The sequence below is a fragment of the Nostoc sp. CmiVER01 genome (genome assembly GCF_034531135.2).
In the GTDB taxonomy this organism is placed as follows: Bacteria; Cyanobacteriota; Cyanobacteriia; order Cyanobacteriales; family Nostocaceae; genus Nostoc.
The window spans coordinates 1-230,686 of sequence record NZ_JAVRBU020000014.1; the positions used below are offsets into that span (position 1 = coordinate 1).

The following is a 230,686-nucleotide window of genomic DNA, read 5'->3' on the forward strand; positions in this document are numbered from 1 at the left end:
GCACCATCTCCGTCTTCAAACAAGGTGTTTTCGACTGTGGCACCGTGAATGGCGCACAGTAGCGCACCACCCAATACACCCGCAACACCCATCATGTGGAAGGGGTTGAGTGTCCAGTTGTGGAACCCTTGCAGGAATAGTAGGAACCGGAAAATAGCAGCTACGCCAAAGCTGGGTGCAAAGAACCACGAAGATTGTCCCAAGGGGTACATCAGAAATACACTGACGAATACTGCAATGGGAGCAGAGAAGGCGAGGGCGTTATAAGGACGGATACCTACTAGACGGGCAATTTCAAATTGGCGCAACATGAAGCCAATCAAACCAAAGGCTCCGTGCAACGCCACGAATGGCCACAAACCACCCAATTGGAACCAACGGGTGAGGTTGCCTTGAGCTTCTGGGCCCCACAACAGCAGAAGTGAGTGTCCCATGCTGTCGGCGGGGGTGGATACTGCCACTGTTAAGAAGTTACAGCCTTCTAGGTAGGAGGAGGCTAACCCGTGGGTGTACCAAGAGGTGACGAAGGTGGTACCGGTCAGCCAACCGCCTAGTGCTAGGAAGGCGCAAGGAAACAATAGTATCCCTGACCAACCTACGAATACGAAGCGATCGCGCTTGAGCCAGTCGTCTAATACGTCAAACCACCCTCTACTGGGGGCGCGTCCAACTGCGATGGTCATTAGAGCAAATCTCCAAATGTTATAAGTACAGGTTGTATCTGTATTATAGATGGCTAAATAAAAGCCTTCTATAAGCAGAAAGTTAACCGGGTTGTTAACCTAGTTTACAATTTTTTACACACCTTTAATTATATTAGGTGTAAATCGTTAATTTTTCTAGAGGTTTTGTAATAAAAATTTATTTATGATTCAGATGAGGTGTGAGTGGAAAGCAGGAGGCAGGGGAGATAGACAAGAATTGAGATTCGCTCTCACCTGTTGTTGCGTTAGCTTCCCCCTCTTTACGATAAGCACACTTATTGAAGTGGGGGATTCAGATCCATTCCCCCTTCATTTCATGACAGTTTTTGATGGAGTCATTTCTCCCTGCGCCCTGCTCTCTGCCCCTCTGCCTCTTTCCCATTTCCCTAGAATCAGTCAGCTGACGCTAAAATGAGTCCACAGTTAAATTTGATTATTGCTAAATGTTTACCATCGATTTAAGCATCAGAAACACTGCTTTCCCTATCTCTGTACAACGTAAGTCAGCAGAGGATGCTGAGGCTGTTTATCAGTTGATTTTGGCAGCAATCCGCTCTGGGAACCCTGACATTGTGGAACTCAAGTGCGAGGGCAAGACAGAGAAAAAAATTGCTGTCCGTGCTAGTGAAATTTCTGGGGTGCAGATTGTTCAGAAAGATGGTACAACCCCTGGTGGTGGTAGGCCACCTGGCTTTTTCGCTGTAGCTGCTGAGTAAGCAAGGTTGAGAAATGGCTCAAGTGGGCATTGAGGTCAAGGATTTAAATTTCAGTTGGCCTAATGGAGAGAAAGTTATCAAATCTTGCTCTTTAGAAGTACCCAAGGGCGAGTTTTGGATGCTGTTGGGTACAAATGGTAGCGGTAAATCAACGTTACTCAGACTACTGGCGGGGTTATTAGCTCCTGAGTCTGGGGAAATTCGGGTTTTGCACCCTGTTGGTTTTGTCTTCCAAAATCCAGATCATCAACTGGTGATGCCAACGGTTGGTGCTGATGTGGCTTTTGGATTAGTGGAAGAGAAATTACCACCTGCTGCGACTAGGGCTAGGGTTGAAGAGGCGCTAGGAGCAGTGAATTTGCTTTCTCTCCTACGACGCCCTATCTACGCACTCTCTGGGGGACAAAAACAGCGAGTCGCGATCGCTGGTGCGATCGCCCGTCGCTGTGAAGTCTTATTATTAGATGAACCCACTGCTTTACTAGATCCTGATAGCCAGTTGGATTTAGTGGCTGGTGTGCGCCGCCTTGTCAAAAGCCGAGGTATTACAGCTCTGTGGGTGACACATCGATTAGACGAGTTAAATTACTGTGACGGCGCTTTCTTACTAGAAAAAGGCTCTCTGGTAGATAGGGGTGAACCTCAACGCCTTAAACAACGTCTAATGGAGGTACACAGCGAAGCCTCTTAATTGAGTGCTGTTAGCGGTAGCGGGGCATTAAGCCAGTGCTGAGTAAAGTAAAAAGTACTCAGGCTTTCATAGCCAGACATGCTCCACCCTTTATAGGTGGTCTTTTTACTCACTACTCTTAGCTATCATTACTACTGAAAATGAACTGCAACGCGCCTTTGTTTAAAAGGCGCGTTTTAAGTAGGTACGTCTGTCTTAGGTTTTAAGTTTATGAGGCTGCCGTATTTTTTATTCTATGTAGCATAGTGTTACACACTATGCGTCAATTATTATAAAACTTATGAATGAATTTTGTTAACTCTAGAAAATTGTGATTAAAAACCATGCCCCGTTCCTTACTCCAAGCCGTTTTGTTAGTGGACGGCTACAATATAATAGGCGCTTGGCCTTGCCTTAAAAAAACGCGTGATAGCGTTGGACTAGAGGCCGCACGGGGCGAACTTGTGGAAGCCATGACTGGTTATAGTGCGTTTCAAGGTTACACAACTCAGATAGTTTTTGATGCCCAATATCAGAATTGCTCTAGTAATAAAGAAATTATTACTGAGCTTTTATCTGTTTATTACACTGATTTTGGACAGACCGCAGATACTTATATTGAAAAATCTTGTGCATCTATGCGGCAGCAAATAGCCCAATCTTTGATTTCTCGTGTAATTGTTGCTACATCAGATCGGGCACAGCAGTTGATGATACAAGGGTATGGGGCTGAATGGTTATCGGCACAACAACTCTGTGGGGAAGTAGAAGCTACCGTCTGCCGGATGCGACAAAAGTATCATACGCGCAAACAATCTAAGAGCAGGTTTTTAGCTAATGCCATTGATGCTAAGGCGCGGCAGCGTCTAGCTGAATTACGAATGGGATTACAGTAGATATTAGTATTTAAAAGTCTCTGCTTAAGTTCCTGAATGGGTTTTGGCTGCAAAAATTCTATAAATTAAGTATCTAAAAATAAGTATCTAAAAAAATATTGGCGAAAGTACTTGCCAAATACTATTTTTAGCCCTATGATTATAAATCGTGAGTGATCCTCAGTAGCTCAGTGGTAGAGCGATCGACTGTTAATCGATTGGTCGCTGGTTCGAATCCGGCCTGGGGAGTTTATCAATTTTGGATTTTAAATTTTGGATTCTAGATTATCCGTCAGAGGTTTATGGTCGCTTGACTCGACCGTGACGTTTCTGAATCATGGGTCTTTTGGTGCTTGTCCTAAACAAGTGCTGGAGTTTCAACAACGTTTGCAATCGCAACTCGAAGAGGAACCCCTACGCTTTTTTGGTAGGGAGTGGGAACCTTTGCTAGACGATGCCAGAAGTAAGCTGGCGGCGTTTGTGGGTGCTGATGTCCAAGATTTGGTATTTGTCCCCAATGCAACCACTGGTGTTAACTCGGTGTTAAGGTCGCTGACGTTTTCACCAGAGGATGAAATACTTACAACGAACCACGAATATAATGCTTGCCGCAATGCACTTGATTTTATTGCCAGTCGCACTAGTGCGCGGGTGGTAGTGGCAAAAATTCCTTTTCCTATTGACTCACCACAGAAAGTAATCGCAGCAGTAATTGAGCGAGTTTCACCAAAAACACGATTAGCACTTTTGGATCATGTTACCAGCCAGACAGGGTTAATTTTCCCGATTCAAGAGTTGGCGAAGGAGTTGCAACAAAGAGGTGTAGATACATTGGTAGATGGTGCCCACGCACCTGGAATGATTCGCCTCGAATTGGAAGAAATTGGCGCAGCTTATTACACTGGGAATTGTCATAAATGGCTGTGTGCCCCAAAAGGAGCAGCATTTTTGTATGTGCGACGAGATAAACAGTCAGAAATTCGTCCCTTAACAATTAGCCACGGTACAAATTCGCCGCGTACTGATAAAAGCCGCTTTCAGTTGGAATTTGACTGGACAGGTACAGACGATCCTACAGCTTATATGTGTGTACCGGAAGCGATCGCTTTTATGGGTTCGTTGCTACCTGGTGGGTGGACACAATTGATGCAGCAAAATCATCAGCTAGTGTTGCAGGGAAGACAGCTACTTTGTGAAGCGCTGGGAGTGGAGCCGCCTTGTCCAGAGGAAATGATTGGTTCAATGGCAGTTGTGCCAATGCCTACGACTTTGGAAAACCGCGATTTTATGTCTATACATGATGAGTTGTTTGATAAGTTTGGTATTCAAGTGCAATTGATACCGTGGCAGGAAAAACCTCGGCTGTTGGTAAGGCTTTCGGCGCAGATTTACAATACTTTAGAGCAGTATGAGTATTTGGCAAAAGCACTTCTGAAGTTGTTGAAAAATAGATGAGCAAGTAGAAGCGATCTCCTCGCACTGATTGTTAGTTCAAAGTAATCCAAAGTTTTATCATTCTGGGGTACAGGGTATAAAAGTAGCAATACAGTTGTGCCAAAATATTCAAGGCACAGAGCAACCTGTATGGAGGCTAATTTGCCGTGAATTTACCAGAGTGGAACGAAGACCTAAATAGTCTAGAAGCTAAAACGGCTGCTAAAAAACTTAGTCCTCAACAGAAATTTATTTTGCTTGTTCTATTGGATGAGGTAAAAATTTGGTATTCAGCAGCAAAAGAATCTCACAGACCAGAATGGTTTAGACAAGCTAGTATATGGGGATTTCCTTGGAAGCCAGGAAACAATAGAGAAATTTTGATACCATTTTTTAAATTTTTTGGGCAAGGATCAGAATGGTCATCATCCAAGCGAGCTTCTTGGTCTAAATCCCTAGCAAAGTTAGAGTATCGTGGTTTGATTATTCGGAATAATTACAATTGTGAGCCTCGGCTATCTACCGATACTCCCCCACCTAAGCGCACCACAGCAATCAAACTTACTTACTTAGGTTACAGAATAGCCAACTTGGTTGATACACAAGGCTCAGTGTTTCCAGTCAAAAAATTGCCAAAAGAAAGCGAAGCTACATTGAGCATTGCTGAGATAAACAAATGCTTGGATAGTCCACAAGTTAGAAAAGGAACTCGAAAACTTAGCCGTTTACAAAAAAGAATTTTGAGCGTTTTAGAGTTTAGGATGCAAGTAGTAGAAGAAGCAGATATTAAGGTTGATAATCCTGACATTGCTCATTACATTGATGATTTGGGATTTCCGTGGTGGCTTCATCCATCAGATTTTTATGAAAAAAATATTGAGAATAAAAGCTCAGGTGAATATACATCATCTGACCGTTCTGATCTGTCTCGCTCTCTCAAGAGACTAGAAAATCGGGGCTTGATTATTCGGAATAATTACAAAAATTTACCTCGAAAGTCTAATAAGATAGCGGCTCCTAAGTACAGTACCCATATAAAAATTACTGATTTGGGGCGAGATGTAGCCAAATGGCTGATGAAGGAAGACTACTACGTTGATTCTTATGGCTATACAAAATTATCTTCCAAACAACGTAAACAGCTAGTAGAGCAAATAAAAAAACGGCTAACAAAATAAGCGAAACTAACAAATGGATTTTGTTAGCTTTTTGTCAAAACGGCTAACATTAAAATTTCCAAAAGTTCTTCCAAAATGGCAGCATTGCTTTGTGCTGTCAGGAATCTGGCGTTTACTCACCTAATGTAGTGCAGGTAAACATTTCATACTTCCTCAAGTGCCGGGGTATATTTCTGTTTAACCTAAATGCTGAGTTTCCTAAAAATCTACGCATTGATGGTGAATCTCCAACTAAGAGCATCACTGTCTAAAGAAAGATCCTTTAGCTCTGATGAATCAGGGAAAGTTCATCTTTTAAACATCAAAGTTCAATATGAATTACCAACAGCACAATATATCTGGGCTTTTTCAGCCTTTATCCTCGTTTGGGCAAAAACTGGAAGAATATAAACAACTGGAGTTAAATCTTCAACGTCCCATTTTGCTTAATGGTCTATCCTTCTACCAGGATGAATTTGACGGAAAACTTCGTCCAGCTATAGGTACAGTGTTTAACACCACTTGTTCTAAGAAAATTACTACTGTTACAAAACGGTGGCAAAATCTAGATAAACGAGAATCAGATTGGATTGCCTATAAAAATCGTACTGAGGGAGCATCTTTTCATAAAATGATGGAGCAGCACTTTAATAATCAGCCTTTGGCACACTACTGCGATCGCATTAAGGCTTATCGGCGTAGCATAGAACCAGTTTTAGAAAAAATTAGTGCAGTTCACCTTGTAGAAAAGGTAGTTCCTTGGAAAGGAATTTTACCCTATGCTGCCAAGCTAGATTTTATGGGCAAATACGATGGAATACTTCATGTAATTGAGTGGACATCAAGCACGCAGCCTATTTCTGAGTTAGCATTTCTCGGTAATAAGTTAGAGCAAATAACTGCCCAGGTCAAGGCAGTTCGGAACTTTTACAATCTGGAAATTAGTCATGCACTAATTGTTGTTGCCCACCCTTACACAGATGCAACTGTTTTTACTCTTGAACTAAAAGACTTGGCTAACTGCTGGAAAAATCAGTTATTTCCTCGTCTTAAACGATTTTACGGCGACCAGATGTCACTTGCTTGTTAACTAAAAAAACCAAAAAAAGCGATCGCTTACTTTCTTGCCTAGTACTTGAGGAATAATAAGCGATCGCGTCGATATTTGCATTTTGAACAGACGCGACAGTTTATTTAGGCCAAATTACTTATTAACTATGAAATATCACAGCTACTAGAGGCAATAACGCCAAAAGAAAACCATGCCAGGACTGCAATTGAGGTTCTTGGATTGGTTTTGGTGGCGCTAATAAAGCTTCTATTCTCTGTTCTAAGCGATCTGCACCAGAGGAACCTAATGCAGCACAGCAAATCTCCGATAAAACGGGGCTGCTACTAACTACTAATAAAAGTGATTCTGCTAACACCAGAGGATCTACTTGCAATGCTGCATAACCGTCAGCACGAAGTTCGCGCAAAGCTAACAGTTCTTCCCACAAAGGCTCTGTATTCGGCAACCATGCAGTGCAGGAACGCACCCAACCCAGCCAGAAAAACCAGAATGTATCCCTATAATAGTGATGTCCTTGCTCATGGGCTAAGACGCTTTCTAAATGAGCCGATGAGAGAGTTTGCACTAATCCTTGGCTAACCACTAGTTCTGGTTGCCAAAAACCGATTTGACCTGCAAACAACGCGCCCGTTTGCAGTAACCTAGCTCGTTTATTCCCCAAATTCACCACAGGACAGTTACGAGCAGATTCTACAGATTGCAAACCCTGAAAGGCCAGTTTAATGCATGAAATGGCAAAAAATGCCAAATAAATTAATGCTAGTAAATAGCTGACTGAGCCTGTGTACATCCCACCCATTTGTCCTTGGGGGCCCATGAAGAGGACAGCGATCGCAGTCATAAAAATTAGCAAGGGCGGGAAAAGGAACAAAAATAGCGCTCGCTGCCACCGCACATTCCAATTAGCTTGGCGTTGACTCCAAGCGGATCTTAGCCACCAGGCAACTGCTAAAGCATTCAAAATCATTATTAGATGCATCATTCTTCCTCCCTGGCTTGTCGTGCTGATTGAATGCGTTTAGCGATCGCTGCTATTTGCTCACTAGCTGCTTCATCTAAGCTATCAGCAAAAGCAGCAATAACATCGGGGTTCCCCACTGCCAGAAATCGCTGTAACTGTTCGTGAGCTTTGATGACATCTGATTGCTGTTTACTCAGCATTGGCCGCCAGTAGAACGCTCGCTCTTTTTTGTCGCAGGCTAGCCAACCTTTATCAGTGAGGCGACGTAAGACAGTAGTCACAGAAGTATACGCTAATTCCCGGTTGGGGTCAGCCAGAATGCGATCGTGTACATCTTTTACTGTAACTGAACCAAGTTCCCAGATGATATTTAAGATTTCCGCTTCTAATGGGCCTAAAGATAGTTGTTTAGGACGGTAGTCGGGTAAAGGTGCCATAGCAATTTCAATGGGGAGTGGGGAGTAAGTGAATATCCGTCTCTTTGCGCTGTAACCTTGAAGCAGTAAGTTTTTCCCCATAAATATAAGTCTGTTCTTGTTTTAGATTATAAGATAGTGCAGCAGTCTGAAGTCTATTCAAATAAAAAATGGGCTTTTTGAGGATTTATTAGGGACTCTTAAAATTTTGTTAAAACCCCAGCAGATTTATTCCTTAGCCCCCTTTATGCATTAAATGACATAGTATTATGCTTTTGAATGGTAAAAAATCCTCTGGAAAAAATTGAGATTATAGTTAGTGACACCAACTAGGTAGAATGTAATTTGCGGTAGTAGTATTAAACTAGGTGTATCCAGCGCGTGAAGCTATTCGTATACCACACTCCTGAATTAACTCCAACGGGTAAAGCGCCAGAATGTGCGATCGCAGTTGATGTTTTGCGAGCCACTAGCACAATTGCGACAGTTTTGGCAGCTGGAGGCGAAGCTGTACAGGTATTCAGCGATTTAGATCAATTAATTGAAGTAAGCGAAAAATGGCCTTCTGAAAAACGTCTGCGAGCTGGAGAACGCGGTGGCGCGAAAGTAGCTGGCTTTGAGTTGGGTAACTCTCCCCTCGACTGCACACCAGAATTAGTCCAAGGGCGTCGCTTGTTTATTAGTACCACCAATGGCACTCGTGCCTTACAAAGGGTACAAGACTCCCCAAATCTATTAGCAGCAGCCTTGATTAACCGGGCGGCGGTGGTGCAATTCCTTTTAGAAAAGCAACCAGAGACAGTATGGATTATTGGTTCTGGTTGGGAAGGCAGTTTTTCTTTAGAAGATACAGTTTGTGCAGGTGCGATCGCTCATAGTCTTTTAGAACAAACACAGTTGTCACCAGAAGAATTAGCTGGTAATGATGAAGTAATAAGTGCGATCGCTCTTTACTCTCAATGGCAAGATAACTTATTAGGATTACTTCACCAAGCTAGTCACGGTCAACGATTGCTGCGTCTTGACTGTCACGAAGATTTAAAATATTGTTCCCAAACTGATATTTTAGATGTTTTGCCAATACAACATGAAACGGGAGTTTTGAAAAGTCAAAATAAATAGGAAATTTGTAGAGACGCGATTCATCGCGTCTATAGGCTATAGGGAAGAAATTTAATAACCAATGTCCAATACCCTATTGCCTATTTTTAATTTTCAAATCCCTAAGCATTTGCCGGAGTCTTTGCCGCCAATGGGGCGGATATGTTTCTAAAATTGCTGAGATTTTTTCACAAGCAAGGACAGAATAAGCAGGGCGACGGGCTGGTGTGGGATATTCGGCGGTAGTAATGGGGACAATACGTTCAACTTTTAAAGGGAAGCCTAGCTGTTGTGCTTCTTCAAATATCGCAACGGCAAAATCATACCAGCTAGCAATGCCGCTATTAGTGTAGTGATACTTACCGCTAATTTCTGGGGTTAACCGGGGAATTAGCTGGGCTATAACTGTGGCTATATCTTGTGCCCAAGTCGGGCTACCTATTTGATCGGCGACGACGCGGATTTCTTGGCGTTCTGCACCTAGTCGTAGCATGGTTTTGACAAAATTACTTTTGCCAAAGGTTCCATAAACCCAAGCAGTGCGAAGGATGAGGTGATGGGCGTAAGTTTCCTGAATTGCTTCTTCTCCAGCAAGTTTGGTTTTACCATAAATACTTAAGGGATTAGTTGCATCGGTTTCCTGGTAAGGACGATACTGATTACCATCAAAAACATAATCGGTCGAAATATGAATTAGAAAAGCTCCTAATTTTTGGCTTTCTTGAGCAATAATTAGGGGTGCGATCGCATTAATAGCGCTAGCAAGTTCGGGTTCGCTTTCTGCTTTGTCCACAGCAGTATAAGCTGCGGCGTTAATAATGATTTGCGGCTGTTTTGATCTGATAACGTTACAAAGGGTATCAGGTTGGGCAAGGTCTACTGTTGGACGTTCTACTGAGATAATATTGCCATAGTAAGGGAGTATTTGTTGCAGTTCCTTACCCACTTGACCGTTGCTACCAATCAGCAAAATTAATTTACTCATCCTAATTAGTTCTTGAGCCTAACGCAATCATCAAGCTTAATCAAATACTTCAGCAGTTCTCAAAGATTTACCAGCTTCGTCTTTAGTTGATAAAATTGGTGGCGCACTTAAAGGCCAATCTATAGCTAAATCTGCATCGTTCCATAAAATTGTGCGATCGCCTTGGGGTGCGTAGTAATCTGTAGTTTTGTAGAGAACTTCAGCTATTTCTGAAAGCACGAGAAAGCCGTGAGCAAAGCCTGGCGGTATCCACAGTAGGCGTTTGTTTTTAGCACTGAGTTCATGACCTACCCATTTCCCAAATGTAGGAGAACTTTTTCTAATGTCTACGGCTACGTCAAAGATAGTGCCAACAATAGCTCGGACAAGTTTACCTTGGGGTTGTTGGATTTGGTAGTGCAATCCACGCAGGACATTTTGTTTGGAGTAAGAGTGGTTATCTTGCACGAAATTCGTCACAATACCTGTCTCTTGAGCAAATTTTTGATGGTTGTAGGCTTCAAAAAAGAAACCGCGATCGTCTCTAAATACTTGGGGTTCAAGTTGTATAACTTCGGGAATTTTAGTATGTAAAATACTCATTAATATTAATTTTAGTAATTTGTCACAGTGTCAATTGTAAGAGTAATTTAATGCTTATATTTTACAACTGTTAAGTAAAATTTTGATCTTGGTTTGTCCTATTTTTAATAAGTAAATCAGGTCAGTTCAATTTGACAGTCATCGCCAATTAAAAATCGCAAAGCTTTGGGGCGACGTGGTGCAAGAACCAATTGTGCCCGTTGTCCAATTACGCTATCAATAATACGCTGATGAATTCCAGAAATTCTAGCACTTTCTAAAATTACACTGTGTTCTAAATCGGTATCAATGAGTGTAACATTGTTAGCAATACTACTATAGGGCCCAATAAAACAGTTTTCTAAATGACAATTGCTACCAATGACTACTGGCCCCCGAATTGTACAGTTAATTACTTTAGATTTTGCACCAATTTGGACTCGTCCAATAATCTGACTTTGGCTATCAACTTCTCCAACAACTGATGCTGTTAAATAGGTGTCGAGAATCAATCGGTTGGCTTCTAATAAATCATCTTTTTTACCAGTATCAAGCCACCAACCTTGGAGATTGTAAGCTAAAATTTGCTTTTCCTGATTAATTAGGTATTGAATAGCATCAGTAATTTCTAGTTCGCCTCTGGCAGAAGGTTGAATATTGGCGATCGCATCAAAAATGAGGTGAGAAAAGAAATAAACCCCTACCAATGCCAAATTCGAAGGAGGAACTTTAGGTTTTTCAATTAACTGTAATACTCTTCCTGTTTCATCAACCTCAGCCACACCAAAGGCGCTAGGGTTGTCAACCGAATGTAAGAGAATCAAAGCATCTGGCTGTTGTTGGCTAAATTGTTGTAGAAAATAACGTAACTCACCTAATTGAATCAGGTTATCGCCCAAGTACATGACAAAGGGAGAATCTTCTAAAAAGGGACGGGCGACTTGGACGGCGTGAGCAAGTCCGGCTGGCTGTTCTTGTACAATGTAGGTGATGTTCGCTCCAAAGTATTCTCCATTTCCGGTTCTTCCTTGCACTTCTGCCCCAGTTTCCGGGCTGATAATTATGCCAATATCAGTAATACCAGCAGCGACCATTTCTTCAATGCCATACCATAAAACGGGTTTATTAGCAACTGGTACAAGTTGTTTTGCCCCACTGTAGGTAAGGGGACGTAAGCGTGTACCTTTACCGCCAGAGAGAATTAGTGCTTTCATAAAGATTTAGGATTAGTTATTAGCCAAGATAATCTTAAATTTTGACAAAATCCTAAATTCTTGCATCCAAAATTTATCTTTCATAAATAACGGGATAAAACTTCGCCGGTTGCTTTTCCTGTTTTTTCCCAACTGAATTGTTGAGAGTGAGCGATACCTTGGCTAGAAAGGCGCGATCGCAGTACCGAATCGTTAGCGATCGCCTGCATTGCTTCTGTAATTTCTCCGGTATTGTAGGGATTAATCAGAATTGCTGCATCGCCAGCTACTTCTGGTAAGGAGGAGAGATTTGAGGTAATGACGGGAGTACCACAAGCCATTGCTTCCAGGACTGGTAAACCAAAACCTTCCCAGAGACTTGGGAAAACCAGAGCGATCGCTTGATTGATGATTTTTGGCAATTCGCTGTAAGGAATATAGTCTAGGAACTTTACTTGATTATTTATACCTAGTTGCTCAACTTGCGCTTTTAAAATTGGGGTATAACGGCGATCGCTTGGCCCTGCTAACCACAATTCATAGTCTTTGTAGTTAGGTAAAGCAGCAAAAGCACTGATGAGTCGCTGGATGTTTTTGTATGGATCTTGGCGTCCAATGTAGAGAAAGTAGTTGCGGGTAGGTAGATTTAGAGGTGAAAAGTGAGTGCGATCGTGCGCCAAAGGAATCGGAGTAATTTTGCTAGCAGGAATTTTATAAAAATCGGTGATGTCTTTAGCTGTAGTCTGAGAGATGCAAATAATGTGTTGTGCTTGCTTCATAACTTGGGGAGTGTAGTAGCGGTGGTACAGCGTGAGTGGTGAGAAGCGTTTAGCAAAGCGCAACGGTATCATATCAAAAGATGTGACGATAAAACGACAGTTGCTATAAAGGGGTGCTTCCGGTATAGGGGAGAATAAGAGACTCGATTTTAGGTTTTTATATATTTTTGGTAGTTGAAATTGTGTCCAGAGTAGTCGGTTAAAATGACCTTTTGTACCGTGGTCTGGTGTTAAATTCGACGGGACTGGATAACAGTCAAAATCGGCATACTTATGCGCTGCTAATAAAGTGGGTTGGAAAGATTTTAAAGAAGGAAAAAGGTTTTGAGCATAGTTGCCTATACCTGTTGGTTTAGACAAGAGAATAGATAAGTTAATGATTAATTGTTTGGCAGAGATATTATCTACTATTTTCATTAAATAATGGTTCTGTAAGCGTTTAATGTTTCTTTTGCCGTTCTTTCCCAGGAAAATAATTTTGCTCTAGCTTTCCCTTTATTAATTAATTCTTGGCGTACCTGGGAATCACTGATTACTTTCAATATGGCTTTCCCTAGCTGGATAGGGTTATTAGGATCAACTAATATAGCGGCATCTCCTGTAACTTCTGGAATTGAAGAAGTATTGGAACTAATTACAGGAACACCTAGAGTCATTGCTTCCAATACGGGTAAACCAAAACCTTCGTAGTGAGATGGATAAACGAAGACATCAGCTTTTGAGTAAAATAACGCAACTAATTCATTAGATAGGTAATTAAGATGATGAATTTGGTTTGCCCAAGGAGAATTTTTAATAGCTGCAAATATCGGTTCGTAATTCCATCCTTTCTTACCAATCAATATTAATTGATGTTCAATTTTATATTTTTCTTTTAAAAAATTAAAGGCTGTGATTATATTATTAATATTTTTTCTTGGTTCTATTGTGCTGACAAAAAGTAGATATGGTTTAGAAAAATCATAATTAGTTTGCTTTTCTAAAGCTTGGGCAACTTCCTGAGATAAATAATTAGGATAGTAGCGACTAGCTAAAGGTGTGACATAAATTTTTTTGGGGTCTACTTCCAAATATTCAATAATATCTTTTTTAGAACTCTCTGAAATTGTTAAAACTAAATCTGTCCACTGTAAACATCGCTTTATCTTTTTTGTATAGGTTTTTACTACTGAATCTACATAGTTAGGGTATTTAATAAAAGTTAAATCATATATATTCATTACCTTTAAACTATTTTGACAGGGATAAACTGAGTAATTTGTACCATGTAAGATATCTGGAAAACCTAAATATTTTTCAAAGTACGATAAACTAGGTTTGAAAGCTAAAGCTAATAATAAATTTGAAATTCTTACAGGTAAAGGTAGCAGATATTGTTGAGAATAATCTTGAAAAGATTCAGGCAAGCTAAACTCACCCCGAAGCCAATTTTTTAACCCTGGTTGATAAACTATTCCTAACTGAAAATTCTCCTCTTTTTGTAATATATCAAGAGCGCATATTAAATTAGCAACATAAAAGCCAACTCCACTGGGTTTTGAATCCACTGGAGTGGCATCAACTACAACTTTTAGCATTAGAATGTTTAAGCTCCGCCGTTGCTCAACTTTTTTAAATCATAATCAACCATTAACTCCACCAATTGCTCAAAGGAGTGCTGAGGCTGCCAACCTAACCCCGTCTTAATTTTATTTATGGAACCAACTAACTGCACTGCTTCGTCAGAGCGATAAAAAGCAGGGTCAACTGAGACATAATCTTGCCAGTTTAGACCAACGCAGTTAAAAGCACACTCAACGAGTTCTCTAACAGAGTGAGTTTCACCACTAGCGATAATATAGTCATCAGGTTGTGCTTGCTGCAACATCAGCCACATAGCGTAAACAGCATCCTTGGCATAGCACCAATCACGACGGGCATCTAGGTTGCCTAATTTTAATTCATTTGCCAAACCTAATTTAACTTGGGCAGCTGCGTGCGTGATTTTGCGAAATACAAATTCTGTCCCACGTCGAGGCGATTCGTGAGTATAAGTAATACCACAACAGTTGTAAAGGTTGTATTTCTGCCGATAGTTGACAGTCATCCAATGAGCATATGCTTTGGCAACACCGTAAGGGTTACGCGGACGAAAAGCAGTACGTTCGGTCTGAGGTGATTCATCAGGTTGACCAAAAACTTCACTACTAGATGCTTGGTAGAATCGAGCATCTGGTTTACAGCGCCGGATAGATTCTAAAAGGCGAGAAACACCAAGGGCTGTGTACTCAGCTGTGAGCGCTGGTTGTGTCCAAGAGAGAGGAACATAGCTTTGTGAGGCAAGGTTATAAATTTCGTCAGGTTGAGCTTCTGTAATTACATCCATTAATGATGATTGATCTAAAAGGTCACCAGAAAGGATTTCGATATGACTAGAAAGGTGATTGATGCGCTCAAGATTACTGGAACTTGAACGGCGGACTAAGCCGAATACATGATAGCCTTTGATTAGTAGTAGTTCAGCAAGATAAGAACCGTCTTGTCCAGTTAGTCCTGTGATTAAAGCTTTTTTCATCATAGATTTTGAATAAATCACAATAAATTATATAAAAACAGAATAAATATCATCAGTACAAAAAAATTATGGTTATACATAAATTTACTCTTACAACAATTAAATGCAACTTTTATACATAATTACTAAAATAAAGTTTTATTAACTTAAATAAAGAAGTAAAAAATAAAATATTACTAAGAATAAAGTGAATAACTAATTACGATATGCGTACCTATAAATATTAAGTTAATTAACTCTATCGATCCTTTTATAAACTATTTTAATAAATGGGTTGATAAGATTCTCTAAAAAGAGTGGGTTTTCAGATTTTAATGCTTTCCCATAAAACCTAAATTTTAATGTTACAGTATAAAATAAGAGTTAGAACAACTAAAATTTTCTTCCCTCATATATTTCTAAATGCTTTTTCGCAATATTAAGCCATTGATTAGCTTCGCAGTAAATTAAGCCATTAGCAACTAATTGTTGATTTAGCTCAGTAGATAAAGTTAAATTTTGAATTTTATAAGCTAATTCTCCAGGAGCACCTGGTGTAAACAAATGTAGACAGTTAGCTTCCTCATTCAATTCTTCAAAAGAGGCAATTTTACTAGCGATAACAGGTTTACCTGATGATAAAGCCCAAGTAAGGGCAGCTGACGACGATAATATTGTAGTAGGTTCATATGGAGCCAAACAAAAATCAGTTATATCATAATAACTACGCAAATCTTCAAATTCTAAATATCCTGTTAACTTTATACGACTTCCAAGGTTTTTGTGTTTTTGGTATTTATTAATAAATTGAACTATTTCATCCAGAGCATTATCAGTAGAATTAGGGTGAGAAGTTCCTGTAATCACCAAGTAATAATTTTCTGGTAAACTTTTTAGTGCATTTAATGCTGTTTTATAACCTTTATAGGTAGATATAAATCCAAACATCGAAAGAATAATAGCTTCATCAGGAAAGCCTAATTTCTTTTTTAAAGCAATTTTCTCAGCACCGTTTATTTTATTTATATTATGTGTATGTGAAAATGTAACTCCCTGCTTAATAATGTGAACGGAGTTGTCTGCAAAGCCACTATCTAAAAAAATTCGACGCGTTTTTTTAGTGTGAACAATAGCATTTAATTGATTTTTAAAATTAAATAAAGAAGACATGTAATATTCCCACTGTAATTTTCTAATAATTTTCTTGCCAAAACCAGTTAAACCATAAGAAGGTTCTAGTAAAAAAGATGGTTCTGTATGAAAAGTAACAAATACTTTTTTATTTAGATTTAGTATTCCTTTTAAAAAGCTATTGAAATTTGTAATTGAGCCATTCAATCCATAAGAACCAGCAAAAAAACTAAATTCATGTTGAATATGAATTATGTCATAGTCAATTAATTGTCTACTATAAGAGTTAAAATATTCTTTAATTTCACCTCTAGTCATATACTTCAGCTTTTGCTCTTCAATTGGTACTACTGTACAAGTAATACCATGCTGTAAAATTCCATTAACTAATCCTTTAGTATACCCAGCAATACCACAAGCAACATCCCAAGTGCTAATTTGAGCAATTCTCATTTACTTATCTCCTTTAATTTTAATATGTATGATAATTTTTATAAAATCTCCATATATTAGCATATCTTAACATTATTTATTATCAATATTAAATTATTTAACTGAGATTTTATTCACACTAGTTCATATTCAAATAAAGTTTGATAGCATCATCTCCATTTCCCATAAATTTAATTATCCCTTTATCTAACCAAATAACTTTTTTACAACCCTGCTCTATAAAATTTAAATCATGGGATACTACCAATACAGTCGCATTTGCATTCCAAAGGTTTTCTATTCTTCGCTTACATTTATTCTTAAAACTTTCATCTCCAACTGATAGTACTTCATCTAAAATCAAAATGTCTGGCTGTACATCAGTAGCAATAGCAAAACCTAATCGTGCTACCATACCTGAAGATAGACCCTTAACTGGAACTAATGCATAATCATGGAGATCTGCAAATTCTAAAATAGAATAAGCTCTCTCTCTCATTTCTGCCCTAGAAAATCCCAGCAGTACTCCATAAAGCATAATATTGTCCATTACAGAAATTTCTGGATCAAATCCTGCTCCTAGCTCAATTAATGGTGCTATTTTGCCGCGAACTCGTGCTAATCCTGTAGTTGGTCGAAGAATCCCTGAAATTATTTTCAGTAACGTTGATTTTCCAGATCCATTGGCTCCAATAATACCTATTTTTTCTCCTTTTTCGACTACCAAATCAATATTATTTAGTACTATTTTCTTTACAGGTTTGCGATATTTACCTTCTAAGACAGATAGCACTGTTTTTTTGAGGTCATAAGAAAACTCTTCTTGAGTTCGTCGCCACAGCGAAACTTTTTCCAGACGAATTACTTCCATTTACAGTAAATCCATAAATTGATGCCGCCACAAGTGAAAACAAGTCCATCCGATTGACAAAATAATGATGCCACTAAGCAAAGCACCCCAAACTAAACTCCAGTCAGGTGGCGCTCCTGATAATGTAATCTGACGCAGACTTTCAATAATAGGTGCTAATGGGTTTAATCTTAAAAACGGCTTTACCTGGGGTGGAACAATAGCAGATGGATAAAATACAGGACTACTAATCCAAATCATAAAGGAAATTAACTCATAGAAATAAGGTAAATCTCTAAAAAATACATATAAAGCGCTCATTATAAATCCGACTCCCATAGAAACTAAAACTAATGACAGGAAGGGAAAAAATAGCCCTACTAAATTTACTAAACTCTTAGTATTGATCAAAGTCATTACCACCAGTAATGGTAATGTTCCAACAGCAAACTGAAATACATTTGCTGCAATCATTGATACTGGAAAAACACTTACTGGCAAACGAATTTTGTTTAACAGTGAGCCATTTGCCACTACACTACTTAAAGCTTGGGAAGTAGAAGCTGAGAAAAAATTGATTACTACCAGTCCCGTTAACGCTGCCAACATATAATTAAGTATGGAATTTTTGTAATATGATGCAAAGGTAGCCCCAAAAATCGCGGTATACAGACCTGTCATGATCAATGGGTTTAACAGTGACCAATATACACCTAAAAACGATCCGCGATAACGTACTTTAAGATTTCGCGATACCAGAACGTGTAGCAACTCCGAATAACGGTGTGCCTGCAACCAAGTTAAATTACTTTTAAGCGAAAGTATCATTTTCAAAAACCACAACAGGCAAGTTATTCGCGCATTTTATACCATTGGAGCGCACTTTGACATATTAGCTTACCACTAAAGGCTGATTTTAAATCGATAAGGAGCGCCATAATTACTTTAGGTTTATATCTACAGAGAAATGTTTTGACTGCCATTGCCCATTCGACTTCACGCTTGTCTTAGCTATTTATTTTCGATAGATAAATTTTTCTAGTAGTACCTTACTCTACAAGACGTTGCACGAACGGTAAGCTTCTTCAATGTATTCAGACTACCATATCTTATTCTTAGTCGTTAAAAATACTTTAAACTTTAATAATTTAAGTATTGTTACGGTCTGTACATAAATTATAGATTTTTGATCGTTATGCAGTAAGCTTTTTTGCATATTGTATAAACCTTATTTCAATTAGAACATGTATAAAATGTGAAAGAAGCAAGCATAAGCACAATGCTATGCAAATAGCACTTGTTGGATAGTTGGGAATGTAATTAATGGTAAAAGATAACACATATTTACCCAAAGTCAAATGGATAATATAAAGAGAATAACTAATATCTCCAAGCCACTTAAAAAAAGATAAATAAGGTATTTTTTCTCGAAGGAAATAAGAAAAATTGAAGATACAAAATGCCCAGATAAAGCTATTTAAATGAACAAACACAACCTCAGAAGGTTTATACTTAAGATACAACCTGAAAAATGCAAAGAAAATTGCACAAATAGTTATTAAAGAAACAATAGCTGCTGTCTTTCTACACCATAGTTCTAAATACCCTTTCGCCAATACGGTTCCAAGTAAAATAATCAATAAATGCGGAGACTGATCAGTTAAAATATTGCATAAAACTGCTAATACATGAATTTTGGTATCTATATACTGAATTAAGTTGAGAGGAATTATACACCATGAAAAAACAAAAATAGAACAAGCAAAGTAACTAAACAAGCTGCTGTACTGTGTCTTAATTGATAGATTCAAAACAGGTACTAGAAAATAAAATTTCCATTCAATTAAAAGAGTCCAAACAACAGGAATAATAGCCTTAGAATCTAGTAAATCTTGTAAAAATAAGAGATTTAAAATAAATTGTCTAGTACCAATAAAAGGTTCTATTAAAAATAAATTATTAACTAATCTTGTTACAATCAATGCAAAAACGTATGAAGGATAAATTCTAAAAATACGTTTTATAAAAAAGTTTTGAATGGAACCATCATTTTCGTATGATTTTGGAACGACAAAACCTGAAATTAAAAAAAATACATGTACAGCAATAAATGGATAAAAATCTTTAAAAGTATACAAAATACTATGATAATTAATATTTGGGGATTTAGTTTCTACAACAGAATAAAAATGCCCTAAAACAACAGCCACAGAACCTATACCACGCAAATAATCTAAAACAATAATTCTTTTTTTTTGCATAAAAGTTACAAAAGTAAAATAATCCTTAATAAGCCTAATGAAACTGTAGTAATTATTACTAAAAAATTCTTGGGCTAAAATAACTAATATTTTAAAATCCTTAATTGTTCATAAATATATTTATTTTGCTTTTGGTCTTATTTTTGAGTTACTTGAGAAGTTATTTCAGATACCACCTGAGCAACTTGTCCTTATTTCCAAACTATATAACTATCCCGAACCGCAAGCAGTACATCAAAAATTATCATCATATCTGATGCAACTCTTAATTTAGGAAAACCTTGAACATAATAAAAAATTGGTCTGCTAAAACTGTAGTTTGTTTGCCTGCTAGGTATTGTTTAATAACTTATAGTGTGGTGATAATCGCGTAAAGATACAGGTAGAATTCTGCCAAGATAACGTCTCAACAGAGATATTCGATGTTAGTATTTACTATTTTGAGGGTTGTAGTTATGGCGGTCTTTTACTACGGTAGGTTGTTTGGATCAATTCCCTGCGATCGCAAATACTCCGCCAATCGTTCTGCTCGTTGATATTCTTGTTCAGCTTTTTCTCCTCGCGTTGGTACCTAACCTGCTGCATTATACCAACGCAACCACAAACCTATTGTCTCCTGATAAGAACCTTGCCAAAGGCCCAATCCTAGCTCTAACTCTTCCAGCCATAAGCGGTTCTCTGGTAAAGATATTGCCTCGTAGCGAGTGCCTATAAGTTGAAAGGCACGCAAACGATTTTCATAGCAATCGTAGACAACATAGTAGGGAACCCGCAAAATGCGTTCATATACTTCCCACTTTGTTGGGGGTCGGTTGACTTCTCGCAGTGTTTTTCCTAAGTCTTCTTGTTCTGTACCTGGTGAAAGTAATTCAACTACTAAAAACGGATCAATCCCCTCTTGCCAAATGACGTAACTTAAACGTAGGTCTTGCTGTTAACTAGCACTAGGTACTCCTAAAACCATATAACAATCAGGACGCTTGTACCACAAAGTATGGCGGGGGTCGTAGTAAAGATTCAAGTCGCTAGCAAGTAAAATTTCCTCAGATGGATAAGTCAGAGGCTGACAAGTCTCACTGAGCAAATCCGCTTGAATGCGGTGAAATTCATCTGGCAAACCTGATTCCCCTACTAATTCACTGGGTAAATCATACATTGTAGGCATAGTTTCTTGTGGCGGACGGGGTGGATCTGTTTGATACATGACTGCTACCTTTGTTGCTTAACTCAAGCTATCTGGGTTAACTCCTAATGATCGCAAATGTTCCACTAACTGTTGTCAAAGTAGCTGTTCTTGTTCCAATACAACGAAGTTTCCATCTCTGGCTCATCACTTAATAACCGAGTTGCATCGGGCATCTGCTGTTCTGCCTGTTGCGCTGTGACAAACATCATCGTTGTACCTGTTTGATTGTTGATTTAATTTTAAGCTGTTAGGTCAGGAGTTAGAAATTAGAAATTTGGAATTTTCTTCCCCATCTCTACTGAATTTGTGAGAGCAGAGTCACGGATTCCGCTACACTGAGACTTGGTTTATCTGAATTGTAATTAGGCATGGAAATCGGACAAAAGGTTAAAGTCTTTCGCTTGCGCGATCGCGTTTCTGCCCCTGTTGTTAAAAAACTCGGGCAAGTGGGTATTATCCAAGGCTACAAAGTCACTGATGGTCGTGGAATTGGTGTAGTAGTGATGTTCGACGATAATACTTCTACTTGGTTTTTTGAAGATGAAATTAAACCTGTGTAACTACTGTAGAGGAATTAGAACCTGGTTTTCTAGGAATCTGAAACTTAAAGCACAGGCTGAGATTCTTTGTTGAATGCTAAGTTGGAGTTGAAAAGATCGGCGGTGAAAATAGGAATCAAGTAATGGCTCTAATATTGACATTTTTGGGTAAAGGCGGCACCGCTCGTACCAAAATTGCGATCGCCGCCGCCAAATTATTGGCAAGTCAAGGCAAGCGCGTACTTCTAGCAGGACAAGCAGAACCAACATTGTCAATTCTGCTTGGTAGTTCCATTGCTGCTGATCCCCAGGAAATCGCTCCCAATTTACAAGTAGTCCAGTTTCAAGCATCTGTACTACTAGAACGCAACTGGGACGAAGTGAAGAAACTTGAAGCGCAATATCTTCGCACGCCCATATTCAAAGACGTTTTTGGTCAAGAACTGGTAGCATTGCCGGGAATGGACAATGCCCTCGCCTTGAATGCTATCCGCGAATATGATGCCAGTGGCAAATATGATGCGATCGTCTACGATGGCACGGGCGACTCTTTAACGTTACGAATGTTGGGTTTGCCAGAATCTCTCAGTTGGTATATCCGGCGATTTAGGCAATTGTTTGTCAACTCCGATTTGGGGAAAACAATTACTGAATCGCCCTTGATTCAGCCGCTCATTAGCAGCTTTTTCAATATCAATTGGACAGCAGATAACTTTGCAGCACCCACTAACCAAGTCAATAATTTCTTGGAAAAGGGGAGAGCCGCTCTTGCTGATCCCAAGCGTCTCGCTGCTTTCTTAGTTACCACAGGAGATCCCATTGAGGTAGCAAATGCTCGTTATCTATGGGGTAGTGCTCAACAAATTGGTTTAACTGTTGGTGGTGTTCTGCTTGTGTCTACTGAGGCAAGTACCAACCTATCGGAGGAATTTATCCCTCTACCTGTAAGTGTCGTTCCTGACTCGCCCACAGGTGACTGGCAACCACTAATAGACGCTTTACCCAACTTTGAAGCACAAGCTCTACAGGCTCCCAAACCAATTGAAATAGACATCCACAATCGTCAAGTACGTTTATTCTTGCCAGGGTTTGACAAAAAGCAAGTAAAACTCACCCAATATGGGCCAGAAGTCACAGTAGAAGCAGGAGATCAGCGACGAAATATTCCCTTACCTCCGGCTCTCAGTGGCAGACCTGTTGCTGGAGCAAAGTTTCAAAATAATTATTTGATAATTTCGTTTTAATTTAGTTAGGAGTTATGAGTGAGGAGTTAAGAATAAAACAATAATTCATAACTTTTAACTCGTAACTCCTTACTCTAAAAAAATACGCTTTATGTCAGAATCAACTCCTATTACCCCAGACCCTAACCCAGCTGAGGCATTAGACTCAGTGGTAAATGATTCCAATGAGCAAGCAAACACATCTGCCGATCGCAGCGCGAAAACTAGGCAACTGTTGGGGATGAAAGGTGCAGCTTCAGGGGAAACTTCAATTTGGAAAATTCGTTTGCAGCTAATGAAGCCGATTACCTGGATTCCGCTAATTTGGGGTGTTGTCTGTGGTGCGGCTTCTTCTGGTAACTATACTTGGACACTGGAAAATGTGTTGAAGGTAGCAACCTGTATGCTGCTAGCTGGGCCATTAATGACAGGTTACACCCAAATCCTCAATGATTACTACGATCGTGAAATCGATGCCATCAATGAACCCTATCGTCCGATTCCTTCTGGGGCAATTCCCCTAACCCAGGTAATTATTCAGATTTGGGTACTACTAATTGCTGGTATTGCTTTGGCATTTGCGCTTGATGTGTGGTCTGGTCATGAATTCCCGACAATTACAGCGATCGCAATTATCGGTTCTTTCATCGCCTACATTTATTCTGCACCTCCTCTGAAACTCAAGCAAAACGGCTGGCTAGGTAGCTACGCCTTGGGTGCAAGTTATATCACCCTACCTTGGTCTACAGGACACGCTTTGTTTGGCAATCTCAATTCCACAATCGTGATTTTGACGATGTTCTACAGCTTGGCTGGATTAGGCATTGCTATCGTCAATGATTTTAAGAGTGTAGAAGGCGATCGCCAGCTAGGATTAAATTCACTACCTGTAATGTTTGGCATCACCACTGCGGCATGGATTTGTGTAGTCACTATTGATGTATTTCAAGGATTGATAGCTGCTTATCTCGTCAGCATCCATGAGAATTTGTATGCAACAATACTAATACTCTTAATCATTCCGCAAATAACATTACAGGATATGTATTTCCTGCGTGACCCCGTGAAAAATGATGTTAAGTACCAAGCCAGCGCCCAACCCTTCCTTGTTCTGGGAATGCTCGTCACTGGTTTAGCGCTGGGTCATGCTGGCATTTAAATGATACTTCCAAAGTAAGAAGTTAGGAAGTAGGAGTTAGGAGTTAATATACTTCTAGCTCTTAATCTGTATCAAAACATATTGTGTTGCAACTGATATCTTTCCTCATTCATGGGATTCAACCTTTTTTAGTCCCCATTTGCTTTGTCGTTGCTTGGACTGTAACAATTCTCGCTGTTTTGAGTCTTTGGACGGCGGCGCGAGATAGTGTAACTACAGCCAAACAAATGCATCAAATCCCCTGTAGTGGTTGCCAATTTTTTACCGACAATTACCGTCTTAAGTGTACTGTACGCCCATCTATTGCCAATACAGAAGAAGCAATCCATTGTTTGGACTATCAACCGAAGACAAATCCTTATTTATATTAGTTGGGGAATGGGGAGTAGGGAATGGGGAGATGAGGGAGATGGGGAGATGAGGGGACAAGGTGACTTAAGTGATAACTTGCAACAAGTCTTTCCCCTTGTCCCTAATTCTCCTTGTCCCCAAGTCCTCTTCACCATGCCCAATACCCAATGCCTAATGCCCAATATCTAATCACTATTGACCAATCTCTAACAATATCTTTAAAACACCGCGACTTTGAGCGTGTTCAAAAGCCGCAAGCCCTTCAATGAGGGGGTAACTAGCATGAATGAGAGGTTGCACATCAACTTGGCCTGTAGCTAGTAGCTGGAGAGCTGGGGAAAAGGGGCCACAACGGGAGCCGATGAGGGTAATTTCATCCACTACTAAGGAGGAAACATCCAGGCTGAGGTTTCCTGCATAAGTACTTTTAAGCACTAATGTACCACGGGGACGTAGGGCGCGACGGGCGATCGCAAATCCTTCTGGGTTGCCAGTACATTCTACTGAGATATCAAAATATCCATCTGTAACAGTATCGGCTAGACTCGTTTTAATCTTTCGTGCCTCTAAATTAGCCAGTTTGTCTCGATGACGCCCCACAGCTAAAATTTCACAGCCAGTTAAGGCAATTGTCTGGGCTACTAACTGCCCTAGTTTGCCATCTCCAACCACTAGCACCCGATCATTTGGATGCAATGCTACTTGCTGCTGAATTTCCAAAGCTGCTGCTATGGGTTCAGTAAATGTTGCTACTTCTGTTGGCACATTATCAGGTACTAAATGTAAGTTCTCTATCGGCAAACAGAGATATTCACTAAAGGCTCCATTCCGGTTGACAATACCAAGAACTGTACGATTTTCGCAGTGAGTTGGTTGTCCACTACGACAAAATCGACAATGCCCACAAACAGCGTTGATTTCTCCAACTACACGTTGGTTAACTAAGTGTTCTGGCCCTTGTTCAACAACACCGACAAATTCATGCCCTAAAATACCAGTGTAGGGATAGTAGCCTTTAAGTAGTTCTAGATCGGTGTTACAGATGCCCGCACGCAAGACGCGCACTAAAGCTTCCCCTTGTGGTGGTTCAGGAATGGGAATATCAGTGCGTAACTGCAATTGGTTGTTTTCGAGCCAAAGTCCTTTCATTTCTCTTCATGTCCTTTGCCGAATTACGTTGTCATACCACTTTCAAAATCTTTACAAATCAATGAGTTCTATCCATGTACAAATCTATGCCTTTACTCATGCCTATGTCTCTGTAGTAGGTATTTCTTTAATAATATTGATTGCATCAACTTTGCTTAACCAAGTAACCAGATCGTCTGAGTCAAGCGCTATCTCACTTCCTAAAGTTTTGATATAAAGAAGTCCGTCGCTAATAATTAAATCTCTAATTGGATACCATGAATCTCGTTTTCTAACCAGAAGTTCCAACGGAATCCCTAGTCTTGAAGTAGACTTGCGATATTTCCACCAAGCTCGCCATAGAAGCACAGATTTAGTACAGTGCATCTTATATCCTTTGGGAACTTCGCAGTATTGATACTGATAAAAACCTCGACTATCAACTTCTCCTTTGAGGAGATAACTAGATTCTGCTAATGCCTGATTTATCAATTCCCACTGGGATGATTTTGGAGAAATTGAGAATTCAGATAGTGTCTTAGATAGTAGCTGGACAGTGGCAATCACACCTTCGGCTTTTGCTATTAGTTGGTTTGTGTTATAAACTGTTTGGGCTGTCAAAGCAGGATTTGACAACAAAACTTCTTTTTTATGAATAGAGTTTTGCACAAACTCTCGAATTAAATCTAGATTAGACAACATAAAATTATTTATACTAAGTTAAGCAGTGTGATGGAAGCACAACTGTACTTAAATTAGTTGCTACATTGTTATTGCACTAAAACCAGGATTATTACCAGCTTTACTTCTCTGTGTTACTAAGACTTTGTTTACTTCAATTTCGGTTATGTCGCCGTTCGCTAGGCTGGTTAACAAAATTAGTCTGTTTAGATACACAATAAATTATTATATTAAATTTTTACGCTTTCGAGAAAAGGTTGAAATACCGGAATTAATTCGGGGCGACTAACTACAAGGGTGGGAAAAGAGCGATCGCTATAATCTTCTCCCGGTAATAATGGAAATGGTTCTGATTTAAGCGATGACCAGACCCCACCAGCAGCTTGGATAATTACCCAAGCCCCTGCTAAGTCCCAAACCTTTGGTGTCGCCTCAATTCCACCCAAAGTAGCCCCAGTAGCAACCGTCAAAAAGTTATAGCTAGCCACACCCAACATCCGAATTTTGCAGGGAAAGCCGTTTTTGATAGCTGCGGTGCTACGGGAACAGAGGTTAAAAAAGTGATTATTGCTGGGACTATCTATGCTGGTGTGGATGGGGTGGTTGTTGAGAAATGCTCCTATTGGAGGTGTTAACCCAGATGAACCTGCCCAAAACCCATGAAAAGCTTGATTCAACGTTGGTGCGTAAATATAACCGAAAATTGGTGTACCTCGATACAGTAAGCCCAAAGATATTGTCCAGATGGGAATGCCGCGTGTGAAGTTCGTTGTACCATCTAGAGGGTCAATTACCCAACACCACTCAGTACCGGGAAATAACTTATCGCTCTCTTCGCTCAAAATGCCGTAACCAGAAAAATTAGAAGCGATCGCATCTCGAATTTCCTGATCTGCCCATTTATCTGCTTGCGTCACCAAACTACCATCAGCTTTTTGAGAAGCCTGTACTTTCCCAAAATCTTGCATTAACTGTTTGCCCACTCTGGTAGTGATAGTTTGGGCAAAATCAAGAATTGTTGTCCAAAAATCATTCATTAGTTATTAGTCATTTGTCATTTGTCCTATGCCCCATACAGTTTAATCTAAATCGCTTTCTAAAACCGAAGCGATCGCTTGCTTTGTACTTGTTTGAAATTCTGTGATGTTCACCCGATTTAGAAACCAAATCGATAGCACCATTCCTACAGCTTCTAGAACGAATACCAGTCCATAAGCTAACTCTAGGTTTGGTAAAAACTTGCGTCCAATATCTAAAACTGTACCTCCAATGACTACCGCCACACCTCTAGAAAGAGACTGCGCTAATCCCCATGCCCCAATAAACGTACCTGCGGCTTCTGCTGCGGTAAGATCCAACATCAAACTAATTGCTGCTGTAGTTAAGAAACCTGCGGCTAAACCGAAAAAGAACAAACCTAGTTTGAGAACTGCTGCATTAGCTGTAAATCCTGATATACCCAGCAATATTGTACAGAATGCTACCAACATACAGCCTAGACGTGCAGTTCTGCGCTTACCCAAACGTGGGACAATGTAAAACCCTGTAACACCGTAGGCAATTAGTAGGCCCGTTCCATAAAAAATATTTAATTTGGTACTTTCCGCTAGGGGCATTTTAAACACTTGACCCGCATAAGGTTCCAAAATCGGGTCTTGCATAAACAAACTGATAGTCATCACCAGTAAAAAGGTGAAAAATATACCTGTCTGTGAGCTAGCTGTCAATATTTTCCAAGCATTGCCTAGAGTAATACTGTCTTCTCGATTTACCAGAGTGGAACGGGTTAAGTATTGAGAGTACTTTTTTTCTACGCCAAATGTGGCTACGATCGCTAAACCAAATACAATTGCTGGGACGATAAAAAACAATCTGTTGACTGCTGGTCGTAAGGTTTCTACGGTTGCTTCTGGCGTTAACTGTTTCAGCAAGCTGGCACTAATAATTGCCCCAACAATAATCCCCACCATTAGCATCGACCAAACCACACCGACTACTTTAGAACGGTTATCTTCTTCAGATATATCTACTAACAAAGCAGCAAAGGCAGTACCGCTAGCACAAATTCCTAGACCGTATACAGCGAAAACTAAAGCCAAAAGTGCTGTCCAGCCGATTGTTTGGGTTGTCCATACCCAAGCACCTGCACTATTTCCAGCAACATTCATCTGCCACATTACTTGTACAGCTAAAAATGCTGCGATCGCAAATATTGCCGCGCCCACCCAAACATAAGCTGTGCGGTGGGAACCCCATAACGGCTTGGCATCGGAAATCTGGCCGAACCAGACACGGGAAGGAGCAACAAATAAAGGCAGTGCTAGAACTACTGAAACCAGCGTCGCCGGAATTGCTATTTCTTGAATCATGACTCTGTTGAGTACCCCCAGAGTCAAAATAGACATCATGCTCAACCCCATCTGAAATAAACCCAACCGGAACATAGTTAGCAGGTTTACCCTTGGCACAGATAGGGATTTTGTTTTGGTATCAAATACTTCACCGCTTGCCATAGCTACTTCTTCGTATAGTTTATGGGATTTAATCTCTCTCTCTTTAAATAAAGATAAACCCTACCTGCTCCAAATCAGCGAACGAAAAGTGAAAGTTGCGATTTGGCAAGCGATTATACACCTCAATTAGGGTATGCTCCAGCCAAGTTAGGATTAATTTCTTGGCTTGGTTGTAATACGCGATGTCTACGATGGGCTACGCCTAAGGATAACGAGAGAATTTTAGGATGAAGTAGTGAAACGAGACTGCATTTACTATCAAATTTTTAAGCGCTTTCCCGGGTTACTCTTTGAACAGATTGCCGCACAGTCAAGCAGATAGATATAGACATTTCATGTCTGTTGTCATATTTTTGCAAAATGAGGAGAGCTTGATTAAAATCCTCAATTGCCTTTTTATGGTATCTAAAGCGATCGGGTCAAAATATGACAGATTAAGTTGTTCAGAACTTCATCGGAGTTGGAACTTGGTAGGATGGGACTCAAGTCTCTAAAGTTTACATAGTACTTCTACACTCACTACCTTGAAAAATTGTTATCCTGCGTCCTGGAAAACTAAATTTTCGCTTGAGTTGGGGAATACTAAAACTATGTATTATTTCATCAATGTATTGTTCTACGTCGGCTTATATCGGTCACTTGATAGCAATCCTAAAAATTGTCCGTCAGCAAAAAACCATAACTGAGCTATGCTATTAGCAGCAGCAAGAAATTGTGGAATAGACATAATTTTTTGTGATCCAAGCTTCAAACACTTCTCTAGCTTCACTAACTATTACTACTAACCGCATCAGTAGCAATAATGATATTTATTCAAAATATTGTGAAGGAAGAAGTGCGACACTCTAAAACATCTTATCAAGTAGCTGTGTAATCTGTCGCTGTGTTTATAACGTAAATCATTAGTAGTATTGAGCTTTGGAGAAACTCTGATTATAAGTGCAGATCGTCCAGGGTTAACCCCTTAATAAATCACGCTATTCAATCCCCATTTCTTAACTCAATACGGTTCAGTTAAGAATTTCTTTCTTCTCTCTGCGTCCTTGGCGTTCTTGGCGGTAGCCTGCGGCAAGCCGAAGCGTCTACGTTAAAAAAATTCACTTCAATAAGCAGTTTTAGCCTTAACTGAACCGTATTGCATTTCTTAACTAGATACCAATACGCTTGGGTTAGCGCCAAAAACCTTGAAATGTGGAGGTTGGGTTGAGGAATGAAACCCAATATTTCGGGGCTTTGTTGGGTTGCGGTTTGCTTAACCCAACCTACAATTTTCCACAAAGCCAAACATATTGAACTAGATACAACAGCTTAAGAGCATTGCCACTGGGACACTTCTGATCAATTTCCCACTTTTGAACTGTTGATAGACTTGTATTGAAAATAGCAGTAAATACTGCCTGACTGATAAAAGATTTTGAAGTAAACCTAATCGTAACTTTTATTAAATTTCTGGTATTGTGCTGTAACTTTATCGGACACAATCAAGCCAGATAAAAATATCAATGTGAAAATGTGGTTTTAACTACGCTATTCCATCAAATTAGTAAGATAAACTTGCCGTATGTATGTCATCAAAGTACTTAGCTTAATCTAGTAATCAAAAAGGCATAGGCAATGAGTAAAGAACCAGTCAAAGTAATATTATGGGAAGAAAATCAAAAAGATTTTCTCAAAAAATTCTACGATCTTCAATTTACTCCCAGAGTAGGAGAGGAAGTTTACCTAAAAAAGGAAAGATGGAAAGTAACTAGAGTTGAGCATGACGTAGAAATCAGTGAGATTAATGTCTACATGGAATTAATCAAAAAAGCCAAGCAGGATAAATCATCTAATTCATAAATACAAGTAAATACACTCAACTATAGCAATCCTATTTGATTTCTGAGAATTGCAGCCCGCAGATACCCGACTTCGTAAAAGTTGTCGGGGATCTTGTTTATGTGCGTTTGATTCAGGTTTTAAATCTTTATGCACGCGATGTCTACGACGGGCATAGCTGCGGCACCACAATATTTGCAGCTAAGTGGTGGCGATCGCACCCAATCTTGTCTATGACGATACACTATAAAAGTAAAGAAATGTAAATAAATCAAATTTTGCAACTGTGGAAAACATCACATTGGGGCAAAATGGCCCATCTGTTACGCCCTTGTGCATAGGCACTTGGGCTTGGGGTGATAAACTGTTTTGGAATTATGGCGATCGCTATGGCCCAGAACAGTTACAAGAAGCCTTTATAGCAGCCTTAGAAGCTGGTGTTACCTTCTTTGATACTGCCGAAATCTACGGAATGGGAAAGAGCGAGAAATTTTTAGGGCAATTTCTGCAACAGACACAACAACCTGTGCAAATAGCCACAAAATTTGGCCCTGTACCGTGGCGATTTACAGCCCAATCCGTCTCTGATGCTTTAACAGAAAGTCTCAAACGGCTACAACTTGAACAAATTGCCCTGTATCAAGTGCATTGGCCTTTTGCCTTCTTTTTAAGTCAAGAAACTTTGATGAATGCTCTAGCGGATGAAGTGAAGCGAGGCAGAATTGCCGCAGTCGGTGTGAGCAATTACTCAGCAGAGCAAATGCGGGACGCCCATCAAATATTGGCGGCCCGAGGAGTGCCTTTGGCTGTGAACCAAGTCCGCTATTCTTTACTGACTCGTCAAGTTGAAAGCAAAGGTATTATCGCAACAGCCCGTGAGTTGGGTGTGACTATTTTAGCTTATAGCCCTCTAGCACAGGGATTACTCACAGGCAAGTATAGTATTGATAGTACTGAAACTCTTACTGGTGCGAGGAAAGTAGACCCGCGATTTAAGAAAGAAGGTTTGCAAAAAATTTCCCCAGTTATATCTTTGCTACGCAAGTTCGGAGAAAAATATGATCGCACTCCTGCCCAAGTTGCTCTCAACTGGTTAATTGCTCAGGGAAACGTTATTCCCATTGCTGGGGTGAAGACAGCTGAACAAGTACGGCAGAATGCTGGTGCTTTGGGCTGGAGATTGAGCGACGATGAAATTGGAGAATTAGAACAAGTTAGTCGTCCTTGGCTGTAGTATTTTTGAATCGTCTAAAAAAGCCAAAAAGTCAAGAGTCTAAAGTCAAAATCTTAACTCTTGACTCTTAACTCTCAACTCTCAACTTTACTAACTTTTAAATTTGGATTTTGGATTAAAGGAAAAATCTAAAATCCAAAATTAATTAACTCTAGACTAAGAAGCTGACTCTCTAGCTGTAGGTGAACCTATCTTTTTACTAGGAGATGCAGAAGAATCCTGTCCACTTGTCCGTAGTTTGGGCTTGGGAGAAGAATGTCTTTCTTCACCATTACTGCTATCTGATTTCCACGCAGTACGGGGGCGATCGCTAGAAGATTCACGACGCTTACCAAGTCTTGGTTTGGGAGCGGAGGACTCCTCTTGGGGAATTTCCACGTCTGAACTCAACCAAGCGGGACGAGTTTGATCATAAGCAATTTGCAGTGCAGCTGCGGCAATCGCTTGAGCATCGTACTCTTCAATCAGTTCGCTGACAATCGGCAAGAATGAAGCTAAACGCTCTCCTGTCAAAGCTTCTCGCACCTGTTCTTGCAATTTCATAATATGTCTTGCTTCAATCTGGGCGCGTGTGGGAATTGATAGCAATTGCCAACTTTGGCGGTTATGACGTTCAAATGTCTGCTGCTTGCGCCGCTCAAATGGTTGTACTAAAGAAATTGCTGTTCCTTCTTTACCAGCACGACCAGTACGACCAATGCGATGGACGTAGGTTTCTACGCTATCGGGTAAGTCGTAGTTGATCACATGGGAGAGTTGATCGACATCTAAGCCTCGTGCGGCAATATCAGTTGCTACCACCCAGCGAACTTGACGGTTACGGAATCGGCTCAATAACCGTTCCCGCGCTTGTTGTGACAAGTCACCGTGGTATTCATCGACACTATGACCAGCCCCTTGTAATTGACTGGTAAGTTCTGCGGCTGTGCGTCTGGTGCGAACAAAGATTAGAGCTGTTTCTGGATCTTCCATTTCCAGAATTGGCTGTAAAGCTTTGGCTTTTGTCCAATGGCGGGGAATCAAGTAAGCTACTTGATTGATTTTGTTGGGAGCAGCTTTCGGTTGCTCAACGGTGACAGTTGCAGGCGATCGCAAGAACTTGTTTACCAACATCCGAATTGATGGTGGCATTGTTGCCGAGAATAAAGCTGTTTGGCGATCTACGGGCGCTTGAGAGAGGATTTTTATGACATCATCAATAAAGCCCATGCTCAACATTTCATCGGCTTCATCCAACACAAACCATTTCACTTGATCCAGCTTTAAACAGCCTCGATCGAGCAAATCGATCACCCGTCCTGGAGTGCCCACAACCATGTGAACGCCACGTTTGAGTTGTAACATTTGGCGGTCAATTGATTGACCACCGTAGATTGCTAACACCCGCAATCCTTCATTACCGATGAATTGCGTGATCGCATCGTGAACTTGCATCGCTAATTCACGAGTTGGTGTTAAAACTATGGCTTGCACAGCTTTTTGATTAACATCCAGCCGCTCTAGAATTGGCAATGAAAATGCTGCCGTTTTACCTGTTCCAGTTTGAGATTGACCTACTACATCACGACCTGCAAGCAATTGGGGAATTGCTTGCACTTGAATGTTGGTTGGTTCGGTAAAACCAATTTTTTCTAGTTGTTCGACACGTTCTTGGGAAATGCCTAATTCTTGAAATGAAAGAGTCATTAATTCGTCCTAAATTTTATGTAAGGATTTTGGATTAGTCATTAGTCATTAGTCATTGGCTATTAGAGTGAGCCAAGGGCGGGCTAAGTCCGCCAAAGTTTCAGGTAAACCCTCATGAAAACTGCTATTAATGCAGCATTGACCTTAATATAAGGATGAATTTGTAAGGGTCATTTAACAAAGCACAAAGGACAAATGACGATTTAGTTATTGACTACTTGACCATAGAGGTCGTATGTATCAGCGTGGTGAATCGCTATTGGCACGATGGTTCCTAATTTTGCCTGGCCTTTGACATACACCAGACCATCAACCTCTGGGGAAAATCTACCTGAACGACCGATTAATTCACCACTTTCAGGATTTTCTTGCTCAATCAGGACATCGACGATTTTGCCTACTTCCTGTTGATTTTTCTTTTGAGAAATCGGTTGCTGGAGTTCCATCAGTTGGTATCGGCGATCATCCATCACTTCTTGAGGCAACTGATTTGGCAACTTGTAAGCTGGAGTTCCTTCCTCAGAGGAAAAGGTAAAGACACCAACATGATCGAATTCATGGCGTTGAACGAACTCTAGTAGATGCTCAAAATGCTCGCTTGTTTCTCCTGGGAAACCAACAATAAATGTTGTCCGCAGTACGGCTGTTGGTAGCGCCGTTTTGATGCGATCTATAATCCCATCATTTACTCGTCCTTGCCAAGGACGGTTCATGGCGCGGAGAATATCTGGATGAGAATGTTGCAAAGGCAAATCCAGATAAGGCAATACGTTTGGCGTTTCTTGGATGGCCGCTATCACATCTGGGGTCAGTCCTGTGGGATAAGCATAGTGCATTCTAATCCACGGTATATCTACTTTCCCCAAAGCGCGAAGTAATTCGGCTAATTTTGGCTTACCGTAAATATCTAGACCGTAATTAGTGGTGATTTGGGAAATTAAAATAATTTCCTTTACCCCTTGACTAACTAACTGTTCGGCTTCGGCGACTATTGATTCAATAGTACGCGATCGCTGGTTCCCTCGAAGATGAGGAATGATACAAAATGCACAGCGATAATCACATCCTTCCGCAACGCGTAGATAAGCTACGCCCTCGGTTGTAGTGCGATAGCGCGGTGTAGTTTCGTCAGCGATGTAGGTTGGTTCGATACTAACCTGTTTAACCCGTTCGCCAAGTTCAACACGCTCAATTACATTTACAATTTTGTGATAATCACCTGTACCAACCACCGCTACTGCTTCCGGCAACTCTTCCAAAAGTTGTTCTTGGAAATGTTGCGCCATACAGCCAGTAATTACGATTTTTTTGTTTGCTTCTGCCAGTTCTACCAAAGTTCTGACAGATTCTTGCCGGGCTGCTTCAATAAAACTACAAGTATTAACAATAACGTAATCGGCTAATTCTTCATTTGTATCTACACCGTAGCCCGCTTCTACGAGCATTCCTAGCATGTGTTCTGTATCAATTCGGTTTTTCTCGCAGCCCAGGTGAGAAATGGCAATTGTTGGCTTGTCACCCATATTTTGAAAAAATCTTCATTTTTTTTCTTCCTGTAATCAAACACTTTGGCGCAAATTAAGCTTTTTTGCTATCAGCATCCTTGTGAAAACAGCGCAGTGGCAAATATCCACTGTCAATAACTGTTCGTGTCACAACCCTATTAATAAATAAAAATAGAGGTCATGTTATGATATTTCTATCAATCTGTTCCCCAGGGTAAATTGAAGTGTCTTTGGGTACATTTGACACTTGTAATCTTTTTTAACAATTCGCCTATTGGTATTTTACATTACCACAGCGTGTGCGTTGTTAATCTACCCATCGGGAAGCCGCCCAAGGGGCTTGTTGTGAGAAGTCGCTACCCTCCGGGAAATCGACGAAAGCGACTACGCTTATAAAGCAGTAATGCTAGCCTGGCGATTGGCAAGTCCTACGACTGGGCGCGGACAAGACGCCTAAACCACGGAAAGCTGCCTTGCGTCTAGTGAGTGGCAAACTCCTCTTGTAGCCAAGTTTTATCTTAACATATCTTATGGGAGGTTGGAGGCCAATTTCCATCTTAGGAAGGAGGCAATAAACCGACTATCATAAAACACATTTGACTAGTTAATGAAAAGTCAAGAGTCAAGGGTCATACAGTCAATAGTCAAACAATTCTAGACTCTGGACTCCGCGAGGCGGATTAAAGACGTGGACTTATATCAATTATTTAAAACTCGCTCACCGATTATTGGCGTGGTTCACCTGCTACCACTGCCAGCCTCACCTCGTTGGGGAGGTAGCCTAAAAGCAGTGATTGACCGTGCCGAACAAGAAGCTGTGGCCCTAGCAAGTGGAGGGGTTGACGGGCTGATTGTGGAGAATTTTTTCGACGCGCCGTTTACCAAAAACCAAGTCGATCCGGTGGTTGTAAGTGCCATGACTATTGTGGTGCAACGGATACAAAATTTGGTGACTTTGCCTGTAGGCTTAAATGTTTTGCGAAACGACGCCAAAAGTGCAATGGCGATCGCTAGCTGTGTACAGGCGCAATTCATCCGCGTCAACGTTCTCACAGGAGTGATGGCAACCGATCAAGGATTAATTGAGGGAGAAGCCCATCAATTACTCCGGTATCGACGGGAATTAGGCTGTGATGTTAAAATCCTGGCCGATGTGTTGGTGAAACACGCCCGTCCTTTGAGTTCTCCAAATCTCACAGTCGCCGTGAAAGACACCATCGAAAGGGGTTTAGCAGACGGAGTGATTTTATCTGGTTGGGCCACTGGTAGTCCACCTAACTTAGAAGATTTGGAACTAGCTTGTGGTGCAGCAGCTGGCACACCAGTGTTTATCGGTAGTGGAGCGAATTGGGAAAATATTGATACATTGATGCAAGCAGCAGATGGTGTCATAGTTTCCAGTTCTTTAAAACGTCACGGACGTATAGAGCAACCAATTGACCCAATTCGTGTCAGTCAATTTGTTGAAGCTGCACGTCGCAATTGGAACTCCAAAAATGAAAGCAAATCAACAGAGCAAGTAAAGTTACATTCTTAGGGAGTGGGGAGTAGGGAGTAAGGGGAGCAAGCGAATAATTAATTATTATTCTCCATTCCCCATTACCCCTTATCCCCAGAGGGGGCCCCACCATCCCCATTCCCCATTACCCCTTATCCCCAGAGGGGGCCCCACCATCCCCGTTCCCCATTCCCCAATATTTATGATTCGCCGTCGTTCTACTCCTTGGATTCATAAATGGTCACGTCCATTGATTGCCGCGATCGCTGGATGTGGTGCTTTGATAACTGGTTATCTGACCATAGAAAAGTTAACAGGAGGTAGTGCAGCTTGTGTGGCACAGGCTGGTGTCAAGGGCTGTAATGATGTACTTTCCAGCCCTTGGGCAACGGTTTTTGGTCAGCCATTAGCTTTGTTTGGGTTTTTGGCATACATCAGTATGATGATATTTGCTTTGGCTCCCTTGGCATTCAACTCAGGAGAAAAGAATAGCCGCAAACAATTGGAAAATTGGACATGGTTGCTGCTGCTAGCGGGTGCGATCGCAATGTCTGTCTTTAGCGGCTACTTAATGTACGTGTTAGCATCTCAAATCAAAGCCATTTGTCCTTACTGTATCGGTTCAGCTTTGTTCTCTGTGAGTCTTTTGGTACTAACGATTATCGGTCGAACTTGGGAAGATATTGGACAAATCTTCTTTACTGCCCTGATTGTGGGGATGGTGACGCTGATTGGCACTTTAGGCGTTTATTCTGGCGTGAATAAATCAGATGTTACACCTGAAATTCCAGGACAACCGACAAAAATTATCTTTAATTCCAAAGGAGATCCTAACCCAGCGTTTGGTTGGGAAGTTACTACTACCTCTGGTGAGGCAGAAATAGCCTTAGCACAGCACCTGGCGAAGGTAGGCGCGAAGGAATACACTGCTTACTGGTGTCCTCACTGCCATGAACAAAAGCTGCTTTTTGGTAAACAAGCCGAGGAAGTAATCAACAAGGATGTTAAGGTAGAGTGCGATCCTGGTGGACTTAAAGCTCAAACAGAACTGTGTAAAGCCGCAAAAATTGAAGGCTTCCCCACTTGGATTATCAATGGCAAAAGCTATAGCGGAGTCCAAAACTTAGAGGAACTAGCGAAAGTTTCTGGTTACACAGGCCCTCGTAACTTTAAATATTTTAAGTAATCGACCTAGTGTTACGGTGTAGTTCACACCCAGTCAACTGGATGAATACAGCAAAGTCTGTTTCCAGTTGGCTTTTTTGTTTTTGGTAATAGATAATAGGTGTTGTCCAATATCCATTGGTGTCAACTTAAGCTAGAAATAGCTAGGGACTTCAGATAAAAAATATCCGATCATTTATTGTAGAGTCGACGTCTCGCGCACCCAGTAACCAAAGACAGGTAAAAATTCGGCGCGATCGCTCAGTCAAACACTGCCCACCCCACAACTGAACTCATTTTCAACAATATTTATATTTAATTTGTGCTGATAGCCACAAAAGTCCCAGTTGCTGTTTGGTCAAATAATTAGCCAGTACATTATAACTACCACGATATCTTGAACAACTTTACTCCATTAGAAAATCTTAGAAACTTTTTTTAGCTCTTACTTGAATTATATTAATCCAATAGTTAATAACTATAGCAAATAGAGAATATTTCTCCCCAGTAGTGTAATGGGAATGAATCAGCAGCTAGGCAAGCATTTTGTAAAGTTAATATTTAAACTGAAACAATCGCTTAGTAGAGAACACAGAGAATTGATTACTGCCGCCATTGTTGCATTTTGCGTCCTGCTTTTGCATTCCATTGGATTATTACAATCTTTGGAGTTTGCAGCTTTGGATCAATTTTTTCGCTTACGTCCAAATGAACCGCCAGAACAGCGTATTACCATCGTAGCAATTGATGAAGCCTATTTAAAGGAAGTAGGTTCCTGGCCGATTCCAGATGCGAATATTGCCCAGTTGTTAAAAAAATTGAACGTCCACAAGCCCCGTGCTATTGGCTTAGATATCTACCGAGATTTGCTAGTAGAACCTGGTAATCAAGAACTTCGTAATGCTTATAAGTTAATGCCCAATTTAATTGGTATTCAGTTACTGGCAAACGACAAAAACGTTAATGTTTTACCTCCACTGGGGCTAAATAAGGATCAAGTGGGCTTTAACAATGTGCTATATGATCTCGATGGTAAAGTACGTCGCAGTTTATTGTATTGGCACGTTAATAATCAGGTACACGAAAGTTTTGCTCTGAAGTTAGCTTTATTGTATTTAAAGTCAGAAAATATTACTCCCACCAAAGCAAAAAACAACCCTGAGTATTTGCAATTGGGCAAAGCAATATTTACTCGTTTTCAGGCTAATGATGGTGCCTATGTAGGAGCTGATGCTAGAGGCTACCAAATTTTGACTAATTTTCCCAAACCCAAATGTCAAAGTTCATCTGGAGAATGGTGTAGTTTTCGTCAGGTATCGATAAGAGATGTACTGGCAGATAAAGTTAAAGAAAACTTCATTAAAGATCGGATTATACTTATTGGCTCCACTGCACCCAGTCTCCAGGATTTTGTATTTATCCCCTATTCCAGCAGTTTAATGGGTACGGCAAAGCCTTTACCTGGTATTCAACTGCAAGCTTATTTTATTAGTGAGTTAATCTCAGCTGCTCTGCAAGGACGACCCTTACTTAAGGTCTGGCCAGACTTATTGGAAAACTTGTGGATTTTTATCTGGTCTTATCTGGGAACTGTTACGGCATGGCGGATACGACACGCAACTAAGAACCTCCTTAGCATCTTACTTTCTTGCTTGGTATTGACCGTGAGTGCGTACCTTGCTTTCTTATATGGTTGGTGGATACCGCTTATTCCCTCACTGTTAAGCTTTGGTAGTTCAGCTATGTGGATTACCAGTAATATTGCCCACATGCAAGAAGAGGGGAAACGTTCTAAAGAATTTTTGCATAATGTAATCAACACGATTCCCGATCCGATTTTTGTAAAAAATGAACAACACCAGTGGATTGTTTTAAATGAAGCGTATTGTCGATTTATCGGTTATCCGAATAAGTTGTTAATTGAAAAGTCAGATTATGACTTTTTCCCTAAACATGAAGCCGATGTGTTTCGACAGCAAGATGAGCTTGTGTTCAGGACTCAAAAACCCCAGGAACATGAAGAAGAATTTACTAATGCAGATGGCCAGACTCATAAAATTGCCACTAAGCGATCGCTCCATAAAGACTCCGCTGGCAATTTCTTTTTAGTTGGGGTCATCCGAGATATTACTCAGCGCAAGCTCATGGAAGAACAGCTAAAACTCACTGCTGCTGAACTATCTCGCTCTAACAAGGAACTAAAACTCAAAGAACACCATTTGCGTCATTTAGCTTATCACGATCCGCTCACAGGTCTATCTAATCGCAAATTTTTTGCCGAACAACTTTGCGAATCGTTATATTGGGCGCAACACAACAAGTTGTTGCTAGGCCTGCTGTTTATTGATTTAGATGGCTTTAAGCAGATCAATGATACTCTGGGGCACGAGGTGGGCGATCGCTTGCTAATGACTATCGCAGGACGACTCAGCAACTCTTTACGTGCTAGTGATACAGTTTCTCGTTTAGGTGGCGATGAATTTACTGTGATTTTACGCGCAATTCCTAATGTTCAAATAGCTGCTAAAGTCGCCACAAAAATTTTAACTAGTATTAGCAAGCCAATTATCTTGGACGGCTATCCAATCCGAGTCTCTGCCAGTATTGGTATTAGTATTTATCCATACAATAGTCAAGATAGTGAAACTTTAATGAAACAAGCAGATGCAGCAATGTATCGCGCCAAGCACCAGGGGAAAAATCGCTACGAATTTGCTTAATTATTCAATAGTCAGGTCTCCAGTTTTTTTCGTTTTAGTCACAATTTTTACCTTGAAATTAGGAATGACAAGTGGAGATATGTCTAAAGGACTATCTTGAAAAGATATAGTGTATGTTCTGCAAAATGGTTTTTTCCTTAAAGACTCAACCTAAGAATATAGGTAAGACAGGGATCAATTATCAGATGCAATTAGCCAATTAATTTTGTAGCCATTTTTATAAAACTAAAAGATACTGTACTTATTCGGTTTATTACGATATTTCATAGTTGATAGTTTTGAAAATCCTTATATTACAGTAATTGCGTTCCAATAGCTTTATATATATTTAATATAATTAAATTTTAAATATACATGTTCCTCAGTAATACTGAATATATTTCGGAAGCCTCAGTCAATAAAAACAGTATTTATACTTAAAAAAATTAAAATATTATTAATATATACTGTTTTAGACAAAAAGCTTACAGCAATTTATTAACATATCTAACTTTTGGCTGATGTGAAAATAGCATTTTTAAGAATATCACTTAAGTAGATAAACTATTTAATAACAGCAAATAAAGCTTAATTTAAAAGCGTTGCTCATATTTACTTGTATACCGCCAACAATAATTGAATTAATTTTATAAAGTTATTTTTTAACGAAACCCAGTAGATATACGGTAGAAAAGAAAAAACATTTTTGATTTAAAAAATAGTAAATTTACTGAAAGCCATGAAGACTAACTTCCGAATCAAAAAGTTTCTGATATTGTGTATAGGTGCTTACATTCTAATACCGAAAATTGCAGCCTTTACAGGTATGTTCAGTACTGCAAGCGCTAATACTTTTGAGGCTACTAGCAATAACATCTTAATTGCCCGCAAAGTCAATTCTGAAAACTTACAAGACACGTACATTCCACCAAATTATGGTGGCCCCGACAGTCAGCATGGTAGCGGCACTCGCTAGTATGAATTTAAGAATTTTGGATTTTAGATTGACCAGAAGAGGCAGGGGAGCAAGCTCCGGTTTTCCCTGCGTGGAGTGAAAAACGGAACATGCACAAGCTCCGTCATGAAGGACGCTTATAAAAAGCATCCAAACTCTGTCCCGGTCTCCCCTTCTGAAAGAACTGCTCCTTTTCCTCTTGTTGACTCCATACCTGAGCTATTGTCATTAAGTTATGAGCTAAGAGCTACTTTCCACTCAAGTGGACTGAATTTCCCCTTTCAACAGCTAGTGATAATGACTTAAGAGCGTCACCCGTCCAAGCTGCTGCTACAAAAAACGGGATTAAAAGCCTTTGCTAGAAAGCTGTTCGGGAAACTTTAATCAGGATAATAGTGGAGATTTCCACCAATGCTCTGTTTGTACAAGTGCGTGAACTTGCCAATTTGGGTCTGGCTGAGGATAATCTAAACGGTAGTGTCCACCTCGGCTTTCGGTTCTAAAAGCAGCACTTTTAAGAATTAAATCAGCTACATCTAATAAATTGCGGGTTTCTGCCCAAAGTCTCAATTGCCGTTCAACATCTGGGATGTCAAAACTAGCTGATTCTGCGGGGCGTAAAGCAAGCAAGAATTGACTTAAAGGCAGGATTGCGAAATCTTGCTGCCAAGATTCAATAGTAGCGATCGCACTTTCTAACTTTGATTGCTCCCGACAAATACCAGCACTTTCCCAGACTAGACGTGGTAACTTCTCCCTGAGTGCTTCTAGCTGTGCTTGCTGGATATGCCACTCATTAGCATCAGCACTAAATTTCTGTAATGGTAATACTGGTGTTTCTGACGGTAGCCCAATATTTTCCAACTCAATTTTGTCCATTTGGGCTCCAAACACAATACATTCCAGCAGGGAATTACTGGCAAGGCGGTTTGCTCCATGCACCCCCGTACTAGCGGTTTCACCCACCGCATACAAACCGGGAACATTTGTGCGATTCATCAAATCCGCGACAATACCACCCATCCAGTAATGGGCAGCAGGGGCCACAGGAATTGGTTCATGGAAGACATCAACTCCCCAATGCTGACAAACTTTGATGATGTTGGGAAAGCGGTAACGAATCTTGTCGGCAGGTATGGGGCGCATATCCAACCAGACATGGGCAGTAGCTAAATCAACGGCAGTACGTTGTAAATGGCTGAAAATGGCTCTACTGACCACATCTCTAGGTGCGAGTTCACCCGCCGGGTGGTAGTCAAAGGCAAAACGCCGCCCTTCGTTATCGACAAGGTGTGCGCCCTCGCCGCGTACAGTTTCGCTAATGAGAAAGCGATCGGCACCAGGTTTAGTTAGGGCTGTGGGATGAAATTGTACAAATTCCAAATCGCGGAGGATCGCCCCAGCCCGATATGCGATCGCTACTCCATCACCTGTACTTACAGCCGGGTTAGTGGTTTGGGCAAATACCTGACCGCCACCACCAGTTGCCAATACTACAGCACTAGCCTTTACCCATGTGATTTTTCCTTGATAAAACAGACTGATTCCTTGAGTGCGACCAGTTTCCGGTTCAATCCACAAACTTAAAGCCAAAGCTTGCTGAATGATTTGAATATTTTGGCGACGTAATACTTGCGCCGCAAGGGTGGTAGTAACTTCCCTCCCTGTGGTGTCTGCGGCATGGAGAACGCGGTTGCGAGAATGGGCAGCTTCTAAAGTTAAAGCCAAGGCTTGACCATGACGGTCAAAAGCAACTCCCAAGTCAACTAGGGATTGAATACATTTAGGTGCAAGTTGGGCGAGAAATTCTACAGCAGTGCGATCGCATAGACCTGCACCCGCCCGGATCGTATCTTCAATGTGTAGCGTGGGAGAATCTTCCGGGGCAACTGCTGCGGCAATACCGCCTTGCGCCCAATCACTGGCGGATAAAGCAATAGTTTCTTTGGTAATCAAGCCGACTCGCAAGGAATTTGGTAGACACAACGCTGTGTATAGTCCAGCAGCACCAGCGCCGACTACTAAGACATCAAATTGGCTAGGAATATCTATCTGAGACAAGGTATGGGGGCAGGGGGTAGAGGGCAGGGGGACTCGGGACCCCCACGGAGTGGGGATTGGGGGAGAGGGGGCAGGGGGAGGCAAGGAAAAATTTTATTTTGTCTTCCTTGTACCCCTTGCCTTCCTTGTGCCCCCTTTATATGTAATAGAAGATTCCCACTCTCTAGAATTAGGAGTGGGATGCTATTTTGCTAGATTAACTGCTGCAAATTGCAGTTATCTGTAGATGCCGTTGTTAAAGCGATCGTCTCCCTCGTTAAAGGCAGGTTCTAGTTCTGTCACGGTGAACTTATCCAAGTTGGCTTGCAGGGTTTGTTTCTGGCGATCGCTCAATCCTGGAAGATCCAATACATCCTCTACATTTTTGTAGGGAGCATTTGTGATGATTTTCTTAGCCAAGGTGGGATAAAGCCCTGGATACTGTTGAAAAGCTCGGACGTTGGTATTGTTCAAATCAATTTTTTTACCAAATTCCGTTCCTAGCTTCGCATCTGCCCGATTCTGCCGCTCAATTGCCAGAATTGGGACTTGAGGAAATGCAAAACTGTTGAAACTAGCAGCTTGGGCTATCTGAGTTGTTCCCAGCCATCCCCAGCAACTAAGTAACAAGCTAAACACTGTTAATAAACGCGCCAATCCTTTCACGATTTTCTACCTCTTTCCATCAAACAGAAATAAAAGTTTTAAGCTAGCAGCAGTCATGAGTCATGAGTCATGAGTCATTAGCCAGAGTGCCAAGGACAAAAGACAAAGGACAAAGGACAAAACCTGATAGCTTAATCAACACAGCAGTCATCAGAAACTAATATACAGCGTATTAATATCCACAATATTTGCCGTTACTGGGTTTGACTGTACTTTTGCCAAAAATTTTTATTGTGGTAACAGTGATTGATAGCTGCAATACAGTTCTATCCATGATCCTGAGCATTCCCAAATAGACGAAATCTTTTCGGGGTGGCTGATTTTAGCTTCCAACTATACATGAGATCGTTCGATGCCTAATACCGAAAACCCTAGCAGGATGAGTTGATAGCAATGAACTGTGATGTAATATTTCTTAACCTACTAATCATCTACAGCATCATTCTTGATGTACCGTAGACTGGACTGGAAAAAGTCTCGGATTTGATACTACACAATTTTTTAATATTTTCTAGGCTGCGATCGCAGCTAATAAAAATAGACTGTCTACCAAAATCGTGCTTAAAACTGCGCCGCTAAAGGCATACCAGTGTTTTTGCTTTCGGACTAAAGGCAAAACCCCGACTGTCAACAGGACTAAGGCCAAAACTATGGCCCAACTTTGTCCCCAAGGTGTTTGTACTCGTATCAGAGCATTTTGTAATATTTGCGGTACTACATCTGCATCTACTATCATAATTTGCCGCCAATAGGGCATCAAGTCTGCTATATAGAAATATACGTCGGTTAAAACTGTACCTAGTAAAGAACCTAAATAAAACCAGTTACCTACCTTGCCCCAATTCTTTGCCAAACACCAACAAGCAAAGGGTAATCCTATAGACTCTACTGGCAGATGCCATGCAGGTTCCCAACGTAACCAACCCCAGTAAATCGCTCCTGCTAACCAACTCCAGCTAAACCCTAAAAGCAAATCTCCCCATACATAAGTTGCAGGACGTGACATTAAGGTAAAACTTAGCCAAACCCAAAATGCTGTCAGGGCTAAACTTAGACTTGGTAGCGATCGCACTATTGGCGCTTCTACAAATACTGGTACTGTTACCAAAAACACCGCCGCCGCAAACACTAACCAAGTTTGTCGGGCAGAGATAGATAAGGGAAGAGAAGGAGAAAAGGAAAGTGTAGATTCCAATTCCCTGATACCCTTGTGCCCAGTAACAGTTAAATCTAACTCTGTATCAATAGAAGGGGTAGAAGCAGTGTAGGAGGACAATGTATTATTAATCAAAGTTTTTAATATTTGTTACTAAACTTTATTTTATTTAAGATATCACATTTTAAAATCCCCCCCTGGGGGATTGCCTGGGGCATTGTAATTATACTGAAATTTCGGGGAGCGCAGCCGCAAACCAAACAAAACATTCATTCTGCGCCAGACTAATTCACTCAAGTTACCTGATGTACAGAACATCTCTGTAGTTAGCATTTACAAAAAACTACACAGAGGCAGGAAGAGCAAATCAAAAAGGGATTCAACCCTCAATACTGTTCAGTTAAGCTTTTTTCTCTCCTCTTGCTTCCCATGCCTCGTCTACTCCCCTTATCTTACTCGGCTCATGTAATGGGTAAAAAGTCAATAGCATCAGTCCGCTAAATATTAAAGTTTGATGAATTGCCAAAATTTCGTTGACTTATTGATGTGGGTGTAAGAACATGGCCAGCGTCTTAGATGATGTTATTGATTTAGTAAAGTGGAATTTTCTCCAATATCAGGTGCAGTAAAAAGTATAGAAAATAACATCGCTATTAGCTAAGTAATGATGTCTAGAACAGGAAAAAGGTATTAATTGATGGAGTTTATTCAAGCTTTTATTTTGGGTATTGTTCAGGGTATTACAGAGTTTTTGCCAATCAGTAGCACTGCACATCTTCTGATTGTGACAAAAATATTTGGTTGGAAAGAACTAGGTTCTAAAGATTTTGTCGATGCAATTCAGTTTGGCAGCGTTATAGCAATTGTGGGCTATTTTTGGTCGCTGATTTATAGTATTGTCAAAGGTGGAATCGAAGCGCTAAAAGATAAAGACTGGCAACGTGAGGAGTGGAAAATTCTTGTCGGTATTGTAGTAGGAACAATGCCTGCCTTAATTTTCGGCTTTCTTTTGAAAGACATTCTGCCGGAAAGTGCATTAATTATTGCCATCATGTCAATCATCATGGCACTTTTATTAGCTTTGGCAGAGAAAATTGGCACTCGCAAGCGAGATTTTAATTCATTGCAGATTCGGGATGGTATTTTAGTTGGATTAGGACAAACACTTGCTTTGATCCCTGGTGTTTCTCGTTCTGGCTCAACGTTGACAACTGCTTTATTTTTAGGATTAGAACGCGATACAGCAGCGAAATTCTCATTTTTATTAGGATTTCCAACTCTTACCATTGCAACGCTGTATAAGAGTCTGAAAATATTCAAGTTATTTGAAGCTCATCAGTTGCCAGATAATATTGTTGGACTGTTGATTGTAGGGATTATTTCAACCTTTATTTTTTCCTACCTATCAATTGCATTTTTGATCAAATACTTAGCGACCAAAAACACTTTAGTTTTCGTTTGGTATAGATTGGCATTTGGCAGTGCTATTTTAGCTGCGATCGCAGCAGGATGGAAAGGATAATTCATAATAGTCATTAGTCGTTGGTCATTAGTCATTAGTTTAAAGCAAATGACTAATGTCCAATGCCCCATGATCAATGCCATATACCCAATGAGTACCATTAATCCTGCTCGAATTACCAAAGTTCTTCCAGACTCAATAGCCGCAGAGATTGGCTTTGAAGCTGGGGATGCGATCGTTGCTATCAATGGTACGCGTCCCCGCGATTTAATTGATTATCAGTTTTTGTGTGCTGATGAAGTTTTGGAACTAGAAGTTTTAGACGCTGCTGGTAAAACTCATAGCCTGGAAATAGAAAAAGATTACGATCAAGACTTAGGGCTAGAATTTGAAACTGCCCTATTTGATGGCTTAATTCAATGCAATAATCGCTGTCCGTTTTGCTTTATCGACCAACAGCCACCAGGTAAACGTACTAGCTTGTATCTAAAAGATGACGATTACCGTCTGAGCTTTTTGTACGGTTCTTATCTTACCCTAACTAATTTGCCAGAAAGAGAATGGCAACGGATTGAGCAAATGCGCTTGTCTCCGTTGTATGTTTCTGTTCATGCTACCGAGCCGGAAGTTAGAATTAGACTGCTAAAAAATCCGCGTGCAGGACAAATCTTGCAACAACTTAAGTGGTTTCAAGAAAGGCGACTACAAATTCATGCTCAAGTAGTTGTTTGTCCTGGTATAAATGATGGCAAACATCTAGAACAAACTCTCAAAGATTTAGCGTCTTTTCATACTGGTGAAGTAGCTGCGGTGGCATCGGTGGCAGTTGTACCAGTTGGGTTGACACGGTTTCGGCCTCCAGAAGACGAACTCATACCTGTAACTAGGGAAAAAGCAAAAGAAGTGATTTCCCAAGTGCGAATGCTCTCGCGGCAATTTCGCCAAAAACTCGGTTCTAGCGTTGTTTGGTTGGCCGATGAGTGGTTTTTGATAGCAGGTGAGGAATTACCCAGCGAATCTGAATATGAAGAATATCCCCAAATTGATAATGGAGTTGGTTCAATTCAATTATTTATCAAGCAATTTGCCACCGTTGCAGCAGAATTACTACCGCCAAAAGTATATCCTCAAAGAAAATTAACTTGGATAGTAGGCAACGCCGTAGAAAAAGCATTTCAACCCATTTTGAAACGCTTAAATTCTATTGAGGGTTTAGAAGTGAATATGCGTGCTTTATGTAGTGATTATTGGGGACAAGCTATCAGTGTAACCGGATTATTAACTGGTCATGATTTGCTTTTAAATCTAAAAGGGCAAGATTTAGGTGATGGTATTTTGCTACCGAATGTCATGTTAAAAAATGGGGAGCTAGTGTTTTTAGATGATATGAGTGTTGAAGAATTAACTGAGAAACTAAATACAAAAATTTTTCCAGTAGCAGGAGTTGAAGATTTAATCAAAACATGCATTTTCGATATTGCTTAAGTTTAGTTGTCAAAGATCAGTCGTTTTTCGGAGGTAATTTATTGTCAAGCTAGATGATAAAGAAGAAGTAATGCCTTATAACTAATTCGTTTAGGAGCCAATAGTGAAGAATCAGGAAAAATATCATAAAAAGGCAAACTCACAAATACAAAAAGCCGGATTCTTCATTTTAAGTTTTAATTTTTTAATTTTTAATAGTTTTAATTCTTTGCCAGTAATGGCGGCAACTGAAGAACCTGTATTGAGCGTAGTGCATAGCCAAGAAAATGCAAATCAATGGAGAGGCATAACTGACCGCTTACAGACAATAGGGGTGAAATATTGTGTAATTCCTTTAGCTGATGTCAGGAGTGGGGCAGATTGGGGCGATCGCCGGGTATTATTTTTGCCGAATGTCGAGACATTAACACCAACCCAAGCGATCGCTCTCGAAGAATGGATGAGTAAGGGAGGGCGTTTGATTGCCAGTGGCCCTGTAGGTAGTCTGTCAGCGCCGGGAGTGCGCCAATTATTGCGATCGCTGTTGGGAGGTTATTGGGGATTCAGCCTCAGTGACACAGAACAGATCAAACCCACAAAAACCAATATTTCAGAATGGGCAAATCAAACTGAACTCTTTGGCAAAGTGCATGGCGGCGTTGTGATTCCTAATGATATGAACAGTGAATCTCCTGCTGTTTGGAATTCCAAAGATAATCCAGCCGCAGTAGTAACAACTGAGCGTTCCACCTTTATGGGCTGGCGCTGGGGAACAGACACAGCAACAGATGCGACGTTAGATAATGCCTGGTTGAAAGCTACTCTCAATCGCTATTTGACAGCGCCACCGCCATCGAATCGCATGAAAAAAGTAGCAGGAGGTTCCCCAAACTGCAGGGCAACAGTGGCGGCTGTGACGAGGGTGCAGGGCGAAACAATTCAAAATTCAAAATTCAAAATTCAAAATTACTCCCCCTCATCCCCCTCATTCCCTCCTCCTAAAATTGCCACTGCTCCCATACCTAAACCGCTTCCTACAGTCAAACCCCCAAGTTCTCAAGAGGCTATTGACCAATTAGAACAAGCGGTGCGTCTGGATGTTGCACCCAACTCCAATGATCCGATTGACAACAACCAAGCGATCGCTCTCCAGCAAGAGCTAGAAAATCTGATCGGTCGGGTGGAAAGCGCTAATTTAGCAGTGTCAGCCGATGCGGCTAATGTTGGTGAAGTTACATCTGAAGCTAAACAGTCCTCTAGGCATCTGGACACCTACAGTTCCCAATCTCTCAAAGAGCAACCTACGCAATTGGCCTCAACTAAACTGGGGGCGCTAGGCATGAGTAAAGAGCAAGCCTTGGCACAGGTAAAGGTCATTGCCAAAAACTTACCCCTATTGATTGCCCAAAAAAACTATGCTCTAGCTCGTCAGCAGTGGCTGAAAGCTAAAACGACTTTGTGGCAGCAGTTTCCTGTTGACCAAAGAGTAGCTCAACCAGAAATTCGGGCAGTTTGGTTAGATCGGGGGACAATTGTTCGTGCTGGTAGCAAGGCGGGACTAGTCCAGATTTTTGATCGCCTAGCTCAAGCTGGGATTAATACTGTCTTTTTTGAAACTGTTAATGCTGGCTACACCATTTATCCGAGCCAAGTTGCAAAAGAGCAAAACCCACTAATTCGTGGGTGGAACCCACTGGAAGATGCAGTGAAATTAGCCCATGAGCGAGACATGGAATTACATGCTTGGGTTTGGACTTTTGCTGCCGGTAACCAACGTCACAATGAAATTCTCAACCTTAATCGTGATTATCCAGGGCCAGTGCTGGCGGCTCATCCCGATTGGGCAAACTACGATAATCTTGGCAACATGATTCCCGTTGGTCAAACTAAGCCATTCTTCGATCCAGCTAACCCCGAAGTGCGTAAGTATTTGCTCAAGCTATATGAGGAAATTGTCACTCGCTATAACGTAGATGGTCTACAGCTAGACTACATTCGCTATCCTTTCCAAGACCCATCAGCAGGTCGAACCTATGGCTATGGCAAAGCTGCAAGAGCGCAATTTCAGCAACTTACTAGTGTAGATCCAATAAATATTTCCCCTAGTCAACCAGACTTATGGCAAAAGTGGACGACATTTCGCACCCAGCAGGTTGATAGCTTTGTTGCTCAATTATCACAGCAGTTGAGACAAAAACGACCGAATTTGATTTTATCGGTTGCAGTATTTCCTTTGCCAGAACTAGAGCGGATTCAAAAAATTCAACAAAACTGGGAAACTTGGGCAAGGCAGGGGGATGTAGACTTAATTGTTCCCATGACTTATGCTCTGGATACTCCTCGCTTCCAACGACTGGCCCAACCCTGGATCGCCTCTAAACAATTGGGATCTACCTTGTTAGTACCGGGAATTCGCTTACTTTCTTTGCCAACAATTGGGGCATTCGATCAACTCCAGTTGGTAAGGGACTTGCCAGTTAGTGGTTATGCCCTCTTTGCCGCAGAGAATTTTAATAACGATCTCCAAAAACTCTTTAGTAGCACCCAAGGTAGGGTTCAATCTACAACAAATGAACCCATTCCTCACCGCCAGCCTTTTCAAACTGCCGCCATTCGTTACACCGCACTGCAACGAGAATGGAAATTTGTTTTCCAAAATGACCAACTACAAAGACCGGCTCAGACAATATCAGATTTTAACAACCAGGCAGAAGTTCTACGCAGTGCTTTAAATCAGCTTGCCGCTTCCCCAAATCCTAGCAAGTTACTAGTGGCGAAAGCCTCTCTAACTCGGTTTCAATCTCAATTTCGGGTATTGATGAGCCAAGAGCTTAAGTCAAATTCCTATCAAGTCAAAGTTTGGGAAAATCGGCTTGTAACTATAGAAAGGCTATTACGTTACGGCGAACGGCGCTTGCGTCTTTAGTCAAGGGGGAAGGTGGCAGGGAGCAGGGGAGAAGAGTTTTCCCCTCTGCCCAATACCAATACTCAATTTCCAACTAGCTAGATATTAGCTACTTTGTAATTCTTAACACACTTTTTGTAGTATCTATAACCTAAATATTATTATTTGTTTGGTGTCAAAATATTGGAAAATACTTAATTAAGAAGTTTTAAATAACTATTTTTTTATAATAGCTATTATATAAATATATACAAGCGTTATCTCAGCTTCTAAGGCTAGTAAGCTTAGAGACAATAATTGACCCTTCGCTATAGATGCTTGTGCCTTAAATAGCAGGATTAGATGCGATCGCACTGATGGAAACATAGGGCAAGAATATTTAAGCTATTCAGCTATGCAGATAGCAAAGCGCTCTACAAAAGATGATATGGTAATGATTGTAGCTTCAGAAACTAGCTTGAAAACAGCCACTTTTTTTGATGTTATGTATACCTTGACATAACCTTAAATATGTAATATTTTTTAACAGGAATCAGTGTTAATACTAATAGTATAGTAGTTGGATCTATTGCCAGTTGTAAATAACCAAGGTCACATTATCATTTTCATCATGGCTGAAAGTCTCTGTCAAGAACTAGCAGAAAAAACAGAGAAAACTAGAGCTAACACTAGTATTGGTTCCTTTAAGGTAGAAAGTCAAATTTTCGTTGACAGCCAAGTACTGAAGTACAAATGGTTACTAGTAAGCGTTATAGTACTTAAACATACAACAGGCGAACCTGCTCGCCTCATTGGAGTTTCTGTGGATATTACCTCCTGTGTACAGGCAGAAATCTCATTTCGTGAGAGTGAAAGACAATTTTGCCCCATCTTCAACAGTTTCTTCCAATTTATCGGGTTGCTGATAATAAAGGATATGGTGCTTGAAGTTAAGCAGACAGCGCTCCACTTGGGAGAACTACAGCCACAAGATGTAGTTGAGTGTCCATATTGGGAGATATGGTGGACGCTACTTGTCAACCAAGAACATCTGCAATATTTACTCTCCTCCAGCCCAGCAGTAATTTACACCTGCAAGATTTATGTAGTTGGTAGGACATTTATTAGGGAAAATATTGTCGCTAGGAGCTATCAAGTGCAGGAAATGCTCAAAAAACCTAACTTTTGGGCTAGTAAACTTCATTCGTTGTTAGATTTTTTTCTTGCACCATTAATATTAGGTATCAGATTAGAAATAAAGTTTTTAAAAATGGGATATATACCTATTTAGGTTAAATTGCGATAAATATATGGATAGCAGTACAGTTTTTTGTCATTTTTGCATAACAAATAAAATATAAATTGAGGTAATTTATGCCCAAAATTTTAATAATAGAAGATGAAGAAGCTGTTCGTGAAAACATTTTGGATTTGTTAAAAGCTGAAAGTTTTGAAACTATTGCTGCGGCTAATGGCAGAATCGGATTACATTTGGCTATCTCCGAAGTTCCCGATTTAATTCTCTGTGATATGATGATGCCACAACTTGACGGTTATGGTGTACTAACAGCGTTACGTCAAGATCCATCAACGGTAACAATTCCCTTCATTTTTCTCACTGCAAAATCTGCAAAATCTGACTTCCGCCAAGGTATGAATATGGGCGCTGATGACTATATAACTAAACCTTTTACTCGGGCTGAGTTATTAAGTGCCATTATGAACAGATTGGAAAAGCATGCTACTTTAAAAAGGTATTTATCTCCTAAAGCTGTAATTAATAACTTGTCTCCAAAGATGCAGCTATTAGAAATAAGTTTACACCGCGCTATCAAACAACATAATTTTGAAGAGTTTGAAATTCATTATCAACCAATAGTCGATATCGCTTCTGGAAAAATAGTAGCAGCTGAAAGTTTGTTGCGCTGGCAAAGTCCGGAGGTGGGACTGATTTACCCGACAGAATTTATTCCGTTAGCAGAGTCTACAGGCTTAATTGTTCCACTTGGAAAATGGGTATTAGAAAAGGTCTGTCAACAAATAAAAATATGGCGTGATTTTGGAATATATCCCTTAGTCCTTGCTGTAAATTTATCAGTAATTGAATTCAATCAGCCAGGTTTTATTGAGAAAATAGTCAAATTTATAGATGTTAATGGTTTAAAACCACATTATTTAGAACTAGAACTTACTGAAAGTATGATTATGCAAGATGTAAATAGTGCGATCGCAACTATGAGCAAATTGCAATCGTTGGGTGTAAAAATTGCGATCGATGATTTTGGTACAGGCTATTCTTCTTTAATCTATCTAAAAAACTTACCAATTAATACATTAAAAATAGACCGTTATTTTATTCATAATGTTGCAAATGATCCACAGAAATCAGCCATTACTAAGGCATTAATTCAAATGGCTCATAATCTCAATTTAGATGTAGTTGCTGAAGGTGTAGAAACGGAAGCGGAACTAGCTTTTTTACGCCAACACAACTGTAATTCTATGCAAGGCTTTCTATTTAGTCGTCCATTGCCAGCAGCAGAATTTGAAAAATTTTATTGACTAATAAATACTTGTATATTATGAATATTGTGGATTGAGCATTCGGAAATGGGAGTGTAGGAGTAAATGATTTTCTCAGTACCTAGTACCTTAATAGGGTGAGTAACTCAGAAAAATCGGACTTTAGACTGGCGACAATTATTAAGTCTCAAGTCTAAAGTAAAAAAATTGTGTCATAGTCTCTACCATCATGAAAGTCCCTGCGCGTTTGTTGCTGCCAGTTTTTTTGCTGACCTTAGTAGCAGCCTGTAAACAGACTCGCGCTTCCTCAGACAATTCCATACCACAAACACCTGTACCTTCTGCTCAACTGACACGGAATTCTACACAATCAAAAGATATCGTTCGGACTGAAACACTTTCACCCACGCGCATCCGGATAAATCTGAAGAATTTACCAGCACCCTTCGCAACAGAAAGTGCCTCTAAGCGACCTGAAGTTGTGCCCATTCCGGAAAACCCAGTGCTGCGCGTACCACCAGGGTTTACAGTTAACGTCTTTGCAGAAGGTTTAGATGCCCCACGCTGGCTAGCTTTAACTCCCAGTGGTGATGTCTTGGTGACTGAAACCGGGCAAAACCGCATTCGTCTGTTACGTGACAGCAACGGTGATGGCGTAGCTGATGTTCGAGAAACCTTTGCTAGTACGGACAACGGACTTAATAGACCTTTTGGTATGGCTTTTGCAGGTAATTCCTTTTTTCTGGGGAATACAGATGCTGTACTACGTTTTCCTTATAAGAAAGGTCAAAATAAAATTACAGACAAGGGAGAAAAGATTGCCGACTTGCCTTCTCAAGGTTATAACAACCATTGGACGCGCAATGTTGTAGTCTCGCCCGATGGCAATAAATTATATGTTTCAGTTGGTTCAGGAACCAATGTCGATGAAGAACGCTTACCACGGGCTTCAGTACAGGTGATGAATTTGGATGGTTTGCAGCAACAAACTTTTGCTTCCGGCTTACGTAATCCTGTTGGTTTAGACTTTCATCCTGTAACTAAGGAACTTTATGCCACTGTCAACGAACGCGATGGAATCGGTGATGATTTGGTTCCAGATTATCTAACACGCGTTAAACAGGGAGCATTTTACGGCTGGCCTTATGCTTATCTGACACCAAATAACCTAGATCCGCGCCAAAAGACGGATGACAAAAGTAAACGTCCCGACTTAGCAGCCCGTACCCAAACGCCAGATGTCTTGTTCCAGGCACACTCAGCAGCATTGGGTTTGCAGTTTTATGATGGTAAAACGTTTCCAGAAAAATACCGGAACGGTGCTTTTGTAGCTTTTCGTGGTTCTTGGAACCGCGATCGCGGTACTGGTTATAAAATTGTGTTTGTTCCCTTCGATCCTAAAGGGCGATCGCTTGGCTACTACGAAGACTTTCTTACAGGATTTTTGCTAAATCCTTCTGTACCAACCACTTGGGGAAGACCTGTAGGTTTACTCGTGTTACCAGATGGTAGTCTACTACTAACAGAAGAAGCTAATAATCGGATTTATCGGATTCAGTACAAGGGAGGTTAAAGAATTCATACATTCAAACATTTAAAAATTCACGGATAGGATCTTTTGCCTAGAGTAAAGTTAGAGCAGTTGTCATTAATAAAAATGTTGTGGCTGCATCCCTCTATCGAGGTTTATCCTATTTAGGGTAAATTACTAAAAAATACTAATACTCATCTGGTTGAGAAATTAATTATGACTTCTAATGAAAATAATACTCAGTCAAATATCAACGAATTATCTCCACATTCAGGTACACGATACTGGGGTGAAGTAGAAGTGATTGAGGAGGGAGAAACCTACAGAATTAGTCGTCTTGAAATTAAACCCAGACACGGAATTAAACCACAAATTCATTATCATCGTAATGAACATTGGGTTGTAGTCTCTGGTGTAGCAAAGGTGACTTGTGGAGAAAAAGAAATATTACTGAATCGAAACGAATCAACTTATGTTCCCGCAGCTACCCTACATAAGGTTGAAAATCCTGGACAGATTCCGCTAGTTCTTTTGGAAATTCAAAATGGTGAATATTTGGGCGAAGATGATACGGAACGCCCTTATGATTTAAATTTGATTAAACCTGTAGCTGATAGTCAGTAAGGGCTGGGGATGAGGGGAGGAAGAATTTTAAATTTTGCATTTTGGATTAAATCCAATACAGTTCAGTTAAGCATTTCTTTCTTCTCTCTGCGTCCTTGGCGTCCTTGGCGGTAGCCTGCGGCAAGCCGAAGCGTCTACGTTAAAAAAATTGAGTTTGACAAAGAGTTTTAGCCTTAACTGAACCGTATTGGGATTAAATCTCAATCTCAAATCCAAAATCTCAAATCCAAAATTTAATTGCCCATCCCAAATCAAAACCATCCTTCTTGTTCCAGGGTTTCAATCAGCTGTAAACCACGGGGATCACCCACTCCTAACAGTGAGGCTTTAGCATCTGCCCGAACTCCTAAATCTTGGTCTTCGGCAAAGGCTTGAATTAAAGCGTCGATAGCTGTGGCATAAACTACATTAGAAGGTAGTTCGCGGCACAGTTGACCAATTGCCCATGCACTATTACTCCGCACTGCTTCCACAGGATCTTTGACTAAGGCTTCAATTAATGGTGGTATTGCCCCTATAACAGCTTCATAACCCACATCTGCCATTTGTGCTAAGGCGCTAGCAGCCCACAAACGGACTGCGGAAATGTCAGTTCTGAGGGCATCTGCTAGGGGCGGTAAACAACGGCGATCGCGACAGTTTCCTAAAGCCCAAACAACACCTTTACGCACATAGCCGTTCCAATCACTGTTTAGTTGAGCAATTAACGGACTCACTGCCTCTGAACTAGGATTGCGTCCAAGGCCATAGGCTGCACTCACCCGCACTAAGGGACAGGTATCGCTTAATAGGCGAATCAAATGGGGGGTAGCACGCGCATCTTCTATATCACAAAAAGCACGCGCTGCTAACATTCTTTGCTGTGGCTGGGGATTTTCCAGCAGGGCTAGCATCACTTCTGGATCTGGTTTTGCCACAACTGATTCGTCAGTTAGCGGCTCTATTTTATCTAGGGGGCTTTCTAGCTCCTCCTCAATATCGAGTAGGCTGAGATCGTCTTCGTCATACATAATTTCATTTCAATCCCTTTTCGGGATTAACACAAATCCCCCGCGCCAATAAGTTAAAGCTTTATAAGTATTAGTTGCGTAATTATACACTTTCCTTTCTCCTCATCGAGTTTTATCCAAACGAGTAACGCCCTAACTCAGACGCTTAAGTATTTTACTGCGATCCTATAATTTATTTTTCTGCACTCAGGAATTTTACCATCCACAGGGATTGGGTTTGATAACCTAACTGATTGTAAAGATTTAATGCGGATTTGTTTGATTGAAAAACTTGCAATCCAATCTGGCGATCGCCTCTTTGAATAGCCCAATTTTCCACATATCGCATCAACGCTCTACCAATACCCCGTCGCCGATGTTCTGGTACAACGTAGAGGATAAAGATATGAGCATGACGCTTCCCATTTACTTGATCTATGGAATTGCCTACCCAGAGGCAGGCTATGGGTGGATGGGCATTGCTCATTGGGAATGGGGCATTGAAAATAGACAGAGGGGCAGGGTGCGGGGGGCAGAGGGGAAAATTCTCTTTTGCTCCCTGCTCCCTCATCTCCTGCTTCCCCTCCTGTTCTACCCACCACAAGGGCGTGTCGTTAGAAAAGTATTGGTTAACGGTTTGCTCTAGGTGGGAGAAGTCTTCATTGGAAAAGAGATCCTGGTAAGTTCGCTGCATGAATTTAAGCAGCAGCGCCCGATCCAAAGTGGAACCACGGCGAATAATATACCCAGGTAGTAGTTGCTCAGACACTTCTGATGTTTATTGACTTAGCTAGTTCACGTTATATGCTGCTGGTGGAAAATCAGTTGGAGTGGCTTGATAACTCACTCCAACTTGTTCAATTGGTGCGGGTGCTGCCATATCGGAGGGTAAAAATATTCGGGCGCTGACTGCCACTAGGGCAAATAAAAATACTAATACTGCAAGCAGTGGGGCGATGTATTGACGAAAAATAGCCATATTTTAATTGCAAGAAGCTAGGAACTTTTATGAGAACCTAGCTGAAGATTTGTGAAGTATTCTTGATTTATTTTAGCAATTTTCTGTGCATGGGAATTGGGCATTGGGCAATACTTCTTTCCCCCTGCTCTCCTACTCCCTCTGGCGATCGCGCTCTAGGTCATCAAGGACTCTCTCACAATACCAATTCTCCGGCATCCCAGGATAAGTCTCCTTTGCTTGTTCAATTAACCGTTCGGCAGCCGCAGTGTCACCGGACAATTTAGCGATTAGCCTGTTTTTGAGATAGCTATCAGATATACCATCGTCTACCTGGTTTGGTATCCCTTGATTTATAGTTGATGGCCGGGACTGATCTCTCCGCAACTGCCAAAATAAAACGTAATAAAGTGTACCAAAAATTAAAATTAGGCTGAGTGTTCCGAAAAAAGTTAGGAGGTTAAATGCTAGAAATCCCAGAACTAACTGCGACAGAACATACCCAAGTAATAAACCAGTGAGTAAGAGAATAAATGTGCCGACAGCAATAACTACTTGATTCCCCATATATCCTCTTGTTAGTCGTCTAATCCTGGTCTGGATAATACTACCACTGGCTTTGGATTCCAAGGGGCAAAGAATGGTAATAATAGTAATCCCGGCAAAGCGGCTATCGCTGTAAGTAGAAAGAATGTAGACCAGCCGGTGGCTTGTGCCCATGTACCTGCTGGAGCTGTAACAATATCTCTACTAAAAGCTTGCAAACTCGAAAGTAAGGCGTACTGTGTAGCTGAAAAGCTTTGGTTACAAAGACTCATCAAAAATGCTACAAAAGCAGCAGTTTCTAAACCAGCACAAAATTGTTCTATATTAACGGCAGCTAACATTAGATAAAAGTTTTTACCTACTACTGCTAACGCAAAGAAAGCCAAGTTACCGACAGCTTGCAATATGGCAAATATCCATAGCGAACGATTAACACCAATTTTGGTCATTATTGCTCCTGCTGCCAAGGTGCCAATAATAGTAGCGAAAATTCCTAATGCACCAGGAAATGCAATATCGGTTTGAGTAAAATGTAAGCCTTTATCTAACAAAAATGGGGTGGATACATTCTTTAGTAAAGAATCTCCCAACTTGTAAATCACAATGAATATCAGGATTAAAAGTCCTTGTAGCCAGCCATGACGCTGGAAAAATTCAATGAACGGTAATTTGACGGCGGCGGATAAAGTCTGAGGTGGGCGATCGCGTAGGACTGGTTCTGGTGCAGAAATAGAACTTACTAAGCCCACGAGCATCAACAGCGACATCAACAAGTAAACAGCTTGCCAAGGCATCCTATCTGCCAAAAATAGGGTTACATAACCGGTTACTAAAATGGCAACACGATAACCCAATAAGTAAAGAGATGCTCCAGCACCTCTTTCTTCTACTTCCACGACATCAGTGCGGTAAGCATCAACTAAAATGTCTTGGCTGGCGCTCAAAAAGGCAACGGTAACAGCAGCAATTATTAAAGGTTGTAACCCTTGGGATGGGTGTTGTAGAGCCATTGCAGCTATACTTAACAGTAATGCTACTTGTGTAATTACCAGCCAACCTCGACGGCGACCCAAAAAAGGCGGTACAAATCTATCTAGTAAAGGCGACCAGAGAAATTTTAAAGAATAGGGTAGCTTTACTAAACTAAAAGCGGCGATCGCTGCCAAGCTAATTCCTTCTTTAGTCAACCAAGCTTGTAATGTCTGACTGGTTAAATACAACGGCAACCCTGATGAAAAGCCAAGAAATAACAAAGCTCCCATCTTCGGGCTGCCAAAAATCCGCAGCAGCGATTTATTTCCTTGCACAATCTTGAAGATTCCTTTTATTTAATTGAATTGCAGTTATCTTGCCATAACTGCTGCCTAATTTCGTGTAAGTACACAAACCTGCTAAAGTTTTCTTTATTTAAGATACATATCAGCAATACTCTAACACTGTGATTATTGCTTAATTTTCCTTAATGGAATAAACCTGATGTCCCCTGATTTCTACCCGATGTGCAGTAAGGCATTTTTCCCAACCTTCGCGCGTACCAATGTCGCTTTTGTGATTGAGCAATCCTAATTGTTCTTCTTGTTGGGTGAGTTTAGCGAATTCTTCGTAGCGTGGGTAGTTGCTAGTAACAAATGTTTCCTTACGGTGCAAAATTGGCGGGTTTGCCCTAGTTTCGTAGTCTCGATGAGTGACAGATAGGGTTTTTAAATCAATACCGATGCTGGCTTTTAAGGCAGGATGAGGATCAGTGTCGAATTCCGGGTAAGACAGATAAGAGATTTGCGGTTTATCAGTATGATATTTGATTAATGTAGCTTCATCGACACGGCCAATTGTACGGCTAGCGCAACCCTCACAAATTCGTAGTACAGGGTCAAGTGCTGCTAGTGCGGAAACATGGACGTAAAGCGCACCGCGCGTGTGTTTACCAATTTTACTTTTTTCGCAAGCAGTTTGAATCACCCCAAGTTTACCTAAGCTGAAAAGCTTTTGGTCGGCGACTTGACAAGCTTCTTCATAACTACTAAAAAAGGCTTTGATATCGTGACGCATTTCTGGCGCTAACTTTTGCCATGCAGGACGTTTATCAAAGTGGGTGAGGGCGAGATAAACTTGGATATCTAGAGAACGACGATAAGCGATCGCATCCCATTCTGCTTCATCAGTCGCTTGCAAAACTACACCAAAGGCGCGACGGAAGTTACCAAATTCGCTCAGTAATTCCTGTTCATTTTCCAATTCGCCTTTCACAGGTAGTCTACCGCGCTTGGTAAAAAAAGCCATTAATGGTTGCAGCTGTTCTTGATAATCTTCAAACCGCTTAGTGGGAATGCGGACTCGCGGTGTAGAGGTGGTAGAAAAGAAGCGGATAGCTTTGTAACTTTCTTTTTCCGCATCATCTCGAAAAACAAAGTAAACGCCTAGTGCGATCGGTACTGCATCTACATTTAATACTTCATCAATATAAGTTTTGAGTTCTTCTTGTTCGTAATACTTCTGAAAAGTATTCCGGCGCGTCACAATGCCATCATTGTAAGCAAGTTGGGTTTTACTGGGAGCGTTAATTAGTATTTGAGCCGCGACAATTAAAACTTTCCCAGTGAGTTCCCAGGCTTGGATCAGGCTTTGACGGCGTTCTTCTGCGTCTTCAATAACGTTGAGGACATAGCCCAAGTTAACCACATCGGCGGGGATGCGTGGGACATCGGGATAGTAGTAAGGGTCCCAGCCTGTACTGGTGTAACCTAAGTTTTTTACTCGCTGGACATCACCACCGTAGCCGCAGCCGTAGTCAAAAAAAGTAGTGTCTTGATTGAGGATTGACCCTTCTATAGCCAATCGTACAGGGCGAGATATGTCAGTGCGAGCGATCGCAGCTCTATGACGCTCAATTTCTACAACTTCAGGCATAATATTAGTTGTCAGTTAACAGTGAACAGTTAACAGTCAACTAATATCCTTTCAATTTTTAACCGCTAGTTCAATTAAATCTTCAATTTTCTTGATATTTGGATCGCCTGCTAAGTAACCAATACCGCGATGCAAATGTAAGCGGAATTGAGTGGCGAGGGTTTCTTTGTCGGTGGGATAGCCGTCATTGTGACAGCGTTGTTTGAGGGCAAGGAGGAGAATATCAGACATTTCGCCACCAAAAACGCGCCAACTCATTTCGACGTTGCTATCTTGGGGAATTGGGACGGGGGAAGGTGTGGTTGCTTCTGCAAGAGAACGACAAAACGCCCAACGACATAGAATATTCCATTGGTCGATTTTAGTGCTGCGTTTAAGTTTAGTAAGTTGGTCTTTAGCTGTTTGGGAGAGTTTTATTCTTTCGATTGGGGATTCCATAAGTTTTTGATTAACGAACCGCAGAGGCACAGAGGAAGCAGAGAGAAGAGAAGGGAATTTACCAAAAATAGCCAGGTTGTATGGTTGTTTGGCGGGTGGAGGAGTTGTATTTTAGGAGATATTCGCGGGCGATCGCTTCGTTTTCTCGCAATGTTTCTACTTCTTTCTTTCCAATCTCAGTATCAGTAGATAACAAAATTACTTGGTGACTGGCGGATGGAAAGTAACGTTCAACTAAGTTGCTGCGGTGAGACGAGTCTAGTCTACCTAGTGGCGTATCGATTGCTACTGGTAGGCGGTGTCCAGAGACTTTGGCTAAACCCCAGAGGAATGCGATCGCAAGTAGTTGTTTTTCGCCAGCCGAGAGGCGATGTTTAGGAACAGGTTTACCCTTTAAATCGTAAAGCAAAAGGCTAAAAGTCTTGGTATCAATAGTGATGCGATGCACTAAGTCTGATTTATGGAGGAGATAAAGAAAGCAATTTTTAACTTCCTCCTCTAATTTATTGAGTTTTCTCAAGGTTAATTTTTCACGAAAAATCTTGAGTGTATTTTGGACCTTAGCCGCAGAAGTAATAATATGTTCGCTATTTTTATGTTTAATATTTTCTACGGTATAATCACTTAATTCTCTCTTTGACTTAGCAATAATAGTTTCTAATTCAGCTAAACGGCGGCGGATTATTTCGTAATTTGCTTTAGCTTCAATGACTTGATTTTGTGCCGATTCTAGTGCTTGACGCAGCTTTGTATAATCTTCTGGTGCTGCTGCTGTTTGCACTTGCCTTTCTAGAGTATGAATTTCTTCTTCTTTATTTTTGAGAATAGCTAATTTCTCTTTTGCAGAAACTTTAGAATTTTGTAAGTGATATATAAGATTATCTAGTTGACTTAAAGTTTCATCATCAGCTAATAACCAAGGTACTTCCGTCTGGAGAGTCTTTGCATATAAACTATCTACATCTTGGATTAAAAATGATTGGATTTTTTCAACTTGTATCGGAGAAATTTCTACTTGATTTAGCCAGGTGAGTAAGCGCTGATCTCGTTCAATTAATAAATCTTTAGAAATTTGTAACTGTTGATGACGAAATTCCTTTTCACCCTGTGCTTGCGCCTGATTAAGCAAATTGGGAATTAATGCTAGAGGTAAAACATCAGCCGCTAATTCACACATTGACTGACGTACTTGTTCAATTTCCGCAGTTTTTATATTTTGCTGTAGTTCTAGTTGATTGCGTTCTGCTGCAATCTTCCCACCTTCAGAAATGAATTTATCAAAAGCTTCTTGCTGCTTTTTTTCTAATTCTTCTACCTGATTTTTGAGAATTTCTACTTTCTCTTCTGTGGTTTGATAATCTTCTTGTTGTTGGGTTAACCTAGTTTCAATTTCCTCTAGGTTTGCTAAATCCTTACTATTACCAACTTCTTTAAGTTTACGGTTAACTAAAATATCTAAATCAACTGCTAAACGATCTGCCAACTCTAAACCTAAAAGTCCACGTATCGCATCTACTACAACAGGTGGTGGTGTTTCTTGTTCTGCGAGTTCTTTAACTTGTTCACCATCAAAGAGAAATAAGTTAGAAATACCTAATGGCAAAAGATTTTCAATATATTCATCCCAAATATTAACTAAAGCATCAGGCCAGGTATCACTATCACCTAAGATCCCTAATGTATCCTTACCATCTTTAGGATTTTTTGTCCAACTACGGACAACACGGTATTTTATTGGTTTATCGTTTTCAATATGTTCAAAAAGCAACTCAATTCGGGTGTCTGCAACTGGATCTATTTTGTTGTTAACACATTGATTGAGAAAATCACTATAACTTAAATTACCACGGGTAGAACATTGGGCACGGGGGCCATAAAGGGCGAGGCGAATGGCATCCATAAGGGTAGTTTTTCCGCCACCATTCATACCACCTAATAAGATAATTGAGTGTGAGCTTTCCTCATCAATTTTTGGGTTAAGATTGATTACCTGTTTCCCACTGTAGGGGCCAAAGTTTTGTAAAACGAGTTCAAGAAATATCATTTATCTGATTGTGGGTTTATTAAGATACTGGGCGAATAGAATTCGTGGTTATGCAGGCAAAGATAAGATATCGGGCGAATGGAATTCGCGGCTACACAGGCAAAGTCCGCCTTTGCGGACTAATTAAATTCATAGTTCTTGGATTATTTAGGAGTTAGTTCCCAGGTGGGAATAAGTGATTTTTGGCTATGGTGGGTAGCTTGCTTTCTAATGTAATTGGCTATATTATCAATAGCATCATCACTAACTGTAAAAGCTCCATAGCTACCTTGCCATTTAAAAAACTCACCTGGCTTGATTTCGTGGGTGATGAAATGGGACGAACTTCCCTTGATTTGTTTAACCAATTCAGAGATACTGATGGTTGGCGGAAAACCCGTTAGCACATGGACATGATATTCAATACCACCAATTGCAATTACGGTACACTTTAACTGTTCAGATTCCCGAATAATTGCCCCGTAAACTTCCTTCTGAATATCAGGCGTAATTATAGGCAATCTATCCCACGTAGCCCAAACATAATGCACATACAATTGTGTAAAACTTGATCTCATTTTTCTTTAACCCACGAAGGTGGGTTTCGTCTGTGTAGCCGCGATTTCCAATCGCCCGATATTCTATGATTCTTCTAAATCTTTCTTTTTAAATTTCATACTTGCCCAAGTTACCTCTTCATCACTTTCGCTTTCACCTTCGTCTACTTCATTGATTGCTGCAACATCGCCCAAAGTCATCTGTTTTACTTTGGCAACATCACCTTGACTAACGGCTTCGCTTAATTCGCGTTTCAAACGAGCATTTTTAATCGCATCTTCAGGGGAACGTGAACTCGTATTAAAACATTTTTCTAGAGTTTCGTATATCCCTACGCGACGAGTTTTTTTGCGATACTGGCGTTCTGTGTCTAACAATTTCGCCATGAGTTCCAAGTGCATCGCGTCACCTTCACAGATTTCTTCTAATACTATCCATTCATCACGGCCTAGTAGGCTATAATCTGCACCAGGACGGGGATCTTGAAATTCTTCGCCAGTCACTTCTTGATAAATCCGGGGTAAACTATCATCAAATTCGTGTTTATCTTCTAGCCAAATGCGGCGTATTTCGCTCATTTCTTCTAGAGTAATTAGGCTGATGTCGCGCATATTTTCTGGCGCTGTACGACGAATTTTTGTTTGCGCTTCTAATAATCGTCTAAGCCAATGTTCCCGCCAATATTTTGTATATGGGCCATGAATTGGCTCAATAGATACTTCACCATCGACATGACGTTCAAAAAGTTGGACTTCTCCCCAGATGCGACGGAAGTCTCTTTTATCGCGGTCATCTCTATTATCTAATTCATTACGAATATCCAATAGAGGCTGCATCCATTCTTTTTCTTCATCATTTTGAATCATTGCCTCCATTGATTTATCCTTACTAACAATTGTGCAAACCCAACAGCCAAATCGAGAATCGCCACAGCTAGCAGTAGAAGTATCAACAACTAGAGGACATTCATTATCTGCTGTAGCACCTCGATACATGGTGAACAAGTCTTTATTGCTATATCCCCAAGGATTTTGCCACTGATTTAGGTAAATCCAAACTTCATCTGTACGCCAATCTTCGATGGGACTATAAATTAAAGAATTAGGCAAGCTTGCACTATGGTAAAGCAGAGATGTCGGTGAACTTGTATCAGAAACGAGGCGGTCTTTTAAGCTACCTGCTTGATGTTTCTCCATTGAGATAGCACGTTTGATACTTTCAGCCTTGCGTGTACCTAAAACAAGAATAACTTCCCCATTTACTCTAACTACATCACGGATAAAGTGGTTAGAAGGATGAATTTTTAAACGGTCTGTACACCAGCGAAATTTTCCTCGCGGCGTTGGATAACCTTTACCAATCAAGCTTACCCAGAATGTCTCTTTGATTTCTGGGTGTAATAAATGTGGCTCAATGGGCATTTTCTGTTCTTGAGCAGCAACTTTCATCCTTTCTAAGGATTTGCGTACCCAAACAGAGACTACAGGGTTTTCTACCAGTGTGTCAGTTGTAATAATATGAATAGTCTTTTTTCGCTTTTCAACTGGTAGTGCTGCGATCGCATTCCAGATAAGCTGTAAAGTGGCAGTACTATCTTTACCACCGGAATAGCCTACCACCCAAGGTATCTGGTCTAAACAATACAATTCTTGAATTTCAGTGGTGAGAGCTTGGATATACTCCACTAACTCTGCTACAGTACGTGTTTGCTGGTTTTTATTTTCTGCTTGTTGTGCTGTAGTCATTTCTCCTTCTCTCTGGAAACGCTGGCCTAATATTCGGGCTATACAGACAAAATCTACAAAATACGTTGTACCTTGAAAAAAGTTTTTAAAAACTTTACTACTAATATCTAATTTTTTGGATAATTAAACGACATAATCCTATTCTGTTTTTAAAATTTAACATGAAAGATAGTGCATCTGACCCAACTGCTGACATCGCTAGAGAATACCTGGAACGGGAAAACAAGGAAAAACAGGTACTAGCTTTACTTTTGGAGAAGTTTTTAGGGAGAAAAGATCAGATTCTCGTTCAAAAAACCGAGATGGGTGGTACTGAGGCTTATGTTAGCTCTGTTACACTGGAATGGTTCGCAGGTCGGGTTCACTTCGCCTCTGGCTTACCTCTCTTTCAGAAAAAGTACAATCCTGAAACTGATAATGTCGAGATTGACGCAGATAGTATTGATGAAATTCAGCAACGTCCCCTTGATTGGTCACGTCAAGCACCGCTAGTCCAGTATTTAGCGGCTAGAGACAATCATAAGTTTCCGCCGGTGTTGGTAGTGATTAATCAACCGTGGGTGGATAATCCTAAAGCTGCTGAATGGGATAGCGAAGGACGCGCCACAAAGTCTACGACTGATTTTATACCTCTAGATAAAGATGCTAAGGTAGGTCTGCTCAATATTTCTGAGGATGATGTAACCATTTATGCACTAGATGGACAACACCGATTAATGGGGGTTCAGGGGTTGATGGAGTTAATTAAAACTCGTAAACTCCAGCGTTATAAAAAGGATAAAGGTGCTGATGACAGTTTTATTACAGTCAATGATTTGATAGAAAAGTACCAAGTAGACCTTGCTTATTTGCAAAATTTACCCAAGGAAAAAATTGGTATTGAGTTTATCTGTGCGGTAGCGGCTGGGGAAACTCGCACCCAGGCGAGGCGGAGGGTAAGATCGATTTTTGTTCATGTCAACCTGATGGCTGCACCCTTGACTAAAGGTCAGCTAACACAGTTGAATGAAGATGATGGTTTTGCAATCGTTGCTAGAAAAATTGCAGTTACACATCCATTATTAGAACAACGACAAGAGCGTAATCCCCGCGTCAATTGGAATAGTGCAACAGTGGCTTCCAATTCTACAGTTTTGACAACTTTGCAAGCTCTGCAAGATATGTCTGAGCGATATTTGGCTCAAAAGTTCCCCCACTGGAAACCTTTGGAGAAAGGTCTAATTCCCATGCGTCCAGAGGATGAAGAACTTGAGCAGGGGATTCAAGAATTTAGCAAGCTATTTGATAATTTGGCTAGTCTTTCCAGTTATAAAATTTTAGAACATGAGGATACACCAGCTTTACGGCGTTTCAGCTTTGAGAAGGATGGAGGTGAAGGAAATATGCTTTTCCGTCCGGTTGCTCAAGTTGCATTAGCCCAAGCTTTGGGAATTTTGGTATTTAAAAAAGGTTTTTCCCTAGCAGATATTTTTAAGAAGCTGCGGAAGTTTGACCAGCAAGGCGGCTTTAGCGGTATGGAATATCCCCAATCTCTCTGGTATGGGGTTTTGTATGACCCAAATAAAAAGCGGGTGCAGGTTGCTGGACGAGATTTAGCGGCGAAGTTACTGGTTTACATCCTGGGTGGAATTCAGGATCACATGGAATCTGCTGAACTTCGTAAGGCTTTAGCAGATGCTAGGACTGTTGAAGATAAAACTATAAGTTTCGATGGCAAGCTTGTTGAACCGAAAGCGGTAGGACTTCCACCTATCTTGTAATTATGCTTGAAATATATTTTGGCGATGCCATTGCAACGCTTCCAGTTCTGGAAAGTGTTGCTCTGTATTTGGTAAAAGTATTGTTTCACCATGAAAATCTTTCATAGGTTTAGCATGAGGAGATGCTTCTTCCAAATCATTGCTAACTATAATTTTGTATTGCTCATTTATAGCAAACCAACCTCTATCAAATGCCCAATGATGATTTTTGCAAAGTGCTATTCCATTATGAATTTTATTATCATAAAACTGTGAAAATGGCTTGATGTGTGCGTCATCCACAATATTTTGATTTATTTTTTTAGTTACTTTTAGTCCACAAAAGGCACATCTGTAATCATAAACGTGTACAATTGCTTTCCTAAAAAAAGCATTTCTAATAACTGCTCGTTTCAAACTCCACCTTGGGTTAGGCTCTAAATTTTCTGTTTCAATTAAATTTTCTATCTCTACCGCATCATCTTGAAAAGTTTGATTTATTTGTAAAATAGCTTCTATATCATTTTCATTATCAGAAAAGAAAGCTGCCACAAGTGCATCAATTAGTTCTTTTCTACAAAACTCATCTTGCAAAAAGTTGAACAATTCAATGTCTAGATATGCGTATTCAACAGCCTCTTTTAGTTTTTTAATAGTTTTTGGCTGTAACCCATTAAATTCAGGCTTAAATTTCAAGTACCAAAAGCCTTCATTTTGCAGATGAAAGAAAGGATAGTGTAAACCACCTTTGTAAGATGGAGAACCGATTACATTCCAATACCTCTCAAATGTTTGAACTAATTCGTCTGAAACCGGAATATCGTTAGTAATAATAACACCTCGTGCAATTAAATCAATTACAGATAAAAGTAATATTGGTTTATATTGAGCATTACCACGCTTCCGGCTACTACTCACATTTAATTCAGCAAAGCGTTTACAATAATATGCTATATTTTTCATATTTAATAAGTTAAATAAGCAAGCGAAAAAATCAAGTTAAGAATTTACTGAGATCAAATTCTTCTTCTAGCTGTTCTTTTGTTCCTTTTTCAGAAATAAGAACTAATAGAAGTCGCTCTGAGTAATCAACAGAACCGCGCAACTCACTTTGTAAAATTTCCAGTCCTGCGTTAGCATACTCTTCAAATATTTGAGTACGTTTATCTTCATCTTGTTCTTCTCTAGATGAAAGTATGTTGATATCTTTAGTTTCATTGATTCCTAATAATTTAATGATTAGGTCATATCCCAATGAAGCAAAATTTTCTTGTGGAATTGGAGATGGTTCTCTTTTTGTAGTTTCTCCTAAAGGAACCCGCTTTTTATATTTAACGCCCAATGCTGCTGCAAACACCATAACTTCTACATAAGTTTGAAAAGGCCCAGTTGTGTCTTTTGATGCGACTAAAGATTTCACTAACTCAGCCTTATCTTTAGCAACCCTGATTCTGTTTGCAGCCATTGTTTTAATATCTAACGTGTAACTATTTTAACCGAAAGTTAAAAGCGATGCCTACGGTTGGCTACGCCTACGCACTTAATAGCCACGTTATTTTATACTAGTATGTAGGCGATCGCTAAACAAACAAATTATCCACTAACATAGTCCATCCTGGCACTGCCGGTTCAGCTTCGGCTACCTCACCACGGCGATAAACTTGCGGTTCTTCAGGATTACTAGCACGATATACTCTAATAACTTCCTCTTTGAGTACGTCTACATCCCAAACTACCAACGTACCAGCCGCAAAATAATCGCGGCGTTTACGAACCATATCTTTCTCAGCTTTATCACCGTAATCATTTTCACTTCGCACCTCAACAGCAAATACAGGCGCACCATTAAGAAACTTTCCACCTGTAGGTTTGCCAGTATAAAACGCAGCATCAGGGCTTAAAGAACGGCGATTAGGGAGATTGACAATAAAACCGACATTATCAGGCAAAGCGTAACCACTTTTTGTTAGACGTTCATAATCCCGTAGACTTGCATAAATTTCACCACCTGCACGTCCTGGTAAAAATCCAGTTGGAGACATCAGTACCAATTTTCCATTGACAATTTCTGCTTTACAATTGTCGGGTAAGTGGTACAAATCTTCAATAGTTGCTTCAGTTTTAATACTCATAAAACCCCTAATAATGAATCTAGAATAATCCTAATTTAAATAGGAAACTGAACATTTTCATACACCAAAGATATCGGAAAGCGGAAATTAACGCTGGTTAAATGAACTTCATCCCCTTCTTCATAAGGGTGTAACTCCCAGAGTCCTCTATCATTTAACCGGAAGCAATCTAAGCCAATTTTTTCAGCATCGATAAGGACGTATTCTTGCAAAGTCTGAATGCGACGATACCGCGTAAATTTTGTACCTCTATCGTAAGCTTCTGTACTGGGGGACAGAACTTCAACAATTAAACAAGGATATTGGAGAAATTGAATAGCTTGTTTATCCCGTTCATCGCAACTCACCACAACATCGGGATAATGAAAAGGCCCGTTTTCAGATACACCTACTTTCCCATCCGCCATATTCACACGACAACCACTTCCTCTCAGGTGACTTTTTAACGCTGAAGCTAAGTTTAAAGCAATATCATTATGGGGAAGAGTACCCCCAGTCATGGCGAAAACTTCACCATCAATATATTCATATTTAATTTCTTGGACTTGTTCCCATTCCAGGTATTCGTGGGGAGACATATAATTTCTGTCTGGACTCGCAACCATAACTTTATTCCTCTCTTTTTCTCAAATGTAACCAAGAAAAAACCTTTGCGCCTCTGCGTCTCTCCGTGAGTAATTACCCATTCCGTTCAACTGCGATAATTTCTGTATATTCAAATTCATTCGGACTTTGTTTCACTAAAGGATATCTTTCACCACCCAACTCAATATAATCTTGTTCGCAATCTGGCTTAGAAGAAAAATACGTAAGCACATATTCTCTACCAATTCTTTCTGTCATCTCTGCTTCAACTTCACCCCGCCATTGAGTTTTAGTAACTAAAACTATCAACTGATTCGCTAATTGGGGAATTGTCTTCGCAATGTGTCGCCGCGAATTCTCATCCAAACTACCGAAGGGTGAATCCATTACAATTGGGAAAGTGCTACTGTCGGGAATCATCATCATTTTTCGTTTCTCACTCCATTCCCGCACTTTGTCAATGATGCTGGCAATAAAGGATAAACTGAGAATTTGATTTTCCCCGGTGGATGCTGCAACTAGTGCTTCTATACCTGTGGTATTTTCTACTAATGTCAGTTCATATTTTTCACTAATTCTAGGAATGTATGGAGTTACAGAAATATCCATAAATATTTCTTGTACTCGCTTTTCTAGTTGCAGGCGAAATTGTTGTTCTTGACGATTTCTAACTTCCGTTAACCGTTCAATTGCATCTTGAGTAGCGTTAATTCGTCGCTGTGCTAGAGTTTGCTTGTCTTCATTCAGCTTTTGCTTGGCAATTTGTTTATTTAAACCATCAATCTCAGTTGTAAGTTGAGTAATTTGCTGCTGATTTGCACCCTGTTCTCGATTCAACTCATCAATTTTACTTTCAATTTCATCTAACCGTTTTTGTAAACTGCTAATTTCTTCATTAGCATCTTTCCGCAACCGTTCTTGAATATTGTCTAAATCACCTTCAATTTGAGATATGCTTTGCCTTAACTGATTAATCCTACTTTGTTCTCTATCAACTTCTTCCCAAAATCTTATGGCTTGCTTATCAATTTCGTCTACTTGAGCTATCATCCGAATTGCAGTTTCTTCCACCGCCGAAGAACCTGCTTTATTTAACCAAGTAGTCACATGAGTATGAGAATGATTACCCTCGTGTAATTCTGCGCCACAAATACAGCGCTGAGAATTAAGTAAATCATTCACAAATTCCCGTGAAATTCCTGATGTTAACTCGCCACGCTGCTTCAAATCATTGATAATCCCTCTAAACTGGGATGTAGTTTCCGACAATAAAACTGTATAACCCCGCGCAGAGATAACTTTTTTTAGCGCTTCCTTTGTTTTTTTATATTCTTCTTGATTCGCCGTCTTTTGCGATTCTAAATCTTGCCATCTTTCTTGCAATTCTTTAGCTGCGCTCAGTTCTCGCAAACGGTTACTTGTCTCTTTTTTAAAAGTTTGTTGATATTCTAACTCTTCTTTAATTTCTGTTTGCCTTTTAGTAATGCGTTCGCGATCGCGTTCTATTTTTTCTTGCTGTCGTAATAGTTGTTTTGTCTCAGAATCACCAATCGCTTTTAATTCATTTTCTAGAGCTTTTTTAGCATCTCCCAAATGTCTGATAGAACGATTGATTACCTCTACACCTAAGAAAATTTTTGTAGCTTCAGCAATTTCAGCTTTTTTATCAGAACGGACTATTTCTTCAATTCGTTCGCCGTCAAAGAAAAAATATTGATGTAGAGTAGCAGGTAAAATTTGATTAATTATATCGTCTGGTTGCTGAGTTGGTATATTCCATTTGCCATCATCCGCACCAACCCACATCGTTAATTGAGTTTTGCCAGCGTCAAAATCACCCTCGTTTTTATAACCCCGACAAGCGCGTTTCACTCGATAGCGTTTACCTTCATGTTCCCAGCCAATTTCTACCCAACATTCTACAGCTTGACCTTTTTGAGTTTCTGCGATCGCACGCTTATTTACCAACTGCTCTATCGATGCAAACGCTGCACTAAATTTATCATATAAAACCCAAGTAAAGGCATTTAGTAAACTGGTTTTACCAGAGCCATTATTGCCATGAATAATCGTCGTATTCTGAACATCTCCACCAGCCAGAAGCATCTCTGGTGTCGTACCATAAAAGGAGCGAAAGTTGCATAGCTTGATTGAAGTCAGCTTCATCGCACCTCTTCCTTAATAATGTCCAAAATATTATCATTTATATGGCTGTTAATCTTCTTATCTAGCCTGCCTTTTTCCAGCTTCCATACCCGTTCAATAATTCGCCGTACCTCCGGCGGAGCGCTGTTTATTGGCTCCTGCACATCATCGATATTCGCCTCTTGTGACATATCGGATTTTAAAATATAGTTTTTGTTTTTCTACATTTTAACTTTCTCTAGTGCTAGAATAGCCTCCGTAAACTCACTATTAGCGTTATCTTTAAAATCCTAATTTTCTTTGAAAAAATACTTTATTCTTTAATTGTTTTCTGTTATTATATATCTTAATAAATTTAGATAATAATGGGATAAAAGTAAAATTTTTAAATCAACTTACATCCCATTATGATCTAATCCATACTTTTATTATTTCATACTTAATGCTTCTTTTTTCAAAACTCGAAAAATTCTATAAAAAAATACAACTATTTTCTGGTTCATCATCAAATATCTAATAAACCATATCGTTTTTGTAAATCAAGTAACTTCATTCTTGCAACACCTGCATTATCAGCCAAATCAGCAAACTCTACAAAGCGACGCAATTCCTTTTTCAACAAATTACGTTCAACTTCTATAGTTTCTCTATCTAAATCTGGTGGCAAAACAATCATGTCAAATATTGTCGCGCGTTCTTTACCAGGATGAGGACGTAAAACTCGCCCCCGTCGCTGAATGAATTGGCGAGGATTACCAGAACTTGATAAAATCACCGCAGTTTGAATTGCTGGAATATCAACACCTTCATCTAAACAACGAATTGCCACTAAACCTTGCAACTCTCCACTTTCAAATTGATGCCGTAAGATTTCTCGTTCTTGTAAAGTTGTCTGGGCTGTATAAGTGCTTACCTTATACCCCAAATCCACCCCCAGAATTTTAGCAACAGCTTTGAGTTGGCGTAGAGATGAACGTTGTCCTGTATCTTGGGAACCATCACTACAATAAAAAAGAGTATGAGTAGTTTCGCGGCGAGTTGCCATTAAATCCCGTAAAGCATTTAATTTATTTTCTGCCGCACCAATTAATCTTGCTCTTTGCATCAATAACGGCTTTAAATCTTCATTGTCTTCAAAACTTCCCGCCTGTCCATTTTCTCTATCTCGGTAAAGTAGCGATCGCCCAATTCTTTTAGTTAGCTTTAAATAAGCAATACTCTCTGCTTCAGTTAACTCCACCAGCACCGGATAATATAAATAATGCACTAAAGCACCTTGAGCGATCGCATCCCTCAAAGTAAACTCTGGTTGCAGAACCGGGCCAAAATAGTCAAATAGAGATTGCGTCCCAAAATCATCAAAATATCTCTCCGGTGTGGCAGATAAAGCCAGTCTCAACCCGACACTACGCGGCAAACTTTCTTCTAACTTAGGTGCGCCTAAATTATGCGCCTCATCCCCAATAATTAAAGTTTTGGCAGGAAAATATTTGAGTTGAGACTGAAACCCATCTCCAATTAATGTGGAGTTCGTAGTAATGACAGTCACAAACCGTTGAGAACCAGAACGCAGATTATAAATTTGGGTAGAAAGTTGACTTTGCCAAGTGCGTAAATTCTCAAAGGCTAAAATAGGTTGCAAATTAAATTTTTCACACTCTCGCGCCCATTGGGTGACGAGATGGCGGTAGGGACATACCACCACCAAAACTTGTAAATTTATTTGCTGATATAATTCGCAAGCGATCGCTAGTGCGGTAATAGTTTTACCACTACCAGTAGCCATTTTCAGCGTTCCTCTGCCATTGTTGGTAAACCAGCTAGCGATCGCTTGTCGCTGATATTGCCGCAATTGCAGAGACACAGGCATTCTTGGGCATCCTGGTAATGGTTGCAAAGTGTAATAACTGCCCTTACTTTCCCTTGCAAACGGTAATTTCAACCGGAAAGTGGGCAGTTGCTGCACTAGATTTTTCGTCAGGTACATATATTAAGCACAAAGGTGATCGTGAACCCTAATAATTGGGCATTAGGCATTAGTATTTATTTTTCTCAGTTCCCAATCCCGATTACTCAGTTGTAACCGCGCCAAACACCAATGAGAGAACCTTGTACCTGTACTTGTTGAGCCATGACTTCGATGGGATTGTACTTAGGATTTGCTGGTTTGAGGGTAACGCGATCGCCTTGGCGATAAAAACGTTTTAATGTTGTACCAAATCCATCGACTCTGGCGGCGACGATAGTACCATTTTTTAAATGATTTGGTTCTGCTACTGGACGCAGAAATACCACATCGCCATCAGTAATTAAATCTTCAATCATGCTATCGCCAGCTACCCGCAAAGCATAGGTTTGGGGAGGTAAATCGAAATTAGAAAAGTCTAAATGATCTACAGCATCAGTAAACGGTTCTATTAAACCACCAGCAGCGATCGTGCCCAAAATTGGTACACCTTGCTTAACAGGACGCAAAATCCGAATCGTTCGCGCTTGTCCTTCAGTCCATTCTATATATCCTTTTGTGCGTAAATGTTCTAAGCGGCTTTGAATTGGGGCTGGTGACTTCAAGTTCATTGCTTGCATCATTTGCCTAATAGAAGGCGAATGCTGGTGCGATCGGATGTATTCTGCCAACCATTCGTAAAGTTCTTGTTGAGCTTCAGTTAAACGTTCCATAAATTTGTGGGAAGTAATTATAAATGTCTCTAGAACATTAGTACTACAAAAAACTCCCCATAACAAGAGAAAAATAAAAATATGAAAATCAAAAGCAAAAATATTTTCTTTTCTTTTACCAAATTTATTCTTAATCTTTACAAATTTTAAGTAGTTAAGAGCCAGTTACCCTCTTGCTATTCTGACTCTTAACTTTTGTACAGACGCGATTAATCGCGTCTCCTAACTCTTTTCATTCTGCTCCTAAGATACTTGCAAGTAAAGCTTTTTGAGCGTGCAAGCGATTTTCCGCTTGTTCCCAAACTCGTGATTGAGAACCTTCAATAACAGCTTCGGTAATTTCTTCACCACGATGGGCTGGTAAGCAGTGTAAAACAATTGCCTCTGGTTCTGCAAGGCTCAATAGCTGCTCTGAAATTTGATAAGGCTGGAAAATTGGCATTCGGTTGTCTGCTTCTGCCTCTTGCCCCATACTTGCCCAAACATCAGTATAAAGTACATTAGAATCCTTAGCTGCTAACTCTGGATCGTGAGTGACGAAGACTTCCGTTTTGTTATTAGCGATCGCTCTTGCTTGTTCTACAATCTTAGAATCTGGCTCATATCCGCTAGGGGTAGCAATTCTAACATTCATCCCCACCAAAGCACAGCCCAACATCAGAGAATTAGCCATATTATTTCCATCACCCACGTAGGTCAAAGTTAATCGAGCAAGGGTGTTAAAGCTTTCTTGAACCGTCAATAAATCCGCTAATACCTGACAAGGATGTTCTGCATCAGTAAGCGCATTAATCACCGGAATCTTGGCATAATGAGCAAAAGTTTCCAAATCCTGCTGTGCAAAAGTACGAATTGCCAAAATATCCAAATATCGATCTAACACCCGCGCCGTATCCTGTAACGGTTCCCCGCGACTAACTTGAGTGACGTTAGGGTTGAGATCGATTACCTGTCCACCCAATTGGTACATTGCCACCGTAAAACTTACCCGTGTGCGAGTTGAAGCTTTGGAGAACAACAACCCCAAAACTTTATTACACTGCAACTTCAACTGTTGTGATTTAAGTTGAGTTGCCAATTGCAGGAGTTCTTGAATTTCCGTCGGACTGATGTCCGCTAGACTTAGTAAATCTCGTCCGAGCAATGCTGCCATGCTTGTAATCTGTAAAAAATAATTATATATTTCTGCTCCTTTATTCAGCTGTGCCAAGAAAATACAGTTTTACAACTGCACCCAAAATTTTTGCGCCCAACGCAGGATTGGAGTTAGTTTTTGCCATGCGTATTAATTTACCAACTTTATGAGCGATCGCAATCACTACAATTGCAACGCCAACTCAACCATCTAGGCACACAAAAGCAGCGATATTCCTAAAATCTCTCGTTTTCTAGCCTAATTTAGGAACAGGAAGATATTTTTTCGCAATTGTAGCTAGACAAATAAATCGATTATGGTACAATAATAAATTGTGGTTACTACTTGAGAGTAATCAAAAAATTGCCAGCATAGCACAGTGGTAGTGCATCCGACTTGTAATCGGAAGGTCGCGAGTTCAAATCCCGCTGCTGGCTTTAAGTATAGATAAGTATTTGAGTTGTCGATTATGTACAGTAATTCAGCCAATTAGCGATCTACTGGAGTGCATCATGTCTTAAAACTTCTGGAAGGAAACGAAAGGACTCATTGAACGAGCATGCTTCAGAATATGTTTAAGTTATGCAAAATTAACCTAATTATGCAAAATTAACCTAATCTTTATCCATTAAAAAAATTGATTTATGAAGACTTTGGGGTCAGAAGTAAGGAAATAAAACTCAGAAAAGATTTGCGGGTAAGGGCGAATTATTTAGCCGGAAAATGTATTGAATCTTCACTAAAACGCTTTATTCGAGCAGCATTGGATGAAACCGCAAGTGATTCTCAGTGGTTGGAAGCTTTGGTGGTGATTGTTGCGAACAAACCCTGCTGAATCATGGACGGATGATGATGCCACTGCATTTGAGATGAAATTAGCAGATTTAGGGAGATGAAGAGTTTGCGGATCTGGCTCAGGAGCTGCGTACTGAGCGCAAGTTAGTACAAATAGCACTTTATGATCCTTTGGCTGTTAGATACAGATCGTATATCAATGAAGTCTCTGTGCGTGCTATTTAAATGATAAAGAATTGGCGCGATCGCACCAAATCCTCACAATTTTTATCCTTGTTGTTGGTTAAACCAAGCTTCTAAATCAGCAACATTAAAAAAGTCTAGTAATGCTTCTCCTAGAGTTTCTAATTGTTCAATCGATAAACCTTTAATTTGCTCGATTAATGATTCATTAATTTCCCCAACACGGCGATTGAGCAGACGTATAATTAAATGTTGTTCTCCTTCTTGTCTTCCTGCCTGCCTTCCTTCCTGTCTTCCCTCTTGTTTGGCTTGTTCTCTATCTCTTTGATAAAGTGGTTCTAATCGCATAATTAACTCCCTATCATCTGCTTCTAATTCTTGATTTACTCTCAAGTTTTCGCGCAAGTTGTAAACTAATTCCAGGGTTGCTTTTTGGTATGGATGATTTAATGGTAACGCTTGCAATTCGATAATCGCTTGCGACTGCACGCTTCCCCTACCCAAAAGCCTCAACCATAACGTTTCCGATATCTGTGGTAATTGATGTATCGCTACAATTGCTGTCCGCAAGGCATCTGCCAGAAAATGTACTCCTGATAACCAGCCTTCTTTTTGCATAGTTCCAAAGCTAGACAATCTAGTTTCAGATACCGTTGGAGTAAGAACCCACAATTTGGGAATTTCTGAGTCTTGAAATTTGATTTTCTTGGCTTTAGCTTCTCGTCGTAAAAGAGCTTTGACTTCATAATAATTTTAGAATACAGTCGCATATTTCATCAGTAGAAGCTGGATTGCGGAAGGGTTCTATGAGTGCAGGATTTTCAGCAAATCTTTCTTTAATTTCTTTAGCAACTATACAAGGTTTTAGCCCTAATTGGGTTTATGCCTAAGAAACAGTGAATCCACTTTAGTAATTTGGTTGGCATAAGGATTTAATACTGATGCTGTTATAGGTAATTCCCCCAAATCAGAGAGAGAAAGGCTGATTCAAAGTTTTAAAGACGAACAGCCGCAAACCAAGATTTTATGTAACTACGGCGTTTTAACAACTGGATTCAATACACTCAAAATCAGCGCCGCCGTTATCGCCCGTCCTACCAAATCCCTTGTCCTCTAAAGCCAAATGCCCTAATTGATTTAGAACATCTAGAAAAAGTCTGCTCTGGCGGTGCTTCCTAATCTGTGTGATGGCTGCTAATAATGAAGTGGGGACAATTAGCTATTTTTACAGGTGCGGCTTGTTCATCAGGTATTGTCGCGCCGTCTCACGTTCTGCAAGCGATGAATCTTGCAGAAAATATAATTGAGGGAGCGTTAAGAATTGGGATTGGGAAATTTACAACTAAAGAAGAAATCGAAAAAGCATTTTTTGCGATCGCCAGTGCAGTAAAGGCTATTTTGAGCCTAAATTAATAAAACCCTTATTAGGGCTTTAAGAGTAATATTTTGGATTACACAAATCTGTCAAATTGTCAAATAATTTGGCAAGCGACACTTATGATTTCGCAAGTTGTCGGTAACGTTCCTGAACTTCCTGAATCGAAAATAAAGTTTCAAACTTCAACCCAGCTGACTGGTACAACTCACCTCCGCCTTGTTGTCGGTCTACCAGTGAAATTATTTGATTTACTGTATAACCTGCATCTTTAAGACGCTCAACTGCTTTTAAAGCAGATTGCCCAGTTGTAACGACATCTTCCAAAACTACTACTTTTGCACCTTCAGGTAAAGTGGGGCCTTCTATATAAGCTTTCGTTCCATAACCCTTGGCTTCCTTGCGAATAATCAACGCTGGTATCGGGCGATTTTCATAAACAGAAACTATACTCACTGCTGTCACCATTGGGTCAGCGCCCATTGTTAAACCTGCTACAGCCTGGGTATCTACAGGTAATAAAGGAAACAGCAATCGTCCAACAGCTAAAGCTCCTTGCGGGTGGAGTGTTACCTGCATCTTATTGACATAATAAGAACTACGTAGTCCAGAAGCGAGAACAAAATCACCCTCTTGATAAGCAAGTTGAGAAAATAAATCTAGTAGCTTATGGCGCAAAATAGTCAAATCAGCAGTGCTGGCCCAAATATCTGAGTGGGTAAGAGTTTCAGTAGGATACGTCATTACAAAACATTAAAAGTTGTGCTACACCAAAGGTTGAACTCATCAGAGTTCTGAAATTAAGCATAAATTAAGATTGCCCAAAAATTGAGGAGTTAGAAACGTGGGTATAAAATTTAAAACCTTTGGTGGTTTATTGGTACTGCTTGCTGCTGGTATTGCTTTTCCCTCTATTGCATCTGCCCAAACGGAAACCCCCAAAACTGAAACTACAAATGATGTATTTGAACGAGCTTATTTTCGTCACGATCGCAATTTCTACGAAAATAGTAACAGCCTCAAGCGCCAACTAGACTCATTTCTAGGATCTGGTTCCAGTTTCGGTGGTTCCTTCCCAGAAAATGAAATTGCCCGCGATGCTCAGTTGCTTAACACTTTATATCATGATGTCCTGACTCAGCAAGTTGGCAACGATCCATATATTCGGACTCCTGATTTACCAAATCCTTATGACACATCACTAATGATGTCTCCGCGTTTCAATAGCAACAAACTCAAAGTGGGAACTGAATTCAGGTTTGAAACTTTACCACCTCGGTAATATTAGGGAGTGGGGAGTAGGGAAAAAATAATTAATGCCCAATGCCCCATGCCCTTTATCATTCTATTACTGCTTGTTGATCGTTCAGTGCGCCCTGCTGGAATCGAACCAGCCTGAAGACGAATTATGAGTTCGTTGCCTCCCCAATCGGCCAAAGGCGCTTGTTTTGTTGGGTTTCGTGTTTATAAGAGTTAATTACTTTAACTCTTAGGTCAACGTGATTTGTTAATTTTAGACTGAGAAAAATATCTCAATCGCTAAGTTTAGCCAATTTTCTAATTATAACACAAATTTACACCTGTGAATACTCGACAATAGCTTATCAGATTTTTATACTACATAATTTAATCATAAAATAGTGCAGACTAATATTGATTAAGTTCCTTTAAGGATTGAGGTCAAAAGCTTCACTATTCTTAAATAGACCAGCATTCTATTGTGATAGCTTGTCAGCGATGAAAATAAATTCTACTGTACTTCTTACTTTGGTTTTGTTAATCCTAATGATGGGAGCAGGGTCTGTGAGTGCCCTTTTGGGGTTTGAACTAGGTAGTTCAGCACTTAAAGGCGTTAATACACCAGATGGGCGTCCTACAACTAAATTTGCCAGTAATAAGGCAAATAGCTCCCAACAGGGAGGGCTAGTGCTATTAAAAGAGGACGAAATTCTGAAAATTGTTAAGGCGCGAATTGAGGGTAAGACCAAGGCTGCTAAATCGGAAAAGCTAGAGGACGATGATGAAGAAACCAATAGCAGCAAGCAGAAGCCAGAGGAAAAACCCCCAGCAGTGGTTGAAGAAAAACTCCAGCCAGGTTTTCCAGTTACTGCCTTGAGTGAGGGCGTAACCATGTCTGTACAATCTGTCCGCTACTCTGGTGGTGATTTGCTACTGAAAGTGAAAATGCAGAACAAAGGTAAAGATTCTGTCCGCTTCCTGTATAGTTTTTTAGATGTTACCGATGATAAAGGACGAACCCTGAGTGCTAGTACAGAAGGTTTACCAACAGAATTGCCTGCAAATGGGCCAGCATTTACAGGTACAGTGAGTATTCCCACAGCTTTACTTGATGATGTCAAGAAAATATCACTTGCTCTTACTGATTATCCCGCTCAAGAATTGAAGCTAGAGGCATTGAATATTCCTGTAGAAAGGTAGATTGGGACTAGGGACTGGGGACTGGGATCTGGGGACTGAATTATCCTCAATCCCCCTAAATGGAGGGCGTGAGTTTTACACGAGCTTTGGTGGTGATTGGTTTTCCTAATTTAATTTGGACAGACGTGGCGCTACGGTTATTGTCAGTGCTACTGCTGATTGCCATAAATGCCTTTTTTGTGACGGCGGAATTTTCGATGGTGAGCGTGCGGAGATCGCGGATTCACCAGCTAGTTAAGGCTGGGGATGTTCCAGCGATCGCAGTCGAAATGCTACAACGTAGTATTGATCGACTACTATCTACCACTCAGTTAGGTATTACCCTCTCCAGCTTGGCATTGGGATGGATTGGCGAAAGTACGATTGTTGTGCTGGTTAATGCATGGTTAAAATCCTGGCCTTTACCAAGTAGCATGACTACCTTCCTGGCGCATTCTCTATCAATTCCCATTGCCTTTTTCCTGATTGCCTATTTGCAAATTGTGATCGGAGAATTATGTCCCAAATCCTTAGCCATGCTGTACTCAGAACAGCTAGCTAGGTTTTTGGGGCCTTCGGTAAAAGCGATCGTGCGTTTTTTTGGCCCCTTCATTTGGATTCTCAACCAATCAACTCGTTTTTTATTGCGGATTTTTGGTATCCAATACACAGGTCAAGGCTGGAGGCCACCTGTAACTCCCGAAGAATTACAACTAATTATCTCTACAGAATGGGGGTCTACTGGTTTAGAGCGTGCGGAGCGAGAATTGCTCAATAATGTCTTTGAGTTTGGGGATGTTATGGCCCAAGATGTGATGATACCGCGCACCAGTATTATCACGCTGCCAAAAGATGCTACCTTCCAGACATTACTCAAGGAAATGGCTGCTACTGGTTACTCTCGCTATCCCGTGATTGGTGAATCATTAGACGATGTTCGCGGCATTGTTTATTTTAAAGATTTGGCACAACCTTTAGCTGTAGGAAGGCTCAGTTTAGAGACACAAATCCAACCTTGGATGCGTCCCGCTCGCTTTGTTCCTGAACACACGTCCCTGAGTGAGCTTTTGCCAATGATGCAGCAAGAGAAACCAGCTATGGTCATGGTAGTGAATGAATTCGGCTCTACTGTGGGACTAGTGACAATCAAAGATGTCATTGCCGAAATCATTGGCGACGCCAGCGAATCTGAAAGCAGTGACGACTTGATGATTCAGATGTTAGATAAGGATAAATTTTTAGTACAAGCCCAGATCAACCTCGAAGACCTCAACGAAGTTTTGCATCTCAATTTGCCCCTGACAAGAGAATACCAAACACTAGGCGGCTTTTTGCTTTACCAGTTACAGAAAATGCCTGTCAAAGGCGAAACTTTCCGGTATCATAATCTCGAATTCACTGTGGTATCAATTGTTGGCCCACGCCTGCATCAAATTCAACTGCAACGGTTAGAAGAGTTAGGAGTTGAGAGTTAGGAGTTAGAAATTAAGACTTGTGACTCCTCACTCAAGAAGCATACACTACTGGATCAACGAGTCCCAATTCGGCAAAAGCTGCTAGCCGCAAGCGACAAGAATCACATACACCACAGGCGACATCTTCACCGGCATAGCAAGACCAAGTTAGTTCCCAAGGAACTCCCAATTGGTTTCCTAGTTGGATGATTTCAGTTTTTTTCAGGTTGATCAGGGGTGCAACAATATTTATTGGTTTTCCTTCACGCCCTTGTTTGGTTCCCAGACGAAAAACTTCCTGCATTGCCTGGATATAGTCGGGGCGACAGTCAGGATATCCTGAGTAATCTAAAGCATTGATGCCGATATAGACACGTTCAGCTGCGATCGCTTCGGCAAAACCAAGAGCAAAGCTTAAAAAGATGGTATTACGAGCCGGAACATAAGTTACAGGAATATTTTGAGACATTTCACCCTGCGATCGCTCTTGGGGTAAATCAATGGCATCATCGGTAAGTGCTGAACCACCCCATTGGCGTAAATCAAAATTAACCACCTGATGTTTTGCGATCGCAGCTTTTCGAGCAACAGTCAGGGCTGACTGTAACTCTCGCCGGTGTCGCTGCTGGTAATCAAAGGAAATCGCATGACATTCACAGCCATCAGCCTTAGCCTTGTATAAAATTGTGGAAGAGTCTAATCCCCCAGATAATAAAATTACAGCTTTCATCTCAGTTGCAAATTTTGGATTTTAATCGCCAAATTATACCTCAACATTTCTGGTCAGAAAGTAATGCCAAAGCCACTTCTCAACCCTGTGAGTGATGGCAAACAACGCCGCACTAATATTTTAAAGAAACAATCTACATTAGTGCAGTACGGCGTAAATAAACATACCCTTCGGGTGACGCTCCTACGTCGCTACCGCTACGCTAACACCAGTCGCCTGCGGAGGGAAACCCTCCCGCAGCGCTGGTTCACCATTTCAAATGGTGCAAGAAGCTCGCAATACAATTATGCGTGAATGCGTGACTTCCGCCTTAAGATACTAGTTTTTCTCAAAAAGCAGTCTAGTGGTTTTTTACCAGACGCTACGCGTAGCTTGCTTCTTTGCAGGAGTATATGTCTAAGACGAATGCTGCAAATAATCATACAAAAATCTTTTCAATAAATCAGTAGTGATAATTTTCAATAGCATTTTTTTCAAAAAGCATACGTGTTACTTTTTCATGACTTTGTAATTTTAGTAGTATCAATTAAATACTGATCCCGGTAATTAATGGTCTAAATGCAACAATCAAGTTAAGTCAGAGCAGAGGAAGCCGCTACTTAGAAATTTGAAGAATTTCCACTTAAGTCTTACTGAATGTTTTAAAGTTAATAAAAAGACACATAAAAAACATATATTTATTGTAAAAAGTGCAAAATCCAAAACAAACCCGAACTATCTATACAAAAGATATTTGGATTACGGGAACCGATGAGAAACTTTGAAATTCTTCATAAACATAGGCTCTATGTTACCATCTGGATGGTTTTAGACGGATCGTAACTGGCCTTCGAGTATAAACGCCAACGGCCGTAGCGTCTCTAAATTTGGTGGTTGAGGAGAGAATAATAGTGCAAGATAGCATGTCAGTGGCAGAACCGAATCTATATACACAGCGTAACCAGCCACGACCGATCCGCATAGGCGTGATTGGAGTGGGTAACATGGGACAACATCACGCTCGCGTGCTGAGTTCAATGAAAGATGTTGAACTAGTCGGAGTAGCAGATATTAATGTTGAGCGAGGGCTAGAAACTGCCAGCAAATACAAGGTGCGTTTTTTTGAAGATTACTGTGACCTGCTACCCCTTGTAGATGCAGTTTGTGTAGCTGTTCCCACCCGTCTGCACTATGCCGTAGGCATCAACTGTCTGTTAGCGGGAATTCATGTTTTGATTGAAAAACCGATCGCAGCCAGTATTTCTGAGGCAGAGTCACTAGTAAACGCCGCAGCTGAGTCTGGGTGTATTCTACAAGTGGGTCATATTGAGCGTTTTAACCCGGCTTTTAAAGAACTAAGCCAAGTGCTTAAAACTGAAGAATTGCTGGCGCTAGAAGCCCACAGAATGAGTCCTTACTCAGATCGGGCAAACGATGTCTCGGTTGTGCTGGATTTAATGATCCATGACATCGATTTACTTTTGGAATTAGCTGCTTCCCCAGTCACGAAATTGACTGCTAGCGGTACTCGCGCCCTAGACTCAGGTTATTTAGATTACGTAACTGCCACCTTGGGGTTTGCCAATGGTATAGTTGCTACTCTGACCGCCAGTAAAGTTACCCACCGAAAAATTCGTCGGATTGTCGCCCATTGCAAAAATTCATTCACTGAGGCAGATTTTCTCAAGAATGAAATTTTGATTCACCGACAAACTACTGCCAATTCTCTCACCGACCATCGACAAGTACTTTATAGGCAAGATGGTGTAATTGAAAAAGTGTACACCAGCAATATTCAACCTTTGAGTGCAGAATTAGAGCATTTTGTCAACTGTGTACATGGGGGCAATCAACCCTCAGTAGGTGGTGAACAAGCTCTCAAAGCTCTGAGACTGGCAAGTTTGATTGAGCAGATGGCGCTGGAAGATCGAGTTTTGAATCCATTAGACTGGCAATCGGAACCAAGAGTACAATCGTTAACGCCGACAGCCTAGAAGCAGGGATGAGGGGGGTGAGGGGGACAAGGTAAAATTTTCTCCCTGCTCTCCCACAGGCACAACCTCAGAAGAAAACCCCCTTAGTATGTTTTTAAATTTGCCATCTACTCTTTAGATCCTCCTTGGTTCCTTTTAAAAACCGACTAAGGAGGATCTAAAAAATTAGAAAATAAAGATTATGATGGCTAATTTCGTTAGTTTTGTCAGATTCGTATTGAGCGAGAGATCGCTCAATTTCAAGGGCTAGTACCGCAAAGCGGAAGTCAAAAGTCCTATATATCAAGGCTTTTGCAAGTTTAAAAATGGTAGCTTGATTTCTACCGCCCTGTACTAAAGCTACTTCTGAATTTATATAAACTTCGCAATTAATGAAACAGCGCCCTAACTTCCACTTGTTTTACTTTGTCTCTTCATTGCGATGCCAAGTTTTTGTGTAGCCGAATTACCTTGAATTTAGCAAGCTGAATAATTAGCTTTTTTAAAAGTTAAAGCGGAATCTTAGTCACAAGAATAGTACCGCAATTTTAGGAATTGACTCAATGCTTGAATGGATAACTAATACTATCAACTATTTTGGCTATTGGGGAATCGCCCTACTAATGTTCCTAGAAAACCTTTTTCCCCCGATTCCTTCAGAATTGATTATGCCACTGGCTGGATTTACAGCAAGTCCATATCAACCAGGGGGAGCAAAGCTGAATATCATTGGTGTGTTTTTCGCAGGACTTTTGGGTTCTGTATTGGGCGCACTTATTTGGTATTATCCAGGTAAGTTTTTGGGCGAAACTCGTTTGAAAGCTTGGGCTGACAAGTATGGCAAATGGCTGGCTATATCCAGTAAAGATATCGCCAAGGCCAAAGAGTGGTTTGACCGACAAGGTAGAAAAGCAGTATTAATTGGTCGCCTTGTACCAGGAATCCGCACCTTGATTTCCGTTCCCGCAGGTATCAGCAATATGCCATTGCTACCATTCTTGTTTTACACAACACTAGGTAGCGCGGCTTGGGTGGGTTTGTTAACATACTCAGGATACATATTGGGTAGTCAGTATGAACTTGTGGACAAGTACCTTGCTCCTGTATCCAAAATCGTACTTGGGGGTTTGGTTCTAGTATTTATTTTCTGGATATTCAAGCGCCAGTCAAGACGTGCTAGAAGATGAAACAGGGACGCTTTTGGTTTGAAAGTAGTGAAAGCAGGGGTTACATCTGGCCAAAATTCGCCTACACTATGCCAAATAATACTAGATGTGAGAAGGCATGAGCTTATCGGAGGTATCACCAAAATTAATTTTGGCGTATTTCTAGCTACACTTGACGCAACCTAGAATTTCTGGTTGCTCGCATTTTTGTAAGATGAGCATGACAACTTTTTACAGTTAAGTTTGAACTAGGAGCTTTCATGACAGACCAACCTTCCGCCGCTACCCCCATCAATGCTGCTGCTATACCCATGAATAGAGTGTCAGCATCGACTCCCATCAATGCCGTTAATAATACTCCTCCCAAGACAGGGGGTGTTCCGGGAAAAACTATTCTCAGCGTTGATTTAGGCAGAACTTCCACAAAGACTTGTGTGAGTCGTGAACCCGGTAATGTGGTGTTCGTACCTGCCAATGTCAAGCAGATGTCAATTGAACAAGTACGCGGTGGTGTTTTTGAAGCCAGGGCTACTGACCCCTTAATGGATTTGTGGCTGGAGTATCAAGGAAATGGATATGCTGTTGGTCAATTAGCAGCCGATTTTGGGGCTAATCTAGGAGTCGGGCAATCTAAGGTAGAGGCTGCACTGGTAAAAGTGTTAGCAAGTGCTGGGTACTTCAAACTCAGAGACGATATCTCAGTTGTACTAGGTCTGCCTTTTCTTTCCTTAGAGCAATTTGAAAAAGAAAAAGCCCAGTTGATTAGCCAAGTAGGCGGCCCTCATGTGTTGAACTTCCGAGGCGAATCTATATCGCTCAACGTCAGTAAGGTATGGGTAATGCCAGAAGGCTACGGCAGTCTCCTGTGGTCTGAAGCTCAACCAAAGAAAAGTCCTGGTAGTCCCGATTTTACAAAAATATCGGTGGCGATCGTTGATATTGGACATCAAACCGTCGATCTTTTGATGGTAGATAACTTCCGTTTTGCCAGAGGTGCTTCTAAGAGCGAAGACTTCGGTATGAACAAGTTTTATGAATTGGTGTCCGCCGAAATCGAGGGAGCAGATAGTCAATCTCTAGCTCTGATTTCCGCCGTGAACAAACCCAGAGGTGAACGTTATTACCGTCCTAAAGGCGCTAGCAAGCCCACCAACCTAGACGATTTTCTTCCCAACCTTACGGAGATGTTTTCGCGCGAAATCTGTAGCCGTGTGCTAGCCTGGTTGCCAGAACGTGTCACCGATGTGATTCTGACTGGCGGGGGTGGTGAGTTCTTCTGGGACGACGTTCAACGTCTGCTCAAAGAAGCAAAGATTAATGCTCATTTAGCAGCACCTTCACGACAGGCGAATGCTTTGGGGCAGTATATTTATGGAGAGGCACAATTATCCTCCAATCGCGCTGCTAGGGCATAAAGCTGATGTTCCAATGGTCAAAAAAGGTAGTTAAATCCGTCACGTTCAACCCAGAGCTTGCTGATGAAAGCTTGTTAGCGCAAGTAGAAAGTTATTTGGACAAACAACCAGACAAGACTTTCAGCGACCTCTGTAAAGAAGCCTTATGGCAATCTTTATGTGTACCGGAACCTGTACAACCTGCTCCACAAACAGCAGCAAAAACACCGATTGAACAGCAAATCGGTGAACTGCAACGTCAAGTGGCTGGACTTGAGGAACGTTTTTTGGCCAAGGGATCTAATCGTTTGGAGGCAATGGAACACCATCTACTGCAACTTTCTCAACAAGTTGCACAACTGGCGCTTATAGTCAATGAGCGATCGCTCATTCAGTCTCCAACTCAATTAGAAGTAGTAAATAATACTTCTTATTCTGTTGCTACCCCTCCTCAAGAGGTTGACCCCGTAATCAGCCGCCTTAGTCAGTTTCTCGATGATTTTTAAGAAACAATCGCGTTTGTGAGCAGTTTTTGCTCCTCTTAACAATCCTTAATAATATTTTCTATTAAGGATTGTTAATGTTTGTATATGGTTAAAGGTTTTTCTTTCCCTTTCCCCCTTTTCCTTAAAACCCGACAAGTATTAGGTTGGGTTAAGTGTTGATAAGTTTATCGAGTTGTTATAAATTAAAAACTGGGTGCGATCGCTATTTTGAAATATTCATAATTAGTAAGTGCGTAGTTTACCGCCGTAGGCATCACTATTAAGTAAAGTTAAAAAACTCGGGAAACAGCGAAATTTTAACCCTTATTAATTTTCGTCAATATTTCCAGTTTCTTGAAGACTTTTTATCATATCTTGACCCTGTTTTGTCAAAAGTAAATTAGCGTAGGCTTGACCAGCTTGCTGTTCTCTTTGAGCATTTTGCTTAATCACTACATATAAACTAACAGGTAATGGATATTCACCACTGTAAATCGCTTGTATATTAACTCGATTACGCTTGCCAGGGCGACATCGAGTTGGTAATACAAAGTTTTCTTGTTGGTATGGAGAAATAGTTTTACCCTTATCGTTAATAATAGGTAAAGTCTTAACTCCACACTGTGGTACTACATCTGAGATGGGGCCTGTAAAGATTCCTCCCGGTTCTCTAGCGATTTTTTGGAGTCCTTCACTAGTTGTGTTAATATAGTTAATATTATCACCAAACTTTTCAATTCCTAAACTTTTTCTAAACTCTTCAGTGCTGCCTGAATTATTACTACGCACATAAAATTTAATTGGGATATCTGCGAGAACGCCTGCATCTTTCCAATTGTCAATCTGACCACTAAAAATTTTCTTTAATTGTTCTTTGGTTATATTTTGGATATCTAATTTGGGATTAACGGCTACTGCTAAACCACTTTGGGCAACTCTAATTCCTTGAATAGTAAAACCCTTTGTTTTAGCTAAGTTTTTCTCTTTAGGGAGAACGTCACGGGAGGACAGAGCAAAATCTAGTCCATCCTGTCCACCATCTATTAACTTCTGAATGCCTATTCCAGAACCCCTGATTAACACGTTTTTTATATCAAATTGGCGATAGATATTTTTAATTTCTGACTCTAGCTTTGGATAGATAGGTGCCCAAGAAGTACTACCTCCATACTTAAAAGCTCCTGAAGGGATATTTTTAACTTCTGTAAATTTATCTATTTTATTAACAATTTGATTGTCACATTCTAGTTGTTGAGATGAGATAACGGGACATTGAACTTTCATCTCAGGCTTAATAAGCCATACCACCACAGCACCAATAATAACTCCTAGACTCAACATTCCTATAGATTGAGGAGCTAGATTGAGTTTCCTTTTTTGAGAAGCTTCAATTAAGGCTGTATCTTCATCCCTAAGTCCTAAATTTTGCTGAAGACGTTTCAAATCAGCACGAGTATTTTCCTTAACAGGAAATTTACCTTTAGTTGTTCGGAAGAATACCTTTTGATATTCCTGTAAATTTTCTTTGTAGTCTTGATAAGGTTTTAAAACCTCAGCTTCTTTAGCAGCAGCTTCGTCAGGTGTTAGCCCTAAGTTCTTTTGTCGCTTATTTAAAGCAGTACGACCAATATCAGAAATTTCACCGTCTCTTACCCAATATTCAACTTCTCGACCATATTGAAGTTTTGGCTCATCAATGGGTGCTTTGGCAAGCTTGATTTTATAGCCTTCTCTAATAGCATATATTTCTGGTTTCATGGCTGGAGCAGCTTCTTGTACTTTCCTTTTAGCGTATTCATGTAATTCATCAACAGAAATGAAGCTATCTTGATCTCGGTCTGCTGCACCAGTCTCTAGCCCCTCAACTATATAGCAGGTGTAAGTTGAAACATCTGTTCCTGGTTGTGCAAAAGAATATTGCGTTGATGTCGAAGATGTAAGAACCGCTCGTCCTTCACCACCTAATTGGTTCCTCACATCCACAAAACCATCATCTTTAGAAGATTTAGCAGACCAACCCTCAGCAAACGCGCCACTAAAACAACAATCAAGAATTACTACCTCGCGTTTGGAGCGGCTATTGCTCATGACATCATGTACAGAGTTAGCTGGTACTGTTGTCGCCTTAACTAGTTCTCCTTTGTCACTTTTTTTGGTGTTGCAAGCAGCAAAGTAAAGCTTACCATTCTCATCTTTGATTCCATGACCAGAGAAAAAAAGCAGCACGAGGTCATCTTTTTGACGATCGGCAAACAAAGTCTCGATTGCGACTGCCATCTCATGTTGTTGAGGATTTATCAGCAATGTTACGTCATCAAAACCACCAATCTCTGGGTTTTCCAAAACTCGCTGCATTTCCTCGACATCTTTTGTCGCTGCTGGCAATGGAGTAAGACCAGGCTCATATTCACTGACTCCAATTAGGAGTGCTACTTTCGCCATCTCACTATTCTTCCTTACTGCTGGAATTTCTTAATTACCTGCAACAAACTTTTGAGCTTGTTCAATGGCGGCGTTTAACTCTTCCTGACTGCTAGCTTTCACCTTCAGTTTTTTGCCGTTAGCCTCAACTTCCAATTCAATGGTTTTGTTACCCAAGCGATCGCTTAAAAATCCCAACAATTTCTTAAAATTGGCAAGGCTCACCTCTGTCTGTAATACTCCTATCAGAAAACCGCTAACAGACTTGGCTCCTTCGGGAGTTTCTGTAACTGTAACGAGTTCAGCACTTTCTACATCTAAATCTTTGATTTCTCGCAGCAGATTCCGTGTTTCGCGTTCTTGCTCTTCTGCATCTAAGCTGGGATTAGAAAGAGCGATCGTTAACTTGATGTTAGATTCAGAACTCATTTTGTACCCTTTTCAGTTTTAAGCAGCTGACTCTCACCTATATTGCCGTGATTTCTCTATTGACATCATATCCGCTATGTAAATTTCCTGAAATTTCATGAAGATTTTTGCAAAAACTTATCAAATTTAAGTAAAAATTACTAGATATTCAGAGAGACGCAGCAGTGCTACGTCTCTACATTCTTTTTCGGAGATGTCTATTACGTCAGATTAATTAAAACAAATCCAAATCTGTCACAGCACCAATACTGCTAGAAGATACCAATTTGGCATATTTCGCCAACACGCCTTTAGTGTAACGCGGAGCAGGGGGTTGCCAGTTGGCACGACGACGAGCTAATTCTTCTTCCGATACATTCAACTGCAAGAGGCGTGCGGGTGCATCAATAGTAATACTATCGCCTTCTTCTACAAGCGCGATCGCACCACCAACTGCTGCTTCTGGTGCAACATGACCAACCACCATGCCGTAAGTACCACCAGAAAAGCGTCCATCGGTAATTAATCCCACAGCATCACCTAAACCAGCACCAATAATTGCTGAGGTGGGAGCCAACATTTCGCGCATCCCAGGCCCGCCCTTTGGCCCTTCATAACGGATGACGAGAATATCACCAGCTTGAATCTTACCTGCTAAAATTGCATTTAAAGAAGCTTCTTCCGATTCAAATACTCGCGCGGGGCCAGTAATCACTGGCTTTTTCACCCCGGTAATTTTGGCGACAGCTCCCTCCGTTGCCAGATTACCTCTAAGAATAGCTAAGTGTCCTTGGGAATACATCGGGTTATTCCAAGTCCGAATCACATCTTGATTGGCCGATGGTTCTTCTGGGATATCTGCTAATATCTCTGCGATTGTTTGACCAGTGATGGTGAGGCTATCACCATGTAATAAGTCATGCACAAGTAGCATCTTCATGACTTGGGGAATGCCACCAGCTTTGTGCAAATCTGTAGCTACATATTTACCACTTGGTTTTAAATCACACAAAACCGGAACACGGGCGCGGATGGTTTCAAAGTCATCCAGGGTTAACTCTACATCAGCAGCACGGGCGATCGCTAAGAAATGCAATACTGCATTGGTCGAACCACCCACCGCCATAATTACAGAAATGGCATTCTCTATAGATTTGCGGGTGATAATTTGCCGGGGTAAGATTTGTTTGCGGATGGCTTCGACTAACACATAAGCTGATTTTTCAGTACTGTCGGCTTTTTCGGCATCTTCGGCTGCCATTGTCGAAGAATAGGGTAAACTCATCCCTAGTGCTTCAAATGCTGAAGACATGGTGTTAGCTGTGAACATCCCCCCACAGGAACCAGCACCAGGACAAGCGCGACTTTCAACTTCTAATAATTCCTTTTCGTCAATTTTTCCAGCACTGTATTGACCAACAGCTTCAAAAGAACTAACAACAGTTAAATCATGTCCGTTGTAGTGACCGGGTTTAATTGTGCCACCGTAAACGAATATTGCCGGGATATTCATCCGGGCGATCGCTAGCATTGCTCCTGGCATATTTTTATCACAGCCACCAATGGCTAGTACACCATCCATACTTTGTCCAGTGCAAGCGGTTTCAATGGAATCGGCAATGACTTCCCGTGATACTAGGGAATATTTCATCCCTTCTGTTCCCATCGAAATCCCATCGCTGATGGTAATTGTACCGAATATTTGCGGCATTGCTTTGGCAGATTTTATACTAACTTCTGCTCTGAGCGCCAGTTGATTTATTCCCATGTTACAGGGAGTGATTGTACTGTAGCCATTGGCAATACCTACAATGGCTTTATTGAAATCTTCATTTTTAAAACCAACTGCCCGCAGCATTGCTCGATTTGGCGATCGCTGCACCCCTTGCGTCACAATTTGGCTTCTTAAATTCTCCGGCATTTTTTTCTTCCCTGACATCATCGCAACAGTTGCGATTGTATTACCATGATTTTCTCATGTATACGTGGCGCGATCGAGCATTGGTAATTCTCTATTTCTCAAGTGTGCTTGTGTTGCTATAGCGTTTCATAATAAGAGTGAGGTTAAGCAGTACCTCACCCCGATAAAGCTGTGCTTCATCTCCCCTGTCCTTAGCAATGAGAGGGGTTGGGGGTGAGGTCTATTAAATTAAAGGATAATGTCGCTTGCCACTAGTTGTGGTGATCCTTCAAGCTGAATCTCGAAATTAGCCGATAGATTATCAGTGTTAGCTTGGAGAATACCTCCTGAATAACGAATCTGACCAATTGCAAAGAATGCGCCAGTGCCAATGTAAGTAAAGGCTTGGTTGCCCGCTATATTGGAGTTGGCGTCGATGGTAGATAGATCGATGCGATCGCCTGGCAAGTTACCGTTTCCAACAAAGTCCTTGATAATATCCCGTAACACACCAGGTTGACTCTCAGAAACTGAGTCGAAATCGAAAACATCGTTGTCAAAAACATCGTTGCCAGCACCCCCATACAGAGTATCAGTGCCAGCACCCCCATTGAGAGTATCGTTGCCATAAACGCCAAAGAGGGCATCGTTGCCGTCTAACCCTGCGAGGTAATCGTTGCCACCAACGCCAAAAAAATCATCCCCTGCGAGGACATCGTTGTTAAGATTACCAAAGAGGGCATCGTTGCCAGCACCCCCATTAATGCTATAAGAACTGGTGATATAAAAACCGCTAATATTGTCGTCACCGTCCAATCCGTTGATGTAAACGAAATCGAATCGAAGATAAGGATAACCAAGAAATTCATCATATAAACCTCGTCCATCATAGTCATTTAGAATGTCAGGCCCATTAGTACCGTTGAAAGTTAAAGTTGCCATAATGAGTTTCTCCTTAACTTATAAGTTAAAAAAATTTCCTCATCACTTCCCCATCAGAAAACGGCGTTGCTGATTAAGAGTATGAATTTAGTTTCCCCCAAAGGCGCAAAGGAAACAGTTTCAAACATTTAATTTTTGAATTTCACACTTTCATTCAGCAACGCCGAGAAAACAAGGTGGAGAAATAACGAGTGGAAAGAGATAACTGAACCACACTTGATTAGAACAGGTGTTTGCTGTGAAGTCTGAAAAGTTGAGAAGATTTGAGAAGCACTGGATGTATTGATGATGGTGGCATCAAAATTGTGCCAATATTCATGTTACATACTGACTTTTCACGTTATATGGAAAAGCCAACGATAGTTCTGACTATATTCAGAATCACAAGATTATAATATAACCCTCAAGCCTACTTTTTTCTATCTATAAGAAAGAATAATTAGCAATATTTTTTCCTCTCGCCAAAACCAAATCTGAAACCTATGTTTAGAAAGAGTTAATGTTGCCTATTAAGATTTGTTTGAGGGGTTCTGTAGTTATGTATAACCAATTAATCGCCAATAATTTCAAAGCCTTGTATCATCGTAAAGTTTGCAATTGTATTACCTGATTTTCTCATGTATACGTGGCGCACCTTAATAAGCATTAGTAATGTTATATTTCTCAGATGTGCTTGTGTTATACCGTTTCACTTTAATATTGATACGAATAGGCAGCAGGGGTGCAGGGAGCAGGGGGAAAGAATTAGATATCAATCTATTTGTATCAGGTATTTCGTGAAATGGTATTACCTCTTGCATAAACCAAAAATAAGAACCCCACTTCTATAGCACTATTAAAACATTCGTGAACAAAGAGATCCCCGACATCTTAAAGATGTCGGGGATCTGAATCTTGTAATTCGAACGAAATCAAATAGGATTGCGATCAGAGCGATCGCTTAGGAGTGGGGTATTACAGAATTTTGCAAAAAGTCTATTAAATTAAACGATGATGTCGCTTGCCACTAGTTGTGGTGTTCCTGTAAGCTGAATCTCAAACTCAGGAGACAGATTCGCAGCAGTATTACCTTGAAGAATACCTCCTGCATAACGAATCTGACCAATTGCAAAGAATGCGCTACTGCCAATGAAAGTAAAGGCTTGGTTGCCTCCTATATTGGAGTTGGCATCGATGGTAGAAAGATCGATGCGATCGCCTGGCAAATTACCGTTTCCAACAAAGTCAGTGATCACATCTCGTAAAACACCAGGTTGACTCTCAAGAACTGAATTGAAATCGAAAATATCGTTACCTTGTCCTCCAGTCAAAACATCAGTCAGACCAATAGACTGATTATCGTTGGTGATGAGCTTATTATTGTTGCCAGTCAGACTAATAGTCTGATTATCAGTGGTGATGAGGTTATCATTGTTGCCAAAATCACCGCTAATCGTATCATTGCCAAATCCACCAATAAGGCGATCGTTGCCAAATCCGCCAATAAGGCGATCATTGTCCGCTCCACCAAGAAGGCTATCGTTGCCACTACCACCGTCAATGTTATCGTTGCCGGCTCCACCGTCAATCGTATCTTTGTCAAATCCGCCCTCAATCGTATCGTTGCCAAATCCGCCTTTAATCGTATTGTTGCCAAATCCATCGTCAATCGTATCGTTGCCAGCTCCCCCGTCAATCGTATCGTCGCCAAATCCGCCCTTAATCGTATCGTTGGCAGATCCGCCAAGAAGTCTATTGTTACCAAATCTGCCCTCAATGATTGCCATAGTGAGTTTCTCCTGAACTTAGTACAGCTTTGCATAAATCGTAGCGTTTTTAATGCAAGGAGATGCAATGGCATTGCCAAATTTAATTCGCTACGAATTAATGAAAAATTAAGATTTATTTGGTATTTTTGATAGTTATGTATAACAAGTAATTATCAAGAAGTTAAAAGCCTTATTGATCAGTGCGTAGGCATCGCTACACCCCTTGCGCTACAATTTGGCTGTTCAAGTTCTTTGGCATTATTGCAATTGTTGCGATTGCATTACCTAATTTTCTCATGCATACGCGGCGCGATTAAGCCTTAGCAAGCATTGTTAATTCTCTATTTTTTCAATTTGCTTCTCTTACTAATTAAGGAAATTAACAATCTTAAGCGTGAAGCCAATATGAGCTACTTTTTTGGTACTTAATTATGCTTGTTTACAGCAATACCACCCTTGGCAGGTTAAACAGGAATATATTTTGTCAATTTGCCTAAATACAGAAATAAATTAGCGTAATAATAATCACTATAAAAGGAGAGGCAAGTTAAGCTTGCCTCTCCTCGCGACTGTTAAATTATTAGAATTCTGCCTTGTGCCTGATTTTCAAGGCAAATCTATTAAATTAAAGGTTAATGTCGCTTGCCACTATTCTTGGTGCGCCTGCCAGACGAATCTCAAACTCAGGCGATAGATCCCCATCAGTGCTAGCTTGAAGAATACCTCCTGAATAACGAACCTGACCGGCTGCGGTGAATCCGGCAGCTCCTATGAAAGTGAAGCCTTGGTTGCCCCCTATAGTGGAGTTGGCGTCGATGTTAGATAGATCGATTACATCACCAGGCAAGTTACCATTGCCAAAAAAGTCAGTGATAACATCCCGTCCAGATCCAGCAGGACTATCTGAAACTGAGTTGAACTGGAAAGTATCGTTACCCGATCCTCCCGTGAGAATATCAGTCCCACTACCGCCAACAAAGCGATCATTGCCAGCACCACCGAGAAGGGTATCGTTGCCATTACCGCCACCAAGGACATCGTTGCCACCACCACCGTTAATGATATCGTTACCATTACCGCCAATCAGGCTATCGTTGCCATTATCACCACTTAGGTTATCGTTGCCATCACCACCGACAAGGGTATCGTTGCCATCACCGCCGCCAAGGACATCGTTGCCACCATTACCGGTAAGGACATCGTTGCCAGTACCGCCACCAAGAATATCATTACCACCACCAGCCGTAATGACATCGTTGCCAGTACCACCAAGAAGGGTATCGTTGCCACCACCACCAGTAATGACATCGTTGCCACCACCGCCATCGATGCGATCGTTGCCACTACCACCTACAAAGACATCAGTGCCACTACCACCGTTAATCACCCTGTTACCACTACCGCTAACTTGGATAGAGTTGTTAGGAAGATTGACGGTAAGGTTGTTGATGTCGGGGATAAGACTAGAGAGATCGGGAATGACTGCCATAAATTAGCTTCTCCTGAGTTTAGAGGGTAAAAATTACCTCGTCACTTCACCACCAGAAAACGGTGTTGCTGATTAAGAGTATGAATTTCCTTTACCCCAAAGGCGCAAAGGAAACAGTTTCAAACATTAAATTTTTGAATTTCACACTTTTATTCAGCAATGCCGAGAAAATAAGGTGGAGAAATAACGAGTGGTAAGAGATAACTGAACCACATCATCTGATTGGAACAGGTCTTTAACTGTTAAATCCAAAGATTTTACAAGCACTGCATATATTGATGAGTCTGGCACCAAAATCGTGCCAAGGGTCATTTATATATCTGTGTGCTTTATGTATTCATTGGTTACAAAATACTAGGCTGCTAGGGAACAAGCAGATTTTCTAGTACAGAATCGCATAGCTTTTACGATATTCACAATCACAAGATTATGATATTACTCTCAAGGCTACTTTTTTCTATCTATAAGAAATAATAATTAATCCTTTTTTATTGCTTTTACCCAGAAAAAATCTGAAACCTTTGCTTAGATAGGGTTTTGTAATATATGTAGGAAAAATAAAGTCCTGATAGTACTCTAGGGGTAGTTTATTTTATTTATAAAAAAAAAGTGGCATTCCTTACCACTTTTTTTGCTCAAAATTCTTGATGAAGGTAATATTTTAACGAGGTAGAGGTAACCCGGTAACGGCTACTGCTCCAGCGATCGCACTGGCTGCAAGTGAAGTTAATGCTGTCCCAAATAACCACCAAGCAGCATTTGCAACGGTTTTTTTGGTTTCTTGAGCTTGCTTTTTAGCTTGTTGTTGAATCGCTTTCAGGCGCTTTTGTGTTTCTTGTTGAATGCGTTCGGCTCGTTGTAGTACACTATCCCGTGCCGCTTCTATTTGGTTGATAATCCTGTTAGCATCCTCTTGAGAAATATCTTCACGAGAACTTAATACAGCAACTAAGGTGTCACGATCAAATTGACTGAGGCGATCGCGCAATGCTTCAAATCCAGCTTGGGGATCATCGAATACTTTTGCAAAGTCTTGCTTAATACCTTCATAGTTGAGTTCGGAACGATCCAGCGAGTTAAGATAGTTACGAACTTTAGCAAAAACTCCATCAAGGACTGATTGTACTCTTTGCTGGATTTGCTGGAATTGTTCAACAATGGAGGTGCGAACCGACTCAATTTGATCCACAATCCGGTTAGCTTCTTCTTCTGAGATATCTTCCCGTTGGGATAACAGCGCCACAATTGTGGAACGGTCAAATTTCGAGGCGCGATCGCTTAAACTTCCAATTCCAGCGCGGGGAGAAGACAGCAGCAATTGCAAGTCGCGTTTTATTGCTTCTGGGTTAAGTTCTTCTTTGTTCGTATTACGCAGATATTCTTCCAGATTGGCTTCAAAGTCTAAAGCTTGTTGAGCAGTACGTTTGGCTAAACGTCGTGGCGCTCTAACAATATTAGCGATCGCATCTTGTGCTTGATCAATAATTTGATTAACTTGCTCTTGGCTCAAGTCTCCCCGTTGACTCACGAGTTTAACCAAGGTTTCTCGATCAACATGAGACAAGCGATCGCGCAATGCTAACGCTCCTGCTTTAGGATCATCAAGTAATTTTTCCAAATCGCTCCTGATACCTTCGGGATCAAGTTCTTCTAAGTTGGTATTGCGGAGATATTCAGCGATCGCTTTTGTAGTTTTTTCGTACTGTTCTTTCGCCTGCTGCGGTACTTGTAAAATACTATCTCGGACTGCTTCAATCTGATCGAGAGTTTGATTTATCTGTTCTTCGCTCAAATCCTGACGCTGATTGAGTAATTGTACTAATGTATCCCGGTCAAATTGCGATAAGCGCGATCGCAAAAGGCTAATTCCAGCTTGGGGATCGTCTAGTAAAATTTGAAACTCACGTTTGATACTTTCGGGATTAAGTTCGTCTTTGTTAGTATTCCGCAGATAGTCTTCAACTCTTTGGCGCAGTTCATCAGCTTTGACTTTTGCTTGTTCTTGCAGCTCTCTAGCACGATTCAATAAATTATCGCGGTTGCTTTCGAGTTGACTAACAATATTATTAGCTTCCTCTTCGCTGATATCTTGACGCTGTTGCAGCAATTGTACAAAAGTATCGCGGTCAAATTGCCCGAAGCGGCTACTTAAATCTTCAAACCCAGCTTCTGGATCTTCTACCAAGTTCTTAAAGTCGCGTTCAATACCTTCAGGGTTGAGTTCTTCTTTCCCCGTCGAACGCAGATAATCTTCGATGCGGGTGCGGAAATCTTGCCCTTGCTCTCGCGTTTGAGCCTGTTTTACAGTTTCTAAAACTTCCGAGCGATCGCTTTCCATTTGTTCGGAAATTTCTTTCACTCTAGCTTCACTGATATCACCTCGCTGCTTCAGCAAGTTGGCGAAATATTCAAGATTCAATTCTTCCAACTCTCGTCTTACAGTTGTTGGATCTGCATTAACATCATAAATGAGTTCTTTAAATTCATCCCTTAGTGTAATCCGGTTAAAATGCCAAGGAAATGAATTCAATATATAGTCTTCTACATCCGCCTTAATTGCATTTTCAGGTGATACTGGCAACTTTGCAGATACTTGTTCAGTTGCTTCATCTCTGAACTTTTGTAATTGTTTCGTGATTTGATCAACATCGACATCTTGAACTTTTTCTTTCAGTTTTTGCAACTGATTAGTAATTTTGTTCACATCGATATTGGAAAGGTTGACTCGCTCCATAACTGCTGGTGCAGCCGCACTTAAGCCATATCGAATAGCTTGCTTAATTACACCATTCCCATTTCCACCTCCGACTGTAACCAGTTGTTGAAGGCGTTCACCTAATTGCTCTGAATTCAATTCTTCGGGAGTAGCAGACTTCAGCAAATTAATTACTTGTTCTGTGGGATTGTTCCGATTCAATGCTTGTTGCCAACCACCTTGAAATTCATCGGCTATGCGATTGATATCTTCTTGAGATAAATCTGTGCGATCACTAATTAAATCAACAAATGTTTGACGATTTATATTTTGCAATAGGTCGCTATTAGCAACAGATTGCAAATCTGTATCTTTAAGAAGCTGGTCAAATTGGTTACGAATTTCTGTAATATCTAGCTTTGGTAATTGCAAAGAACTTAAAGAACTTTGGAGCGTATTTCTAATATCTTCAGGATTAAAGCCTGAAGTTAATTCCCGTCTGACTGCGGCTGTAATATCTTCAGCAGTCGAAACTAACTGTTTTTTTGCAGCATTAGCACCGATGCCAGCAGTTGCTGTACCCATCAGAGTTTGAAAACCAGAAGTGACAGTACTAGCGATAGAACCAATAAAAGAACCTACTGCTGATGAACCGAACCAAATTACTAGTGAAAAATAAGTAGCCCAAATAACTACACCGATAATTGAACCTAGAAATTCACTTTCGATTAAGCTAAGTTTTACCGCCAGAAAAGAAGCAATAAATAATGCAATACTAACGGTTAGCAACGCCCAGACACCTATTTTTGTCTGAACTGAACGAATTTTAATACCCAAACTTTCTGATTCATCGTCAGAATCTGAGTCAATTTCCCAAGATGAAATTCCGACAGCAACTGAAAAGTTAGTCAATAATAATTGAAAGGCAAATGCCATTAAGACACCAGCTAGCAATGCTACCAAAAATTTAGGGCCAGAAAAAAGAACTGATGCTTCTTCTGGAGTTAGTGATTCCTGAGCTATTATTGGCGCTAATCCAAAAGATAGCCAGTTCGATCCCCCACTCGTTAAAAGACTTTGGAACATAGTATTTTCTCACTTGCAGTCAATTAAATAACCATTGATCAAATGGCTTACTTATCAATTTAGTTACCAGTTATATGAATTGACACTCTCTTAGGTAAGAAGCTTGCTTGTCAAAAGTCGTATTTTACAAAAGACAAATATTTGTATGATTTTTTACTTGAAAATAATGTAAAGTTTCATAATATTATATTAATTTGTTTGATAAAATCTAATCTATTTGTGATTACTAAAGTTTTGGAGCATAATTTTAGCTAATACATAACTATATGTATGTTTTTATTATAAATTGTATTTAATAAAGCGGTTTTTCAGTAAAAATTTAGCTAATTTTAAACCTAATGTTTTTAGAGATTATTTTCATAAGTTAAATAATCAATATCTAATTTTCATAAAGCAGAGATAGCTGATTGAATTATTAAAATTTGTTGCTATCTTTAGATGAAATCACGTATGTCTAATGATAGAGATAAAATTTATTCCAAGCGATTGATGAAATGTAAACATAAACATGTATTAATAAGGTCATTAGCATCTCATAAATTTAGTGAATAATTGATTTTTGCTGAGGAGAAAGAATAATGGTTGTAGGTCTACATAAACGTGCTGTAGGTGTATTTTCGCATCGTCGGGATGTTGAACATGCCCTACATGAATTAAAAAAAGTTGGTTTTGACATGAACAGAGTCTCTGTCATCACCCAGGATGGAGACAGAGATGATATTTCTGGCGCTGAAGTACGCGATCGCGTCGGTGATAAATCTGACGATGGCGCTAAAGTCGGAGCTGCTACAGGTGGTGCTTTGGGCGGATTGACTGGTTTATTAGTCGGTCTTGGTACTTTGGCAATTCCTGGAATTGGGCCAATTATGCTGGCTGGAGCCGCAGCAACAACCTTAGCTACTACTCTGGCTGGTGCTGGTATTGGTGCAGTAGCTGGTAGTTTGATTGGTGCATTAGTTGGTTTAGGAATTCCCGAAGAACGAGCCAGAGTTTATGACGAACGCGTGAGACGGGGACATTATTTAGTCATCATAGATGGCACAGATGCAGAAATCGCCAGAGCAGAAGCAATTTTACATCAGGGTGGTGTCGAAGAATTTGGTATTTATGACAACCCAGATGCTAGAAATACAAATACTGATTATGTAGCTCCAACATCTAATGTTGCTCATAGTGGTGTTGCTAAACGCGCGATTGGGGTCTTTTCTCATCGCCGAGATGCAGAGGCAGCAATTACAGAATTACGAGATGCAGGTTTTCCCTTAAGTAGAGTCTCCATCATAGCCAAGGATACAAACGGTCATGGGATCGCTGGTGTAGATGTAGATAAAAATGTCGGCACAGGTAATAAAGCAGACGAAGGTGTAAAAGCTGGAGCAGCTACAGGGGGAGTTGTAGGCGGCTTGACTGGCTTATTAGTTGGTCTTGGAACTTTAGCAATTCCTGGAATCGGGCCTGTGATTGCAGGTGGTGCAGCAGCGACGGCTATAGCATCAACTGTAGCTGGCGGTGCGATTGGTGCAGCAGCTGGCGGTATTGTTGGCGGACTCGTTGGCTTAGGAATTCCTGAACACAGAGCGCGAGTATATAGCGATCGCTTCCAAAGAGGTGACTACTTGCTAATTATCGATGGTACCGAAGCTGAAATCGGGGAAGCTGAAACGATTCTCAGACGGCGCGGTATCGAAGAATTTGCTATCTATGATGGTAGTGATTTAGGTGAACATCGCCCAGGTTTAGACCGTGTAACCCATCACGATACACCAGTTGTGAATAGCGATCGCACCAATTATTCAACAGGTCTTCATGGAGACGAGCCTCCTGTAATCATTGTTGACCGTCGTGATGAAACACTCTAACCCCAGGTAGCTGCCACTCACACTAATTTTCTCTAATTTAAGGAGCAATAACATAAAAACTTTGCTCCTAACTCAAGAAACTTGCTCCTTACTTATGCCGTGAATATCCACACACTCGACAAGTTTCACTTTCCGATTCAAAATTAAACCTATGCAAAAGCTAACTCCCTTCTTAATTAGTTCACTTTTAATTTTTGGTGTTGCTGCTTGTGATAACGCTTCTAAAACAAGTGAATCTGCACCAAATAATCCTAATGAAGCTCCACCATCACCGACTGTACAAACAACACAAGCTTCTCAAAAAGATGCTCAAAGTAAGGTTCGCAGAGACCAACTTAATTCTGATATCCGTGCCCGCGAACAGCGTAATAATACAACTGGTGGTGATGCACAAAGAGCTACAGGTGACCTAGCAAGTGAAGTTCGATCCAAGTTAGAAGCTAACATACCCAAGGGTCAACTAACAGTTGATGCATCAAAAGATGGGATTGTCACGGTCGGGGGAACTGTGAACAATCAACAGGAGTTGGCTAAGATTGAAACTTTAGCTAAACAAATTAAAGGTGTCAAAACTGTAGTTGTTAAAGCAACTGTTACTCCACCAAAACAATAAAGCTGCTAATAACAAATTCAACTGAGTAGGTAGGCAAAAATAAATTAAGATGCTCCTGCTCAGTCTTAGTAGTTAGTTATACTTATTACTGACTACTAAGAATTGACAAATGATGACCTGAAAATTATATTTATTGACGCTCACAGTTATACAAGCTCTTTGTACTTACGGAAAATAGAAATTATGGAAACCGAACAACAGCAACGTGAATCCGTGAATACCCCTTTTTCACAAGACACACTAGCAATTGAAGGTACAGATACTGCAAATTTGCCAAAGTTACCACCTGCACCTGAAGCGGAATCTCAATGGCAGCAAATTAGCAGACAAGTTTCTCAATTTTTAGAGCAATTGCCCGAATATTTAGGTAGCTTTTTTAGTAACTATAAGCAGCCACTAACAACAGTTGGTTTGATTGTAGCGGCGATCGTTACAGCCAAGATAGTACTAGCAGTACTGGATGCAATCAACGATATTCCTTTACTATCCCCGACTTTTGAGTTAATTGGAATTAGTTATGCCACTTGGTTTATTTCCCGTTATTTACTGAAGGCTTCAACCCGGCAAGAATTAGCCGATGAAATTCAATCACTGAAAAAGCAATTTCTGGGCGAATAAATTTACCAACCATCAAATTACTATAATGTGGCATAATTTTGTCCGCCTCTAACATTTTGCTGAAGCCTCAGTAGGCTAGCATGTGTCTTCGCTAGTTAAATAATATATAATCTAAATGTTCATATTCCCGACTTGTCTAAAAAGTCGGGAATTTTATAACTATCTTATTTTGGATACAAAACGTAGTGGAGACATAAGAATATTTATTGCTGTCAATGTTAACTTCAGCTAAAACGCTTGTTTTATATGATGAACAGAAATTACATCTATTGAGCAGGACTTCAGACTAGTCTTTTATAGCAGCCCTAAATCATTCGTGAACAATAAGATCCCCGACTTATCAAAAGTCTCTCAATTTTCACAACTCATTTAGGATTGCTATAAATACATCAAAAGATAGAGAGCATAACATTATATTTAATTTTAAATCACTTCTAAAGATAGTAGAACAAAGATGAAAAACAACCTAATCTAGGCTTTGAGGTTATTTAATAGATTCTTTAACGAGGACATAAATTATGGCTAATAATGAAGCAGTTAAGAGAGATATAGATTCATCTGATAGAGCTGAAGTAGATACATACGATCGCGGCATCATCCCAGCTGAAACTGCTGCTCGCATGGAAAGAGAAGGAGATAAGTACAAAACACTCCCCACAGAAGAACGGGAGGCAGATGCACCTACAGATGACCAAACCGATTCACAAAGTATACGCACCACCGATGGCTATACCGTGGACAGAGAAGGTTTGTCTAATAACTATGCAATTGAACCGGAAATGTATTACGAAGAACCGGGTGATGCACGCCAACAAGCGGCAAATGATAGGGAAGAACGCATTGAAGAACTTGGAGAAGTTAATCAAGACGAGGAAGGCAAGTTGACAGACAGGGGTGACAGCCGAGGTAGAGGCCCAGGAATAGTTTAATTACAACAATCCTTTTTGGTAGCTGCAATTACACATAATAAGGCTAAATAGGCAGTTTGTAGAGACACAATTATCATTGCGTCTCTACTTATTTATATATTATTATATATGGGCGAAATCTCGGCGAATAAAGCACAACCTGACATACAATTAATATCGTAATTTTTACCTTTTGATATATAGCAATCCTATCTGATTTCTAAAAATTCTCAACGTCCAGATCCCCGACTTCTTAAAGAAGTCGGGGATCTAACTTTTCACGAATGATTTAGGATTGCTATATTGGGTTCGTAATAACTTCTAGTAGCGCATATTAGAACAAAAGTTCTTAGTTATGATACATTTAACTACAGCAGAAATTATTTAAAAAAGTAGGAAAAGTAGGAAAAGCAAGAAAAGTAGGATGTTTTATATAAACCCTTGATTATCCTGTTAATAAGTTGTAAATTGATGCGTAAGTACACACTCAATTAATAAATTCAGGTTTTGGTTAAGCAATTAAGTTTAACAGCCAATACTTTTGCCAAAACAAGAAAAAGAAGAAAAGGGTGAGGTAAAAGTAATTCAGTTTGAGTACTGTGTAACTACTAAAGCGAGAAAAACTTTCGCTATTTCCTAATTTCAAAATTCAATACTGTTTACTTTATTTTGAAAATTTGCGTTTTCAAACAAGTCTAATTTGCGTTTTAACCGTTCATAATTAGGCAAACTTTGTTAATAGTTTTAATTTTTCAAACATTTTCTTTACTTTCAATCAATACATTCTAACACATTCTAATTTTTGATAAAAAGACCACGAAATATGACATTATCCAACATTGCAATTACTTCTCTGACTCCCACTGTTACTTAAAGTGGCAATCGTGGTACTTACCGTATTAGCCGCGATCGCACGGCTGGCAATTTAACTATTAAACTCAACATTGATAGCAGTAGTACAGCGCTTGATGACTACAATCTTAGCGGCAACAAAGTTACAGTCACTGGAAATGCTGTTACTGTTGTAATTCCTGATGGAAAAAACTTTGTTGACATTAATCTGACTGCGATTGATGACATTCAAGCCGAAGCCGATGAAACAGTTAAACTTAATCTAGCAGCTAATCCTACCTATAATATCGATACCGTAAAAAATACAGCCACTGTTACTATTAGCCGTAACGATACAGTAGTAACTAACACCAATGACAAAGGTGAAGGGTCATTAAGGCAAGCGATTGAAAATGCCAACGCTTTTGCTGGGGCTGACACGGTTAACTTTGCTGGGACTGTATATAATGATGCTTTTCCAGATGCGATCGCTCTGACATCTGGAGAATTAAATATTACCGATGATGTCACCATTCAAGGAACTGGAGCGAAAAACTTAAGCGTCAGTGGCAACAATACCTCCCGTATCTTCAATATTTCTGGAACTCAAACAGATGCAAATATTGATGCTATTACCCTTACCGATGGGAATGCAGGCACAGAAAATGGTGGTGGTACCTTAGTTAACAGTGGAAATACCCTGAACTTAAATAATAGTGTGCTTTCTAACAATACAGCCGTTCGCGGTGGAGCTATATCCAACACAGGTACAGCGACCATAACTGACAGTACCATCGATCGCAACCAATCCGCCGTTAGCGGTGGTGGGATCTATAATTTCGGCACAATTACAGTAAGCGATAGTACCCTTTCTAATAACCTAGCCAATGCTAACGGTGGCGCTCTCACTACTGTAAATACAGCTAACATAATTAACAGCACAATCTCTGGCAACCAAGCCAACTCTTCTGGCGGTGGAGTAACAAACTCAGGTTTGCTGATCATAAGTAACAGTACCATTGCCAACAACACAGCAGATGCTGACAACGATAGTGCTGGCGATGGTGGAGGAATTTTCAGATTGGGTGGGACGGTTACTGCATCCAATACCATCATTGCCAATAACAAAGATTTAGGTGGTGAAGCGCCCGATGTATTCGGCAATATTACAGGCAATGCTAACAACCTGATTGGCGCTACGGCTGGGGCTTCTGGAACTATCGGCACTGGTAGCGATATCGTCAACCCCAACCCCGGATTAGCCCCCCTAGCTAATAATGGTGGGAATACTCAAACCCAGGCTTTACTAGCTACTTCACCAGCCGTCAACGCAGGCAATAATGCTTTTATTCCCAATGGTATCTCCACCGATCAACGAGGTACAGGATTTGATCGCAGCAAATTCGGGACAGTAGATATCGGTGCTTTTGAAGTACAGCAGCCGATTGTCAGCCTCAGTGCAGTTTCTCCCACTGCTACAGAAACAGGAATAGCAGGAACTTACCGTGTTAATCGGATTGGTACTGCCAGTAACTTAACTGTCAAACTCACTATTGGTAGCAGCAGTGCTTCTGTGAACGATTACACTCTTAGTGGCGGGAACATTAAGATTTCTGGTAATACTCTTAGCGTTGTTATTCCTGATGGGCAAAGCTTTGTTGATATCAACTTAGCTGCTATTAATGACTTGGCGGCTGAAGCTGATGAAACTTTAAAACTGAATCTAGCTCCTGACGCTGCTTATAGTATCGATACAACCAACCCAACTGCTACCGTTACTATTGCCCGTAACGATACCACCGTCACCAACACCAACGATCGCGGTGAAGGATCATTGCGACAAGCAATTGAAAATGCCAATATCTTTACTGGGGCTAATACGGTTGATTTCGACACGAAAGGAAAATTTGCCACAGCCCAAACCATTACCCTAACTTCTGGGCAGATCAGGATTACAGATGATGTTACCATCTCTGGAACAGGAGCCGAGCAACTAACAGTCAGTGGTAATAATGCCAACCGTGTTTTGAGTATCTCTGGAACGGGAACAGATGCCAAAATTGACGGCTTAACCATTGCTAATGGCAATGCCAAAACAGCAGACGGAGGCGGCATCTTAGTTAATCAAAATAGTAATTTAGTCTTAACTAACAGCGCTGTTGAAGGCAATCGTGGCAACCTTGGAGGTGGGATAGATATCCTTGGTACAGCTACCGTTATCAACAGCACCCTCTCTAATAACCAAGGTGATGCAGGTGGTGGCATCTTAAACTCAGGTACAGCTACCGTCATTAATACTACCCTATCGGGCAATCAAGCTAGAGTCTTTGGGGGCGGCGGTATCGGCAACTTAGGGACAGCCACCTTGATTAACAACACCATTACCAACAATACGGTGGTAGCTAATTTCAATAGTACTTTTGGTGGTGGGATTGAAAACTTCTTTGGTGGCACACTTGCTGTCAAAAACACCATTATTGCTGGAAATATTAACAGTAATAATCAAGCGGCTGATGTGTCTACTGATAGCGATATCGCAGGTAATGCCAATAATCTAATTGGTACTACTGCCGGAGCATCAGGAACAATTGGTACAGGTAGCGATATTACCTTTGCTGAAGCCGGAATTACCAACATAAACCAAGTTCTTAACCCGATTTTGCAAAATAATGGTGGCACTACAGCTACTTACGCCTTAGTTCCCACTAGTATTGCGATTAATGCTGGTAATAATGCCAATCTCTCAGCAGATACAACTGATTTAGATGGAGATGGTAACACTACCGAATCCATCCCTTTTGACCAACGAGGTACTGACTTTAACAGCTTTAAGTTTGCTACCGTAGATATTGGTGCTTATGAATCTGATACTGTTTCTAGTGCTGGCGGTCAAAAAGAGTTAATCGTACCCCGTGGAGAGGGAAGCCATACTATTCTTAATTTCGGGGGTGTAGGCAGAGGTAGTAATCCTTCCGCAGCTACTATTGCCGAAGTGGATACTATTAAATTCAAAGGAACTGGCTTGACAGCCCGCAATCTACTTCTAACTCAATCTGGCAAAAATCTAGAGGTTACATTTGAAGGAGTTGCTAAGACTGATACCCAAGTTACCTTACAAAACTTTGCTCTAGAAAACTTGGATAACCTTTCCACATCAACTGGTAATCTTCTATTTGATGGACAAACTAGCATAAGCGACAACTTTGATGTTGTTAATGCCGATTCAACTCAAACTGGCGTTTTAAAACGCAATACAGTCACGTTTTTCAATGATTTTTCCAACAATATTAAGGCTCTTGACAACTCTAACGATGTCATCAATGGTCAGGGTGGGAACGACATTATTGATGGACGTAGTGGTGATGATTTGCTGCGTGGGGGTCTAGGCAATGATACTCTGATTGGTGGTGCAGGTAATGACATTCTTATTGGCGGCGCTGGCAATGACACTCTTACAGGTGGAACAGGTTTTGATCAGTTTATCTATCAAGCTTCCAGCGACAAAGGAACTACTGGTGACACTATCACTGACTTCAATTCCAGCCAAGATAAACTAGTTTTAACTAAACTTGTTTGCTAGCTTAGGCTACAGTGGTAGTAATCCTATTACTGATAGCTACTTGCGTTTTGTTTCTAGTGGTGTCAATACTCAAGTTCAGATTGATACAGATGGGATAACATCTACCCAAGGCTTTAGCTTATTGGTGAATTTGAATAATGTCTCTGCTAACTCTTTAGTTATTGGCAGTAACGTCTTGGTCTAGAACTGGCTATCAGGTGGTAGTAAGACATACTCAAAGATACTTTATGTAATCAGTTGAAGATGTGGAAGATATAAGAATATTGCTCTTATATCTTCCAGCTTCTTTGATAATGCGCTGTTTATTGGCGGCGTTAATAACCTTAGCATGGGTACAACATACTGAAAATAACTTATACCGTTTATTTGTGAAGCTGCATATATTTACCCCCCGGCTACGCCGTCCCTCCTTATGAAGCTACGGTGTACACACAAGTTATTGAATCACTACCAGTCCTCGAATTACCCCACCCTAACCCTCCCCTTATAAAGGGGAGCCACTGCGTTGGGCGGCTCTGCCGACTTGAAGCATGTGGCGTGAGGGAACTAGATAGATTTCTTTTTCCCCCCTTTCTAAGGGGGGATTAAGGGGGGTAATTAGCCTTATGAAGGGGGGACTGATTATGTGCATCTTCATACAGAATTGGTATTAGTAGGAAATTAACAACTAATTTCTGTCTTGATTAGGTAAAGATAAATAGCTATGATTCACGATTTATTTTCTCCATCTTCTGTACAAGAAGCGACTTTAATTCACTTACTAAACTACAGGGCGCTAAAACAACCAAATCAGGTGCCATATACCTTTTTAGTAGATGGAGAAGCAGAAAAAATTAGCTTTACTTATGCAGAATTAGATCAAAAAGCCCGTAAACTAGCAGCTTTACTCCAGAGTAGGAAAGCTTTTGGAGCAAGAGCGTTACTTTTTTACCCGCCTGGACTAGAATTTATAGTTGCTTTTTTTGGATGTTTGTATGCAGGTGTCATTGCTGTACCCGTGTACCCACCACAAGGTAAACAAAGAATGACAAGGGTAAAGGCGATCGCATCTGATGCACAGGCAACTTTTGCACTCAGCACCACATCTTTAATTAGCAACTCTGCACAAAGCATTGAACAAGAAGCAGAATTAGTAGCTTTGCAATGGATAGCAACCGATGAGATTAGCAGCAATTTATCAGATGATTGGTTTTTGCCAGAAATTAATTACGACTCACTAGCACTTCTTCAATACACTTCTGGTACAACGGGGAAACCAAAAGGAGTGATTGTAAGTCATGGCAATTTATTACATAATTCTTATTTAATTTATAAATCTTTTGAACATACAGCTAACAGTCGCGGAGTAATTTGGCTACCTCCATACCACGATATGGGGCTAATTGGTGGAGTGTTACAGCCTGTATATGGTAGCTGCTCAGTCATTTTGATGTCGCCAGAGTCATTCATACAAAAGCCTTTTCGCTGGTTAAAAGCTATTTCTGACTATCAAGCGACTACTAGCGGTGGCCCCAATTTTGCTTATGATCTGTGTATTGAAAAGATTACTCCCGAACAACGGCAAGAACTGGATTTAAGTTGTTGGGAAGTAGCTTTTAATGGTGCTGAACCTGTACGTGCGGAAACTATAGAGAAGTTTAGCACCACCTTTGCAGAGTGTGGTTTTAGAAAGAGTGCTTTTTACCCCTGCTACGGTATGGCGGAAACGACTCTAATTGTGTCTGGGGGTTTAAAAGCAGCTCCACCAGTAATTCACTTTGTACAAAATCAAGCTTTAAAACAGAATTTAATTGTAGATGCTACCTCTGAGACAGAGAATAATAAAGCGATCGTTGGTGTTGGTCACAGTACCCCTAATCAAAAAATTGCGATCGTTGATCCAGAATCATTAACTCAGTGTCCCGATGGACAAGTCGGAGAAATTTGGGTTGCAGGGTCGAGTGTAACCATTGGCTACTGGAACAAACCCGACGAAACGCAGCAGATTTTTCATGCTCAACTTCAAGATCCAAAAGAGGGGCCTTATCTCCGCACGGGAGATTTAGGATTTTTGCTCAATGGCGAACTATTTGTCACAGGTCGCCTAAAAGACATGATAATTATTCGAGGACAAAATTATTATCCCCAGGATATCGAGTTAACAGTTGAAAACAGCCATCCCGCGCTACGGCCTCATTGTGGAGCAGCATTTTCTCTAGAAGTTGCAGGAGTTGAACAGCTAGTTATTGTTCAAGAGGTAAAGCGGACTTACTTACGTAACCTGGATGTTTTGGAGGTTATAAAAGCCATACGTCAGGCAATATCTGAAGAATATCAGTTGCAAGTATATGCGATCGCCCTGCTGAAAACTGCAACTATCCCGAAAACGCCGAGTAATAAAATTCAGCGTCAGGCTTGTCGTATTAGTTTCTTGAATGGAAATTTAGATATTGTTGGAGATTGGAGTGCCAATCTTGCACAAATAGATTTATTAAAACTGCAAACAGAAGTAAAAGAGCTTCGGGAACAAACACAGAATTCAGATGTTAATCACTCTGAAAAACTAGCTTTTACAGAAGCAGAAATTCAAAACTGGTTAATTTCTCATCTCGCTTTATACCTCAAATTACCCCCTGATGAAATAGATATTCAAGAGTCTTTTACTTCCTATGGTTTAGATTCAGCAGTGTCAGTCAGTATGACAAATGAATTAGCTCAATGGATAGGTTTTGAACTGGCAATTACTCTTTTTTGGGAATTTCCCAATATTAAAACCCTAGCAGAGTATTTAGCAAAAGAAAGTCAATCATTACTATTAATGCCTTCTCCAAATAGGGTTTAAAACAAAATCTATAAAATTAAACAAATTTCTAATATGAGTAAAGAAGTTATTAATGCTAACAATAGCAAACAAATAGAATCAATTAAATTAAAATACAATATTTTTGCTCCTGAATTTAATGCTAATCCTTATCCAACTTATCATCGCCTCCGCTCAGAAGCTCCAGTACATAAATACTTGATTGGCGGTGATTGGTTCGTCACTCGCTATGCTGATGTCAAAGCAGTTTTGAGAAGTGGGTGTATTCGTACTGATGACAGACCAAAATTAATCAATGAAAGAAGCAAATATCTTAAAAACAAAGAGAAAAATTTGGATACTCTGGCTTACACTACCAGCAAATTTTTATTTTATATGAACCCGCCAGATCATACTAGATTACGTGGATTGCTAGTTAAAAGTTTTTCTCCCATAGTTGTTGAGCAGATGTGTCCTTTGGTTCAGGAAATTGTCGATGAATTGCTAAATAAAGTTAGGCATCAAGGAAGTATAGATATTGTTGCCGATCTTGCCAGTCCGCTTTCTGTGAAAGTTATTAGTAAACTTTTGGGGATACCAAAAGAAGCTCAAAACCAGCTACATCAGTGGACAAATGTATTGTCTAGGATTTTAGATCCATTGGTATCACTAGAAGAATATCAAAGAATGAATCAGGCTACGCAAGAGATTCAAGACTATTTACGTAGTTTGATTCATGAACGAGAAAGAAATCCCCAGCAAGACTTGATTAGTAGTCTCATTACAGTTCAAGAGCAAAGTGATAAATTAACTCAAAAGGAAATATTGGCAGTTTGTACATTGTTATTCGGTGCAGGAGAAGAAACTACAGGTAATACAATAGCTAACGGAATTCTAGCATTGCTCAATCACCCTGAACAAATGGAACAGCTCAAAAGAGAACCAATAAAAATTCAAAGTGCGGTAGAGGAAATCATTCGCTACGATAGTGCAATTCAGATGATTACCCGGATTGCTACTGATGATTTAGAAATAGGTAATCAACAAATCAAAGCAGGTGAAAAGATAGTTTTGTGCTTAGGTGCTGCTAATCGAGATCCTGCCCAGTTTTCTAACCCCGATCAGTTAAATATTAACCGAGAGCAGAATCATCACGTTGCTTTTGCTGATAATATTCATTATTGTCTAGGCGCTGCATTAGCACGGCTGGAAACTCAAATTGCTATTAATACAGTGATTCAAGAGCTTCCTAATTTAAAGCTAGCTAGGGATAAATTAGAGTGGCGAAAAAACATAGCCATCCGTGGCTTAAAATCTCTAAGATTGAATTTTAGTATTAACTAAGTTTTTTGTCAGGTTTTAGTAAATATAGTAGACAGTAAATCTAACCAATTAAAGATAATAATCAAAAGCAAAAAATGGAAAAAATCTTTAAGTTTAATCCTTATGAACCATCCTTTCATGATGATCCTTATCCCATTTATCATAAACTTCGTTCTGTTGAACCAATACACCAGAGCTTCAATAATATGTGGGTAGTTACTCGCTATGCTGATGCTAAGGCAATTTTGCGAGACTCTCGCTTTTGTGTTAATAAAATGCCAAACCACGTTAAATACAAAAGCGATTATCTGGGTAATTTCAATACACTCGCACAAGCTATTAGTAAATGGTTAATATTTCTAGACCCGCCAGAACATACTAGATTGCGAGGATTAATAAGTAAAGCTTTTTCTGCTGCTACTGTAAGAAGTTTATATCCCCAAATTCAACAAATTACAGAGCAGCTAATTAGTAAGATTCGACATCAAGGCTACATGGATATAATTGCCGATTTTGCTTGTCCTTTACCTTGTAATGTGATTTGCACAATTTTGGGAGTACCTGTTGAAGATTGGTATAAGCTATATTATTGGTCAGATAAATTGTCTGAGATTTTAGATCCACTCAAGTCTTTGGAAGACTATGAGCAGATGAATAAAGTGGCGTTAGAATTTACAGATTACTTTAAGGGCTTGATTGCTCAACGCAAAATAAATCTACAACAGGATTTTTTGAGTGCTTTGATAGCAGTTAAAGAACAGAATAACAAGCTCACGGAAGAAGAAATTATTTCCATCTGTATGTTACTTTTTCTAACTGGTGAAGAAACAACAGTCAATCTCATCAGTAACGGTATGCTTGCTTTGTTGCGTCACCCAGAGCAAATGCAAGAAATCAAGACACAACCTATGCTTATTCAAGGTGCTATAGAAGAAATACTGCGTTATGATAGCCCGATTCAGATTACTACACGAATAGCAAATGAAGATGTTTTTTTAGATAGTGTAACTATTCAGTCTGGTGATAAAGTATTGGTTGTATTGGGGGCTGCAAATCGAGATCCTGCACAATTTCCTGAACCAGATCGTTTTGATATTACGCGAGTTAATAACAATCACTTAGCTTTTGCTGATGGTATTCATTCTTGTTTGGGTGCAGCACTGACGCGGCTAGAAGCTGAAATTGCTATTAATACTCTTGTGCAATTGCCTGACATACAGTTATTACAAGAACAAGTTGAATGGCGAAAAAGAGTTCCTTTTCGGAGCTTAAAATCTCTTCCAGTTACCTTCAAAGCAATGAATATAACATAATTAAATAAAAAATGTTTTACGAAACTACTATTTTTAGATTTACACAGAGTCTAGAATCAAACTGGTTCCTCATTAAAGAGGAGTTTGATAGACTGCAACAAAATGATTCTATTCCTTGGCAAAAAGAGTTTCTTTATAACAAGGGCTGGGATATTTTTACTTTGTATTCTTTTGGAAAGAAACTTGAGGATAACTGCCGTTTATGTCCACAAACAACAAAATTAATAGAAGCTATTCCTGGAATGACAACAGCAACTTTTTCTTCCCTTGCACCTGGAACTCACATTGTTCCTCATGAGGGATATATAAACACTGTACTCCGTTGTCATTTGGGTTTAATTGTTGCTGATGACTGTGCGATACGAGTGGGGCATGAAACAAAAACTTGGGAAGAAGGTAAGTGCTTAGTTTTTGATGATACAGTTGAACATGAAGTTTGGAATCGCAGCAATATTTCCAGAATAATTTTATTGATCGACTTTAAAAAGTCTCAGTTTTCAAATTTACCTCAAATATAGAATTTAAGTGGGAATGATGCAATTTTGTTAGATCGGTGAATGAGTGAATTAAGAGAAATTAATTCAAAATTCAAAAACTCTTGCCTCCTCTTTTCCGATGCCCATTCATTCAATGATCAGTGGCTCAAATTCACGATCGCGCCATTGTCTCTGATACCATTCCGAAACTAAGGGACGCACAATAAACTTAGGATGGCCTTCACCTTTAACGTCAATGCGTAAACCTGAATAAGGTCGCCGCTTGTGAGAACCTTGACCGTTGCGACCAATGAAGAGATGCGATCGCGCTACTAATTTATTTTCCTCCATCAAATCTGCTCCCTCAACCCTCTGGCGCCGCAAACTAAAGCCGCTACCGCCACAAACAATCCAGTGGATATGAGAATCAGCGTGTCCTGTATCCATTGTCTCCAGGTGTTCCAAGCAGTGGGCGTGACCGTTTAATACCAAATCAACCAAAGGACGCCCCTGAGTTAAGGAACCTATTTCTTCAGCTACCGCATCCAGCACACCACGGAGGCGATCGCGAATTATCAGAGTTTGTGCTTGCTGCCACTTTGTCGCTTCAGTTACATAAGGAGGATGATGGAAATAAATTATTCTTCCCCTAACTTCAGAGTTATTCCAAGATTCAATTAATTTTTGCTTGAGCCAGTCTAGTTGTTCAGTGTCAATCAGCGTTGTTTTATCAGCAGCTAATTGCTTTTTGATATCAACAATAATTTCTTCAATTTGTGACAGCTTGGCATGATAGTCGTCTAATTGGTCAGCCTCAATAGGATGTTCTGGACGAAGCTTGGCTGAGGTTTCAATGATTTGTTGCTTTTCTTGCTCTAAATCTTCACGACGTTTTTCTAAAATTCTGCGATTAGCATCGCCTTGTTTTGTTTTAGGTAGCGGTGGTGGATCGTTAAATGTATTTGAATCTAAGGCAAAGAAATCAATCCCGCCATAGCGGAAAGTATAGTAGCGATTGGGAAGGCGGGTAAAATGCCCAGGTTCATAGCTGAGACAATAACCTGTATCTGTTTTAGCTGTGTAATACTGATTTAGATGATTATTTAACTCTCCTGGAAGCTGAAACACCTGAAGATAATCCAGAAAAGCCCGTGCGTAGGCTTCACCCGTTCCTGAACCATGCAAGCCTACATCCAAGTCTAAACGCGATCGCAACAGGCGGCGAATGGGTAATGTTGTCAGAGAGGCCAAGCTCAATAGAATCGGCAAGTTATAGTAATCGTGATTTCCCAGTACAGGTAAAATGGGCAGCTTAAAAATCATCTGGTCATAAGCAATCTTTTGGGGATGCTCTCCTCCCAAGAGAAACTCTTGATAAGGCTGGATGAAATTCTGCTGATAGTATTCACTTGACCCCACTAAATAGATCACATCTCCGGTATGCAGCATAAAACGGCATTCGTTGTGATGGGGCAACATTAGTTCAGCCACCTTTCGCTGCGGATTATGTCCCCGGTGCTTGCCGGAACCACTATCACCTACAACTAAAAATGAGAACTCAGAATTGTCTGTTTGTCCATCCTCCAACACCAGCCGAGTTTGGTCGATGTTCCGTTCCACAATTAACGGATCTTGCCATCGTACCCGTTGATTCATTTTACGGATTTTGTTAGCGATCGCTGGATCAGATACAAGTTTCAATGCAACCTACTCCTGAGTTTTCAATTGAAGGGGAGCAGGGGGAGATGAGGGAGTGAGGGAGCAGGGGAGGCAGAGGAAGCACGGGAAGCAGGGGAAGAAATAACCAATGCCCCATGCCCAATTCCCAATGCCCCATGCCCAATGCCCCATGCCCAATGCCCCATGCCCGATGCTCAATGCTCTCACTCCTCCACTGTGTCTTTCATCTCAATAATCAGATTAGGAAGTCCCTCTAGTTTTTCGGTAGGCTCAACTTCTTCTACTAATGGCACAAAAATGTTCAAACCTGCTGGTACACACTTAATTTCTACAGGTGTTGTGCCTACTATTTCACCATCTAGAACAACTTTTTGCGGTGGTTTAGTTGTAATTTTAAATTCTTTGGCTCGTAGGAAGCCAATATCATTTCGCTCGGCAGCGTTACCTGTAGAAGCCGTTTGAAATAGATGAAATGTAGCTGCGATCGCTCCTGCTTTGTTAACTGGAGCTACAATCGTCAAATCTAGCAACCCATCATCATAAATCAGACCGGCTGGGCCTTGAGCCAAAACTGAAGTAGGAGGGGCAGCATTTGCTACTGTAACTGCACAGGCACTAGTCTTAATTATCCTGTCTTCTGTTTCAATTTCAAGATCAAAGTTTTTTAAATTTCTCAGTTGCTGAATTCCAGCAAAAACGTAGGCCATCATCCCAAAACGATTCTTAGCGTCCCTATCTGCCAATTCTACAGTTTCAGCTTCAAAGCCAATACCTGCCAAAAGTACCATTGGTCGATCATTGCAATAGGCTACGTCTACATGGCGGGTTCCTCCCTGCAAAATTGTCTCACATGCACCTGCGATCGTGTCAGGAATTCCTAAAGCTGTAGCAAAAGCGTTTGCTGTGCCTCTAGAAATAATGCCAAATGGAATATCAGTACCCACTACAGCCGTTGCCGCCGCCGAGAGAGTGCCATCTCCGCCTGAAGCAATGATTGCATCTACCCCTCGCTCTACAGCTGCTAAAGCCAGTTCGTCAGCATCGATTTCTTCAGTTGTAAGATAAATATCTAGGTCAATTTCTGGCTCTAATATTGCCCGAATTTCTGCCAGTTCTATCTCTGGGTCACCCTGACCCGCAACTGGATTGAAAATGAGGCAGGCGGAACGATTCATAAAATATTAAAGGCTAAACTTAGATCACTAAAATACCAAATTTTTTCTAGCATTCTTGTGAAACTTCATCTTCCTTCTGGCGGCTGGTTTACCTTTTGTAAGAAGTTTAGAAGTTTTCTGGGTTGGAACATACCGATGTTGATGCGTATTTAAGTATGTTTTGTCTTTACTGAAACAATAAAAATTTGCCATGCGTCAATTATTACCAGTTTTAGCAAGTATGCTGACTTTCAGCAGTTTAAATACTCCCACCATGACAATAGCAGGCACAACGCCTGATTTACGGGAGATGCGCTTAGTTCAAACGGTCAACTGTAATAATCCTCAAACCCAAATAGCAATTAATGAATGCGCGAAGTTATCTTATCAAAAGGCAGATAAAAGACTGAATCAAGTTTATCAACAATTGCTACCTACCTTAGAAACATCTAGGAAACAGAAATTGATTGCTGCACAACTTGCATGGCTCAAGTTTCGAGATACCAATTGTGAGTTTGAGAGAAGCAGATATGAAGGAGGAAGTATTGCCCCTACCATTTATTTTAATTGTCTAGAAAATCTTACAAAACGGCGTACCCAAGAATTAGAGGAATATCTCAAATCCGATCCCTGATTTTGATAAAAATTGTGATTTTTCTTAATATCTCGCAATTTCTATGAATGCGTTAAAATCCGATACAAAAGTGTATTTACGCTCATAAATACAGCGAAGTGGAGAATAGACGAATATCACTGCATGATTACGGCTGGTATCCTAGATGATCGAATGTTCCGATTCCAGCTTAGATAAGGATTTAAAAATAAAAACCAAAGTCTATGCTGAAGTAGAGATTCCTGAATAGAACAAAGTGAAACTAAGCGATCCTAAGGGTTTTGGATTGCTTTTCTATCAGATGCTCCGCGAACACGATTTCGCAATGTAAATATTTTTGTCCAGCCGCTTACCAGTGTTAACGCGATCTAAGAATATTTAGAATATAGTATTTATGAAATTTAGGAATTTAGACGTATGTCACAACGAATACGACATCCTAACTATTCCGTGAGTAAAAACACCGTTTTGATTCACAAGAAAACACGACGAGATTTTTTAAAGTATATAAAAATTGGAGGACTAGGAGTAGCTGGGGTAACTACTACTGGATTGAGTTTGCTTCAGCCAACCTTAGCTCAGTTCGTAAATCGTCAGGATGACTGGCGTTGGTGTAATAAATGTCAAGCACTAGCTTTTGCAGGAAATGCGTCACTTGGAGCTTGTCCAGCTGGCGGTGTACATAATCACAACGGTAGTTATAACTATATTCTAATCCACGATACACCTCGTCTTGCTGGCCAGGATAACTGGCGTTGGTGTAATAAATGTCAAGTGCTAGCTTTTGCAGGAAATGCGTCACTTGGAGCTTGTCCAGCTGGCGGTGTACATAATCACGACGGTAGTTATAACTATCTTCTAATCTTCAATACACCTCTTCTTCCAGGTCAGCAGGATAACTGGCGTTGGTGTAATAAATGTCAAGTACTAGCTTTTGCGGGAAATCCCTCATTTGGAGCTTGTCCGGCTGGCGGTGTACATGATCACAACGGTAGTTATAACTATACCTTGGAGTATTTATAGCATAATTCTGGAGTCTGTACAGACGAATCTGCCGTTTTTGCTTATAGAGGCTCTATACTCTGGCTTTATAAGAACAATGCTGAAAACCCTTAAAGATGTGTCCTTTTGAGGGGGACACATCTTTAAGGGTTTTAGACGAGGCATGAAAGCTAACCGCTTTCCTTTATCCTGTATTCAAATCTTTTTTTGTTCAATATAACGCTTCAGTGTTTCTATACAAACATTTCCTGCTGTACTCACAAAATAACTTGAAGTCTAGAGAGTTGGCATTTTAATAGCTCTGGGAAATGGAATTTGGACATCTGGCTTAATGGTAAGTAATACTGTCGGAGATTCCTAGAACCAGCCTTAGGTAAAGAATTGTAATCCAAAATCCAAAATCCAAACCCCAAAATTAGTATGAGTCCCTGACTACGGTAGTCTAGATGAGAGTGAATTTATCGCCGTTTGATATATTGTTTTATGACTTCAGTTGTTTCTAGTCCTCCACGCACTATTCGGATTGGTTCGCGCAAAAGCCAACTTGCTCTGGTTCAGACTTACTGGGTACAAGAGCAACTTCAGAAAGCCTTTCCCGATCTCACTTTTGAAGTCCACACCATGTCTACCCAAGGCGATAAAATCTTGGATGTAGCATTAGCTAAGATTGGCGATAAAGGACTTTTTACTAAAGAACTTGAACTCGGAATGCTCAATCAAGAGATTGACTTTGCCGTTCATTCCCTCAAGGATCTGCCGACTCACTTACCTGAAGGGTTAACGCTAGCAGCAATTACTGAACGGGAAAATCCAGCAGATGCATTAGTGGTGCATGAAAAGCACAAAGATAAACAAATTGATACATTGCCAGAAGGTGCAGTAATTGGTACATCTTCGTTGCGGCGGTTAGCACAGTTACGTCATCACTTCCCCCACTTTACCTTTAAGGATGTGCGAGGAAACTTGATTACACGGTTGGCAAAACTGGATGCAGGCGAATACGATGCTTTGATTTTGGCCGCAGCAGGGTTAGAGAGATTGGGAATGGGTGATCGCGTTCATCAAATTCTCCCTAAAGAAATTTCCCTTCATGCCGTGGGACAAGGAGCTTTAGGGATAGAATGCCGTGCTGATGATAGCGAAGTGCTATCTCTACTCAAAGCAATCGAACACCCCGAAACACGCGATCGCTGTCTCGCGGAACGATCTTTTTTACGCTCTCTAGAAGGTGGCTGTCAAGTACCTATTGGTGTAAATACAGAAATATCCGGTGATAATTTGACCTTAACAGGGATAGTGGCTAGTGTAGATGGTCAAAAGTTCGTAAAAGATACCGTCACAGGGATTGCCAATAATGCAGAAGCGTTAGGCACAGAACTAGCACAAGTGTTACGACAACAAGGAGCGCAAGAAATTTTAGCAGAAATTTTTGCAGTGATTCAACGCGGTTCTTAACCAATTGGGCAAGCCGATGTGATTAGATAAGAATTGATCGTTGTTGCACAAAAGATGTGCCAGACGCGACAAGAGTTAATTTGACAATATAGACAGAACCGGGGAAGCAAAAATTACCATGCGGATTCTATTTGTGGCAGCAGAGGCAGCACCCATTGCCAAAGTAGGAGGAATGGGTGATGTTGTTGGGGCATTACCGAAATTTCTGAGAGAAATGGGGCATGATGTGCGGATATTCTTGCCTTACTATGGCTTCCTGCCAGACAAAATGGAAATTCCCTATGAACCTATCTGGTGGGGCGATGCCATGTTCCAGCATTTTGCAGTATACGAAAGCGTCCTGCCTGGTACTGATGTTCCCTTGTACTTATTTGGACATCCTGCCTTCATGCCCCGCCGCATTTATTCCGGAGATGATGAAGACTGGCGGTTCACTTTATTTGCTAATGGTGCAGCCGAGTTTGCCTGGAATTACTGGAAACCGGAAATTATCCATTGCCATGATTGGCATACGGGGATGATTCCCGTATGGATGCACCAAGATCCTGATATCACCACAGTCTTCACCATTCATAATCTGGCTTATCAAGGGCCGTGGCGTTGGTATTTAGAAAAAATTACTTGGTGTCCTTGGTATATGCAAGGACACAACACAATGGCGGCGGCGGTGCAATTTGCTAATAAGGTAAATACAGTTTCGCCCACCTATGCCGAGCAAATCAAGACACCTACTTATGGTGAAACTTTAGAAGGTTTGCTGTCGTTTATTAGCGGTAAATTATCTGGGATTATTAATGGAATTGATACTGAAGTTTATAACCCAGAAGATGATAAGTACATTACCCAAACCTTTACTGCTGATACCTTAGAGAAACGTAAAGCCAACAAAATTGCTTTGCAAGAAGAGGTAGGATTAGAAGTCAACTCCAAAGCCTTTTTAATTGGGATTGTGACCCGATTAGTGGAACAAAAAGGCATTGATTTGATATTGCAAATCCTCGATCGCTTCCTTTCTTATACAGATGCACAGTTTATTCTTTTAGGGACAGGCGATCGCTACTATGAAACTCAGATGTGGCAATTAGCATCCCGCTTTCCCGGACGCATGGCAACTTACTTACTGTATAACGATGCCCTGTCTCGCCGCATCTACGCTGGTACTGATGCTTTCTTAATGCCTAGTCGTTTTGAACCATGCGGTATCAGCCAAATGATGTCTTTACGCTACGGTTCTGTACCTATTGTCCGCCGCACAGGTGGATTAGTTGATACCGTAAGCCATCACGACCCCGAAAATGCAGCAGGTACAGGTTATTGCTTTGACCGCTATGAACCCCTAGACCTTTTCACCTGTATGATCAGGGCTTGGGAAGGCTTCCGTTTTAAACCACAATGGCTAGAACTACAAAAGCGGGGCATGGCCCAAGACTTTAGTTGGTATCAATCTGCAAAAGAATACGTGAAGTTGTACAGGTCAATTTACGGTCTACCAGAAGAAGAGGAAACACCACAGCCAGAGTTAGTCTTAAACGAAGCGATCGCTAATAGCAAATCATAAATCTCTATAGGGGCGTACAGATGTATGCACCATGCACCTCATTTTTGAACTCATGATCGATAGCATTGTTTAGATTAGCCTGATATCTAAAGATGCTAATCATGAGTTTTTTTATTTTTAAAACAATTCTTTCTTTATAAGTCAATATCGTTAAGTTAAGCCCAAAATCCTCAGTAGAGACGCGAAATTTCGCGTCTCTACATGCTAAAATCAATACCAAAAATCCTTAATTGAACCGTATTGCTTTATAAGCATCTAATACTATTCCACACAAACCTTGATATATTTTATTTTTTAGGTAAAACTTACATAGGATTGCCATCTAACGCTGCTTTATTACTGTGACTAGATAAAAGTCAAAAAAACTTTGTTGTTATGAGTTCCTATTAATATAGAAGTACCTTAAATTGAACATTACTTCTATATTATTTTTTAGACTAATAAAAAAACATTAATTGCATTGATAATGTAATACGGTTCAATTAAGGTCAAAACTCTATTATTCAAATCAATTTTTTAATGTAGACGCAAAGCGGTGCAGGCTACCGCCTTCTCTACGAGAGGGTCTGCCAACGCGCACTATCTCGCAGAAAAGGCACAGAGGACGCAGAGATAACAAAGAGCCTAACTAAATCTTATTAATTGATGATGAGATTCCTGAGTTTATTTAGAACATCTTATCTTCCTAATTGGAGTTTAATGAAGCCCCGATAGACTTTGGACAAGCTTTAAAAAACCTTCTTGGAAACTTATAAGTATTCATATATAGATAATTGTATATTATTTATTGTATTGAGCTACCAATTTTTTCTTGAATATTTTTTCATGTTTTAACGGTTTAATTAGGAAAAGGTTGTTAAATATCCAAAATGCTAGAAACAGAAACTCAGACGCAGCCTATTTATAATATTCCTTCAATCAGGAATTATCGATGGTCAACTCATCTTGATCTACTAAGAGGTTTAGCTTCCTTATTAGTTTTTATTGGTCACACAAGAATTCTATTATTTATAGAATATGCAGAAATTAGTAATCCTAGTTTTTTTATAAAAAGGTTAAATTCATTAACAGTATTGGGTCATCAATCTGTAATGATTTTTTTTGTCCTAAGTGGATTTTTTATTTCAACTAGCGTCATAAAGAGAATTCAGCAAAAGCAATGGTCTTGGGTTAATTATTTAGTAGATCGTTTAACACGCTTATATATCGTATTAATTCCTGCTTTATTACTATCTTCTTTTTGGGATTCTCTTGGTATAAAAATATTTGGTACTGGACAAGATAGCTTTTATGGAGAAAAGTTTCACAACGGTCATTTGGCAACTTATAAAATTTTGGAAAATTTCACGTTTAAAAATGCTTTGGGAACTCTAGCTTTTGTACAAACGATTTTTGTAGATTTATTTGGTTCAAATAAGGCAGTTTGGAGTTTAGCCTATGAGTTTTGGTACTATATACTTTTTCCTTCTATCATCCTATTCTTTTTTGCTAAATCTTTAAAAGCTCGTGTCTTATATGCTTGTTTAGCTTCAGCTATATTACTCATGGTTAGTTCAGAAATTAGAATTTATTTTCTGGTTTGGCTAATGGGAGCATTAGTTAGTATATCTCATCCTTCTAAATATCTTAATAATAAAAATGTCCTCAATCTCCTCACTTTTTTGTCTATACTAATCCTGTGCATTTCATTAATCAGTGAGCGTTTTATTGTCCGAGAAATAGCAGACTTTTCTATAGGAATTTCTACTGCTATTATGATATATTTTTTAGTTAATAGTCGTAGTGAAATAAGGCAAGAAGGAATATACGAAAAATTTTCTAAAGGTTTAGCAGGATGTTCTTATACTCTTTATCTTGTCCACATGCCAATACTGTGCTTTATTAGAGCATGTGTAATTAGCGATCGCCCTTGGGAACCAGATATTTTGCACATATTCTTGGCGCTTATCATAGTTGTATTTGTATTTTTATATGCGGTTGTCATAGCACATTTTACTGAGTCAAAAACAGGCAAGTTGAGAAATCTAATTATGTCTTGGATAAAAAACAGAGGTTTAAATCAAGCTTAACTGCTATACAGAGCAAATCAAGACGCCTATTTATGGTGAAACCTTTCCGGAGGCATGGCAACTTACTGACTCTATAATATGTCCTGTCTCACTGTATTTTTGCTAATATTCTCTAACGCAACAACTCAGGTATATGGTAGTATACCTGAGTTAGGCATTAAAACCAAAGTCAATCTAGTTAGCCAAAGATAATCTAGGTTAAATGATCCCGGACTACTTACAATTTATAAACAAGTAAAAGTTGTCGAAAGTAGCACGAAGCTTAAAAGATAGTTTTGCTGTTGAGCAATATTATCTCTTCCTATTGCTGTTACTTCTAAAGTTATTGCTTGATTACAAAAATGAACAGTCATACCAATTCGCAATGGGCAACTATTAGGGACGCTATTACAAAAGCCTCGCTCCGTTTGCAAAGCGTCTCGTAGAGAAGAGAGCAATTTGCAATTAAAAAAATTAGAGATACTTGCCTTTCAAGGTTTACATCGGTTGCATAATTTATTTTAGTGAATTGGTATTACACTATTCTTAACATTTAGTGATTTAATTAGTTTTTACAACTAACCCTGCAATTACTATGAACAAAAAATTAAACTTACTACAAGTATATCGCGGTATAGCTGCTCTAATGGTAATTCTTCACCACGGAAATGGAATACTTTCTCGTGAACTACATCAAAATAATTTATATTTATTACAAACATTTCATTTCGGTTGGATAGGCGTTGATTTCTTTTTCGTACTTAGTGGATTTATTATATTTTATATTCATCAATCTGATATAGGTAAACCTGATAAGTTTACGCCTTTTGTGTTTAAAAGATTTATTCGTGTGTATCCATTATATTGGAGCATTTTAGGCATCAAAATTTTAGCTTCTCTATTTAATACTGGTAAAGATAGCATTTATCAGCGAAGTGCAGACGAAATTATCAAGGCTGTTTTATTGCTACCCCAAGATAGGTCTATTCTAGAGAGTAGTTTTATTGGTGTCAGTTGGACGCTCTGCTATGAAGTATTTTTCTACTGTATATTTGGTTTCCTAATACTGAAAAATACAAAAATTTACCGAGCAATAATTTTTGCTTGGATAATTGGTATAACTCTTAATCTATTTAATGTTTTACCAATTGGCAAAAGCTATCTGCTAAACTTTATATTTTCTCCACATAATCTAGAGTTTGTGCTGGGTTGTTTAGCTGCTTATACGATATATAAATATCAATTTAAGTTTGGAACATCATTAATTTATGCTTCAATATTTTTGTTGATGATATCAGTTATAAATACAAAATATGGTGAATTTAATGTTTCAGGTATCTCTTCATTAGTAGCTTATGGAATTCCCTTTACCTTACTGATTATCGGATCTGTTCATTTAGAAGTAACAAAAGCAATAAATGTATCACCAATCCTAATTTATTTAGGTAATGCGTCTTATTCTATATATTTAACACACGGCTTTTTCTTAAGTAATATAAGCAAAATATTCAATAAATTAATAGATAAATTCAATATTTTACATTTGAGTCAAAATTACAGTATATATTACAACGCTATTGCATTTATAATTATTATATTAACAGTAGCTATGGGATGTGTAGTTCATTCTTATATTGAGAAACCATTAATTGGAAATTTAAGGAAAAAAGTATTTGCTAAAATGGCTTAATAGTGGTGTAGCAATTCTAAATCATTCGTGAAAAGTTAGATACCCGACTTCTTAAATAAGTCGGGATATAGACACTGCGAATTTTAATAAATAAATCAGATAGGATTGCTATAGATAAGCAGTAGTAATATTTTATTCTCAATTTGAAGGCATCTGTTATTTATTTTATGAGAAAAACTATAAGTAACGAGCCTAATCCTCAAAAACGCCCATTCTGTAATAGTTGAGTTATGGTTTTGTTAGCGTGAACTACATATAATTACCAACCTATTAAACGACGTTTTGGCATCCTTAATCTCAATTGCTTATTTTTTATAATGGTTACACAGACGAGGGTGGGGAGTATGTCACAATGTTTATATACCAAAAACTATAAAAATAAAAAACCGTAAAACATCATCCGCAGGAGTAATAAGTAGGAGTTAGAAGATTGATAGACGCAATGGACTTTTTTCAGTTAAGTGCTGGTAAGTGGCGATCGCAACGTGCAACTCATCACCTGCCCTTTAAACGCTCAGAAACAGGAGAATCGGATATACAGGTAGAAACTCTAGATGCCAATCATCCAGAAATCATTGAACTGTGCCAGTATCATCAGATTGACCCCAGCCTGTCAGTAGGTGGATCGCGGGTACAATGGCTAGGTACAATGGCTTGGGATAGAGAAAATGATGAGAACCATCAAGGGAAAACCATATTTGCGATCGTGCCTGATGGCGATAACCCGAGATCTGGTAAATTACTCCGTGAAAGAGGCTACGCTGAAATTATGCCTGTAGTAGGTCTTTTTCACATGGATGATGAAGATGGGCTAGTGTTGACAACCGAATACGAAACAATGAGTTCCATTGAGAGATTCTGGTTCGCTAGCCCAAATATGCGACTACGAACCAGTACAGTGAAACGCTTTGGTGGCTTCAGCACTGCATCATTTTGTACCGAAACTCGTATTGAAACTTCCAACCCAGAACAAATAACAGAAAAACAAGGGTCGGATGTTTTGGAAAAAAGAAAGTTTTATTCAGTTTTGGGCTGGTGAATGATTCTCAAGCAGACCGATGCTTTTACTCGTGGCCGAGATTATCTGTATCAAGTACAGAGGTTTGCCCTAGAACCGGGTATGGTTGATGTGTTCGATAATGTGCGCGATCGCATCCCCATTTGTACCTGGATCGGCGATAATATTAACACCATTAACGCTCAGATCAATACCTATCTAGACCTTTGCCATGAGTGCTTTCATCCCCAAGAGCGTCGCCATATCCAAATTTTTGCAGTCCCCATAGCTCAATCCTTCGGCATTGACGGGCTGTGCAATATTCTCACAAACCCAGTAACTATTCTGGTAGATGTCGGTCGAATTGCACCTAGAGACTGGTTTGGTGTAGTCGTTCATGAATACGCCCATGCTCATCTAGGAGACTTTGGTCACAATCAGCAGTTTGCTAGCATCCTATCTCATCTATGTTTAGGGCTGGGATTAGAACCACCTTACTGGGAGGCAGGTATGGAAGCAACTTTGCGTAGCTGGCCTCACTGTAAATCAACCATAGATCCCTTGGAATTTTGGATAGGTCAAGGGAGTAGAGAGTAGGGAAAACAAAGAGACAAGAGGTAAGAACTTGCAACAAGTCTCTCCCCTTGTCCTTAATTCTTCACTCCCCATTAATTTCTTTTGCTATATGTTAAAAATTATTGCTTTATTTCAAAAAGGTGAAACTGAATCTTCTAATCTAAAGTATATAAATAAAGTTTTTTAGGTAGTTATTAGGCTGAAAGCCTTACTCCTTTTATAAATCAGCTATGGGTTGAGTCCAACAAGCTAATCCTTGTTTTTTGGAATAGTTAAGTTCCTCTTGGTTAAGTTTCGTGAAATTTTATCAGAATCTGAAGTTTTGATACAACTACTCCCTTAATATGTGATCTAAAGTTGTTAACTTTAATTAAGAAATATGGAGGCTTTAGAGTGGCAATTCCTCTGTTAACATACGACCCTTCAAGTCAGAATCAGCGTGTAGCTGCATACGAAGTACCGGGTGATGAACAACCCAGGATTTTTAGTACAGACAATCTGCTTTCTCCGTCAGATTTAGACCTTCTGATTGAAGCAGCCTATCGTCAACTTTTCTTTTATGCCTTTACTGCTGATCGCGAAACATTTTTAGAGTCTCAACTCCGTAATGGACAAATTACAGTACGGGACTTTATTCGTGGGTTGGTACTTTCCAATACCTTTAAGAAAAGCTTCTACGATCTCAACAGTAATTATCGCTTTGTTGAGCAAGTAATCCAGCGCGTTCTAGGACGCGACCCATACAATGAGCGGGAAAAAATTGCCTGGTCAATTGTAGTCGCTACCAAGGGTATTAAAGGCTTTGTTGATGAAGTCCTCAACACTGAAGAGTACCTGAGCAATTTTGGAGACTCCACAGTGCCTTATCAGCGCCGTCGGATACTGCCATCTCAATCTGCGGGTGAGTTGCCATTCAACATCAAATCTCCGCGATACGAAGCTTACCACCGTACCAAACTGGGTTTCCCCCAAATCATTTGGCAGGTCGAAGTACGCAGATTCCTTCCACAAGAGCAAAAGCCCAAGGCTGGCGATCCAGCTTTATTCTTGGCTTTGGCACAAAGTATCAATGCAACTGGCAATGCTCCTCAACGGATATCGTCATTCAATATCGATATCGAAAAGTCTGTACCTTATCGGCAAATAGCAGGAATTAAATAACGATTTTTGTTCGACAGCTGACTAGTACATACATTTGATCATTTTATAGCGTGCATAAGTCTTGGGTTATGTAGGAGTTTCATTTAGGTATAACTAGTGGAACAGACTCTATCCCATGTCTAATGCACGCTAGTTGTTAAAGGGGATTTTTGCAAGACTTAATGTCTGTGAAATGGTGCTGCTTTCAGATGCGGGATGAGTTTAAAGTGTAGTTCGTCTTTTTAACATCTCCAAAAGTTTTGTAAAGTGACTTGGAGGGTTTGCTGTCACTTCAATCAACTCTCCAGATACGGGATGTTGCAATTTTAGTCGCCAAGCGTGCAGTGCTTGACCGGGCAAATTTACCCCTACTGAATGACCAGAACTATAAACTGGGTCGCCGACAATGGGATGCCCCATTTTGGCGCTGTGGACGCGAATTTGATGGGTGCGTCCAGTTTCTAGTTGGAAGTGGATTAAGGTGAAGTTACCGAGGCGTTCTAGTACTTGCCAATGAGTGACGGCGGCTCGTCCGCCTTGTTCGACAGGCATAATAGCCATTTTTTTGCGGTCTTGTGGATGGCGACCAATGGGCAAGTCAATTCTGCCACTTTCAGCTTTTGGCGCACCATAAACCACGCCCAAGTATTCTCTGCGTGCGGTTTTAGCTTTGAGTTGTGCTTGTAGGTGATGATGAGCAACTTCTGTTTTAGCGATCGCGATCGCACCTGTTGTATCCTTATCCAATCGATGGACGATTCCCGGACGTTGGACTCCGCCAATTCCTGGTAAATTAGGGCAGTGTGCCAATAGAGCATTTACCAAAGTACCATCGGGATGACCGGGTGCAGGATGGACAACTAAACCTGCGGGTTTGTTGAGAATGAGTAGGTGGTCATCTTCGTAAAGGATATCTAAGGGGATATCTTCTGCAAGGAGTTCTAAAGGTTGCGCTTCTGGGATTTCGAGAGTGATGCGATCGCCTAACTTGACATTGATCTTCTTAGATGTGCAAACTTTATCGTTAAGTTGGACATTACCCTGTTCAATTAACTGTTGGATGCGGGAACGGGATAAGTCTGGTAATTCTTGGGAAAGGTAACGATCAAGGCGATCGTTTCCTTTAGTGTTGACGCAGTGTATCGTATCCCTGAAGGGAAGTAAACTAGACGTTGCATCCTCTAATGGAGTTGAGAAGCGTTCGCTATTTTCTTGGATTTGTAAATTAAATTCAGTCACAATTGCTCTAGATTATTAATTCCCCTTTCTTTAAGTAAAGCGCGGAATGCTTTAAAAGGGCGGTTATAAATCCTGTCTACCCAAGTAAAACCTTGATTTGACCTCAGTCTACAGAGGCGGACGAGAATTTATACCCAAACATTAGCTTATAGTTTTGCATATAAAAACAATCATCGGGTTCAATACCCGCACTTATATCTTTACGCTTAAAGTAGATGCAAAGTTTATGTTTGAGCTTTTATCCCTTCGCACCAAGTAATCATTTTATAAATTAGTTGGAATACATATATTTGGCGCACACAAGCCAAGAAACTCTAGCGTTGTCACCTCAAAAGTATTCAAATCCACGCGGCGGATGGCATGATTATTGGTATCGGCAATATATAGATATGAATTCATAGCACTCAATCCTGAAGGTTCAAAAAACCGAGTGTTTTTACCCTGGCCATCTTGTAAGCCATTAGTACCATCTCCTAAAACTGTTTGACAATTCCCTGTACTGGGACTCACCAATTTAATTTTGTGATTGTAAGTATCTGCTACCCACAGAAAATTTTGAGCATATTCCACTCCTAAACAGTGCTGCAAACGGACATCTTCACCTTGTCCATCTACATCACCAAAATCAAATAAACCCCCACTACCGCAAACAGTTCGCACTTGGTACGGTTCTACAATTCCTACACCGCGAATTGAGCTAACTTCACTGTCAGCAATATATAATTCATTCCCATCTGTGCTAATACCGCTAGGTTGAGCAAAGGCAGATTCAGTAAGTGAACCATCAATACACGCTTCTGCACCAATACCAGCATAAGTTTTGATAATGCCAGTTTCTAAATCCATTTGCCAAATTTGATGAGGCCCAGCCATTGCAATAAACAAGGTATTTCCCACTTTGACTAAATCCCAAGGAGAATTTAGCGCAGTTTCTAAACCAGCACCGCCATGAGGAGAGATATTGCGGCTTTGTTCACCAGTTCCTGCGATCGCTTGCACTACTTGATGCTTTAAATCAATTCGCCGCAGTGTATGATTTTCTGTATCAGCAACATAAAGAATTTGATTTTCGGCATCATAAGCCATTCCCTGTGGTGCAAAAAATTGCGCTTCGTTAAAAGCACCATCAGTTAAGCCAGATTTTCCAGTACCAATCAAGTGCAAAATTTCGCCGTCAAAACTACTCATAATCAGGCGATGATGTCCAGAGTCAGCGATGAATAAACCCGTTGGAGTCGCTAGAACTTTACCAGGAAAAGCTAGGGGTGTGATTAATGGTTGGCGCTGTTTCTCTAAAGTCAAGCTGAGTTCTTGAAAATTAATTGTGCCTTTGTCTTGGTGTTGCTGAATTAACTTTTGAATCAACTCGTCTAAAGTGTCACGATTTCCTTCACCAGAAATTTGGCCAATCACGTAACCTTCTGGATCAATAATTATTAACGTAGGCCAAGCACGTACAGCATACTCTTCCCAAATCCGAAAACCATTGTCAACTATAACTGGGTGTTCAATGTCGTAGCGCAGGATAGCTTGGCGAATATTTGCTGTTTCTTTTTCGTTGTCAAATTTAGCAGAGTGAACACCGATAACGGTAAGGCTATCTTTATATTTTTGTTCTAAATATTTCAGGTTTGGCAGAATATGCAGACAATTGATACAGCAGTATGTCCAAAAGTCTAAAATTACAACTCTACCTTTGAATTGTTTAAGAGACAAAGGTTTATCGGTATTGAGCCAAAAGTAATTTTGTGGTAATTCTGGCGCTCTGACACGGGGAATCATACTAATTTGTAATTCGTAGTGACGCTCGTTAGCGCAGCATCTCCCCTTGGGAGAAGACTCGCTAACGCTGCGCTAACGTAATTCGTAATTAATATAATGTTCACATAATTAGTTATGATTCCCACAGTCATAGCAACCCCACCGCTTAATCTCTTAAAAACAGACGTCATAAAAACTTAGCTTGATAAGATTTATCGTTCCCGTATAGAGTATGGGAATGACAGAATTTACGAAATCCTGTACCTTAGCTATACGGCGGCAATAGCTCAAGGGATTTTAAACTGCTGATGGAATCAGGATTATCAGCAATATTAAAACATTCGATTAAGCAATGCAGCTTATCTTTCGCTTTCCAATATCAGGGCAAACGAATACCATTTAGTAAATTATTAAGATTTAGCGTTTCTCCTGGTTCAATCTCTATTAATATTGCACCCTTTGCCCAAACAGGAACATTATCACCTCTATAAATTACTAAGTTTCCATCATCTTGAACTACAAGACGACAACTAGAAGCAGGTGCAGTAAAACTTGACCAGATGGGGAGTGAATTAGATCGATAAATGACTAAATTGCAGTCGTATTGCATGACGATGTAGCTATCTGCTGCGCCAAAAGTGTTTGATGACCACACAGGAGTGCCAGATGAATTATAAAGAACAAAGTTTCTATCTGATTGCTGTACGGCTTTAAATTGTCCATTTGGTGAAATCAAGTATTGACCAGGGAATAAGTATTCGCCTGTATTAAGAGTAGATGTACCAGCACCCGCTAGAGCCTTGTTTTGTTGAATAAGCAATGTAGCTTGTAATGAAATTGCAAATGCTGTTGTTAAACCTAGAATTTTAGACAGTGTAGATAATTTCATAAACCTACCTCCAATAAAGTTATATTATTTGTAAACAGTGTTGAGATACAATATTTCTAAAGTCGCACAATTATATAGTCCTTGCAAAATAGTGCAAAGACGAAAACTATTGAGTTTTAAGGCTCACAACAACGACCAAGAGATTATTGCTAATTATAAATGTTATTCTTGGTGTTTCTACGCTATTAAAAAGCCTTTATAAACATCAGGGTATACTGTTAATTACTATTTAATAAATGAACTTTTAGAAAATTTACACTTTGATAAGATTTGACAAACTAAGTACTACGGAATTATCAGCCTGGGTGCAACTAGCTAAAACCCAAGCTCAACAGGGACGAGTTCCCGATCGCATTCCGCAATTGGCTTTAGCTAATCCTAGTTGGTTTGCAGTTCATATTTACTGCAAATCTGGAAAAAATATCACCTTTGGCGATACAGCTTGTGTTTTCCCGCTAATGAGCGTTATTAAGACATTTTCCTTACTTTATCTGCTAGAAAATTTTGGTGCAGAAACGGTTTTTAGATGGGTTGGGATGGAACCATCGGATGCACCCTTTAATTCTTTAGAACAACTAATTGCCGATCGTGGATACCCCCGCAATCCGATGATTAATAGTGGAGCAATTACCCTCGCTGATAAATTACCTGGAAAGGACGCAAGCGTTCGCACTCTTTTATTTTGTCACTGGCTCAACCAATTAGCGGGTTGCCAACTATCTTTGGATGAGGCGATGCTGGCTTCAGTGCGATTAACCCATTCAACAGCCAATGAAGCGATCGCTAATTATCTTGCCGAAGCGGGTTATCTTAACAATATTGAAACAGCACTTGACACATACGAGCAAATATGCTGCATTTCTGGGCAAGTTGAAGATTTAGCCCTGTTAGGAAAACTCTTAGCTTTTGATAATGGCTCCCTTTTATCAAAAAACCGCCGAATTGTCAATGCAATAATGTTAACTTGTGGATTATATGAAGCTTCTGCGGAGTTTGCAGTCAGGATTGGTCTACCAATGAAATCAGGGATTGGTGGTGGACTTATAGCAATAGTACCAGGTGAGGGAGCGATCGCTTGCTACAGTCCCACCTTAGATACAGTAGGAAATCCGGTAGTAGGGCTTGCTTTTATTGAGGCATTATCGCAAAAATTAGAGTTGAGCATTTTCGGGTAAATGCTGCTTTTGAACTGGAAGACAAATGATGAATTCAGTACCACTACCCACCTCAGACTTACACATTAGTTGTCCTCCGTGTTTCTCGACTACAATCTGACGGCTAATCGAAAGTCCCATACCAGTGCCAACACCTCTAGCCTTAGTAGTGAAAAACGTCTCAAAAATTTTTCCTTGAACATCAGAGGGAATACCAGAACCATTATCAGCAATGCGAACAACTACCCAGTTTTTATTTTTAAGTTCAGTAGCGATCGTAATTTGTGGTTTGTCTTGAGGATTGTGCTGTTCCTCCAATGCATCAAGTGCATTATTGATAATATTCATAAACACTTGATAAAGCGAACTAGAAAAACCTTCAATGCTAGGAATCTCACCGTACAAGCGCTCAATTTTAATGCCTTTTTTAATTCGGTTATTGAGGATGAGTAGCGTACTATCTAGGCATTCATGTAGATTAACCGGATGTGCTTTTGCTTCATCCAGGCGAGAGAAGTTTTTCAAACTTAAGACAATTTGTTGCACGCGATCGGCACCAAACTTCATCGACTGCAAAAGTTTGGGTAAATCTTTTTCTAAAAATTCTGCATCAATTTCGGTAGCGTAGGCTTGCACCGCCAAAGATGGATTAGGCACTTCTTGGCGATAGATTTTTAGCAATTCTAATAAATCGTCTACATATTGAATAGCAGGATCTAAATTACCATAGATAAAATTTACCGGATTATTAATTTCATGGGCAATACCAGCTACCATTCGTCCTAAGCTAGACATTTTCTCACTTTGAAGCAATTGGGCTTCTTGCATTTGCTGTTGACGAAAAGCTGCTGCTTGCTGTTCTTCCAATAAGCATTTAACTCTATGTAAAACTTGGTTAAATGCAATAGCAAGTATGCCAATTTCATCTGTGGTGATGACAGGTGCTTGCAGGTCAAAGTTAGATTCTTTAGTGACTTGCTGCGCCATACTCGTCAGCACTTTGACCGGATAAGTAATAGTTCGACTTGTTAATAAAGCTAAAATAGTAGCAACTAGCACTGACAACAGTATACTGGCAGCAATAATATAAATCCGCATTTGCGCTGCTTTCTTGAACGCAGCTGTCGCTGCTACTGATTCCTCATAGGAAGCTTTAATAACAGTAACCAATTCATCAGATATCTCGTCAAACTTGAGTGCTAATTCACTGTTGGTAAACTTTAACAATCGTTGTTGGGCGATCGCAATTTTCTTTTCATTTAAAAGCGATAGATCAAGTTGCTGAAATAATTCCTCAAGTTGTTGAATATAAGTTTGTGGTAGACCATCATAGGTTCGCAAAAACAGGGGAATATTCTCAGTATTTTGACCTGTATAATCAGCACTTTTTGTATATTTTTGGAGTTCAGACCAGACTTGCTCAATTTCTGGTGCATGGACATTAGTAATGTGGCTGTATTCCTCTGTATACAACTTTGGATATGGCACTAATGGGATGAGTTGCTGTTGATGAGTCCGTGTCTGGAGGATACCTGTCTGGAGGCGATGAAGCAAATTGAGTTCCTTAAAAGCGTTTTGTTGCTTCTGCAACGCCTTTTCTTGATACTGGTCTCCAAGGATTAATCCAATTGTGGTTCCTAAAATTCCAACACTGAGAGCAAGAGCATAGCCGGATTTAATTTTGTTCCCAACACTCAAACTATTCGTCAGCCGTGAAAACCACCCTTTTCGATTCGATTGTAAAACAGGAATATCGCCGGAAACTGCCTGAAAATTTGAACCATGATTCTGGGAAGCCATAGTAATCCTGAGTAAGCAATAAAAACCAAGCCTTACTTAGAATTCCCTAGTTGTTCTGCGGAATTAAAAATTTTGCAACTTTTTGCTCCCAACAGTAAACGAGTTATTTCACTTCTATTTTTTCAGGTAACGGCGTTGATTTAGGAGTTGGTGTTACCTCTGACTGTGGTTCTGGTGTTGGTGTAATTATTTCTGGTGCAGGAGACTCGATAATCTCTGGTAGCGTCGGTGGCAAACTAGGAAGTGTCTCAACTGGTGCTTTTGGGGTGGGGACTTTACCAGCCCGACGGTTGAAAAATCCGCCAAATCTAGATTTTGTTGGCTGAGGTACAACTTTTTCAGGTAACGGCGTTGATTCAGGAGTTGGTGTTACCTCTGGCGGTGGTTCTGGTGTTGGCGTAATTATTTCTGGTGCAGGAGACTCGATAATCTCTGGTAGCGTCGGTGGCAAACTAGGAGGTGTCTCAACTGGTGCTTTTGGGGTGGGGACTTTACCAGCCTGACGGTTAAAAAATCCGCCAAATCTAGGTTTTTTTGGCTGAGGTACAACTTTTTCAGGTAACGGCGTTGATTCAGGAGTTGGTGTTACCTCTGGCTGAGGTTCTAATGTTGGCGTAATTATTTCTGGCGATGTTGGGGATAAGGTGGGAGATGGTACCGTTGGAACTTCCAATTTTGGTTGTTCTGGCTTGTTTGGCTCTGTTTCAGATTCTTTGGGAGTTTCAGTTTCGGGAATCGGCTGTTTGTCTACCTTCGGTTGTATTTCGGGTGTTTTTTCAACGGACGGTGTAGGCGTGAATCTATAATTTGGATCTACAATGCCGCGCACCTCATCTGCTGTAACTTCTCCTCTGACAATTCTTGACAAAGTGTCTTTACCCTTTGGCTGGTAGTCAATCAATCTAACTGTGGTATTAAAGGCATTTTTGACAGTATTTCCCTGATTATCAAGAAATTCTAGTTTTATCCAGTTTTTTCCTGGATGGAAGCCTTTAAGATAAACTGCTTGCCAGCGATCAAAAATAAAGCTTTCACCATTAATTGTGGTGCGGATGCGCCAATCACTGAATTGGTCGTTAGGATTTTCTTTGCCAACGAGGTGCAGGGGAGCGTTAGTTAGGTAAAAGTCCAGTAAGATTGGTTCTGCTTTGTAGCTACTTTGAGGGCGGCTGTAAGTTAGCAGAGGTAACTTGGGATCTGGGTTGTTGTCGTCGGTTTTGGTGAAGACGTGAAATGTTGTTTGAGCATAAGCGCCTTCATTCTTAAAGCTTTCATGCCAAGGGCGGGAGGCAAAAACGCGCAAGGTATGAGTACCTGGAGACAAGTCTGGCAAAACCAAGGGCTGATTCAGATCGTAAACAGGAATATAAGGTTGGTTATCCAGAATTACGTGTAGATGGGGCCCTAGTTGTAATTGTGGGTCTTTAAATATTGGTAGATCCTTAACCTGAAAACTGGCTGTGGCTTTGTTGTCTTGGAGAACTTCATCAGCTTGTGGAGTAACAATTGTCACTTGTGGCTGATAAACTTCCAAAATTGTCCGCAGTTCTTGGATAACAGATGGTGGGGAAACTTCCGAAAATTGCTTTGAAATTTGAGAAATCTCTGGAGGGTTATCTCTATAGTCAGTAGATACTTCTTGGCTACTGATTTTATCGCCACAACTGGTCAAGCTTAATACCAGCAACAATGTCATTACCCACTTGAAAATGGGGAACCTCTCAGGGAGGAGTTTTTCTAACACCCTTTTCTGCCACGAGTTCATGCGTTGCACCCAGTGATAGTCTTCGACAATTGACAGATTATTTTGGCTCAAACTGTCCATCTGGAACTATAGCCCAAAAGATGAAATCTGCCTCAAATCTCATAATTTTCTTGTGTATCTCAGGAAATTATCAAATGAGTCATATTCTTTACAGCTTTTTACTTGCAACAATGGAAATATGATACAAATGTTCATGAGTAATAGCAGCCAAAGCTGAAACACCGCCTCATACAGCCAAACTATAAAATTTGCAAATTGTTATTCTTTGTAAATTAAATAGATAATCTATTGACTTTTGGACAAAGGCTTTGAAGTTAAAAGGCAGTTAAGGCAGGAATTCCAGCAATATTTCCGCAAGTTTGAATTATTGTTAAAATATCTCCAACTATCTCCAACAAAGTACAAGTGAAGACTCTATAATTCAACGAGAAACAACAATCCACATCGGTCTTCATCGCAGCTTCAGTAAAATTCTGGATTTTGCGGTAATGGTTAATTTTGTGGTATTCATGATTCCTCATTCCTTATCTAGAGAGGAGGTCGAATGACAATAAGTCCTCCGGAGCGAGAGGAAAAAAAGGCAAGAGTAATCGTCGATAATGACCCAGTTCCAACCTCATTCGAGAAATGGGCGCAACCTGGACACTTCGACAGATCCTTAGCCAGAGGCCCCAAAACCACCACATGGATTTGGAACCTGCACGCACTCGCCCATGATTTTGATACACATACAAGCGATTTAGAAGATATATCCCGCAAGATATTCTCAGCCCACTTCGGCCACTTAGCCGTAATAATGGTTTGGTTGAGCGGGATGATTTTCCACGGCGCGAAGTTTTCTAACTACGAAGCTTGGTTAAGCGACCCGTTGAACGTTAGACCAAGTGCTCAAGTCGTTTGGCCCATTGTTGGACAAGACATTTTAAACGGTGATGTTGGCGGTGGTTTCCACGGTATTCAAATCACCTCTGGTTTGTTCCAAGTATGGCGTGGCTGGGGTATCACAAACTCCTTCCAGCTTTACTGCACTGCGATTGGTGGCTTGGTATTAGCAGGCTTGTTATTATTTGCCGGCTGGTTCCATTACCACAAACGCGCTCCTAAACTGGAATGGTTCCAGAATGTGGAGTCAATGCTGAATCACCACCTGCAAATATTGCTAGGTTGTGGTTCCTTGGGATGGGCAGGTCACATAATTCACGTATCCGCACCGACCAACAAGCTTTTGGATGCAGGCGTTGCTCTCAAAGACATACCCTTGCCCCACGAGTTCATATTGAACAAAGACTTGTTGACCGAGCTGTATCCCAGCTTTGCTGCTGGTTTAGCACCTTTCTTCACCTTGAACTGGGGTCAGTATGCTGACTTCCTCACCTTCAAGGGCGGTCTAAACCCAGTAACAGGCGGCTTGTGGATGACTGACATTGCTCATCACCACTTAGCGATCGCAGTTATCTTTATCATTGCTGGTCACCAGTACCGTACCAACTGGGGTATTGGTCACAGCATTAAAGAGATTCTGGAAAACCATAAAGGGCCTTTCACCGGTGAAGGTCACAAAGGTCTCTACGAAAACCTGACCTCATCCTGGCACGCTCAGTTGGCTACTAACCTAGCTTTCTTGGGTTCGCTGACCATCATCATCGCGCATCACATGTACGCGATGCCCCCTTATCCATATTTGGCAACTGATTATGCTACACAGTTGTGCATTTTCACCCACCACATGTGGATTGGTGCATTCTGCATAGTCGGCGGTGCGGCTCACGCTGCCATATTCATGGTGCGGGATTACGATCCAGTTGTGAACCAAAACAACTTGCTGGATCGGGTGCTTCGTCACCGAGATGCGATTATTTCTCACCTTAACTGGGTGTGTATCTTCCTCGGCTTCCATAGCTTTGGACTTTACATTCACAACGATACAATGCGTGCCTTGGGACGTCCCCAAGACATGTTCTCTGATACGGCAATACAGTTGCAGCCAGTGTTTGCCCAGTGGGTACAAAATATCCACACCCTAGCTCCTGGTGGCACTGCTCCCAATGCGCTAGAACCCGTTAGCTATGCTTTCGGCGGTGGGATTTTGGCTGTAGGCGGTAAAGTTGCGATGATGCCCATTGCTTTGGGTACGGCGGACTTCTTAATCCACCATATTCACGCATTCCAAATCCACGTTACTGTCCTAATTCTGCTCAAAGGTGTACTGTTTGCCCGTAGCTCTCGTCTGATTCCAGACAAAGCAAACTTGGGCTTCCGCTTCCCCTGCGATGGTCCTGGTCGTGGCGGTACTTGTCAAGTATCTGGTTGGGACCATGTGTTCCTCGGACTATTCTGGATGTACAACACAATATCCATTGCAATTTTCCACTTCAGCTGGAAGATGCAATCAGATGTCTGGGGAACCGTAGATGCAGATGGTGCTGTGACTCACATCACCGGTGGTAACTTTGCCCAAAGCGCCATCACCATCAACGGTTGGTTGCGAGACTTCTTGTGGGCGCAAGCTACGCAAGTCATCAACTCATACGGCAGTGCGCTATCTGCTTATGGACTCATGTTCTTAGGCGCTCACTTTGTTTGGGCATTCAGCTTGATGTTCCTGTTCAGTGGTCGCGGCTACTGGCAAGAACTGATTGAGTCCATTGTTTGGGCGCATAACAAACTGAAGGTAGCACCATCCATTCAGCCTCGCGCTTTGAGCATTATTCAGGGTCGGGCTGTAGGGGTAGCTCACTACCTCTTAGGAGGAATTGCCACAACTTGGGCGTTCTTCCATGCACACATCCTTTCAGTAGGGTAGCAATCAGTTATGGAGTGCTGAGTGCTGAGTGCTAAGTGCTGAGAAAAAACTCGGAACTTAGAACTCAAAACTCAGGACTCTAGAGGCTGGTATTTGATGGCTAAAGGTCAGAGGATTTATTAAACCTATGGCGACGAAATTTCCGAAATTTAGCCAGGATCTCGCACAGGACCCGACGACTCGTCGGATATGGTATGCGATCGCTACAGGCAACGATTTTGAAACCCATGATGGCATGACGGAAGAAAATCTTTACCAAAAGATTTTCGCAACTCACTTCGGTCACTTGGCAATCATCTTCCTGTGGGCATCCAGCCTCCTGTTCCACGTAGCCTGGCAAGGTAACTTTGAACAGTGGATTAAAGATCCCCTTCATATCCGTCCCATCGCCCACGCGATTTGGGACCCTCACTTTGGTAAACCAGCGATCGAAGCTTTTACTCAAGCTGGCGCTAGCAATCCGGTAAACATTACCTACTCTGGTCTCTACCACTGGTGGTATACCATCGGTATGCGGAATAACAGCGAATTGTACAACGGTTCAGTTTTCTTGCTATTATTCGCTGCTGTATTGCTATTTGCTGGCTGGCTGCACTTGCAGCCCAAGTACCGTCCTAGCTTGGCATGGTTTAAGAGTGCGGAACATCGCCTAAACCACCACTTAGCAGGTTTGTTTGGTGTTAGTTCTTTGGCTTGGGCTGGTCACTTAATTCACGTTGCTATCCCCGAAGCTCGCGGACAGCACGTAGGTTGGGATAACTTCCTGAATACCCCACCCCACCCAGCAGGTTTGACACCATTCTTTACAGGCAACTGGGGTGTTTACTCTCAAAACCCTGATACTCCTGGACATATATTCGGGACATCGCAAGGTGCAGGAACTGCAATTCTGAGTTTCTTGGGTGGTTTCCATCCCCAGACAGAAGCTTTGTGGCTGACTGACATAGCTCATCACCATCTAGCGATCGCAGTTCTATTCATCGTTGCTGGTCACATGTACCGGACAAACTTTGGGATTGGTCACAGTCTCAAAGAAGCCTTGAATGCCAAGAATTTCTTCGGTATTCCTGTTGAAGGGCCGTTTAACCTACCTCACCAAGGTATTTACGACACCTATAACAACTCCCTGCACTTCCAATTGGGATGGCACTTAGCAGCGTTAGGTGTTGTCACTTCCCTGGTAGCGCAGCACATGTACTCCATGCCTTCCTACGCATTTATTGCGAAGGATTACACAACCCAGGCAGCGTTGTATACGCATCACCAGTATATTGCTGGATTCCTGATGCTTGGTGCTTTTGCTCACGGAGCAATATTCTGGGTACGTGATTACGACCCAGAACAAAACAAAGGCAACGTCCTTGAGCGCGTGTTGAAGCACAAAGAAGCGATTATCTCCCACCTTAGCTGGGTATCCCTTTTCTTAGGCTTCCACACCCTCAGCTTGTATGTTCACAACGATGTAGTGGTTGCTTTCGGTACTCCTGAAAAGCAAATCCTGATTGAGCCAGTGTTTGCTCAATTCGTCCAAGCTGCTAACGGTAAAGTACTGTACGGTTTAGACACCTTACTATCTAACCCAGATAGTATTGCTTACACAGCATGGCCCAACTACGCTAACGTTTGGTTGCCAGGCTGGTTAGATGCCATCAATGCTGGTACTAACTCCCTGTTCTTGACAATTGGCCCTGGCGACTTCTTGGTACACCATGCGATCGCTTTAGGTCTGCACACCACCACCTTGATCTTGGTCAAAGGTGCTTTGGATGCCCGTGGTTCTAAGCTGATGCCCGATAAAAAGGACTTCGGCTATGCCTTCCCTTGCGATGGCCCCGGTCGTGGCGGTACTTGCGACATCTCAGCTTGGGATTCCTTCTATTTAGCTGCATTCTGGATGCTTAATACCCTTGGCTGGGTTACTTTCTACTGGCATTGGAAGCATCTAGGTGTTTGGCAAGGCAACGTAGCTCAGTTCAATGAGAACTCTACATATCTCATGGGCTGGTTCCGCGATTACCTTTGGGCTAACTCTGCTCAGTTGATTAACGGTTACAACCCTTACGGCGTGAATAACCTATCTGTCTGGGCTTGGATGTTCTTGTTTGGACATTTAGTTTGGGCTACTGGCTTCATGTTCTTAATCTCCTGGAGAGGTTACTGGCAAGAGTTGATTGAAACCCTTGTTTGGGCACACGAACGTACTCCTCTAGCTAACCTAGTTCGCTGGAAAGATAAGCCCGTGGCTCTGTCAATCGTTCAAGGTCGTGTAGTTGGTCTAGCTCACTTCACTGTTGGCTATGTCTTGACTTACGCTGCATTCTTGATTGCTTCTACTGCTGGTAAGTTCGGTTAACTGAGCTGCGAGTTTTGTAGATAAGTAATAAAAATCCCCTGCCGCAAGGTGGGGGATTTTTTTGTATTTTCACTTTAGATTAATTTTTCTACTTTTTTAATAACCTTAAAGCATAGACCTCTTGGCATTTGTGCTTTTTGCAAGAAAGGGAAAAGGGTAAAGGTTAAAGGGGAAAAAAACGAGCGAAAATCGGCAGATGGCTTGTGAAATCACAGAACAATTAGCGATCGCTATTCAACAATCTCACGGGCTGCAACTAAACGTCAAGTTCAAGGTCTAGAATTGCGCTTTCAAACCCTGCTTAATCAATTAAACTTAGGAGTTTATCGTCTGACAGAAGATGATGTTTTCTTAGAAAGTAATGGTGCATTTCTACATCTACTGGGTATAAATTCCTTGACTAAAATTCCAGAAAGCCACACCCTTGCACCTTATTTTCAGGCAGAAAATTATGCCAAACTTTTGCAACAACTTAAGCAAACTGGAGATTCACGTGAACACGAAGTACTTTTACAGCGAGCAGATGACAATGAAATTTGGGTGCGGATTAGTCAGACTTTGACCACTAACAATAATATTACGGTAATTGATGGCATCATTGAGGACATTACGACACGTAAGCAGACAGAGCAAGAGCGCGAACAACTGCTACAACGGGAACAAGCTGCACGGGCAGAGTCAGAAGCAGCTAACCGAATCAAAGATGAATTTTTAAGTATCTTATCTCATGAGTTGCGATCGCCACTTAATCCTATACTCGGTTGGTGTAGGCTACTTACTAACCACCAATTAAATTAGTCAAAGAGAGCTGAAGCTGTAGTCATTATTGAGCGCAATGCAAAATTGTTGTCTCAGATGATAGAAGACCTTTTAAATATTTCTCAAATTCTGCAAGGTAAACTCAGCCTGAATATTTACTCTGTAGATTTAGTATCTATAATTTCGTTAGTGCTAGAGAGTGTTCAGTTAACAGCCCAAGCTAAAAACATTCAATTGCACAGTGTTTTAACACCGAATGTATGCCTTATTTTGGGAGATTCCACTCGTTTACAGCAAGTATTTTGGAATTTACTATTTAATGCTATCAAGTTCACACCTGCTGGCGGTCGTGTAGAAATTCGTTTAAAGCAAGTTGATACACAAGCCGAAATCCAAATCACGGACACAGGTCAAGGAATTAGCCACGACTTTTTACCTTACGTGTTTGATAAATTCCGTCAAGCAGATAGCAAGACTACTAGAAAATTTGGTGGATTGGGAATGGGGCTGGCAATTGTCAAACATCTGGTAGAGTTGCATGGTGGTCAAGTCTGGGCAGAAAGCCTTGGTGAAGGACAAGGTAGTATTTTTACCGTCAGACTGCCATTAATGGCAACGCAGACTCAAACAAATACAAACATTAAACAGTTTGATAATCACCTAATTTTAACTGGTATCCGAGTCTTAGTGGTAGATGACGAAGTTGATTCTAAGGAATTAGCTGATTTTATCCTTTAAGAGTATGGAGCAGAAGTAATAGCTGTAGGATCGCCATTTGAAGTTGTTCCAACTTTGCTGAGTTTTCAGCCGGATGTATTAGTCTTAGATATTGGAATGCCCGATATGGATGGCTATATGTTGCTGCAACAAATTAGAAGTTTGCCACCAGAGCAAGGAGGGCAAATTCCAGCGATCGCACTGACAGCTTATGCTGGAAAATTAGACCAGCAACAAGCAATCTCAGCAGGGTTTCAAGCACACTTACCCAAGCCAGTAGATATTGCCCAATTAGTAGAAGTTATTGCCAAACTTATAAAGCCAACCTAATAGCATCTGAACTCCCAAAAGCCAATACTCTAAAATAAAATATCCTCTGCGTTACTTTGCGCTTTTCTCTGTGTTCCGTCTGCTTTAAAAAAAATAATTTTTCAAATTAAATATTTTTCCAATCTCAAGATAAGTTATAACTAAAAAGCCCAGATAACTTTATAATCTTGCAAGAAAAACCAATAACTTCACCAAAAGAAATAACTTTTAATCCTTCTTATACCCAACAGAACGGAGCAGCCTATTTAGGTGATAGCCTTAAACTTATTGAATTCATTAATGATAATAGTATTAACTTAATTATCACATCACCTCCATTTGCTCTGACACGAAAAAAAGAATATGGTAACGAAACTGCTGAAAAATATATCGAGTGGTTTCTACCTTTTGCCTATCAATTTAAAAGAGTACTAGCAGATAATGGCTCATTCGTACTAGATTTAGGTGGAGCTTACCTACCTGGTAATCCCGTGCGGAGTATCTACCAATACGAACTTTTAGTCAGATTATGTAAGGAAGTAGGTTTCTTTCTTGCTCAAGAATTTTACCACTATAACCCGGCTCGACTGCCAACCCCTGCTGAGTGGGTAACAATCAGGCGGATTCGTGTAAAAGATTCTGTAAATACAGTTTGGTGGTTGTCTAAGACACCCAATCCTAAAGCAGATAACAGAAAAGTTTTAAAGCCCTATAGCCAAAGTATGAAACAATTACTCAAAAATGGCTATAAGGCTAAAATACGTCCTAGTGGACATGATATTTCGGATAAATTCCAAAAGGATAACCAAGGTGCAATTCCACCAAATCTACTAGAAATTGCTAATACTGAATCGAATAGTGCTTATTTACGACGCTGTAAAGCAGCAGAAATTAGACCCCATCCAGCACGTTTTCCTCAAGGATTCGCCGAGTTCTTCATCAAATTCTTAACTGATGAAGGTGATATAGTTTTAGATCCATTCGCAGGTTCTAACACAAGCGGGTTTGTGGCTGAAACTCTGCAACGCCGATGGATATCTTTTGAAATTAACGAGGATTATGTAATGGGAAGCCGTTATCGTTTTACTTAATGAAGATATTAAGTAAATATTTAGGACTGAACAGTTAAAATCTACAACTCATAACTACTTAAATTTCTCCATTCACTTGCATTTGATGAACTTGGTCTGCTAACTCTTGACGACCTGAATCATCTAGTTTGTCAATTGCTAACATTCCCATGAGAATCACTTCTTTCAGGGTTAAACGTGTTGAATGTGCCTGTTTTTGCACAATCTCTTTAATAATGGGACTCACACCAATCGCTGTACTAGCTCTAGCCACGGAATAAAAGAAAAACACTAATGATTAAGCCTAAATCTTAGCACCTTCCATGAAGTTATTTTCTGTAGCTAAAACTTAATTTAAATGTGTTTCAACTCATACTTCAATAAGTAAACATTAATTTTAAATTAGCTATGTAGAGAATAAGCTTCTGAGTGCAGGGTACTGTCCCACAATTGGACAATTTATATCAAAATCTTAATTATCGCATTAAAGGTAAGAGCCTACTTTTGAATGAAAATAAATTTAACTTTTATTATCCCAGAATAACGGGTATAGTGTCTAACAGTACTAAAAATAACTCTAGAGCTATCCCAAACCTTTTTGAGGGTCTAGGGGCATAACTTCTAACTGTGCTGTAAATTACCTAAAATGGTCATAAACTTATTTAAGTATCGATCCTTGTCTGATGCTAGCTATTGAATCTTTAATCTAAACTAATTCTAGATTAGAGAACTGATGTATTTGCAACACTCAATTTCATCTGATAAATTGAAAAACTATCCTTTTAGTTCTAGTAAAATATCATGCGATCGCCACAACTGGCTGACATTTTTAAATCTGAAATCAAATGGTTATTTATTATGTTAGTAATAGCAAAGGGTAAAACCTCTGGACTGAGATACTCCTACTAATTGCCAAGTTTGTAAACACTTGCAATATTTATACCAACTGAGTTATAAAAAATAGTCGGTTTGTAAAAATAGGGCTTTCAGTACAACTCTCCTCACAAATAAAATTTGTATACCACCAGGAAAACCGTAATTTAAAGAGATCGTGAATTCTCAAATATAATCTCGTTAACAGGCTTTACAGAACTATACAGTTTAAATAAGAATAATAACTTAACCGAAGTAAAATTTTCCTGAATACAGGCAACTAATGCTGTGAGATGGAAAAGCAGTGAGTAGAGGAGAGACAAAGCAAATGAGGGACCCTTATCTGTTGGCAGCAGGCTTGTTAACAGTATTAGCAATACCAGCATTGGCTCTTCCACATTTGTCGATTATCTTGCCAGAAAATTCTAGACCCTTGTGGAATTTAAAACAGGGTTCCCAGGCAATAGTCAGTGCAAAAATTATCAATAGCGTTGATATCTCCTTACCAGAACTCAGCGGCCAAGGGTTCCAACCCCTAAAAAGTTTGCAACCAACAGCAGGTGAGAAAAACATTAAGAGTTTACCAGAAATCAGTAGTCAGGAATTACCAGCTCCAACAGAGTCATCACTCAACCCCAGTTCCCAAGCAACTGGTTTATCATTAACATCTGGGAATCAACTTTACTACCAAAGATTGGCGGCTCTGAAAACAGGTCAGATTTATACGCGCGTAGATAGTGATAATTTGCAATCATTGTGGGAGTCGATCAAAAAACGTCAATTAACTTATGATGACTGGAAAAGTTTATTAGCTTTAGAAGCTAGAGCGATCGCTCAAGGTCAAGGTGCAAATCATCTAAGTATCTTAGTTGGCGATTCTTTGAGCATGTGGTTTCCTAGAGAAAAACTACCTACTGGTAAACTATGGCTGAATCAAGGCATATCTGGAGATACTTCCAGTGGCGTTTTAAAAAGATTGGGGGCATTTTCGGCAACACGGCCGGATGTGATTTACGTCATGGCTGGGATTAACGACTTACGAAAAGGCGCTAGTGATGACACAATTTTGCGTAATTATCGCCGAATTGTCCGTCGCTTACGGCAGGCTCACCCAAAAACTCAAATTATTGTCGAATCAATTTTGCCTACTCGCCTAGCAAAACTTTCCAATAGCCGCATTCGTCACATCAACACACAACTAACCCAGATTGCCAAACAAGAAGGTGCTAATTATCTAAATATTTATAGCTGGTTTACGGATATGGAAGGCAATTTGCGCCCAGAGTTGACCACAGATGGGTTACACCTGTCTCAAGAGGGTTATGATGTGTGGCGATTGGCACTACAACAGATAGAATACAAGCTAACTCAGCGTGAGAAATGAGCGATCATCGTGCCAAGACTTGGAGCGATGTCTACGACGGGCTGCGCCTACGCAATTTTTAGATTTATGGAAGTTACTGATAACGATGCCATCACCATACGTTCTCTAATTGAACATCAATTGGCAGCTTTTCAAAAAGATGATGCCCAAGGTGCTTTTGCTTACGCTAGTCCGGCAATTCAGGCGCAATTTGGAACCCCAGAATATTTTATCCAAATGGTAAAGATAAGTTATCCAGCAGTATACCGTCCTCGTTCTGTCTTTTTTGAGAAGATAACAACGATTCAGGGAAACATAACTCAGCCAGTGTTACTACTAGCTCCTGATGGAGTTCCCTTGAGGGCTTTATATTTTATGGAAAAACAGCCAGATAATACCTGGAAGATTAACGGTTGCTTTCTAGTTTCCGTAGAAAACAAATAAGTATAAATTATATCTTCATACAACCAAAATATTATAATTTAACGCCCAAGGCTTCTCGATTCAAAATCTGATTTAACTTACCGCTACGATAACCTTCTAAATCCAGGGTTACGTAAAGAAATCCGAAATCCTGAAATACAGAAACCACTTTTTGTAAATCTGTAGTTAAGACAAACTCTTTAATTTGTTCTGGTAGTAATTCAATGCGTGCTGTATCTCCTTCTGATCGCACGCGCAAATTCTGCCAACCTAGCTTTCTTAAGAAAATTTCTGCTCTACCAACTCGTTGTAATTTAGCTACAGTAATCTCTTCACCATAAGGAAAGCGGGAACTGAGGCAAGGTTGAGCGGGTTTATCCCACCAAGGTAAACCGAGTTGTTGCGAAAGTTGTCTAACTTCAACCTTGCTAAGACCAACTTCTGCTAAAGGCGATCGCGCACCTCTTTCTTTCGCCGCCTGAATTCCTGGGCGATAATCATGCAAATCATCGGCATTTACCCCATCCACCACGTAGGGATAACCTAACTCTAAAGCCAAAGGTTTGAGAGTGTCGTGCAATTCACTTTTGCAAAAATAACAACGATTAACCGGGTTAGAGGTGTAATTAGGATTTTCCATCTCGTGAGTCTGGACGATTTTATGAGGAATCCCAATAGCTGCGGCTTGAATTTTGGCATCTTCCAACTCTTCTGGTAAAAGTGAAGGAGAAACAGCCGTCACAGCTAAAGCGCGATCGCCCAACGCATCATAAGCAATTTTGGCAACCAAAGTACTATCAACGCCCCCAGAGTAGGCAATCAACGCCTGCTCCATTTCTTGAAATAAGGCTTTTAATTGCTCAAATTTTTCTGTCAGCATCATTTCCCAATCCTGCCCAAACCCTATAGCACCCAACAGTTTCTATTGTAGTCATTTCCCTTTGCTACTCTACTGCCCTAATTTTCCTGTTGTTGGTGGTTTGCTGTATTTAGCTATCAGACTGGCTAAAAGTGGTAAATCAATTGGTTTAGAAATATAGTCATTTACTCCAGATGCTAGACAAGTTTCGCGATCGCCTTTCATTGCCATTGCTGTTTGAACAATTACCGGAATCGCCCGATATTGCTGATTTTCTCGCAGTTGCTGTACCAACTTAAGACCATTTCCATCTGCCAGATGAACATCCATCAAAATCACCACTGGGTCTAACTGTGGTAAAGCTTCCCACATCTCGGCAGCATTCTTAACCCAAGTCACCTGATATCCCAATTTACGTAGATAAATTTGCATCAAATGAGCGTTGGGTAAGTCATTTTCGACCAGCAAAATATCTACAGAAGAATTAGTAGTCAAAGGCAAAGGAGATAAGGAGGATTTTTCTTCTCCTGCTTCCTCTGCTTCCCCTGCCTCCCCTGCTCCCTCATCTTGCTTAAAGGGAAGTATAAGGGTAAAACGGGAACCGCAATTTACTTCAGATTCCACTTTCACAGAACCACCATGAATTTGGGCGAGTTTTTGAGTTACTGCTAAACCCAAACCAGTACCTTCACCACCAGCGACAGCCTTGGCAATTTGGAAATAGGGTTCAAACAGTTGAGCTTGGTCTTCTTGAGAAATGCCAGTACCAGTATCCCAAACTGTAAAATACACAAATAGACCTTTGGGAACAACCTCTAAGCCAACACTTCCTTGGCTGGTGAATTTTAGGGCATTGAAGAGTAAATTCAACAGCATTTGCTTGAGCCGCAAGGGGTCAGCTACTAGGGTTGTGATATTGGGGTCAAGTTTTAAACGGAGTTTCAAACCCTTATTAGCAGCTTTCTCTTTCACCAGTGCGAAAACATTTCTACATAGCATTGGCACATCAATAGTTTCCCACTGCACTTCCATCTGATTTGCTTCAATTTTAGAGAGATCCAAAATATCATTAATCAGAGCTAGCAAGTGCTTGCCGCTAGACCGAATGATATTTAAATACTCTTGCTGGCGTTCTTGAGTTGGTTCAAATCCTGGGGTTAAAAGGAAGTCGGTGAACCCAATAATAGAACTAAGGGGTGTGCGAATTTCGTGGCTGGTGTTTGCCAAAAACTGATTTTTGAGTTGATTGGTGCGCTCCAATTCTTGATTAGAGTTATTTAACTCTTGATGCCGTTGCTGCCAAGATAGAATGTGTCTAAGTTGTACCAAGGCTGTTGTACAATGCTTGGCACACCTTGCCATCAATTGGGATCTGAGTTGAGCAAATGATTTTATCAGCGAATCACGAGCAGAGTTTAGGGGTGCGGCGGCGATAATTAGCCAACCCATGACGTTGCCAGAATCATCAGCTAACCGCCAAGCGCTCGGTGGTTGTTGATTTTCAAGCTGCTGCAAATCTTCGAGTTCTATGACCTCTTGTAATCTCAACAGCAGCTTTTTTTCTGCTGTCAGCAATTCTAGAAATAAAGGTTGTGAGTTTGAGGGCAGAGAAGACGAAACATAGCAAACTGTGGCAACAGTTGCTTGTGGTTCAAACAAAGCAATGCCTACGGCACAATCTGTAACCGCCAAATTACTGCTGTTCACAGCACTGTTAATCTCGTGAACTACAGTTTGGAGAATTTTTGCTTCTGCGTCTCCTGCCTGTGAGACAGTGTTACAAGCAGAAAGTAGGCAATCACTAAGGCAACTTTGCAACTGGTTCAAGCTGCTCTCCAGCCATAACTTGGCGCGAAGTTGCTCAATTGTTGTCAAAGGTTTTGGCCTTACATCTATCTGTGAGTTATGGTCTGGTAAGCTTGAGTACTGCTGCATGGTCAACTAGACCGTTGAACTAGTTTAGCTTCGCATAAGAATCCGAAAAGGATTCTATGTATATTAACTGACAATTCTTTTTTATTTATAAACCATAACTTATGTTGTTATAAACCATAACTTATGATGTTAAATTTAGCATCTCTTGTAAAAAAATTATTATACGAACCACTGACGTAAAATTTTTTAAAGCAACGTAAGGCTTATGGACACACAATTCGCCCAATTAATCGTTAATGGGATTGCGGTGGGGAGCATTATTGCTCTAGCAGCAGTCGGACTCACTCTTACCTACGGAATTTTACGGCTATCTAACTTTGCTCATGGTGATTTTCTCACTCTTGGAGCCTATCTGACATGGCTGATAAACACTATTGGAGTCAATATTTGGCTGTCAATGATCCTGGCGGCGGTGGGAACTGTAGCAGCAATGCTGTTATCGGAAAAGTTACTATGGTCAAAGATGCGCTTTATCCGTGCTACTTCCACTACGCTGATTATTATTTCTATCGGACTTGCCTTATTTCTTCGCAACGGCATTATTTTTATCTGGGGTGGCAAGAACCAAAATTATAATTTACCTGTTACACCAGCATTAGACATTGCGGGTTTAAAAGTGCCGCAAAATCAATTATTGGTATTGGGTTTGGCGGTGTTAGCAATTTTGGCACTGCATTACCTGTTGCAAAATACCAAAATTGGGAAAGCGATGCGAGCAGTTGCTGACGATCTAGACTTAGCTAGGGTCTCCGGTATTAATGTTGACCGTGTAATTTTATGGACTTGGGTAATTGCTGGCAGTCTTACATCCTTGGGCGGCAGTATGTATGGATTGATTACAGCCGTTCGACCGAATATGGGATGGTTCTTAATTTTACCATTATTTGCTTCAGTAATTCTTGGTGGGATTGGCAACCCTTACGGTGCGATCGCAGCAGCTTTTATCATTGGTATCGTCCAGGAAATCAGCACTCCTTGGCTGGGTTCGCAGTATAAACAGGGTGTAGCCCTGTTCATCATGATTTTGGTGCTGCTCATTCGTCCCAAAGGTTTATTCAAAGGAACGATTTGAGCAGCACCATTCCACTTCTAATTATTCAATAATGTGGAAATACCAGGCTGCTACCAGGAAATTGATAGCTAACAAGAACAGTGCCCAGCCTGTGCGATAGGCGTAGGGAGGTTTAGCTCCACTGTCGGCAACTGGTAAATCTTTGTTTTTAGCAGTCATAATGCGATTCTCCTTATGTCATGACTTTTTAAGAAATACCAAACTGGTGTACCAAATATTCAAATTCTTTAAGAATATTTGTGTGAAGTTAAGAATTGGGCATTGGGAATTGGGAATTAGGCATTGGGCATTGGTTATTTCTTCCCCTGCCTCCCCTGCTCCCCCTGCTCCCTCATCCCCAACTCCCCACTCCCTCCTCTCCAGCATGATAGGAACTGCGAACCAGAGGCCCAGAACGAACATGGTTGAATCCCATTTCCCATGCTAATCTGCCGAGTCGATGGAATTCCTCTGGAGTCCAATATTTTTGGACTGGCAGATGTTCTAAAGATGGGCGCATATACTGCCCCATAGTCAAGCGATCGCACCCCACAGCCCTTAGATCAGCCATTGCTTCAACGACTTCATCAAGTGTTTCTCCATGTCCCAGCATCAAACCTGATTTGGTGGGAATTGTCGGATCGATTTCTTTGACCATAGCTAGTACCGAAAGGGAGCGATCGTATTTGGCTCCCCGGCGCACTGGCCCAGTTAACCGTTTTACTGTCTCGATATTGTGATTGAAACAAGCTGGTTTGGCTTTTACAATCATGGCTATTCGCTGGCGTTGACCTGATTCCCCAACACCAGCACCACCCCAAAAATCAGGGGTCAGCACTTCAATTTGAGTCTCTGGGTTCAATTGGCGGATAGTCGCGATCGTCTCCACAAAGTGCCCTGCACCCTGATCGGGCAAGTCATCACGGGCTACAGAAGTCAGCACTACATAACGCAATCCCAAAAGCTGCACCGCTTGGGCTACCTTTTGAGGTTCCTCTAAATCAAGAGGCATCGGTGCATGACCTTTATCTACTTGACAGAAAGCACAAGAGCGTGTACAAATAGGCCCCATCAGTAAAAAAGTTGCAGTTTTTTGGGCATAACACTCGCCCCGGTTGGGACAGCGCCCTTCTTCGCAAATCGTGTGAATTTGGCGCTGCTTAATAATACGTTGTACGGTAGAGATTTCACTGGCTTTGCCAATAGGACGACGTAACCAGCTAGGCATTGCCGTAATTTCAGACTTTAGTTCGGCTCGTTGTGACGAAATCATATAGTAGTCCGTTTTGATTTTGAAATTATTTGTTTAGCTAGGGAATAGGGAAGAAGCCTTTTTGGGGTGTACTGATTTTTTGTAAAAATCAAATACGAGTCCTATAGACATCTAAGCAAAATACGGATATAGGCTGATAGTCTGTTAATTAACAAATGATAGATAAGAATAGACACGAGGATGCTCTTCATCAAGTCCCCATGTCTCAGTATCAGCATGTCCCTTATCCCCTAGAACAGAGCCAGAGCCTTAAATATCACCATGACACAAATTGAAAATAGCAGAAGCAAAAGTTTTGCAAAATACCTCTAGGAATGTCATTTATACCGAAATATACTATCCCCCAATTGCTAAAAATTTTGTATATAGTGGGGGAATTCTCAATGACAATCGGCAAAGCCGCTATTTACACTTAAAGTTTCTGTTAGAGCAAACAGTCGTGGCAAGCAACAAGATTTTAGTTATCGATGACACTACAGTTGTCAGGGTAAAAGTACGAGAAATGTTGCCTCCGGGCAATTTTGAGGTACTGGAAGCAAAAGATGGTTTGGAAGGACTAAATTTCATTCTTCAGGAAAAACTCAGCCTGATTATGCTGGATTTCCTGTTGCCTAAAATGAGTGGCTGGGAAGTTTTCCAGAAAGTTCAAGCCGATCCTGAATTAAGAAAAATTCCTTTAGTGATCATGTCTGGTCGCAAGGAAGAGGTGACTGAGAAAATCACAGAACCCTTTGAATACTTTGAATTTCTGGGTAAGCCTTTTGATCAGAAGCAACTAATTAACGCAATTAAGTTAGCTATGACCAAGGCGAAACTGCCACGCCCAGAACTAGTACCAGTAGGAGCCGCTAGTGTCAAAAATGGCACAGTTGCAACTTCTGGTGTAACCACTGCTACAGCAACTCCTACTGCTGCAAATACTGCAATGCCTACGGCGGCAAGTAACGCAACTCCTACTGCTGCAAATACTGCGATGCCTACGGCGGCAAGCAACGCAACTCCTACTGCTGGAGGAGCCTCTGATGCAGAAATTAGTGCATTAAATGAGAAAATTGTCAAAATGCAAGCTGAAATCGATGGCTTGAAGAAACAGCTTACTCAGGTTGTGACCTTTATTAAACAAAAAATAAAGTAGCATTTGTACTCATTATTATTATCGCAGCTAAAAATACCCCGTTTATAATACGGGTGTCCGATTAAAAGCGGGTAAAAATAGTTAGTTCAAAAATACTTATGTTGACAAATCATCGTTGAAAACAAAATTCAAAAGCAGGAAAACATAACTAGCAATTATCTGCACTTCTAGAAATTTTGAATTTTGAATTCCCAGAACGCGAACAGCGTCTTGGTAGAAGAGGTTGACAGTCTAGAAAAGCAGCCCAATACCCACAAAACCTGCCGCAGTTTGCTCTTAATCTAAGAAGAACGGCAGGCTTTTTTTATTTGTAGGACTTACGCACTGTATAAATGCATCGTTATGTGAATTATGTGAATTAACGAGCTTGAGGTTATTTCAAGCTTTTCTGAATTATCACTGCGATGCCTACGGCGGTAAAGTACGTAAATAGACCATGCTGTATTTAGGTGTGTAGCTGCGAGAGTACGGCACTAAATCCTTACGAATGCTGCGTTAGGATGAAATCCATAAAGCACCCTACAGCACATAATTTTGTTAAAAAATCAAAGCATAATCACATAGTTCAATATGAAATATTTACTAAAAAAGGATATGTTTAAATTTTATTTGTTTAAATAAAATGCCTATTTCATGATATACATAGCCTTCGCAGGGGAATACTAAGCCATATAAACAAAAATTATGAGCATACCCCGTAATGTCAGTAGCATTAAATACATTAACTGCATTTCCTGGCTATCGTATCACCGAGCAAATCTACTCAGGTAGTAAAACCCTAGTTTATCGGGGCATTAGAGAACAAGATCAAAAACCAGTCGTTCTCAAATTGATGCGGAATGAATATCCTACGTTCAGCGAAATCGCCCAGTTCCGCAATCAATATATCATCACTAAAAACCTTGATCTTCCTGGCATAGTCAAAACCTATAGCTTAGAAAACTACCGTAACAGCTACGTCCTAGTGATGGAAGATTTTGGTGGTATTTCCTTGCAAGACTGGCGAGTAGAGGATAAAGAAAAGAAGGAAAACTGGCTTTCCCTTAATGAGTTTTTCCCTATTGCTATTAAAATTGCTTCTATCCTTGAAGGACTACACTGCGATACCTTTCGCGGAGCGTCTCGTAGAGAAGGCGAGCTACGCCTACGGATTATTCATAAAGATATCAAGCCTGCCAACATTCTGATAAACCCTACCACAGATGAAATAAAACTCATCGATTTTAGTATTGCCACTCTCCTACCAAGAGAAATTCAATTTCTCACGAATCCCAACGTATTAGAAGGTACCCTAGCTTACATTTCTCCAGAACAAACCGGAAGGATGAACCGAGGTATTGACTATCGCACTGATTTTTATTCCCTCGGTGTCACCTTCTTTCAACTCCTCACCGGACAGTTACCCTTCACAACAAAAGATCCGATGGAGTTAATTTACTCTCACATTGCCAAACAACCGCTAAAAGCCAGTCGGATTAACTCTAATATTCCACCAATTTTGTCTGATATTATCAGCAAGCTGATGGCAAAAAATGCCGAAGACCGCTATCAGAGTGCTTTGGGGTTAAAGCATGACTTGCAGGTGTGCCAAAACCAATGGCAAGAAAGAGGAAATATTACACCCTTTGAATTAGGTGCAAGAGATATTTCAGACCGTTTTGTAATTTCTGAAAAACTTTATGGTCGCCAAAGTGAAGTTGAAACCCTACTCGCAGCTTTTAAGCGTGTGACAGAAGGCGCAACAGAAATGATATTAGTCAAGGGTTTCTCTGGCATTGGCAAAACTGCTGTAGTCAATGAAATCCACAAACCTATTGTGCGTCAGCGTAGTTACTTCATCAAAGGGAAATTTGACCAGTTTCAACGTGACATTCCTTTGTCAGGATTGGTGCAAGCTTTTCGAGACTTAATTGGACAACTGCTCTCACAAAATGATGCCCAAATTCAACAATGGAAAGCCAAAATTCTCTTGAAGTTGGGTACACAAACTCGGGTGATTATTGATGTACTTCCTGAGCTAGAACAGATTATTGGTAAGCAACCTCCGGTTACAGAACTATCTGGCAGTGCTGCCCAGAATCGCTTCAATTTATTGTTTCAAAAATTCATCCAAATATTTACAACGAAAGAACATCCCCTGGTTTTATTTCTCGATGACTTGCAGTGGGCAGATACGGCATCTTTGAAATTAATTCAGTTATTAATGTGTGAAAGTAAGTTGTCTTATGCTTCAGAAGAGACAGAACAGATGTATGAAAATAAGGGAGGATTACTGTTAGTTGGTTCTTTTCGAGATAATGAAGTTTCTAAGGCACATCCGCTTTCTTTGACACTAAAAGAAATTCAAAAAGCAGGAGCAACTATTAATACGATCGCCCTCGCACCCTTAAATCAGGGTGATTTAAATCATCTAATTGCTGATACTCTGCATTGTTCTGAAGGAGTTGCACTTCCTCTCACTCAGATGGTATTTGCCAAAACTAAAGGCAACCCATTCTTTTGCGTTCAATTTCTTAAGTCTTTACATGATAATGGGCTAATTGTATTAAACTTTGATGTTGGTTATTGGCAGTATGATATTTTCCAAGTCCAAGAATTGGCTCTTACAGATGACGTTGTAAAATTTATCACTCTACAAATAGAGAAATTGCCAATATATACCCAAAAAGTTTTGAAAGTTGCTGCGTGTATTGGTAATGAATTTGACTTAAAAACTCTGGCGATCGCCAATGAAAAATCTATAGTAGATACAGCATCAGACTTGTGGCAAGCATTAATTGATGGGCTAGTTTTACCACAAACTGAAAATTACAACATATTTTCGAGAGATAATACTGATCAAGACTTAATTGTTGATGGGATAGAATCTACACAATTTTCAATTTCTAATTTACAGCTACCTAAATATAAATTCGTACACGATCGAGTACAGCAAGCCGCCTATTCTTTGATTCACGAAGAACAAAAAAAGCCAATTCACTTAAAAATTGGGCTACTTTTATTGAATAATATTCCAGTTGCAGAACAAGAAGAAAGGATTTTTGAGCTTGTCAATCAGTTTAATATCGCAGTAGAATTTGTCTCCCCTCAAGCTAAACGATATGAACTGGCCCAAATGAATCTAGTTGCTGGACGTAAAGCTTTAGCATCTACAGCTTATCCTGCGGCCGTTAAGTATTTAACTATTGGCATCAAACTGCTGGCAGGTGATAGTTGGGAAATGAAACATGATCTCACCCTGGCTTTATATGAAACTGCGACAGAGGCAGCATACCTAGCTGGCAACTTTGAACAGATGGAGGAATTGGCAGAGGTGGTGTTGGTACGCAAACCACTGCTAGAAAAAGTAAAAGTTTATGAAGTCAAAATTCAGGCTTATGGGGCACAGAACCAAGCACTGAAGGCTGTGAATACTGCCCTAACCTTTTTGCAACTTTTGGGAGTGGAGTTTCCTGAGCATCCAAGCCAGTCAGATATTCAGCTAGCAATGGCAGAGTTAACATTAAATCTTAGCGGCAGGCATATTGAGGGTTTAGTTGACCTGCCTGAAATGACACAAGAGCAAGCTTTAGCATCTATGCGTATTCTATCAAGCGCCCTTGGTCATGCCTATCAAGCTTTTCCTGTACTTTATCCCTTGTTTGCTTTTAAACAGATTAATTTATCACTTAAATACGGTAACACTTCCTTATCAGCCTATGCCTATGTAGCTTATGGGGTAATACTCTGCGGGGTAGTAGGAGATATTGAGTTTGGCTATCAATTTGGAAAACTGGCTGCAAGTTTGTTAACTCGCTTTAATGCTAAAGAAGTCAAAGCTAAGGTCATAGAGGTATTTAATGCTGCTATCCGGCATTGGAAGGAACATGCCAAGGAAAACTTAAAACCTTTGCTGGAAGCATACTCTGCTGGACTAGAAACGGGAGATTTAGAATATGCAGCCTATGCTCTTAATGTTTATTGCTACTGTTCATATTTTGTCAGTAGAGAACTGACCGGACTGGAACAGGAGATGGCAATTTACAACAGTGCCATCGGTCAAATCAAGCAAGAAACAGTATTTAACTGGAGCGCGATTTATCGGCAGAGTGTCTTGAACTTGATAGGTACTACGGAAAATCCGCATCTTTTAATTGGTGAAGCCTACGATGAAGAGAAAATGTTGCCGACTCACCTGGAAGCAAACGACGGCATGGGACTGTTATATTTGTATTCAACTAAACTGCATCTCTGTTGCCTATTTCAGAAATACCCTCAAGCAGTTGAAAATGCTAACTTGGCAGAAAATTATTTGCATGGTGGGATAGGACAGTTAGTTTTTCCTATATTCCATTTTTATGATTCACTAGCTAGACTGGCAGTTTATTTTGATGTTGAGAAATCTGAACAAAAACAAATCTTAAATAAGGTTGCTGTCAATCAAGAAAAGATGCAGCACTGGTCAACTTATGCCCCGATGAATTATTTGCATAAGTTTTATTTAGTTGAGGCAGAACGGCATCGAGTTCTCAATCAATATATAGAGGCAATGGATAATTACGATCGCGCGATCGCCTTTGCTAAAGAATATGAGTACATCAACGAAGAAGCTCTTGCCAATGAACTTGCCGCTAAATTTTATCTAGAACGGGGCAAACAGAAGATCGCCCAAACCTACCTAACTGATGCCTATTATGGCTACATTCATTGGGGAGCGTTAGCCAAAGTTAACGATTTAACAAAACGTTATCCCCAATTACTTACTTCTATACTCCAGCAAGAAAAAGTGAGTATCCATCCTAGCGATGAAACCACTTCTGTAAATAACATCTCTATATCAGCTTTACCTACCTTAAGTAATCAACAAACTGTTATTAGCTCGAAGAGAAGTATTTCTAACTCTCTGGATTTAGCCGCATTCATTAAAGCATCTCAAGCCCTCTCTGGGGAAATCGAGCTTGAACCACTACTTTCTACTTTAATGGAAGTTGTTATGGAGAATGCAGGAGCCTCTAAATGCGCTTTAATTTTGAGTGAAGGTGATAACTTAGCATTAACTGTCACAGTGGTGTGTTCAAATTCGCATTTTGATCGTACCTACACTGAGTTTCCATCAACTTGCCTTGAGTTAAGCTACGATGTTCCTATTACTTTAATTAACTATGTTAAACGCTCCAGAGAAATCCTGGTTATTGATGATATAAGTACTATTCCTTTTTTAGCAGGTGATAGCTACATTCTTACTGAAGACCCTAAAAGTTTGTTATCTATACCTCTTCAAAATCAAGGTAAATTAATTGGGATTCTTTACCTAGAAAATCATCTGACTACAGGAGCATTTACAAGCGATCGCGTAGAAGTTCTCAAACTCCTCACAACTCAAGCAGCAATATCTCTAGAGAATGCTATCCTTTACAAAAATTTGGCACAAGCTAAAGCAAGTTTAGAAGATTACAACCATACTTTAGAAGAAAAAGTCCAGGAAAGAACGCAGGAACTCAACGACAAAAATCACTGTTTACAAGAAACTCTACAGGAATTGCAACGTACCCAAATCCAATTGATTCAAAGCGAAAAAATGTCTTCTTTGGGAGAAATGGTCGCAGGAATTGCTCATGAAATCAATAACCCTATTAACTTTATTCATGGCAATATTAATCATGCTAGTGAGTACGTACAAGACCTACTAGATTTAGTAGCTGTCTATCAGCAAGAATATCCCCAAACTTCGCCCTTAGTTGAGGATAAAGCTGAGGAGATTGACATAGATTTTCTAGTAAAAGACTTGCCAAAGATTTTAGATTCAATGAAAGTGGGGAGTTCGCGGATAAGGGATATTGTTTTAGGCTTACGCAACTTTTCTCGCTTAGATGAATCTGAGATGAAGCCTGTAAATGTTCATGAGGGAATAAACAATACTTTAATGATTTTACAACATCGCCTTAAAGAAAAGAGCGGTCTTCCTGCAATTGAAGTTATCAAAGAATACGGAAAATTACCGGAAGTTATTTGTTATCCTGGTCAACTAAATCAGGTGTTTATGAATATCCTGAGTAATGCAATTGATGCTTTAGAAGATTCATTTGTTATCGATCATCCATCATTAGCAAATGACAAAGAACAAATAAAAAAGGATATAGATGCGTCAGTAGCTTTTTGTAAAGTAAAACAAATTCACATCTTTACTGAACTAACAGATTCTAATACGGCGATAATTAGGATTGGCGATAACGGTTCTGGAATGACGAAAGCGGTGCAGCAGAAAATATTTGACCCATTTTTTACCACAAAGCCGATAGGAAGTGGCACGGGTTTGGGGTTATCGATTAGCTATCAAATTATTGTGGACAAACACAAGGGTAGTTTAACCTGTGATTCCACATTAGGAGAAGGGACTGAGTTTGTGATTGAGATACCAATGCAACAGTCAAATATTTAGTGGTCTGTCCCACAAGTTCTGATTGATTAGTTTGTTACCAAAACCCTGTAGAGACGCGAAATTTCGTGTCTCTACAACCCTGCGAAATTAATGCAATAGACCACTAATATTGCAAAGCGGAAGTCAATTAAGATGCAGGAAGTAAGGGGAAGGGAGCAAAAACTGCCTCTTGTTGAGGCGCACGTTGCCCTTTAATTACCATCTTGACTCCAGTGGCTGGCGCAAGGGTAAAACCTCGACGCTGAGGCAGTTCTCTTTGTCGATCAACTAGCTCTAATTGATAGCGTGACAGAATAGTTGCTAATACTAGCTTCATTTGAAATATAGCCAAAGCTTCGCCAATACAGCGACGGACACCGCCACCAAAAGGCAAAAATTCATAAGGAGAAAATTGCCGTTCTAAAAAGCGCTCTGGTTGAAACTCCTTCGGTTGGGGATATAAGTCTTCACGCTGATGAGTTAGATAAATGTTAGGAAGCAGTACAGTCCCAGACTCTAAAGAATGTCCCAACAGTTTGGCAGGTTCTTGTACTACTCTGGGAAAAGAGAACATGACAACAGGGTGAATTCGCAAGGTTTCATTGCAGACAGCACTTAGATATGGCAGTCGGTAAATGCTCATGGGATCTGGAGAATCACCAAGGGTATCCAGTTCCTGAAGTAGCTTTTCACGAATTAGGGGCTTTTGATGAATCCAATACAATCCCCAAGCTATTGCTGTTGCTGTAGTTTCATATCCAGCAACGATTAGAGTCATCAACTGATCGCGCAACTCCTGATCTGTCATCGATTGACCAGTGTCATCCTGTGCTGATATCAGCATGGATAAGATATCGTTGCGGTCTGAATCATTTTGCTCCCTGCGTTCGCTAATTTCAGCATAGATCAATTTATCAATTTGCTGGCGATCACGCAGAAACTTTCCCCAAGGACTCCAAGCTCCTAAATCCTTTTGCAAGAATGAGAAAAACAATAAACTAGAACTCAAAGGTGACTGAAAAATATCTAACATCTGCGGCAATAGATGCTTAAGTTTTTGAAGTTTTTCTCCTTCATTCAAGCCCAAGACAACCTGTAAAATGACTTGTAAGGTTAGATCTTGTGTTAAGTTCCGAGCCAAGAAGCGCTGATTTAGTGGTAACTGATTAAAAACCTTTGTACACAGACCACAAATCCTTTGACCATAGACCTGCATTCGCTCTCCATGAAAAGCAGGCGTCACAAGTTGTCGCTGTTGTTTGTGACGAGTACCCTCTAGTAAGGCAACTGAATATTCCCCTACTAAGGGTTCCCCAATTTTGTTCATCTTGCCAACAGCAGCAAATTTATTTCTATCATTGGTTAAAATTTCCTGAATTGCTTGGGGATGGTTAACGAATACTACAGTATCTCCAAAACCAATTATCTTACCAGTAAAAATGTCGGGATACTGTTGAGCAGCTTTTTCCATATACCGAACAGGATCAGCAACCCATTGAAGCTTTTGGAGAAAAGAAGGGGTTTGCAGAAGATTGGGTAGTTGCATTTAATCGAAAGGGGTAATGTCATCACATAACAGTTATACTGCTTCTTTCTGCTATGGTATTAAAATGAGGTTTTATAATGAAGCTTCAAAACTTAAAATCCCAATCAATATAATCAACATAGTTGTATTGATTGGAGCTTATGAAGGAAGGATAGAGTCAATCTAACTTTTCTTTTTTATTTGTAAGCTATACTATTTTATTAAAATTAAGCTAGCTCCAGCATTTCTACAGTTTTGTAGCGAGCAGTGAAGGAATACCAATCGAGGTTACCACGTATCCAAGCATGAATTCCTAATATATATTTTGCCAATTCAGGATCTATTTCTTTTCCAAAGGATGGAATATTTGCTTCCAAATCTACCAATTTTTGGATTTCATTATCGTGCATTCTCATAGCAAGCTTCATTGCTTCTTCTAAAGAAATTTTGTGTTGGTAATGGAGTACAAATACTAAATTATGAACATGGCCAGTTGCTAATTCTCTAGACAATGAGAAGATATCATTAGACCAGCCTAGAAGGTTGTTTGTAATCTCATTAAGTTGTTTAAAAATATCCTGTTTTCGTAAAAAATCAGGAATTATCAACTGATCACAAAGTTCAATTAATGGCAAGGCAACATCTGCACCTGCGCTTAACCTACGCATTGCAATATAAGTGTCGGTATCGGGTACAATTCCATCTACACGGTTATTTGCTTCCTCAAAACAACCGTGTAAATATTTCTCAAAGCCGCAGATAAAGTAATTTAACCATTTCAGGCTTGCTTTTTCAAGCATCCGTTCTCGTAAGTTACTTAAAGCGCGACTAAGAGGTATATCGTAGCTTGTAACTTCTGCTCCATTCAAGATTTCTAGAAATCTCTTGTGAATAGCTTTTAGAGATTCAGGTTTTGTTTTCAACTCTGATAGATCGCATTGATCATCCCAAATAAATAGCCAACTCAACCAGTCATTTGCTATCTTCAGTTCTTGAAAGTTGCAATAGGGATAAGTAGTAGCTGCCATCAAGAAAAAGTTTGACTTGCAGAAACGCTGATAAGATGATTCATTTGCCAGTAGATTGAAACCAAGTACCCATTCAAGACTATACTCTTCCAGAAAATCAATATTTTTATTAATTTGTGACGAAAAAGGGCAGTATAAATCTAAAGAAATTAATTTTTCCATAATCAATATATTTATTCAAAATTTACAACATCAATTTTTGGAAATAAAATTTTAAACACCATGTTTTTCCTTTTGATGCAAATTATATTTACGCCAAAATCTTGATATTTAAAAATATATAAAATTTCCAATACTTAACTGATTATTGTGATTTCATTTCTTCAAAAAGATAACCGAAATCATACTGAATTATTTTTTACTAAAAAAATAATATTTACGTAAATACGTGTTCAGGATAAATACAGATAATAAACTTACAAAATCAGTGAGAAGTTAACAGGAGTAATTTTATTTTTACAAAATAAACACTAATTGTCTGAAACAACAAGAGTATTAATAACTAAATTCATAACGATCGCTTTCATTAAAAAGATTCTTCAGTAGCAATATTTTGCTGCATTAACACTACTTTTTTCAAAAAACAAGGGTAATAATGACTAATTTAAAACCAATCACCTTCATGAAAGAGGATATTCAGGTGTAGTCAAGATGAAGGAAGATTAGGGTTCATTTTCATACTGTAGCGATCGCTCCTGTGGTCGCATAGAGCAATTTAGTGTGAGAATGTTGCTGTTGTCAGAGTTTTTGGGAACTATAGGATTGTTAGGCTCTAAATTTATCAGTCAGCCCGCCAACAAAACAAAGGTGACTTAGCTGCGATTGCACAGCCAATAGTGAATAAGTAACAAGGAATTAAATTCAGTTAAATACATGAATTACAAGACAGATATAAAAACGCTTCATTTACCAGAAGATAGTTTCATTTTAGTGGTAGATGATACTACTACAAATTTAGAAATTGTCTTTAACACATTAACTAATGTAGGGTTTAACGTTACTACAGAAAATAATGGAGAAAGTGCAATAAAGCAAGTTGAATATAACCCCCCTGATTTGATTCTATTAGATGTAGTGATGCCGGGTATAGATGGGTTTGAAACCTGCAAAAGACTGAAACAAAACTCAGCTACTTGTGATATTCCGGTAATTTTTATGACGGCAGATTCTGATACTGACAGTAAGGTAAAAGGTCTAAATATAGGGGCAGTTGATTACATTACCAAGCCTTTTCATGAAGAAGAGTTATTAGCTAGAATTAAAACCCATCTTCAATTACGAAATCTCACGAAAAATTTAGAAAAGCGAGTTATAGAAAGGACAGCAGCTTTGTCTAGGGCATTAAAAGACTTACAAGAGTCTCAACTTCAGCTTGTACAAACAGAAAAAATGTCTGCCCTTGGTGAATTAGTAGCAGGAGTTGCTCATGAAATTAATAATCCTGTTAGTTTTATTCATGGGAATCTCCAACATGCTTCAGCATATTTTCAAGACATGATTAATATCATTAACCTCTATCAGCAGCATTATCCTAATCCAGTTACAGAAATTAAAGAGGAAATTGCAGGAATAGATTTGAAGTATATGCTTGCTGATCTACCTAACTTAATTTCCTCAATGAAAGAGGGTGTTCAGCGCATTCGCGACATTAGTATCAGTCTGAGAAACTTTTCTCGAGCAGATAGCGATCGCAAGGTTTCTTGCAACATTCATGATGGCATTGACAGCACAATTATGATTCTAAAACATCGCTTAAAAGCATCTGAGGATCATCCCAATATTCAAGTAATTAGAGATTACGATAATTTGCCAGAAATAGAATGCTTTATCGGACAACTAAATCAGGTATTTATGAATTTATTAGCTAATGCTATTGATGCTTTAGAAGAGTCTAATGTAGGGCGCACCTATATTGAAATTGAAGCAAATCCCAATCAAGTTTTGATTCAGACTAGTCTTACTGAAAACAAAAAACATATTTTGATTCGGATTAAAGATAATGGCGTAGGAATGTCACCTGATGTCCAGAAAAAAATCTTTGATCATTTATTCACAACCAAGCCTGTGGGCCAAGGTACAGGATTAGGGTTATCAATTGCTCGTCAAATTATTGTCGAGAAACATGGAGGAACTCTAGAAGTAAGTTCAGCACCAGGAGAAGGTTCAGAGTTCATCATTAAGCTTCCCATTTGAAAATCATTGCAAAAATAATTCTCCATCTATTCATACAGATAAATTTATGTTTAAGGCAGTAGTTGGTCACAGTAACGATCCAGATTCTCTATCAGCAGTTGAAGAAGTTATTCAGCAATGTGTCAGTTCTCTTGCAAGAGATATACCAAAAGCTGGAATTATTTTTGCTGCAATTGACTTTGAACATTCTCTAATTTTGCAGAAAATCCATCAGGCTTTTCCGGGAATTGAGTTGATTGGTGGGACAACAGATGGAGAAATTTCTTCCGTTTTAGAGTTTCAGCAGGACTCAATCACCTTAATGTTATTTTGCTCAGACGAAGTTGAAATTTATGCAGGAGTTGGACGCAAAGTTTCAGGCGATCCAATTACTGCAACTAAACAAGCTGTGGAGGAAGCCAAAGCAAAAAGTACCGCCGAGCCAAAGCTATGCTTAACTCATCCAGAGAGCCTCACAACTAGTGGTGTGTCTATATTGAATGGCTTAAAACTAGCTCTTGGGCAAGATGTGCCAATATTCGGTGGTTTGGCAGGCGATCAGTCAAGATATCAAAATACATATCAATTTTTTCAAACAGAAGTATTAAGTGATTCTATACCAATTCTAATTTTTTCCGGCACAATATTGTTTTCCCACGCTGTTGCAAGTGGTTGGCATCCTATTGGCCAAATAAGTAAAGTAACTAAAGTGGATAAGAACATACTCTATGAAATAGATGGTAAGCCAGCTTTAGATTTTTATCATCATTATCTTGGTTTACTTCCTCCTTCGATGGAGTATCCGCTAGCAGTGTTTGATCAGAATGGAAAAAATTTTTATATAAGAGCACCTATTAGTTATAACCAAGAATCTGGTAGCATAACCTTTTTTGGAGATATTCCCGATCAAGCAGTTATTCAAATTTCAGAAGCAGCTTATGAAGATATTTTGGCAGCTTCCAAATCATCATTTATGAATGCCTTGGATAACTATTTAGGCACAGAACCGAGTGCTGTGTTGTTTTTTTCATGTGTAGCTCGTCGGCAAATACTTGGCACGAGGGCGCAAGAGGAGTATCAGAATACCAAACTTTCTCTGACTGGCCATTTACCTGCCTGTGGATTTTATTCTTACGGAGAAATTGCTCCTATAGATCGAATTAGCCAAACGCAATTTCACAATGAAACTTTTGTTACTTTAATTTTGGGAAATCGGTAAAGGCTGATGAAAATTGAGGATTATCAACAACAAATTAAGGAACTAAAAAAAGCAAATAGAATTATCCAAAAGCAATTGGAACGTTCTGAATCAGACCGGATAAAACTTGAAGATATAAATCAAAAAAAAGAATCTTTGCTTAAAACAGTAATTGAGGAGTTAAAGGAATATCAAAATAACTTAGAAGAAAGAAGCCAGGAACTAGAAATGATGCTTCTTAATCTTCAGATAATGCAGAATAAGATGTCTGGCTTGGGAAGTCTTGTTGCAGATGTAGCCCATGAAATTAACAATTCAGTTAGCTTTATAGCAGGTAATCTGACTCCAGCTCAAGAGTATATTGAAAATTTATTATATCTGATAAACCTTTATCAGCAGACCTATCCCAAAGCATCTCAGGAAATTCAAAAAACAATCAAGTTGATTGACCTCGAATATATATGCGAGGACTTACCTAAACTAATTTCCTCGATGAAAGAAGGTACAGATCGTATTTGTAGCCTTAGCGGTAGCTTGCGAATTTTCTCTAGAGCAGATACAGAACAAAAAGTTTTTTTTAACCTTCATGAAGGTATTGATAGCACTCTCATCATTCTCAAGCACCGTTTGAAAGCTAATAAGATTCGTCCTGATATTCAAGTAGTTAAACATTATGGCGAATTTCCTCCAATCAAATGTTTTCCAGGACAACTGAATCAGGTATTTATGAATTTATTGGCAAATGCTATTGATGCTTTAGAAGAGTCTAACTCTGGACTAAGTTTTGAAAAAATTAAGGCAAATCCAAATCAAATTACAATTCATACTAATCTAATTGAAGATACAAATCACGCATTGATTCGGATTCAAGATAATGGTGTAGGAATATCGGCTGATGTTCAGCAAAAAATATTTGACCATTTATTCACAACCAAACCTGTAGGAAAAGGGACAGGATTAGGATTATCAATCGCCTATCAAATTATTGTCCAAAAACATAAAGGAACTTTTAGAGTAAATTCTGTGTTGGGAGAAGGTTCGGAGTTTATAATCACAATTCCAATTTGTTAAGGTAGTAAACATACTAATTATTCAAGTTAATTTTAATATAAATAAATGTTCAATGTGGTTGCAGTTCATAGTTACCAAATGATTTTTGATTTATAATTCGTAATTAATTACAGTTTGCGGCAAAACTCATATATGAAAAATAGCAAACTTTGACCCTGATTGTGAGCAAGCGGATAAAAGCAAGCATGAAATTCTTTGACAAAGGAAATTAAGCAGTTATTTTAGATGTATTTTGGGGAACTCTAGAACTGTACTTCCAAAATTGTGTCTTCAAAATTTATGACCAATGTACTTAACGGCTCAATGGCTACACTTAATGTTTCTTTAGAACGCGATATATTTCTACGTACATTAATCAGAGAATTATCTGGTACTTTACAGGACGTAGTTGGCTTAGAAGAAGCTTCTGGATTTATTAGTGTAGTTGGTGAAAGGATGGCTAGGCAGCTAAACCAAGATTACAAATCTGCCTTAGAAGTCTCAAATCTTTCACGTCAGCAGCTAGCTGATGTCTTGGTTGATTTAAAAAAACGAATCCAGGGTGATTTTTATGTCATTGAGCAGGATGATGAAAAAATTATCTTTGGCAACCGCATCTGCCCATTTGCCGAAAAAGTGATTAATCGCCCTGCCATGTGTATGATGACTTCAAACGTTTTTGGAACGATCGCAGCTAATAATCTGGGATATGCGAAAGTAGAATTGCAAGAAACCATAGCGCAGGGTGCTTCTGGATGTAGAGTTATTATTTACTTAAAACTTACAGAAGAGGCAGAAGATGCAGAAGGTCGAGAATACTTTAAAGGACTAGAATCTGTGTAAACCCTTCACCACTAAACTAGCCTCAAGATATAAGCTTGAGCGCAGATATGTAAAGTAGAGCCGAACGGTGAAATTGGAAGCCCATGACTCCTGAACAATTTCTTGAACTTGCTAGAGTTTTACCAGAACCTTTACTTTTAGTGAGTAGTGATGGTCAGTTGTTAGCTACCAATCAACCAGTAGCAGATATGCTAGGGTTACGGCGTCAAGAACTGCGTGGAAAAACCCTCTTTGAACTTGTAGCTGAGTCTGCTAATGATGTTATAAGATACCTGCAAGCTTGTTCAAGTAGCAGGGCAATGGTTATTGGCTCCTTGACTTTACGAAAGAATGATGGACAAACGTTAATATGTCGTAGTCAAGGAGCAGTTATTCAACCTTGGTCACCTGAATCTTTAGCTTTAATTCTCTTACGCTTGGAAAATAGAACTTTAGCTAGCAGTAATTTTGTCCTCCTGAACGAAAAAATTGATGAGTTAGCAAAAGAAGTTCAGAAACGTAAACAGGCAGAGGAAGCACTCTTGAAAGCGAATCAAGAGCTAGAAATTCGGGTTGAGGAACGTACAACTGCTTTACAAGAAACACTAAATAAATTACAACTTACCCAAACTCAGCTTATCCAAGCTGAGAAAATGTCTAGTTTAGGACAGATGGTCGCTGGTATTGCCCATGAAATTAATAATCCCGTCAGTTTTATTCATGGAAACCTTCACTACGCCCAGAAATATAGTCAGGATATACTAAAGTTGGTGCAAATTTATCAACGTTTTTGTCCAAATACTCCTCTAGAAATCCAAGAATATGTAGAAGAAATAGACTTAGATTTTCTGATTCAAGATATAAGTAAACTCTTTCAGTCAATGAAAGTAGGAACAGAGCGTATTCAGGAAGTTGTTCAATCTCTACGCAACTTTTCCAGACTGGATGAAGCAGAACTTAAGCAAGTTAATATCCATGAAGGTATTGATAATACTTTAATGATTTTGGAGCATCGGCTGCAAGCTAGGCATGAATATCCAGAAATCAAAGTCATCAAAAAATATAGTCAATTACCGAATGTCACTTGCTACCCTGGTCAACTTAATCAGGTATTTATGAATATTATTGTTAATGCCATCGATGCGCTCGAGGCGTTGATGGTCAATGATCAGTGGTCAAAAGTCAATCCAAAAACTACTTACAATCAAACACTTACAAAGAATAATCCCCAAATTGAAATTAAAACTGAGTTAATCGATGAAAAATGGATAACTGTTAGTATTGCTGATAATGGTTTGGGAATAAATCAAGAAGTTCACTCAAAGCTTTTTGATCCGTTTTTTACCACTAAAGCTGTGGGCAAAGGTACTGGATTAGGACTATTTATAAGCTATCAGATTATAGTTGAAACACATAAGGGACAAATTAGCTGTTTTTCTGATCCAGGAGAAGGTTCAGAGTTTGTAATTAAGATACCTATTTACTAAGTCTCATAAAATTTAATTACTAATTTAATAGCTTTACGAAAAATTAATATAATCATCAGTTATTAGCACCAAAAATGTTGGGTTTCGTTACTCAACTCAACCTAATAACAATTCTGTATGAATTTGTGTTAAAAGATATCAGAAACGCCTGTCTGCTACTGAGCAAACAGGCGTTTCTTTAAAGTAAAAAGTTTGGTTGAGACTCGGTTAAATCTTAGTGGTATCAACTGAGGGTTGAGACTGACTAACCGAATCTAACTTTGGTAAAAGCAGGGAATTTTCTGCTTTTACATTAGTGTTGATTGTTGCTTGCAAAATTGGGGTATTGGAGATGGAATTATTCGCCAATGTAAACAATGGATTTGACAAAATCCCTGCTATAGATGTGGCAATTAATGTTACCACCAACCCGACCTGCAAAGGTCTTAGTCCAGGCAAATCCCAACGCACTTGTGGATAATTCTTCACCGAATCGGACATTTCATGGGGTTCTTTAACTACCATCATCTTAACTACACGAATATAGTAGTAGATAGAGACGACGGTGGTAACTAAGCCCAGTAAGACTAACCAATAAAGACCTGCTTGCCAACCAGCCCAGAATAAGTAAATCTTGCCGAAAAACCCAGCCAATGGCGGAATACCACCCAAGGAAAGCAGTGATACACTCAACCCCAGTGTTAAGAGTGGGTCTTTCTGATATAAACCAGAGTACTCAGCAATCTGGTCAGTTCCCGTCCGCAGTGAGAACAGGATGATGCAGGTAAAGCCGCACAGGTTCATGAATAGGTAAACCAGTAGGTAGAATATCATACTGGCATAGCCTGCTTGTGTACCAGCAATCAAGCCAATCATCACAAACCCAGCTTGGGCAATGGATGAATAAGCTAACATCCGTTTCATACTGGTTTGGGCTAGGGCAACTACGTTACCCAAGATCATACTCAGAACGGCCAGAGCAGTGAAGACAAACCTCCACTCTTCAGCAACAAGGGGGAAGGCTGTTGTCAACAAGCGGATGGCTAGGGCAAACCCAGCTGCTTTGGAACCGACAGATAAAAAGGCGATGACTGGGGTGGGAGCGCCTTCGTAAACGTCTGGTGTCCACTGGTGGAAGGGTGCTGCGGAGATTTTGAAGCCAATACCTGCGATCGCAAAAACCAACGCAATCACTAAACCTAAAGATTGACCGACTTTAGCTGTGGCAATGCCATTAGCGATCGCACTTAGTTCAGTTTGTCCTCCAGATAGTCCATACAGGAGTGATACACCGTACAAAAATACTGCTGTGCTGGAAGCGCCAATTAACAAGTATTTCAGCGCCGCTTCATTAGAACGGGGGTCGCGCTTGGTATAACCTGTCAACAGATAAGAGGAAATACTCAGGGTTTCTAAGGAGATGAAAATCATCACCAACTCACTAGCCCCGGATAAAAACATCCCCCCTAAAGTAGCACTCAGCAAAATAGCAAGAAATTCTCCTAAAGCAGTGCCACTCTGTTCAATGTAGCGAACTGACATCAGTATAGTGGCGATCGCAGACAAGGCAATAATACCGCGAAAGACGATACTCAGGTCATCACTGTTAAAGCTACCAGTAAAACCAATGGGATTAGGAGCATCCCATTGAAAATATAGGGCGACAATCGAGGCAAATAAACCTGTGATCGCTAGATATCCAATCCAGCGTCCAGATGTACGCCCCAAAATCAAATCAACAATCAAAACCCCCAAGAGGGTGAGAATAACAATCCCCTCTGGCAAAATCGTTCCAGCGTTTAGCTGGGATGCAATATTAGCAAAATCCATGAGATGTATAGGTTTTGGGGATTAGACATTAAGGCTAACTCTGTTCACTCTAGCAAGTTTTCTAATCCCCAGACTAGCTCTTTTAACAAGAGCTTAACAGCTTGGGTGCAGATGGCGATTGCATCAACTTTACTAACTTACCAACAGCTTTCTCCGTACTTAGGAATTCATCTAACAATTTTCCTACTTCGTTTTTCAGGCGTAACCTTTAGCGAATATCATAAATAATCATGCCGCAACAAGTGTGTGCTGTGGGCGATCGCCACGGACAAAAAGCTCATAAAGTTAATAAGGGCACAGCAATGCCGTGCCCCTACAATATTCATAATTCCTAAGTTTATTAAAAACCTACTGATGGTAGCTTGCCTTGTAGCAACTGAAATTTAGACTGAACACAGTTGGCACAATTGCAACCAAGTTGATCCACAATCGGATTAGATGTTTGAATCAAGTGTGGTATTGCCAGATCAGGAATTTGTTGTGTAGATACTACCGTCATAATTTGGGTAGCATAAGGAGATTTCAGGCTGGATGCGTGTGCTGGATTGACTACCAGCAGCATAGATACCAAAAATGCGCGACAGGCAAGTAAAATCAGTTTGACTATGTTCATAATTTTCACAAAGAAACCTTTGCTGATACAGCATAGCTAATAACTTGACCATGTTCAACTTTAGTTACTGAGTATTGCTTAACTACGCCCGAATCCTTGACCCCGCAAAACCTTTGACCATACAATTAATTCGCCCTGTTCACCGCCTGCAGCTAGTAACTTCCCTTGGGGATGCCAAGCGAGGGTAGAAAAACCTGCTGAGACACCTGTGATAATTTGGGATACTTCCTTAGCTTTGTTCCACAAACACAACCAGCCATCAGCAGCAGCAGAAGCGAGAAGGAAGCTTTTAGGTGCAAAGGCGATCGCATTAATTACGCCCACATGATTAGTTAATACTCGCGCTTCCCAGCCTAAAGAATCATCCTCTAGCTTTTCCCACACCACAATACCTTCAACGCTTGAAGATGCCAGTATTGGCGCACCCACTTTCGTCATAGCTTCTGACCATGCCAATTGGCGAATTTTACCAGGGAAGCCACGCATTACCCAAGGGTCGGGATTGTTCCATTCCAAAACGGTGACACTACGATCCATGTTGCCAGAAGCGAGGAATTTACCATCGGGCGACCAAGCCATAGCTAAACTGACAGTAGTCATATCTAAATTGTATGGTTCTTCATCCCAGTTTTGACTATGCCAAATCTTCACTCCCTTATAACCACTAATGGCTAAGTATTGTCCGTCAATGCGCCAATCTATACCCAGTACTGAAGAGTTGTCGAAATTCAACGTTACGACAATTTCACGAGTATCTGCATCCCAAACTTGGACGTAACGCCCCAAACTAAAAGCTAGTAGGTTACTGGTGTAATTCCAAGCTAGCTTGTCAACCCATGCGGGGGCATTTGACAACGTGGCGATTAATTCAGTGTTACGCCAAATTTTCACCTGTCCATCTTGTCCACCAACGGCTAAAAATTTTCCATCTGGTGAAAAAGCTAGACAGTCTACTGATTTACCATTACCAGTTTGTAAACTTGTGAGTTCGCCATCATTCCACAGAACTACTTCACCGGCGGCAGAAGTTGCTGCTAAAGTTTTACCTTGTGGCGACCAAGCGATCGCAGTTACATAATCTGAAAGTGTCCCCGAATAGTGTTGTTCAAATTCCTTAGATTTGCTGGTTGTGGAGTTCATATTTGTAAAGGGGGAGTGGGGAATGGGGAATGGGGAATAGGGGATGGAGAATGGTAAATTCCCTACTCCCTACTCCCCACTCCCTATTTAAGCTAGACAGGCGAGAAAATCTTGCTTGAGTTGGGCTGCATCAAGGTTGCGGCCGATGAATACTAGTTCGTTTTTGGGGGTTTCGCTTGGTTTCCAGGGGCGATCGGGTTTGCCATCAAATATCATGTGTACTCCTTGGAATACAAATCGATTATCTTCTCCAGCAATATTTAAAATGCCTTTCATCCGAAAAATATCGGGGCCTTGAGTACGCAGTAATTCTGAAAGCCAAGTGTTTAATTTTTCTCCATCGACTGCACCTGCTTCTACTAAAGCCACAGAATAGACAGTTTCATCGTGTACGTGGGCATCTTCGCCTAAGAAATCTGGATCAATTTCTAATGCGCGTTCTAAATCAAAGGCTTTTACACCTAATAAAGCATCCATTCCGAGTTCAGAATTTTGGGTACGGTAGATTTTTGCGATCGCATTCATCGCCCGAATCCGTTTTTCTAATTCATTCAACTCTTCTGGCGCTACCAAATCTGTTTTATTAAGTAAAATTACATCGGCAAAAGCAATCTGTTCTTGGGCTTCGTCTGCATCCCAGTGCTGCCAAATATGCTTGGCATCGACAACTGTCACCACCGCATCTAAAGACAGTTGGCTTTGTAAATCTTCATCAACAAAAAATGTCTGGATTACTGGTGCGGGATCGGCTAATCCAGTTGTTTCAATTACTAAATGGTCAAATTTATCGCGCCGCTTCATCAAATTGCCAATGATGCGAATTAAATCGCCGCGCACTGTACAACAGATACAGCCATTGTTCATTTCAAATATTTCTTCATCTGCATCGATAATCAATTGATTATCAATACCCACTTCCCCAAATTCATTAACAATCACAGCAACTTTTTTGCCGTGTTCGTAGGTGAGGATGTGATTGAGTAGAGTCGTTTTACCTGCTCCCAAATAGCCTGTAAGAACAGTAACGGGAACTGAATTGTTGATTACGTCAGCCACCATACTCTAAATTCCTCTTGTCTCACCTTATGGATAATCATTATCGCCCATGATAAATCTTTTTATATTTTTGTGCGAACTTGCTGTTATTTTGAGTTTCAGCAAAATAATCACATAATTTAATCAAGAAGCACTTTATTTTTGTGCATCTGTAATAAGTAATAAATATTTATAAGTTGGCATAGCTTGATAGGAATATTGCATCTAAGCTAGTCCACTCTACCGTAAGTTGCAGGTTAGTAGCTTGACAATATGAGAAAATCGTAGGGAAGCAGCAGTAGCTTAAACTAATTTTAATCTCGCACCAAGGCGCAAAATGATTCTTTGCGTCTTGGTATGAGGATTGAATTTTATCGGGATAACAAAAAATCTTGAACTGCTTCTAAAACAACTGCTGGGTATTCTTCATGCAGTCCCAAAGAACCAGGAATAACAACGCTTCTCACTCCTGGTAAGGCTATCAAAGCGTTCATTTCTTCTCGTGATTTGGGCGGGCTGGATTCCCCAATTACTACCATAAGCGGTACGGTTAAAGACTGCACAAGTTTCAGAAAATCAGACTGTTCGTGTACAGCATCGAGATTACCAGTTACAAAGGCAGCAGAAGCAAATCGCGCTCCTGGTTGTTGAGTCGTGTGCCACTTCTTCTCAATGAAACTGGGTGTAACTTTAGCCGCGTCAGTAAAGACATGACGACGGTACATCAAACTTAAGAAGGATGGGGTAGTGTTGAGTTTGTAGAGAGCTTGACCAAGTATAGGCGATCGCACCAATTCTCTCACAAAGCCAGCTATCTGTTGACTTGCCCCCATTGTCGGCAAAGGCCCACGCCAAGTAGGAGCTAACAACACAATTCGTGAGAAAGTATCAGGTTTTTTGACAGCTAATTGGAAAACGTAGCTAGCAGCATGACCAGCCGCCACCACAGTAATGGGAGTGTTAAAAACAGCTTTGATAAAATCTTCCAGAAATTGCTGATATATTTCCGGTCGGTAATTCAAACTAGGGCGAGAAGATTCACCAAATCCAGGCCAGTCTATTGCTATAACTTGAAAATTGGCAGCTAGTAACTTGGCAAGTTCGCCTACTTCCAAACGCGTTGAAACACTGCTGAAAGATGGTAGCAGCAATAACGGTGAACCTTTGCCGAGGGTTTCATAAACAACGCGTAATTGCTGATTTTCCCAATTCCAGAGATATTCTTGAACTACTCCACCAAAGCCAGTAGCAGCAGAGGTAGATAATAAATTTGTTGACATTAGACTAAATTTTGGTAGTTGTAACCTTATTTGTCAGTTGTTTTTTGTCAGTAGTCTTTTGCTAATGACCAATGACAAATGACCAAGTTTAGCTAGGCAAATCTAACTTACATTCCAATGCTTTTTTTTGCATGGTTTTAAAAATATTGTAAAATCCATTAGCACGGGAAGGTGTCAGGCTAACGTTTAAACCTGTTTCTTGAATAAAATCTGGAGTAAGCTGGACAATCTCACTTGGCGTTAATCCATGTAATCCTTCAACCAGAAGCCCCACTAATCCTTTGGTTAACTGAGAATCGGAATCGCCCTGAAACACAACCTTACCGTCATCCAAGGCTGCGGTGATATAAACTTGAGACACGCAACCAGGAACTTTATTTTCGGGTAATTTATCAGCTTCTGGGAACTCATTGAGCTTCTGAGCATACCAGATTAGCTGTTCGTAGCGTCGCTTCGGTTCGGAAGCGCGTTGAAAGCGCTGGACAATTTTAGCGAGCGCAGGTGGCAAAGAATCTAGAGTTGAGGACATAACAGAAGCTGCAAATGATCGGTATCACTTTGAGTGTAGATTATCTTTAGAGCAATCGCGCCGACCGTTCACCTTGGCATATCAACTAGCTATAACCTATCAAATCTAGACAATTACTGCGTAGGCGCAGCCCGCCGTAGGCATCGCATTCATTTTCAGTCAGCTTTTTCAATTTGCCTAATCACAAAAACTTAATTTTTTTATAAACAAGTTCTAACAGTAATTCTATGGAAGTTACTGTTGTATCACTATAGGCTTATTGCTATTACGTAAGTATATGGAATGCGTGAAATTTATGTATAGCTTGATTTTACTATGGGATGCATAGATTGAGCTGCGCCTACGCATTCACAAAATTAGCTGCAATTAGCTTTTAACTAAGCAGCTAGTACCGCAAGGCGGAAGTCAAAAGTTAAAAGTCAAAAGCATTATGGAATCAGCTTTTTAGGGATTTTGAATGGTTGCTCTATTTCTACCGTGACGTACTAGGGAATAATCAATAAATAATTAAAAATTAAAAATCAAAAAAAATTCTGATTTTTAATTTTTAATTTTTCTCCCTTAAGGATTAATTGGTAGTTTGTGCAGCTAGCATCTGCTTCAACTTTTCTAATTCCGAAGCCCAACGAGGATCTGGACGAATAGCGTCTGAATCGGTGGTTGTGGTGCTGTTTTCACGAGAACCGCCGCCGCCACCTGAGCCACGACGAGGCTTCTTAGAGCTTTTCTCGCGGCGGCTACCTTCTCTATTAGGGCTAGGAGTGGGAGTACTACTAGCAGCAGTAACTGGTTTTGGAGCTTGCTCCTCGCCCTCATCACCTTTTGTCCGAGGTAATGCCTTCTCTAGCTTAATCGGAGTGTCTTTAAACATCTGACCATTATATTTTTCAATAATTTCGTCAGCTTGATCGTCGTTGTTGACTGTAAGAAAACCGAAACCACGGCATTTGCCAGTTTTACGGTCTTTAATTAATTTAGTAGTTACAGCATCACCTTCTGCTGCAAAAACTGCTTGCAGATCCTGACGATCTATTTCTTCTTTAGGCAAATTACCTATATATAGGCGAATGGACATGAACTATACCTCCAGAGTTAAATGAACATGGCAAGGCAAGAAAACAATCATTTGGCTTTGGCTTTTAATTAAATAGATGCTATTGACCAAGACTGCCATCAACCAATTTTTTGCTCGAAACTGTCAACCTATACAACAATACAGTTTTTCGTCGGGATCAAGCTTGTTTAATCTAAAGGCTCACACTATGGTGAGCTAATAACACCTTAATTCTAAGAATTATAAATTTAATAGCCTATTGCCTGCTAAAGTACACGCTTTCTTCCATGCCTTTTTTCGCAGAATCAAATACCATTCCTAACATTACCACGGTATTTTCTACGTAGCTAGTTTAGCGCATACATTTCTGACATTAGTATTACTGCATCGTAACATAAAACACATTTTTTTATTCAAGGGAGCATATTTTGAAACAAAAACCAGCCACTGGCTGGTTAATTTACTGCTGTGTTGGAAAGATAAAAGGTATGGAGCGGGGGAAAAACATCCGAATCCACAAATAAGCTGTAGTGCTAAGTTATGTCGCTTACTATCGCTTGTGTAAATAAATGTAACATTTTTAAAGAAAACCTGCAACTTTTGTTTACATTCCAATTTGGCCTTTGTCCTTTGCTAATGACCAATGACAAATGATTAATGACTAATGCCCAATGCCCAATAACTAACTAGTGAGAAAAATGTATGCGCCCCAAGCCTGTGCTGCAACTGCTAAAAAAGTAGACCAAATGGGATGAGGGCTATGAATGGTTTTACCACTTTGAGTTTCTAGGGTTTGGATATCGATCCAAGGTGTTGCTCCTCGGCGGAACCAACCTGTGACGATAATTTGCCTACCAATTAAATCCTGGTGATTAACTCGCTGTCCTAACCAAGAAACATGGTGTAATTTCACTAAACCTGCGCTCGATTGAAAGATTAAATCTTGCGCTAAGGAGTTGCTAGTGCCTTGACGACCTAATAATTTACCTACAAGACACACGCTGATACTATCAATTGGTAAGGCAGAAGGGTCAGCTAACAGGTTGGGTAGATAATCGTCAGTTTGCACAGTGGCAGGCTTAATATCGGGGAAGAAAGAATTAATCCGTATCAGTGTACCGATGCTAAAGCCAATTAGAAGGGAGCCTGTAATTAAAGACGAAGCATCGTATCCCCACTTTAAATTTAAAAACAACTTGAGTGCGAATACTAATTGCCAGGCTAGGTAGAAGAAAGCTGCAAACAGAACCCCTAAAGGAATTCCCAACCAGGGAGCAATTTGTAATAAGAAAGACTGACGCTTAACTTTTGATGGTTCGTTAGCAAAATGTAGTTCAGTGTCTAGATGCCAGTGACGGGCTATTTGGCAGAGGCGTTCGATGCGATCGCCCATCAGGGGATGACTATTATTAATAGTAAACCATCGGCGATAGGGATTAGCAATATCCCACTTCAAAAAGGATTCAAAAGATAAATTACTGGCAATAGTGCCCAAAGAAAGGCTCTGTTGATGGCTGACTGGTGTCAAGAGATTTAAGCTTTCTAGTTGCCAACTGGTCTGTTCCTCTTTTTGGATATCAGCTGCAATGCCAATGGCGATTTTGAGTAAAGCGCGAATCAGAGCATTGGGATTACCAGTAATTTCAGAGGCGACGCGATCGCTATAATAAAGCCGCAACCGCGACAACCATAATGCAGTCCCAGTCAGCAAACACCAAACTCCATAAACAATACTAGCCAGAATTGCCATCGGCGATCGCCAAATCTTCCCTGATATTTTGTCTCCCCAATTCGATACTTGCTGATATAGCCGATGAATTGGTAGTGTCACCAGCAGCAACAAAGACATCACAGCAAAATCCCAGTGAGCAATATGCCCTAGCTGTGTAGCGTAGATAATGGCGATTTCATCATCAGCTAGTTGCTCTAATAACCCCTGACTTACAACAATCCTGGCATTACGTGGTAAACTACCATAAGTCAGGATAATTGGTGCAGCCATTGGTAAAATCCGCAGTTTGGGTAACGGCCAGTGCCTCTGTTGGCAACAACGTTGTAGCACCCGAACAGCTTCGCGGCTATGGGCATTCAATACATCTTTAGAAAATTCTCGCTGACCATACAATTTAGTTAGTAGCAGATCCAGCAACCAAGGTGATACTCCGATCAAAATCACCAATACTATTAGCAACAATTTAGTAGGGTCGCGGTATAAAAGCTGCAACGGCTCCAGATAAGGGAGTTTGACTAAAGTCTGGTTGATGAATCCCATTGCGAACTTGAGCATTTCTCGCATCACCCAAAACAGAGCGATGAATGTTCCTGCTGTCAACAGCCGCAAAGGGATTAATTTCGGTTTGCGTAGGGGTTGCCATGCTCTAGCGCGTTGTGCTTGCCGCCAATAAATAACGCCGAATAATTTAGCTTGGGTGCGGGTAACAGAACCCATAAAGCCGCTTAAGGGTACAGATCCTCCTGCTGCTGGCAATGGTGTCGCGACTGTAGCTTTGAGTTTAGCTAGTGGCACCATTGACGGGGTGTCGTTGCTCTTAGTTTCTATTACTTGGTCTTTTGGTTCCTCTAATGTCGGAGTTTCCGGGGGAGTAACTGGGGCTGAATCTGGCGTTGAATTTGGAGTTGAATTATCTAAAGCAACAAATCCAGTTTCGACATTTTTTGATTCTTGGTCGCGTTTTTGGCGTTTTGTTAGGTGTTCGAGAGCGCGTGTTGCCCACTCTTGAACTTGCGGATTGTTACTCTCAATGAGATTCTGAGAAATAGCGATCGCTTTGGAGGCTTCTCCAATCCGTGCATAAGCCATCACTAAACCAACCTGGGCTTGTAAGCTAGCAGTACCATTACTTTGGCTGCTAGCAATAGGTTCTAGTTGAGCGATCGCTGTTTGGTAATTTCCCTGCTTGAGGGCAACTAAACCAGCCTCCAAAGACGGTTTGGCATGTGAAGGCATACAAATTCTGGCACTCCAATCTCTTCTAAGTGATCCACGTTTGTGCAAAAGCGCGAACCTCGGATGCCGTGGAAATCAACCGCGCCCAAGTTTTGCCTGTCAAGTGAATGATAAAGATTGAATCCAGGAGTCAGGAGTCAGAATTCAGTTAGCTATTTTGTAGGACTAATTCTGAATTCAGAATTCTGTATTCTGTATTCTTCTTCATTCCTCCACTGGTTGTTGACTAGAAAAAACTGGAGCGATCGCGCTTAATTTTAACTCTGGATGGTCGCCCAGTAATTGTTGACAATTCCATTCGTTGCGGAATAGCAACACTGGTCGTCCCATACTGTCTTTAACTGTAGTGGTATTGAATATTCGTCCCACTTTTTCTAATGCTTCCCAACCACCCTCAACCCAACGGGCGACACTGTAGGGCAATAACTCTAATATGGTTTCTACACCATACTCGTTTTGTAAGCGAAACTGCACTACCTCGAATTGCAACTGACCTACCGCCGCTAAAATTGGATCGCGCTTGGCTTCATCAGTTGAATACATAATTTGCACAGCACCTTCTTCTCGCAATTCCGCAACGCCTTTTTGGAATTGTTTAGACTTCGAGGGGTTGGGATTCCTCAAAGATGCAAACAGTTCTGGCGAAAAATACGGAATCCCTTCATATTCGAGCTTTTGTCCCGTGTAAATTGTATCTCCGATCGCAAAAACACCAGGATTATTCAAACCGATCACATCGCCAGGATAAGCCACATCAATCGATTCTCGCTCTTGAGCAAAGAGTTTTTGCGGGCGAGACAGACGGATGGGTTTACCAATACGGGCGTGATTCACCATCATATCTTTTTCAAACTTACCAGTGCAAACCCGGATAAATGCGACGCGATCGCGGTGTTTTGGATCCATATTCGCTTGCAGCTTGAAGACAAAACCCGAAAATTCTGGATATGTAGGGGGAACTTCGCCAACACTACTGTAGTGAGAACCGGGTTTGAGGGCATAGTCGAGGAAATACTTTAGGAATAACTCTACACCAAAGTTAGTCATGGCGCTACCAAAGAACACAGGCGTCATTTTGCCGAGGTGTATCAGCTGCAAATCCAACTCTGGCCCAACTCCATCTAACAGTTCCAAATCATTTTTTAGTTGGTAGTACAAGCTTTGTTCTAGCTGTTCTTCTATTCTCGGATCGCCTAATTCCACAATCGTATCACGGGCTTCTCGGCTGCCGTGGGCGCTGCGTTCAAACAGGTGAATTTGTTGCTTGTGCCGATCAAAAACCCCTTTAAAGCGATCGCCCATCCCAATCGGCCAGTTGACCGCATAGGTTTGCAATCCCAATTCTTGCTCAATTTCATCCAAAAGTTCCAGAGGTTCTCTTCCTGGGCGATCAAGCTTGTTGATAAATGTAAAAATTGGGATACCCCGCAACTTACATACTTCAAACAATTTGCGGGTTTGGGGTTCCAGACCTTTTGCTGCATCAATCAACATCACTGCATTATCGGCGGCCGCAAGGGTGCGATAAGTATCTTCACTGAAGTCTTGGTGTCCGGGAGTGTCTAATAAATTTATCTGACAGTCCTGGTATTCAAATTGCAACACAGTGGAAGTAATAGAAATACCCCGTTGTTGTTCCATCGCCATCCAATCAGAGGTCGCTTTGCGCTGTGCCCGTCGCGCCTTAACCGCCCCAGCTTCGTGAATTGCACCTCCGTATAGGAGCAGCTTTTCTGTTAGTGTAGTTTTACCCGCATCAGGGTGAGAAATAATTGCAAAGTTGCGGCGAAGTTCAACTGCTTGAATAAGTTCAGACTGAAGTTCAGTAGACATAAGTGTATTTGTTTGTTAGTTAACTTAATTTTTTTGACTCTAGTAAGTCTTTTAATCTTAAGACAACGATGCTCGTGATAGGGTCGTAATATAAGCAACAATCTGACTAAATAGGAGAAAGCAATGTACGACACAGATAAGCGAAAGCTTCTATCCGCCTTGTCGCATGGAGCGATTTTTTTCAGCACAGCAGTGGTATCTGTAGGTATACCTATCGCCATCTTCTTTGTATCTGATGATCCTGTTGTTAAAGAAAACGCCAAAGAATCCATTAATTTCCACTTTAACGTTTGGCTTTATGGAGGAATTCTAGGAGCGCTGTTTTTTCTATTCGGTTGGTTAGTGTTACCTCTATTATTGCTCGGGCCATTAGCCGGTCTGGGATATATATTGCACTGGGGATTAACAATTTGGGCCCTCGTAAAAGTTTTCAGCAATCCTGATATACCCTTCCGTTATCCCTATATTTTCCGAGTTTTTTAATACAGATTATTGTTGGGTATGGGGTATTGGGCATTGGTAATTGTCAGTTATTGCTACTAAGTACAACATTTCATGAATTACTAGCGAATTCTCTGCGTGCCTCTGCGTTTACCTCTACACCACTACCCTGCGGGAAGGCGAACGCGAGTGCGTCTCGTAGAGAAGCGCCTATGCGTTTAAATTTCACCCCTCAATTCTCCAGGATTTTTGAGAGGGTTTTACGATTTTGAATTTTGAATTGCTTACTATGTTGTTTTTTTTCCAGCCCGTCGGATAGATGCAACCAGGCTGTAGAATACAAAATTGCCCTACAACTTGATTAAGAGTAGGGCAAAGGACAGTTAAGCACTGTTTGTAGTCTGTCTGACGGCAGGAAAATTTTAGCCTGCTTTTGTGACGCTTTATTTTGTGTCCATTTGCGTTGTTTTTCTTCATAAAATTTTATGTTTCCTACACATCGCCCCCGTCGTCTGCGTACTCATCCTCAACTGCGCCGGATGGTTCGTGAAAATGTTTTGACAACAAGCGATTTAATTTACCCACTATTTGCTGTACCGGGTGAGGGAATCGCTAACGAAGTAAAATCGATGCCCGGAGTCTACCAACTTTCGGTAGATAAAATTATCGAAGAGGCAAAAGAAGTTTACGACTTAGGAATTCCTTCTATTATTTTATTTGGTATTCCGGCTGATAAAGATGTGGATGCCACTGGCGCTTGGCATGATTGCGGTATCGTCCAAAAAGCTGCGACTGCGGTAAAAGCAGCAGTTCCAGATTTGATTGTAATTGCTGATACTTGTTTATGTGAGTATACCAGTCACGGTCATTGTGGTTATTTACAAACTGGTGATTTAACAGGACGAGTTTTAAACGATCCGACTCTAGAATTGTTGAAAAAAACAGCAGTTTCGCAAGCAAAAGCCGGTGCTGATATCATCGCACCTTCGGGAATGATGGATGGCTTTGTCCAGGCAATTCGTCAGGGTTTGGATGAAGCCGGATTTCAAGATACGCCGATTTTGTCTTATGCTGCTAAGTATGCTTCGGGTTATTATGGCCCATTTCGGGATGCAGCAGACTCGACACCGCAATTTGGGGACAGAAGAACTTACCAAATGGATCCAGGTAATGCCCGCGAAGCGATTAAAGAAATTGAACTGGATATTGCTGAAGGTGCGGATATGCTCATGGTTAAGCCAGCCTTGGCATACATGGACATTATCTGGCGGGTGAAAGAAGCGAGTAACTTACCAGTTGCGGCTTACAATGTTTCTGGTGAGTATGCGATGATAAAAGCTGCGGCTCTCAATGGTTGGATTGATGAGGAACGCGTGGTTATGGAAACTTTAACTGGGTTTAAACGAGCTGGGGCAGATTTGATTTTGACCTACCATGCCAAAGATGCAGCGCGATGGTTAAAGTAGGACAAACGCCAGCTAACCTTACAAGCGGGTCAAACTTTGGTTGAGAGACGGGGTGGATATCTTGAACATCTGCTGCAAGATGACCAATGGATTTATGGGAACACTCAAACCGTAAGAAAGCGATCGCTCAATCTTTTAATAACCGCCATCCATAACCTACTATCCGCTTATACTTGCGGATAGCAGGTTCTTATTCATATCCAACATGCTCTTAAAATAGGGTGAGGTTATTCAAGATTTTTAGCTAATTCAATGACTTGTGTGTATATCAAGTTTTAGAAAAACCGCAAATTTCAATTTCTTCTTGGCTAAAACTATCTTTCAATATCTTGCAGAGAACACATTTACTATTTACTTTTGATACCTAATTACAGCAAGGATAATTAATTCCTGACTTCATGTTACTCCTATACCTAAAATGCGTAAGCGCAGCCCGTTGCAGGCATCGCTAACATTTAGGTCTGCACCTAGAAATCTAATGCTGCGACAAAAACTTCATCTTAATTATGCAAGGTTTTAGGAGAAATTTTCCCAACATTGGGCAACTAATTGGCTCAACCAGCGACGTTGTTGCTGATCCAACAGTGGATCGTCTGCTAGCAACTGAGCGGTTAATTCTTCCAAAGATTGACCCTGAGCGCGGACAATTTTTATTACTCCAGCGATCGCACTGGCAACTAGTTCTTCATCAATTGGCTGTTGTTTTAAGGCAACAATTTCCTGGGGACTGTCTGGAATGGGATAATTCATGGCGTGGGTTTACAGAAATACAAAATGAACAATAAATTTGACACATTCTTAAAATTTCTTCACTGAATCTTTACGAAAGTAATAGGGCGGAGTTTACCTTACTTTGTGCCTTCATAAAATCTGTCTTAGTGAGTAGATTGATCGGAGATATCAGGAAACGATGAGAGAAATTCTTTATTTAGAAGTTCCAACTTCGGATATAGCAACTGTGCGTAGCTGGTTACAAACAGATTTTGAACCCGGAAATGGAGAAAAAGTGCTTACCTCGGAAGGTTTTCGCCTCAAAATCCCCACTGCAACTACAACTGCTACCGGGACTATTTCCGAAAACTTACCTGCGGAACTTTCGGTATTTGTCTGGTCGGTGCAACGAACTACCTATCTGAAAGTGTTTCGTTGGGCAGAACAACCCTTTCCCAAAGAGGGACAGATTTTGCAACGCCTAACCAAAGAAATCAGAAGCCGTTTTCCGCATCATTATCCAGAACCGCCAGCAATTGATTTATCTAAGCAATCAATATTTGCAGCACTAGGCTCTGCTTACCCCCTCACCGTCAAGTATTTTCAGAAAATGCCCAACGGTGAATATGACCTAACGCGTGCCTACTGGTGGGAACAACGATGGCGCGAAGGAGTACGGAATCCGCAACAGCCGCGTCAGGTGGTTTTTTCCAGTCGAAGGGATAGGAGAGCAGGGGAAGCAGAGAGCAAGGAGCAGGGGGAAAATTTTTCTCCTCTGCACCCTGCACCCTGCCCCCCTGCCTCTTCACCCTCATCTCCGACTTATGACATCATCTACATCGGTGGCGCACTAGGCGCAATTCATGCAGCACTGATGGCCAAACTCGGATATAAAGTCCTGCTGGTGGAACGAATGCCCTTTGGGCGGATGAACCGAGAATGGAATATTTCCCGCGATGAGATTCAAAGCTTAGTTAACCTGGGTTTAATCACCCCCGCTGAGTTAGAAACCATCATTGCCAGGGAATACAAAGACGGATTCAATAAGTTTTTTGATGCTAATAATCCAGCTAAACTGCGATCGCCCGTCCTCCACACACCTACAGTGCTAAATTTAGGCTTAGATTCTGAAAAATGGCTCCAAATGTGTGGGCAAAAATTGCAAGCGGCAGGCGGTGAAATCTGGGATGAGACAGAGTTTATCCGTGCAGATATTGATATATCACAAGTACTTTTGAAAGTCAAGCATTTACCCAGTCAGGTTGAAAAGCAAGTAAGTGGACGACTGTTAATTGATGCAATGGGAACTGCATCCCCCATCGCTTGGCAATTAAATGGTGGTCGTGCTTTTGATAGTGTATGTCCGACGGTGGGAGCGGCAATTGAGAGTGGATTTGAGCCGGAAGTATGGGATTCCCAATATGGAGACGTGCTTTACAGTCATGGAGATATTTCGCGAGGAAGGCAGTTGATTTGGGAACTGTTTCCTGGGGCAGATGATGAACTAACGATTTATTTATTTCATTACCATGAGGTCAATGCTGAAAATCCCGGTTCCTTGCTAGAGATGTATGAGGACTTTTTCACGATTTTGCCAGAGTATCGCAGGTGCGATATGGACAAATTGGTGTGGAAAAAACCGACATTTGGGTATATACCGGGGCATTTTAGTGTCGGAAGTAGCGATCGCACAGTTGCCTTTGATCGATTGATTGCGATCGGTGATGCAGCATCACTCCAGTCTCCCCTAGTCTTTACCGGTTTTGGTTCGCTAGTTCGTAACTTAGAGCGTTTAACAACTCTGTTGGATACTGCTCTCAAACATGACTTGTTGAGTTTCCGCCACTTGAACCGAATTCGCGCTTACCAAAGCAACGTTTCCGTGACTTGGCTATTTTCCAAAGGCATGATGGTACCCACTGGAAAATTTTTACCACCCCAACGGATTAACTCTATGCTCAACACCTTTTTTGGACTGTTAGCAGACGAACCCCAAGAAGTAGCAGATAACTTCATTAAAGATAGGTGTGATTGGTTAACCTTTAATCGGCTAGCACTTAAAGCAGCTAGAAGAAATCCTGCCTTACTTTTATGGATTTGGGAACTTGCTGGCCCTAGAGATTTAGGGCGATGGCTTGGTAGTTATTTCAACTTCGGTCGTCATGCCCTAGTAGGTGCTTTGCTGAGTCCGTGGTTCCCACGCTTCTTAAACCGAGTAGGTTTGTGGCTAGAACCCCGGAATCCAAGTTTGTGGCTGTGGCTGCTAGCGATTAATTATGCGATCGCCACAGGCAAACCGCGATCGCGCGCTCAAGTAGTAAAAGCCAACCCAGAAGCCATAATTCCGAAGTCATTAGTATTAGACAAATGACAACTAACTATTGACTCTTGGGGCGGAAATTTGGCAGTTCCACAGATGCCAATGACTTACGCCCCTTGGGTGGACGTTGGGGATAAACCACTGGTGAAGGTGAACTTGTATCATTGGTGTTATCACCTAATGACTCTAGAGATAAATCAGTTGCCGACAATTCCAACTGGGTCAATTGTGATTCTGACCAGTAATCTTCAGTTCCTTCAGGCGGCGTCTGAGTGTGAGGTGAAGTAGAAGAAACTGCTAACTCATTGGCTGGTGAGACTACAGAATCTATTGTCCAAGAAGTGGAGGTAGTTGTAGGAGAATTAGTTTCTGCTGCCAACTGCTCCTCCTGTGGATTTTCTAATTCCTCATTGTCTTCTAGGATTGTTGCTAAAGTCTCCCAAATAGGTGCATCACCCTGATTATTATCCACATTCGTTTTTGGCGCAGGTGGTGGTGCAGATGCTGACTGGGAGGTGAAAAACATTTGGATGAGACTATCTAATTGCTGATCTAAATTTGATGACCCTGATGTTGAAACAGCTTCCGGTGTCTCTGGAGAATCATCAATTTTTGGAGGAGGAGCGGATTCTCCTGGTATTGACGAATCTTGCTTAACTGACCAGTTCCAAGAAGATGATGGCGTCGGAGTCGATTCATTTCTTTGGAATGGGATTGTTGCTGACGGTTCGCCCCAAGAATTATCTAGATCATCAGTCAGGGATTCTGGTTCTGCTGACCAAGGTTGAATTGGCTGGGCGTTAGGAAACAAAGATCGAGCTTTTCTAGAGAATCTTCCTTGCTTACTAGTTATGTCTTTGGGATGTTTTGCAGTATCTTCTAGCGAGTCATAGTTAGGAACTGATGTATCTAAACATTTTTCTAAAGCTGCTTTAAATTGCAGCGTCTGGCGTTGTTGTCGCATCAGTCTAGTACGTAACTCCCGACAAACAGTTTCTGATTGCAATAACTGCTGAGACTGTTCGCTGCTGTTAGTGTGTAACAACGTACATTCTCGCTCTAGCTGGGCAAGGCGTTGTTGGCTGATTTGTAGCTGTGCTTTATAACTTTCAGCGAGAATTTCCTGCTGTTGAGCAGTTTGTACAGCAGTTTCTAATGTTTGAAATAGCGATTTTATTTGTTCTTGAGCCGCAGCCAGTTCTTGAGCGTGTTGGTTGAGCATCGACTCACTAACGCTAGAACGAGTTTTCTGCCACTGCAAAACCTTTTCTGACTCAGCTAGATTATCTTTTAGCTGCTCTACTTGTTCATACAAGTTATTGTTAGCTGCACGCAATTCTTCGTTCAATGCCAGCAGGTTCTGAAATTCTGAGTCAATAAGTGCTTGTTTACCGCTTTCAGGCTCTGCAACCCAGTCTTGCTGGGTGGTATCTTTTGAAAATTGTGTATCATCAGCTGGCATGAGGAGTGGCAGTTTGCTGACTGTCATATTGTCATTAGGCACAACTGAGTAAAACGGACAACTCGCCTGCTCTGATTGTGGCGAATTAGCAGAATTTAGGGATTCCATCACAACCCCCTTGTTTGAGGTGTTAGCTTCATTCATCACTACTTGACTCACCTGCTTAAAAATATTCAGCAGTGCTGGCATTAGCATTGCTTATTAACTGTGTCTAATCAGGGTTTGCTCTAGAAGCTAAGTTTAACTCTCTCCAAGCACCAGCAATTAATTATCAATTGGTGTTCCCCATTTTGTGTCTAGACTGATGCCGTTATAACACTACGATGCTCTTACCCGTCAAGAAGAGACGGAAGCGGAATTCAAGCCGCCTTTGGGGATAGGCGGCAGAGAAGAGAAACCCGATGCTTAAAAACTAAACTATATTGGCTGATGAAGTTTTTCTACATAGAAAAACTGCCTCATCACATAAATTATTGTCTATAATCGCATCCCCCTTAATATCTAAATTAAAAATGTATTCCTCAATACTTTTTTATGCTGAGTTTTTTATTACTTACGATAGATGTCAGTACAAGTATTTATTGTTATGAGCTAATTTGGTAGTACTTACGTATTGGCAGAGACAATCAAATGTGACTTACCTCTAATTAAAAGGCAGAGCTTTGTAATCTCTTGTAGGAGGTAGAGCCTCGTGGTTTAACAAGAGTAAAGCCTGTGAACAAGGCAGAGTAGGACTTTTAGCTTAACAAGCTTATAACCCACACGATAGTCAATATGTAAAGTACTGAAGTATTATTCTGTTATTTTGGGCGATCGCTATTTCATGTCAGCAAACAACTAAGAGCTTCTGCTAGAACTTAAATATCAGGAAATCATGATAATTACGAATAAATACTCATAAAAATTTATTAAAGAGGTAGCAATTTATTTAAGTAATACAATAAAATTTTTTTAAAGAATAACCTCAACTTGATAGGGGGTTTTTCTGAGTAAATACAGTCCTAGCAAACAATTTCAAGCTTATTTAGCAAGAGGCTTTTTCTAACCATTTACTTCAATGTGTCAAGCTTTTTTAATGACTACAAGAAAATTGTTTAAAGTATACTTTATTACTTATATTAAAAACTACACTGTATAAAAATAACTAAAATTAAAAAATACTTAAGTAATTAAACGGATACAGTTTTTAATTCATCTATTAAATAATAATTGGAATAACCGAGTTTTCCACTACGTAAGGCAACATAAATAACATATATAAATTATGCAACATTTAAGCGAAACACTATTACAAAAACAAGCCCAAAATGTTTCTCTGGAGTCCGAACTATTTAGCATTCCTATAGGGAACTACCAAAAGTTTTACTGTCAGCGATTCCTAGAGGCGACAAAACTTGACTACACGATGGCAGATCATCCATCAAGTGGTTGTTGGGTTATCAATTCGATCAAAGTTAATGAGAGTAAAAAAGATACACACTTTCTATTTGTTTCAGAGGGCGAAGTTACCTTCAACAGCAGTAACGGAGAGTTCTTATTGCGAAAAAACTGCTTTGCCGCAGTTCCAGGGAACTTTTCTTTAGATGGTATAGGAAAAGTGTTAGTCGCAACGCGACTCAACTACACTGGACTTTTTACAATTGGGGGGCCTATCGAACCATTAGGGCGATTGAATTATATTGATGGCTGCTCTTCAACGGTTCTGATTAATCCTTTAAGACGTGGAGAACCCTGCTTGAATTTCCTCTACGTTCCTCCAGGTGTATCGCAAACTCCCCATACCCATCCCTCATTACGAATCGGGCTTGTCGCTGCGGGTAGTGGAACTTGTCAGGTGGACGAAGGAACATTCAAAATGGAGGCGGGAACGGTCTTCTGTCTTCCAGAAAATAAGTTACATAGCTTTAGTGCAATTGATGATTCCTTAAGAATTATTATCTATCATCCAGATTCTGATGTAGGCCCAACTGATGATTCTCATACGATGCTGAATAATACTTTTGTTGGGAAAAAGTCAGCCAAAGTTCTGGATGCGATTAGAACCAAATAACCACGGGCATTGGGCATTGAGCATGGGGAAGAGGACTTGGGGACTCTTGAGAATTGGGGACAAGGGGAAAGAAGTTCTAAACTTTTGTCACCTTGTTCCCTTGTCCCCTCTGCTCCCCTGCCCCCTGTCTTATTGCAACAATAATTATTTACGCCGACCTACTTACCTGCTCTAGGAGTGCCGATGATTCTGCTAACAAGCGATACTGAAACAAAGCCGACACAGGCAATGCGACAAGCGATCGCCACGGCTGAAGTTGGAGATGAGCAAAAAGGAGAAGATCCGACCGTTAATCAATTGCAAGAACGGGTTGCAGATTTACTAGGCAAAGATGCCGCTCTTTTCTTTGCCTGTGGAACCATTTGTAACTTTGTAGCAATCAAGACCCATACTCGCCCTGCTGATGTAGTGCTAGTAGAGCAGATGGCACACATTATTCGAGCTGAATCGGGGGGTGCAGCGATGACTTCTGGTGTGCTGATGGAACCAATCGCCAGCGTTCGAGGAATTTTTACAGTCAATGCTCTGGCTCAATCACTTGAAAGAGTCGCAACTGCTCCTTACCTTTACTCTGCAATTCCCCGCTTATTGTGTGTAGAGCAAACCCACAATTTTGGGGGGGGTTCGGTTTGGCGGCTCAATGAACTACGTGAGGTTTGCGAGTTCTCTCGTCAAAAAGATTTAGCGACCCACATGGATGGGGCACGACTTTTAAATGCAGTTGTTGCATCTCAAACTCCAGCCAAAGATTTTGCTGCCTGTGTTGATTCTGTCTGGATTGACTTTACTAAAGGACTGGGCGCACCAATCGGTGCTGTTCTTGCAGGTACACAGGAATTCATTGCTGAAGCACGTCGATATAAACACATTTTTGGTGGCGCAATGCGTCAAGCTGGCATTGTCGCAGCAGGTTGTCTCTATGCCCTTGACCATCATGTTGAACGTCTACAAGAAGACCACGACAACGCAACTTATCTAGCTCAACGACTGAGTGAAATTGAAGGAATTATAGTTCGAGATCCAAAACCTGAGACAAACATTGTTTTCTTTGATGTTTCAAAATTAGGACTCGACAAAGCCATGTTTCTCACTCTGTTACAGGAGCATGGTGTGAAAATGGGAGCCGTTGGTCATTCTATTCGGGCAGTCACTCATTTAGATGTTTCGCGGGCTGATATCGATTTGGCGGTTGATGCTATTTCCAAAATTGCGAAATCCTCATGGCACAAGATAATGAAGTAGCATTCCCCTACTCAAAATTCTTAACCATTCTGTTTTATCTCCCTTGCTCCCTGCTCCCTTGCCTCTCTTTCAAGGTAGCCACCGGGGATGAAATCCGGCTAAGGGGAGTTGTTCTGGTCTAATTTCAACAGTCGCAGCATCAGCGATGGGCAACAGAGGCATTAACCACAGACTACTTGTAGCAATAACATCTCCATCGTCAGTTTTCAAAGTGTTTGTAGGTAATGATGCTGGGGGGTTTGCCTGCGGTACTACTTGATCAAATAATAAGCCCAAACCATCAGATGATAAACTCATTTGCACATTCCGTTGAGCGGGAGGCAGTACTAGAAGTGGTTTCTGTTGCCCGGTTTTTAGATCAATTGCCACTACATAAGGCTGTTCTATATATTGTTCCTTGGATACTAGCTGTGTCAGCAAGCAATAGAGGGTGGGTGAGGCGATATCAAATTGGCAGCTGAGAATTGAGCCTGTTGTTTTTAATAGTTGTTTCTGCACACCTTGGTTTGTCACTAAAAACAAATCTCGTGTGTAATCTGTATTAAACTTTACCATTGCGGCTTGAGAGCCATCTTTAGAGAAAGCTTGTACTAAACCAAACTGCGGCAGAAAATCTAGGGGTTTCCTGGCATCACCTTGCAGTGGTAGGATGGCTGCTCCCTGTCCTTGGGCAACTGCTACAGCTTGACTATCTGGTGTGATCATAAAGTCTCCCCCAGGTTGGCTTTGCAGACGTTTAGGTGTGGGTTTTTCTGCTGAACCGTTACTGGTTGCTGGCATAAACCATAGTCCAAAGTCGCCGGGATTACTTTTATTGCCTCGCTGAATGACAATAGTTTGCCCATCAGGTGATAAGTCAAATTTCAGGTTTTGATAATCTTTACTATCTAAAACTAAGTCAACTTTGCCTGCTGGTTCTACTTCTTGTCCAGATTTACCAGGAACGCCTGTTGTCACTGTGTACAGTTGCGCTGAAAGTAAGTCTTGGTTTTTAGCCGCACGAGCCGAAAATAAAATTTTTCCCCCATCAGGAAAGGACTCAAAGTCTATTACTATCAGGTCTTGAGGGGTAAGTAGTCTTTTTTGCTCTTGGGTTAAGTTGTAAAGAACTAATCGTCCCTGTTCTTCTTTATCGGTTCCTATGTAAAGGATGACGCGATCACGTGTACGAAAGCTACCAACAAAGGGCTGTATCACCCGATTTTTACCTTCTTGCTCGGTAAATTTATCTTTGGCTCCCTGTAACTGCACTTTATAATTCGTGCCATAAGGTGCTGGTGTCAACAGTGTATAAACCATCCGCCGCCCAGCCCAACTGAATTTACCTGCTAGGGGTGGCTCGATTTTTAAGTTATCCTCTACGCTTTTTACTTCCATTGGGCGGCTGAAGGTGAGGGTGAAGGAGTTATCTTCTGCCCCAATTTGTTGATTTTGCCAGGTAAATTCTCGGACACGAGCAGTTACTACATCACCTTGCAATATAATTAACCCAATCAGCACACTTAGCAGTAGCATTAGTGCGATCGCTATCCGATCTAGTGGTTGGATAAATGCTTTAGATTTTGTCATTTGTTATTAGTCATTAGTCATTTGTCATTAGTCATTTGTTATCAACAAATAATTAATAACTATAAGGATTTTGGGGTTGAGGAATCTTTTTGAGAGAGGTAGCGGCAATGGTGAGTTGGCGTTTACCTGCCAAATTTTCTGTTACCATTTGTCCTTCTACTTCCAGCCAGCTATCAGGGGAATAAGCTTCTTGATTATTTGGGAGTTTGACGGGTAATCCTACAGGGTAAGCATCTGCTGCACAACAAGTTAAAACAAATCGCGCTAAGAACAAATATTCTTTGCCGATATCTGGGGGGTGGATAACAAATCCCTGCACTTTGACTTTTTGTCCTGTATATGTATCTGGTTCTGGATAGACATTGACAGTGCGTACCCAGTCTACAAGCGATCGCTCCTCTGGAAGAACAGTAGCTCGAAAGGCTTGGGGTTTGACGCGTGTACTTCCCAATAAATCAGCCGTTACACCCCTTTGAAGTGCTTTGTCACTAGCAAAAACTTGCGGTGTAATGATAAAACCTAGAATCGCTGTAGTTAACAACAAAGTACTGCCCCAACCAGGGGGAAATAAACTAATATGCTGGGTATTTGACATAACATCACGGCGACGCCGTTGCCAAAGTTCCTGCATCTTAAATAAACCAATAATGATGAAGCTGATACCAGTCACGACCGCCAACCAAATGTAATTTGGGTGAATTAATAGGTTCAGCTTGTTAGTTAGCCAATACCTCAACATCAAAATTCCCCAAGCTGTAATTGCTAGAGCATCCAGCCAAGGAAATAACAGATTAGGAATTTTAAATTTGGGATTTTTGTTAGTCATTAATTATTAGTCGTTGGTCGTTAGTCATTGCTCATTAGTCATTAACAAAGGACAAATGACAAATGACTAATATTTTTTTAAAAGACGTGCAAATTCAGAAACAGGGTGAATACAAATGTCAACTGTGCTGCTAAAGCAAATAAGTAAAAGATAGTTTTGGGTTTAAAAATAGATAACATCAAACCAACACTTTTGATGTCAATCATTGGGCCAAAAACCAGAAATGCCAACAATGAACCACTGCTAAAGGTTGATGCAAAAGATAGTGCAAAGAAAGAATCGACTGTAGAACAGATTGACACCACTACTGCTAGTATCAGCATGACCACAATTGAAGTAATAGGGCCAGCACCCAAACTGAGAATTAATTCACGGGGAGCTAGCACTTGAATAGCAGCCGCGATCGCACTTCCTACAATCATCACTCCGCCTAATTCTCGCAATTCTTGGACGCTATTATCCACAACTAAGCGCAGTTTAGCTGCAAGCGGTTTATCGGAGGTAGAAATTAAGGTAGGCGGTACTAAATTCGCATCTATTCGCAGAGGTATACCTGCTTTTCCTCCTAAGATATAAGTCCCGGATTGTAACAGATTCGGTACTGTTGCTTCCTGTTGTACTTGGGAACGTTTACCACGGCGCTTGGTTTCTGGCTGTGCGGGTGGATTAAACTTCATATACCGAGCGATCGCAGGTTGAAGTATCGGATTTAAGTCCTTTTGAAAACTGAAAACAAACCCGATAATTGTGGCAATTGCAAGAGAAAATACGACTCGTAAGACTACTATTTCTGGCTGATCTCGAAATGCTGTCCAAGTTGACCAAATTACAATTGGGTTAATTGTTGGTGCTGCTAGCAAAAAGCCAATTGCTACTGGCATGGGTACTCCCTGAATTAGGAACCGCCGCGCTACAGGTACATTCCCGCACTCACACACCGGAAATAAAAAGCCGATCATGCTGCCAACTAAAGCACCCAGCAATGGATTTTTGGGCATTTTTTCTACTAATTTGCGCTCATCAACAAAAAACAGCAGCAAACTGGAGAATAAAACCCCAAGAAGCAAAAAAGGCATCGCCTCGACTAGCAGACTTAGAAATATCGTAAAACCATTGTTCAGTTGATTCATGGGCGTCGCAGTCAAAAGCGGTTTTTAGTTTTAGGGTTCTGCCTAGTCATTCTATCGAAATGGGGATCAAAAGCAGTTCGGGAAAATTAAACATTATTTAAGTAGCAAATTATCCTACGTTTCAAGTAGCATTTACGCGCTATAAACCTTTGCTTCAGCCAAGATAGTGATATTTACCTGAGTGCATTTGTTGACGATGACCATTTCTAAGATTGTCTAAGTTCAGGAATTGTTCCGATCTAGATGGCAAGTAGCTGCATAGATGATTTGAAGTTACCTATGTTTATACTTACAGTAATTTGCTGGAGAAGATATTAGCTCGGCGTATTTTCATCAAGGATTCACAATTTGGGGTAGGCGTAGCCCGTCATAGACATCGCTCTTGGTTGCTAGCATCATTGATTTTGGCTAGTTCTGGCAAAATATAATCTAAGCTCTGGTTGATTTTTTACTATAAAAACTCTAAATATGCAAGATTAAAGTTTAGCAAACACAGGTATTTGATTGAGTGAATCTTTCGGCGTTAGCGATCGCCTGAATGTCTAGATGACGTAAAAAGTCGAGCGATAGCGAGTCAAAGAAGAGGAAAAGGGGCAGAGAGCAGGGAGCAAGGGGGAAACCCTATAAATTTATTTGCTTTGAAAACTTGGACTTATTAAATTGTCCCCTGCCTCTTCGGTCACTACCCCTTGGAAGGAGCATCAAAATCGGAGTGAGGCAAGTATATTCTTGTTTGAGCAGGCAAAAAACCGCGTTAAATTAATAGCACAAGCAATAGCAATATGCTGTAAATGTGTTTTTGCCAGTCCAAACCTAACTACACCTTGAAAAATATTACCCTCAACATTAGCTCGACGTGCGTAGTTTTACTCAAATGAAGTTTATTGTTGGTGACGACGTTCAACAAGTGCCGTATATTCGTCACGAGGTCGCAACTTGATCTTTCGAGGAGCGATTTTAGCAGAAGTACAATTAATACTTACTGCTTTAGTCGCACAATAACCGCACAATTATAGGTTGTCTTTTTATGCAGTTAGAAACACAAAAATTCTATTACACACCTGAAGAATATTTAGAAATTGAAGAAAAGGCAGAATATAAAAGTGAATATCGTGATGGAGAAATTGTACCGATGACGGGTGGTACTACAAATCATAATAAAATTGCTTTGAATTTAGCTGCATCCTTAAAAATTGCTTTAAGGCGTAAAAATTATGATGTTTATATTGGTGATGTGCGTTTGTGGATACCCCGTTATCGGCAGCATACTTATCCCGATGTGATGGTGATTGAGGGACAGCCTATTTATACGGGAACCAGCACAACAACGGTTATGAACCCGATGTTAATTGCTGAAGTTTTATCTAAATCGACTAAAAATTATGACCAAGGCGATAAGTTTCTTTATTATCGCTCTATTCCAGAATTCAAGGAATATATTTTAATTGACCAATATCAGTATCATGTAATGCAGTATGTAAAAACTGCGGAAAGTCAATGGTCATTTACTGAACTTGAACATGAATCCGCAATTTTATCACTGCAAACAGTTGATTTTCAAATTGAATTGCGCGACCTTTACGAACAAGTCAATTTTGCAGAAAATAACGAAGACTAAAATAATTCATAATTCGTAATTTGCCTACAAAAGTCTATCCAATCTTGACGGTTCCAAATGATAATGCGGTTTATTTGCTACCAAAGTTATTCACTAAATTTGTGTTTCTTCCTCGGTAAAGATAGGAGGCCACAATTCAGTAACGGGCAATTCCCAACCGGGAAAAAGCTCTGGTATCGTTAAAATATCACCATTCTCTAAAACTGTAGGTTTGCCTGTAGAGCGATAAATTGTAACTGTCTCTTCATCAGGATCAATCAAAATCCCGACAACTGCTCCTAGTTCTATAAATTTCAGAATTTTGGCTGCTATAAGCTTAATTTTATCGCTCTGAGATTTAATTTCTACCACCAAGTCAGGGACAAGTTCTCCAAAGTAACGAGGACTTTGGAGAAGTCGGGAAGCGCGAACAAAGGAAACATCGGGTGCTTTGAGGTTTGTATCTGGCATAATGAAACCGCCAGCAGAATCAAATACTCTTCCCCAGCGCCGAGGATTTATCCAAGCAAAGAGGAAAGCAATGAGACGACTACTGATTTCGCTGGATACAATATCTGACGGGCCTATGATTGAAATTTTCCCATTTTCCAGTTCCAACTGGTAATCTAAACCTGCTTCGGTAAAAGCTGTTTGAACTTGCTCTAAATCTCTGACTGTCATCATTGACATAAAAAGCTTTTTCCACTATGAGGTGCAACTCGATTTTAACAAGAGACAAATTTCCGAAGATTTGACACGGTGTGCGAATTTCTCTCAAACTTAAGCCACTCTATTTTCCCAAATAAGCTTCTAGAACTTTGGGATTAGTTTGAATTTCTGCGGGTGTACCGTCAGCTAAATTCTGTCCTTCAGCAAGTACCCAAACACGATCGCACAATGACATAATTACATCCATATTGTGTTCGATAATCAAAAAAGTCATCCCATCTTGACGGTTCCAAGTGAGAATGCGATCGCAAATATCATCAATCAGTTTTGGATTCACACCAGCAGCTGGTTCATCCAACAAAATTAACTTAGGATTAGTCATCAGCGCCCGTCCCATTTCCAGCAGTTTGCGTTGTCCACCAGACAAGCCACCAGCATAATCGTGGGCTTTTTTTGCCAACCCTACTGATTCTAATAGAAACATTGCTTGTTCTTCGAGTTCCTTTTCTTCCTTAGCTACGATGTGCGGCTGCAATTGAACTTGCCAGAAATTTTCACCAGTTTGTTTTTGCGCCGCCAGCAGCATATTTTCTAACACCGACAACCGAGAGAGAGTCCGTGCAACCTGAAAAGTGCGGATTACTCCCTGCTGGGCGATTTGATATGGTTGCAAGTTGTGAATCGGTTCGCCGTCAAAAATCACTCGTCCCTTATCTGGGCGAATGAAGTTTGAAAGTAAGTTAAATAAAGTGGTTTTACCAGCACCATTAGGGCCAATTAAGCCCGTAATGCTGCCTTTAGCAACTTCGATTTTTGCTTCGTTAACTGCTTTGACACCACCAAAGCTTTTAGAAAGGCCAGTGGCTACCAAAAGGGGAAGTGGCGATGGCTGGTTATTTACCAAGAGTAAGTTCCTCCTTTTTCCCTAGAATACCTTGAGGTCGCCAAATCATCAGTATCATCAAAATTAGTCCGATTACCATGATCCGAAATGCACCCAAACGGGCTTCATCAAGTGAGACTATTCTGGGTAAGACTTCCCGCGTCAGTGCATCGTAAGCAAAGAAAATTACCGCACCTAAGATTGTGCCAATATTATTTCCAGAACCACCTAAAATCACCATAATCCAAGTATCAAAGGTAATCTGCGGTTGGAAATTATCAGGGTAAATGGCGGCCAGTTGCCAAGCGAAGAATGCACCAGCGATACCTGCGATCGCACCTCCTAACATGAGAGATTGTAATTTATACCAAAAGACATTTTTTCCCAGTGCCTTGGGAATTTCTTCATCTTCTCGGATGGCTTTGAGAATTCTACCCCAAGGCGATCGCACCAAAATTTCTAAGCGCCAGTATACAAACGCCAAAACCAACAGCAACACCAGCATTAAACCTGCTTTTGGGTTGTAATTATACAATCCGATTACCCCAGAAATATAAATTGCTGCTGCCAAAACTGCTAAAACAATTCCCACACCCAAACGTGACGCAAATTCTTGTTTGCTAGTTGTCCTTTTGCCTAAATCAGTAGTCCGAGATATTTGGGTGGTGCGAATCCATCGCCACAATGTAAAGAAAGTTACAGCAGCCAACAGTGTCAAAAGCCCAATCATCACTAATCTGACAAACAAATTCGGCTCTGTGGATAGGGGTATAGGATAACTTTGCACACCAAACGCCCCAGAAGTCCAGGTGTCACCCACAGGTAATTCCTGGTTATTTACTATCAAACGAATTAATTCTCCCGTACCAATAGTGACAATTCCTAGATAATCTTCCCGTAAACGTAAAGTTACAAAACCAATTATCAAACCCAACAAGGCAGCGACAATTGCCCCAGCTAGTGCCGAGATTGGTAGGGGTACGCCCTTTAAACTTAACAATACAGTTGTATATGCTCCAAGGGTCATGAAAGCAATATGACCAAAGTTAATTAACCCCGTAAAGCCCCACTGTAAATTAAGTCCTAGTGCGAATAGAGCAAAAAGTGCTGAAGAAATTGCTAAGAAAATGAGATAGTCAACCATGTTTTGGAATGGGGAATGGGGAATGGGGAATGGGGAATGGGGAATGGGGAATGGGGAATGGGGAATGGGGAATGGGGAAGTAGTTACTTTTGCTTGTCCCCCCTGCTCCCTGCTCCCTGCCCCTCTGCCCTCTTCTCCAGGCGAATAAATTTTAGCGTAGCTTGAGCGTAGCTAATTTTATGGGAATACTATTTATTGTTGGTGTTTGCTGGTAGGGAGTAGTTGACGTATGAATTTGCTGCGACTGAGAATGCATCATTTAATCGAGCAGTTAGCCGATGAGGATTTGCAAAACATTTGGGATGTTCTCGAAGCTTTACATTGTGACTTTTATATGCTTAAAGCGATACAACAAGTCAAGCGATCGCAGCAACCGTGGGATATCTTAACCCATGAAGAAGCGGTAAGACTGTTGATGTTTTTCTGATTCAGCAGCGCTTTCAACTCAGCACTCTTTTGGTGGCCCCCCTCAAGTTTTGGTTAAGGTAACGCCTAGTGACTCTGGAAATGCGCTATGCAAGGTCTTTTTTGCTAGACCTGAAGAATTTAGAACCTGCCGCCTACGAGCGGGTGTATGATTTTGTGTTTACTGAGTTAGCCCAAAAGTGGCAGTTGAGCGATTTAAAAGAACTACGACAGCTTGATAGTGAAGGCATTTTTCACCGCTTTACCCTCGATAATTACTTGATTGGTATAGAAATCAGGGGTGAAATTGTGAAATTTCTGCGTGTCATCCCTATGCCAGATGTTTAAAGTGAAGAGTCAAGGGAGCACTTAAAACTGTAAACTGTATAAGGCTAGGCAGGGATCGCTATAACCTTACATTAAACTGGTTTTGAAAAACACTTTATTTGAGATTTCCCTATGGATGCTAGGGCACTTTGGCAACGATACCAAAACTGGTTATATTTCCACGAGGGATTGGGACTGTACTTAGATGTGAGTCGAATACGGTTCGATGATGCCTTTGTGGATTCGTTGCAGCCGAAGTTTGACAAGGCGTTTGCGGATATGGCTCAACTGGAGAAGGGTGCGATCGCAAATCCTGACGAGAATCGCATGGTTGGACACTACTGGCTGCGAAATCCTGATTTAGCGCCAACTCCAGAACTTACACAAGAAATTGTCCAAACTCTAGAACAAATTGAAGCTTTTGCGGAAAAAGTTCAAACAGGTGCTATTCATCCTCCCAGAGCAAGCCGCTTCACGGATATTATCTCCATTGGCATTGGTGGTTCCGCCCTCGGCCCCCAATTCGTCGCGGAAGCCCTCGCTCCTGATTTCCCGCCCCTGAAAATTCACTTTATCGATAATAACGATCCGGCAGGTATTGATCGCGTTCTCAATCATTTACGAAATAGCCTCGCCAGCACTTTGGTTTTGGTAATCTCCAAATCTGGGGGAACACCGGAACCTCGTAACGGCATGATTGAGGTTAAAAAAGCCTACGCCGGACACAATTTGGAATTTGCTCAATATGCGGTAGCAATTACTAGCGTTGACAGCAACCTCGATAAACTGGCTAAAGACGAAGGTTGGCTAGCTAGATTCCCCATGTATGACTGGGTAGGAGGACGCACCTCAGAAATGTCTGCTGTGGGGCTAGTACCAGCCGCATTGCAGGGCATTGATGTTCGTGCCATGCTAGATGGCGCAAAAGAGATGGATGACGCTACCCGCGTCCCAGATGTGAAAAAGAACCCAGCAGCTTTACTTGCTTTGTCTTGGTACTTTGCTGGTAACGGAAAGGGCCAAAAAGATATGGTTGTCCTACCTTACAAGGACAGCTTATTTTTATTCAGTCGCTATTTGCAACAGCTGGTGATGGAATCCTTGGGCAAGGAAAAAGACTTAGATGGCAACGTTGTCCATCAAGGAATTGCTGTTTATGGCAACAAAGGCTCAACAGATCAACACGCTTATGTCCAGCAGTTGCGTGAGGGTGTAGCGAATTTCTTTGCTACCTTCATCGAAGTGTTGGAAGATCGTCAGGGGCCATCCACTGAAATAGATCCGGGAATTACATCAGGCGATTATCTTTCTGGTTTTCTTCAAGGAACCCGACAAGCGCTTTATGAAAATCACCGCGATTCCATTACAGTCACCATTCCCCAAGTTAATCCCCGAATTGTAGGGGCATTAATTGCTTTATATGAGCGTGCTGTTGGTTTATACGCTAGCTTAGTTAACGTCAATGCCTACCATCAACCAGGGGTAGAAGCTGGCAAAAAAGCAGCCGCCTCCATTCTCGATTTGCAAACACGAGTGGTAGCAGTGCTGCAAAAAGAAAAAGCTCCCATTTCTCTTGATGAACTTGCAGAGAAAGCAGGCGCATCAGAGCAAGTTGAGGCAATTTACAAGATTTTGCGTCATATCCATGCCAATCAGCGAGGTGTGGTTTTACAAGGTGATCTTCAGAAACCCGGCAGTTTAACCGTTTCTGCTAGCTGATAGCTCTAGTCTAAACATCACATTTTGTTCATTAATTGTTGTATCAGCAACAATTTTTTATTGTGAAGCATCCTAGATAGAAGATATATCTTCAGTCTAGGATGCTTCACTGTATAATTCGTAATTCGTAATTCGTAATTGAAGGACAGAGGAACTAATTGCTTGCCCTAACATAAAGTTAAGGCAGCATCAATTAAGTAGGATTAATACTATGGCTGAATCAACTGCAAAACAACCTGCACGTAGAGGCAGAATTTTTCCAGAGCGTACTTTACCACCAGAAGAACTTGCTAAACGCAAAGCTGAAGATGAATTATTTTATCAGCGTTGTCGAGCGGTTTTTGAGCGTGTGCGTCCCGATTTGATTAAGGAACACTATGGCTGGTATATTGCAGTGGAGCCAGATAGTGGTGATTACTTGATTGATGCGGATAAAATGCAAGCTCATAAAAAATCCCTTGAAAAATATCCAAATAGTAGACATTGTGTATTCTGCCTAAATGAAACAGGAACAACTGGCAGAATATGATTCAGGGGAACTTTGGAGATAATGGGCAACTATTTTTTGAAATTGATTTGATTACATCTGATGGATTAGATTTGCCTGTAGATGCTATGTTGGATACTGGTTTTACAGGCTTTCTCGCTATTAATAAACAAGATTTAGAGGGTCTAGATTGGTTTTATATCGGTGAGGAATCTTTACGAACTGCTCAGGGAGAATCAAGATTTGATATTTATTTAGGCAAGGTGATATTAAACGAACAGGAGTATGAAATTAATGTTTATGTAGGCAATGAAATTACGGAAGTATTGTTAGGTTCAGAGTGGCTAAAAATTATGCCGTTGATGGTGAATTATCAGGCTGGTATATTAACTTTAGGATAACTGCGATGCCTACGGCTGGCTACGCCTACGCACTTCAGTTATTTTTAAACGAACCGCAAAAAACGCAAAGAGCGCAGAGGGAAGAAAAGAGATATATTTACTATCTTTAGTTAATAGGTAAATCCCGGAGAAAGTAAAAGCGATGCCTACGGCTGGCTACGCCTACGCTATTTAATTAATCTAACTTTAAATGTTGTTAAAATAAGCTTAAAGCTGTCAATAAACTAAAATATAAATCATGAATATCCAAATTAAACCTGAACTAGAGCAAATTATCCAAGCGCAAATTGCTACAGGTAGATATGCAAATCCTGAAGAAGTGATTAGTAAAGCATTGAAGTTGCTATTAGAGTGGGAAAAAGGTTATCAACAGTGGGTGGAAGAAACACGCGAAAAAGTTGAAGTTGCTATTGAGCAACTGGATAGAGGGGAAGGTATTGATGGAGAAGTTGTAGTTGAACAATTGCGAGATAAACTGCGTAAAGCTAGAGAATTACAAGAATGAAGCAACATATTATCTCTCCAAAAGCCAGCGAGGATTTATCAAAAATTATTGATTATTTTGTCAAGAGAAATATTGATGCTGGGGAGAATTTTGTTGATAAGTTTGATAAAAAGTGTAAATATTTAGCTAATTTCCCCAATATGGGACGCAGCTATGGAAATATTAAAACTGATTTGCGTGGTGTTCCTTTGGATAATTACATTATTCTTTATAGAATTATAAACAGTGGAATTGAAATTATCCGTGTAGTTAGTGGTTATCAAAATTTGGAATCTTTATTTGTAGAATCAGATGAGTAAGTTGATGTTTTAGTTAACTTCCAATTATCTATTGATAAATCACTCAGAAACTAAAAGTAGTGTCTACGGCTGGCTACGCCTACGCACTTCAGTTATTTTTAAACGAACCGCAAAGAACGCAAAGAGCGCGAAGGAGAGAAAAGAGATATATTATACTATATTAGTTAATAGGTAAATCGCGGAGAAAGTAAAAGCGATCGCTATTCCAATCACTGCCTTTTATTCGCCCTAAATAGCCTGTTAAAGGTGACGAAAGCTCAATCAGAATCTCGTGCATTTCTGCTGTTTTTATTGGCTGTGGTGGATGTGAGCCGAAATACGCACCATGTAAAGCTTCAACACCAGCAGATTTTATACCTGAGTTTTCTAAATAGTTTTTGACAAGCTGGATAATGTGCGATCGCAATTTAATCTCTCTCTCTGCTTTATCAATATATTCACCGATTTTATAGTCAATTTGCCCAGATTCTAGATATTGTTTTAATTCTACTAAGTTAATAGCACCTGGATATTTTGCTTTTAATTCAATTAGCCTTTGTAAAGTCATAGCATTAATAATACTTACTTTCCATTTTTGCGCGGCTTTTAGTATATCCGTAGATGGATTACCTGGGCCAATTACTAATTTTGCTGAATCCAGAAATTGATCAGCACCTAAATGCATTCCGCCTAGCTTAATTAATTCCTCAACTGTACCGCTAGGAATAAGTCTACCTGCTTTACACTCGCAAACAATAGGGTAAGGTTTTGAACAAAATAAATCTAAGCCTCCAGCGCCACCTTTGTAAGCATTTTCAACTTTGAACCCTAAAAACTCTAAACTTTGACGTGCGATGTTTTCAAAATCTGTACCAGCTTGGTAGTTGCTTTTTTTCTCCTCTAGCTCGATGCTACGATCGCCCAATGCTGCAATATCATTTATCCAAGCTAAATCTGGATCGGTTTGCTTAATTAGCTTGTCACTACTCCAACCCAAAAACACTTTGATATCATCGTCTAATTGTTTAGCTGCTGGTTGGCTAATGGTTAGGGATGCGATCGCACTCTGCAATTCTTCCAATTCATGATGTAGCGGGGGTTCTAGTTTTTCTAACTGGTGTTTGCGTTGGGCGAAGGTGCGATCGTTTAATACTGGTAAATCAATAGATACCTTTAACGGTTCAGGTAAACCTATAAACTGGCTTTGTGGATTCACAGGTATTTCAATTGGCTGAGATAACAAATAGACACGCAAATAAGCAAGAAAGATATGCTTCCTTTGCAGCAGAATCTCTTGTAATCCTTTTGTTGTCCAAATATTTAATTGTGACAAAGCTTTTAACGATTCTGAGTTATTTAAGATTTGGCACAGTTCACACTTACCCCAAGATTGAATCCAGACTGTTTCAGAACTTATTTGAGTAATAGCTTTCTGTGTACCCGTCAAGAAATTTGATTTGTAGTATTGTTCATTGGGTAACACATTAGTTGAGTTTTCAGACGGATAGAGAGCAAAGGAACGCCCCGGATGAATAAATGTCCGGGGTAGAGCTATAATTATTCGACCCTGTAGCAAACCTTCAACATCGGGAGAAGGTAGAGATAAGGCAGTATTGAGCAAAATTAGATTACTCATAAACCAAGTTTAATCATTAAATTATCAAGCATAGTGTCTAGCTCTCTCGTTACATTTTGATTTGGTATAGACTGAGTTTTAGCAAGACATTCTTCATTTATTAAGCCACTGGGAATTTGACCAGATGGATCGCTTAAAATTTCACGTATTAAGTAGTTATCAACTGCAATTTTGTGTTGAACTATAAACTGAGAAATTTCCTCTTCACTAACTTCATAATCTTTGCAAGCTTGCTGAACAAATAAAATTGCTAAAAGAGGCTTAATATCCTCAATACTAAGCTTTACAAATTCTCCTCCTAAATTTTTAGAAAGTAGTTCATCTAAATATTCTTTTCCTTTAGTATTAAGTTTCACATCTTTAGCACGAACTAAGCAGCCACGAGTCATATCAAATTTTTTATAATCTATTAATCTTCTCAAGGCAGCACTCACAAATTTATTGCTAGATTCTTGTACAACTGCTACTACTATTTTGATAACTCTTTCATCTTCCTTACCAATAATTCTAAAGTTGAGGTAGCCTTTGTCTACATTTTTGACTATAACTTCTTCAACTTCATCGATTTTTACTCTCTCTACAGTTTTGCCTTTCAGAGTTAATAAACAAAAACGTATAGCATCAGCTATGATATTACTGTCTTCAAAGTAATTTTCTATTGTATTATCAAGTGCTGCAAGTTCTTTATTAAAAGCTTTTTCAATTTTATGTAGTGGTTCTACTTGCACCAGTGGGACACCAGGCAAATTCCAATTATTTGCACACCACTGTAAAACCTTTCTAACTATTGGTTTTTCTTTACCAAGCGCTCGTAAATTGTTTTCATCGAAAGGATATAAAGGATGAGGTGGAGTTAAATTCTTTGTATCATAAAACTCCTTCAACCAGTGCGAAACAAGAGTTACTACATCATCACTATTAAGATGTCTTAAATCAAATTTCTTTTCACCAATTCTATCAATAGCTGAATCTGCTTGTGGTACAACTTTAACTTGTTGCGTCCAAGTTTCATCGAACATAGCTAGAATTAATACTCCACGTTTAATTCTGCTATATATATCTTTTGCAAACAGAGCGATAACCTGTGCTCTTGTAAAACCCTGCTCATTACAATTGAGGCTTTCTAACTCATCAAAACAAATGACTATTGTCCTGTAATCACCAATTAAGTCTAAAATTTGGCATACTGTTTGGAATGCTTCAGCTTCTTTATCGTCTTGATTAGTATTTGGTAATCCCATAGAGTCTGCTTGTGACTGCGCTAAGTCTCTGCCAGCAAGCCAATTAGTTGCAAATGAAACTTTATCTAAAGAAAGCGTCCATAGGATAGCCTGAATCAAATAAGGATTTTCAATATTTGACTTAAGTTTCAGTACTTTAGCAGTCAAGGCATCAACTATTTTGGGATGTTGAGCTAAAACCCCAGGAAATCGCTTCATTAACTCTTGAGGAGTGTAGCTTGACTTATATACCTCATTGACTAAAGTAGTTGCGATCTCCTGCCATTGCATTACACTTTGATTACCAGTCTGTTTTAGACTAAATGACAATGTGTTTAGAAATTTAGAATGTATTTTGTTTAAGTCACCATAATCGACTTCGCTCATATAGACAAAAAAACTATCACCTTCATCCTGAATATGGTGGCGAATCCGACTCATTAAGTGGCTTTTACCTAGTCCTTTTTCTGCTTTGATAGTTATACCAATAACTGAACGTTTTCCTGTACTAATTTGCTCTATTGCCTGAAAAACAGCATCTGATGCATGAGCATTTATGGAAGGAACATCAGGAAAAGTTTTGTTCCATATATCATAATTTCTGACTACTAATGATCTATCAAATGGGTTATGGCTTGTAATAGCTTTGTTGATATCTGAATATGAAGATAAAGAATTACTCATGATTGTGTATTTCCTGAAAATAATGGCTAAGAAATCAAAGCGTAAAAAAATGAGTAACTTAGTTTAAAAATTGAGGCGTTTAGCATAACAGCGTAATCCACTGACTTTAGTAGTAATGGAATCTTCAATCTTGTCGGGGGCGCTATCTTCTATACTTCCACCCTGAAGTTGCAAAATGTCATTCTCCTGAACTTCTAGCAGCCATGTGTTAAAGTCTTCACGACTAACCCGATCGCCTATTTCTCTCCTGATACGATAAATTGGGACAAGATCATCTAGGTTGTAGTTTTGGTTAAGCTTGTCGTAGACTTCCAACGCCGCCGACTTAAACTCGTCGTAGGATGCGATTTCTTTGGAAAGCTCCGCTAACGCACTCTTCCCATTAACTGGTACATCTGCACCACTTACCGCAACATCAATCTGATTAATCCACCGCAACAACGCATTAGCAGCCCAAGTACCGACAATCGTCCCTTCAAACTTAAAATCAGAACTTCTCAAACCCTCACCCAATACCTCTAAACCTTTGCCAGATGTCAGAGAATATCCTTTTTTGGAGATTGCGATCGCACCTTGATTCTGCAATTCTTCAAATGAACCCTGATAATCTGCTACCTTCTGACTTTTGGATACAATTCGCTTAGTGAGTTGACCCTTCTTAACTTCCTGCTGCGTTCCTCCCAAATCCCACAAAGCCAAAAGTAGACGAGTTCTAGTTTGGGCTGTATTTTGTGATGTCATATTGAGTGTATTTATTTGGCAAAGATCATGATAGTAACTGTATCTTTCTAAATTATTTGTCCCGAAAACATAACCGAGAAATTGCTGAATATTTCCGCGTTTGGGCTAAATTGATTAATAAAAAATCAACAATATATTTCCTTCGGATGAATGCAGTTTCTCTCGAAGGCAGGATGGAATACTTGAGAAAATCGATCATCATAACAGTGAAACGCTGTAGCTGTGCAGTTGTAAATTTGAGTGGTATATGTTCTTTCAATTCCAGGTGAAATAACAGGAATTCCAACTTTGTATTTGCAACAGCAAGGCTTTTAGTAAATACAGGTGATGACGAAATCCGATGAACACAGTATATAAAGAACGTAAAATAGTTTCGCGTCTATTAGCAGTTGTGCTTTCCGCATTGCTGACCGTACCCTTGCTCAGTAGCTGCGGAGGCGGTTCCAAAAACGCTTCTGCGCCAGCACCAGTTGATGATACCGTTGGTAGAACAGTCAGCGATCGCCAAACCCAAGCTAAGAAGGGATTGGGTACAGGACAAAAAGTGGCACTTTTGGCAGGTGCGGCGGGACTTTATTACCTCTACAACCAACATAAGAATGCTTCACAAGAAGGAGCGCAAGGTAAGTACTATCTTTCCAAGAACGGGCGTGTATACTACCGCGATGCTGAACATCGCGCTCACTGGGTAACTCCACCATCACAAGGAATTCGAGTACCAGAATCTGAAGCCCAACAATATCGGCAATTCCAAGGATATAACGGGAGTACTTCAGGTCGCGATCTAACTGGCATAACTTCATCCGCAGCTCCAGCACTTTAGATAGCGAAGCGTGTGTAAATAAGAAAGCGGGTTTCCCGGAGGATAACGCCGATCGCGCACGTCGGAAACACGAACTTAAATCAGGAGACAGATTATGGTAGATGAATTTTTCCGAAAGGCGAAGGATCTCTTGTTGGGAAATAACGGCGATCAACCTGAAGATGCTGAATATCGCGATCGCAATGTCCGCCCAGCCAGCGAAGACCCCTACGGCGACCCCGCAGATATATCTTCCTACGGTGATGTACGTCCAGCCAGTGAAGACCCCTACGGTGACCCCGCAGATATATCCTCTTACGGCAACCTTACTCCAGCCAGCCAAGACCCCTATGGCGACCCCGGAGATATAGCGTCTTACGGTAATGTCCGTCCAGCCAGTGAAGACCCTTACGGCGACCCCGCAGACCAAGGGGAATTTGGTAACGTCCGTCCAGCCAGCGAAGATCCCTACGGCGATCCCGCAGATGACGATTACCGCCGTTAATGCGAAACTTAACCCCCTTAAAAAAGGGGTAACTGAGTCAAAGTCCCCCTTTTTTTAAGGGGGATTTAATTTAAGAGGATCTACTCAGCTAAAATTTCTTGCGATCGCTCAATACTTTTACGCACAGATTGGGCTGAAGTATGCAAACCCTCTCTTTCGCGATCGGTCAGATTTAATTCCAAAATACTTTCAATTCCACCGCATCCCAACCGACAGGGAACACCAATCACAACATCTTCTAAACCGTATTCACCTTGCAGATACGCCGCCACAGGCAATAACCGCGACTGATTTAGCAAAATCGATTCTACCATCACGCTAGTAGCCGATGCCGGAGCAAAAAAAGCACCTCCCGTCTGCATCAATTCCACAATTTCTGCGCCACCGTTGCGAGTTCTTTCTACCAAGCGTTCAATTGTGGCTGCATCCAGCAATTCCGTGATGGGAATGCCGTTAACGGTAGCATAACGAGACAAGGGAACCATTAAATCGCCGTGGCTACCCAATACCATTGCTTTGACATCAGCAGGTAAAACCCCAATTCTAGGGCAATAAAGGTTTCAAAACGGGCGGAATCTAACACGCCAGCCATACCCATAATGCGATCGCGTGGTAAACCAGTTGCTTGCCAAGCCAAATAAGTCATCACATCCAACGGATTAGTGACGACAATAAAAATAGCATTGGGAGAATGAGCGATCGAATTCTTTGCCGCTTCCACCACAATCTTGGCATTAGTCTTCAGCAAATCATCCCGACTCATCCCTGGTTTGCGGGGAAGTCCTGCCGTAATCACCACAATTTGAGAACCAGATGTATCAGCATAATTATTCGTGCCGATAATTTGGCGATTATGTATTTCAATTCCCCTGGCTTCCATCAAATCCAGCGCCAAACCTTGAGGCATTCCCGTAATAATATCTAGTAAAACTACATCAGCCAGGTTTTTCTCCGCAACGCGTTGGGCTAAAGTACTGCCAACCCTACCCGCACCCACGATGGTGACACGAGGTAAACTACATACAATTGGGGAGTTAGGCAAAGAAGACATAATTATTAAACTGCAATTTTATCAACCAGAATTCAGAATCTAGGAGTCAGAATTCAGTAAGAACTCTGTATGACTAGCAGAAAATAAACGGTGAAACATTACACCAAATCTATCTGCCAAATCCCCGCTAATTCATTCTGACTCCTGAATTCTGACTCCTGAATTCTTATTATTATTTAAACTCTTCAAGCTGATCCACACGTAACCAAACATTTGGCGTTGGCACTTTCCCGAATTTAACAAGGGCATAATCACCTTTGATATCTACAATTTCGCCCTTGCTGTCAAACAAATAGGGAGGAAAGCGAGTATCACTGGCTTTTGCTTCCAGACTGTTTTCTAGTTTCTCGCGGATAGCGCGAACCATATCTCCTTTTTTGACTGCCATAAATTCCCCTCTCAAATTTCTAGATTAGACTTATCCGCATTTTAAAAGACTTCCGAGCTAAAAACTCCTAACTCTTGTACAGACGCCATTAATTACATCTCTCTTGTACAGACGCGATTCATCGCGTCTCTCCTGTCTCTCCTATTTGACACTGGGGGCAAAAGTGACTAGATCGCCCAGCTAACCTAATCCGCATAATTGGAGTGTCACAAACTCGACAGGGTTCTCCAGCACGGTTATAAACCCAGGCAACACCACCATAATTGCCATTGACACCCTTAACACTTAAGAAATTACTAAAAGTCGTGCCGCCAGCCTCAATGCTGGTTTCTAAAACTTGAATTATCGCTGTTCGCAAACGCTCAATTTGCTTTAGCTGCAAATCTATACACAAAGTTTCAGGTAAAATTCCACTCTTAAACAGGGCTTCATCAGCATAAATGTTACCTAATCCCGCCACTACGGATTGATCGAGTAGTGCAGTCTTAATTGGACGACGGCGGTTTTGGAGTTTGCTTGCTAAATACTCAACAGTGAATTCCGGTGAAAATGGATCTGCTGCTAGTGTTGCCAAACCAGTCATAATACTTTCTACAGCAACACCAGGCGGAATCCACCACATTTTCCCAAAAGTACGCTGATCAACAAAGCGTAATTCCTGCTGTTCCCCAAAGAATAATCTAACCCGCGTGTGCTTATGTAATGGTTCATCTCGGTGCAGCCATAGTAATTGACCGGTCATTCGCAGATGAACCCCTAACCAACCTGTGGAAGAGAGTTCAGCCACGAGATATTTACCGCGACGATGCCAAGTAGCGATCGCATTCTTTTTAATTCCATCAACAAACTCACCAACAGAAAACGGGTAGGCGATGGTGCGATCGAGCAACACATCTCCACCCGTAATTTCTTGGTTAAGGGTCAATTGATTTAGGCCCCTTCGGACTGTTTCAACTTCAGGCAGTTCAGGCATTCAAACTGATTAAGCAGGCAATTTTGATATACTTGGGCGTTGAATAAAGAAGAGATGGAGTAGTAACTTACACAGCCTTATATGGCTTGTATTACTACCCAAGAGAAACCGTAAATACCCGCAGGTCAGCTTCTCATGATTAGGGTAGGCTTGGGTGAAAGATGAATGAACTGAAATTTTCAGACTTCATACTTCAGACTTAAGACTACCCTTCATCATCGCATCAAACAAGCCCCTTGTAGCTTTGCTGCTATTTTTTAGGTGCTTTAGCCTTTGGTGCTTCAACCTCGACTAATTCATCTTGAGCAAAGTTGTTGGTATTGATACCAGCGTAATTGACCTTTTCAAAGCGGACAATTACAGGGTATTTGATGCCGCTTTGGTCAATGGAAGCCACAGTTCCTAGATCCTGAAACCAGTAGGATTCAGGGCGGAGAATACGTACTTTAGAACCACGTTGAACCATGATTATTTTCCCTTTTAGTTATCAATCGCCAATCTAGAGGGCTAATTGATTTCACTCTACAACCTGAAGGTAGCAGCAAGAGTCTTTGTTAAGTTATTTGTCTGAATTGAGTATGGGGCATGGGGCATTGGGCATGGGAAAGAGGACTTGGGGACTCTTGAGAATTGGGGACAAGGGGAAAGACTTGTTGGAAGCTCTAAACTTTTGTCACCTTGTCACCTTGTCACCTTGTCACCTTGTCACCTTGTCCCCCCTGCTCCTCCTACCTCCCCTGCTTCCTCATCTCCCCCTCCCTCACTTCTTAACCAAAATTGAAAATGGTATTAGAACATACTTGACAAGGCAAACATTATAGCGTACCTTCGTTCGCAAGCGGTTATTTTGTAAAAGCTTATGTTTTAGTTAAGACAAACACACTTCCCTCGTTACCTCTGCCAATCCGCAGATCGTTATCTATATAGGTGATATCTAACCAGCCTTGCTGATTATCACTCTTGATTGGAAAATCAATTGCGGGAAATTTTCTACCTGCTTCAATTTGTTGGATAAAAGTTACCGGAGAATTGTATTCTATTAAACGTTGTAAGCCGATAATAGACCGCTCAAATTTAACTTGGACACGCCGATCTGAAACTGGCTCAAATTTAGCAGCAACGCTAACTAATCCTTCCAAATAAGGTAAGCCATAAATCTCAGCTATGTTGTAAACACTGGCAGTATCAACCCGGATACATTGATAGATTTGACCCAGTTTGCAAAAAGGTAGACCATCTAAGTTTAAAAGAGCCTTGCTAGTGGTGTATAGTAATCGCCAATTACCATCTAGCAAATTACTAGCTTCTACCGGACGGGGTGTAGGATTAAAATCTTCTAAATTGGAGATCGCTGCTAAGATAGCCTGTTTCTGTGCTTGAGTCGCCAGTAGACCGCGATTTGTCCCAGCGATCGCATCCATTAGAGCCGCTTTTTTGATCATCGCCTGTCACCTAAAAAATCAGTCCTTACCATCAGCATAAACAACATATTCATAACCTATGTGTAGAACCATAAAAATTACTAAATAAAGGCTTTGCGTAAGCAATACGCCTATTAAATAAAAAATTTCTATCTGAATGCGGATTTATCAACAAAAGGGTTGAAAAGATAACTAAATTAATCCGTGCCAAGTGATAGACTCTAAATGTCAACTTACGTATACATTTTCTTGTCCTCCTCGATATGTTGAACTCTCCATTACGTGAAGTACCCCGTAATCAGCGAGCCGATGTTATCCCCTTGAAGCAAGAGTCCTCTTTATTGGACTGGTTACAAACCAACGGCCGGATCATCGCGCGTGACGTTCACGAACCGGATTTTCAAGATGACGAAGAAGAAATAGACTCCCTAATGGGTGTAGAAGATGGGATTGGCTACGACCTGGATGACGATGACGATATAGGAATCGCCGAAGATTAGCCTTTTTAGGCTAGTACCGCAAGGCGGAAGTTAAAAGGAGCCAGTGCGTTGGGCGGCTCTGCCGACTTGTACCGCTAAAGCGGAACCCGCAGGGTAGCAACTGGCGTTCAAAAGTCAAAAGTCAAAGAATTATATTCTGCGCTTTTGCACCATTTGAAATGGTATGTTTATTTCCGACGTGCTGTGCTAAGGACTTGGTAGTATCCTTAGTTGCTGATATTGAATTTTATATGTGTGGAGTGAAGGGAAACTTTTGTGGACGCTAAATTATCTCCTGAGCAAGGTTTAAATATTTCTGGAATCGCTCTAGCCTCTTTATTAACCGTAGGGCTAGCTACAACAGCATTTTTCTTGGATTCGATGGCCAATAGGCTACCTTGGCAAAGTATGTCTTTAACCCTGCCACTAATATTGTGTGCGTTGGGTTCAGGTGTGCTGGGCTATTGGGTAATACCCCTACTTCAATCGCTCAAAACTGGACAAATAATTCGTGAAGATGGCCCCCAAGCCCATCTAAAAAAGGCAGGCACGCCAACTATGGGAGGTATATTTTTTATCCCCGTAGGGGTGATAATTGCCTGTATATTATCTAACTTTTCTAAAGAGGTGCTTGCAGTTTCGGCATTGACAATCAGCTACGGATTGATTGGCTGGCTCGACGATTGGCAAATTCTGCGCCGTAAATCAAATAAAGGTATATCTCCCGGAACGAAACTGGCTTTGCAAGTGGGTTTTGCGGCAGTGTTTTGTCTATGGCTGATGTTTAATCAACCTTCTAATATTACAAATATTGCTTTGCCTTGGGTGAGCTTTACACTTCCGTTAGGATTTCTATTTTGGCCATTAGCAGGTTTTGTACTAGTTGCAGAAAGTAATGCGACTAATTTAACAGATGGTATTGATGGCTTGGCAGCAGGAACAGTCGCGATCGCACTTTTAGCATTAGGGGCTTTAGTTGCACCTACAGCACCTGGGTTAATGGTTTTCTGTACTGCTTTAAGTGGTGGATGCTTAGGTTTCTTAGCCCATAACCGTAATCCAGCCCGCGTTTTCATGGGAGATACAGGTTCTTTAGCATTGGGCGGCGCTTTAGCGGCTGTAGCGCTATTGACAAACACCCTAGTAGCTCTGTTTATTCTCAGTGGTATCTTCTTTGTAGAAACCCTTTCGGTGATGGCACAGGTAAGTTATTACAAAGCCACCAAAGGCCCTGATGGCAAAGGCAAGCGCCTCTTTAAAATGGCACCCTTGCACCATCATTTAGAACTCACTGGGTGGTCAGAATTGCAAGTGGTTGGAGTATTTTATGTCATCGCTGCTATTTTGGCTGCCATTTGTTTGGCGTAGGCGCAGCCCGCCGCAGGCATCGCTCCATTCTGAATCATGTTTTGAGAAAATCAATCGAATACAAAATGACAACTCCCACATATCCAGGGAGTTGTTTTTTATATAAGAAATTAATAAGGTTTTGATTTCGATGCTAGAAAGTCTGACCCTTGATGCCGACTGAAGAAATACTCATTTTATTAATTATGAATTAATTGTACCTATTTACATACTCCATAACCCGATTCTTGCCTGTTCGCTTTGCTTCAAGCATCGCTTGATTTGCCCGATTCAGAAAATCTTTAACTGTAATTCCTGGTTCTGATACAGCTATTCCAAAAGAAGCGGTAATGCTTTGGAGAATGCGATCGCCGTCCTTGACTTGCATTTGTTCAACATCTATCCTGAGTTGTTCTACTCGCTTTCTCAGGTTTTCCAGTGTCATATTAGGCATTACAATCACAAATTCTTCACCACCCCATCTGCAAGCAATGTCAAAGGAGCGAATAGATTTTAATAGTAGTTGTGCTAATCCCTGGAGAACAATGTTGGCAGTCAAATGCCCGTAGCGCGAGTTGTAAGATTTGAAGTTATCGATATCAAGGAAAATAACACTAACTGATTGCCTTGAACGTTCAGCCTCTGCTAGCCTCTGTTCCGTTATGGTTTGCAAATAGCTTTGATTGAATAGTTGGGTCATCCCATCCCGCAAGTTATCATAGGCTAGACGTTGTTTTATCGAGAGATTATTTAGTGCAATAGCTAAAGTTCTAGCAATAATCTCAGTAATTTGTTGATCTTCTGGACTGACTTCTTCAAGGGCATAGATATGTAAAATCCCAATTACTTCGCCTTGTCCAAACAATGGAACACATAAATGTGTGCCGCTAACAGATTCTATTAAGTGATTGCATATTAGTCCAGAATTACGAGGCAATAAAAGGTTTGATTTTCCTCTCCGCAATGCCCAACAATCACATGCTGAAAATATTTCTTTACTAGTTCTTTCATCTCCCCAAAAACTATTCATCTGAACATAATTCTTAGAATTAGCAATTATAAATATACAACCACTCATCTTAGGAAATAGCTTAGAACAGGTTAAAGCAACCACTTGATACACCTCATCTTCAGATTCGCAGCAATAAAGCATATCCGCCATATCTGAGAGATATATAAGTTCCTGTTTTTTTGCCTCTAATTTCAGTGTTTTTTCTTCTAGCTGCCGATTTAGATCGGTGAGCGATCGCTGTGCTTCAATAGATTCTGTAATATCAATACTAATGCCACCGATGCGGCAAGCGCCCGTTGCGCCATCGCTAAAGGGAAACTTAAACGATAGCCAATAGTACGGCTGATCTTTACCAGGTATTTTTACCTCTTCAATCAACTTTAAGGGGCGTAGAGTCTTTAAAACGACTTGATCGTTTTCCATAACCCGCCGTCCTTCTTCTGGATCTGGCAAGTATTCATTATCGGTTTTCCCTAACCATTCTTGTGAATCTACCGAAAATGTAGACTGTATCCCCTGGTTGTAATAAAGCACTCTAGATTGCTCATCTTTGATATAGGCTAGAAACGGGCCCTGATCTAGAAATAGCCGTTGTATCTGCTGACTGCGTTGAAGTTCGCGGGTGTCTTCTTGATGTTTGACGATCATCTCTAGAATTTGATAAGCAGTTGGTATCAGGTAGAGTAAGGCACACAAAGAAATAAACGCCATTAGATCAAGTACGCCTAAGTGCAGCAGCGACACTGCCATCTGTGGCTCAAAGATCGCTAGAAGGTGATGAAATCCGCAAGATAGTACGAATCCACCTGATAAGAAAAAGGCTAGCCAAAACTTAGAAGGGATGGTTGCCTTAGTTTTGGCAAAGAAAACCCCTATTAGTATAGGGATGCCAAAGTATGAAAATGCAGTGATGCCGTGAGCAATTATGCAATTCCAGTAAATAGGCTCCATTGTTAATCTAATATTAAAATTTTATTCGTTTCACTATAATTCTCGTATCTTCAAAATGTAAGTAGACAAAGGATGATTTTAGTAACTTATGTCTTAGGTTTACAAAAGTTTTTATAGTCAGTTTCTCAAAGGCTGCTCATTTCACCAAAGTATTTGCGCGGTGGAGAGCTAATAGCTTTAAATATGAGGAAATCGAAGTCATTAGTAGTATTACGAAATCCTAAGTAATTTTCTTATACTAATGACTAATGATCAATGACTAACTACAAACCTGACTTACCAAGTGAGTGAGTTCGGGTAAAATTAATTTTTCCATTGCCAGTTGCACAGCATTACTGGAACCAGGAAGCGAGAAAATTAATTTATCTTGATAAACACCAGCAACAGCGCGAGAAGCGATCGCCCGCGAACCAATTTCTTGATAACTTAAAAAACGGAATAACTCACCAAATCCTGGTAAAGTTTTCTCTAGTAACTTTTCAATGGCATCATAAGTAGTATCTCTTGGTGCAATACCTGTACCACCACTGAAAATTACAGCATTCAAATTTGAGCTTTTACCTAGATTTTCTATCTGCTCTTGAATTTGTGTTGGTTCATCTTTGATAATTGTGTAGACTCCTACAGCATGGTTAGCACTAAGGAGTAGCTGTTGAATTAGCTGGCCACTTTTGTCTGTTTCAAAAGTGCGTGTATCGCTAACAGTAACCACAGCACAAGTTACCGTCATTCTAGGCGAGTCTGGGTGCGGTTGTGACATTATAGCTCAGTCATGAATTTTGACTAACGGATAATTGGGCATGGTAAATGGCGCACTTATTGAACATGACAATTCCCCATGCTCCATGACGCCACTTGCCCAATGCCCTATATCCTATGCCTCATTCTTGCTCAGTCCGAGATCGTTTTCTTCAGCATACCGTTCCATAAAGCGCATAAAGCGATCCCATTCTTGGGCAGATTTCATTATGTAAAGTGCTTCTAATGCTTCCGGTTTCCCGTTGATAAATTTAGCTTTAACTTCACGGGTAATTATCTCTCCTTCTTGGTCAATCAGGTACATCCCGGTAATATCTTCGGTGCTACCTTGATCTAAAATCTTTGGATTGGTAAAAATAAACGTTGCTGTGCCACTGTCACCAGTGCGCGATCGCGTCAAGCGCACCTCTGGAGTTACTTCTTCGTCAAGACCTCTAGAAAACTGGATTTTCGCCATGATGACTAAATTTAAACTTTTGTGATGGTTAATCTAATATTCTCTCATCAATTAGAACACCACGGTCTAGAGGCTACTGTTATTATTCTTTTTAGTGTAAATACTTAAATTGCTTCTTTTTCAAGTAACAAAGTTACTGGCCCATCATTTTCAATTGTAACATTCATCATTGCACCAAATTGACCTGTTTCCACCTGCAAACCGCTAGCTTTTAACTTGGTAACAAAACGGTTATACAAATCTGTTGCTAATTGGGGAGCGGCTGAACGGTCAAAAGAAGGACGGCGACCTTTGCGACAGTCACCATAAAGGGTAAACTGACTGACTACTAACAAATCGCCGCCAATTTCTTGTACAGATTTTTGCCAGCGATCGTCTCCTTCCTCGTCAGGAAACAGCCGTAATTCCAAGCACTTACGCACTATCCAGTCAATTTCGGCATCAGTATCGGTATTGGCTATGCCTACGAGTAAATTTAGCCCCCGCCCAATTTTGCCGACAATTTCACCGTTAACTGTAACTTGAGATGATTTGACTCGCTGGATAACAACGCGCATTTTAACTAATTCGTAATTCGTAATTCTTAATGGCGCTCCTACGTCGCTCTAAGCGTACTCCTACGGAGAAGCAAGCTACGCGGTAGCGTCTCCAAGAGTTGCCATGCCGTTGGCGGAGCCTCTCGTAGAGAAGGCTTTACGCTGCGCTAACGTAATTATTGGCGAAAACACTCACTCGCGCGTAAATACAAGGGAGTACGATGTCTACGACGGGCTAGGGCTACGCTATTCTCTCATTTTTATTGTTCAAAATCGATGGTGGAGCCATTGGGAATACATTCCCAGGTTCTACCTGGGAACGAATATTAAACTTTTGTACAGACGCGATTAATCGCGTCTCTAATTATTTGCCAAACCCTTTACCGCGAGAGCTTGAAGGTAGACAAATACAGTTTTCAAGTTGACTAATTAAGGTCTCACGATCCAAATTTTGACCAATCAGCACTAACTGGTTTTTCAGTTGACCTTGCCATTCATCATCATCCAAGGTAAAGCGTTTCCCGCAGAGGTGGAAAATATGACGTTTCGGACTTTCATCAAACCACATAATCCCCTTCGCTCGGAAGATATTTGAGGGTAGCTGGTTATCTAAGAAATACTGAAACTTCCTAATAGAAAAAGGCTTATCACTTTGGAAAGAGATGGAAGTAAAACCATCATTTTCTAAATGGTCAGAATGATGGTGATGATCGTGGTGATCGTGGTCATGGTTGTGATGATCGTGACCGCATGTTGAGTGATCGTGATCATCGTGATGATCGTGATGTTCATGATCGTGATGATCGTGTTCATCCACCACTGTGTCAAAATATTTATCGGACTCAAACAGACCAACACTGAGAATTAACGGAAGTGGTACTTGCGATCGCGTCGTGCGGAGAATTCTCGCTCCTTCTTTAACTTCGTTAATTTTTGTTTCTAACTCATTCAATGTGGCTTCATCAACCAAATCACTTTTGTTCAGTACAATTACATCACCATAAGCAATCTGGCTGTATGCTGCCTGAGAGTTAAATAAATCTAGGCTGTAATTTGCCGCGTCTACTACGGTAATAATCGAATCTAAGCGAGTTAAATCTCGCAATTCTGTACCTAGAAATGTTAAAGCTACTGGTAGTGGATCTGCCAATCCAGTTGTTTCCACTACTAGATAATCTAGATTTTCTTGCCGTTCTAAAACTTTGTAAACTGCATCTACCAAATCATTATTAATAGTGCAGCAAATACAACCATTATTTAGCTCCACCATGTTCTCACCAGTGGAAACAATTAGCTCGTTATCGATGCCAATTTCGCCAAATTCATTTACAAGAACGGCGGTTTTCAAACCCTGTTGATTGTTAAGGATATGATTGAGTAAAGTCGTCTTGCCACTGCCGAGGAAACCCGTAATAATTGTTACTGGCATTCCTTGTTTGGGCGTATCCATTGCCGAAGATTCGGATGTAACTGCTGATTGCATAGCGCTGTTATCTAATAGTCAAAAAATAGTAATGTAGCGCAGATAGTCCAGAAAACACTAGCACCGCAAGGCGGAAGTTAAAAGGAGCCAGTGCATTGCGCGGGTTCCCCGCGTTGTACCCCTTCGGGGAAGCAAGCTACGCGCAGCGTCTCCCCTTCTCCCAAAGGGAGAAGCTACCGCCAAGGGAGAAGCAACTGGCGTTCAAAAGTCAAAAACCCTTGATTTCTGAGCTTTCGAGATTTTGTCCAATAGTATGTTGATTTCCACCATGACGTACTAGCATAGGGATGCTGGACTGTCATCCCATCTGCTTTACCCTATTATTACGTATCTTCTTATTTCAGCATTACTCTGTTATGACCCTAACCCTTTACAATACTCTCACCCGTCGTCAAGAACCGTTTGAAACAGTCGAAGCAAGCAAAGTTAAGATGTATTACTGCGGCGTGACGGTGTACGACTACTGCCATTTGGGTCATGCGAGAGCTTGCATCGTTTGGGATGTAATCCGCCGATACCTCCAGTTTATCGGCTATGAAGTGCGATATATCCAAAATTTTACTGATATTGACGATAAAATTCTCAATCGAGCCTGTGTTGAACATTCCTCAATGGAAGCTGTAGCCGATCGCTTTATCAAAGCATATTTTGAGGATATGGCGCGATTGGGAATCAAAGAAGCTGATGAATATCCCCGTGCTACCCATACCATGAATGGCATTCAACGGTTAATTCATGAGTTGGAAAATAAAGGTTTTGCTTACCCTGCTGACGGCGATGTGTATTATGCAGTGCGACAGTTTGCTGAGTATGGCAAGCTTTCAGGACGCAAGTTAGAAGATATGCAAGCCGGGAAAAGCGATCGCGTCAATGTAGAAGATCCAGAATATCAGAAAAAGAAAGACCCCTTCGATTTTGCTTTATGGAAGGCAGCAAAACCAGGAGAACCAGCTTGGGAGTCACCGTGGGGTGCAGGTCGTCCGGGGTGGCACATTGAATGCTCGGCAATGGTGCGCGATCGCCTGGGTGATACCATAGATATTCATGCTGGTGGTGCTGACTTAATTTTTCCCCATCACGAAAACGAAATTGCCCAATCTGAGGCTGTAACAGGAAAACCCTTAGCGCGTTATTGGTTACATAACGGCATGGTAAAAGTAGATGGTGAAAAAATGTCCAAATCTTTGGGCAACTTTATCACTATTCGAGAATTACTGGATCGAGGAGTTGACCCGATGGCAGTGCGGTTATTTGTCCTAACCGCCCAATATCGTACACCCATAGATTTTACAGACGAAGCGATCGCCGCAGCAACTAACGGTTGGCACACCATTAAAGAAGGTTTACTCTTCGGCTACCAATACGGTAAAAAACTAGGTTGGGGAGTGGGGAGTGGGGAGTGGGGAGTAGGAACTGACTCACTACTTCCTGAAACTATTGAACACTTTCAAGAAGTTGTAAATAATGACTTTAATTTTCCTGGTGGGTTAACAGTGCTGTTTGAATTAGCCAAAGAACTGCGCCGTGAAGGAAATATTATTGTGCATGAAGGGAAAACCGAAACTTCCCCTGATGAGTTAAAGCGTCAATGGCAAACTCTTGTCACATTGGCTGAAGTTTTAGGTTTAGAAGCCGAGATAGAAGTAGAACCTGATAAGAATGATGGTTTAAGCGATGCGGAAATTGAAACGAAAATTCAGCAAAGGCAAGAAGCACGTAAAGCCAAGAATTTTGCCGAAAGCGATCGCATTCGTGACGAACTTCAAGCAGAAGGTATTACGCTAATTGATAGCCGTGATGGCACGCGCTGGCATCGGAATTAGGAATTAGGGAGTAGGGAGTAGGGAGAAATTCCTCATTCTCCATTCCCCATTCCCTATTCCCCATTCCCCATTCCCCATTCCCCATTACCTTAAATTATGTGGTCTGAACTCAAAAAAGCGATCGCTAGTTTCGACATTCCTGCTGATTGGATTGGTATTAGAGCCGTAAAGGAGACTTCTACAACCCGTTCAGTCCGTGACGGCTTACCCCAACTAAACGGCAAATCCTTCACAGTTGGAGCCATGCTAGAGGTTTTGGTAAATGGCTGTCTGGGTTATGCAGCAACTAACTCTCTGGAACTGTCTTCTCTACAAGCTGCTGCCGAAACAGCCTATAAACAGGCGCTAGCAGCCAGTGAATGGTGGATACATCCCTTCCGTGAAAGTGAGCGGCCTAAAGTCGTTGGTGAATATAAATCTCCATACCTTGAGCCATTGGATGCTCTGAGTCCGGGAGAAATCAACGATTTACTGGTTCGGATTTGCCAAACACTGAAAGTTGACGACAAGATTGTGCAAACCATAGCCAGTGCTAGCACCATTGAGAGAGAGTCTTGGTTTATTAGCAGCAACGGCTCAGAAGTCTATCAAAAAACTTTATCTATAGGCACTCATTATGGAGCCACCGCCCAAGATGGTGCAGTTGTACAGCAGCGCAGTCACAACGGTTCTCACGCAAACTATTACCAAGGTGGACTAGAACTTTTAAAACAAGAAAACTTATTGCATCGGGTGCGGCAAATAGGCGAACAAGCAGTAGAACTATTGACAGCAGAGGAATGCCCAACCACCTGTACCAATTTAGTTTTAGCCCCAGACCAAATGATGCTGCAAATCCATGAGAGTGTCGGGCATCCCCTAGAAATTGACCGAATTTTGGGAGATGAGCGTAACTATGCTGGAGGCAGCTTCGTTAATAAAAGTGATTTTGGCAACCTAGTATATGGTTCGCCACTAATGAACATTACCTTTGATCCCACCGTGCCTGGTGAATTTGCCAGCTATGGCTTTGATGATACGGGTGCTGTAGCAACAAAAGAATATTTGGTTAAAGAAGGAGTACTGCAACGGGGTTTAGGCAGTCTAGAGAGTCAAGCCAGAGCAGGTGTAGCAGGAGTTGCCTGTGCGCGTGCTTCCTCATGGAATCGACCTGCGATCGATCGCATGGCAAACTTAAATTTAGAACCTCTAAATGCTAGCTTTGAAGACATTATTGGCGGCATAGAACACGGCGTTTACATGGAATCTAACCGTTCTTGGTCAATTGACGATCGCCGCTACAAATTCCAATTTGGTTGCGAGTACGCTAAATTAATTGAAAACGGTAAACTCACCAAAACCCTCCGCAATCCCAACTATCGCGCCACAACACCAGAGTTTTGGCACAGCCTAATCCAAGTAGGAAATGCTGACAACTGGCAAATGTATGGTACTCCTTATTGTGGTAAAGGAGAACCAAATCAGGCTATTTGGGTAGGACATGGTTCACCTGTTTGTGTATTTGCTAATGTCGAAGTTTTTGGTGGAGGAACTTGAAAAGGACACGGGGACACAGAGATATTTTAATTCTTTGCGTCTCCACTCCCTATTCCCCACTCCCCACTCCCTATTAATATTTAATATCTATGAAAATTGAGGAATTATCTGCGTTAGAAGTCAGCTTTAATCAACTGATTGAAACTTTACTGATTAAAAAATCTGAAAGTGAACAATTCACTGTGAAACTCAGCAGTGAAAGAAGCCAATTTACTCGTTTCAATCATGCCAAAGTGCGACAAACTGGTTGTGTTGCTGATGGTTGGATCGAACTGACTTTGATGGCAGACCAGCGCAGTAGTATTCGGCAATTCCCATTTACTGGAAATTGGGATATAGATTGGCAATTAGCATATACTGCTTTGCAGGAGTTACGTGACGAACTTATTCTACTACCCATCGATCCATATCTAGTTTTGCCATCAGGAAATAATACCAGTCGGGAAATACATTCCGGGAATTTATTGGCAGATGAGGCAGTAGTAGCAACTTTACTAAAACTAGTTGCTGAATTAGATTTTACAGGGATATATGCCGGGGGATTGGTAGTTAAAGCTTATGGTGATTCTAACGGGCAAAAACACTGGTTTGCTACTGATTCTTTTACCTTAGATTATTCTCTCTTTTCCTCCTCTGGACAAGCAGTTAAGGGTACATTTGCAGGGAGTAATTGGGATATATCTGCTTATATAGCCAAAATTAGCGAAGCTAAAAAGCAACTTGAATTGCTTGCTCGTCCAGCTAAAGAATTACCAAGGGGACAATACAAAACTTATTTTGCACCTGCTGCTGTTGGAGATTTATTAGCAATGCTTTCTTGGGGAGCAGTCAGCGAAGCTGATATCCAACAAGGAAACAGTGCTTTAGCGGCTTTATCGCGTCAAGAAAAACAACTTTCTCCAAGATTTAGTTTGAAAGAAAACTTTCAACGAGGATTAGTGCCGCGATTTAATGAATTAGGAGAAATAGCAGCGCCAGAGTTACCTGTAATAGAAAAAGGACAATTGGTAAATACTTTAGTGAATTCTCGGACTGCTAAGGAATATCAAAAAATTGCCAACGGTGCTAATGGCTCAGAGACTTTACGAGCGCCAGAAGTGAGTTCGGGAAATTTGATATTTGAGCAGATTCTTCCAAGTTTAGATACGGGATTATATGTATCTAATTTACATTACCTGAATTGGAGCGATCGCCACACTGGTAGAATCACAGGTATGACTCGTTATGCTTGTTTTTGGGTAGAAAACGGAGAAATTATTGCCCCCATTGAAAACTTACGTTTTGACGAAAGTCTCTATCGCTTCTGGGGAGATAAGTTAGTAGATTTAACCAATTTTCAAGAATTCATTCCCGAAGTAGGAACTTATGAAAGCCGCCAACTAGGAGGTAGTTTAGTTCCCGGTATGCTGGTAAATGATTTTACATATACTTTGTAATTAAGTTTTGACAGTAATTGAAAAGCCAACAAATAGAAATAAGCTCTATCGCTCCCTTTATGGTTCCTAATATTAAATCCATGCTTTTTTAAACCTATTATCCTTACGCAGAAAGGGTTTTGCAGTTTTATAGCTTGGTATTTAATAATAGCGTAAGTCACTTTAGCATAAGGGGCGCGATAGAACCTAGAAATCTACCCTAACAGGGAGGTAATATTGGAGCCAATAACAAACTATTATTTATGAGAAGTCTCATCCTATTAAGCTAGAGAAACGTAGACATTATCTAATCCAAAACCGACAATATCATTGCGACCATCACCGTTGATATCACCAAGCTGACGTGGATATTGGTTAAAGGTATTCCATCCGCCATCATTGACAGTAAAAGCATTGTTCAGAGCTACAGAATACTGACCGAAAGTGCCATCGCTTTGACCGAGAGAAACGTAGACATTATCTAATCCAAAACCGATAATATCATCGCGACCATCGCCGTTGACATCACCAAGTTGACGTGGATATTTGTCAAAGCTACTCCATCCGCCATCATTGACAGTAAAACCATTGTCCAAAGCTACAAAATACTGACCGAAAGTACTCATGATAACGCTCCTTTAATGAATAATCTTGTACGTAGTAAAACCACGTACATATCACTATTCAGTTTTCGGTTTGGGAACTACGCAAATTATTTACAAACTTTTACACGGTAACACCATGACAGATTCTAACTACCAAGCGATGCAAAAGCTAATTAATCAATACCGATCGCATTCAAGGATAGTGAGCATTAAGGATTAGGTATTTTTCCCATTACCCATTTTTCTGAGTTTTAAACACAAATACTATTAATTAAATTATCTCAATTCTAAAATTATCTATCTCTGTAAACTGCATTAATTACAATATCTTTGATAGTGAAATAAAGAATTAATAGTAGCAATAAAAATTGCTCAAATTGAAGAATTGGATCTAAACGCCAACCTTGAAAAAATAAAAGTATTCCGCATAATAACATTATTATTGGTGTAAATACTACTTGAATAATGTAAAGGGCTAAAGCCCAACCTGTAAGCCTATTTCCACGTCTGGCTAGCCAAGCTATTGTTAAAATAAAGTAAACAATTGCCAAAAGTACATAAATAATTCCAATTAAACCAGCTAGATTTAATCCAAAATTAACTTGAGCAAAACTAAGCATTAATCAAAAATCCTGCTTAATTAACAACTAAAATTTTAAACTTATTATTAGGTAGATTAAGCTTAGAGGATGGAAGCTTAAAAGTCTTACCGGATGAAAATTGTTGGGTTAAGCAATAGCCAAACCCAACCGATAATTTTTTCTCATCTCTCGTTAGAACCTCTATTTTTTATTACCTGGAGGTGAATTGCGCTGAGTAAGGTTATCAATTTGCAATTGTTGCCGTCCGTTGGTGATAATTCGCAACATCTGCTTGAGATCCTGCTCAATATTTTCCAGGATGCCATCGGCATAAGCATCAGCACCATCTTCGATTTCTTGAGCCTGAGCGATCGCACTTTGCCTCATTTGCTCTAACTCTTGTTGACAAGCATACCGTTTACGCTCAATTTCGGAGAGAGTTTCTTGCATTATTGCGTCACACTCTTGTTGTACTTGTCGCCGCAGTTGTTCAGCTTCTTGTTTTGCCTGGTGAATAATATCGCTTTCAGCTAAAATTTGCGCTCTTTTTGCTTGCGCGGCCTCAACAACCTGCTGTCCATACTCTTCCGCTTCCAGCAGAATTTCGTCCTTTTGGTTGAGGATAGCTGCTGCTTCTTGAAAAAGCGATGGTAAAGCAAGCCGGATGTAATCAAGCTGATCTAGAAGCTTTTCTTCATCTATGAGAGTCCGTCCTGTCAGAGGAATCCTGAGACTAGAGAGAACCATTTCCTCTAGGCGATTGAGTTCCTCCTGAATATCTATGCTTCCCTCTCCACCGAGATGCTCTTGAGGGGGGGGATTGCTTCCGTTGAGATTGGGTTCAACATTGGAGAGTTCTGATTGTAGCATTGGTATATATCTAGGGCAATGTGTGGGGGAACGAGATGATCGATAGAGCCACCAAACCTTGCAATCTCTTTTACCACACTACTACTTAAAAAACTATATTCATTTGAGGTTGCAAGAAAAACTGTTTCTATTTGAGTAGAAAGAGTTTTATTGGTGTGAGCCATTTGCAGTTCCACTTCAAAATCTGACACAGCCCGTAAACCCCGCAGCAAAACTTGTGCTTGCCGCATTTGGGCATAGTTGACGGTAAGACCATCAAAGCTGTCCACATCTACATTAGGTAGATGTTGTGTAGAAAGGCTGATTTGATCTAGCCGTTGCTGCACACTAAAAAGTGGCATTTTGTTGGGGTTCCGCAGTACAGCGACAATTACCCGCTCAAACAGCCGACTTCCGCGCCCGATGAGGTCAAGGTGTCCCAAAGTGATGGGGTCGAAGCTACCAGGATAAATAGCAATCACAATTTTAGATATATCAAAGTTGTTTAGGTGATTATATCGAAGCTCTTTTGTGTAACTTACTCAAATTTACCATCTTGCGCTCTGAGTTAAAGATGCTAAATTCAATTGTTTTGCTGATACAAGTTATGCTCAATTAGGCGTTAGGAACTATAGCGGTGCAATATAGCCTGAAACTCACCCCGCATTTGAGTCAAGCAAATACTCCCCTCTTCTTAGCAAGGAGAAGCGTTGGGGATGAGGTTGAACAAAACCGCTATAAACTCCTAAATATGGATGCTGGATTTCTATTTGTGTTCCCACGAAATTGTAAAGTACTTAAGTACACTTCCAGCATTCGACACCCAAAAAACTCCGTACTTAGCAAAGTGCGTGGGTAGTTAACGAACTATTCTAGGTAATTTTTCATGGTACTGGATTTTTCCACCTTGCCCTTAGCGTTTCAATTTACTTCTCCAGGACCGATTCTGGTGAAATTAGGGCCACTCAGTATCCGTTGGTATGGCTTATTGATTGCCACAGCAGTGTTAATTGGCGTTATCCTTTCTCAGGAATTGGCAAAGCGTCGTAATGTTAATCCTGAGTTGTTAGGCGATTTATTCTTTTGGTTATTGATTGGGGCGATTCCTGGCGCACGGCTATATTACGTTTTTTTTGAATGGTCAAAATATGCCCCAACTCCAGGAAAAATCTTTGCTATCTGGGAAGGAGGTATTGCCATTCATGGAGCAATTCTTGGTGGCGTTTTGGCTGCGTTAATCTTTGCCAAAATCAAGCAGGTTTCTTTTTGGCAATTGGCAGATTTAGTAGCGCCTTCGCTGATTTTAGGGCAAGCGATCGGACGTTGGGGTAATTTCTTTAATTCTGAAGCTTTTGGCGATCCGACAAATTTACCCTGGAAGTTGTATATTCCCCCAGATCATCGTCCTCTAGAGTATGCGAGTTTCGATTACTTCCATCCCACCTTCCTCTATGAATCTCTGTGGGATTTAGCGGTGTTTGCATTGCTAATAACGTTGTTTTTCCGATCTTTGTCCGGTAAGCCACGTTTGAAGGTAGGCACGCTGTTTCTAGTTTACTGGCCAGCCTACAGCTTAGGGCGCTTGTGGATTGAAGGTTTTCGCACTGATAGCCTGATGCTGGGGCCGTTACGAATGGCACAAGTAGTCAGTAGTCTAGGAATTTTATTTGGATTACTTGGATTAGCTTGGCTTTACTTACTCAAACGCCCTTTACCTGATGTAGTTCCTACTCCGAAGGGAGATGGGGAGATGAGGGGATGAAGAAGCAGGGGAGGCAGGGGAGGCAGGGGAGGCAGGGGAAGATGAGGAGGATAACCAATGCCCAATGCCCCATGCTCAATGCCCAAAAATAAAAAATGCCCCAGAGTATTCTCTAGGGCTTAACCAGGGTGCATCTACCATTACTCTCTACTAGAGAAAGAGGGTGAATCCGGAAAGATACTGAGAAAATATCAAAAAAATTTTTTGAGGGATTGCCGTGTGTTCTTCTAAAAGTGAAAATTTGAGTTATGAAAAAACACTATATGCCATAGAACCATCTGTGTACATTGTGGGAGCAGGCCCTGGAGATCCTGATTTATTGACGGTAAAGGCGCAGAAATTACTGGCTGTTGCTGATGTGATTTTATTTGCTGATTCTTTAGTACCCGAACAGATTTTAGAACTTTGCCGAAAAGATGCGGAGATAATTAGAACTGCGAATCAGACTTTAGAAGAGATTTTGCTGATTATGATAGATCGGGTGCGATCGCAACACAAATCTCTAGTCCGTCTCCATTCTGGCGATCCTAGTCTCTACAGCGCCATCCACGAGCAAATGCACCTCCTCGCTGAGGCAAATATCCCTTTTGAAGTCATCCCTGGTATCAGTGCCTTTCAAGCCGCAGCCGCCAAACTCAAAGTAGAGTTGACTGTCCCTGGTTTAGTCCAAACCATCATTTTAACGCGGATCAGTGGACGTACAGAAGTCCCCGCCACTGAAGAATTAACCTCTCTGGCGGCACATCAGGCTAGCCTCTGCCTGTATTTAAGTGCGCGTCATGTCGAGAATGCCCAAGCTAAACTACTCGAACATTACCCAGCCGAAACCCCCATTGCAATTTGCTTTCGCATCGGATGGCCTGATGAAAAAATCAAGGTTGTCCCCCTTTATGAAATGGCAGACTGCACTCATAAAGAAAAACTAATTCGCACTACACTTTATATAATCAGTCCAGCCCTCTCGGCAAATAAAGGGCGATCGCGTTTATATCATCCCGAACATAGTCATCTATTTCGCTCAAAGTAGTCCAAGAAATATAGCAACAGAGATGTCAATACCGAAAAAAGGTACAAGAAAAATAATAGTTGATGGAGAACTATTCCTCTGGCTAATCCGAAGACAACCTACTAACGTAGCAACTGGCACTTTCGTCATAGCATTTCTTTGTAAGGCTGCGCCAAACCCTCTTAAATTCTTTCTTTCTTTGTGTCCTACCCTGCGGGAAGCCACTTCGTGTCTATGCGTCCTTTGTGGTTCGTTTTTCTTCCTTGTACTTAAATATGGTTGAGCGCATCTTCATACAGAATTAGTATGACGATAAACTTAACAGTATGAATAAAATCCCAAATCCCAATTCAGTATTATGCCATTAATTAAAGTGCAAACTTCTGCATCTGCTCCTCAAAAAGCTGAAATTGAATCAATGCTTTTAAACTTATCAGCCAAGTTAGCAAAACATTTGGGAAAACCAGAATCTTATGTAATGACTGCTTTTGAGCCAGAAATTCCCATGACCTTTGCAGGAAATACAGACCCGGTTTGCTATATTGAAATTAAGAGCGTTGGCACAATGAAACCAGACCAAACCGCAGCAATGAGTCAGGAATTTTGCC

Annotated in this window: 192 protein-coding genes, 3 tRNA genes and 5 pseudogenes (1 of these 200 cut by a window edge); 96 read left to right on the forward strand and 104 right to left on the reverse strand. The window is 40.6% G+C overall.

The genetic code is table 11. The features are described from left to right. Positions 1–683: pseudogene (locus RMZ43_RS23585) on the reverse strand (photosystem II D2 protein (photosystem q(a) protein)); the annotation flags it as partial. A 464-nt stretch (positions 684–1,147) separates the two neighbouring features. On the opposite strand from RMZ43_RS23585, the gene RMZ43_RS23590 reads away from it, so the two are divergent. The 7 genes from RMZ43_RS23590 (at position 1,148) to RMZ43_RS23620 (ending at position 6,646) form a co-directional block, all read left to right on the forward strand. Beyond that, positions 1,148–1,420 carry a hypothetical protein gene (locus RMZ43_RS23590; protein ID WP_012410874.1) on the forward strand — a complete coding sequence of 91 codons (273 nt, stop codon included), beginning with the start codon at positions 1,148–1,150 and terminating at the stop codon, positions 1,418–1,420. Between the two features lie 13 nt (positions 1,421–1,433). Beyond that, positions 1,434–2,111, forward strand: coding sequence for an ABC transporter ATP-binding protein (locus RMZ43_RS23595; RefSeq protein ID WP_322650973.1), 678 nt, complete (start codon positions 1,434–1,436; stop codon positions 2,109–2,111). A gap of 323 nt (positions 2,112–2,434) precedes the next feature. Next, a complete protein-coding gene (locus tag RMZ43_RS23600; protein ID WP_322650974.1) occupies positions 2,435–2,986 on the forward strand; it encodes an NYN domain-containing protein in 552 nt (183 codons plus the stop codon). Between the two features lie 156 nt (positions 2,987–3,142). Further along, positions 3,143–3,214 (forward strand) — tRNA-Asn (locus RMZ43_RS23605). 24 nt (positions 3,215–3,238) lie between these two features. Next, entirely contained in the window at positions 3,239–4,420 is a 1,182-nt protein-coding gene (locus RMZ43_RS23610; RefSeq protein ID WP_322650975.1) for an aminotransferase class V-fold PLP-dependent enzyme, read from the forward strand. A gap of 146 nt (positions 4,421–4,566) precedes the next feature. Continuing rightward, a complete protein-coding gene (locus tag RMZ43_RS23615; RefSeq protein WP_322653274.1) occupies positions 4,567–5,577 on the forward strand; it encodes a hypothetical protein in 1,011 nt (336 codons plus the stop codon). Positions 5,578–5,890: 313 nt separating this feature from the next. Next, positions 5,891–6,646 carry a hypothetical protein gene (locus RMZ43_RS23620; protein WP_322650978.1) on the forward strand — a complete coding sequence of 252 codons (756 nt, stop codon included), beginning with the start codon at positions 5,891–5,893 and terminating at the stop codon, positions 6,644–6,646. Positions 6,647–6,767: 121 nt separating this feature from the next. Here RMZ43_RS23620 and RMZ43_RS23625 read toward each other — a convergent pair whose 3' ends face one another. Together RMZ43_RS23625 and RMZ43_RS23630 are read right to left on the reverse strand one after the other, a co-directional pair. Continuing rightward, complete coding sequence (locus tag RMZ43_RS23625; RefSeq protein WP_322651043.1) at positions 6,768–7,607, reverse strand: M56 family metallopeptidase; 840 nt, start codon at positions 7,605–7,607, stop codon at positions 6,768–6,770. Further along, positions 7,607–8,026, reverse strand: coding sequence for a BlaI/MecI/CopY family transcriptional regulator (locus RMZ43_RS23630; protein ID WP_322650979.1), 420 nt, complete (start codon positions 8,024–8,026; stop codon positions 7,607–7,609). The genes RMZ43_RS23625 and RMZ43_RS23630 overlap by 1 nt, the downstream gene beginning before the upstream one ends. A gap of 360 nt (positions 8,027–8,386) precedes the next feature. Between RMZ43_RS23630 and RMZ43_RS23635 the strand changes: the two genes are divergently transcribed. Further along, on the forward strand, positions 8,387–9,127 hold the full coding sequence (locus RMZ43_RS23635; RefSeq protein ID WP_322650980.1) for a 2-phosphosulfolactate phosphatase family protein: 741 nt from the start codon (positions 8,387–8,389) through the stop codon (positions 9,125–9,127). 73 nt (positions 9,128–9,200) lie between these two features. Here the strand turns inward: RMZ43_RS23635 and rfbD are convergent, their stop codons facing one another. From rfbD to RMZ43_RS23695, 12 genes and pseudogenes are all read right to left on the reverse strand, one after another. Continuing rightward, complete coding sequence (rfbD, locus tag RMZ43_RS23640) at positions 9,201–10,091, reverse strand: dTDP-4-dehydrorhamnose reductase (protein ID WP_322653273.1); 891 nt, start codon at positions 10,089–10,091, stop codon at positions 9,201–9,203. 36 nt (positions 10,092–10,127) lie between these two features. Beyond that, positions 10,128–10,673 (reverse strand): dTDP-4-dehydrorhamnose 3,5-epimerase, encoded by a 546-nt coding sequence (rfbC, locus tag RMZ43_RS23645; protein WP_322653272.1) that lies wholly within the window; start codon positions 10,671–10,673, stop codon positions 10,128–10,130. A gap of 116 nt (positions 10,674–10,789) precedes the next feature. After that, positions 10,790–11,866, reverse strand: a complete 1,077-nt coding sequence (locus tag RMZ43_RS23650) for a glucose-1-phosphate thymidylyltransferase (RefSeq protein WP_322650983.1) — start codon at positions 11,864–11,866, stop codon at positions 10,790–10,792. Between the two features lie 80 nt (positions 11,867–11,946). Then, positions 11,947–13,041, reverse strand: coding sequence for a glycosyltransferase family 4 protein (locus RMZ43_RS23655; RefSeq protein WP_322653271.1), 1,095 nt, complete (start codon positions 13,039–13,041; stop codon positions 11,947–11,949). Further along, positions 13,041–14,201 (reverse strand): glycosyltransferase family 4 protein, encoded by a 1,161-nt coding sequence (locus RMZ43_RS23660; protein WP_322653270.1) that lies wholly within the window; start codon positions 14,199–14,201, stop codon positions 13,041–13,043. Before RMZ43_RS23660 ends, RMZ43_RS23655 begins: the two co-directional genes overlap by 1 nt. Before the next feature lie 8 nt (positions 14,202–14,209). After that, positions 14,210–15,181: a GDP-mannose 4,6-dehydratase gene (locus RMZ43_RS23665; protein ID WP_322650986.1), complete on the reverse strand. Its 972-nt coding sequence runs from the start codon at positions 15,179–15,181 to the stop codon at positions 14,210–14,212. Between the two features lie 369 nt (positions 15,182–15,550). After that, positions 15,551–16,741: a glycosyltransferase gene (locus tag RMZ43_RS23670; RefSeq protein ID WP_322653269.1), complete on the reverse strand. Its 1,191-nt coding sequence runs from the start codon at positions 16,739–16,741 to the stop codon at positions 15,551–15,553. A gap of 118 nt (positions 16,742–16,859) precedes the next feature. Beyond that, positions 16,860–17,591 carry an ABC transporter ATP-binding protein gene (locus RMZ43_RS23675; RefSeq protein ID WP_322650988.1) on the reverse strand — a complete coding sequence of 244 codons (732 nt, stop codon included), beginning with the start codon at positions 17,589–17,591 and terminating at the stop codon, positions 16,860–16,862. Beyond that, positions 17,592–18,398, reverse strand: a complete 807-nt coding sequence (locus tag RMZ43_RS23680; protein WP_322651044.1) for an ABC transporter permease — start codon at positions 18,396–18,398, stop codon at positions 17,592–17,594. It lies immediately after the preceding gene. A gap of 365 nt (positions 18,399–18,763) precedes the next feature. Next, the gene (locus tag RMZ43_RS23685) at positions 18,764–19,831 is read right to left on the reverse strand and encodes an acyltransferase family protein (RefSeq protein WP_322650989.1); all 1,068 of its coding nucleotides are present in this window, start codon (positions 19,829–19,831) and stop codon (positions 18,764–18,766) included. Positions 19,832–20,300: 469 nt separating this feature from the next. Continuing rightward, positions 20,301–21,035 (reverse strand): annotated as a pseudogene (locus RMZ43_RS23690) (Uma2 family endonuclease). A 65-nt stretch (positions 21,036–21,100) separates the two neighbouring features. Continuing rightward, a complete protein-coding gene (locus tag RMZ43_RS23695) occupies positions 21,101–21,226 on the reverse strand; it encodes a hypothetical protein (RefSeq protein ID WP_322650990.1) in 126 nt (41 codons plus the stop codon). A 159-nt stretch (positions 21,227–21,385) separates the two neighbouring features. On the opposite strand from RMZ43_RS23695, the gene petP reads away from it, so the two are divergent. The 4 genes from petP (at position 21,386) to RMZ43_RS23715 (ending at position 24,309) form a co-directional block, all read left to right on the forward strand. Further along, a complete protein-coding gene (petP, locus tag RMZ43_RS23700) occupies positions 21,386–21,577 on the forward strand; it encodes a cytochrome b6f subunit PetP (protein ID WP_190731483.1) in 192 nt (63 codons plus the stop codon). 122 nt (positions 21,578–21,699) lie between these two features. Beyond that, the gene (locus RMZ43_RS23705) at positions 21,700–22,800 is read left to right on the forward strand and encodes a Get3/ArsA fold putative tail anchor-mediating ATPase NosAFP (RefSeq protein WP_322653268.1); all 1,101 of its coding nucleotides are present in this window, start codon (positions 21,700–21,702) and stop codon (positions 22,798–22,800) included. A gap of 91 nt (positions 22,801–22,891) precedes the next feature. Then, positions 22,892–23,938, forward strand: a complete 1,047-nt coding sequence (chlG, locus tag RMZ43_RS23710) for a chlorophyll synthase ChlG (RefSeq protein ID WP_322653267.1) — start codon at positions 22,892–22,894, stop codon at positions 23,936–23,938. 83 nt (positions 23,939–24,021) lie between these two features. After that, positions 24,022–24,309 carry a hypothetical protein gene (locus RMZ43_RS23715; protein ID WP_100901131.1) on the forward strand — a complete coding sequence of 96 codons (288 nt, stop codon included), beginning with the start codon at positions 24,022–24,024 and terminating at the stop codon, positions 24,307–24,309. 172 nt (positions 24,310–24,481) lie between these two features. On the opposite strand, the gene RMZ43_RS23720 is transcribed toward RMZ43_RS23715, so the two are convergent. From RMZ43_RS23720 to RMZ43_RS23735, 4 genes are all read right to left on the reverse strand, one after another. Beyond that, positions 24,482–25,438: an MDR/zinc-dependent alcohol dehydrogenase-like family protein gene (locus RMZ43_RS23720; protein WP_322650994.1), complete on the reverse strand. Its 957-nt coding sequence runs from the start codon at positions 25,436–25,438 to the stop codon at positions 24,482–24,484. A gap of 102 nt (positions 25,439–25,540) precedes the next feature. Beyond that, complete coding sequence (locus RMZ43_RS23725) at positions 25,541–26,119, reverse strand: hypothetical protein (protein ID WP_322650995.1); 579 nt, start codon at positions 26,117–26,119, stop codon at positions 25,541–25,543. A 209-nt stretch (positions 26,120–26,328) separates the two neighbouring features. Beyond that, positions 26,329–27,135 (reverse strand): inositol monophosphatase family protein, encoded by an 807-nt coding sequence (locus tag RMZ43_RS23730; RefSeq protein WP_322653266.1) that lies wholly within the window; start codon positions 27,133–27,135, stop codon positions 26,329–26,331. A 42-nt stretch (positions 27,136–27,177) separates the two neighbouring features. Further along, positions 27,178–28,611 (reverse strand): BCD family MFS transporter, encoded by a 1,434-nt coding sequence (locus RMZ43_RS23735; protein WP_322653265.1) that lies wholly within the window; start codon positions 28,609–28,611, stop codon positions 27,178–27,180. Positions 28,612–30,225: 1,614 nt separating this feature from the next. Between RMZ43_RS23735 and RMZ43_RS23740 the strand changes: the two genes are divergently transcribed. The 3 genes from RMZ43_RS23740 to RMZ43_RS23750 all read left to right on the forward strand — a co-directional run bounded on the left by RMZ43_RS23740 (position 30,226) and on the right by RMZ43_RS23750 (position 31,663). After that, complete coding sequence (locus RMZ43_RS23740; protein WP_292736759.1) at positions 30,226–30,450, forward strand: hypothetical protein; 225 nt, start codon at positions 30,226–30,228, stop codon at positions 30,448–30,450. A 101-nt stretch (positions 30,451–30,551) separates the two neighbouring features. After that, positions 30,552–30,695 (forward strand): hypothetical protein, encoded by a 144-nt coding sequence (locus RMZ43_RS23745; protein WP_322650998.1) that lies wholly within the window; start codon positions 30,552–30,554, stop codon positions 30,693–30,695. Positions 30,696–30,715: 20 nt separating this feature from the next. After that, on the forward strand, positions 30,716–31,663 hold the full coding sequence (locus RMZ43_RS23750; protein ID WP_322650999.1) for an aldo/keto reductase: 948 nt from the start codon (positions 30,716–30,718) through the stop codon (positions 31,661–31,663). 156 nt (positions 31,664–31,819) lie between these two features. Here RMZ43_RS23750 and RMZ43_RS23755 read toward each other — a convergent pair whose 3' ends face one another. Together RMZ43_RS23755 and rimO are read right to left on the reverse strand one after the other, a co-directional pair. Beyond that, positions 31,820–33,349, reverse strand: a complete 1,530-nt coding sequence (locus RMZ43_RS23755) for a DEAD/DEAH box helicase (protein ID WP_322651000.1) — start codon at positions 33,347–33,349, stop codon at positions 31,820–31,822. Positions 33,350–33,552: 203 nt separating this feature from the next. Further along, the gene (gene rimO / locus RMZ43_RS23760) at positions 33,553–34,872 is read right to left on the reverse strand and encodes a 30S ribosomal protein S12 methylthiotransferase RimO (RefSeq protein WP_322651001.1); all 1,320 of its coding nucleotides are present in this window, start codon (positions 34,870–34,872) and stop codon (positions 33,553–33,555) included. 670 nt (positions 34,873–35,542) lie between these two features. On the opposite strand from rimO, the gene btpA reads away from it, so the two are divergent. The 4 genes from btpA (at position 35,543) to RMZ43_RS23780 (ending at position 41,191) form a co-directional block, all read left to right on the forward strand. Next, positions 35,543–36,391: a photosystem I biogenesis protein BtpA gene (btpA, locus tag RMZ43_RS23765; protein WP_322651002.1), complete on the forward strand. Its 849-nt coding sequence runs from the start codon at positions 35,543–35,545 to the stop codon at positions 36,389–36,391. Between the two features lie 163 nt (positions 36,392–36,554). Further along, the gene (locus RMZ43_RS23770) at positions 36,555–37,538 is read left to right on the forward strand and encodes a vitamin K epoxide reductase family protein (RefSeq protein ID WP_322651003.1); all 984 of its coding nucleotides are present in this window, start codon (positions 36,555–36,557) and stop codon (positions 37,536–37,538) included. A gap of 499 nt (positions 37,539–38,037) precedes the next feature. Next, on the forward strand, positions 38,038–40,236 hold the full coding sequence (locus tag RMZ43_RS23775; RefSeq protein ID WP_322653264.1) for a CHASE2 domain-containing protein: 2,199 nt from the start codon (positions 38,038–38,040) through the stop codon (positions 40,234–40,236). 718 nt (positions 40,237–40,954) lie between these two features. Further along, positions 40,955–41,191: a hypothetical protein gene (locus RMZ43_RS23780; RefSeq protein ID WP_322651005.1), complete on the forward strand. Its 237-nt coding sequence runs from the start codon at positions 40,955–40,957 to the stop codon at positions 41,189–41,191. Between the two features lie 363 nt (positions 41,192–41,554). Here the strand turns inward: RMZ43_RS23780 and nadB are convergent, their stop codons facing one another. The 3 genes from nadB to RMZ43_RS23795 all read right to left on the reverse strand — a co-directional run bounded on the left by nadB (position 41,555) and on the right by RMZ43_RS23795 (position 45,167). Beyond that, the gene (gene nadB / locus RMZ43_RS23785; protein ID WP_322653263.1) at positions 41,555–43,231 is read right to left on the reverse strand and encodes an L-aspartate oxidase; all 1,677 of its coding nucleotides are present in this window, start codon (positions 43,229–43,231) and stop codon (positions 41,555–41,557) included. A 216-nt stretch (positions 43,232–43,447) separates the two neighbouring features. After that, positions 43,448–43,876 (reverse strand): photosystem II complex extrinsic protein PsbU, encoded by a 429-nt coding sequence (psbU, locus tag RMZ43_RS23790; RefSeq protein WP_100901144.1) that lies wholly within the window; start codon positions 43,874–43,876, stop codon positions 43,448–43,450. A gap of 511 nt (positions 43,877–44,387) precedes the next feature. Beyond that, positions 44,388–45,167 (reverse strand): DUF3120 domain-containing protein, encoded by a 780-nt coding sequence (locus RMZ43_RS23795; RefSeq protein ID WP_322651007.1) that lies wholly within the window; start codon positions 45,165–45,167, stop codon positions 44,388–44,390. A gap of 562 nt (positions 45,168–45,729) precedes the next feature. On the opposite strand from RMZ43_RS23795, the gene RMZ43_RS23800 reads away from it, so the two are divergent. The 7 genes from RMZ43_RS23800 to RMZ43_RS23830 all read left to right on the forward strand — a co-directional run bounded on the left by RMZ43_RS23800 (position 45,730) and on the right by RMZ43_RS23830 (position 55,520). Further along, positions 45,730–46,554 (forward strand): undecaprenyl-diphosphate phosphatase, encoded by an 825-nt coding sequence (locus RMZ43_RS23800; protein WP_322653262.1) that lies wholly within the window; start codon positions 45,730–45,732, stop codon positions 46,552–46,554. A 90-nt stretch (positions 46,555–46,644) separates the two neighbouring features. After that, positions 46,645–47,979 carry a TIGR03279 family radical SAM protein gene (locus tag RMZ43_RS23805; protein ID WP_322653261.1) on the forward strand — a complete coding sequence of 445 codons (1,335 nt, stop codon included), beginning with the start codon at positions 46,645–46,647 and terminating at the stop codon, positions 47,977–47,979. A gap of 103 nt (positions 47,980–48,082) precedes the next feature. Beyond that, positions 48,083–50,884: a family 10 glycosylhydrolase gene (locus RMZ43_RS23810; protein WP_322653260.1), complete on the forward strand. Its 2,802-nt coding sequence runs from the start codon at positions 48,083–48,085 to the stop codon at positions 50,882–50,884. A 547-nt stretch (positions 50,885–51,431) separates the two neighbouring features. Continuing rightward, on the forward strand, positions 51,432–52,133 hold the full coding sequence (locus tag RMZ43_RS23815) for a hypothetical protein (RefSeq protein ID WP_428850925.1): 702 nt from the start codon (positions 51,432–51,434) through the stop codon (positions 52,131–52,133). An 83-nt stretch (positions 52,134–52,216) separates the two neighbouring features. Then, positions 52,217–53,404, forward strand: a complete 1,188-nt coding sequence (locus RMZ43_RS23820) for an EAL domain-containing response regulator (RefSeq protein WP_322653258.1) — start codon at positions 52,217–52,219, stop codon at positions 53,402–53,404. A gap of 190 nt (positions 53,405–53,594) precedes the next feature. Continuing rightward, positions 53,595–54,938, forward strand: a complete 1,344-nt coding sequence (locus RMZ43_RS23825; RefSeq protein WP_322653257.1) for a PQQ-dependent sugar dehydrogenase — start codon at positions 53,595–53,597, stop codon at positions 54,936–54,938. A gap of 174 nt (positions 54,939–55,112) precedes the next feature. After that, the gene (locus RMZ43_RS23830; RefSeq protein WP_322653256.1) at positions 55,113–55,520 is read left to right on the forward strand and encodes a phosphomannose isomerase type II C-terminal cupin domain; all 408 of its coding nucleotides are present in this window, start codon (positions 55,113–55,115) and stop codon (positions 55,518–55,520) included. A 251-nt stretch (positions 55,521–55,771) separates the two neighbouring features. Here the strand turns inward: RMZ43_RS23830 and RMZ43_RS23835 are convergent, their stop codons facing one another. The 10 genes from RMZ43_RS23835 to dndC all read right to left on the reverse strand — a co-directional run bounded on the left by RMZ43_RS23835 (position 55,772) and on the right by dndC (position 65,684). Continuing rightward, on the reverse strand, positions 55,772–56,530 hold the full coding sequence (locus RMZ43_RS23835) for a HEAT repeat domain-containing protein (RefSeq protein WP_322651014.1): 759 nt from the start codon (positions 56,528–56,530) through the stop codon (positions 55,772–55,774). Positions 56,531–56,702: 172 nt separating this feature from the next. Continuing rightward, the gene (locus RMZ43_RS23840; protein ID WP_322653255.1) at positions 56,703–57,278 is read right to left on the reverse strand and encodes a GNAT family N-acetyltransferase; all 576 of its coding nucleotides are present in this window, start codon (positions 57,276–57,278) and stop codon (positions 56,703–56,705) included. Positions 57,279–57,299: 21 nt separating this feature from the next. Further along, complete coding sequence (locus RMZ43_RS23845) at positions 57,300–57,488, reverse strand: hypothetical protein (RefSeq protein ID WP_322653254.1); 189 nt, start codon at positions 57,486–57,488, stop codon at positions 57,300–57,302. A 132-nt stretch (positions 57,489–57,620) separates the two neighbouring features. Continuing rightward, positions 57,621–58,034 carry an ABC transporter permease gene (locus RMZ43_RS23850; protein WP_322653253.1) on the reverse strand — a complete coding sequence of 138 codons (414 nt, stop codon included), beginning with the start codon at positions 58,032–58,034 and terminating at the stop codon, positions 57,621–57,623. An 11-nt stretch (positions 58,035–58,045) separates the two neighbouring features. After that, positions 58,046–59,320: an AmpG family muropeptide MFS transporter gene (locus RMZ43_RS23855; protein ID WP_322653252.1), complete on the reverse strand. Its 1,275-nt coding sequence runs from the start codon at positions 59,318–59,320 to the stop codon at positions 58,046–58,048. 142 nt (positions 59,321–59,462) lie between these two features. Then, a complete protein-coding gene (locus RMZ43_RS23860) occupies positions 59,463–60,920 on the reverse strand; it encodes a DNA phosphorothioation-associated putative methyltransferase (protein WP_322653251.1) in 1,458 nt (485 codons plus the stop codon). Positions 60,921–60,971: 51 nt separating this feature from the next. Further along, positions 60,972–61,358 (reverse strand): DNA sulfur modification protein DndE, encoded by a 387-nt coding sequence (gene dndE / locus RMZ43_RS23865; RefSeq protein WP_012410821.1) that lies wholly within the window; start codon positions 61,356–61,358, stop codon positions 60,972–60,974. A gap of 58 nt (positions 61,359–61,416) precedes the next feature. Continuing rightward, a complete protein-coding gene (gene dndD / locus RMZ43_RS23870; protein ID WP_322651020.1) occupies positions 61,417–63,402 on the reverse strand; it encodes a DNA sulfur modification protein DndD in 1,986 nt (661 codons plus the stop codon). Positions 63,403–63,545: 143 nt separating this feature from the next. Next, the gene (gene tnpA / locus RMZ43_RS23875; RefSeq protein WP_322651021.1) at positions 63,546–63,959 is read right to left on the reverse strand and encodes an IS200/IS605 family transposase; all 414 of its coding nucleotides are present in this window, start codon (positions 63,957–63,959) and stop codon (positions 63,546–63,548) included. A gap of 63 nt (positions 63,960–64,022) precedes the next feature. Next, a complete protein-coding gene (gene dndC / locus RMZ43_RS23880; RefSeq protein WP_322651022.1) occupies positions 64,023–65,684 on the reverse strand; it encodes a DNA phosphorothioation system sulfurtransferase DndC in 1,662 nt (553 codons plus the stop codon). A gap of 161 nt (positions 65,685–65,845) precedes the next feature. On the opposite strand from dndC, the gene RMZ43_RS23885 reads away from it, so the two are divergent. Continuing rightward, the gene (locus RMZ43_RS23885; RefSeq protein ID WP_322651023.1) at positions 65,846–67,444 is read left to right on the forward strand and encodes a DGQHR domain-containing protein; all 1,599 of its coding nucleotides are present in this window, start codon (positions 65,846–65,848) and stop codon (positions 67,442–67,444) included. Here the strand turns inward: RMZ43_RS23885 and RMZ43_RS23890 are convergent, their stop codons facing one another. From RMZ43_RS23890 to argF, 9 genes are all read right to left on the reverse strand, one after another. Further along, positions 67,445–68,386, reverse strand: coding sequence for an HNH endonuclease (locus tag RMZ43_RS23890; RefSeq protein WP_322653250.1), 942 nt, complete (start codon positions 68,384–68,386; stop codon positions 67,445–67,447). 31 nt (positions 68,387–68,417) lie between these two features. Beyond that, on the reverse strand, positions 68,418–68,888 hold the full coding sequence (locus tag RMZ43_RS23895) for a DNA phosphorothioation-associated protein 4 (protein WP_322651025.1): 471 nt from the start codon (positions 68,886–68,888) through the stop codon (positions 68,418–68,420). 115 nt (positions 68,889–69,003) lie between these two features. Then, positions 69,004–69,555, reverse strand: a complete 552-nt coding sequence (locus tag RMZ43_RS23900) for a Uma2 family endonuclease (protein WP_322651026.1) — start codon at positions 69,553–69,555, stop codon at positions 69,004–69,006. Positions 69,556–69,590: 35 nt separating this feature from the next. Further along, positions 69,591–70,160, reverse strand: a complete 570-nt coding sequence (locus RMZ43_RS23905; RefSeq protein WP_322651027.1) for a Uma2 family endonuclease — start codon at positions 70,158–70,160, stop codon at positions 69,591–69,593. A gap of 73 nt (positions 70,161–70,233) precedes the next feature. Continuing rightward, positions 70,234–72,306 carry an AAA family ATPase gene (locus RMZ43_RS23910; protein ID WP_322653249.1) on the reverse strand — a complete coding sequence of 691 codons (2,073 nt, stop codon included), beginning with the start codon at positions 72,304–72,306 and terminating at the stop codon, positions 70,234–70,236. After that, positions 72,303–72,476 carry a hypothetical protein gene (locus RMZ43_RS23915; RefSeq protein WP_167755996.1) on the reverse strand — a complete coding sequence of 58 codons (174 nt, stop codon included), beginning with the start codon at positions 72,474–72,476 and terminating at the stop codon, positions 72,303–72,305. The genes RMZ43_RS23910 and RMZ43_RS23915 overlap by 4 nt, the downstream gene beginning before the upstream one ends. Before the next feature lie 314 nt (positions 72,477–72,790). Then, positions 72,791–74,272, reverse strand: a complete 1,482-nt coding sequence (locus tag RMZ43_RS23920; RefSeq protein ID WP_322653248.1) for a DNA phosphorothioation system restriction enzyme — start codon at positions 74,270–74,272, stop codon at positions 72,791–72,793. Positions 74,273–74,358: 86 nt separating this feature from the next. Continuing rightward, positions 74,359–74,964, reverse strand: coding sequence for a transcriptional repressor LexA (lexA, locus tag RMZ43_RS23925; RefSeq protein WP_104909820.1), 606 nt, complete (start codon positions 74,962–74,964; stop codon positions 74,359–74,361). A gap of 232 nt (positions 74,965–75,196) precedes the next feature. Beyond that, positions 75,197–76,117: an ornithine carbamoyltransferase gene (gene argF, locus RMZ43_RS23930; protein ID WP_322651030.1), complete on the reverse strand. Its 921-nt coding sequence runs from the start codon at positions 76,115–76,117 to the stop codon at positions 75,197–75,199. Positions 76,118–76,464: 347 nt separating this feature from the next. Between argF and RMZ43_RS23935 the strand changes: the two genes are divergently transcribed. Continuing rightward, positions 76,465–76,536, forward strand: a tRNA-Thr gene (locus tag RMZ43_RS23935). Between the two features lie 625 nt (positions 76,537–77,161). Here RMZ43_RS23935 and RMZ43_RS23940 read toward each other — a convergent pair. After that, positions 77,162–77,909, reverse strand: a pseudogene (locus RMZ43_RS23940) (DUF4351 domain-containing protein); the annotation flags it as partial. A gap of 368 nt (positions 77,910–78,277) precedes the next feature. On the opposite strand from RMZ43_RS23940, the gene RMZ43_RS23945 reads away from it, so the two are divergent. Further along, a complete protein-coding gene (locus tag RMZ43_RS23945; RefSeq protein ID WP_322651032.1) occupies positions 78,278–78,490 on the forward strand; it encodes a hypothetical protein in 213 nt (70 codons plus the stop codon). Positions 78,491–78,572: 82 nt separating this feature from the next. On the opposite strand, the gene pyrE is transcribed toward RMZ43_RS23945, so the two are convergent. After that, positions 78,573–79,196 (reverse strand): orotate phosphoribosyltransferase, encoded by a 624-nt coding sequence (gene pyrE, locus RMZ43_RS23950; RefSeq protein WP_322651033.1) that lies wholly within the window; start codon positions 79,194–79,196, stop codon positions 78,573–78,575. A 100-nt stretch (positions 79,197–79,296) separates the two neighbouring features. Between pyrE and RMZ43_RS23955 the strand changes: the two genes are divergently transcribed. Beyond that, complete coding sequence (locus tag RMZ43_RS23955; protein ID WP_322651034.1) at positions 79,297–79,734, forward strand: hypothetical protein; 438 nt, start codon at positions 79,297–79,299, stop codon at positions 79,732–79,734. Positions 79,735–79,822: 88 nt separating this feature from the next. Here RMZ43_RS23955 and RMZ43_RS23960 read toward each other — a convergent pair. After that, positions 79,823–79,895, reverse strand: a tRNA-Ile gene (locus tag RMZ43_RS23960). A gap of 294 nt (positions 79,896–80,189) precedes the next feature. Between RMZ43_RS23960 and RMZ43_RS23965 the strand changes: the two genes are divergently transcribed. Both RMZ43_RS23965 and RMZ43_RS23970 read left to right on the forward strand, forming a co-directional pair. Then, positions 80,190–80,891 (forward strand): hypothetical protein, encoded by a 702-nt coding sequence (locus RMZ43_RS23965; RefSeq protein WP_109011361.1) that lies wholly within the window; start codon positions 80,190–80,192, stop codon positions 80,889–80,891. Between the two features lie 59 nt (positions 80,892–80,950). Continuing rightward, positions 80,951–82,345, forward strand: coding sequence for a hemolysin family protein (locus tag RMZ43_RS23970; protein ID WP_322651035.1), 1,395 nt, complete (start codon positions 80,951–80,953; stop codon positions 82,343–82,345). A 31-nt stretch (positions 82,346–82,376) separates the two neighbouring features. On the opposite strand, the gene queC is transcribed toward RMZ43_RS23970, so the two are convergent. Beyond that, positions 82,377–83,054 carry a 7-cyano-7-deazaguanine synthase QueC gene (queC, locus tag RMZ43_RS23975; RefSeq protein ID WP_322653247.1) on the reverse strand — a complete coding sequence of 226 codons (678 nt, stop codon included), beginning with the start codon at positions 83,052–83,054 and terminating at the stop codon, positions 82,377–82,379. A gap of 63 nt (positions 83,055–83,117) precedes the next feature. Between queC and RMZ43_RS23980 the strand changes: the two genes are divergently transcribed. From RMZ43_RS23980 to RMZ43_RS24000, 5 genes are all read left to right on the forward strand, one after another. Next, a complete protein-coding gene (locus RMZ43_RS23980; RefSeq protein WP_322651037.1) occupies positions 83,118–83,348 on the forward strand; it encodes a hypothetical protein in 231 nt (76 codons plus the stop codon). A 596-nt stretch (positions 83,349–83,944) separates the two neighbouring features. Continuing rightward, entirely contained in the window at positions 83,945–85,027 is a 1,083-nt protein-coding gene (locus RMZ43_RS23985) for a Gfo/Idh/MocA family oxidoreductase (RefSeq protein ID WP_322651038.1), read from the forward strand. Positions 85,028–85,569: 542 nt separating this feature from the next. Next, the gene (locus RMZ43_RS23990) at positions 85,570–86,193 is read left to right on the forward strand and encodes a DedA family protein (protein WP_322653246.1); all 624 of its coding nucleotides are present in this window, start codon (positions 85,570–85,572) and stop codon (positions 86,191–86,193) included. A 239-nt stretch (positions 86,194–86,432) separates the two neighbouring features. After that, positions 86,433–87,587, forward strand: coding sequence for a ParM/StbA family protein (locus RMZ43_RS23995; RefSeq protein WP_100901207.1), 1,155 nt, complete (start codon positions 86,433–86,435; stop codon positions 87,585–87,587). A 5-nt stretch (positions 87,588–87,592) separates the two neighbouring features. After that, a complete protein-coding gene (locus RMZ43_RS24000) occupies positions 87,593–88,072 on the forward strand; it encodes a plasmid segregation centromere-binding protein ParR (RefSeq protein WP_322651040.1) in 480 nt (159 codons plus the stop codon). A gap of 306 nt (positions 88,073–88,378) precedes the next feature. Here the strand turns inward: RMZ43_RS24000 and RMZ43_RS24005 are convergent, their stop codons facing one another. The 7 genes from RMZ43_RS24005 to RMZ43_RS24035 all read right to left on the reverse strand — a co-directional run bounded on the left by RMZ43_RS24005 (position 88,379) and on the right by RMZ43_RS24035 (position 100,740). Next, positions 88,379–90,493: a caspase, EACC1-associated type gene (locus tag RMZ43_RS24005; protein WP_322651041.1), complete on the reverse strand. Its 2,115-nt coding sequence runs from the start codon at positions 90,491–90,493 to the stop codon at positions 88,379–88,381. A gap of 30 nt (positions 90,494–90,523) precedes the next feature. After that, positions 90,524–90,901 (reverse strand): hypothetical protein, encoded by a 378-nt coding sequence (locus RMZ43_RS24010; protein ID WP_322651042.1) that lies wholly within the window; start codon positions 90,899–90,901, stop codon positions 90,524–90,526. Between the two features lie 214 nt (positions 90,902–91,115). Then, positions 91,116–92,801, reverse strand: a complete 1,686-nt coding sequence (ilvD, locus tag RMZ43_RS24015; RefSeq protein ID WP_322653245.1) for a dihydroxy-acid dehydratase — start codon at positions 92,799–92,801, stop codon at positions 91,116–91,118. Positions 92,802–93,029: 228 nt separating this feature from the next. Next, entirely contained in the window at positions 93,030–93,722 is a 693-nt protein-coding gene (locus RMZ43_RS24020) for a calcium-binding protein (protein ID WP_322649430.1), read from the reverse strand. A gap of 983 nt (positions 93,723–94,705) precedes the next feature. Further along, positions 94,706–95,488, reverse strand: coding sequence for a calcium-binding protein (locus RMZ43_RS24025; protein ID WP_322653244.1), 783 nt, complete (start codon positions 95,486–95,488; stop codon positions 94,706–94,708). A gap of 607 nt (positions 95,489–96,095) precedes the next feature. Beyond that, positions 96,096–96,959, reverse strand: a complete 864-nt coding sequence (locus RMZ43_RS24030) for a calcium-binding protein (RefSeq protein WP_322653243.1) — start codon at positions 96,957–96,959, stop codon at positions 96,096–96,098. Between the two features lie 661 nt (positions 96,960–97,620). After that, the gene (locus RMZ43_RS24035) at positions 97,621–100,740 is read right to left on the reverse strand and encodes an MFS transporter (RefSeq protein WP_322653242.1); all 3,120 of its coding nucleotides are present in this window, start codon (positions 100,738–100,740) and stop codon (positions 97,621–97,623) included. A 578-nt stretch (positions 100,741–101,318) separates the two neighbouring features. Between RMZ43_RS24035 and RMZ43_RS24040 the strand changes: the two genes are divergently transcribed. From RMZ43_RS24040 to RMZ43_RS24055, 4 genes are all read left to right on the forward strand, one after another. Further along, entirely contained in the window at positions 101,319–102,599 is a 1,281-nt protein-coding gene (locus tag RMZ43_RS24040; RefSeq protein WP_322653241.1) for a histidine kinase, read from the forward strand. A 151-nt stretch (positions 102,600–102,750) separates the two neighbouring features. Continuing rightward, complete coding sequence (locus tag RMZ43_RS24045) at positions 102,751–103,212, forward strand: BON domain-containing protein (RefSeq protein ID WP_322653240.1); 462 nt, start codon at positions 102,751–102,753, stop codon at positions 103,210–103,212. 183 nt (positions 103,213–103,395) lie between these two features. Continuing rightward, positions 103,396–103,830: a CAAD domain-containing protein gene (locus RMZ43_RS24050; RefSeq protein ID WP_322653239.1), complete on the forward strand. Its 435-nt coding sequence runs from the start codon at positions 103,396–103,398 to the stop codon at positions 103,828–103,830. Positions 103,831–104,348: 518 nt separating this feature from the next. Further along, on the forward strand, positions 104,349–104,759 hold the full coding sequence (locus RMZ43_RS24055; RefSeq protein ID WP_322653238.1) for a hypothetical protein: 411 nt from the start codon (positions 104,349–104,351) through the stop codon (positions 104,757–104,759). Between the two features lie 1,110 nt (positions 104,760–105,869). On the opposite strand, the gene RMZ43_RS24060 is transcribed toward RMZ43_RS24055, so the two are convergent. Then, positions 105,870–106,103 (reverse strand): hypothetical protein, encoded by a 234-nt coding sequence (locus RMZ43_RS24060; protein ID WP_322653237.1) that lies wholly within the window; start codon positions 106,101–106,103, stop codon positions 105,870–105,872. Positions 106,104–106,287: 184 nt separating this feature from the next. Here RMZ43_RS24060 and RMZ43_RS24065 point away from each other — a divergent pair, with 184 nt between their 5' ends. The 6 genes from RMZ43_RS24065 (at position 106,288) to RMZ43_RS24090 (ending at position 115,082) form a co-directional block, all read left to right on the forward strand. Further along, on the forward strand, positions 106,288–109,149 hold the full coding sequence (locus tag RMZ43_RS24065) for a beta strand repeat-containing protein (RefSeq protein WP_322653236.1): 2,862 nt from the start codon (positions 106,288–106,290) through the stop codon (positions 109,147–109,149). After that, complete coding sequence (locus RMZ43_RS24070) at positions 109,139–109,333, forward strand: type I secretion C-terminal target domain-containing protein (protein ID WP_322653235.1); 195 nt, start codon at positions 109,139–109,141, stop codon at positions 109,331–109,333. Before RMZ43_RS24065 ends, RMZ43_RS24070 begins: the two co-directional genes overlap by 11 nt. 519 nt (positions 109,334–109,852) lie before the next feature. Next, positions 109,853–111,970 carry an AMP-binding protein gene (locus tag RMZ43_RS24075; protein ID WP_322653234.1) on the forward strand — a complete coding sequence of 706 codons (2,118 nt, stop codon included), beginning with the start codon at positions 109,853–109,855 and terminating at the stop codon, positions 111,968–111,970. Between the two features lie 33 nt (positions 111,971–112,003). Further along, positions 112,004–113,272: a cytochrome P450 gene (locus tag RMZ43_RS24080; protein WP_322653233.1), complete on the forward strand. Its 1,269-nt coding sequence runs from the start codon at positions 112,004–112,006 to the stop codon at positions 113,270–113,272. 74 nt (positions 113,273–113,346) lie between these two features. Beyond that, positions 113,347–114,564 (forward strand): cytochrome P450, encoded by a 1,218-nt coding sequence (locus RMZ43_RS24085; RefSeq protein ID WP_322653232.1) that lies wholly within the window; start codon positions 113,347–113,349, stop codon positions 114,562–114,564. Positions 114,565–114,575: 11 nt separating this feature from the next. Next, positions 114,576–115,082, forward strand: a complete 507-nt coding sequence (locus RMZ43_RS24090; protein ID WP_322653231.1) for an aspartyl/asparaginyl beta-hydroxylase domain-containing protein — start codon at positions 114,576–114,578, stop codon at positions 115,080–115,082. A 105-nt stretch (positions 115,083–115,187) separates the two neighbouring features. Here the strand turns inward: RMZ43_RS24090 and RMZ43_RS24095 are convergent, their stop codons facing one another. Both RMZ43_RS24095 and RMZ43_RS24100 read right to left on the reverse strand, forming a co-directional pair. Continuing rightward, positions 115,188–116,741, reverse strand: coding sequence for a metallophosphoesterase family protein (locus RMZ43_RS24095; protein ID WP_322653230.1), 1,554 nt, complete (start codon positions 116,739–116,741; stop codon positions 115,188–115,190). A gap of 182 nt (positions 116,742–116,923) precedes the next feature. Further along, positions 116,924–117,895, reverse strand: a complete 972-nt coding sequence (locus RMZ43_RS24100; RefSeq protein WP_322649416.1) for a YegS/Rv2252/BmrU family lipid kinase — start codon at positions 117,893–117,895, stop codon at positions 116,924–116,926. Positions 117,896–118,085: 190 nt separating this feature from the next. On the opposite strand from RMZ43_RS24100, the gene RMZ43_RS24105 reads away from it, so the two are divergent. Then, entirely contained in the window at positions 118,086–118,508 is a 423-nt protein-coding gene (locus RMZ43_RS24105; RefSeq protein ID WP_322653229.1) for a lysozyme inhibitor LprI family protein, read from the forward strand. A gap of 396 nt (positions 118,509–118,904) precedes the next feature. Continuing rightward, positions 118,905–119,510 carry a hypothetical protein gene (locus RMZ43_RS24110; RefSeq protein ID WP_322653228.1) on the forward strand — a complete coding sequence of 202 codons (606 nt, stop codon included), beginning with the start codon at positions 118,905–118,907 and terminating at the stop codon, positions 119,508–119,510. Between the two features lie 174 nt (positions 119,511–119,684). Here the strand turns inward: RMZ43_RS24110 and RMZ43_RS24115 are convergent. Beyond that, positions 119,685–119,798: pseudogene (locus RMZ43_RS24115) on the reverse strand (IS200/IS605 family transposase); the annotation flags it as partial. Positions 119,799–119,972: 174 nt separating this feature from the next. Between RMZ43_RS24115 and hemC the strand changes: the two are divergent. The 7 genes from hemC (at position 119,973) to RMZ43_RS24150 (ending at position 128,974) form a co-directional block, all read left to right on the forward strand. Continuing rightward, on the forward strand, positions 119,973–120,944 hold the full coding sequence (gene hemC, locus RMZ43_RS24120; RefSeq protein ID WP_322649413.1) for a hydroxymethylbilane synthase: 972 nt from the start codon (positions 119,973–119,975) through the stop codon (positions 120,942–120,944). Between the two features lie 118 nt (positions 120,945–121,062). Next, entirely contained in the window at positions 121,063–122,502 is a 1,440-nt protein-coding gene (gene glgA, locus RMZ43_RS24125; protein ID WP_322653227.1) for a glycogen synthase GlgA, read from the forward strand. An 869-nt stretch (positions 122,503–123,371) separates the two neighbouring features. Continuing rightward, a complete protein-coding gene (locus RMZ43_RS24130) occupies positions 123,372–124,571 on the forward strand; it encodes an acyltransferase family protein (protein ID WP_322653226.1) in 1,200 nt (399 codons plus the stop codon). A 574-nt stretch (positions 124,572–125,145) separates the two neighbouring features. Next, complete coding sequence (locus tag RMZ43_RS24135) at positions 125,146–126,240, forward strand: acyltransferase family protein (protein WP_322653225.1); 1,095 nt, start codon at positions 125,146–125,148, stop codon at positions 126,238–126,240. A 433-nt stretch (positions 126,241–126,673) separates the two neighbouring features. After that, a complete protein-coding gene (locus tag RMZ43_RS24140) occupies positions 126,674–127,279 on the forward strand; it encodes a phycobiliprotein lyase (RefSeq protein ID WP_322653280.1) in 606 nt (201 codons plus the stop codon). Continuing rightward, the gene (locus RMZ43_RS24145) at positions 127,280–127,834 is read left to right on the forward strand and encodes a hypothetical protein (protein ID WP_322653224.1); all 555 of its coding nucleotides are present in this window, start codon (positions 127,280–127,282) and stop codon (positions 127,832–127,834) included. Between the two features lie 372 nt (positions 127,835–128,206). Then, the gene (locus RMZ43_RS24150) at positions 128,207–128,974 is read left to right on the forward strand and encodes a phycobilisome rod-core linker polypeptide (RefSeq protein ID WP_322653223.1); all 768 of its coding nucleotides are present in this window, start codon (positions 128,207–128,209) and stop codon (positions 128,972–128,974) included. A gap of 201 nt (positions 128,975–129,175) precedes the next feature. Here the strand turns inward: RMZ43_RS24150 and RMZ43_RS24155 are convergent, their stop codons facing one another. The 3 genes from RMZ43_RS24155 to RMZ43_RS24165 all read right to left on the reverse strand — a co-directional run bounded on the left by RMZ43_RS24155 (position 129,176) and on the right by RMZ43_RS24165 (position 132,842). Then, a complete protein-coding gene (locus RMZ43_RS24155; RefSeq protein WP_416212429.1) occupies positions 129,176–130,192 on the reverse strand; it encodes an RluA family pseudouridine synthase in 1,017 nt (338 codons plus the stop codon). Positions 130,193–130,456: 264 nt separating this feature from the next. Beyond that, positions 130,457–131,974, reverse strand: a complete 1,518-nt coding sequence (locus tag RMZ43_RS24160; RefSeq protein WP_322653222.1) for a thioredoxin-like domain-containing protein — start codon at positions 131,972–131,974, stop codon at positions 130,457–130,459. A 358-nt stretch (positions 131,975–132,332) separates the two neighbouring features. Then, positions 132,333–132,842, reverse strand: coding sequence for a hypothetical protein (locus RMZ43_RS24165; protein WP_322649403.1), 510 nt, complete (start codon positions 132,840–132,842; stop codon positions 132,333–132,335). A gap of 260 nt (positions 132,843–133,102) precedes the next feature. Here RMZ43_RS24165 and glsA point away from each other — a divergent pair, with 260 nt between their 5' ends. Further along, complete coding sequence (gene glsA, locus RMZ43_RS24170) at positions 133,103–134,017, forward strand: glutaminase A (protein WP_322649402.1); 915 nt, start codon at positions 133,103–133,105, stop codon at positions 134,015–134,017. On the opposite strand, the gene RMZ43_RS24175 is transcribed toward glsA, so the two are convergent. Then, entirely contained in the window at positions 133,994–135,796 is a 1,803-nt protein-coding gene (locus RMZ43_RS24175) for a HAMP domain-containing sensor histidine kinase (RefSeq protein WP_322649401.1), read from the reverse strand. The two genes, glsA and RMZ43_RS24175, sit on opposite strands and share 24 nt — an antisense overlap. Positions 135,797–135,899: 103 nt before the next feature. Further along, positions 135,900–137,561 carry a hypothetical protein gene (locus RMZ43_RS24180; protein WP_322653278.1) on the reverse strand — a complete coding sequence of 554 codons (1,662 nt, stop codon included), beginning with the start codon at positions 137,559–137,561 and terminating at the stop codon, positions 135,900–135,902. Positions 137,562–138,105: 544 nt separating this feature from the next. On the opposite strand from RMZ43_RS24180, the gene psaA reads away from it, so the two are divergent. The 6 genes from psaA to RMZ43_RS24210 all read left to right on the forward strand — a co-directional run bounded on the left by psaA (position 138,106) and on the right by RMZ43_RS24210 (position 145,593). After that, on the forward strand, positions 138,106–140,364 hold the full coding sequence (gene psaA / locus RMZ43_RS24185; protein ID WP_322649400.1) for a photosystem I core protein PsaA: 2,259 nt from the start codon (positions 138,106–138,108) through the stop codon (positions 140,362–140,364). A 127-nt stretch (positions 140,365–140,491) separates the two neighbouring features. Beyond that, a complete protein-coding gene (gene psaB / locus RMZ43_RS24190) occupies positions 140,492–142,717 on the forward strand; it encodes a photosystem I core protein PsaB (RefSeq protein WP_322649399.1) in 2,226 nt (741 codons plus the stop codon). A 282-nt stretch (positions 142,718–142,999) separates the two neighbouring features. Further along, a complete protein-coding gene (locus RMZ43_RS24195) occupies positions 143,000–143,515 on the forward strand; it encodes a PAS domain S-box protein (protein ID WP_322653221.1) in 516 nt (171 codons plus the stop codon). A gap of 57 nt (positions 143,516–143,572) precedes the next feature. Further along, on the forward strand, positions 143,573–144,214 hold the full coding sequence (locus RMZ43_RS24200; RefSeq protein WP_322649397.1) for a sensor histidine kinase: 642 nt from the start codon (positions 143,573–143,575) through the stop codon (positions 144,212–144,214). Between the two features lie 18 nt (positions 144,215–144,232). Further along, a complete protein-coding gene (locus RMZ43_RS24205) occupies positions 144,233–144,523 on the forward strand; it encodes a response regulator (RefSeq protein WP_322649438.1) in 291 nt (96 codons plus the stop codon). Positions 144,524–144,690: 167 nt separating this feature from the next. Continuing rightward, the gene (locus tag RMZ43_RS24210) at positions 144,691–145,593 is read left to right on the forward strand and encodes a DNA-methyltransferase (RefSeq protein ID WP_322649396.1); all 903 of its coding nucleotides are present in this window, start codon (positions 144,691–144,693) and stop codon (positions 145,591–145,593) included. 58 nt (positions 145,594–145,651) lie between these two features. Here the strand turns inward: RMZ43_RS24210 and RMZ43_RS24215 are convergent, their stop codons facing one another. Next, positions 145,652–145,864, reverse strand: coding sequence for a hypothetical protein (locus RMZ43_RS24215; protein WP_322649395.1), 213 nt, complete (start codon positions 145,862–145,864; stop codon positions 145,652–145,654). 909 nt (positions 145,865–146,773) lie between these two features. Between RMZ43_RS24215 and RMZ43_RS24220 the strand changes: the two genes are divergently transcribed. Both RMZ43_RS24220 and RMZ43_RS24225 read left to right on the forward strand, forming a co-directional pair. Further along, positions 146,774–147,829 (forward strand): SGNH/GDSL hydrolase family protein, encoded by a 1,056-nt coding sequence (locus tag RMZ43_RS24220; protein ID WP_322649394.1) that lies wholly within the window; start codon positions 146,774–146,776, stop codon positions 147,827–147,829. Positions 147,830–147,895: 66 nt separating this feature from the next. After that, complete coding sequence (locus RMZ43_RS24225; RefSeq protein ID WP_322649393.1) at positions 147,896–148,252, forward strand: DUF4864 domain-containing protein; 357 nt, start codon at positions 147,896–147,898, stop codon at positions 148,250–148,252. Between the two features lie 31 nt (positions 148,253–148,283). Here the strand turns inward: RMZ43_RS24225 and larE are convergent, their stop codons facing one another. Next, positions 148,284–149,111 (reverse strand): ATP-dependent sacrificial sulfur transferase LarE, encoded by an 828-nt coding sequence (gene larE / locus RMZ43_RS24230; protein ID WP_322649437.1) that lies wholly within the window; start codon positions 149,109–149,111, stop codon positions 148,284–148,286. 69 nt (positions 149,112–149,180) lie between these two features. Further along, positions 149,181–151,025, reverse strand: coding sequence for a hybrid histidine kinase/response regulator HrmK (gene hrmK, locus RMZ43_RS24235; protein WP_322649392.1), 1,845 nt, complete (start codon positions 151,023–151,025; stop codon positions 149,181–149,183). 205 nt (positions 151,026–151,230) lie between these two features. Between hrmK and RMZ43_RS24240 the strand changes: the two genes are divergently transcribed. Further along, the gene (locus RMZ43_RS24240; protein WP_322649391.1) at positions 151,231–152,097 is read left to right on the forward strand and encodes a branched-chain amino acid ABC transporter permease; all 867 of its coding nucleotides are present in this window, start codon (positions 151,231–151,233) and stop codon (positions 152,095–152,097) included. A 21-nt stretch (positions 152,098–152,118) separates the two neighbouring features. Here the strand turns inward: RMZ43_RS24240 and RMZ43_RS24245 are convergent, their stop codons facing one another. Together RMZ43_RS24245 and lipA are read right to left on the reverse strand one after the other, a co-directional pair. After that, positions 152,119–152,256: a photosystem I protein PsaX gene (locus RMZ43_RS24245; RefSeq protein WP_322649390.1), complete on the reverse strand. Its 138-nt coding sequence runs from the start codon at positions 152,254–152,256 to the stop codon at positions 152,119–152,121. 172 nt (positions 152,257–152,428) lie between these two features. Then, positions 152,429–153,349: a lipoyl synthase gene (gene lipA, locus RMZ43_RS24250; RefSeq protein ID WP_322649389.1), complete on the reverse strand. Its 921-nt coding sequence runs from the start codon at positions 153,347–153,349 to the stop codon at positions 152,429–152,431. A 439-nt stretch (positions 153,350–153,788) separates the two neighbouring features. Here lipA and RMZ43_RS24255 point away from each other — a divergent pair, with 439 nt between their 5' ends. Further along, the gene (locus RMZ43_RS24255; RefSeq protein WP_322649436.1) at positions 153,789–154,484 is read left to right on the forward strand and encodes a response regulator; all 696 of its coding nucleotides are present in this window, start codon (positions 153,789–153,791) and stop codon (positions 154,482–154,484) included. Positions 154,485–155,184: 700 nt separating this feature from the next. After that, the gene (locus RMZ43_RS24260) at positions 155,185–160,902 is read left to right on the forward strand and encodes an AAA family ATPase (protein ID WP_322649388.1); all 5,718 of its coding nucleotides are present in this window, start codon (positions 155,185–155,187) and stop codon (positions 160,900–160,902) included. Between the two features lie 127 nt (positions 160,903–161,029). Here RMZ43_RS24260 and RMZ43_RS24265 read toward each other — a convergent pair whose 3' ends face one another. Continuing rightward, positions 161,030–162,427 carry a cytochrome P450 gene (locus RMZ43_RS24265; protein ID WP_322649387.1) on the reverse strand — a complete coding sequence of 466 codons (1,398 nt, stop codon included), beginning with the start codon at positions 162,425–162,427 and terminating at the stop codon, positions 161,030–161,032. Between the two features lie 206 nt (positions 162,428–162,633). After that, positions 162,634–163,596, reverse strand: a complete 963-nt coding sequence (locus tag RMZ43_RS24270; protein ID WP_322649386.1) for a terpene synthase family protein — start codon at positions 163,594–163,596, stop codon at positions 162,634–162,636. A 711-nt stretch (positions 163,597–164,307) separates the two neighbouring features. Here RMZ43_RS24270 and RMZ43_RS24275 point away from each other — a divergent pair. The 5 genes from RMZ43_RS24275 to RMZ43_RS24295 all read left to right on the forward strand — a co-directional run bounded on the left by RMZ43_RS24275 (position 164,308) and on the right by RMZ43_RS24295 (position 170,163). Then, complete coding sequence (locus tag RMZ43_RS24275; RefSeq protein WP_322653220.1) at positions 164,308–165,627, forward strand: hybrid sensor histidine kinase/response regulator; 1,320 nt, start codon at positions 164,308–164,310, stop codon at positions 165,625–165,627. Between the two features lie 46 nt (positions 165,628–165,673). Next, positions 165,674–166,825 (forward strand): FIST signal transduction protein, encoded by a 1,152-nt coding sequence (locus RMZ43_RS24280; protein WP_322653219.1) that lies wholly within the window; start codon positions 165,674–165,676, stop codon positions 166,823–166,825. Positions 166,826–166,831: 6 nt separating this feature from the next. Further along, a complete protein-coding gene (locus RMZ43_RS24285; RefSeq protein WP_322653218.1) occupies positions 166,832–167,875 on the forward strand; it encodes a sensor histidine kinase in 1,044 nt (347 codons plus the stop codon). Between the two features lie 279 nt (positions 167,876–168,154). Beyond that, positions 168,155–168,697, forward strand: a complete 543-nt coding sequence (locus RMZ43_RS24290; RefSeq protein ID WP_322649382.1) for a methanogen output domain 1-containing protein — start codon at positions 168,155–168,157, stop codon at positions 168,695–168,697. Positions 168,698–168,780: 83 nt separating this feature from the next. Beyond that, entirely contained in the window at positions 168,781–170,163 is a 1,383-nt protein-coding gene (locus RMZ43_RS24295; RefSeq protein ID WP_322653217.1) for an ATP-binding protein, read from the forward strand. A 207-nt stretch (positions 170,164–170,370) separates the two neighbouring features. Here the strand turns inward: RMZ43_RS24295 and RMZ43_RS24300 are convergent, their stop codons facing one another. From RMZ43_RS24300 to prfC, 9 genes are all read right to left on the reverse strand, one after another. Beyond that, complete coding sequence (locus RMZ43_RS24300) at positions 170,371–171,972, reverse strand: NAD(P)H-quinone oxidoreductase subunit N (RefSeq protein ID WP_322653216.1); 1,602 nt, start codon at positions 171,970–171,972, stop codon at positions 170,371–170,373. A 340-nt stretch (positions 171,973–172,312) separates the two neighbouring features. Then, on the reverse strand, positions 172,313–172,585 hold the full coding sequence (locus RMZ43_RS24305) for a hypothetical protein (protein WP_322653215.1): 273 nt from the start codon (positions 172,583–172,585) through the stop codon (positions 172,313–172,315). A 78-nt stretch (positions 172,586–172,663) separates the two neighbouring features. Then, positions 172,664–173,725, reverse strand: a complete 1,062-nt coding sequence (locus RMZ43_RS24310; RefSeq protein ID WP_322653214.1) for a WD40 repeat domain-containing protein — start codon at positions 173,723–173,725, stop codon at positions 172,664–172,666. Between the two features lie 87 nt (positions 173,726–173,812). After that, entirely contained in the window at positions 173,813–174,784 is a 972-nt protein-coding gene (locus RMZ43_RS24315; RefSeq protein WP_322649377.1) for a CobW family GTP-binding protein, read from the reverse strand. 347 nt (positions 174,785–175,131) lie between these two features. After that, positions 175,132–176,040: an alpha/beta fold hydrolase gene (locus RMZ43_RS24320; protein ID WP_322653213.1), complete on the reverse strand. Its 909-nt coding sequence runs from the start codon at positions 176,038–176,040 to the stop codon at positions 175,132–175,134. Between the two features lie 88 nt (positions 176,041–176,128). After that, complete coding sequence (locus RMZ43_RS24325; protein ID WP_109011258.1) at positions 176,129–176,569, reverse strand: SufE family protein; 441 nt, start codon at positions 176,567–176,569, stop codon at positions 176,129–176,131. A 568-nt stretch (positions 176,570–177,137) separates the two neighbouring features. Then, positions 177,138–177,644, reverse strand: coding sequence for an RNA recognition motif domain-containing protein (locus RMZ43_RS24330; protein ID WP_322649374.1), 507 nt, complete (start codon positions 177,642–177,644; stop codon positions 177,138–177,140). A 661-nt stretch (positions 177,645–178,305) separates the two neighbouring features. Further along, positions 178,306–180,591 carry a M48 family metalloprotease gene (locus RMZ43_RS24335; RefSeq protein ID WP_322653212.1) on the reverse strand — a complete coding sequence of 762 codons (2,286 nt, stop codon included), beginning with the start codon at positions 180,589–180,591 and terminating at the stop codon, positions 178,306–178,308. Positions 180,592–180,795: 204 nt separating this feature from the next. Beyond that, positions 180,796–182,424 carry a peptide chain release factor 3 gene (gene prfC, locus RMZ43_RS24340; protein ID WP_322649372.1) on the reverse strand — a complete coding sequence of 543 codons (1,629 nt, stop codon included), beginning with the start codon at positions 182,422–182,424 and terminating at the stop codon, positions 180,796–180,798. 123 nt (positions 182,425–182,547) lie between these two features. On the opposite strand from prfC, the gene RMZ43_RS24345 reads away from it, so the two are divergent. After that, a complete protein-coding gene (locus RMZ43_RS24345) occupies positions 182,548–182,907 on the forward strand; it encodes a DUF4870 domain-containing protein (protein WP_322649371.1) in 360 nt (119 codons plus the stop codon). A 443-nt stretch (positions 182,908–183,350) separates the two neighbouring features. Further along, the gene (gene hemB, locus RMZ43_RS24350; protein WP_322653211.1) at positions 183,351–184,331 is read left to right on the forward strand and encodes a porphobilinogen synthase; all 981 of its coding nucleotides are present in this window, start codon (positions 183,351–183,353) and stop codon (positions 184,329–184,331) included. A gap of 516 nt (positions 184,332–184,847) precedes the next feature. Here hemB and RMZ43_RS24355 read toward each other — a convergent pair. Continuing rightward, a complete protein-coding gene (locus RMZ43_RS24355) occupies positions 184,848–185,081 on the reverse strand; it encodes a hypothetical protein (protein ID WP_322653210.1) in 234 nt (77 codons plus the stop codon). A 160-nt stretch (positions 185,082–185,241) separates the two neighbouring features. Between RMZ43_RS24355 and RMZ43_RS24360 the strand changes: the two genes are divergently transcribed. After that, positions 185,242–187,413, forward strand: a complete 2,172-nt coding sequence (locus RMZ43_RS24360; RefSeq protein WP_322653209.1) for an NAD(P)/FAD-dependent oxidoreductase — start codon at positions 185,242–185,244, stop codon at positions 187,411–187,413. Between the two features lie 7 nt (positions 187,414–187,420). Here the strand turns inward: RMZ43_RS24360 and RMZ43_RS24365 are convergent, their stop codons facing one another. Further along, the gene (locus RMZ43_RS24365; RefSeq protein ID WP_322653277.1) at positions 187,421–188,968 is read right to left on the reverse strand and encodes a hypothetical protein; all 1,548 of its coding nucleotides are present in this window, start codon (positions 188,966–188,968) and stop codon (positions 187,421–187,423) included. A 1,120-nt stretch (positions 188,969–190,088) separates the two neighbouring features. Between RMZ43_RS24365 and RMZ43_RS24370 the strand changes: the two genes are divergently transcribed. After that, positions 190,089–190,874: a cupin domain-containing protein gene (locus tag RMZ43_RS24370; protein ID WP_322653208.1), complete on the forward strand. Its 786-nt coding sequence runs from the start codon at positions 190,089–190,091 to the stop codon at positions 190,872–190,874. Between the two features lie 183 nt (positions 190,875–191,057). After that, on the forward strand, positions 191,058–192,116 hold the full coding sequence (locus tag RMZ43_RS24375; RefSeq protein WP_322653207.1) for a threonine aldolase family protein: 1,059 nt from the start codon (positions 191,058–191,060) through the stop codon (positions 192,114–192,116). A 69-nt stretch (positions 192,117–192,185) separates the two neighbouring features. On the opposite strand, the gene RMZ43_RS24380 is transcribed toward RMZ43_RS24375, so the two are convergent. From RMZ43_RS24380 to RMZ43_RS24390, 3 genes are all read right to left on the reverse strand, one after another. Further along, positions 192,186–193,685, reverse strand: coding sequence for an Ig-like domain-containing protein (locus RMZ43_RS24380; protein ID WP_322653206.1), 1,500 nt, complete (start codon positions 193,683–193,685; stop codon positions 192,186–192,188). Positions 193,686–193,737: 52 nt separating this feature from the next. Beyond that, positions 193,738–194,511, reverse strand: a complete 774-nt coding sequence (locus RMZ43_RS24385; RefSeq protein WP_322649363.1) for a TIGR03943 family putative permease subunit — start codon at positions 194,509–194,511, stop codon at positions 193,738–193,740. A gap of 77 nt (positions 194,512–194,588) precedes the next feature. Then, positions 194,589–195,641, reverse strand: coding sequence for a permease (locus RMZ43_RS24390; RefSeq protein ID WP_322649362.1), 1,053 nt, complete (start codon positions 195,639–195,641; stop codon positions 194,589–194,591). Between the two features lie 1,027 nt (positions 195,642–196,668). Here RMZ43_RS24390 and RMZ43_RS24395 point away from each other — a divergent pair. Continuing rightward, the gene (locus tag RMZ43_RS24395; RefSeq protein ID WP_322653205.1) at positions 196,669–197,259 is read left to right on the forward strand and encodes a Uma2 family endonuclease; all 591 of its coding nucleotides are present in this window, start codon (positions 196,669–196,671) and stop codon (positions 197,257–197,259) included. Between the two features lie 93 nt (positions 197,260–197,352). Here the strand turns inward: RMZ43_RS24395 and RMZ43_RS24400 are convergent, their stop codons facing one another. The 3 genes from RMZ43_RS24400 to RMZ43_RS24410 all read right to left on the reverse strand — a co-directional run bounded on the left by RMZ43_RS24400 (position 197,353) and on the right by RMZ43_RS24410 (position 199,934). Then, positions 197,353–197,928, reverse strand: a complete 576-nt coding sequence (locus RMZ43_RS24400; RefSeq protein ID WP_322653204.1) for a Uma2 family endonuclease — start codon at positions 197,926–197,928, stop codon at positions 197,353–197,355. A gap of 100 nt (positions 197,929–198,028) precedes the next feature. Beyond that, positions 198,029–198,811 (reverse strand): ABC transporter ATP-binding protein, encoded by a 783-nt coding sequence (locus tag RMZ43_RS24405; RefSeq protein WP_322653203.1) that lies wholly within the window; start codon positions 198,809–198,811, stop codon positions 198,029–198,031. Further along, positions 198,801–199,934, reverse strand: coding sequence for a branched-chain amino acid ABC transporter permease (locus tag RMZ43_RS24410; protein WP_322653202.1), 1,134 nt, complete (start codon positions 199,932–199,934; stop codon positions 198,801–198,803). The genes RMZ43_RS24405 and RMZ43_RS24410 overlap by 11 nt, the downstream gene beginning before the upstream one ends. 229 nt (positions 199,935–200,163) lie before the next feature. On the opposite strand from RMZ43_RS24410, the gene RMZ43_RS24415 reads away from it, so the two are divergent. The 7 genes from RMZ43_RS24415 (at position 200,164) to RMZ43_RS24445 (ending at position 204,077) form a co-directional block, all read left to right on the forward strand. Continuing rightward, positions 200,164–200,361, forward strand: coding sequence for a hypothetical protein (locus RMZ43_RS24415; protein ID WP_109011273.1), 198 nt, complete (start codon positions 200,164–200,166; stop codon positions 200,359–200,361). Positions 200,362–200,429: 68 nt separating this feature from the next. Then, on the forward strand, positions 200,430–200,687 hold the full coding sequence (locus tag RMZ43_RS24420; protein ID WP_109011274.1) for a cytotoxic translational repressor of toxin-antitoxin stability system: 258 nt from the start codon (positions 200,430–200,432) through the stop codon (positions 200,685–200,687). A 111-nt stretch (positions 200,688–200,798) separates the two neighbouring features. Further along, on the forward strand, positions 200,799–202,385 hold the full coding sequence (locus RMZ43_RS24425) for a glucose-6-phosphate isomerase (RefSeq protein WP_322653201.1): 1,587 nt from the start codon (positions 200,799–200,801) through the stop codon (positions 202,383–202,385). Between the two features lie 211 nt (positions 202,386–202,596). After that, positions 202,597–202,914, forward strand: a complete 318-nt coding sequence (locus RMZ43_RS24430; RefSeq protein WP_322653200.1) for a hypothetical protein — start codon at positions 202,597–202,599, stop codon at positions 202,912–202,914. Continuing rightward, a complete protein-coding gene (locus RMZ43_RS24435; protein WP_322653199.1) occupies positions 202,911–203,273 on the forward strand; it encodes an aspartyl protease in 363 nt (120 codons plus the stop codon). Before RMZ43_RS24430 ends, RMZ43_RS24435 begins: the two co-directional genes overlap by 4 nt. A 238-nt stretch (positions 203,274–203,511) precedes the next feature. Next, positions 203,512–203,778: a ribbon-helix-helix domain-containing protein gene (locus RMZ43_RS24440; protein ID WP_322653198.1), complete on the forward strand. Its 267-nt coding sequence runs from the start codon at positions 203,512–203,514 to the stop codon at positions 203,776–203,778. Further along, complete coding sequence (locus RMZ43_RS24445; protein WP_322653197.1) at positions 203,775–204,077, forward strand: type II toxin-antitoxin system RelE/ParE family toxin; 303 nt, start codon at positions 203,775–203,777, stop codon at positions 204,075–204,077. Before RMZ43_RS24440 ends, RMZ43_RS24445 begins: the two co-directional genes overlap by 4 nt. Before the next feature lie 160 nt (positions 204,078–204,237). Here RMZ43_RS24445 and RMZ43_RS24450 read toward each other — a convergent pair whose 3' ends face one another. The 3 genes from RMZ43_RS24450 to RMZ43_RS24460 form a co-directional block, all read right to left on the reverse strand. Continuing rightward, positions 204,238–205,692, reverse strand: a complete 1,455-nt coding sequence (locus RMZ43_RS24450; protein ID WP_322653196.1) for a DUF1802 family protein — start codon at positions 205,690–205,692, stop codon at positions 204,238–204,240. Beyond that, complete coding sequence (locus RMZ43_RS24455) at positions 205,689–207,596, reverse strand: P-loop NTPase fold protein (RefSeq protein ID WP_322653195.1); 1,908 nt, start codon at positions 207,594–207,596, stop codon at positions 205,689–205,691. The genes RMZ43_RS24450 and RMZ43_RS24455 overlap by 4 nt, the downstream gene beginning before the upstream one ends. A gap of 63 nt (positions 207,597–207,659) precedes the next feature. After that, a complete protein-coding gene (locus RMZ43_RS24460; RefSeq protein WP_322653194.1) occupies positions 207,660–208,337 on the reverse strand; it encodes a hypothetical protein in 678 nt (225 codons plus the stop codon). Between the two features lie 340 nt (positions 208,338–208,677). On the opposite strand from RMZ43_RS24460, the gene RMZ43_RS24465 reads away from it, so the two are divergent. Further along, positions 208,678–209,160, forward strand: a complete 483-nt coding sequence (locus RMZ43_RS24465; RefSeq protein ID WP_322653193.1) for a hypothetical protein — start codon at positions 208,678–208,680, stop codon at positions 209,158–209,160. Between the two features lie 94 nt (positions 209,161–209,254). Beyond that, entirely contained in the window at positions 209,255–209,644 is a 390-nt protein-coding gene (locus RMZ43_RS24470) for a translation initiation factor (RefSeq protein WP_322653192.1), read from the forward strand. An 80-nt stretch (positions 209,645–209,724) separates the two neighbouring features. Here RMZ43_RS24470 and mdh read toward each other — a convergent pair. From mdh to RMZ43_RS24495, 5 genes and pseudogenes are all read right to left on the reverse strand, one after another. Next, positions 209,725–210,695, reverse strand: a pseudogene (mdh, locus tag RMZ43_RS24475) (malate dehydrogenase). A 172-nt stretch (positions 210,696–210,867) separates the two neighbouring features. Further along, positions 210,868–211,083: an NAD(P)H-quinone oxidoreductase subunit O gene (locus RMZ43_RS24480; RefSeq protein WP_100899786.1), complete on the reverse strand. Its 216-nt coding sequence runs from the start codon at positions 211,081–211,083 to the stop codon at positions 210,868–210,870. Positions 211,084–211,201: 118 nt separating this feature from the next. Next, the gene (locus RMZ43_RS24485) at positions 211,202–212,056 is read right to left on the reverse strand and encodes a DNA-formamidopyrimidine glycosylase (protein ID WP_322653191.1); all 855 of its coding nucleotides are present in this window, start codon (positions 212,054–212,056) and stop codon (positions 211,202–211,204) included. Positions 212,057–212,306: 250 nt separating this feature from the next. Then, the gene (locus RMZ43_RS24490) at positions 212,307–212,522 is read right to left on the reverse strand and encodes a photosystem I reaction center subunit IV (RefSeq protein ID WP_109011287.1); all 216 of its coding nucleotides are present in this window, start codon (positions 212,520–212,522) and stop codon (positions 212,307–212,309) included. Between the two features lie 391 nt (positions 212,523–212,913). After that, positions 212,914–213,498 (reverse strand): PAP/fibrillin family protein, encoded by a 585-nt coding sequence (locus RMZ43_RS24495; RefSeq protein WP_322649347.1) that lies wholly within the window; start codon positions 213,496–213,498, stop codon positions 212,914–212,916. Positions 213,499–213,740: 242 nt separating this feature from the next. Between RMZ43_RS24495 and RMZ43_RS24500 the strand changes: the two genes are divergently transcribed. After that, entirely contained in the window at positions 213,741–213,977 is a 237-nt protein-coding gene (locus tag RMZ43_RS24500; RefSeq protein WP_109011289.1) for a DUF3134 domain-containing protein, read from the forward strand. A 255-nt stretch (positions 213,978–214,232) separates the two neighbouring features. Next, entirely contained in the window at positions 214,233–215,324 is a 1,092-nt protein-coding gene (gene mraY, locus RMZ43_RS24505) for a phospho-N-acetylmuramoyl-pentapeptide-transferase (RefSeq protein WP_322653190.1), read from the forward strand. A gap of 190 nt (positions 215,325–215,514) precedes the next feature. Here mraY and RMZ43_RS24510 read toward each other — a convergent pair whose 3' ends face one another. The 5 genes from RMZ43_RS24510 to RMZ43_RS24530 all read right to left on the reverse strand — a co-directional run bounded on the left by RMZ43_RS24510 (position 215,515) and on the right by RMZ43_RS24530 (position 220,501). Further along, positions 215,515–217,266: a diguanylate cyclase gene (locus RMZ43_RS24510; protein WP_322653189.1), complete on the reverse strand. Its 1,752-nt coding sequence runs from the start codon at positions 217,264–217,266 to the stop codon at positions 215,515–215,517. Positions 217,267–217,525: 259 nt separating this feature from the next. Next, a complete protein-coding gene (locus tag RMZ43_RS24515; RefSeq protein WP_416212086.1) occupies positions 217,526–218,026 on the reverse strand; it encodes a MogA/MoaB family molybdenum cofactor biosynthesis protein in 501 nt (166 codons plus the stop codon). A 114-nt stretch (positions 218,027–218,140) separates the two neighbouring features. Beyond that, a complete protein-coding gene (psb28, locus tag RMZ43_RS24520) occupies positions 218,141–218,482 on the reverse strand; it encodes a photosystem II reaction center protein Psb28 (protein WP_322653188.1) in 342 nt (113 codons plus the stop codon). 104 nt (positions 218,483–218,586) lie between these two features. Then, on the reverse strand, positions 218,587–219,039 hold the full coding sequence (gene dtd, locus RMZ43_RS24525) for a D-aminoacyl-tRNA deacylase (protein WP_322653187.1): 453 nt from the start codon (positions 219,037–219,039) through the stop codon (positions 218,587–218,589). A gap of 343 nt (positions 219,040–219,382) precedes the next feature. Continuing rightward, on the reverse strand, positions 219,383–220,501 hold the full coding sequence (locus RMZ43_RS24530) for a CobW family GTP-binding protein (RefSeq protein ID WP_322649343.1): 1,119 nt from the start codon (positions 220,499–220,501) through the stop codon (positions 219,383–219,385). 356 nt (positions 220,502–220,857) lie between these two features. Between RMZ43_RS24530 and cysS the strand changes: the two genes are divergently transcribed. From cysS to RMZ43_RS24545, 3 genes are all read left to right on the forward strand, one after another. Then, positions 220,858–222,324, forward strand: a complete 1,467-nt coding sequence (gene cysS, locus RMZ43_RS24535; RefSeq protein WP_322653186.1) for a cysteine--tRNA ligase — start codon at positions 220,858–220,860, stop codon at positions 222,322–222,324. Positions 222,325–222,420: 96 nt separating this feature from the next. Continuing rightward, positions 222,421–223,860, forward strand: a complete 1,440-nt coding sequence (locus RMZ43_RS24540) for a TldD/PmbA family protein (protein ID WP_322653185.1) — start codon at positions 222,421–222,423, stop codon at positions 223,858–223,860. 89 nt (positions 223,861–223,949) lie between these two features. After that, positions 223,950–225,296, forward strand: coding sequence for a TldD/PmbA family protein (locus RMZ43_RS24545; RefSeq protein ID WP_322653184.1), 1,347 nt, complete (start codon positions 223,950–223,952; stop codon positions 225,294–225,296). A 260-nt stretch (positions 225,297–225,556) separates the two neighbouring features. Here RMZ43_RS24545 and RMZ43_RS24550 read toward each other — a convergent pair whose 3' ends face one another. From RMZ43_RS24550 to coaD, 4 genes are all read right to left on the reverse strand, one after another. Further along, on the reverse strand, positions 225,557–225,901 hold the full coding sequence (locus RMZ43_RS24550) for an FG-GAP repeat domain-containing protein (protein WP_322653183.1): 345 nt from the start codon (positions 225,899–225,901) through the stop codon (positions 225,557–225,559). 272 nt (positions 225,902–226,173) lie between these two features. Continuing rightward, positions 226,174–226,500, reverse strand: a complete 327-nt coding sequence (locus RMZ43_RS24555) for a Ycf66 family protein (protein ID WP_322653182.1) — start codon at positions 226,498–226,500, stop codon at positions 226,174–226,176. A gap of 162 nt (positions 226,501–226,662) precedes the next feature. Next, the gene (locus RMZ43_RS24560) at positions 226,663–227,331 is read right to left on the reverse strand and encodes a DivIVA domain-containing protein (RefSeq protein WP_322649337.1); all 669 of its coding nucleotides are present in this window, start codon (positions 227,329–227,331) and stop codon (positions 226,663–226,665) included. Continuing rightward, on the reverse strand, positions 227,241–227,792 hold the full coding sequence (gene coaD, locus RMZ43_RS24565) for a pantetheine-phosphate adenylyltransferase (protein WP_322649336.1): 552 nt from the start codon (positions 227,790–227,792) through the stop codon (positions 227,241–227,243). Before coaD ends, RMZ43_RS24560 begins: the two co-directional genes overlap by 91 nt. A 404-nt stretch (positions 227,793–228,196) precedes the next feature. Here coaD and lgt point away from each other — a divergent pair, with 404 nt between their 5' ends. The 3 genes from lgt to RMZ43_RS24580 all read left to right on the forward strand — a co-directional run. Next, the gene (gene lgt, locus RMZ43_RS24570; RefSeq protein ID WP_322653181.1) at positions 228,197–229,072 is read left to right on the forward strand and encodes a prolipoprotein diacylglyceryl transferase; all 876 of its coding nucleotides are present in this window, start codon (positions 228,197–228,199) and stop codon (positions 229,070–229,072) included. A gap of 217 nt (positions 229,073–229,289) precedes the next feature. Further along, positions 229,290–230,099 (forward strand): precorrin-4 C(11)-methyltransferase, encoded by an 810-nt coding sequence (gene cobM / locus RMZ43_RS24575; protein WP_322653180.1) that lies wholly within the window; start codon positions 229,290–229,292, stop codon positions 230,097–230,099. Between the two features lie 337 nt (positions 230,100–230,436). Further along, positions 230,437–230,686, forward strand: partial view of a phenylpyruvate tautomerase MIF-related protein gene (locus tag RMZ43_RS24580; RefSeq protein WP_229553676.1) — the 5' portion only. It continues 104 nt past the right edge of the window; only the first 250 of its 354 coding nucleotides appear in the window; it begins with the start codon at positions 230,437–230,439; the stop codon falls past the right edge of the window.

Coding starts and splice junctions, on each gene's coding strand:
- pyrE (WP_322651033.1), bottom strand. CDS start 79,196: ATGACGTATCCTACTGAAACTCTTACCCACTCAGATATTTGGGCCAGC.
- argF (WP_322651030.1), bottom strand. CDS start 76,117: ATGGCAGCATTGCTCGGACGAGATTTACTAAGTCTAGCGGACATCAGT.
- RMZ43_RS23780 (WP_322651005.1), top strand. CDS start 40,955: ATGAAGACTAACTTCCGAATCAAAAAGTTTCTGATATTGTGTATAGGT.
- psaB (WP_322649399.1), top strand. CDS start 140,492: ATGGCGACGAAATTTCCGAAATTTAGCCAGGATCTCGCACAGGACCCG.
- RMZ43_RS24415 (WP_109011273.1), top strand. CDS start 200,164: ATGAATTTGCTGCGACTGAGAATGCATCATTTAATCGAGCAGTTAGCC.
- RMZ43_RS23730 (WP_322653266.1), bottom strand. CDS start 27,135: ATGAATGATTTTTGGACAACAATTCTTGATTTTGCCCAAACTATCACT.
- RMZ43_RS24245 (WP_322649390.1), bottom strand. CDS start 152,256: ATGACTGCTAAAAACAAAGATTTACCAGTTGCCGACAGTGGAGCTAAA.
- RMZ43_RS24060 (WP_322653237.1), bottom strand. CDS start 106,103: ATGGTGACATCATCGGTAATATTTAATTCTCCAGATGTCAGAGCGATC.
- RMZ43_RS24275 (WP_322653220.1), top strand. CDS start 164,308: ATGAATTACAAGACAGATATAAAAACGCTTCATTTACCAGAAGATAGT.
- dndD (WP_322651020.1), bottom strand. CDS start 63,402: ATGATATTTCTTGAACTCGTTTTACAAAACTTTGGCCCCTACAGTGGG.
- RMZ43_RS24450 (WP_322653196.1), bottom strand. CDS start 205,692: ATGAGTAATCTAATTTTGCTCAATACTGCCTTATCTCTACCTTCTCCC.
- RMZ43_RS24055 (WP_322653238.1), top strand. CDS start 104,349: ATGGCTAATAATGAAGCAGTTAAGAGAGATATAGATTCATCTGATAGA.
- RMZ43_RS24225 (WP_322649393.1), top strand. CDS start 147,896: ATGGAAGTTACTGATAACGATGCCATCACCATACGTTCTCTAATTGAA.
- rfbD (WP_322653273.1), bottom strand. CDS start 10,091: ATGAGTAAATTAATTTTGCTGATTGGTAGCAACGGTCAAGTGGGTAAG.
- RMZ43_RS23670 (WP_322653269.1), bottom strand. CDS start 16,741: ATGAGAATTGCTCAAATTAGCACTTGGGATGTTGCTTGTGGTATTGCT.
- RMZ43_RS23830 (WP_322653256.1), top strand. CDS start 55,113: ATGACTTCTAATGAAAATAATACTCAGTCAAATATCAACGAATTATCT.
- RMZ43_RS24370 (WP_322653208.1), top strand. CDS start 190,089: ATGCAACATTTAAGCGAAACACTATTACAAAAACAAGCCCAAAATGTT.
- RMZ43_RS23775 (WP_322653264.1), top strand. CDS start 38,038: ATGAATCAGCAGCTAGGCAAGCATTTTGTAAAGTTAATATTTAAACTG.
- RMZ43_RS23695 (WP_322650990.1), bottom strand. CDS start 21,226: ATGATGTTTGTCACAGCGCAACAGGCAGAACAGCAGATGCCCGATGCA.
- RMZ43_RS23755 (WP_322651000.1), bottom strand. CDS start 33,349: ATGACTCTTTCATTTCAAGAATTAGGCATTTCCCAAGAACGTGTCGAA.
- RMZ43_RS24515 (WP_416212086.1), bottom strand. CDS start 218,026: ATGTCACAACCGCACCCAGACTCGCCTAGAATGACGGTAACTTGTGCT.
- RMZ43_RS23595 (WP_322650973.1), top strand. CDS start 1,434: ATGGCTCAAGTGGGCATTGAGGTCAAGGATTTAAATTTCAGTTGGCCT.
- RMZ43_RS23845 (WP_322653254.1), bottom strand. CDS start 57,488: ATGGCTATTTTTCGTCAATACATCGCCCCACTGCTTGCAGTATTAGTA.
- RMZ43_RS24035 (WP_322653242.1), bottom strand. CDS start 100,740: ATGTTCCAAAGTCTTTTAACGAGTGGGGGATCGAACTGGCTATCTTTT.
- RMZ43_RS23920 (WP_322653248.1), bottom strand. CDS start 74,272: ATGTACCTGACGAAAAATCTAGTGCAGCAACTGCCCACTTTCCGGTTG.
- RMZ43_RS24335 (WP_322653212.1), bottom strand. CDS start 180,591: ATGCCTTCACATGCCAAACCGTCTTTGGAGGCTGGTTTAGTTGCCCTC.
- lgt (WP_322653181.1), top strand. CDS start 228,197: ATGGTACTGGATTTTTCCACCTTGCCCTTAGCGTTTCAATTTACTTCT.
- RMZ43_RS23860 (WP_322653251.1), bottom strand. CDS start 60,920: ATGCCTGAAGTTGTAGAAATTGAGCGTCATAGAGCTGCGATCGCTCGC.
- larE (WP_322649437.1), bottom strand. CDS start 149,111: ATGCTGACAGAAAAATTTGAGCAATTAAAAGCCTTATTTCAAGAAATG.
- RMZ43_RS23740 (WP_292736759.1), top strand. CDS start 30,226: ATGAGTAAAGAACCAGTCAAAGTAATATTATGGGAAGAAAATCAAAAA.
- prfC (WP_322649372.1), bottom strand. CDS start 182,424: ATGTCTACTGAACTTCAGTCTGAACTTATTCAAGCAGTTGAACTTCGC.
- RMZ43_RS24165 (WP_322649403.1), bottom strand. CDS start 132,842: ATGAAATTATCTACACTGTCTAAAATTCTAGGTTTAACAACAGCATTT.
- rimO (WP_322651001.1), bottom strand. CDS start 34,872: ATGGGTGACAAGCCAACAATTGCCATTTCTCACCTGGGCTGCGAGAAA.
- RMZ43_RS24020 (WP_322649430.1), bottom strand. CDS start 93,722: ATGGCAACTTTAACTTTCAACGGTACTAATGGGCCTGACATTCTAAAT.
- lipA (WP_322649389.1), bottom strand. CDS start 153,349: ATGATTTCGTCACAACGAGCCGAACTAAAGTCTGAAATTACGGCAATG.
- RMZ43_RS23835 (WP_322651014.1), bottom strand. CDS start 56,530: ATGTATGACGAAGACGATCTCAGCCTACTCGATATTGAGGAGGAGCTA.
- RMZ43_RS24390 (WP_322649362.1), bottom strand. CDS start 195,641: ATGAATCAACTGAACAATGGTTTTACGATATTTCTAAGTCTGCTAGTC.
- RMZ43_RS24050 (WP_322653239.1), top strand. CDS start 103,396: ATGGAAACCGAACAACAGCAACGTGAATCCGTGAATACCCCTTTTTCA.
- RMZ43_RS23965 (WP_109011361.1), top strand. CDS start 80,190: ATGAAAATAAATTCTACTGTACTTCTTACTTTGGTTTTGTTAATCCTA.
- RMZ43_RS24005 (WP_322651041.1), bottom strand. CDS start 90,493: ATGGCGAAAGTAGCACTCCTAATTGGAGTCAGTGAATATGAGCCTGGT.
- rfbC (WP_322653272.1), bottom strand. CDS start 10,673: ATGAGTATTTTACATACTAAAATTCCCGAAGTTATACAACTTGAACCC.
- RMZ43_RS24455 (WP_322653195.1), bottom strand. CDS start 207,596: ATGAGTAATTCTTTATCTTCATATTCAGATATCAACAAAGCTATTACA.
- RMZ43_RS24175 (WP_322649401.1), bottom strand. CDS start 135,796: ATGGCTTCCCAGAATCATGGTTCAAATTTTCAGGCAGTTTCCGGCGAT.
- RMZ43_RS24220 (WP_322649394.1), top strand. CDS start 146,774: ATGAGGGACCCTTATCTGTTGGCAGCAGGCTTGTTAACAGTATTAGCA.
- RMZ43_RS23770 (WP_322651003.1), top strand. CDS start 36,555: ATGATTCGCCGTCGTTCTACTCCTTGGATTCATAAATGGTCACGTCCA.
- RMZ43_RS23900 (WP_322651026.1), bottom strand. CDS start 69,555: ATGAGTATTAAAACTGAAGCAACTATTGAAGATTTGTACCACTTACCC.
- RMZ43_RS24480 (WP_100899786.1), bottom strand. CDS start 211,083: ATGGCAGTCAAAAAAGGAGATATGGTTCGCGCTATCCGCGAGAAACTA.
- RMZ43_RS24465 (WP_322653193.1), top strand. CDS start 208,678: ATGAACACAGTATATAAAGAACGTAAAATAGTTTCGCGTCTATTAGCA.
- RMZ43_RS23820 (WP_322653258.1), top strand. CDS start 52,217: ATGCCCAAAATTTTAATAATAGAAGATGAAGAAGCTGTTCGTGAAAAC.
- RMZ43_RS23735 (WP_322653265.1), bottom strand. CDS start 28,611: ATGGCAAGCGGTGAAGTATTTGATACCAAAACAAAATCCCTATCTGTG.
- RMZ43_RS24385 (WP_322649363.1), bottom strand. CDS start 194,511: ATGACTAACAAAAATCCCAAATTTAAAATTCCTAATCTGTTATTTCCT.
- RMZ43_RS24400 (WP_322653204.1), bottom strand. CDS start 197,928: ATGTCAATGATGACAGTCAGAGATTTAGAGCAAGTTCAAACAGCTTTT.
- RMZ43_RS23685 (WP_322650989.1), bottom strand. CDS start 19,831: ATGCAAAAAAAAAGAATTATTGTTTTAGATTATTTGCGTGGTATAGGT.
- RMZ43_RS23655 (WP_322653271.1), bottom strand. CDS start 13,041: ATGAAAATAGTAGATAATATCTCTGCCAAACAATTAATCATTAACTTA.
- RMZ43_RS23660 (WP_322653270.1), bottom strand. CDS start 14,201: ATGCTAAAAGTTGTAGTTGATGCCACTCCAGTGGATTCAAAACCCAGT.
- RMZ43_RS24320 (WP_322653213.1), bottom strand. CDS start 176,040: ATGTCAACAAATTTATTATCTACCTCTGCTGCTACTGGCTTTGGTGGA.
- RMZ43_RS23705 (WP_322653268.1), top strand. CDS start 21,700: ATGGCTCTAATATTGACATTTTTGGGTAAAGGCGGCACCGCTCGTACC.
- RMZ43_RS24305 (WP_322653215.1), bottom strand. CDS start 172,585: ATGAACATAGTCAAACTGATTTTACTTGCCTGTCGCGCATTTTTGGTA.
- RMZ43_RS23890 (WP_322653250.1), bottom strand. CDS start 68,386: ATGAAAAATATAGCATATTATTGTAAACGCTTTGCTGAATTAAATGTG.
- RMZ43_RS24345 (WP_322649371.1), top strand. CDS start 182,548: ATGTACGACACAGATAAGCGAAAGCTTCTATCCGCCTTGTCGCATGGA.
- RMZ43_RS23665 (WP_322650986.1), bottom strand. CDS start 15,181: ATGATGAAAAAAGCTTTAATCACAGGACTAACTGGACAAGACGGTTCT.
- RMZ43_RS24550 (WP_322653183.1), bottom strand. CDS start 225,901: ATGAGTACTTTCGGTCAGTATTTTGTAGCTTTGGACAATGGTTTTACT.
- RMZ43_RS24545 (WP_322653184.1), top strand. CDS start 223,950: ATGAAAATTGAGGAATTATCTGCGTTAGAAGTCAGCTTTAATCAACTG.
- RMZ43_RS23620 (WP_322650978.1), top strand. CDS start 5,891: ATGAATTACCAACAGCACAATATATCTGGGCTTTTTCAGCCTTTATCC.
- RMZ43_RS24440 (WP_322653198.1), top strand. CDS start 203,512: ATGAATATCCAAATTAAACCTGAACTAGAGCAAATTATCCAAGCGCAA.
- RMZ43_RS24300 (WP_322653216.1), bottom strand. CDS start 171,972: ATGGATTTTGCTAATATTGCATCCCAGCTAAACGCTGGAACGATTTTG.
- RMZ43_RS24260 (WP_322649388.1), top strand. CDS start 155,185: ATGTCAGTAGCATTAAATACATTAACTGCATTTCCTGGCTATCGTATC.
- RMZ43_RS23910 (WP_322653249.1), bottom strand. CDS start 72,306: ATGAAGCTGACTTCAATCAAGCTATGCAACTTTCGCTCCTTTTATGGT.
- RMZ43_RS23915 (WP_167755996.1), bottom strand. CDS start 72,476: ATGTCACAAGAGGCGAATATCGATGATGTGCAGGAGCCAATAAACAGC.
- RMZ43_RS24485 (WP_322653191.1), bottom strand. CDS start 212,056: ATGCCTGAACTGCCTGAAGTTGAAACAGTCCGAAGGGGCCTAAATCAA.
- RMZ43_RS23895 (WP_322651025.1), bottom strand. CDS start 68,888: ATGGCTGCAAACAGAATCAGGGTTGCTAAAGATAAGGCTGAGTTAGTG.
- RMZ43_RS24030 (WP_322653243.1), bottom strand. CDS start 96,959: ATGGCAGTCATTCCCGATCTCTCTAGTCTTATCCCCGACATCAACAAC.
- RMZ43_RS24460 (WP_322653194.1), bottom strand. CDS start 208,337: ATGACATCACAAAATACAGCCCAAACTAGAACTCGTCTACTTTTGGCT.
- dndE (WP_012410821.1), bottom strand. CDS start 61,358: ATGGAATCCCCAATCGAAAGAATAAAACTCTCCCAAACAGCTAAAGAC.
- RMZ43_RS24355 (WP_322653210.1), bottom strand. CDS start 185,081: ATGAATTATCCCATTCCAGACAGTCCCCAGGAAATTGTTGCCTTAAAA.
- chlG (WP_322653267.1), top strand. CDS start 22,892: ATGTCAGAATCAACTCCTATTACCCCAGACCCTAACCCAGCTGAGGCA.
- tnpA (WP_322651021.1), bottom strand. CDS start 63,959: ATGAGATCAAGTTTTACACAATTGTATGTGCATTATGTTTGGGCTACG.
- RMZ43_RS23995 (WP_100901207.1), top strand. CDS start 86,433: ATGACAGACCAACCTTCCGCCGCTACCCCCATCAATGCTGCTGCTATA.
- RMZ43_RS24500 (WP_109011289.1), top strand. CDS start 213,741: ATGTTGAACTCTCCATTACGTGAAGTACCCCGTAATCAGCGAGCCGAT.
- RMZ43_RS24180 (WP_322653278.1), bottom strand. CDS start 137,561: ATGAACTCGTGGCAGAAAAGGGTGTTAGAAAAACTCCTCCCTGAGAGG.
- RMZ43_RS24510 (WP_322653189.1), bottom strand. CDS start 217,266: ATGGAGCCTATTTACTGGAATTGCATAATTGCTCACGGCATCACTGCA.
- RMZ43_RS24555 (WP_322653182.1), bottom strand. CDS start 226,500: ATGCTTAGTTTTGCTCAAGTTAATTTTGGATTAAATCTAGCTGGTTTA.
- cysS (WP_322653186.1), top strand. CDS start 220,858: ATGACCCTAACCCTTTACAATACTCTCACCCGTCGTCAAGAACCGTTT.
- RMZ43_RS24395 (WP_322653205.1), top strand. CDS start 196,669: ATGCAGTTAGAAACACAAAAATTCTATTACACACCTGAAGAATATTTA.
- RMZ43_RS24285 (WP_322653218.1), top strand. CDS start 166,832: ATGAAAATTGAGGATTATCAACAACAAATTAAGGAACTAAAAAAAGCA.
- RMZ43_RS24110 (WP_322653228.1), top strand. CDS start 118,905: ATGTCACAACGAATACGACATCCTAACTATTCCGTGAGTAAAAACACC.
- RMZ43_RS24200 (WP_322649397.1), top strand. CDS start 143,573: ATGATAGAAGACCTTTTAAATATTTCTCAAATTCTGCAAGGTAAACTC.
- RMZ43_RS24085 (WP_322653232.1), top strand. CDS start 113,347: ATGGAAAAAATCTTTAAGTTTAATCCTTATGAACCATCCTTTCATGAT.
- RMZ43_RS24330 (WP_322649374.1), bottom strand. CDS start 177,644: ATGTCCATTCGCCTATATATAGGTAATTTGCCTAAAGAAGAAATAGAT.
- dndC (WP_322651022.1), bottom strand. CDS start 65,684: ATGACTACAGCACAACAAGCAGAAAATAAAAACCAGCAAACACGTACT.
- glgA (WP_322653227.1), top strand. CDS start 121,063: ATGCGGATTCTATTTGTGGCAGCAGAGGCAGCACCCATTGCCAAAGTA.
- RMZ43_RS24100 (WP_322649416.1), bottom strand. CDS start 117,895: ATGAATCGTTCCGCCTGCCTCATTTTCAATCCAGTTGCGGGTCAGGGT.
- RMZ43_RS24470 (WP_322653192.1), top strand. CDS start 209,255: ATGGTAGATGAATTTTTCCGAAAGGCGAAGGATCTCTTGTTGGGAAAT.
- RMZ43_RS23980 (WP_322651037.1), top strand. CDS start 83,118: ATGCCAAAGCCACTTCTCAACCCTGTGAGTGATGGCAAACAACGCCGC.
- petP (WP_190731483.1), top strand. CDS start 21,386: ATGGAAATCGGACAAAAGGTTAAAGTCTTTCGCTTGCGCGATCGCGTT.
- RMZ43_RS24280 (WP_322653219.1), top strand. CDS start 165,674: ATGTTTAAGGCAGTAGTTGGTCACAGTAACGATCCAGATTCTCTATCA.
- dtd (WP_322653187.1), bottom strand. CDS start 219,039: ATGCGCGTTGTTATCCAGCGAGTCAAATCATCTCAAGTTACAGTTAAC.
- RMZ43_RS24380 (WP_322653206.1), bottom strand. CDS start 193,685: ATGACAAAATCTAAAGCATTTATCCAACCACTAGATCGGATAGCGATC.
- RMZ43_RS24560 (WP_322649337.1), bottom strand. CDS start 227,331: ATGCTACAATCAGAACTCTCCAATGTTGAACCCAATCTCAACGGAAGC.
- RMZ43_RS24365 (WP_322653277.1), bottom strand. CDS start 188,968: ATGAATGAAGCTAACACCTCAAACAAGGGGGTTGTGATGGAATCCCTA.
- RMZ43_RS24145 (WP_322653224.1), top strand. CDS start 127,280: ATGATTCTCAAGCAGACCGATGCTTTTACTCGTGGCCGAGATTATCTG.
- RMZ43_RS24430 (WP_322653200.1), top strand. CDS start 202,597: ATGGCTGAATCAACTGCAAAACAACCTGCACGTAGAGGCAGAATTTTT.
- RMZ43_RS23590 (WP_012410874.1), top strand. CDS start 1,148: ATGTTTACCATCGATTTAAGCATCAGAAACACTGCTTTCCCTATCTCT.
- RMZ43_RS23885 (WP_322651023.1), top strand. CDS start 65,846: ATGAAAGATAGTGCATCTGACCCAACTGCTGACATCGCTAGAGAATAC.
- RMZ43_RS24025 (WP_322653244.1), bottom strand. CDS start 95,488: ATGGCAATCATTGAGGGCAGATTTGGTAACAATAGACTTCTTGGCGGA.
- RMZ43_RS24265 (WP_322649387.1), bottom strand. CDS start 162,427: ATGCAACTACCCAATCTTCTGCAAACCCCTTCTTTTCTCCAAAAGCTT.
- RMZ43_RS23905 (WP_322651027.1), bottom strand. CDS start 70,160: ATGGTTGCGAGTCCAGACAGAAATTATATGTCTCCCCACGAATACCTG.
- RMZ43_RS24325 (WP_109011258.1), bottom strand. CDS start 176,569: ATGTCCTCAACTCTAGATTCTTTGCCACCTGCGCTCGCTAAAATTGTC.
- RMZ43_RS24490 (WP_109011287.1), bottom strand. CDS start 212,522: ATGGTTCAACGTGGTTCTAAAGTACGTATTCTCCGCCCTGAATCCTAC.
- psb28 (WP_322653188.1), bottom strand. CDS start 218,482: ATGGCGAAAATCCAGTTTTCTAGAGGTCTTGACGAAGAAGTAACTCCA.
- RMZ43_RS23945 (WP_322651032.1), top strand. CDS start 78,278: ATGAAGTGGGGACAATTAGCTATTTTTACAGGTGCGGCTTGTTCATCA.
- RMZ43_RS23805 (WP_322653261.1), top strand. CDS start 46,645: ATGAGTACCATTAATCCTGCTCGAATTACCAAAGTTCTTCCAGACTCA.
- RMZ43_RS23720 (WP_322650994.1), bottom strand. CDS start 25,438: ATGAAAGGACTTTGGCTCGAAAACAACCAATTGCAGTTACGCACTGAT.
- RMZ43_RS23675 (WP_322650988.1), bottom strand. CDS start 17,591: ATGGAAGTAATTCGTCTGGAAAAAGTTTCGCTGTGGCGACGAACTCAA.
- RMZ43_RS24135 (WP_322653225.1), top strand. CDS start 125,146: ATGAACAAAAAATTAAACTTACTACAAGTATATCGCGGTATAGCTGCT.
- RMZ43_RS24410 (WP_322653202.1), bottom strand. CDS start 199,934: ATGGTTGACTATCTCATTTTCTTAGCAATTTCTTCAGCACTTTTTGCT.
- RMZ43_RS24310 (WP_322653214.1), bottom strand. CDS start 173,725: ATGAACTCCACAACCAGCAAATCTAAGGAATTTGAACAACACTATTCG.
- RMZ43_RS23800 (WP_322653262.1), top strand. CDS start 45,730: ATGGAGTTTATTCAAGCTTTTATTTTGGGTATTGTTCAGGGTATTACA.
- RMZ43_RS24090 (WP_322653231.1), top strand. CDS start 114,576: ATGTTTTACGAAACTACTATTTTTAGATTTACACAGAGTCTAGAATCA.
- hemC (WP_322649413.1), top strand. CDS start 119,973: ATGACTTCAGTTGTTTCTAGTCCTCCACGCACTATTCGGATTGGTTCG.
- RMZ43_RS23625 (WP_322651043.1), bottom strand. CDS start 7,607: ATGCATCTAATAATGATTTTGAATGCTTTAGCAGTTGCCTGGTGGCTA.
- RMZ43_RS24435 (WP_322653199.1), top strand. CDS start 202,911: ATGATTCAGGGGAACTTTGGAGATAATGGGCAACTATTTTTTGAAATT.
- psaA (WP_322649400.1), top strand. CDS start 138,106: ATGACAATAAGTCCTCCGGAGCGAGAGGAAAAAAAGGCAAGAGTAATC.
- RMZ43_RS23990 (WP_322653246.1), top strand. CDS start 85,570: ATGCTTGAATGGATAACTAATACTATCAACTATTTTGGCTATTGGGGA.
- RMZ43_RS24240 (WP_322649391.1), top strand. CDS start 151,231: ATGGACACACAATTCGCCCAATTAATCGTTAATGGGATTGCGGTGGGG.
- RMZ43_RS24270 (WP_322649386.1), bottom strand. CDS start 163,596: ATGGAAAAATTAATTTCTTTAGATTTATACTGCCCTTTTTCGTCACAA.
- RMZ43_RS23680 (WP_322651044.1), bottom strand. CDS start 18,398: ATGATACTTTCGCTTAAAAGTAATTTAACTTGGTTGCAGGCACACCGT.
- RMZ43_RS24080 (WP_322653233.1), top strand. CDS start 112,004: ATGAGTAAAGAAGTTATTAATGCTAACAATAGCAAACAAATAGAATCA.
- RMZ43_RS23650 (WP_322650983.1), bottom strand. CDS start 11,866: ATGAAAGCACTAATTCTCTCTGGCGGTAAAGGTACACGCTTACGTCCC.
- RMZ43_RS24495 (WP_322649347.1), bottom strand. CDS start 213,498: ATGATCAAAAAAGCGGCTCTAATGGATGCGATCGCTGGGACAAATCGC.
- RMZ43_RS24530 (WP_322649343.1), bottom strand. CDS start 220,501: ATGCAATCAGCAGTTACATCCGAATCTTCGGCAATGGATACGCCCAAA.
- RMZ43_RS24130 (WP_322653226.1), top strand. CDS start 123,372: ATGCTAGAAACAGAAACTCAGACGCAGCCTATTTATAATATTCCTTCA.
- RMZ43_RS24045 (WP_322653240.1), top strand. CDS start 102,751: ATGCAAAAGCTAACTCCCTTCTTAATTAGTTCACTTTTAATTTTTGGT.
- RMZ43_RS24040 (WP_322653241.1), top strand. CDS start 101,319: ATGGTTGTAGGTCTACATAAACGTGCTGTAGGTGTATTTTCGCATCGT.
- RMZ43_RS24290 (WP_322649382.1), top strand. CDS start 168,155: ATGACCAATGTACTTAACGGCTCAATGGCTACACTTAATGTTTCTTTA.
- RMZ43_RS24010 (WP_322651042.1), bottom strand. CDS start 90,901: ATGAGTTCTGAATCTAACATCAAGTTAACGATCGCTCTTTCTAATCCC.
- RMZ43_RS24105 (WP_322653229.1), top strand. CDS start 118,086: ATGCGTCAATTATTACCAGTTTTAGCAAGTATGCTGACTTTCAGCAGT.
- RMZ43_RS24075 (WP_322653234.1), top strand. CDS start 109,853: ATGATTCACGATTTATTTTCTCCATCTTCTGTACAAGAAGCGACTTTA.
- RMZ43_RS24375 (WP_322653207.1), top strand. CDS start 191,058: ATGATTCTGCTAACAAGCGATACTGAAACAAAGCCGACACAGGCAATG.
- RMZ43_RS24540 (WP_322653185.1), top strand. CDS start 222,421: ATGTGGTCTGAACTCAAAAAAGCGATCGCTAGTTTCGACATTCCTGCT.
- RMZ43_RS24315 (WP_322649377.1), bottom strand. CDS start 174,784: ATGGTGGCTGACGTAATCAACAATTCAGTTCCCGTTACTGTTCTTACA.
- RMZ43_RS24360 (WP_322653209.1), top strand. CDS start 185,242: ATGAGAGAAATTCTTTATTTAGAAGTTCCAACTTCGGATATAGCAACT.
- RMZ43_RS23850 (WP_322653253.1), bottom strand. CDS start 58,034: ATGGGGAATCAAGTAGTTATTGCTGTCGGCACATTTATTCTCTTACTC.
- hrmK (WP_322649392.1), bottom strand. CDS start 151,025: ATGCAGCAGTACTCAAGCTTACCAGACCATAACTCACAGATAGATGTA.
- RMZ43_RS24295 (WP_322653217.1), top strand. CDS start 168,781: ATGACTCCTGAACAATTTCTTGAACTTGCTAGAGTTTTACCAGAACCT.
- RMZ43_RS24425 (WP_322653201.1), top strand. CDS start 200,799: ATGGATGCTAGGGCACTTTGGCAACGATACCAAAACTGGTTATATTTC.
- RMZ43_RS23825 (WP_322653257.1), top strand. CDS start 53,595: ATGAAAGTCCCTGCGCGTTTGTTGCTGCCAGTTTTTTTGCTGACCTTA.
- queC (WP_322653247.1), bottom strand. CDS start 83,054: ATGAAAGCTGTAATTTTATTATCTGGGGGATTAGACTCTTCCACAATT.
- lexA (WP_104909820.1), bottom strand. CDS start 74,964: ATGGAACGTTTAACTGAAGCTCAACAAGAACTTTACGAATGGTTGGCA.
- RMZ43_RS24000 (WP_322651040.1), top strand. CDS start 87,593: ATGTTCCAATGGTCAAAAAAGGTAGTTAAATCCGTCACGTTCAACCCA.
- RMZ43_RS24160 (WP_322653222.1), bottom strand. CDS start 131,974: ATGATTCCCCGTGTCAGAGCGCCAGAATTACCACAAAATTACTTTTGG.
- hemB (WP_322653211.1), top strand. CDS start 183,351: ATGTTTCCTACACATCGCCCCCGTCGTCTGCGTACTCATCCTCAACTG.
- RMZ43_RS24445 (WP_322653197.1), top strand. CDS start 203,775: ATGAAGCAACATATTATCTCTCCAAAAGCCAGCGAGGATTTATCAAAA.
- ilvD (WP_322653245.1), bottom strand. CDS start 92,801: ATGCCGGAGAATTTAAGAAGCCAAATTGTGACGCAAGGGGTGCAGCGA.
- RMZ43_RS23970 (WP_322651035.1), top strand. CDS start 80,951: ATGGAGGGCGTGAGTTTTACACGAGCTTTGGTGGTGATTGGTTTTCCT.
- RMZ43_RS23630 (WP_322650979.1), bottom strand. CDS start 8,026: ATGGCACCTTTACCCGACTACCGTCCTAAACAACTATCTTTAGGCCCA.
- RMZ43_RS23725 (WP_322650995.1), bottom strand. CDS start 26,119: ATGTTGTCTAATCTAGATTTAATTCGAGAGTTTGTGCAAAACTCTATT.
- RMZ43_RS23600 (WP_322650974.1), top strand. CDS start 2,435: ATGCCCCGTTCCTTACTCCAAGCCGTTTTGTTAGTGGACGGCTACAAT.